This is a genomic window from Streptococcaceae bacterium ESL0687, assembly GCA_029392475.1.
Classification (GTDB): domain Bacteria; phylum Bacillota; class Bacilli; order Lactobacillales; family Streptococcaceae; genus Floricoccus.
Genome location: CP113940.1, coordinates 229,134 through 459,819, shown reverse-complemented (window position 1 = coordinate 459,819; position 230,686 = coordinate 229,134). Strand labels below are relative to the sequence as shown.

Below are 230,686 nucleotides of genomic sequence, written 5' to 3'. Positions count from 1 at the left end.
ACTTGTTAATGCATCAAGATCATAGTTGAAGACTGAATCATCAACAAGACCAGCAAGAACCTCACTTTGAGCTCCCATACTTCCACCCTTAACAGCTGCCGCACGAGCACGGTCTTGTTGCTCCTTCATGGCTGCCTTAAATCCTTCGTGGTCAATCTTGAAGCCTTGATCAAAGGCAAGCTCTTCAGTAAGTTCCACTGGGAAACCATAAGTATCGTAAAGTTTGAAGATGTCCTCACCTGAAAGGGTGTCTTTACCAGCCTCTTTAAGTTTAGCTAGAAGCTCTTCAAGCAGACTTGAACCAGCATCAATTGTGCGGGCAAATGTTTCTTCCTCACGTTTAACAATTTTTTCAATGAAATCTTTCTTGTCAGAAACTTCTGGGTAGTAAGATTCCATGATACGTCCTACAGTTGGGACAAGTTTGTAAAGGAAGGCATCATCGATTCCTAGTTTGCGGCCATGCATAACAGCGCGACGAAGTAGACGACGAAGTACATATCCACGTCCTTCGTTTCCTGGAAGGGCACCGTCACCAATGGCAAATGAAAGTGAGCGGATATGGTCAGCGATAACCTTGAAGCTCATTGGATCCCCGTACGGATCATAAGTCTTACCAGAAAGTTTTTCAACCTCACGGATGATTGGCATGAAGAGGTCAGTTTCAAAGTTGGTTGGAGTCTCTTGAACGATTGAAACCATACGTTCCAGACCCATCCCCGTATCAATATTTTTCTGAGGAAGTTCCTTGTACTCGCTTCTTGGCACAGCAGGATCAGCGTTAAACTGGCTAAGTACGATGTTCCAGATTTCGATATAACGATCGTTTTCAAGGTCTTCTTCAAGTAAACGAATTCCAATATTTTCTGGATCATATTTTTCACCGCGGTCAAAGAAGATTTCTGTATCTGGTCCACTTGGTCCAGCACCGATTTCCCAGAAGTTGTCTTCAAGTGGAATCAGGTGATCTGGTTCAACACCAAGTTCAATCCAGCGGTTGTATGAATCTTTATCTGCTGGGTAATAAGTCATATATAGTTTGTCTTTAGGAAGGGCAAACCATTCAGGGCTTGTTAAGAGCTCAAAGGCCCACTCAATAGCTTCATCACGGAAGTAGTCTCCGATTGAGAAGTTACCAAGCATTTCAAACATGGTGTGGTGGCGGGCAGTTTTTCCGACATTTTCAATGTCATTTGTACGGATGGCCTTTTGAGCATTGGTAATCCTTGGATTTTCAGGGGTTACACTTCCATCAAAGTATTTTTTAAGGGTAGCAACACCTGAGTTAATCCAAAGCAAAGTTGGATCATTTACTGGAACCAAAGATACTGATGGTTCAACAGTGTGGCCTTTACTTTCGAAGAAGTCCAGATACATCTTGCGGACTTCAGTTGATGACATATTTTTCATGATTTCTCCAATATTTTTATTATTACTATGGCATTTTACCATATTATTTACATTTATTTTCCTTTTTTCGACACAAACAAGTGATTTTTTTATCAAACAAAAAAGAAAGACTCCACCGTAGGGAGGGACGAAGTGCCGTGGTACCACCCTCCTTTACAATGAAGTCTCATTATCTTACTTGTTTGTTAGAGATGTTTTCTCACCTATAATAGCCTAAATAGGCCGCACTAAATTAACTGTCTATTCCCACCAACTAAGACTCTCTAAAAATTAATTATTATTTGCTGCTACTGCTGCTAGAACTTGTTGTTCCCATGAAGTCAGAAAGGATATTACTGAATTCTTTTGCTTTTATTGTAACATTGTACTCTTTAAGGATATTACCAATTACAGTTGTTCTAAAGCTTGTATCAGCTTCTTTTTCTTCTTTAATTGCTTTTTCTAGGTCATCCTTATATTTATCCATATCATCGCCCTTGCTGCTATTTTTTTCCATTTTTACAATGTAATAGCTTGAAGTTCCTGTTGAAGGACTTGTATAAGAAATAACATCAGAAATTTGTCCATCTTCCAATTTGAAGGCTGCATTTTTCACATCAGTTGATAGGTCGGTTGAATTTGAATCAAAAGTCATTTCTCCGCCATCATCCTTAGCTGTTCCTTCAGATTTTTCTTTGGCAATGGCAGCAAAATCAGCTCCATCTTTTTTAACTTCTTCAAGGATTGCTTTGGCATCGTCTTCCTTAGAAACTTGAATTACACGCGCTGTAACTTCTGGATGGAAGCTTTCCCAAGCAGTTTTCAAGTTAGCATCTGTGTATTCTTTTTCAATGGCTTGGTCAACAGCATATTTTACTAGTAAATTAGTCTTGATTGAAGCCTTATAAGATTTTTCAGTAAGACCTGCTTGAGCAAGAGCTGCATCAAATTGATCGCCGTACTGCTCCTTAGTCTTATTGTATTCTTCATCAATCTCTTTATCAGTAACCTTGTCTTTATACTTGTCATTTAAAACATCATCTAAGATTAACTGCTGAAGCACTTGGTTACTAGTTGATGAAGTGTTGTCCTTGGCTGCATCATAAAAGTCAGTTACACGAATAGTGTTCCCTTTCATGGTAACAATATCAGTATCTGGGGTAGAGCTCTTTTGACCACAAGCTGCAAGTGATAAAAAGGCAAGTCCTGTTGCGGTTGTTAGGGTAATTTTTTTAAAATTCACTACATTTCTCCTTTGATATTAAGCCAGTATAGTATATCACAATTTTTAAAATACTGCTTAAAGAAACTATAATCAATTAATAGAATAAGTTCTAAAATTGATTGGTTCGAAACTCAATCTAAAAGTATCTTATCCCACCTAACTTACATCAAACTTAATCGATCTTTAAATCAATGTCTTCATCATTTTTTCGAATCATTAAAATCCCATCACTGATTGGTAAAAGGCTTGCTGTAAGCTTATCATGATTAAGGGTTGCATCAAAAAGCTTATTAAGGCCCCTATGAATAGTCCTTTGGCCCCTTCTAATATCTTCAATCGGACGAACGACATCTCCAGCTTGAAAGATATCATCAATAATCACTAAACCACCTACATTTAATCTATCAAGCACATATGGAAGAAACTCTATGTATTTTGATTTAGCCGAATCCATGAAGACTAGGTCAAATTTTTCCTCAATTGTTGGTAGAACCTCCTGGGCATCTCCTTCTAAAAGTCTAATACTTCCCTCTGGGTCATATTTTGAAAAGTTTTCCTTGGCTAAGGCAATCATTTCAGGATTTCTATCAATTGTAACTATTTGAGACTTAGGAGATGAATCCTTCATAAGTAGGGCTGAAAAACCAATGGCTGTTCCTACCTCTAAAATCTTCTCTGGTTGGAGAGTTTGGAGTAAAAGCTGGAAATAAACTACTGTTTCATGGGGAATAATCGGAATATTTTCCTGCCTAGCAAAGTCAGCAAGCTCCCCCAAATGTCCTGTAAGCTGCTTTTGCTTGGTTCTCATAAAATCAACAACTTCTTCTTTGACAATAGGGCGGCGCATATTTCTATTGCTCCGCTCATTATAAGACTCAACCATTACTTGTAAGCACCTCTTTCAACTAAATCTTCAAATTCACTAAGACGGCTTTCAAAAACCTTGAAGGCCTCATCTAGGTAGTTAGACTTTGTCATATCAATACCAGCCCTACCAATGACCTCTAGAGGATAATCGCTATTTCCTGCTTTTAGATAATCAAGGTAGGCTTCCTTATCTTTTTCATCCCCGTGAACAATCCTTTCTGCCAGATAACTTGCGGCAGCAAATCCTGTAGCATACTGGAAGACATAGTAATCGTAATAGAAATGAGGAATACGGGCCCATTCATATTGGATTTCAGGATTTTCTTCCTTGGCTAGTCCATAGTATTTTTCATTTAAATCAGCATATAAATTATTCATAAACTCACTCGTCAGTACCTGACCTTGGGCATCAGCTGTATGAATTTTATCCTCAAATTCGGCAAACTGAGTCTGACGGAAAACAGTCCCCCTAAAACCATCTAGATAATGATTTAAGATAGCAAAACGAGTCTTTTCATCCTCTATTTGATCCAAAAGAAGCTCTGTTAAAATATTTTCATTTGTTGTTGAGGCAATTTCAGCAAGGAAAATTGAATAATCCCCGTAAACATAGGGCTGGTTGCTTCTTGTAAAGGTTGAGTGCATACTGTGGCCCATTTCATGAACTAGCGTATAAAGATTATCCAAGGTGTCATGCCAGTTTAAAAGCATAAAGGCATTGGTATCATAAGAACCACCTGAGTAAGCCCCGCTTCTTTTACCCTGATTTTCTTCAACATCAATCCAGCGCTCATCAAAAGATCTCTTTACATAAGAAAGATATTCAGCCCCGAAGATTTCAAGGGTCTCAAGAGTCTTTTCAACTGCCTCATCGTAAGTAAACTTGTAATCAAGATTTGATAGGGGAGCATACATATCGTACATCTTGAGGTCATCTAGCCCTAAAATTTTCTGGCGCAGTCCAATGTAGCGGTGGAGAAGGGGAAGGTGTTTATTAACACTTTCAATCAAGCTTTCAAAAACACTTTCAGGTATATTATTTTGTGCAAGAGCTGCCTGCCTGGCTGAGTCATATTTCCTAGTCTTAGCTTCAAAATTATGAACCTTGACTGTTGAACCTAGGGTCTTAGCATAGGTATTTTCAAACTGCTTGTAAATACTGTACATAGCCTTGTAAGCTTCTTGCCTAACTGCACGATCCTTAGATTCCATTAGAGTAATATAATTTCCGTGGGTAAGTCTTACTAACTCTCCTTCAGAATTTTTAACCTGAGGGAAAGATATGTCAGCATTATCTAAGATTTCAAAGGTTTCTGCTGACGCACCAAAAAGCTCACTAGCTCCTGCTAAAAGTGCCTCTTCTGCAGCTGATAAAATATGATTTTTTTTAATCAACATCTTTTCAAAGAAATGGCTATAATCATTTAATTCAGGTTCTTCTTCTTTGAATTTATCTAGCTCTTCCTTAGTTAGAGACATGAATTCTGGTTCATAAAAGGAAAAGGTCTGACCAAATTTCGCAAAGATACCTGTTGCCTTAGCTTGGAGTTCTTGGTATTTTGCAACCCTGGTATCCTGATCGTTTTTCATAGATGCATAGACGTAAAGTCTTTCGACAGCTTGAGAGATTCTAAGCTCTTCCTTTGTAATCTCAAGAAGGCTTTTAGCAGAATCAGTTAGGTGGCCTTGATATTTTAGGGCCTGATCAAGTTCTTTAGTTACTCGTTCATAATCGCGCTCCCAGGCCTCATCACTTGGATAAATTGTAGTCAAATCCCAAGTCCTAGCTTCTGCGACTTCATTTCTATTTTTTACCATATCAAATCCTCCTGTTATTATGATATCGAATTTCTACTTAAAGTTCATTCTATCATAAAATTTTGGGGGATACAGTAGAAAGGACCCTGATTTTTTAATCTTCAAAAGATAATTAAAATAATTCTTATAGTATTCTTCAATCTCCTTAGTAAACCTTCTTGTTTGAGCCAGATGGCAGGGTTCCTCCCTTTTTAAGAGTCTTTTGTAATAGTCAAAGGCTGGCGGAAAATAAAAGTTGGCCAGTAGGGAAGGAGCAAGAATATTTTTTCCTTTTAGATAATATAATTCTTGAACCTTCATCCACCGAGAATTTTTCGCTAAAAGCTGCCTTCTTAAATAAAGGTAAACCTCTTCCTTGGAAAGGGGCCTAACCTTAATAGATTCAAGTCTTCTAGCCTGGTAAGGAAAACGCAAAATCTGCATGAGATTTCCCCGACCAAAGGGAAATTTTTGCGACCTATAAATCACCCTCCCCTTGATGTCAACATGAATCAGGTAGTTAATCCTTAAGAAACTTCCCTCATAATCTAATTCCCAATAATAAAAACCTATATTACTGGAAAAATAAAGAAAATTCTCCTTAAGTTCCGTTAATTTATTTCTCAGATGAAGCCTTTGCCCCAGAATCCAGATGACAGTAACCCCTATTTCTTGATAGGAGCTAGTTCGCTCCCTTAAACGCTCCAAAGACAAGGAACTACACTGGATTTCAATAGCAAGCCTTTCTTCAACCATAATGTCAGCAATTTGTTTGATTTCCGGCAGATAAAATTCCACTTGAGCCTGATTATCTTTAGAAAACCAGGCATAAAGACTTTTTTTCAAACCCAGGTGCTCCTGGCTTTCATTTTCCCAGTAAAAATTACATTCTTTCAAGGATTTATGGGCAAAGTGAGCATTTTTAACTGGGCCATTTTTAAAAATTAGGCTTGAATGACAATGGGGGCAAAAAAATGATTTATTTTTCAGGCTTTCATAATCTGTAAAATCAACTAAATTTATTCTTTTCCCCTTTGAATCTTCTCCAACAATCATAAAAACTCCTTTAACCTATATACGAAAATAACTCCCAATTTTCATTGAGAGTTATTTTGCTTATTACTGGGCGGTAAAGCGAGCAAGCAAGATTAAAATAATATTTATGCTAAAGATTAAACTTAGATTAATGATGTGCTTTTTCTTTTCCATATTTAAAACAGCAATAAATTCCCTGATAAAGGCAGGAATTCGGTAGTAAAGGGCTGTTTTCCCGCCAAGTCCCTGGGCCTTAAGACCAAGTTTTTTGGAAATCAGGGCTGCCCTAAACACATGATATTCACTGGTAAAAAACAATAATTTTTCATCCTGATTATTGGCTTTTTCCTTGACAATTTTTGAAGAAAATACCAGGTTTTCATAGGTTGTCCGGCTCTTATCCTCAAGGATCGTCTTAGCAAGTGGGTAGTCAAGTTCCTTTACAGCATATTCGCGCATGGCATAGGCTTCACTTACGGTTTCATTTGGTCCCTGGCCTCCTGAATAAATAATTTCAGGTAATTCAGCCTGGATTTTAGCATGATCACTTGCGGCCTTAATTCTTGCGGCTAGTAATTTTCCAACCTGATTCCCATTTATTAAGCCAGCGCCTAAAACAACAAAATAATTAGCCTGAGCCCTTCTGACCAACCAGCTATAGATAACAGTTGATGAAAAGAAGACCAAGAACTGCCAACCAATATATATTAAAAAGAAGGGATACATATAGGTAACAATCTTAAGTAGTTCATATTTTTCAGGTAGGGAGTTTATTCTTCCTACTACTTGTCCTGCTATCACAAGAAGGATAAAGGTCAAGGGAAGAAGCAGATTAGCTAAGGAGTGGCTCTCCCTCCGCCAAATTTTTATACTTTCAACAATGATTCCTATAAATAAAATAAGGGAGAGGATTAAAAAACCAACCACAAGAATTACTCCCTCATATATAGGAACTGCTAGAGGAATCTTTCCACTACCTCCTAAATATAAGAGAAGGAGATTAATGCAGACAAAGATGAAAAAAATTGACAAGAGGCCCCATCTTCCAAGCCTCAGCGTTCTTGGGTCTGTTTTTACAACCCTTATAAACATTCCAAGACTTAGAAGAGTTGGAAGACCAACTAAAATTGCTACTTCAATTAACGGATTACTCAGGATCTCCATGCAACCTCCCTGTTTTTTGGAAGAATTCATACATTTCATCTATCTCTTTTTTGAACTCTTCAAGCATAACTTCTTCTGGAACCGTTTTGATAATTTTTCCTTTTTTAAAGAGCATTCCCTTACCGCTACCACCTGCTAGGCCGATATCAGCTTCACGCGCTTCACCTGGTCCATTAACCCCACATCCTAGGATGGCAACAGTTATTGGAGCCTTGATTGAAGCAATGTAATTTTCCAGTTCCTGGGCAATTGGGATTAAGTCTATTTCAATTCGCCCGCAGGTTGGACAAGATACAAGAGTTGCCGCATTGTCAATAAGATTAAATGATTTTAGGACCTCGCGGGCAACCTTGATTTCTTCCACTGGATCAGCTGAAAGAGAAATCCTCATTGTGTCCCCGATTCCCATTGAAAGAAGAGCACCCATACCTGCTGCTGATTTTATTGATCCAGAAAAAAGTGGACCTGATTCAGTAATTCCTAGGTGCAGGGGATAATCAAACTCTTCTGCTGCAAGCTCGTAGGCTGCAAGAGCCAACTCAACATTTGAAGCCTTCATAGAAATGATAATGTCATGAAAGTCCAAATCTTCTAGAATCTTAACGTGCTCACGGGCACTTTCAAGCATTCCCATTGGCGTTGGATAACCGTATTTTTGTAAAAATTTCTTTTCTAAAGATCCAGCATTAACTCCAATCCTAATTGGAATATTTTTAGCCTTGCATGCTTCAACAACCTTTTGAACTCGGTCAATTCGTCCAATATTACCAGGATTAATCCTAATCTTATCAACTCCTGATTCAATAGCCTGAAGGGCCAGACGATAGTCAAAGTGAATATCTGCGACTAAAGGAATCGATATTTGTTCCTTAATCTCTTTTAGGGCAAGGGCTGCCTCCATGTCTGGAACAGCCACACGAATAATCTGACAACCAGCCTCTTCAAGTTCATGAATTTGGGCTACTGTTGCTTTTACATCCTGGGTTTTAGTGGTACACATTGATTGGATAATAACCTTCTCCCGTCCACCGACAATTACATCACCAACTAAAACAGGTCGCGTATTTTTTCTATATGTTAAAGACATTTCGTCACTTCTTTCTTTATTAAATCAAAGTTCATTCTATCATATTTTCAGTAAAAAATATGCTCATAGAACCCCATCTATTCTAACTTATCTCGGAAAAGTTTTCAAACCAACAAAAAAAGAGATGGATCATCTCTTTTTTTAAAATTCTTACAGGACCTTTGATAGGAAGTCTTGTGTTCTAGTTTCTTTTGGATTATCAAAGATTTCAAGGGGACTTCCTTCTTCAATAATGTGACCACCATCCATAAAGAGGACCCTATCAGCTACTTCCTTAGCAAATCCCATTTCATGAGTTACAATAACCATAGTCATCCCGTCTTTAGCAAGCTCCTTAATAACTGCTAAAACTTCTCCTACCATTTCAGGATCAAGGGCACTTGTTGGTTCATCAAAAAGCATAACCTCTGGATCCATGGCAAGAGCACGAGCGATAGCAACCCTCTGCTGTTGTCCACCAGATAGACTTTGCGGGAAGGCCTGAGCCTTATCAGCAAGACCTACTCGTTCAAGAAGTTTAAGGGCTTTTTTCTCAGCCTCATCCTTGGTCATCTTCTTATTTTTTATCGGTGCAAGGGTTAGGTTGTCTAGGATATTTAAATTAGAAAAAAGATTAAAGGATTGGAAAACCATTCCCATCTGCTCCCTATGCTTGAAAATATCAACATCCTTATCAGAAATATCATTTCCTTCAAAAATCACCTGTCCTTGGCTTGGAGTTTCAAGCATATTCATCGTTCTAAGGAAGGTTGACTTACCTGAACCAGAAGGACCGATCATTACAACTACTTCACCTTCATTAATTTCAAGATCTAGACCTTTAAGGATTTCATTTTTTCCAAAAGATTTATGAAGATTTTTAATCTCAATTATGCTTTTACTCATTTAACATATCCTTTCGACATTTTTTTCTCAAGTAGATTGATTAACTGACTTGTAAGAAGGGTAATTACCAGGTAGAAAAGGCCAGCAAATAGTAGGGGCTCTAAGGTAATATAAGTTGTACTTGCAGTTGTAAGACCACCATTATAAAGTTCCATAACACCGATAGTTGATAAAAGTGAGCTGTCTTTAATAATTGTAACAAATTCATTTCCTAGTGATGGAAGACAGTTTCTAATGGCTTGAGGTAAAACAACACTTCTCATAGTTTGCCCTGGGCGAATACCTAAAGAATGAGCTGCTTCAATCTGACCCTTAGGAACAGATAAGATACCACCCCTGATAATTTCAGCAACATAAGCTCCGCTATTCATTGAGAGGATAATAATCCCTGGAACCACACGCGCCAAATCAACATTTAAAATTCCAAGAGGAAAAGTTGGCAAGAAGGTCATCTTAACAGTAACGAAGAAAACCATGATTTGAAGAATCATTGGAGTTCCGCGGAAAAGTCCAATGTAGATGTTTGCTAGCCATTTTAAAGGGGCAAAATTTGAAAGTTTTGCTAGGGCTAGTAAAATTCCGATAATTGTCCCAAAAAATACAACTAAAATCGAAACGCTTATTGTAACTACTGTACCATCTGTAAAATATGGTAAAAATTTTGGTAGAAAGGAAAAATTCATATACTACTCCTCATTGATTAATTTCTTTTAATTATACCACAATTAATGTATAAATATACAATAAATTTGAATTTTATTCTATTTTTATAATTTTAATAACCTAAAATCCACCCAGCTCAAAAATAACCTTATCTCTGTCCTTAAGCTTCTGCTCGCTTGCTCCCTTGCTGGCCATTTGATCATTAATCTCATATAGCCAGTACTTCTTAGCAGCTTCGTCCTGTTTGACATTATCAATTTCAGTAATGAATCCCTTGTCATCTTTTACCTCAACACAGGATTTAAGAAGATCAAGAACTGTTGTATTAGCCGTTATGGGTTGATTTTTAAACTCCTTTTCACTCCCATCATCAAATCTAATAATCAAAGTCACATCCCCAATTTGTTCCTCTGATGAACTAGAAATACTTGCTTCCTGACTGGTAGATGTTTTATTCAAGCATCCTGTTAGACTAAAAAGAGATAAGCCTATCAAGACAAGTGTCATTAATTTTTTCATAATTTCAACCTTTCAAATATTTTATAAACAAGAGGGTAAAAAATAATCGTACTAGCTGCATGGTTTACATCAAACCAAAATCCGTTTAAATAATAGGCCCAAAAATTTATGGTAAACATTCTTGTTGTCAAAAAAGAAATGATAAATCCATATAAGAGGGTCAAAAAGCCAACTCCCACTAGCTTTAAGAACAGATTAGGCAAAAATTTATAAATCAGCCTCCATAAACTCAAAATAAGGGCAAAGGATATAATTTGAAATAAAACAATAATACTCATACCCAGGTAAATTCCTGAAATAGTCATGGTTAAAATCATGACCAAAATCCCTTCAGGTAATCCCCAAAATACAACTGTAACAAAAAAGATTGCACTCACCATCTTAAAATTCGGAAACTGGACAAGGGCAAATCTTGAACTGATAGCAATAGCTGAGAGAATAGCTAGTCGGGTTATTTTTTTTGTACTCATTTGGTAATTATACACAAGTTTATCCTAAAGATGCAAGAGAAATTACAGTCAAGTTAGTAGATAAATATGCTATAATCGTTACTATGAAATATTACTTACTGGTTAATCCCACATCAGGAGGTGGCACGGGAGCAAAAACTGCACAAATTTTATGCGATTTTCTTAAAGAAAAGAATCTTGCCCATGAAAAATATCTAACTAATAGTCCTAGAGGAGAGGCCGATCCTACCAGAGAAATCCTTAAAGTTATTAAGCCCCAAGATCTACTAATTATAGTCGGTGGGGACGGAACCCTTTCAAATGTGATTAATTACCTTCCCTTGGACCAAAAATTCTCCTATATCAGGGCGGGGAGTGGCAATGATTTTGCAAACAGTATGAATCTACCCAAGGATCCCATTGAAAGCCTTAAAAAAATCATAGACGGCAAGCCAACCGACTTTTATGTAATTAAATATCAGAGTGAAAGTTTATCAGGATATGCCCTTAACAACCTAGGCATAGGCCTTGATGCAAGCATAGCCCTAGCTACAAATGAAAGTAGCCTCAAAACGATTCTTGCCAAATACAATGCTGGAGGCCTGGCCTATCTCATAAATGCTCTCAAAGTCATTCTTACAAAGAAATCCTTTGAAGCAGAAATCAATGGCCAAAGCTTTAAAAATATCTTCCTACTAACGATTACAAGCCATGCCTTCTTTGGAGGAGGCTATAAAATCGCTCCTCAGGAATCGTCTCTTGAAGAAAAACTAACCTTAGTTGAACTTCCTAAAATCGGCCTACATAAATTGATTAAAATAATCCTACAGCTTCTCCAGGCCAAGCATTTAGACAATAAAAATGTTTATCATACCAGGGCTAAATCATTCTCCATAAGGGTCAAATCAAAGGAAATCGTCCAGGTTGACGGAGAAACATATAAAATAAAAGCAAATGAAACCATTAATCTAAGGGCTGTCAAAAGAACAATTATCATATAAAAAACCTGTAAGTTAAACTTACAGGTTTTTTATTATCTTATTATTCAGCAACTTTTGCTTCTTTAGCTAGTTTGTAATTATCTTCAACACTCTTAGTGATGTAGCCTTCTTTTTTAAGTTCAGCAATAACTGTATTAACTTCGTCTTTTAGACTGTCATTACCTTTTTTAATGGCAATAGCGTTACTTCCTTCAGTATCAGCTGGGAAGGTAATATCTTTTTCAATCACAATATCATCATTTGATTCAACATAACTTTCAGCTACAAGCCCGTCTAAAACAATCGCATCAACTGTATTATTTTTCAATTCATTAACCATGTTAGTTGCAGTTGGAAGTGAGATAAGAGTAGAATCTTTAAAGGTATCTGTTACAATTCCTTCTTGAATACTTCCCTTTTGAGCAGCAATTTTTGCACCCTTCAAATCAGCAATGCTCTTGTACTTATCAGCCTTGTCCTTGTTAACAACAAGAACATTTTTAGTTTGATAGTACTCATCAGAAAAATCAAAAGTTTTCTTACGTTCATCGGTTGCAGTAAGCCCTGAAATAGCTAAATCAGCGCTACCATTAGCAACACTTGCTAGGACATTACTAAAGTCCATAGTAGAAATTTTAACCTTAACTCCAATCTTTTCAGCAATTTTATTGGCAAGATCAATGTCACTACCAACAACAACATTTTTTCCGTCCTTAATCATTTGGAACTCAAAGGGAGCATAGTCAGGACTTAGTGCTACAACCAACTCACCCTTATCTTTTATTTTTTGTAGGGAATCATCTTTGGTTGAGCTACTTTTTCCTCCACAACCAACCAAGCTAACTACTGAAAGGGTCAATAATAGACCTGCAAAAAATTTCTTCATAAACATCCTCTTTCTTGTATATTAATTCATTACTATACTTATAATTATACATATATTTTTTTATAAGTCAACAACATTTGCATAATTATTCATATTTTTTAATCCATGGCCTTTATTTCAAGAATGGTATCTCTAATTTGTGCCGCTAGTTCAAAGTCTAAAAGTTCAACTGCCTGATTCATTTGACCTTCCAATTCTTTAACAGCAAGATTTCTCTCCCTCTTATTCATTTCTGAATAATCAACAACTTCCTCTACCTCGCCCTCATCATTCTTTCTAGTAATTACAATATTATCTCGAATTTCCTTAATGATGGTCTTAGGTGTTATTCCGTGCTCTTCATTGTAAGCAATCTGGGTCTTTCTCCGTCTTGCAGTTTCATCAATGGCAATCTCCATGCTTTTAGTCATCTTATCAGCATACATAATAACAAGACCATTTGAATTACGAGCAGCACGCCCAATGGTCTGGATTAGACTACGTTCTCCCCTCAGGAATCCTTCCTTGTCTGCATCTAAAATAGCTACAAGGGATACTTCAGGAACATCAATTCCTTCTCTTAAGAGGTTAATTCCTATAAGGACGTCAAAAACTCCCAACCTTAAATCACGGATAATCTCGGTTCTTTCTAGAGTCTTAATATCGCTGTGGAGGTATTTTACCTTAATTCCCATCTCCTTAAAGTAATCGGTCAAATCTTCTGCCATTTTTTTAGTCAGAGTAGTAACAAAAACCCGCTCATTTTTTTCAACCCGCTCATTGATTTCACCTAGTAAATCATCAATCTGCCCCATAATTGGACGAACCTCAACTACTGGGTCAAGAAGTCCTGTTGGTCGAATGATTTGTTCTACTATGGTTTCAGTCTGCTCAGCCTCATAGGGACCAGGTGTTGCTGAAACATAAATAATTTGATGAACATGTTCTTCAAATTCTTCAAGCTTAAGCGGCCTATTATCCAAGGCACTAGGTAGACGAAAACCATAATCAACAAGCATTTGCTTTCTTGAACGGTCACCATTATGCATCCCTCTAATTTGTGGCATGGTAACATGTGACTCATCAACCATGATTAAAAAATCATCTGGAAAGAAATCTAACAGCGTATAAGGCGGCTCCCCTTCAGCTCGACCCTCCATATGCCTAGAATAGTTTTCTACCCCATTGGTATAACCCATCTCCCTAAGCATCTCGACATCATATTCAGTCCTTTGTTTTAACCTTTGAGCCTCTAACAGTTTACCCTCACTCTCGAAAACCTTTAGTTGGTCCTCAAGTTCGTGATTTATCCGTGAAATTGCTTCTTCCATGTGATCTTCATTAGTAACAAAGTGAGTGGCTGGGAAAATTGCCAGGTGATCAACCTGTCCTAAAACATGACCAGTTAATGCATCAATCTCCCTTATCCGGTCAATCTCATCTCCGAAAAACTCAACCCTAAAGGCATGCTCATCACGACTGGCTGGAAAAATTTCAACCACATCTCCCCGAACTCTAAAGCGTCCCCTTTGAAAATCAATATCATTTCGTTCAAATTGAATATCGACTAAGCTATTTAAAAGCATATCCCTTGATAATTCTTGACCTGGTCTCAAACTTACAACACTATCTTGGTATTCATCTGGATTACCCAAACCATAGATACAGGAAACAGATGCTACTACAATTACATCATTTCTTTCTAATAAAGAAGACGTAGCACTGTGACGCAATTTATCAATTTCATCATTTATAGAACTATCTTTTTCAATATAGGTATCACTGGAAGGAACATAAGCTTCTGGCTGATAATAATCATAGTAACTTACAAAGTATTCAACAGCATTGTCCGGAAAAAATTCCTTAAACTCTCCGTACAACTGACCTGCCAGTGTCTTATTATGGGCAATAACCAAGGTTGGTTTATTGACCTTTTGAATCACCTGACTCATGGTATAAGTTTTCCCGGTACCTGTTGCACCCAGTAAAACTTGTGCCTTCTCCCCATTTTCAACACCTTCAACTAACTCTTCTATGGCCTTGGGCTGATCTCCAGCTGGCTCATATTTTGAATGGAGAACAAACTTATTAGTATCAACCCTATCAATCATAAATCACCTCACAAACTTACTTTAAAATTAAATAATATCTAAGACAATTTTACTCTTTTTACACAAAAAAAGCTATTGGATACACTATCCAATAGCAATGACGGAGAAGAAGGGATTCGAACCCCCGCACCGATTTCTCGGTCTAACGATTTAGCAAACCGTCCTCTTCAGCCTCTTGAGTACTTCCCCATGAGAATATTATAATAAATTTCTCCAATAACTTCAATAATAAAATGAAGTATGGGCACGAGTGGACTCGAACCACCGACCTCACGCTTATCAGGCGTGCGCTCTAACCAGCTGAGCTACGCGCCCAAGTTTAACATATTTGTTAAATTGTGGTATGAACAAGTTACTTGTTCAAAGCGGGTGACGAGAATCGAACTCGCGACAACAGCTTGGAAGGCTGTAGTTTTACCACTAAACTACACCCGCTTATTAAATTAATGGCGCGAGACGGAATCGAACCGCCGACACATGGAGCTTCAATCCATTGCTCTACCAACTGAGCTACCGAGCCAATTACTTTAATGGACCTTGCAGGACTCGAACCTGCGACCACTCGGTTATGAGCCGAGAGCTCTAACCAGCTGAGCTAAAGGTCCTACAAAGTTTTTAAAAATATAGCGGCAGAGGGGATCGAACCCCCGACCTCCCGGGTATGAACCGGACGCTCTAGCCAGCTGAGCTACGCCGCCATTATGATAATAATATCAATCGGGAAGACAGGATTCGAACCTGCGACACCTTGGTCCCAAACCAAGTACTCTACCAAGCTGAGCTACTTCCCGTATTTATCTTTTAGATATTATTACCAATGCACCCTAGAGGAGTCGAACCTCTAACCGCCTGATTCGTAGTCAGGTACTCTATCCAGTTGAGCTAAGGGTGCTTATTATTAAATTAATGCCGAGGACCGGAATCGAACCGGTACGGTGATCACTCACCGCGGGATTTTAAGTCCCGTGCGTCTGCCAGTTCCGCCACCCCGGCTTGGGTATCTAAAGCGAACGACGAGGTTCGAACTCGCGACCCCCACCTTGGCAAGGTGATGTTCTACCACTGAACTACGTTCGCAATCTTTTAAATGCCGGCTACATGACTTGAACACGCGACCCTCTGATTACAAATCAGATGCTCTACCAACTGAGCTAAGCCGGCTGATATCAGATTCCTATTGGCATGAATCTGAAGTTTATGCGGATGAAGGGACTTGAACCCCCACGCCGTTAAGCGCTAGATCCTAAATCTAGTGCGTCTGCCAATTCCGCCACATCCGCGTATGACCCGTGCTGGGCTCGAACCAGCGACCCATTGATTAAAAGTCAATTGCTCTACCAACTGAGCTAACGAGTCTTCATACTTTAAGCTTTCGCTTAACGGTCCCGACGGGAATCGAACCCGCGATCTTCGCCGTGACAGGGCGACGTGATAACCGCTACACTACGGGACCTACAAATTGTTTATGGGAGTTAACGGGATCGAACCGCTGACCCTCTGCTTGTAAGGCAGATGCTCTCCCAGCTGAGCTAAACTCCCAATTCGCTTGGCGCCTACCTTATCTCACAGGGGGCAACCCCCAACTACTTCCGGCGTAACGAGACTTAACTTCTGTGTTCGACATGGGAACAGGTGTATCTCTCGTGCAATAAGCACCAAACTTGTTTGTAATCTTTCGATCACTCAAAATTGAATAATTTCTTCTATAACTCGAAACAACTTCAAATGTTGCTTGACTCTTATTTTAGGATAAGTCCTCGAGCGATTAGTACTAGTCCGCTACATGTGTCACCACACTTCCACTTCTAGCCTATCTACCTAATCATCTTTCAGGGCTCTTAACCAATAATTGGTGGGAAATCTCATCTTGAGGTGGGCTTCGCACTTAGATGCTTTCAGCGCTTATCCCTTCCCTACATAGCTACCCAGCGATGCTCTTGGCAGAACAACTGGTACACCAGCGGTAAGTCCATCCCGGTCCTCTCGTACTAAGGACAGATCCTCTCAAATTTCCTACGCCCGCGACGGATAGGGACCGAACTGTCTCACGACGTTCTGAACCCAGCTCGCGTGCCGCTTTAATGGGCGAACAGCCCAACCCTTGGGACCGACTACAGCCCCAGGATGCGACGAGCCGACATCGAGGTGCCAAACCTCCCCGTCGATGTGAACTCTTGGGGGAGATAAGCCTGTTATCCCCAGGGTAGCTTTTATCCGTTGAGCGATGGCCCTTCCATGCGGAACCACCGGATCACTAAGCCCGACTTTCGTCCCTGCTCGATTTGTAGATCTCGCAGTCAAGCTCCCTTATACCTTTACACTCTATGAATGATTTCCAACCATTCTGAGGGAACCTTTGGGCGCCTCCGTTACCTTTTAGGAGGCGACCGCCCCAGTCAAACTGCCCGTCAGACACTGTCTCCCACCATGATTAATGGTGCGGGTTAGAGTAGCCATAACACAAGGGTAGTATCCCAACAACGCCTCATCATACACTGGCGTGCATGAATCATAGGCTCCTACCTATCCTGTACATGTGGTACAGATACTCAATATCAAACTGCAGTAAAGCTCCATGGGGTCTTTCCGTCCTGTCGCGGGTAACCTGCATCTTCACAGGTACTAAAATTTCACCGAGTCTCTCGTTGAGACAGTGCCCAAATCGTTACGCCTTTCGTGCGGGTCGGAACTTACCCGACAAGGAATTTCGCTACCTTAGGACCGTTATAGTTACGGCCGCCGTTTACTGGGGCTTCAATTCATACCTTCGCTTACGCTAAGCACTCCTCTTAACCTTCCAGCACCGGGCAGGCGTCACCCCCTATACATCATCTTACGATTTAGCAGAGAGCTGTGTTTTTGATAAACAGTCGCTTGGGCCTATTCACTGCGGCTGACTTAAAGTCAGCGCCCCTTCTCCCTAAGTTACGGGGCCATTTTGCCGAGTTCCTTAACGAGAGTTCTCTCGCTCACCTGAGGCTACTCGCCTCGACTACCTGTGTCGGTTTGCGGTACGGGTAGATATTATTTAAACGCTAGAAGCTTTTCTCGGCAGTGTGACATCACATACTTCGCGACCTTAGTCGCTTCCCCATCACAGCTCAATGTTAGAAGTACAAGCATTTGACTCATACTACACCTCACTGCTTAGACCAGAATCCATTAACTGGCACATGTTAGCCTACTGCGTCCCTCCATCACTATAATATCTAGTACAGGAATATCAACCTGTTGTCCATCGGATACGCCTTTCGGCCTCTCCTTAGGTCCCGACTAACCCAGGGCGGACGAGCCTTCCCCTGGAAACCTTAGTCTTACGGTGGACAGGATTCTCACCTGTCTTTCGCTACTCATACCGGCATTCTCACTTCTATACGCTCCAGCACTCCTCACGGTATACCTTCGGCGCTGTATAGAACGCTCTCCTACCAATTACTTAAAAAGTAATTCCACAGCTTCGGTAATATGTTTAGCCCCGGTACATTTCGGCGCAGGGTCACTCGACTAGTGAGCTATTACGCACTCTTTGAATGGTAGCTGCTTCTGAGCTAACATCCTAGTTGTCTGTGCAACCCCACATCCTTTTCCACTTAACATATATTTTGGGACCTTAGCTGGTGGTCTGGGCTGTTTCCCTTTCGACTACGGATCTTAGCACTCGCAGTCTGACTGCCGTACATATGTCATTGGCATTCGGAGTTTATCTGAGATTGGTAATCCGGGATGGACCCCTCACCCAAACAGTGCTCTACCTCCAAGACATTTAAATTACGACGCTAGCCCTAAAGCTATTTCGGAGAGAACCAGCTATCTCCAAGTTCGTTTGGAATTTCTCCGCTATCCACAAGTCATCCAAGCACTTTTCAACGTACTCTGGTTCGGTCCTCCAGTGAGTTTTACCTCACCTTCAACCTGCTCATGGATAGGTCACATGGTTTCGGGTCTACATCATGTTACTAAAGCGCCCTATTAAGACTCGCTTTCGCTACGGCTCCGACTCTTCATCTTAACCTCGCAACATAACGTAACTCGCCGGTTCATTCTACAAAAGGCACGCTCTCACCCATTAACGGGCTCGAACTTGTTGTAGGCACACGGTTTCAGGTGCTATTTCACTCCCCTTCCGGGGTTCTTTTCACCTTTCCCTCACGGTACTGGTTCACTATCGGTCACTAGGGAGTATTTAGACTTGGGAGATGGTCCTCCCGGATTCCGACAAGATTCCTCGTGTCTTGCCGTACTCAGGATACTGCTAGGTATACATTCTATTTCGATTACGAGGCTATTACTCTCTCTGGCTTACCTTTCCAGGTAATTCTTCTATAAAATGTAAGTCCACGTTGCAGTCCTACAACCCCAAGGGACAAGTCCCTTGGTTTGGTCTTCTTCCGTTTCGCTCGCCGCTACTCAGGAAATCGCATTTGCTTTCTCTTCCTGCAGCTACTTAGATGTTTCAGTTCACTGCGTCTTCCTTCTCATACACTATGTATTCATGTATGGATAACATCCATTAGATGTTGGGTTCCCCATTCGGAAACTCACGGATCATCGCTTACTTACAGCTCCCCGTGAAATATCGTAGTTAGTCACGTCCTTCTTCGGCTCCTAGTGCCAAGGCATCCACCGTGCGCCCTTATTAACTTAACCTTTAATTTTGAATTATTAAATTCAGTTATAAGTTTTGATTTCTTCGTTTTTAAACTCTTTAAATCACAGCATTTTCGGTTTATTTCTTTGTTATATTAGAAATTATTCAATTTTCAATGATCGATTGGTAGTCATTCAACTACCTATGGAGCCTAGCGGGATCGAACCGCTGACCTCCTGCGTGCAAAGCAGGCGCTCTCCCAGCTGAGCTAAGGCCCCAATCTTCTTTGAGAAGATATATATCTTGTTTTAGGTATAAACCTCTCAAAACTAAACAATGCAAAACTAAATGTGCAGGTATCCTCGTATTTTCCTTAGAAAGGAGGTGATCCAGCCGCACCTTCCGATACGGCTACCTTGTTACGACTTCACCCCAATCATCTATCCCACCTTAGGCGGTTGGCTCCTTACGGTTACCTCACCGACTTCGGGTGTTACAAACTCTCGTGGTGTGACGGGCGGTGTGTACAAGGCCCGGGAACGTATTCACCGCGGCGTGCTGATCCGCGATTACTAGCGATTCCGACTTCATGTAGGCGAGTTGCAGCCTACAATCCGAACTGAGAGAAGCTTTAAGAGATTAGCTTGCCGTCACCGGCTTGCGACTCGTTGTACTTCCCATTGTAGCACGTGTGTAGCCCAGGTCATAAGGGGCATGCTGATTTGACGTCATCCCCACCTTCCTCCGGTTTATTACCGGCAGTCTCGCTAGAGTGCCCAACTTAATGATGGCAACTAACAATAGGGGTTGCGCTCGTTGCGGGACTTAACCCAACATCTCACGACACGAGCTGACGACAACCATGCACCACCTGTATCGAGTGTCCCGAAGGAACTCCCTATCTCTAGGGATAGCACTCGTATGTCAAGACCTGGTAAGGTTCTTCGCGTTGCTTCGAATTAAACCACATGCTCCACCGCTTGTGCGGGCCCCCGTCAATTCCTTTGAGTTTCAACCTTGCGGTCGTACTCCCCAGGCGGAGTGCTTAATGCGTTAGCTGCGACACTCAGGGGTGGATACCCCCGAACATCTAGCACTCATCGTTTACGGCGTGGACTACCAGGGTATCTAATCCTGTTTGCTCCCCACGCTTTCGAGCCTCAGCGTCAGTTACAGTCCAGAGAGCCGCTTTCGCCTCCGGTGTTCCTCCATATATCTACGCATTTCACCGCTACACATGGAATTCCACTCTCCTCTACTGCACTCAAGTTCACCAGTTTCCAATGCTTACAATGGTTGAGCCACTGCCTTTTACATCAGACTTAATGAACCGCCTGCGCTCGCTTTACGCCCAATAAATCCGGACAACGCTTGCCACCTACGTATTACCGCGGCTGCTGGCACGTAGTTAGCCGTGGCTTTCTGGTAAGATACCGTCAGCCAGTGATCTTTCCACTATCACTGGTGTTCTTCTCTTACAACAGAGTTTTACGATCCGAAAACCTTCTTCACTCACGCGGCGTTGCTCGGTCAGACTTTCGTCCATTGCCGAAGATTCCCTACTGCTGCCTCCCGTAGGAGTCTGGGCCGTGTCTCAGTCCCAGTGTGGCCGATCACCCTCTCAGGTCGGCTATGTATCATCGCCTTGGTGAGCCTTTACCTCACCAACTAGCTAATACAACGCGGGTCCATCTCATAGTGTACCAATTGGCACTTTCAACTCTGTATCATGTGATACTAAGTGTTATGCGGTATTAGCTACCGTTTCCAGTAGTTATCCCCCTCTATAAGGCAGGTTACCCACGCGTTACTCACCCGTTCGCTGCTCATCCATCTAGTACAAGTACCAGATTTCAGCGCTCAACTTGCATGTATTAGGCACGCCGCCAGCGTTCGTCCTGAGCCAGGATCAAACTCTCATATAAATTATGAGCAGACTCTTAAGAGTCACTAGCTCGCTTTTGTTGCTTTATTTATTGTCAAAATTGACAGTTGAATGTTTAAACATTCACCCTGCACATTTGGTTCGTTTTGCTTTGTTCAGTTTTCAAAGGTCTATCGTCATCTCTTGCGAGACAACTTCATTAGTTTATCAAAACTTGTTTTACTTGTCAACTACTTTTTTAAAGTTTTTTTGACTCAAGTTTTAAGCTGTTGCCCTCAGACAACTTTTATAGTTTACTATGACTAGAAGTCTTTGTCAACTACTTTTTTAACTTTTTTCTTAGTTATTTAACTGGATTAATTAACTAAGTGTTGCCCTCAAGCAACTTTGTTAGTTTACCATCTATAGGACACTCTGTCAACATGTTTTTTTAACTTTTTTCAAAGTCTTAAATCACAATAAGTTGACCTGCCCTTGACAGTGTTATTAGTTTATCAATCTTTTGAATAATTGTCAACGCTTTTTTTGAAAAAAATTAAAAAAAATACCTACAGGAAAAAATCCCGTAGGTATTAGTTAATCTGAGCCCACGCTTAGTATCTTTGACTTAAGAACTCTTTCATTTTTTTCTTCAATCTACTCTTTGCATTAGGACTGCATTTGTCACCTTTGATCACCATGAGCATTATTTGAAACTCTTTTTCCGTGAGTGTTTTTACAAATTCTTTTAAATCAATCAATGAGGAAACCTCATCGCAAACACTCATTGCCTTATTGGTCGCTATCAAATCACCATACTCGTGGACATCTAAATAGGCCTGTTCATTAAATTTTCTTTTTTCAGCTTCTTGCTTGCGGTAAGTATCAGTTAGATGCTGGTTGTATTTTGTTTTGAAATAACTAAATAAAACTGAGACCTCAAGCTCTAGTTCTAAAAGTTTAGCCAAAATAATCCTTCCCTCTTGGTAGTAATCATCCTTATCCCACAAAGTGATACGGATTCTTTTCATTTCATTTACAATAATTGGGATAAATTCTTTGAACAATTCTTCAAAATAGCAGCTATCATCTGATCTTATCATATTAATCCTCCGTTTTCTAATTTGGATAGAAAAATTTCTATCTGGTTATGGCGACTGTTTTACAATATTATCAGAATCTTTTTAAAATTGTCAAAAATTTATACCCATTTTTTATATAAAGATTAAAATTTTATCTTATCTTTAATAAAAAATTTAAACTAACCCAAATAAAGGCTTATTGGAAGGATTACTTCTTTTTCAACCTCTTCACCCTGTATTCTTTTTTCCAAGAGCTCTATTGCTTTTTCGGCCATCTCTTCAATCGGCTGGATAATAGTTGGTAGATTAGGTTGAAGAATCCTTGAGATTTTTGTTCCATCAAAACCGATGACTTTAAGGTCTTCAGGTACTCTTTTCCCTCCTTTACGGGCTATATCAATGATCATGGCTGCTTCGACATCATTTCCCGCAAAAATTCCGTCTACCTGAGGATTTTCATCAAGCATGTCTTTGATTACCTTCTTCTTCTCTTCTATATCAAGTTCGAAATAAACGGAGTAGGCTCTGGGAGGAAGGCCCAAATCAATCATGGTATCCTTATAGGCTAAATGCCTCAAATCACTTGGCATATCGAGAATGCTTTTTCCTGTTGTATGAATGATATAACGCGCACCTTGATCATATAAGTAATTGGTAGCAAGAACACCACCTGCATAGTTATCACATTCTACGACAGGGATGTCGTCACTCAAGGTTCTTTCAATGGCTACGATGGGAAGGTTATTGTATTTATATTCCTTAATTCCAGTATTATGGGTTCCAACAATTAAGCCGTCAACCTGTCTGGTCAGAAGTTGATTTAAATAGTCACTTTCCTTATCAGAATCATTAAGGGAATTTCCGACTAGTACCTTATAGCCTTTTTGATAAAGCTTCTTTTCAAGTTCTTCGATTAATTCTCCGAAAAAGGGATTACTTACAACTGGAAAAAGTAAACCGATAATATCTGTTCTTTGCTTATGAAGCTGTCTTGCGACTATATTGGGTTGGTAATTTAATTCCTGCATGGCCTGGTAAACTTTTTCGATGGTTTCTTCACTCAGGTAGCCTCTCTTGTTTAAGACTCTTGATACTGTCGTTTTAGAAACATTTGCCAGGCGGGCTACATCTTCTAATTTAGGTTTCATATTACTTCCTTTTTATTTTTTCAAAGTATAACAAAAAATATCTGCCCATGTACAGGCAGATATTTAATCTTTTTAAGATATTTTATTTGATCTTGTAGTCAATTGCTTTGTTATCTAGTTGGTAAGTTACGTATTCACCTGAAATCTCTGTAGCAGCTTTTAGGGAAATTGTTGGGTTTCCTTCAATGTAGAAGCGTTCAGTAAAGACAACCTCACCAGAGTTAATGAAAATTTCAACTGAACTTGTATCAACTAGGATATGAAGGTCATATTCATTTTTGTTAACTTCAAGATTTGCAAAACGGTCGTCACCTTCACGGTCAACACGTTTAAGGGTAAATTTACCATTAGCTTGGTCATAGTTTAGGTTCATTAGAACATTTGCTTGCTCATCCTGTAAATTAAGCTCAAATGATCCTTCTGTTTTAAAGTCAGCTCTAATTTCAGCACTATTCGTTTGTCCTTCAAGAAGGTTAACTTCTGTTGAGTTGATTGAAGCCTTAACTAATTCTTCAGTTCTTAGGTCTTTAATTTCTCTAACAGGTTTCATGAATAGTTTGTCCCCGTGAAGGCTTAATTCCCTTGGGAATGTTAGAGCTCCAGCCCATCCGTCAGCTTTTTCTGGCATGTCACTTTCCCACATAGCCATCCAAGCAAAGACTAAACGGCGTCCGTCAGGTGCAAGGGCTGTTTGAGTTGCATAGAAGTCATGACCAAAGTCAAGTTCTGTGAATTCACCGCGGTTAAACTTGTGGTTTTCATCCATTTTACCAACGAAGTATCCTGTTTGGAAAAGGTTACGGTATTTTTCATCTTGAGCCTTAATTCCTTGAGGAGATGTTAGAAGGATGTCTTTACCGTCAATTGTAAAGAAGTCAGGACATTCCCACATAAATCCTTCTTTTTCAACACTTTCAGCATAGCTAATGTCTGTTAGGTAAGTCCAGTCGATTAAATCTTGTGATTTGTAAATGATTACACGTCCAAGACCTTTTTTGTTTTGGTTTCCAAGAACCATGTAGAAGTCTTCGCCCTCTTGCCAAACTTTAGGATCACGGAAGTGGTGAGTACTATCTTCTGGTGCTGATGAGATTACTGGGTTCTGGGCAATTTTTTCAAATTTAATTCCGTCTTCAGATACGGCTACGTTTTGGTTTTCCCAGAAGTGTTCAGGATCTCCGTCTCCGTAGTAGTGGTGACCAGTGTAAACTAGGTAAAGTTTGTCATCTTTAACAATTGCTGAACCTGAGAAGCATCCACCTTCATCGATTCCTTCAGTATCTGGAGCTAGCGCAATTGGAAGAGTTTCCCAGTGGATTAAATCTTTACTCCTTGCATGTCCCCAGTGCATTGGTCCCCAGTTTTCTGAGTATGGGTGGTGTTGGTAGAAAATGTGGTAGTAACCTTTAAAGTAGCAGAATCCATTTGGATCATTAATCCAACCATTTGCTGCAGCTACGTGGTAACCTAGGCGGAAACGTTCGTCAGTAATTTGTACAAATTCTTGAGTTGTTGTAGTTGTTGTCATAATTTTTTCCTCTTTCTTTTCTTATAATTTTTAATCTGCTAAAGGTTGACCATTAACATCTTCATTATCACCTTTTAGGATGAAGAATCCGTAAATAGCGGCTACTAAAACAATTAGTGAGATAATTTTAAAGGTTCCACTGTAACCAATGTGGTCTCTAAGCATACCTAGTGGAGTCGATAGAATTACTTGTCCAATTTGGGCTGCCACTTGGAAACCAATCATATAAAGAGTTGCTGATAGTTTTGTATTAAAGTGGAGGGTGAAATATCTAAAGATAGATAGGGTAAATAATGGTACTTCTAAAGAGTGAAGCATTTTGATTCCTGATACGGCAATCGGGTTAGTTACAAATCCGCAAAGACCGATACGTAGGAACATGATTGTAGTTCCTAAAAGAAGAGTTTTTCTTACTCCAACTTTTTTCATAAGGATTGGCACAAGACCTAGCATGATTGCTTCAACGAAAACCTGGATACTGTTAAGAGTTCCGTAAGTTTTTTGACCGATAGCATCAGTAGAAAATAGGTTGGTGTAGAAATCCGGGAACATTTGTTGGTCAAATACATTGTAGAAAGTCCAAGAGAACATTACAAAGAAAATGACTTGCCAAAGCATTGGGATTTTTAAAAGAGCAAATGTATCTTTAAGTTTTGGTGATGAATTATCATTTTTCAATTCATCAATGGCTTTAACTGCTTCTCTTTCTTCCTTTGGTCTCCAGAAGATTAAGTCAAGAAGAAGTCCTACCCCAATAATTGATCCACCCCAGAAGTTAAGCTGTGGATTTTTTACAAATAAGAAACCGGCAACTAGGGCTGATACGGCATATCCAAATGATCCCCAAGCACGGGCTTGACCATAAGCAAAACCGAAGACCCTAGAGAAACGCTCTGTTGTTGCCTCTAAAATACCCACGGCAGACAGATAGGCTGCTGATAAGAAGATTGCTCCTACCCAAGCTCCAATCATGAAGTGATCTTGAATCAAAGGAGTGTAGACATAGATGAAAAACGGTGCTATAAGAGCTGCTAAAACTGCGTTAAAGATAAGTAAATGTCTTTTAATAAAGAGCTTATCCTGAATTGTTCCGTAGATGAACATAAGTGTTAAACTAGCAACAGAGTTGATTGAGAAAATGGTACCTACCTGACTTCCTGATAGCCCTAAACCATTACTCTTAGATGTTAACCATAGTTGGAAAAAGCTCCACCAGATTCCCCATGATGCGAAAAATAGGAACATGGTAGTCGAACTCTGTAAATAAGATGGATTTTTCAGTTGATTAAAACTTTTCGACGATTTCATAATAAATAAACTTCCTCACGTATGTCAACCGATTAATATATAGGCCAAAAAAATATTTATCCTGGTTGATTATTTTTAAAGAAAACGTTTTCTTAAATATAGAATATACTATTTGGATAAACATGTCAACCGATTAACTTAAATTTTTGTAAAATATTTAACTAAATTTACAAGACTAATTAATTTTCTTTTCTATAAAAAAAGGATCATTCAAGATCCTTTAGGCTTACAAAACATTTTTACTTTTTAATTGTGAAAGTAGGGCGCGTGAGATAGGCCCTACTACTAGCAGTTGGAGGGGCAAGGCCATGATAAAGTTCATTCCCCAAGCCTTAAGGTAGCTGCTAAAATTTAGAGACGAAAATCCTGCTTCAATAACAATCCCAAAAATAGACATGAATGATACCATTCCAAGAACCATGCAGGTTGAGATTGAAAGGATAAGTTGGATTTTTTTATTTTTATCAACGAAAGGTAAACTGAAGGCTATTTTCTTAGCAATAGGTCCCACAACTACAACATCCAAGAAAAAGGCCACGATAAATCCTGGGACAAGACCCTTTAAAAAATTCCCGGTCGACAAGTCCCCGTGAAGAAGTAAATTATAAACACTCATTCCTGTAACCATTAAAAGGCACATGATAACTGTGAAAAAGATTCCTTGTTTTTTATTTTCTGGCATATAAAATAACTCCTTAAAATTTTTATTCTTTAAACAACCTTGCCAGTCTATCATAAAAAAATTTTCCTCGTAAGTTACTTTTTGGTTACAGATTGGAGTAATTTTGAAGGGCTAAACTATTGCAGAAAAAGCTTTCAGGAAGTATTTCAAGAGTTTTTGAAAGGAGATGGAAAAATAATGCTCAAAGGGCAATTTACGCAGACCTTCCCGTTATATTATAGATAGGATTCTAAAAACAATAAATTAGCTCCTCCTATTTATCTTTATCTATTATTTCATAGTACTTAGCCGCTATTTTATTCTTTATTTCATTTTTCAAGTTGCGAATATTAGCTCTGGACCAATTTATTTCATCTATTACAGATAAATCTGAGTACTTTAATTTTGCACCCGGATATTTTTCTATGATCTTAGTAATAGTAATCTTCTCAAAATTCATCCCCCAGTTTTGTTTTTCTTCTAAGGATAGAGGAGTTAGTTCAAATATTAGGTTAAATCTCGAAAGGAGCTCCGGAGAAAAATGTTTTAAGAGTTCATTTTCCGAGGAATTTGAGGTAAAAATAATTATATAGCCGCTTAAATCGAATTCTCTTCCCAGTGAATCCGTGAATTTACCGTCTTCTAGGAGTTCTAAGAAAAAATTTTTTACCGCCCCACTGGATTTTTCAAATTCATCAATAATAATTACAGAGGAACTATTATTTAAAATTTTAGATGATAATTCTCCCTCTTCGCTTCCTTTATAACCACGTGGACTCCCAATTAAACTAGAGAGAGACTCTTGTCCACTATAATTCCCCAAATTTATTTTTATTATCCCAGAATTCGGATTGAGTTCTTTCGATAAAATTCGCCCTGCCTCAGTTTTTCCTATCCCACTTTCACCTAAAATTAGACAAGAAACTAAATCCTGGTCATCTATAAAATTGAATAATCTAAACTTTCGAAGTTCTTCAAATAATCGTTTTTTAAAATATGGGTGCCCTATCAATAACTTACTGAATTTACTTTCCAAATCATCCAACTGCGCCTCGCCGAGATCCAGAATTCTGCCAGATGTTTTTATTCCAAGTTTTTCTTCCAAGATTTCAAACTCTATATCTTCCCCTTTTAAGGAATATTTCAATTTATCAAAAATTAAGCGCTCCACCACAAATACATATTGTTCATCACTCTGGAGCAATTGCAGAAAAGTCTCAATTATTTCACAGCTTTGGCTGGACTCCACTATTAAACTACTTAGGTCATAAACTATGTAATCTAAATCGAGAGTCTCTATGACATTTTGGCTCAAGTTATCAATTTTTAAATATTCAATCGGCCTATCTAAATCTCCCTCTAACTGCGAAATTGCTTTTTTGCGATTTATTTTACTATATCCAAATATCTTTTTCAAAATTGTCCCCTATTTTAAAAATTTGCTCTCTTGAATTACTGAAATTATATCTAGATAATGTACTTCTTCCTCCCCAGAGGAAATTTCATGCTGATTGGTTTTCCAATCGCTCTCTTTTTCTATTTGCACGTTAGCCGCCTTATCCTGTGAAAAATTTTGTTGATTTAGACTATTCAAATACGAAATTCTATTCAATTTCTCTTCAATACGCTTCTTTTGATATTTTCCCTTATATATTCCTACAAGAGTGAATCTTCCCAATTCCAATTCAGACATATGATGATTATTTTCCAGTTCTCCTTCAAGTGTGAGAGGAATATTGAACATTATTTTTTCAGTTGAGGAAGATCCCTCAAAAACATAGGAACTATCTTTTAAAAATACCTCTAAGATTTTGTTTATATCTATACTTTCATTGAGGTTACTAAGCACACCTGCAGTTAGAATATTGATTCCTGTAATATCATTAGCGTTAGTAAGACTTATTTCCACATTTCTAATTTTTACAAGATCTCCTTCATGTGCTTCGGACAAGTTACGTTTTTCAACGGATTTATTCACTACTTCGCGCAGAAGAATTGATTGAGAATAGATTATTTTAGATAACTCCTCCCTTCGTTGTCCCGATGAGCGTGTTATTTCGCCCTCTCCTTTCACTTTTGGGCCCAAATTCCCAAGGAATGGTACTTGGAATTGAATATCAGCATTTCCACTTCCCTTGGCCCCATTGCTCTTATCTTCAGTAGTACGCTCTTCGGTAGTACGCTTATTATTAATTAATAAAGCTAGCTCATAAACCTTCTTTTCATTCATATAGTAGGTAGTAAATGACATAAAATCCTCCAATAATAATTATTACAATAAGAAAAACACCACTACTTTTTAATATAAATAGCGGTGTTCTTCTTATATTTATCTAATTCCAAGAGCAATACGAGCGTAACGGCTCATCTTGTCTACAGTCCAGGCTGGATACCAAACTAGTTTTACTTCTGATTCGGTAACTTCTGGTACTTCTTTTAGGGCGTCATGAATTTGATCAGTTAGGATATCAGCCAGAGGGCAACCCATAGTTGTTAGGGTCATCTTGATTTCTGTGAAGCCGTTGTCTTCAAAAGAAATTTCGTATACAAGGCCTAGGTTGATAATATCAACCCCAAGCTCTGGGTCAATTACTGATTCAAGGGCAGTAAGGATTTTATCCTTGATTGCTTCAACTTCTTCTGTAGTATATTTATCAGCCATTTTATTTTCTCCTTTGGATTATAGCCTTTATCAGGTAAAAATTATAGGAAGTCTTTCAGACGTTTGCTGCGGCTTGGGTGGCGTAGTTTACGAAGGGCTTTAGCCTCGATTTGGCGGATACGCTCACGGGTTACATCAAAGACCTTACCCACTTCTTCAAGGGTACGCATTTTACCGTCATCGATACCAAAACGCAGGCGAAGAACATTTTCTTCACGGTCAGTTAGAGTATCTAGAACTTCGTCAAGTTGCTCGCGCAAGATAACACGAGTTGTATGGTCAACAGGGTTTTCAATAACCTCATCTTCAATGAAGTCACCAAGGCGGCTGTCGTCTTCTTCTCCGATTGGAGTTTCTAGACTAACTGGCTCTTGGGCGATTTTGAGGATTTCACGAACCTTGTCTGGCGCCATATCCATTTGCTCACCAATTTCTTCTGGGGTTGGTTCGCGGCCAAGGTCTTGAAGTAGTTGACGTTGGATACGGATTAATTTGTTGATTGTTTCAACCATGTGAACTGGGATACGGATGGTACGAGCCTGGTCGGCAATGGCACGAGTAATGGCCTGACGAATCCACCAAGTCGCATAAGTTGAAAACTTGAATCCCTTAGTATGGTCAAATTTTTCAACAGCCTTCATAAGACCCATGTTACCTTCTTGGATCAAATCAAGGAACTGCATACCGCGTCCTACATAACGTTTAGCGATACTTACAACCAGACGAAGGTTGGCTTCAGCCAGGCTTTGTTTGGCAAATTCATCACCTGCCACAATAGCTTCAGCTAGAGCTGTTTCTTCTTCCATAGTTAGAAGGGAAACTCGTCCGATTTCCTTAAGGTACATACGAACTGGGTCATCGATTTTAACACCAGCTGCTGCTGTTAAATCCTCATCTGATTCTTGACCAAGATTTGGATCATCCTTAAGAGCCATTGAACTTGGATTTCCGTCCTTATCAACGATTGAAATTCCAGCGTCCTGAACCCTTTGAAGGACATCATCAATTTTATCAGCTTCAAGTTCTAGACTTGCTACTAAATCTTTAGTTAGGACATCATCAACAACTATTCCTTCAGCCTTGTGAGCTCGGATAAAGTTTGCGATAGCAATATCAACACTTGTTACATCTTTTTTTACATTTTTCTTAGTTGTCAAATTTATCTCCTTAGTCTAAAAGTTTCTTTTGTTTTATAAACTCTAGGGTAAGTTCCATTTCTTTTTCTAAATTACCAGTCTTTTTGGCAACATCCAGCTGTTTTTTTAAATCCTCAAGCTTCAAAAGCTTATTTTCCCTAACAAATGCCTTAAGGACATCTTTTATTTCCTCCTTGGCAAGTTGTTTGGGTAAGTTAAGGGATTTCATCTGATACCACAGATTGGATAAATCCTCTGGTAGGCTATGAACCAACTGGGTTTCATCTATCCTTTCAAGGGACATATACTGGAGAAGGACTGCTTCAAAAAGCCTCTGGTAATTTTTATGCCTAAAGGAAAAGTCTTCATCATCCATTATTTCATTTAATAAATAAGGATGGGAGATTAACCTTTGAAGCAAATACTGTTCTGTTTTTTCTAATCGGGAGAGTTTGGGAGAGTATTCCTCCTGCACAATTCTCACTGGAGCATGCACCGGCTGCCTGTTAAAATTAGGCTCCCAGTCTGCTTGCACCTCCTGATTAATTTGATTTGTATTTTCCTGCCTTCTAACCAATTCCTCAAGTTTTTGGTAGGTGAAGGTTGGCAGAAGACCTTCTAGCTTATTAAGGTAGGCACTTTGTCTTGCCGTACTTAATTCACTAGCTATTAGGGGAATAATTTTATCTAAATAATTACTTTCCTCTTCGAGATTTGCATTGGGTAAAGGTTTTAAGTAGTCAATTAAGAACTCAGTCTCACTTACCCTCCCTCTTTCCATCAGTGTTTTGAGGGTACCTGGATATTTTTTTTCATACTCATCAGGGTCAAGATTATCAGGCACCTGAACGATTTGAACTTTTTTACCAGCCAAAAGAGAAAGTGACTTATAGGCTGCATTCTGCCCTGCCTTATCCCCGTCATAAAGGAGGATGAAATTATTAACAATTCTCGCTAACTTCTTAACATGGTGGCTTGTAAGAGCTGTTCCCATGGTTGCTACAACATTAGTCACACCAGCCTTATAGGCAGCTATAACATCCATGAAGCCTTCCATCAAATAAACTTCCTTTGACTTACTGGCTACTGCCTTGGCTCTATTTAAATTATAGAGCTCATAGCTTTTATTAAAAATGGGGGTCGCCGGTGAATTCTTATACTTGGCTTCCTTCTTATAGATTGCCTGCTCAGTCCAAATACGACCGGAAAAGGCAATGATATGATTATGCTCATTAGCTAGGGGGAACATTATCCGGTTCCTAAAGGAATCAAAGATTTTATTCTCCGTAAAAGTAAAAAGACCTGATTCAGATAAGACCTTCTCTTCAAACTTGTTTGCTAGAAACTGGTACAAGATATCAGGTTCATCAGGGGCTAAGCCAATCCCGAATTGTTCAATTATCTGATCATCAATCCCCCGGGCATAAAGATATTCCTTGGCCTTTTTCCCAAGCTCTGTTGAGGTTAAGACCATATGATAAAACTTACTGGCCTGGGCGTGAATATCAAATAAACTCTGATGGGGATTTTCCCGTTTGGGACCTTCATCAATTTCTAAGTTTATTCCTGCATATGCTGCAACTTCTTTTACGCTATCTAAAAAACTTATTTGCTTATAGTCTTCTAAAAATTTTATTACATCTCCAGACTTACCACAACCAAAACAGTGGTAAAACTGCTTGTCTGAATTTACATTAAAACTTGGAGTTTTTTCACCATGAAAGGGACAGAGACCTAGATAGTTCCTTCCTGTCTTGGTCAGAGCTATATATTGGGAGATAACATCTACAATATTAACGCTAGACTTAATGACAGCAATCTCTTCTCGGTCAAGTTTTGCCATATTTATCACCTCCAAACCAAAAAAAGGGCGCAAATAACCAAGTCTTATTGTACCACAAAATTAAAGTTAGTAAAGAAAAATATCCTAAACTTGATTTAAAAAATAAGTTAATCCTCCCTAGTTTGAAAGATTAACTTACTATTAATTATTGATTTTGTTCCCTTAGTTTTTCAAGCCTTCTTTGTCTTTTTTTAGTAAGGTCTCTGACACCACCACGAGGGAGAATATCCTCTGATTCAACCTTACTTTGCTGCTTGTGGCCATCATAGTTATCAAGGAAGTTTATGACCTCTCGGACAACTGCCGTAGGGGTTGATGCTCCGGCCGTTACAGCTACAGTTGTCACATTTTCAAGCCATTCTAATTTAATCTCACCAACATCAGCCACCCTGTAGGCCTTGACTCCTGCCTGCTCCTCAGAAACCTGGGCCAGGCGATTACTATTATTACTTCTTGGATCGCCAACAACTATTGTTAGATCACAGCCCACAGCTTGCTCAGCAACAGCCTGCTGGCGTTCATTGGTGGCCTGGCAGATATCCCTATGAATTTCAGCCTGGGGATATTTTTTTAAAATGGCATTCATGATATCTTCAACATCCCACATGCTCATAGTCGTCTGATTAGTCACAAAAATATCGCCTTCAATCCTTAAGTCATTGATTTGTGCTTCCTTGGATATCAAATGTATTTTTGTATCAGAAATACCTAAAACACCTTCTGGTTCAGGATGACCTTCTTTACCAATATAAATCACGGTCTTGCCGTCCTCAATTTTCTTTCGGACAATTTCATGGGTTATTAAAACATCTGGACAACTAGCATCAATTGTTACCAGGCCTTTTTCGTCAGCTTTTTTTCTAACCTGATCACTAACCCCGTGGGCTGTAAAAATAACGGTCCCTGAATCAATTTTATCTACTATTTCTAAACGATTATGACCATCAATTGTTTTAATCCCGATACTTTCAAAGGCACTTGTAACATGGGCATTATGGACAATCATTCCTAAGATGTAAATCGGACGAGGCAAACTTTCATCCATGGCTACATTTTTAGCAATAACCATAGCATCAATCACTCCGTAGCAGTACCCCATAGGGGTTATATGTTTAATTTTCATTTTATTCCTCTTATGTTCGAAAAACTTATTTTAGCGATTATTGGTTAAAAATTCAAGAAATCTCACTTGCAATAAAAAAGAAAATCTCTACTAAGATTCTCTTTCTTCAAATTCTATTTCAGTCAAGAGCTCTTCCTGCATCTCATATTGTTCAGCAAGAGTGACAAGCTCCCTCCTTTTCTCATCGGCACTAATATTTAAGACAAAACCTACACCGACGGATAGGATTAAAAGACTGTTCCCCCCTTGCGATAGGAAGGGGAAGGTTACTCCTGTTTCTGGAATTAAACCTGATAAACCACCAACATTAACAAATACTTGCATCAAAAAGAGCGCTGCTACTCCAATACACATCATCGAGTTGAAAGGATCCTTTGATTTAATACCAACCTGCATAATTCTTAAGATTAAAAAGAACAATAGGGCTAAGATTACAATGGCTAGAATTACTCCAAACTCTTCAATAACGATTGAATAAACAAAGTCAGTTGAGGCTTCAGGTAGGTAACCTTTTTTCTGGACGCTATTTCCTAGTCCCCGGCCAAACCAACCACCATTGCTTATGGCATAGTAACTGTTGGCCATTTGGTGACCGGCATCACTTAAGTCCTCAAAGGGGTTTAAAAAGGCAACTAGACGTTTATTGATATATGAAAAACGGGCTAGAGGACCCCCAAAGAGATTTCCACCTGTAAGTTTAAGGAGAAGGTAACCAAAGAAGAGGCTACAAACTCCTAGTAAAAATGCTAGGTTGAACCAACCCTTACTAATACCGCTTGAAAAAATCATAACAGCTACAATCCCTAAGATTAGGATTAGGTTACCCATGTCGGGCATCATTCCAATTAGGATGGCACTTAGTAGAAACTGACTGAGCCAGCCCCCCTTCCAAACACCTTTAATGTCTTCCTTGTAGATTTCGTCTTGATTTTTGGCAAAGGTTGCAGCCAGCTGCCAGACGATTAATATTTTCAGATACTCAACTGGCTGGACTGAGAATTTTCCAATGAAAATCCAGCCGTGGGCCCCATTAACCTCAGGGGCCAAGAATCTGGCGGCGGCTAAAAGCATGATTTCAATCCACATGATTCCCCTGATAAACCTAGTATTTCGCAAGAAACTAAGTTTCATATGGTAGAGGACATAGATTACAATCAAACTAAGTATCCAGAAGATGGTTTGGGAGATAACCTGTGCTGCTGGGTTCCCTCCTGCGTCAACCTGCAGGGGTGCTGTGGTTGAATATACAACGACTAATCCAATAATTGATAGAACAAAGTAGGGGATTAGAATCGAATAATTTAAAAAATTACTTTTCTTTAATACGGTTTTCATTAGAACCTCGGTTTATATCTTATTATAAAATAACTGCTTTCAATTGTACCACTTTTTAAGACCAAAAAAAAGAAGCTTTTCCATCCTTCTTTTTTGGTCCTTAGGAATTTAACTAGGCCTCCTCATGCATGGTAACCTTTCTTTCCTTAGGGCAATATTTTAATACCTTAACTTTTTCTGGGTGGTTACGCTTATTTTTGCTGGTAATATAGTTTTTACTACCACATTCACCACACCTTAAATTTATTTTTACACGCATTTAAAATCTCTTTTTCCAATAATTACTAAAATGTATCCTACACCTATAAATTTCGACTATGATCTAAATAATTTACCTAAATAACTTATTTTTTATCAGCCAGAAGGGCCTCCAGCAGATTTTCAACCTGCTCCTTAGTGGCCTCTCTTGTAGTAGAATTATCAATAATTCTATCTGCAAGCTCTCTTTTTTCCTCAAGTGGCATTTGACTATCGATTCTTTTTTGGGCTTCAGCTGCACTTAAGTTATTTCTCTTCATAAGTCTTGCAAGCTGAATCTCTTGAGGGACATAGACCAACCAAACTTGGTCAAAATAATCATATTTTCCTTCAAAAAGTAAGGGAATATCCATAAAAATGATACCCTGACCTTTATTCTTTCTAAAATCTGCCTGTAAGAGTTCCCTTCTTTTTTGGGCTAGGGATTCCCTAATAACCTTATTTTGGATAAGGGATATTTTTTCCAGTAGTTTCTTATCTGCAAATACATAGCTGGCAATTTTTTTACGATCAAGCTCGCCATCTTCTTGAATAAATGATGGACCTAACTCTTTTTCTATTATCTGGTAAAGAGGTTGGCCCTTTTTTTGCAGGTCATGAACCACCTGATCGGCATCAATGACTTGGTATCCTTTATCCCTTAAAAAATTAGTTACTGTCGATTTGCCAGAAGCTATACCTCCGGTCAGACCAATAACATTAGTCATTCAAATCACCTTCCTTCAGGCTAGGCTGGCAGTAAGGACAAAAATGAGTCCCTCGGCCTGAGAGTTTGAATTTTTCAATGGGAGTGCCACAGCGGGGGCAAGGGACACCGACTTTTCCGTAAACTCTTAATTTATCCTGATAACTTCCCTTATCACCCAAAGCGTTCTTATAAGTTCTAATGCTACTTCCACCGCTTGCAATAGAATCTTCTAAGACATCAATAATTGCATCCCGAAGGACTGCAATTTTTTCATAGGGAATAAGATTTGCAGGATCCCCTGGGAAGATTTTAGCCAGCCAAAGAACCTCATCTACATAGATATTTCCAAGACCTGCCACGAGGGTTTGGTCTAGTAAATATGGTTTGATGATTTTTTTTGACTTATGGAGGCTTTGGTAAAAATCAGCCAAATCAAAGTCTGTCTGGGTAGGTTCGGGACCTATCTTTTTTGATATAAAGTAGCCATCAAGGGCCTGCTCTTTCATAAGTTCCATGGTTCCAAACTTCCTGACATCTTGGTAGACCAAGGTTGATCCATCATCAAAACCAATGAAGACATGATAGTGCTTGTTCGAAGGAACCTCGCCTTGATACAAATTGTACTTACCTTCCATTCTCAGATGGCTAATAACAACATCATTACTTAATTTTAGGATAAGGTATTTCCCCCTACGCCCTACTGATTCAACAACCTGACCAAGAAGGGCTTGTTCAAACTCCTCAGCTCCTGTCAAAACCATTCTAGGATAGGCAACCTCTACAGATGTGATTTTTTTACCCTTAACTAGTCTTTCTAGACCCCTGCGTACATTTTCAACTTCTGGTAATTCTGGCATCTTTATTTTCCCCTTAATTACTATCTAATTATCCTAATTATCCAATTAACTAATTACTAATAGAAAAAATTCTAGGAAACCTAGAATTTAATAATCGTCATTTCTATATCCAAAGTCTTGGAGATCAAAACGTTTATCACGCCAGTCCTTTTTAACCTTAACCCAAAGTTCAAGGTAGACTTTTTCACCAAGCATAGCCTCAATATCCTTACGAGCTAAAGTTCCAACTTTTTTAAGCATTGAGCCATTTTTTCCAATGATAATACCCTTTTGGCTCTTTCTTTCAACGACAACTGTTGCCATGATATGAAGTTTTGCTCCCTCTTCCTCGTGGCGCATTGAGTCAGTCACAACAGCCACTGAATGAGGCACTTCCTCACGGGTTAGTTGAAGAACTTTTTCACGAATCATCTCACTAACTAAAAAGCGTTCAGGGTGGTCAGTAATCATGTCTTCTGGGAAGTATTGAGGTCCTTCATCAAGCTTGTCAGCAAGTAAATCTAGTAGGCGACTTGTATTGTTTCCTTGAAGGGCTGAAATTGGAATAACGTCAGCAAAATCCATTTGACTTGAATAATCTTCAATTACCTTGAAGAGTTGGTCTGGATGAATTTTATCAATCTTGTTGATAACAAGAACAACAGGTGTCTTGCTTTGTTTTAGGCGCTCGATAATCATGTCGTCACCCTTACCACGCTCCTCATCAGCTGCAACCATGAAAATAATCACGTCAACTTCGCGTAGGGCACTGTAAGCTGCTTCGACCATGTAGTCTCCAAGGGCAGTTTTGGGTTTATGGATACCTGGGGTATCAATGAAAACAATCTGCTCCTTGTCTGTTGTGTAAATACCTTGGATTTTATTTCTTGTGGTTTGAGCCTTGTCACTCATAATTGCAATCTTTTGGCCCATCACATGGTTCATAAATGTTGATTTACCAACGTTTGGACGGCCGACAATTGCAACAAATCCTGATTTAAATGTCATAAATCTCCTTCTTATATATTGATCTTCTTTTGTTAATTTTTAAAAAGTTTCTTGTAGTCGCCGTAACCTTCTTGATCAAGCTTGTCATAGGGAATAAATTTCAGAGCAGCAGAGTTGATACAATACCTTAGGCCTCCTAGTTCCCTTGGACCATCTGTAAAGACATGTCCTAGATGAGAATCAGCATCACTACTTCTAACCTCAACTCGTTCCATACCATAAGATCTGTCCCTTTTTTCCTTGACACTTGATTTTTCAATTGGTTTTGTAAAGGCTGGCCAACCACAACCTGAGTTGTATTTGTCTTCTGAGGTAAATAGGGGTTCACCACTTACAACATCGACATACAAACCCTTGTCGAAAAAGTCGTCATACTTGCCTGTAAAAGCTCTTTCTGTAGCTGAATTTTGAGTTACTTCATATTCTTCTTTAGTTAATCTGTTACGTAAATCTTGATCGGTAAATTTGTTATAGTCTGACATAAAAATTTCCTCCATTTTCAAAATATCTTAGAATAACTTTGCTACTAGGTCAAAAAGTCTAGGTAGAAAAACAAATAGACCCACAACCATAGCAAATATTGATAAAACCAAAACTGCTCCTGCTGCCATATCTTTCGATTTTTTAGCCAGCATATTAAAGTGGTAATCACTTGCCAAGTCCACAACATTTTCAATGGCAGAATTTATCAACTCAGCTGCAATTACTAGAAAGACACTCAGGAAAATAAACAACCATTCAACCTTTGAAATTCTAAAAAGGATTCCTAAAAGGGTCACAGCTATAGCTGATAACAGGTGACTCCTTAAATTTCTCTCCTCTTTAAAGGCCGTTATAATACCCGACCAAGCAAATTCTAAGGAATTGATGAAGGTTACATTCTTCCAGCGCCTCTTATCTCTTGAGGCCATGGGCTGTTAGAATCTCCTCTTGGAGACCAAACATTTCCTTTTCATCCTCAGGGGTATAGTGATCATAGCCGTTGATGTGTAAAAATCCGTGGACGGCTAAGAATCCCATCTCCCTTTCAAAACTATGCCCATACTCTTCTGCCTGCTCATGGGCCTTGTCAACAGAAATATATAATTCTCCAATGTATGAATCAAATTCATTCATAAGCTCAGAACTGTCAAAATCCTCAAATCCATCTAGATCAAAGTCTTCTCCAAATGAAATTTCTTCAGGCTTATATTCTAAGCTTACAACATCAGTTGGCGCATCCTTATCCCTGTAATAATGATTAATTTCTCTAATCTTTTCATTATCAACAAAGGTTATCATCATTTCCTTTTCTTCGGAAAGATCAAGTTTTTGGGCTGCACTTCCCAGTAATTTTACAACATCTTCTTGCATCTCTTTTGAAACTTGTCCAGTTTCATCAAGCATTTCAACGTACATTTTCATTTCTCGCTATCTCATCTAAATTCCTTTAACAAACCAAAGGATAGGTTATTCTTTGAGGTTTAAGATTCCCCTTTAGGTTCTTCCTCATAGGCTTCGATAATTCTTGCTACCACAGGGTGTCTTACAACATCCTTGGCTGTAAAGTAGACAAAATCAATTGCCTTAATCTTTCTTAACTTATGCTCTGCATCAATCAAACCTGATTTAGCATTTCTTGGGAGGTCAATCTGACTTACATCCCCGTTAACAATCATTTTTGAATTAAATCCTAAACGGGTTAGGAACATTTTCATCTGCATGATAGTTGTGTTTTGCGCTTCATCAAGGATTACAAAGGCGTCATCCAAGGTTCTTCCCCTCATATAGGCCAAGGGAGCAATCTCAATGGTTCCGCGGTCCATCATCCTAGTTGTCGTCTCCTTACCTAAAATTTGGTAAAGGGCATCGTAAACAGGACGCAGGTATGGGTCAACTTTTTCCTGCAAATCACCTGGAAGAAAACCTAAATTTTCTCCGGCTTCAACTGCAGGTCTAGTTAAAACAATTCTTTTAACATGACCACGTTTAAGGGCCTGGACGGCTAAAACAACTGCTAGAAAAGTTTTACCAGTCCCAGCTGGACCAATTCCAAAGGTGATATCATGATTTTTAACAGCCTCAAGATAAATTTTTTGACCCATGTTTTTAACACGGATGGCCTTACCTTGGGCATCTCTAATAATTTCTTCCTCATAAAGGGAAATGAAATTATTTATTTCATCATTTTTAGCCATAGTATAGGCCGTAATAACATCCGGAGTGTGAACTTGCATACCCCTTCTTACTAAAATGAGAAGGGCTTCTATGGCATGGGCTACATTTTCAACGTCTTCAACTCCACCTAAAATCTGGATTTTTTCACTCCTATAGTGAATCTTCACGCCAGATGCATCCTCAAGATATTTTAAATGCTTGTCATGGGCCCCAGAGAGAACCATGCCCTCGTCTGGGTGGTTGAGATTAATTTCATATGAGATTTCTTCCATTTTTCACCTCCATCATGTCTGTTATTTTGTATCTGTTTGCTTTTTTAAACTTTCTTCTCTTTCCAATCTTAACTTGCGGTTAGGATTATAGCGATCAAAAAGTTCCTCAATTTTTTCCTTGGTCCAGGCGTCACTACTTACGACAAAGTTCCCGTCCTTATCTCGGTTGGAAATAATTTTAAAGGCCACATTTCACCTCGTATTATTAATTTACTTGTTTATTCAGCTATTAGTCAACGAATTCGAATTCAAACTTGCCGATTCTTACGATGTCGCCGTCGCGGGCTCCGCGCGCACGAAGGGCTTCATCAATTCCCATACCACGAAGCTGGCGGGCAAACTTCATAACTGATTCGTCGTGATCGAGATTAGTCATGCGGAATAGTTTTTCAAGCTTGTCACCTGAAAGAATCCAAGAGGCATCGTCATCACGAGTGATTTCAAATTCTGGCTCATCTTCATTGAATCCGTAGTAGGCTTCTTCTTCAACCGCAAAGTCCGCTTCGTCATAAACTGGGAACTCTGGAGTTGTTTCAAGAAGTTCTGCAGTTGCTTCAAGCATTGGTTGAAGACCTTGACGGGTAATTCCTGAAACCGGGAAGATCATTGGCTTGTCTTCAAACTCGTCGAACTCAGCATAAAGTTTTTCCTTGAATTCCTTAAGGTTTTCTTCTGAATCAGGCATATCCATCTTGTTAGCCACAATAATTTGTGGACGTTCAAGCAGACGAAGGTTGTAAGTTTCAAGCTCTTCATTGATGGCCTTGTAGTCCTCGTAAGGATCGCGTCCTTCCATTCCAGACATATCGATAACATGAAGAAGAACACGGGTTCTTTCAATGTGACGGAGGAACTGAGTTCCAAGTCCGATACCTTGGCTAGCACCTTCAATAAGTCCTGGCATGTCGGCCACAACGAAGCTTTCTCCGTCACCAACACGAACCATACCGATATTTGGTACTAGGGTTGTAAAGTGGTAGGCACCAATTTTTGGACGGGCATTTGAAATAACTGATAATAAAGTTGATTTACCAACTGACGGGAAACCAACGAGACCTACGTCAGCTAAGACGCGAAGCTCTAATAAAAGGCTACGATCTTCACCAGGTTCACCATTTTCAGCAACTTCTGGCGCTGGGTTTCTTGGGGTTGCAAAACGAATATTCCCACGTCCTCCACGGCCACCTTTTGCTGCTACAAACTCTTGGCCATTTTCAAGAAGATCGGCTAGGATTTTTCCAGTTTCTGGATCCTTAACTGTTGTACCTTGAGGCACTGAAACGATGAGGTCTGCAGAACCGCGTCCGTGCATTCCCTTGTTCATCCCATTTTCTCCGGCTTTGGCACGGAAGTTACGGTTGTACCTAAAGTCCATAAGGGTTCTTAAACCTTCATTTACTTTGAAGATTACATTTCCCCCATGACCTCCATCACCACCAGCAGGTCCCCCATCTGGTACGTATTTTTCGCGGCGGAAGGCAACCATCCCGTTACCACCATTTCCACCTTTTACATCTACTCTTGCTGTATCTAAAAACATTGACATGTACATTTTCCTCTAAATCTTATAATTACCCTATTATACCATAATTTCTATAAGTTCTCAGCCCAGAGAATCATTAAGAAATCATGACTAAAGCCTGCAAAAGTCTTATGAAAACATAAAAAAATCTGTCAGTCAAAATTTTTAACTTGACTAACAGACTTTCTATCAACTTTTACTGCTTGACCAGCTTAAATTCCAATCTCTTTTTTAACTACATCTGCAATGGTATCGACATAGTAATCAACTTCTTCATCAGTTGGGGCCTCAGCCATAACACGAAGAAGGGGTTCAGTTCCACTTGGACGAACTAAAATACGACCATTACCTGCCATTTTTTCTTCCATCTGAGCAATAATTTGAGCAATGGCTGGAACTTCCATGGCCTTATTTTTCATAGAATTTTCAACACGAATATTAACTAGTTTTTGTGGATAAATTGTAAGCTCACCAGCTAATTGGCTAAGAGATTTACCAGTATCACGCATAACTTTCATAAGTTGAATGGCTGAAAGCATGCCGTCTCCAGTTGTATTGTAGTCGAGGAAGATCATATGACCGCTTTGTTCACCACCAAAGTTGTAAGCATTTTTCTTCATCTCCTCAACAACATAACGGTCTCCAACCGAGGTAACAACACTTGTGATTTTATTGTCCTCTAAGGCCTTGTGGAAACCAAGATTACTCATAACTGTAGTAACAATCGTATCTTGAGCAAGTTTTCCTGCCTCAAATAGGTATTTACCAACAATATACATAATCTTGTCCCCGTCAACAATCTGACCGAGCTCATCAACGGCAATCAAACGATCTCCGTCTCCATCAAAGGCAAGTCCTAAATCTGATCCTGTTTCAAGAACTTTCTCAGCTAAGTTTTCCGGATGAGTTGAACCAACACCGTCATTGATATTTAAGCCGTTTGGACTTTCTCCAATAACCACAAAGTCTGTATCGAGGTCTGAAAAGACATTACGAACACTTGTTGATGTGGCACCATTTGCAGCATCAAGGGCAACCTTCATGCCAGTATAGCTACCGTCTCCCGTTTTCACTAAAAATTCGTCATATTTACGGACTGCTTCGCTGTAATCGTGAAGTTTCCCTAGTCCCTTGGCTGAAGGACGAGGTAATTTATCCTCATCTGCATCCAGTAGGGCTTCGATTTCAAGTTCTTGATCATCTTCAAGTTTAAAACCGTCTGCACCAAAGAACTTGATCCCGTTGTCTAGGGCTGGGTTATGGCTGGCTGAAATCATAACACCAGCTGATGCTCCCTCCTTTTTAACTAGATAGGCAACACCAGGAGTTGCAATTACTCCTAAGGTATAAACCTCAATACCTACACTTAAAAGACCAGCAACAAGGGCGCTTTCAAGCATTTGTCCAGAGATTCTAGTATCACGCGCTACATAAACCTTAGGTGTCTCTTCCTCATGTTGACTAAGGACATAACCCCCAAAACGCCCTAATTTAAATGCTAATTCTGGCGTTAGTTCAACATTTGCTTCTCCGCGGACTCCGTCAGTCCCAAAATACTTGCCCATTTAACTATATCTCCTTAATTAATAATTTACTCTTTTATAGGTGTCACCTTAACATTGACTTTTGTCGGTGTAATTGAAACATTATCCATGGTTAATGGGATTTCAATTGTTTTTTCCTTAGTAATACCTGAAACATCAATCGAAACAGGAATTTGATTTATACTATTCAGATATTCATAATCACCAGATATTGTAGCATTTTTTTCATCAATTTCAAAAGTGAACCCTGTAAATGGTTTTTCAATGGTTCCTGTTATCTTACCAGTTATAGGAACCTGCTTGCTTGGCTTTTTAATATTTACACTAAGCGTTGCTGTATCAGGCTTAATGGTCGCAGCTAAGATTTTTCCATCCTTATCTACAGCCTGCAAGGTAACCTTATCCTTGTAGCTTTCACTTAAAATTGTATCACTTGGTACAGCAGCTACAACCTTATCAATTTTAGCAAGGGTGTCTGCGCCACTGGTTACAGTTACCTGGCTTTTATCAAGTTCTGTACTTACAAGCTTATAGCCATCGGGTATTAATTTTTCATCAACCTTAGCAGTCACAGGAAAAGTCTTTGATGCCTTTTTCTCGATGGTTATTGTGACTGAATTTGGATCAACTTGACCATTTACACCACTAGCAAGCTCTTGAATTTTTATGGGAACATCCATTGTTCCTTCAGTAACATTTGTAAGATCAGCAACCAAGGTAAAGGTTCTGGTATCCTTCGATTTTTCAGCATCAAGCCTTACCTGGTTGTAGCTGGTCAAATATACTGTTGCTAAATTATCAAAACCACTTATAAAGTACTTGTCAGAATCATATTTAACCTGGATGGGAACATCTTGTAGGGTTACACTATAGGTCCTCATATTGGTCAAATTTTTTCCACTATTTTTTAACTGAATAGAACTTGCATTAAAAAATAAAATCAGGGCAAAAAGAAGGCTCACAAGGACATAGAAATTTTTATTGTATGACATTTTCTTCAGTCGCTTCATTTTTTCCTCCATTTAAGCTTTAATTTTTCAAGGAAATTTTCTGGAACCTTTTCTTTTTGGTAAAGCTCCTTTTGAAGAATTTCATCAAGCTCTTCCTTTGAAATATCGGCATAAAATTCGCCATTATAGGTTACACTTATCCCTCCTGTTTCCTCAGAAACAACTAGGGTTAGGGCATCGGTCGCTTCACTCATACCAATGGCTGCTCTATGACGGGTCCCAAAGGATTTAGGAATGGTACTCTTTTCAGTCAAAGGTAAGTAGGCACAGGCAGCAGTAATCTTATCGCCCTCAATAATAACAGCTCCGTCATGGAGAGGAGTGTTAGGTATAAAAATATTGATTAAAAGTTCGGCAGAAATATCAGAATCAAGAGGAATTCCCGTAGTTGAGAATTCATCAAGATTTTGATTTTTAGCAATGGATATGAGGGCTCCAATTTTCCTTTTAGCCATGTAGTCCAAGGCTTTTTCATAGGCCTGGATGTGATTTTTAGTAGGTTCCTCAGGTACATAAGGCCTGAGAATATTTGTCGAACGACCTAGTTGCTCAAGGGCCCTTCTGATTTCCGGTTGAAAGATAATGATCCCAGCAATTACCCCGTAAGTAATAACCTGGTTTAGTAGCCAGGTTACTGTTGTAAGCCCCATTATTTCACTTACAATTCTTATTAGGACGAAAAGAAGCACACCTCTTACAAGAGTTATAACCTTGCTTCCTTGAACATAACGCATAATTCGATAGATAAAGTAGGTGACAAGGGTAATATCAATAATCGACATGGCCAGTCTCCACGGGGTCATATTAAGCTGGATTATTTCAGTCCAAAATTCTGGGTTAAATATTTGATTTATTTCATTCATACAGTCCCCCTTCTTTTCTTATTTAGAGGACTTAAGAAGTTGTTCTTCTTGAGCTTGCTTTCTCTTAGCAGCTCTTTCAGCACGCCTTTGAGCCTTTTTAGCTTCTGCTTCTGGATCAACTACGCGTACACGCTTTTCCCTGACCCTAGCTTTTGGTGCTTCTTCTTTAGCATCTGCTGGGACATCTTTAGCCTTAGCTTTTTCTTCTCTGGCAAGGAATTTTTCAGCATCACCTGACATCCTAGCGTAACGCAAGAACTTACGACGGGCATCTTCTTTTGTTTTATCAAAAAGTTCATCTGCCTTGTCTGGATTTACTGCCTTAAGACTTGTAAATCTGACCTGCTTAAGCATAAAGTCAACCATTGAATCAAAATTAGGTTTCTTAAAGTCTAGGGTTAGAGGGTTTTTACCACGCTCTTCCAAATCTGGATTATAGCGGTAAAGTTGCCAGTAACCTGACTCTACAGCTTCTTTGGCTTCCTTAAGACTTTGGCCTAGCCCTCCTTTTAGACCGTGTGAAATACACGGAGTATAGGCAATAATAATTGATGGTCCGTTGTGACGCTCAGCCTCTTCAAAGGCTTTTATGGTCTGCATTTGGTTGGCCCCACTTGCAATTTGCGCTACATAAACATTTCCGTAAGTCATGGCCATAAATCCAAGGTCCTTCTTGGCTGCTTCTTTACCTGCTGCTGAGAATTTTTCAATAGCTGAGGCTGGAGTCGCTTTTGAAACCTGACCACCTGTGTTGGCATAGACCTCATTATCCATAACAAGAAGGTTTACATCGGCTCCACTTGCAATAACATGGTCAATTCCCCCGTAACCAATGTCGTAAGCCCAACCGTCACCACCAATTATCCACTGGCTTGGTTTAACAAATTGATCTTTTGCTTCAAGAATACTTGCAAATTTAGGATCTTGAGCTACATCAGCTAGGGCTGCCTTTAATTTTTCTGCCCGCTGACGAGTGCCATCAGATTCAAACCTATGCTCAATCCAATCTTTCATAAGAAGGGCCAAATCTTCTGGCGCATCTGTTAGGAGCTCTTCCATTTGACTAGCAAGCTTATCACGTCTTGCCACACTAGCAAGCCACATACCGTAACCATATTCAGCATTGTCTTCTAAAAGAGAGTTTGACCAAGCTGGTCCTTGTCCCTGATCATTTGTTGTATAAGGAGTTGCAGGAGCAGCCCCTCCCCAGATAGATGAACATCCTGTTGCATTAGCAATCATCATTCGGTCACCATACATCTGAGTTAGAAGCTTAACATAAGGAGTTTCTCCGCAGCCTGAACAAGCACCTGAGAATTCAAGAAGGGGCTTGTTAAACTGGCTGGCTAAAACTGAACTTCCTTTGACCGGATTTTCCTTGTGGCGCAAGGTCATGGCAAAGGCCCAGTTAACTGCTTCATCACGAACTTTTTCATAAGGCTTCATGACAAGTGCGCCCTTATCCTTAGCAGGACAAGCTTCCACACAAAGTCCACAACCTGTACAGTCTTCAACAGATACTTGAATACGGTATTTTAGGCCGTCTTTTCCTTTAAAGTCCTTGGTAATAAATCCTTCAGGAGCTTGATCCATCTCACTTTCGTCAGCCAAAAACGGTCTAATGGCTGCATGAGGACAGACAAAGCTACATTGGTTACATGAAATGCAGGCCTCATTGTTCCAGATTGGAACTTCAAGGGCTACCCCGCGTTTTTCAAAGGCTGCAGCTCCTAGAGGAATTCGTCCGTCAGTCATATCATTAGCTACTAAATCACCAACTGATAGGTCATCACCCTCCTGGGCATTAACCTGATTTACAATTTGGAAAACATACCTGTTTTCACCCTTGTCAGCTTGCTCTTTTTTAGGTGCTGATGCTTCCTTCCAGCTTTCTGGAACCTCGACCTTATGCACCCTTTCAGCTGCTAAGTCCATGGCCTTGAAATTACTTTCAACAATTTTCATTGATTTTCTAGCATAAGACTTATGGGCATCCTTTTTCAGAATGTCTAAAACTTCTTCAAAGGGCATAATGTTAGTTAGCTTAAAGAAGGCAACCTGCATGGCTGTATTAATCCTTCGACCAAGACCTACCTCACGGGCGATATCAACAGCGTTTAGGGTATAAAATTTAATGTCATTTTCTGCGATATATTTTTTAAATTTACTTGGCAGGTGTTTGTCAAGTTGGTTATCATCCCACAGGGTATTTAGAAGGAAGGTTCCTCCTTTTTTAAGCCCCTTTAAGACGTCGTATTGGTGGAGGTAGTTTGGTGCATGAACAGCAATAAAATCAGCCTTTTGGATTAAATAAGTTGATTTTATCGGTGTATCACCAAAACGCAGGTGACTTACAGTAAGTCCACCTGATTTTTTAGAATCATAGGAGAAGGCTCCCTGAACATACTTGTTTGTGTTATTCCCAATAATTTTAATTGCTGATTTATTAGCCCCAACTGTTCCGTCACTACCAAAGCCCCAGAATTTAGCCTGGTAGGTTGATTCAGGAGTAAGGTCAATAACCTCACCTAAGTCTAAAGATAGATTACTTACATCATCTTTTATCCCAATGGTAAATTGTTTTTTACTGTCGGATTTTTGTAGTTCATTATAAACGGCAACAATCTGCTGAGGAGTTGTATCCTTACTTCCGATACCATAACGGCCACCAATCACCTTAATATCGTAATTGAATAAGGCATTTTGAACATCTAAAAATAAAGGTTCCCCGCCACTACCGGGTTCTTTGGTACGGTCAAGAACGGCAATACTTGTAGCAGTTTTTGGTAGTTTTTCAAGGAAGTTTTCAACTGGGAAAGGTCGATAAAGGTGGATATTTAAGAAACCAACCTTACGTTCTTGACTGTTAAGATGATCAACTGTTTCTTCAATGGTTTGACCAACACTTCCGATTGAAACAATGATCTCAGTAGCTTCAGGATGACCATAATAGTTCACAAGATCGTAATCTGTACCCCTGAGCTCATTGATTTTTCTCATGTACTTTTGAACAATAGCCGGTGTTTTTTCATAGTAACCGTTGATTGTTTCCCTTTGTTGGAAGTGGATATCAGGGTTTTGGTTACTTCCTGAAACAGACGGATGATCAGGATTCATGGCACGGTTTCTAAATTCATCCAGTTTTTCCTGGTTGATTAGACCCTTTAAATCCTTGTAGTCAATAACATCAATTTTTTGAAGCTCATGACTGGTCCTAAAACCATCAAAGAAGTTTAAAAAGGGAACACTTGCTTCAAGAGTTGCGAGGTGGGCTACTGCTGATAGATCCATAACCTCTTGAACACTTGACTCAGCAAGCATAACATAACCTGTAGTTCTGGCTGCCATAACGTCGGTATGATCCCCGAAGATATTTAGGGCATTGGTTGTTACGGCACGGGCTGCCACGTGGATTACACTAGGTAAAAGCTCCCCTGCAATCTTAAACATGCTTGGAATCATCAGAAGAAGTCCCTGGCTGGCTGTATAAGTTGTAGCAAGAGCTCCTGCTTTAAGGGCTCCGTGGACTGCTCCTGCAGCTCCCGCTTCACTTTGCATCTCAGTTATTTTTACAGGCTGACCCCAAAGGTTTTCAAGGCCCTTAGCTGACCATTCGTCGGTATATTCTGCCATTGGAGAACTTGGTGTTATTGGATATATTGCTGATATTTCAGAAAAGGCATAGGCAATATGAGCTGCTGCCATATTCCCATCCATTGTTTTTTTCATTGAATTTCCTCCTTCAGAGGTTGGTTTTTTCTTTTTTTATAGTCTATTGGATTATTATCATTGTTAATAAAGAATTAACAATCTCCTATATTTTATCACTTTTTAATCTTTTTGGGTGTTAAATCTGTAAAAAGATAAAAAAATGACCGACTTTTAATCTTTTTGACACAAAAAAACAGGGTTCCCCCTGTTTTTTACTTACATTAAGGTCTGAGCTGCTGTGATTAAAGCTAATTTATAAACCTCATCCGTTGAACATCCACGTGAAAGATCTGATACCGGCTTGTTTAGACCTTGTAAAATAGGGCCAACAGCTTCATAATTACCCAGACGTTGGGCTACCTTGTAGCCAATATTTCCTGATTCAAGGTCTGGAAAGACAAAGACCGTAGCCTTACCGGCAACCTTGCTTTCTGGAGCCTTCAAGCTTCCAACGCTTGCATCGTAAGCTGCGTCAAACTGAAGTTCTCCGTCAATGGCAAGATCAGGGCGAGCCTCTTGAGCAAGCCTTGTCGCTTCAACAACCTTATCAACCTCAGGAGACTTAGCACTTCCCTTGGTTGAAAATGATAGCATCCCAACAACTGGATCAATATCAAAAAGTTTTGCAGTTTCAGCAGACGCCACTGCAATATCAGCCAGTGTTTGAGCATCAGGATTTATATTGATGGCACAATCACTAAATACGTACCTCTCCTGGTCACGTCCCCTTAAAAGTAGAAAGGCTCCACTTGTCCTTGAAATACCAGGTTTTGTCTTGATAATCTGCAAGGCAGGTCGCACTGTGTCTGCAGTTGAATGAATGGCTCCACTAACAAAACCATCAGCCACTCCCATGTAAACTAACATGATTCCAAAGTAGTTCTCATCAAGTAAAAGCTCCCTAGCTTCTGCCTCTGTAATCTTACCCTTACGGCGCTCCATTAGAGCTTGGACAAATTCCTCAAAGCGACCACAATTTTTAGGGTCATAGGCCTCATAACCCTCATTGATAATCCCGCTGTCCATAAAGTTTGCAGCAATTTCTTCCTTATTCCCAACAAGGACTGGAACAATATGCCCTTCTGCTCTTAACCTGTTGACTGCTCCCAAAACCCTCGGATCTGTAGCTTCTGGGAAGACGATTTTGATATTTTTACCGTAAACTTTTTTCTTAAGTGATTCAAATAAATCCATTTCATTTCCTCCGCTCTTCCATATAATAATGTCAGATTAATTATATAAAATTACTTCACAAATGTAAACGATTACTAAAAGTGAATTTCCTCACATTTATTGGCTTTAAGGATATTATTAATTTGTGAAAATGGATGACTACCAAAAAATCCTCGTCTGGCTGAGAAGGGACTAGGATGGGCTGATTTTATAATTACTCCGTCCATAAAAGTCTCATATTTCTCAGCATGTTTCCCCCATAAAACCCAAATAATATTTTTATTTCTACTATTTAAATACTTGATAGTATTTTCAACAAAAGGAGTCCAGCCAATATTTGCGTGACTGGCAGGTTTATGGGCTAAAACAGTTAAGGAGGTATTAAGGAGGAAGACCCCTTGACGGGCCCAATCAGTTAGGTCTCCGTTTTCCCTTACAATACCCAGGTCATCATAGAGTTCCTTAAAGATATTTCTTAAGCTAGGAGGAAGCTTCTCTCCTTGGTGAACAGAAAAGGCAAGCCCTGTTGCCTGCCCATTATGATAGGGATCTTGGCCCAAAATCACTACCTTAACATCATCTAAAGGTGTTAGGTCGTAAGCCCTAAAAATATCAGCTAAAGCCGGATAGACTAACTCTTTTTCATAGGCATTTTTTACATTTTCCTCAAGTTTTTTATAGTAGTCCTTAGCTCTCTCCTGATTAAAGAAAGGCTCCCAACTTCCGTGAAATTTCATAGGCTTGTCCTCTTATTTGTCAGTTGAATTTTCTAAAATACTTGCAATCTTTGTATTGATGATATCAACACCTACTGTATTGCTTACTCCTTCCGGAATAATAACATCGGCATATCTCTTAGTAGGTTCAATGAACTGGTGGTACATTGGTTTAACAGCTGAAAGATACTGATCAATTACGCTATCAAGAGTACGACCGCGCTCATCAATATCACGTTTGATCCTCCTGATAATTCTTACATCATCATCTGTATCAACGAAGATTTTAATATCCATCATGTCACGCAGGCGAACATCATCAAGAACTAAAATTCCTTCAACAATGATTACATCTTGTGGTTCTTGACGGTAGGTTCTATCACTTCTTGTATGTTTTTCGTAGTCATAGATAGGGATATCAACAGCAAGACCTTCTGATAGTTCTTTTAGTTGTTCAATTAAAAAGTCTGTATCAAAGGCTAGGGGATGGTCATAGTTGGTATTTAAACGCTCTGAAAACTCTAGATGACCTTGATCTTTATAATAAGAATCGTGCTCAATCATGGCAATTTTTTCATTTTTAAAATTGTCAAGGATTGCTCTTGAGACACTTGTTTTACCACTGGCACTTCCACCAGTTACACCGATTATGATTGGTCTTTTACTCATTGTAGATTATTACTCCATAATATTTAATATCACCTTATTCTAACACATGATTCAAAAAAATTATGGCTAGATTAAAAAATTTTTATATTCATGAGTAAAAATTTTTGCTAGAATTATTCATATAACGAATTTTAAGGAGAAAAAATGAGTAAATATTTAGTTTTACAGACCGACTTTGGTCTTGGTGATGGAGCAGTTTCTGCAATGCGTGGGGTTGCCCATTCAGTAAGTGATGATATTACAGTCGCTGATTTAACCCACGAAATCCCACCATATGATATCTGGGTGGCTAGCTACCGTCTTTACCAAACAGTTAAATACTGGAAAGAAGGATCTGTTTTTGTAAGTGTTGTTGACCCTGGTGTTGGAAGCGACCGCCGCAGTATTGCCGTTAAAACTTTAAGTGGTCACTACATCATTACACCTGATAATGGATCAATCTCACACATTGCCCACTATGATGGAATCGCTGAAATCCGTGCTATTGACGAGGTTAAAAGCCGTTTACCACACTCTGAAGAAAGCCACACTTTCCACGGACGTGACATCTATGCTTATAACGGTGCTCGCCTTGCTGGTCAAGAAGTTACTTTTGAAGAATTAGGTGAAGTAATCAGCCTTGATAGCGTTGAAAAACTTGACATTGTTGATGCAACAAGAGAAAACCACATCCTTCGCGGATCAATTGACGTTCTTGACGTTCGTTTTGGTTCATTATGGACAAACATTCCTCTTGCTTTTGCTAAAGAAGAAAACATCGATCAAGATGACCAAGTTCAAATTACAATCTACCACGAAAACAGAAAAGTTTACCAAAATACAATGGTCTTTGCTAGAAGCTTTGCTGATGTAAATGTTGGTGAACCTCTAGCTTATGTAAACTCACTTGTAAATATCGGTATTGCCGTAAACCAAGATTCATTCAGTGACCTTTACCACATCGGTACTGGTAATAACTGGATTATCGAAATCCGTAAAGCTCCAAAAGTAATCTTTGAATATTAGGAGGTAAATTCAATGAAAAAACTTTCAATTAAAAGTGTTGTAGCAACTGGTATCGGTGCAGCTTTATTCGTTATTGTTGCCCTATATATCCGTATTCCCCTTTTCCCAAATACTGATATCCAACTCCAATATGCTGTTTTAACTTTATTCAGTGGTTTATTTGGACCCATCCCTGGTTTTCTCATTGGATTTATCGGTCATACCTTAAAAGATTCTATCGCCTACGGTGCCCCTTGGTGGACTTGGTCTCTTGCTAGTGGACTTCTAGGAATTGTTCTAGGATACGCTGCTAAGGCAAGTGATCTTGAAAACGGAAATTTTGGCAAAGCTCAAATTATTCGTTTTAATGTCATCCAAGTTATTGGAAACATTGTTATCTGGGGTCTTCTAGCACCATTAGGAGATGTACTTATTTACAGTGAACCAAGTAATAAGGTCTTTACCCAAGGTGTTATTGCTGTAATTTCAAATAGCCTTACAATCGGAATTGGTGGAACACTTCTTCTTGTTCTTTACGCCAAAAGCCGTACTAAAGAAGGTAGCTTAACAAAAGATTAGGAAATCTTATGCAAGAAAAAATTATAGATATAGAAAATTTTTCCTTCCGCTATAGTAGCCAAAATGAACCTACTTTAAAGGATATCAACTTGGATATTAAAAAAGGTGAAAAAGTTCTTATTATCGGACCTAGTGGTTCAGGAAAATCGACCTTAGGGCAAACATTAAATGGGATTATCCCAAACCTACATAAAGGGGAAGCAAAAGGCAATTTGTTAATTAACAACTTGCCTTTTGGCTCTTCTATCTTTGATCTTTCAAAATCAATTAGTACAGTCCTACAGGATACTGATGATCAGTTTATTGGACTTACTGTTGGTGAGGATATTGCCTTTGCCCTTGAAAATGATCAGGTCAACCAAGAAGAAATGAAAAAAGCTGTTAGCTACTGGGCTAGCGCTGTTGATCTTGGAAAATTTTTAAATAAAAAACCTCAGGAACTTTCTGGGGGACAAAAACAAAGGGTAACTCTAGCTGGTGTCCTAATTGATGAATCACCAATCCTTCTTTTTGATGAGCCCCTGGCCAACCTTGATCCCAAGGCAGGTGAGGATACCATTGAATTGATTGACCGCATCCATAAAAAGACTGATGCCACAAGCATCATCATTGAGCACCGCCTAGAAGATGTTCTCTTAGCTGATGTGGACCGAATAGTACTTGTCAACAATGGTCAAATACTCTTCGACGAGAGTCCAGAAGAGCTTCTTAATTCTGATTTACTGGAAGAAAATGGCCTTCGTGAGCCCCTTTATGTAAGTGCCTTGAAATATGCAGGCATTGACATTAAGGAAGTTAAAAATCTTGAAAACATTAGCCGCCTTGAGCTTACCGAAAAAGAAAGTGGAAAACTTAGGGACTGGGCTAGTAAGCTTAACCATAAAAAAGAAGTGGCCCATCCTGAGGAACTTCTTAGACTGGAAAACCTATCTGTTGGTTACAGCGATGATTTAATCCTAAAAGATGTTAATGTAACCATCAATCAAGGTGAGCGAATCTCAATTGTTGGTCGTAACGGGGCCGGAAAATCAACCCTAGTTAAGGCCATCTGTAACTTTATTAACTCTGAAGGTAAGGTCTTTTGGAAGAAAGAAGACATCACCCAGGAAAATATTGCTGAAAGAGCTGAAAAGATCGGCTTTGTTATGCAAAATCCAAATCATATGATCAGTCAGTCAATGATTTTTGATGAAGTTGCCCTGGGTCTTAAATTAAGAAAAGTTCCAGAAGATGAGATCAGAAAGCAAGTTGAGGAAACCCTTAAAATTTGTGGCCTCTACCAATTTAGAAATTGGCCGATTTCAGCTCTTAGCTACGGTCAGAAAAAACGTGTAACCATAGCTTCAATCTTAGTCCTAAAACCAAGCCTAATCATCCTAGATGAGCCAACAGCTGGACAGGACTTTGAACACTATTCTGAATTTATGGACTTCTTGGACCGTTTAAATAGGGAGGGTACTACTATCATCTCTATCACCCACGACATGCACCAGATGATGGAATATAGCGATAGAACCTTAGTTATTGGTGACCAAGGGCTTCTGGCAGATAAAAAGCCTGCAGAACTTTTAACCAATGAGGAATTAATTAAGAAGGTTCACTTAAAGAAAACTAGCCTCTTTAAGCTAGCTCAAATGGCAGGTATTGATGATGCTGAGTCCTTCATCCAAAACTTTATAAGCCTTGAGAAATCTAGGAGGGCCAGCCATGAATAACAACCAACAAATCATCGGGTACAAACCTGGGAAAACCTTTATTCATAAGTTAAATGCCACAGCTAAATTACTATTTTTCGTAATTGTAACGGTTGCCTGCATGATTTCTTATGATACAAGACTTTTACTGGCTGTAGGTCTTGGTTCCCTTGTCCTCTTTAAAATGTCTGATATCAAATGGAAGCAAATTTCATTTGTTATGAACTTTATTATTATCTTCTCCCTCCTAAATTTGGTCATTGTCTTTCTCTTTGATCCAAACTACGGGCCAAGACTTTATGGTTCAAAAACAATTATGTTTGCCTTTGTAAGCTACGAGGAGCTTTTCTACCTGCTAAACCTGGCACTTAAGTACTTCTGTACAGTTCCTCTGGCTCTTATCTTTTTGATGACAACAGACCCTAGCCAGTTTGCAAGCTCCCTTAATAAAATTGGTGTGAGCTATAGGATTTCTTATGCGGTAAGTCTTGCCCTAAGATACATTCCTGATGTGCAAAATGACTTCAACAATATTAAAATTAGCCAACAGGCGCGTGGAATTGATCTTTCATCTAAGGCTAAGTTGACCCAAAAAATTAAGGTTAACGTTCAGCTGATCCTACCTCTAATCTTCTCAAGCTTAGATAGGATTGAAAAGGTATCAACAGCCATGGAACTTAGAAGGTTTGGTAGTCAGAAAAAAAGAACTTGGTATTCTTACAAGCCCTTTAAAAACAGTGATTACCTAGTTCTTGCCCTTGCCCTTATTATTTTAGTTCTCACAGTTCTATTATTTAAGGTTAATGGCGGACGCTTCTATAATCCTTTTGCCTAAAAACTGCCTACGGGCAGTTTTTTTCTATCTGACTGAAAGTCTAGCTTGTGTTATAATAAGGTAGCTTTTATTAGACGGGAGAATATATGATAAAACTTGGTGTTATTGGTAGCAGCTGGATTAGTAAGCAGTTCATCGAGGCAGCTCTTGCTACTGGAAAGTATGAATTTACAGCCTTCTACTCACGTAAGCTTGAGAGAGCCCTTGAATTTACTCAAGATTTCAAAGGACCCATTGAACTTTTTGACGATTTAGCTGCCTTCTATCAGGCAGACTTTGATACAGTCTATATTGCAAGCCCTAATTCCCTGCATTTCCCCCAGGCCAAGGGTGCCCTTAGTGCCCAAAAAAATGTAATCCTTGAAAAACCAGCCTGCTCAAATCCCCAGGAATTAGAGGAAATCATTGAACTGGCAAGGGTTAAGGAAGTTTATCTATTTGAGGCAGCAAGAAACATCCATGAAAAGTCTCTTTCTCTTATCAAGGAATTTTTAGATGATAAGGAAATTTGGGGTGCTGATTTTACCTATGCCAAGTATTCTTCCAAGATGCCCAAGCTTCTTGAGGGAGAAGTACCCAATATCTTTTCTAGTAAATTTTCTGGAGGTGCCCTTGCGGACCTTGGAGTCTACCTTCTTTATGCGGCAAGCTATCTTTTCGGTCGGCCCAAACATGCCAGCTATCAGGCTATAAAGACAAAGGATGGAATTGATCTTAACGGAATCGGCATTTTATCATATGAAGGGTTTAACCTGGCCCTTAAAACCGGGAAAAATATTAGCAGCAAACTTACAAGTGAAATCTATACGAGCGAGGGGACTTTGACTCTTGATGGTGTAAATGCCATCAAGGAAGCAAAATTTACCTACCATACCGGTCAAAGCTTTGATTTGGATATAACTTCAACTGAAAATCCCATGCTTGAAGAGGCTTATGATTTCGCGCATATTCTTTCAGCTGACAGGCTGGAAGACAACAACTATAAAAAACTACTGCAACTGGCCCAAATTGTAGCTCAAACAAGCTATGAGATGAGGCTAGATGCTGGAATAAAATTTGAGGCAGATAAACATGATTGACAAAAATAATTTACCAGAAGTCTGGCAGAAACAACTTACGGAGCTTGGCTTTGAAAACTTTACAGAAATCCAGGAAGAAAGCTTTGAGCCCCTAAAAGACGGCCTAAATGTGGTGGCGACAAGTCCTACAGGAACCGGTAAGACTTTAGCCTATCTTCTACCGCTACTTTTAAATGTCCAAAAGGGACGTGGCCAACAACTTCTAATCTTAGCACCTAACAGCGAACTTGCAGGTCAAATCTTTGAAGTTACTAAAACTTGGGCTGAACCACTGGGACTGAAAAGCTCCTTAGTAATTGCTGGGGCAAGTCTTAAAAGACAGATTGAAAGACTTAAGAAGGCTCCTGAAATTGTCGTGGCAACACCAGGGCGTGCTCTAGAGCTTGTTAAGGACAAAAAAATAAAGATGACTGCCATCAATACAATCGTCCTTGACGAGGTTGACCAACTGGTTGAGGCAGGTCAATTCAACTTTGTAAAACCAATTATTAACAGAACTCCTAAAGACTACCAGTTTGCCTTTTATTCAGCTACAGCAAATTCACAACTAGATAAAATCCAAGAGATTGCAAGCTCAAAACTGAAAAACCTGGTTGAAATCAACATCAATTCTACTGAATCTCGTGTTGACCACATCTTTACTGAGGTTGAAAGACGCCGTAAGGTTGATTTTTTACGCCAGCTGGCCCACTTACCAGGAATGCGCGGTTTGGTCTTCTTCAACAAGCTTGATGATCTAGGAAATGCTGAAGAAAAACTTCAATACCAAGGTATTAATGCAGCAAGTCTTGCTAGTGACGTTGGTGGTCGTTTCCGTAAGGTCCTTCTTGAGAAGTTCAAGAATGGGGATATTACTCTACTTCTTGCGACAGATCTTTTGGCCCGCGGGATTGATATCGAAAATCTGGACTATGTAATCAACTTTGACGTACCAGTCACTGAAGAATCTTATGTTCACCGTGCCGGTCGTACTGGACGGATGGGGAAAGAGGGAACTGTGCTTACTATGATTTCTAACCCAATCGAGAAAAAGGACCTGAAACGTCTGACGACAGCCAGTGAAAAGATTCTTAAAAACCAAAAATTTGTTGATAAAAAATAAAAAAGAAGACCTGAGGGTCCTCTTTTTTTGCTATTACTTACCTAAAACTTCCTTCAAGGTCGGAGCATTGAAGTCCTTTTCTGAAACCTGATCAAAATTATCTGTTGAAACTGGAATGGGCCAGTCAATATTTAAGTCCTTGTCCAGGGGAGTTAGGGCAACACCTGCCATTCCTGGCTTCCATTCATTATCAAAAAAGTACAGGTATTCTGTCTCATCATCTAGGGCTTGGAATCCATTACAAACACCCTGGGGCACAAAAACTTGTACACCTGGCTTAAGCTCAACCGTTACAACCTGTCCAAGAGTCTTACTGGCTGGTCTTGTATCAACATATACCCCAAAGGCACTACCGTAAGCTACTGTAACCAATTTAGCCATGGCTTCCCCGTGGAGTCCACGAATAGCACCTTTTTTAGTCCTTGTTAGATTAATCTGCTGCCAGGGTCTTATGGTCTCAGGTAAAACCTCAGAATAGGCACTTGCCCTGTAAAGCTCTCTGACCGTCCCTCTTTCATCTTTTGCAGTTTTGGTTTTTATGATTTTTAAACCATCAATCTTTGATTCCTCAGCGGAAAAATTATCTATCTTTGCAGCCATACTATCTCCCTCATATTTTTATACTCCTACAAATTGTATATTTTTTTAATGGTTTAAACAATTATTAGCTGTAACAAAAATTAATTTAAGCCGCATAATAATAAAAAACCTAGTAGGTTTGGTAAAACTACTAGGTTACTCTAAGAAAAATTATTTATCACTCTCATTTTTCTTTTTGGTGTGCATATAGACGAACAACATGACTAACAAAGCCGCAGGTGCAGAAACTATTACAATTATTCTGCTGTTTTCACTGGCTGTATTAATACCTGTCTCTGGTAAGTCCGCAGATACATACCTTGGATCTGCTTCGGGTGTACCCAATTTGTCATTGTTTAAACTAGGTACTGAATTCCTTGTATAAGTAACAATATAGTTTAAATCACTTGAATCTCCACTTACTACCTGAGAGGCAATCGATGTCTTATCCGCAGTATATCCTTCAAGCTTAGGACTTTCCACATAATCAAAGGCTTGATCCTCACTCCATTGCCCGTAAGTTTTTTCACCACTTGTTTCATCTATCGAAACTGAGCGAGTAAAAGTCAAAACTTTGGTATAAGTCATAGATGCTTGACTTCCATCTGAATATTTATATTGGATGGTTTCTTTTACTGTTTTTGATTCAGTAGTCATAATCGGATCGTCCTTAGTATAAACTACTGTGTAGGCCAAATCATTTGAATAACCGCTAACCGTTTCAGAATTAATTTCTGTTTTATCTGCAGTATAACCTTTCAAAATTGGACTTACAACTGGTATAAAACTTTGATCAGGACTCCACGAGCCATAATTTTTTTCACCTGTAACCGCATCTATTGAGACTGAACGTATGAAAGTTATCCCTCTTGTGTAAGTATTAGCCGCTTGGGATCCATCTAGAAATTGGTAGTGAATCGTTTCATTAACTGTACTTGACTCAGTTGTAATTATCGGTTCATCCTTTTTGTACACATAGTAATATACCTGATCATTCTCAAGAAATGGTATTGACTCAGAATTAGTTAATTGAATTCCTGAAATTTCTGAAATGGGACTGCTAGTAGTAACAAGAGTATAACCAGGGATTGCCTTTTTATCTGCCAAATAATTTAGTGATGCTTCAATACCTCCATATTCCATAGGATACCCGTAAGAATAAGACTGTAGGGCTAACTCTTTACCATCTTCATCAACATAATGAACAGTTATCTTACTCTGATCCTCAGAACGGGCACTAGATGGTGTTGTATTAGAGTTATAATTTGAAACATTAATCTTAATTATACTAGTATCGTTTACATCATATTGTGTTCCAACTCCTGAAATACTATTTGATATACTAGAGTCACTAAAATTAATCGATGTTTGTAACTCCGAACTATGAAAAGCATAGAGACTAGATAACTTTTTATTTAGGTCTTCTGTAACTGACTCACTCCTCTTTACTTCCTGAAGGTTATTAGATATGGTTGCACCGTCATCATTTGGAAATAAATCGTGATATGTATAGGCCCCTGGACCAATCAATCTTCCAAAATTGTAAGCAATTATATAATGTCCGTTCCCCTCATCAATAATAGCTCCACTATTTTTCCCGCTTTGATGCAATGCCTCCAATATAGCCTCATCTGACAACCCGCTAGGTAAGGTAATAAGATTTGTAACACCTGTTCCAATTGGAAAATTCACATCTCCTGAATTATCATTTTTAATCAGATAAGTACCATCTTCACTGAGTTTTAAAGTATGATTTCCTAAATAATCATCAATAGAAATTCCAATTACAGGTGATCCTTTAACAGTTACCCTCTCAATATTTATCACATCTCCATCAGGAATACCTGTATCTGAATTTGTATCAGCTGAAAGCGATAGGGCATTATTTAGATAATCAGGATCTTTAATTGCTGTACCGATATTAATTTGACTTGCACTGGGACTGTATGCAAAATCATTTGTATTATACCATCCACTATCTTTTTCATATATTCTCCTTTTAGGAACAAAAGAAAATGCACTTCTATCTATAGTTAAAATTATAGGTTCTGTGCTATTAAAAGCAGTAATAAAAGAAGAGCTAGACGGGGAAAAATTAACTGATACAGAAGCAGATTCTCCATCCTCCAATTCGAACTCACTGGATAAAACTATCTTGTAGTATCCAGAGTTACCAAATCTATCTTCTGACACATACTGTATAGTACCTACATTCATATTATCGTCCAAAATATTAAGTATTCCCCCAGAACTTAATAATGTCTTAGGTAATGGGTTAGAATTATTGGTTAAAGATACCGGAATCCTTAGAACTGTATTTGGTTTTAAAGTTCCTTTTTGAGTTAACATAAACGATAATTTAATTGAGCTGATCTGAAAATTCTGCCCAGGTAATTGAATAGAGTCTCCGGAACTCATTACACTATTATTTACACCAATTAGGACTTTGATATCAGTAATCTCTCCTGTATCAGGCATAACAATTGTTGGACTACTCACACTTGAGTCCCCCATTACCGTAGTAACATTATAGCTACTACAACATAAAAACGATGTAAAAGAAATCAAAGCTATAGCAGCTCTCTTTTTATTTAATTTGCTCAAAATTTTAAAATCTTCTTTTTGCAAAATATCCATTTTCAACTCCTAACAAACTATAATATAATAGTTGCTTAAAATTTTTTGTGATGCATCATAAGTGAGTCATCTAATATAGTCAACAAATATAAAATTCAAAAATTAAAACAACTATTGATTCATAAGAGCCATTATAATTCATAATAAAAATAAATTCAATGCACTAAACTATATACAAAACTTTATTAACTATTATCATGACAAATAATTGGTCAAAAAAAATATTTTTTCAAATAAATTTATACAAATAAAAAAACTGCCTAAACCCTTTTATTTTAAGGATTTGACAGTTTTTAAATTTTCTTTAAGTCTTCAAAAATGACCCCTGCCGGAATCGAACCAGCAACTAATTCTTAGGAGGAACTTGTTATATCCATTTAACTAAGGGGTCCAACCACTACAAGAAATAATTATAGCAGAATTATCAACTTTTTGCTAGTAAATTTACAAGAATTTCACCAGCAAAAAAGCCATCTAAGATGGCTTTTTTTACCAGGCTAGGCCTGCTGCTGCGATTTCAGCTTTTGAAGCGTATTGTCCATTTGATCTATGCCATCTACCTTTGGCATCCTTTGTATAACCTCCTGCCGAGGCTGGAACCTGGGTCTGAGACTGAGTTTGGGGTTGTACTTGAGCTGCCTGAGCTGCAGCGGCTTCTTGAGCTTGCCTCGCTTCTTCAGCTTGTCTTGCTTCTTCAGCCTTTTTAGCTTCTTCAGCCTTCTTGGCTTCTTCGGCCTTTTTGGCTTCTTCAGCCTTCTTGGCTTCTTCAGCCTTCTTGGCTTCTTCAGCCTTCTTGGCTTCTTCAGCCTTCTTGGCTTCTTCGGCCTTTTTGGCTTCTTCAACTTTTTTAGCTTCTTCAGCCTTTTTGGCGTCCTCAGCTTCTTTCAGCTTGTTTTCAGCTTCAGTAGCTCTTTTCTCTGCCGCCTGGGCACTTTTTACAGCCTCATCTTTTTCTTGCGATACTTTCTTTAACTCAGATTTTAATTCTAAAATCCGTTTACTCGCAGTCGATTCACTTGAACTACAACTTGGAACTATAACAACTGTCGCAAAAAGAAGGGCAACTAAGATACTAATTCTTTTCCACTTACTTAAGCTACTCCATTTTTTCTTCATACTTTACTCTACTCCTAAAATAATTCCTATGAAAAAAGGCCTTTTACAACTTCGTTTACTGGGCGTCCTTTAAGGTGTTTGACGTCCATGGTCCAGTTGACCCAACCAACGATACTATTTAGTAGGTAAACCCAGAACATGATGACAATCTCAAAGGATTGACCCCACCAAAGATAGATTGAAAAGATATTAGTTAGACCCCAGAAAATCCACTGCTCAGCATATCCCCCGCTCATAAGGACCTGACCTGTAACATTGCTTCCTACTGCCACACTATCCCTGAAAGGACGACTTGCTCCGATTGACTTATTGGCGTAACCCATACCAAGCCAAACAAAGAAAATCAGAACCAGACTCTTCAACCAACCAGCAAGGCTCAACTTGTTAGCAAGGGGCGCCTCTTCAAAATCATCATGCGGTTTAAGATCAGCCACAAGCCACATATAAAGCCCAATCGGCTGCATAATAGTAAAGAAGCTTGTTGTTAGAACCTCACCATAAAAGTTTGACTGCAGGCTCATATCAAAGTAAATTAAGGCATTGATAAAACCGAAAAGGTAGTTACTGGCTCTTTTCTCGTTAACAAAGATAACGCAGATAATTCCTGTAAGACCTGCAATCATCCCCATAAGTGAGTCAGGACGCAAGATGTAGGCAATGATTTGAACCGAACAAAGGGCAATCAAATAAAGCCAACCGAGCAGGCTGCGACCTAAAAAGATGTCCGCAAAGACTAACTTGATAAGACCTACAAACCCAAGCTTGCGGGCTTTATCAAAAATCATCTTTAGATTCTTTGGCAAAATACGTGCCTGGGCACCTAGCGCCTTAAACTTTTCCTGAACAAGATTTACAAAATTTGTCCAGCTTTTTCCTACATAACTCAAAATAAAATCTCCTATTTTTATGGTTGAATCCAAATCAACCCTATTTTGAGAACCTAAACTTAGATTCTCGCCTTGGCTAGTATATCATATCTTGTTACTATTTTCACTTCATTTTCAAGAAAGTCATAAAAAAGTAAGAAAGGGCTTAAGCCTAGGTCTCTTAATTGCTGAAAAAATTAATTCGTGGTAAAATTATAAAAAAATAGAATAAAGGAGTAACAAGATGGACACAAGCGAAATCAGGGTAGATAAAACCAACTCAGTTAATGGTATTCATATTGGAGAAGAAGGTAAACTTATGAAGGAATTCATAAACCTGGCTTGTCCTTTCAGCAGACTGTGGTTTGAAGAATCTGAGAACTTCCTAAAAAAAGAGGTTGAAGAGGGACGAGTTAGACGTCTAATCAAGCTCTTTGACAAGCAAAAGGGACATTTGGTCAAAGGAAATATCATGCACGCTTTTATTGATCCTCTTGATCCTGAAAAAGCTCTTCGTGATATCGCAAAAGTTTTTTCAAGCCAAGAAGCCTGGGAACCATTAGATGACGAAGGAATCGCTGAATTCGCAAAAAATGAACTCGGTCTAAGCTACCACGACGACAAAAGAGATGCTGCAAGCATTGTCAAGGAAGCCCAAGAAGCAAATGTCTTCTTTGTTCCAACAGTCATCATGGACGACTACATCTTTGACGAAAACATCGACAAGGAAACCCTTGAAGAATATATCAGATCATAAAAAGAGAAGGCCAGCCCTTCTTTTTTTGTTGGGATGAAAGTTTAATATAAACAGGAAAAAAACGAGTGCCACTTCTGTCCCAAAACTTGTTTTGGATGACAGAATGGACAACGGGTTATCTGGGAATAAAAATTAAACAGAAAATACATAAAATCTAAAAGTATTCATAAACAGGAAAAAAACCGAGTGGAGTCTCGGTTTTTCTTAGGAGTTTTTTTATTTTTAAGGAGTTTTTTATAAGTTCTAAGAACTTATGGAGTTTTATGAAAAAAGTTTTACACCCTAACCAAATATCACCCGACATGAGGCTAGGAATAAGACAGTCAATACAAACTATCGACGGAAGAGAATAATTGAATCACGGTTTTGACTAAGTTAGTAAAACCTTGAAGCCATCACCCGCTTCCATGTGTATATAATACCCCAGAACAAAAATTGGAACATCAGACCTGAGACCGATATTTGGGGAATTAAATAATATCTACAAAATTTTATTCTTCCTTGAAATCTTCAGTTAAGTCAATTGGATTTAAAATTCTATACTTAAATGTAACTATATTTTTAGATCTATTTTCTCGTTCTCTACTAAATTTAATATCTAATATTTTACCAATCGCAACATGATTACTGTCATTTATCCACACAATACCATCTCCGACCACTAAATCAGTAACCCGCTTAATCGACATTAAATCATCTCTATTTTCATTTAAATATCCAGGCGAGTGTACTTCTTCAAAATTTTTAAAATTATTAATATAAAACATTTTTTGAACATTTTTGTAAACATAGATACTGCTTTCATCACGTTCAGTCCATTCAGTTGCAAAATTCATCGGTGGAATTCCAATATCAATTTTCCCTTCATCCAGTGAATATTGAAAATAAACAGTCTTCTCCATCTCATTCTCAAACCTCATTAACTCTGTTACATCTCCGTATAATTGCAAATCTTTTGACGATTCATAATAATTTTCGATTCTTATTTTAGGAACCACATCTTTAATAGATAGATTCTTACCCATCAAGGTATTTATTAATTCATATAGTGGAGACTTATTTTCAGGAGACCTAAAGTCGTTTAGAAATAATTGACTAACAAATTTACCTTTAAAAAATTCTGGTAAATCAATAAAATATCCTATTTCAATAATTGGAATTATAAAAGGGCTATCTGACATTTTACTTAATAATGTAATCTCGTTATAAACTCCTGAATTTTGATTTTTCATTTTTTTAATATAAGTTTCTGTACATACACATATTACAAAATTTGAGGAATCAATACCTTCTGACATGAATTTATCAAGATTAGAACCCGGATGATTTTCATATCTATCAAGCAACACGTCCAAATCAAAAGTTTTTAAAAAAATTGCCAGTCCATCAACAAATGCTTTTACTTTTTTATCAGCCTCAGTTTGTTCTTCCCATGCGTAAGAAATAAATACTCTTTTCTTCAACTATCCCATCTCCTCCACTTTCTCTTCTATGAGGTCAATTTCTTCTTAACTTAAACTATATTTTTAATAAAGTTGCCAGTCAATTCCAAAAATATATTTTGACCAATCAACTCAGAAATTAATATAAGCTCCTTCAAGGATTATTTATCTAAAATAACTTCACATATCTTCTATATTATAGCTATTATATCAATTTTAGATGAATATTTGTATAAAGCTGGATGAAGATGATTCCTTATTTTTAAAATAAACACAAAAAAAGCAGTGAACGAATCCACTGCCTTCAGATGCGCTCCGCAAAGCAACACCGCTATTAGTAAGACTATTATAACACTTTTTATGTAATATGCAATATTAAAACCTAAATTTACGCATTTTAGAAGTACTATCAACATCAAAAATCATCCGATAATTTTTAGAGTTATTAGCTTTTTCTTGGTATTGACTAATTATTCTTTCGTATCCTCTTAAAAATGCCTTAATTTCTGTCCTAGTAAATTGAAAACACCTCATATAGTAAGCCACCAGTAAGACATAATCCGTTATCGTATTAAAGTTTATATTAGAAGCTCCTGTATTCCCTTCTAGATGTTTAATAACTACCTTATCAACTTTCCCCGTTTTAAACCGGCAATCAAAAATTGGATTATTATGAGCTATAGCATTTCTCAAGTCTTTAATTATATAAAGGTGTTTTGAAATAATTTTATTTGCAGTGTCATAACGTCTATCATAAATCCCAATATTTTTGCTTAATATTTCTCTGGTGTCATTGTTCAACCTACCAATAAAATACCCAAGATCTCCTAATGTAGTTAATTCAAAAACTGCCCATACTGGAACTGGCTGATTCTCATGAACATAGTGTTGTATTATGTCACTTTTAGTATAATTACGTGCAATAATACCATCTATATTCTTTTTAAGTTCCAAAAAACTCTTTATCTCTCTTCTATGTTCCGGAGTCCCAGGTTCGAAGTCTCTGTAATGATTAGCTTTTGTTTCATATATCGACTGCAAATCTGTCGGCCCACCACTAACTACACAATCAATTGTGTAATTTTTAGTGGCCGTTTCAATTTTCATAACTGCCGGATACAAAAGCTCCTTAAGGTCATTATCCAAATCATAAATGTCCCTAATCTCACTAAATTCCTGGATGTCGAGAGGATTATTTATTTTTTTAACAAACCTATAAGCCTTGTACGAATGGAAATAGCCCATATTCAGGAGATCTCTTTTATCCCTAGAGTGACCTATCCCTATATTTATACCGTGGTCATTTCTAATATGTTTCATTAAAGAATTGGTTGACTTCCCTTTTTCTTTCATTAAGTTCCTCAAGTTTCTATTGATAAGACTCATTTTATCATATAGATTTTAAGTTCACAATATTGAAAAAAACCTAGTTTCCTAGGTTTTTCTTTGTTTATTATTTATCTTCACTATACCAGTCGTAGTGGAAGGTTCCTTCACGGTCGGTACGTTTGTATGTATGGGCACCGAAGTAGTCACGTTGAGCCTGGATTAGGTTGGCTGGAAGGACTGCACTTCTGTAGCTATCAAAGTAGGCAATAGCACTTGAGAAGGTTGGTACTGGCACTCCTGCTTGAACTGCAAGGGCTACAACGTCACGAACTGACTGTTGGTATTTCTTAGTGATTTCAACGAAGTATTCATCAAGAAGAAGGTTTTCAAGGTCAGCGTTACGGTCGTAAGCATCAGTAATTTTTTGTAGGAAACGAGCACGGATGATACATCCAGCACGCCAGATGCTTGCGATATCACCAAATGGAAGATCCCAGTCATATTCCTTACTTGCTGATCTAAGTTGAGCAAATCCTTGAGCATAGCTCATAATTTTTGAGAAGTATAGGGCTTGACGAATTTTTTCAACAAGCTCTGCCTTGTCGCCAGAAAACTTAGGAGCATCTGCCTTTGGTAAGATCTCACTTGCCTTAACACGTTCATCTTTATAAGCTGAGATGTAACGGGCAAATACTGATTCTGTGATTAGTGGTAGTGGAACACCTAAATCAAGAGCAGATTGGCTAGTCCATTTACCTGTTCCCTTGTTACCAGCAGCATCAAGGATATAGTCAACAACTGGACCTTTCTCTCCTTCATCATCCTTACGAGTAAGAATGTCAGCTGTGATTTCAATTAGGTATGAATCAAGCTCACCCTTGTTCCACTCTGTAAAGATTTCAGCCATTTCGCTAGCATCAAGATCTAGTAAGTGCTTCATTAGATCATATGATTCAGCAATAAGCTGCATGTCACCGTATTCGATTCCGTTATGAACCATCTTAACATAGTGACCAGCTCCATCAGGGCCGATGTAAGTAACACAAGGTTTTCCGTCTTCAGGAGCCTTAGCTGAGATTTCTTCAAAGACCGGAGCGATTAAATCGTAAGCTTCGCGTTGTCCACCTGGCATGATTGAAGGACCTTCAAGGGCTCCTTTTTCCCCACCAGATACACCTGTACCGATGAAGTTGATTCCTGAGTCAGCAAGTTCATTGTTACGGCGGATTGTGTCTTTGTAGTAAGTGTTACCACCGTCAATTAGAATATCTCCCTTGTCTAAGAATGGAAGAAGGCTTTGGATAGTTGCATCAGTTGCAAAACCTGCTTGCACCATAAGCATAATGCGGCGTGGTTTTTCAATTGATTTTACAAATGACTCAATGTCATAGCTTGGTACAAAGTTTTTTTCAGGGTAGCTCTTAACTACATCCTCAGTTTTTTCTGCGCTACGGTTATAGATCGCAACATTATAGCCACGTGATTCAATATTTAAGGCAAGGTTACGACCCATAACGGCCATACCAACTACACCAAAGTTTGCTTGTGTCATCTACATTCTCCTAGTTATTAGATTTTTTTATATTATTCTTTAAATTATAGCACTTTTGGCCCAAAAAGCAATTTACCAAAAGGCTTGGTCAATTAATCAAAGAGGCCATCAAGCCCTGCAAAGGGTGATTTTTTCTCATCTGGAACTTCTGGCTCAAGATTCTCAAAGTCAGTTTCTGACATAATCTGCCAACCTTGACCACTTGGCATACTATCTGCTTCAAGTTCTTCTGGGGTTAAAACACGGGTTGGAATACTTAGGATGATGTTATCAGCCACAGATTCGTCAAGGTTTATAATGTCTTTTTCAAGGACAAAAATATTATCATCACTTACCAAATCACGCGCTTCTTGCAGGTAGGCTTCTGTTGTAAAAGCTTCGGCTACGTCAATTTCTGACTTAAGCTCAACCTCCTTCAAGCTTCTTGTTGATGGGTAACTTAAGGTATAAGTTGCCTTGTAATTTAATAGGTACAGACCATCCTCATAGGATACAAAACCTACCACATGGACTGGTGTTAGACCGATTATTTCTTCAAAACGTCTTTTTAAACCAGCCTCTAAATTAAGGGTTTCATCAAAATTAATGATTTCCCTTTTTTTTATTTCATTTAAAGCCCACTGCATGCTTGTGCCTCCTTTTGTTCTTTCCTTATATTTTACAATAATTTAGGCTGAATTACTAAGGTAATTAGCTCAGCTTGTCTGAAAACTTATAATAAACTAGTAAACAAATTAGTAGGATAAAACAAAAAGAGCACTAAGTGCTCTCTTTAATTAGTCTACTAAAGTTTTTGCTAGGGCAAAGTTTCCAACTGTTGCGCTACCATTGTTTTCAATACTTGGAGCAAGGATGTACTCGTCGATTGATGGGATTGGTAGGTAGTCACTTAGAAGGTTTACGAAGTTTTCTTTAATGCGGTCAAGCATGTGATCTTGAGCCATAACTCCACCACCAACAACAATCTTATCAGGACGAAGGCAAACAGTTGCATTTACAAGTGCTTGAGCAATGTAGTAGGCTTGGATATCCCAAACATCGTGATCTTCAGGAATGTTTTCTCCGCGAATTCCAAGACGAGCTTCAAGACTTGGACCAGCAGCAACACCTTCTAGACAGTCACCGTGGAAAGGACAGTTTCCTTCAAAGTCTAAATCATCTTTATGACGTTTCATAAGTTGGTGACCCATTTCAGGGTGACCGATTCCACCGATGAATTCTCCGTTTTGAAGAGATCCAGCACCGATACCTGTACCTACTGTGAAGTAAGTTAGATTTTTACAATCATTTAAAAGCATTTCACCGTAAGCGCTTGAATTGACATCAGTAGTGAAATAAACTGGCACATTTAAGGCCTTTTCAATTGGTGATACTAAGTCAGCATTAGACCAACCAGCTTTTGGTGTACTTAAAACATATCCATAAGTTTCGCTGTCTCTGTCAATATCAATTGGTCCAAAGCTTCCAAGAGCTAGGGCTTCAATATTTTTGTCTTTAAAGAACTCGATAACTTTTTCAAGGGCATCATCTGGACCTGTTGTTGGGAATTGGTAAGTTTCTAAAATCTCTAGATCTTCATTTCCAACGGCACAGACAAATTTTGTTCCACCAGCTTCTACACTACCAAATAATTTCATTACTTTACTTCACTTCCTTATTTATACTTTTATATTTTTCTACCTCGGATAATTAATGGAATCTAATAGATTAGCCATTCAAGCTATTAAATTCAACTAACAACCCAAAGTCTTAGGCAAGGTCTATGATAAAATATCACCTAATCTAAGAACCTTTACTATTCTACCACGATTAAAGGCCTGGGACAATTGTATTTTTATAAAAATTGTAAGTGTTTTTATTACAATCTTATAAAGTTTTTTCAAATATGTTAAACGTTTATCATAAATTGTAATATTTTTCAAAAAAGTTACCATTTTACAAGGGCGTAAGCGTTTGACAATTTGACATTTTTATCATAACATTAAGGCAAACTAAGGAGGTTAGGTAATACAAATGAAATGGACAACTGAATTAAGATACAAAAACTATGGTGACTGGGATAAAGATTACATCCAAGATCTTATCTTCAAAAAGGAAAATTCCATCTGGAAAAACCACTTCCACTTGGAACCTCAAAGTGGATTATTAAATGACCCTAATGGTTTTTCTTACTTTGACGGAAAATGGCATCTTTTCTTCCAGCACTTCCCATTTGGGGCTGTGCATGGTCTAAAATCATGGTCTCATGCTACATCTCTTGATCTGGTTAACTGGGAAATTGATGATATTAAACTTTTACCTGGTTCTGACTTTGATAGCCACGGAGTTTACTCAGGAAGTGCATATCCTGTTGGTGATGACCTATTCCTTTTCTACACTGGTAACTACCGCGATAAGGACTGGAACCGTAGTGCCTACCAAATGACAGCCCTTATGAATAAAGAAGGTGAAATTGTCAAAAGTGAACGCCCTGTAATCTCTGATGAAGCAGGTTATACAGCCCACTTCCGTGATCCGATGATTTTCAAGGACAAGGGACAATTTTACACAGTAATTGGAGCCCAGGATTTAGACCTTAAGGGGCATGTTGTCCTTTATAAGGCTGTTGACAATAATCTTGAAAACTGGCAAAAAATTGATGACCTACACTTCAGTGACCTTGATCTTGGGTTTATGGTTGAGTGTCCAAACCTTGTCTTTGTAGACGGACGTCCAGTTCTTCTCTTCTGCCCTCAAGGAATGGAAGAAGTTTACTCAGAAAATATTTACCCGCAAAGCTATATTGTGGCTGAGGAATTTGATGCTGAAGGGGCTAAACTTACAAATCCAGGAGCAATTGAAAACCTTGACTATGGTTTTGATGTTTATGCTACTCAAGCCTTTAATGCACCTGATGGACGAGTTTTATCTGTTTCATGGCTAGGACTTCCTGAGATTGATTACCCAACAAATGATTTAGGATACCAAGGTTCACTTAGTCTGGTTAAAGAACTTAGCCTTAAGGACGGGAAATTATATCAATATCCAGTCGAAGAAATCAAAGAACTCCGTAAAAAAGAGATTCAAGCAAGCGAGCATGTATTTGATAAAAATACCTATGAGGCTGAATTTACAGTTGACATGAAAGAGGGTGCTGAGGTTTCCTTCTATGCTAGTGACGATAATAAGGAAGCTCTAAAACTTACTATTGCAAATGGTGAAATTAAACTTGACCGTAGTGAGCTTGGACCAATCTTTGCTGAAGACTTTGGAGTTACTAGATCAATAACTAATATTTCTAGCGACCAAGTTAAGGTCAATGCCTTTGTTGATACAAGTGTTATTGAAATCTTTATCAATGACGGGGAATATGTCCTTTCAAGTCGCGTTTTCCCAGGAGAGGGGCAAACAAAATTCCAGGTGAAAGGAGCTACTCAGGTAGCCTTGTATGAAATGTAATGGCAAAACTTACTGATGTCGCAAAACTTGCTGGCGTAAGTCCCACTACAGTCAGCCGGGTAATTAATAATTACGGGTCCCTTAGTCAAAAAACAATTGATAAGGTCCATAAGGCCATGGAGGAGCTAAATTATCAACCAAATAATTTAGCCCGCAGCCTCCAAGGTAAAAAGACCATGCTTATTGGCTTAATTATCCCGTCAATCAGAAACCCCTTCTATGCCGAACTCATTGAAGAGCTTGAAATAAAGCTCTTTAATCTTGGCTACAAGGTAATTATCTGCAATAGCCAGAGTAATCCAGGTAAGGAAAAAAATTACCTGCAGATGCTTGCTGCCAACCAGGTAGATGGAATTATTTCAAGTAGCCACAATCTAGGTATTGAAGAATATGAGCGAATTGATCTTCCTATCGTAAGTTTTGACCGCTTGCTTAGTCCAAAGATTGCTACCGTATCAAGTAACAACCAGGCAGGTGGACAACTAGCTGCCCAAAATTTAATTGATCGCGGCGCTAAAAGTCTTGGTCTAATATCTGGTGCTAGTAAAAGTGGAAGCCCTACTGACCTAAGGTCTCAAGCCTTTATCCAGGTAGCCAACCAGGAGGGAATCCCTGTCAAGCACCTGGAACTTGATCCAGATGTCATCCTTGATATCAAAAAAAATCGCATCAAAAATTTCATTGAAGCCAATAACTTCGAGGGAATCTTCTGTACAGATGACATAACTGCCGTTCTTTGCATGGAATTTACTGATGTTAATATCATAGGTTATGATGGTACCAAGTTAATTCAAAGCTTGTATCCACAACTTTCAACCATCGTTCAACCCATACCAGAACTTGCTGATGCTTTAATCACAGCCCTCTTAAACAAGATAAACAAGCAGGAATTTGACCTAGAAATCGTACTTCCCATTAAATTCCAGCAAAATAGCTAAAACAAAACCAGTTAGATTTCTAACTGGTTTTTTATATTTATTAAATTTAATCTCTAATAAGTTTTTAGTATGTTTCTTCCAGGTTAAGAAGTTTTTCACCGGCAGCAATATTTCCGCTAGCTAGAGTTTCAACTTCTGCGTATGATCCTGTATTGGTAATAATCATCATTACAGTATCATCATATCCTGCTTTTTCAATCGCTTGGCTGTCGAAGCTTCCAAGGAGTTCTCCTTTAACCACGTGCTCTCCAGTTTTTTTATCGGTAGAGAAACCTTGACCATCCATGTTAACAGTGTCAATTCCAATATGGATAAGAACCTCAGCTCCTTTATCAGATTTTATACCGTAGGCATGTTTTGAATCATAAACGATTGTCAGCTCACCACTAACTGGTGCATAAACCTCGCTACCATTTGGTTTAATGGCAACTCCTTTACCCATCATTTCTGATGAGAAGACTGGGTCATTAACGTCTTTTAGGGGTACAATTTGACCACTTACAGCTGCAGAAATTAGTTCATCTTGTGGTCCTTCAGCTTCTACTTGTGGGTCTTCGTTAATGGCTACAGCAGCTTCTGATTCAGAAACTTTTTCGTCAGTATCAGCTACTGATAAATCCATAGTTTTCTTACCGTAAACGTATGTAAGAACAAAGGCTACAACCATGGTAACTGCTCCTGAAAGGATAAATTCAGGAATTGATTTAGGGGCAATTGAAATGAATCCAATAACACTTGCAGCACCTAGAGCCACAGCTAAAACTTTAAAGAATCCAAGCATAAGGCTACCAATTGCTGCTGCAATCATCGCACAGAAGAATGGGAATTTAAGTTTTAAGTTGACCCCAAAGATGGCAGGTTCTGTAATTCCTAGAAGGGCTGATAGGCTGGCTGATCCAGCAAGGCTCTTTTGTTTTTGGTTTTTACTAATAACAGCGATTGCAAGAGCCGCTGCACCTTGGGCAATGTTTGCCATTGAAGCTACTGGAAAGATAAAGCTTCCACCTGTTTTAGCAATGTCAGCTAGAAGGGTTGTTTCAATAGCTGGGAAGGTTTGGTGGAGTCCTGTAATAACAATTGGTGAATAGAAGAATCCAAAGACTGATAATCCTAGAGCTCCAGTTGTTGTATAAAGCCAGATAAGACCATTAGTTAGGGCATCTGAGACAGACCTCATAACAGGACCTACAAGAATGAAGGTTAAAAATCCTGTAATAATGATGGCAAGCATAGGGGTAAAGGTAAAGTCTAGGGCTGTTGGAATCTTCTTATGGAAGAATTTTTCAAGCTTGGCTAAAATCCAAGCCACAGCAACGATTGGTAGAACTGAACCCTGGTAACCAGCTTGAGCTACCTGTAAACCAAAGACATCCCAATAAGGCATAGTCCCATTGCTAATTGCTTCTGCTACTCCGTAACCATTAACTAGGCTTGGCATTACCATGGCCATACCCATGGCAGCTCCTAGATAGGCATTCCCACCAAATCGTTTGGTAGCTGAGAATCCAACTAAGATTGGCAGAAAGGCAAAAGGTGCTGTAGCTAGTAGATTTACGATACTTGCGAAATCAGCAAGGGCTGGAACTCTTTCAATAATTGATTGAGGACCAAATAAATCCTCAGCCGTTAAAACATTGTTAAGGGCCATTAGAAGACCTCCAGCAACTAGGGCTGGAAGCATTGGTACAAAGATGTCCGAAAGAACTTTAACTAAGTCCATTATTGGATTTTTCTTCCCACCTTCTGAAAGTTCCTTAAGTTCTTCCTTGGTAGCTGCACTAATTTTTGCGACCTTTAATAATTCATCGTAGACATTATTAACATCACCAGGCCCAATAATTATCTGGAACTGACCGTTGGCCTTGAAGGTACCTTTGATATCATCATTATTGTCAAGGGCCTCCTGATCCACTCTTGACGGGTCCTTAAGCACCAAACGCAGCCTAGTCGCACAGTGGGCAACAGCTTGAATATTATTCTCACCCAGGGCAAGATTTATATCTTCAGCAACTTTTTTGTAATCCATATATATCTCCTTATTTATTATGAAAACGCTTTTCCATTCCTCTATTAGTATAATACAATATTTTTGCAAAATGTCAAACGTTTACTAAAATAAAATCCTTTAAAAATAAAGTTCACCTTGTTTGTTGTAACAGTTACTTTAATAATTGTCATACGCTTAACAATATTAGGCAAAAAAAGAAGGCCAGCTGGGCTGTCCCTCTCTTTTACTTACTAGCTAATAATTTTTTAAATACCTGCTTCAACCCAGTAACTTGGCCTATTTTTTTCATACTGGCTAATTAAATCCTCATACTCAAGGGTAAGACCAATGTCATCCAAACCGTTAACAAGTTTTCGTTTCCACTCAGCATCGATATCAAAAGTGAATTCCTTGTCTCCTAGAATAATTTTTTGCTGGGGCAAATCAACTACAAGCTCTGTGGAACTTGTGATTCCAGCCAATTCCTTACGGCTATCTAAATCCAAAACAATCGGTAGAATTCCATTTTTCAGGGCATTATTATAGAAAATATCTGAGTAAGAACCTGCCACAATTACCTGGAAGCCGTAATCCTTAATGGCCCAAGCCGCATGCTCACGACTTGATCCAGAACCAAAGTTATCCCCTGTAATTAAAATACTTGCTTCCTTATAGTCTGGCTGGTTTAGGATAAAGTCAGGATTTTCCCTTTTGCCATCTTCAAGATAACGCCATTCAAAGAACATATTTTTACCAAAACCAACCTTATCAGTAGCCTTCAAAAATTGTTTGGGAATGATCTGGTCAGTATCAATATTATCATTCATAAGAGGAACTGTTTTTCCCGTATAGACTGTAAATTTATCCATTAGATTGCCTCCCTTGCATCAACAAATTTTCCGTTAAGGGCAGCTAGGGCTGCCATGGCTGGACTACAAAGGTGAGTCCTAGCTCCGTGACCCTGACGACCTTCAAAGTTCCTATTACTTGTACTTGCACAGTGTACTCCTTGGGGAACATGGTCGGGATTCATTCCCAGACACATAGAACAACCTGGTTCCCTCCATTCAAAGCCTGCATCCATAAAAATCTTATCAAGTCCCATTTCCTCTGCAGCCTTCTTAACAGGACGACTTCCTGGCACCACAATGGCTGTAAGTTTATCAGCTACCTTCTTACCTTTAACAATATTTGCTGCTAGGATCAAGTCAGATAGTCTGGCATTGGTACAAGAACCTATAAAAACATAACCAAGATCAATATCACTTACCTTTTGCCCAGGATTTAGATCCATGTATGAATAAGCACGCTCATCATTAAAATCGAGAACCTCTGGTAGAGCTTCTGTATACTCAACAGCCATCTCAGGATTTGTACCCCAAGTTACCATAGGAGCAAGTTTATCAACCTCAATTGTAATTACCTTGTCGTAACTTGCATCTGGATCACTAACTAGAGTTTCCCAGTCAGCAATGGCTGCATCCATATTTTGAGGGGCCTTTTCCCTACCAGCTACATAGGCATAAGTTTTAGCATCAGGATTCATTAGGCCGATTTTTGCCCCAAACTCAATGGCCATGTTACAGATGGTCATTCGCTCTTCCATTTCAAGGTCTGAAATTGCCTCACCAGCAAACTCCACGGCATAACCAACACCTGCATCAACACCGTAACGGGCAATAAGAGCTAGAATATAGTCCTTGGCATAAATTCCTTTAGGAGCTTTTCCGGTAAATTCAATTTTCATCTTTTTAGGTTTCACCTGCCAGATGGTTTGAGTGGCAAAGACATGTTCAACCTCACTAGTTCCAATACCAAAGGCAATGGCTCCAAAGGCTCCGTGGGTTGCTGTATGAGAATCCCCGCAAACTACAATCTTTCCTGGTTGACTGCGGCCTGTTTCAGGTCCTACCATGTGGACAATCCCTTGAAGTTTACTACCGTGGACAGCTGCATCAACACCAAAATCTTCAACATTTTTGGCAAAAGTTTCAATCTGATTTTTAGAAATCAAATCTTGAATGTTAAAAATATCAACGGTTGGTACATTGTGGTCGGTTGTTCCAAAGGTCAGCTCTGGCCTTCTCAATTTACGCCCGTTTTCCCTCATTCCTGAAAAGGCCTGAGGACTTGTAACCTCATGGATAAAATGTTGGTCCACATAAAGAAGTTGAGGTTCACCGACTTCCCCTGTAATCACATGTCTGTCCCATAGTTTATCAAATATTGCTTGTCCCATTTTTCTACCTCATAAATTACTAATAATTGCTGTTGTCATCTCTTCTGTCGAAGCATGACCGCCCAAGTCCCTTGTGAAGATTCCTTGTGCGAAAGTTTTTTCGACTGCTTTTTCAATATCAGCTGCCGCATCCTTAAGACCAAAGGATTCATCAAGCATCATAGCAACTGATAAAATCATACTTACTGGATTGGCAAGACCAAGACCTGCTATATCTGGTGCACTTCCGTGTATCGGTTCATAAAGACTTGGTCCCTTTTCTGAATGGCTGGCTGAAGGCATAACTCCTAAGCTTCCTGGCAGAACACTAGCCTCATCAGATAGAATATCTCCAAAAAGATTTTCAGTCACAATGACATCAAATTTGCTGGGATTTGTAATCATCAGCATGGCCAAGCTGTCGACCAATTGATGCTCTAATCTTACCTGGGGATAGTCTAAGGCTACCTCATCAGCAACCTTTCGCCAAAGTTTACTGGTTGCTAGCACATTTTGCTTGTCAACACTGGTTACAAGACCACCGCGTTTTTCAGCCATTTCAAAGGCCACCTTCATGATTCTTCTAATTTCATCAGCCGTATATTCATTAACATCACGCGCTTCATTTTCTTCAAGCTTGTGCTCACCAAAGTAAATTCCTCCAGTAAGCTCTCTTACCACTGTGAAATCAACTCCTTCAATGATTTCAGCCTTTAGTGGTGACAATCTTTTAAGTTCTTCAAAAATTTTAACTGGCCTGATGTTTGCAAATAGACCAAGATCCTGTCTGAGCTTTAAAAGTCCCTGCTCTGGACGAATTTTTGCATCATTATATTTGGGATGACCGATGGCTGCAAGTAAAATCGCATCCACTTCCTTTAAGCTATCAAGAGTTTCTTGGGGTAGTGGGTCTCCTGTCTTATCAATGGCTGCTCCCCCAAAATCAAGATCTTCAAGTTGGTAGTTAAAATCATTTCTTTGGGCAACTGCTTCTAATACCTCAAGCCCTGCTGCCATGATTTCAGGTCCAATTCCGTCCCCTGCTAAAACTGCTATTTTCTTTTTCATCAATCTCTTATGCCCCCTTAACTTTCTCATCCCTTACAAAAGAGCTAGCCCTAATATATGCTTGGGCACTTGCCTTCAAAACATCATAGTCAATTCCCTTAGATGAGAAGTAATCTCCTGTTCTTGGATTTTTAACATTAACTTGAACTTCAGCCTGGGCATCACGACCACTTGTTATGGCTTCAATTTCATAAGACTCTAGGAACATTTTTTGACCAAAGTACTTGTCAATAGCATTAAAGATAGCTTCAATACTTCCTAGACCTTGGGCTTTAACCTCAGCCTTTTGATCATTTTCCTTGTCGAAAAGAGAAATTTTAACATCCTGTCTTCCATTTGATTCATAGTTAAGCTCAATATCTTCAAGAATAATTTCATTATCAGCTAAACTTTGACCAAGGATTAGGGCTCTGATATCCTCATCAGTAATTTCTTTTTTCTTATCAGCAAGTTTTTTAAAGTCTGCAAAATATCCTGTAAGTTCTTCTTCTGTAAAGTCAAATTCAAGTTCCTTAAGTTTTTCCTTAAAGGCATGACGTCCTGACAGTTTTCCAAGAGGTAGTGAGTTAAATTTAATTCCAACAAGTTCTGGTGTAATGATTTCATAAGTCTCAGGATTTTTTAGGACTCCGTCCTGGTGGATACCACTTTCATGGGCAAAGGCATTACCACCAATTACAGCCTTGTTCTTAGGAACTGAAAGTCCTGAATAACTTGCTACCATGTCACTTGTGGCCTTGGTTCTACTTAGGACAATATCACTGGTAGCTTGATAATAGTCTGATCTAATATGTAGGGCAACTGCCACCTCTTCAAGGGCTGCATTCCCTGCCCTCTCACCAATTCCGTTAACTGTTCCTTCAACACGACCAGCCCCGTTCTTAACTGCTGCAAGTGTATTGGCTGTAGCCATCCCAAGGTCATCATGACAATGAGGGCTAAAGATGATTTTTCGGTCAGACTTGATATTTTCAATCAGGTATTTAAAAATTTCACCAAATTCCTCTGGAACAGTATAGCCGACTGTATCTGGAATATTAATGTAGGTTGCTCCATTATCGACTGCCGTCTGGACTGCCCTTAGAAGAAAGTCCCTCTCTGTCCTTGTAGCATCTTCAGGAGAGAATTCTACAACATCAAAAAGTGTCCTTGCGTAACTTACGTGATGGGCAATACTTTTAATAACCTCATCTTCTGTCATCTTTAGTTTGTATTCCATATGAACAGGACTTGTCGCAATAAAGACATGGACTTGAGGGTACTTAGCATCTTTTAGGGCTTCTGCTGCTCGGTCAATGTCCCCTTTAACACAGCGGGCAAGACCTGTAACTGCTGTTTTGGTCATGATTTTTGCTATCTGAGACACAGCCTCAAAACTATCAGGACTTGCTGCTGGAAAACCTGCCTCAATAGCTGAAACACCCCATTTTTCAAGTTGCTTGGCAATATTAATTTTTTCATCAATTGAAAAATTTACCCCAGGTGTCTGCTCACCGTCCCTAAGACTGGTATCAAGAAATTCAATTTTTTTCATAAAACTCTCCTTAATTTTTTTAAAAGAAAAACGTCCCAAACGATGGGACGTTTACTTGCCCCATCTTGACTTACGCCAAACAGGACTCGCACATCTTATACCTTAATAGTATACTGCGAGTCCTCATTTAATAATAATAAATTGAAATTTGGCTTAGTCATTTGAATTTTCCTTTAAATTATTTTTCACAATAATATAACAAATATTTATTATTGTCAACAATTTTTAGAAAATTATCTTTATTCTTACTTAGATAATTTCTAAGATAATTTGCGGAGCCACTTTTTCAATAATCCTTTAATAATTCCCTTATTCATGATAAAATATAACGAATAATACTAAATTTAGGAGAACTATTTTGGCTGAAAATATCAAAGAAGAATTAAATGACCAAATGCTTGTCCGCCGTGAAAAGATGGAAGGCTTACGTGAAGCTGGACTTGATCCTTTTGGGCAACGTTTTGACCGTACACATCTATCAGGTGACCTACATAAAGAATTTGGGGAGCTTACTAAGGAAGAGCTTAACGAAAAAAATCTTACAGCAACTGTTGCTGGGCGTCTGATGACCAAGCGTGGTAAGGGTAAAGTATCATTTGCCCACTTACAAGACCGCAAAGGACAAATTCAAATTTACGTTCGTAAGGATGCTGTTGGAGATGAAGATTACGAAATCTTCAAAAAAGCTGACCTTGGTGACTTCTACGGGGTTACTGGTCAAATCATGAAGACTGACATGGGTGAGCTTTCAATCAAGGCTGAAAAGCTTACTATGCTTTCTAAGTCACTTCGCCCACTTCCTGAGAAATACCACGGGCTTACTGACGTTGAAACAATCTACCGTAAACGTTACCTAGACCTTATTTCTAACCGTGAAAGCTTCAACCGTTTCACTACTCGTAGCCGTATTATTTCAGAAATCCGTCGCTACATGGACAGCCAAAACTTCCTTGAAGTTGAAACTCCAACCCTTCACAACGAGGCTGGTGGAGCAAGTGCTCGTCCTTTTGAAACTCACCACAATGCCCTTGATATGGACATGGTCCTTCGTATTGCCCTTGAGCTTCACCTTAAACGTCTAATCGTTGGTGGTATGGAAAATGTTTACGAAATCGGTCGTGTTTTCCGTAACGAAGGTGTGGATACTACCCACAACCCTGAGTTCACAATGCTTGAAGCATACTCTGCCTATGCTGACTTTGAGGATATCATGGATCTTACTGAAGGAATCTTTAGACACCTTGGAAAAACAGTTATTGACTCAGATGTCGTTAACTACCAGGGTCAAGAGATTAACATTGGTAAAGCCTTCAACCGTATCCACATGGTAGAAGCTATTAAAGAGCAAACTGGAGTTGACTTCTTTGCCCCAATGACTCTTGAAGAAGCTACTGAAGTGGCTAAAAAACACAATGTTACTGTTGAAAAACACTTTACAGTTGGGCACATCATCAATGCCTTCTTTGAAGACTTCGTTGAGGAAACTCTTGTTCAACCGACATTTGTTTTTGGTCACCCAGTAGAAATTTCACCACTTGCTAAGAAAAATGCTCGTGACCCACGCTTCACTGACCGTTTTGAGCTATTCATCACTGGTAAAGAGTTCGCTAATGCCTTCACTGAGCTTAACGATCCAATCGATCAGCTTGAACGTTTCAAAGCCCAAGCCGCTGCCAAAGAACTTGGTGACGACGAAGCAACTGGAATCGACTACGACTATGTTGAGGCCCTTGAATACGGTATGCCACCAACAGGTGGACTAGGAATCGGTATCGACCGTCTTGTAATGTTCTTTACAGACGCTGCATCAATCCGTGACGTTCTTCTATTCCCAACAATGCGTTAATAAAATCAGACAGACCTTGGGGTCTGTTTTTTTGCGCCTAAATCAATCAGCTAACTAGGCTAAATTTATTTCAAGCATATATTTTACTTTATTAATTTAAAAGTTTGTGATAGATTTATCTTGTATGAACCCATATAAGATAAGGAGTAGAGAATGGAAGCTAGAAATGAAAAAGTTTATGATTATATTGCTGGAGCTGTTGCAATCGTATTCCTAGTGGTTATGATTCAAGGCCAACTAATACAGGGGAAAGTTGATAGCATGTGGTTGACCCTATCGGCCCTGTCACTCGGTTATTTAGGCTTTAAGGGAGATAGGAAATACTCTTGGAAAAAAGCTAGCAGACTTGAAAAAGCCTGGATGATTTTACTGATAGCTTTAATGGCTCTATATGTGATTGCTTTTATCCTTGCTTAAGAAAGGACAGGTCAACCTGTCTTTTTTGCAGACAAAAAAGGTGTGATTTTAAATCACACCTTTTTTCTAACTAGTTATTAGAAGAACTAGAACTTGTGTTTGTATTTGCCTTGGCATTGGCTGCTTGGGCATCTTTAACTACTGAATCAATGGTATCAGTAGTTTTCGCATTATCAACTGAAACCTTAAAGCTTGTTTTTTCAGCAGCTGATAGGTTACTTAAGCCATCAATTGTTGATTTAGCTGCCACCTTGGCACTTGCAAGTTTTGCTTCATCATCTTTTTTCTTGTAATCATCATCTTTTTTCTGAGCCTCTTTAAGGGCAGAATCAACATCACCGGTTGATGTCGCCTTATCGACTGAAGAAATAAAGTTATTCTTTTCTGCATCACTTAAATTACTTAGGCCATTTATAGTAGTCTTGGCTGCTTCTTTAGCATCTTCAAGCTCTTTTTTAGCCGCTTCTTCCTTGGCCTTTTTCTCAGCTTCCGCTGCAGCTTGCGCATCATAACTATTATAATGAAGTTCAATCTTAACCTTCTTCGGATTGAAAGGTGTACCTACATCAATACTTTGGTAGGTAACAGGATTTGAAGTATCTTTTGGATTAATAGTTTTAATTTCTACTAATTGGATATTAGCTTCTGGTACTCCCATAGTAATAAGCAATTTTTTAGCCTCCGAGAGCGACTTTTCAACAAGACCTACCATATTTGAAGTTTTACCACCATTACTTACCTCAAGGGTTATTGAATCACTTGAATTTTTATCAAAGTAACCACCCTTGGTAGGATTTTGGCTGATAATTACATCTTCATCCTTGTCACTAGTTACAGATTTTTTAATAATGCGCGACTCAGAAATCCCCAAGCGGGCAAGATCTGCTACTGCATCATCATAGGTAAAACCTTTTGAAACATAGTCAGGCATTTCAATGATTCCCTTACCTAGAGATACATAGATATCTACTGATGAACCTTCTTTTTTAGTTGTTCCAATAGTAGGATTGGTTCTGATAACCTGATTTTTATCATAGCTATCATTAGGCTCTTCTTTGATATTACCCACCTTAAGACCTGACTTACTGATGGCCTCCTTGGCCTGATCAACAGTCATTCCGCTAACCTGAGGAATCTTAATGTCCTTTGGTGTTGTAAAAATTACAAGACCAATAATCAGAGCCAAAATTGCAGCTGCAACAGAACCAATAATCCAGCCAGTTTTCTTCTTACCTTTGGCCCTTGAAGCAGGTGCTGCCTCTTCCTGAGCCTTGACCTTATTAGTATCTGTACTAACCTTTTTAACCAATTCCTCAGTATCGCTCTTATCAATCACCATTTTAGGTAGAACCTTGGTTTCATCCTCTTCCTCTTCCTTGGTAAAGACTAATTTCTTTTCATCCTTACGGTCCAAAGAGGTCGAAGTTGCTACATCTTTGAGCATTTCAGATACATTTTGATAGCGGTCCGACAGGTCCTTGGCTGTAGCCTTGATAACCACATTTTCTAAGGCCTGGGGAACATTTTTATTGATATTTATGATAGATGGTAGAGGTTTTTGGAAGTGCTGCAGGGCAATAGTAACTGCACTGTCTCCGTCAAAGGGAACATCACCTGTAAGCATTTCATATAAAATGATACCCATGGCATAGATGTCACTTTGAACGGTTGCCTTAGCTCCACGGGCCTGCTCAGGTGATAGGTAGTGGATACTTCCAAACATACTGTTAGTCTGAGTAAGGCTTGTTTCAGCAAAGGCCATGGCAATTCCAAAGTCTGTAACTTTAGCATCACCGCTTTTACTTATCAAAATATTTTGAGGCTTAAGGTCCCGGTGGATAATACCACGCTCATGGGCAAGTTTCATTGCCGATAAAATTTGGCTGATATAGTGGATGGCCTCATCATTTGAAAGGGGAGCATGTTCTTTAATGTACTGTTTTAAAGTTACCCCGTCAACATATTCCATAACGATGTACTGCTGGCCATCAACATCACCCACGTCACTAATTCCAACGATATTTGGGTGATTTAATTCTGACATGGCATAGGCTTCCCTTTGGAAGCGGGCGATAGCAATGCTATCATTTTCTAAGTTAGACCTTAGAACTTTAATGGCTACAAGCCGATTATCTAAAAAAGTATCCTCGGCCAGGTAGACATTTGCCATCCCTCCACGGCCGATTTCCTTCATTACTAAATAGCGCTCAGCAAATAATTTGCCTACTTGAATCATCTAACAAGCCCCCTTATCAATCTCAAGCAGGATAACAGTAACATTATCATGCCCACCATAATTATTTGCAAGCTCAATTAAATGCTCTGCCTTGTTTTCAATGGTTTCTGGTCCTTCGACCACCTGAATGATCTCATCTTTTGCTACCATGTTAGTCAAACCGTCACTACTCAAAAGAATGTAGTCGCCAGCTTCTACAGGTACAATGTTAATATCAGGTTCTAAAAATGTTTGCTGGCCAATACTTTTAGTTACAATATTTTTATTGGGATGATTTTCAGCTTCTTCCTCAGTAAGCTCTCCAGCATCTAAAAGCTCCTGAACAAGAGAGTGGTCTCTTGTAACCTTAATCAAATGATTGTCACGAATAATTTGCGTTCTACTGTCTCCTACATGGGCTGAGATTAAATCAGAATCAAGAACAATTACAATTTCAAGCGTTGTTCCCATTCCCTTAAAGTCATCTAGGCGACCAAGGTCTGCAATATTTTGATTTTCAACTGATATTTTTTCAACCAGCCAATCTGAAATTTCATCTCTAGCATGATTACTAGAAAAATTAGTATCCTGCCATAATTTACCTAAATCCTCAACAGCAAGACGGCTGGCCACATTACCTGCAGCGTGGCCTCCCATTCCATCAGCTAATATAAAAATCTTTTGTCCTTGCTTATTAGTATAAACGTCAGCAAAATCTTGATTGGTAACACGCTTAATGCCGACATCCGTAAGTACTGTAAATTTCATTAGTTTTCCTTTCAGATTTAGATGGTTTATTTTTTTCTAAATTTAGCAATAAAGAAACCATCTGTATGATAAAGTTCTGGTGTAAGTAGAATACACCCGTCCTTAACAATATTAGTATTGTCGTTATCTATTAACACCTGTTCAAAGTCCTGATTTTCTTGTAAGAATCTATCCACTACCTGGAAGTTTTCTTCATCGAAAATAGTACATGTACTGTAGACCATTATACCATTCTTTTTAACGGTTTTTCCAACATTTGAAAGGATGGCAACTTGGATCTCTTGAAGGCTTGTAAAGTCCTCTAATTCCTTACGGTACTTGATATCAGGCTTTCTTCTGATAAGACCTATTCCGCTACAAGGAGCATCAACGAGCGCCTTATCAAATACTTCAGGACCAAATTCTTCAAAGGACTTGCTGGCGTCAAGTTTTTGGGTGATAATCTTATCAGATAGGCCCAGACGTTCAGCATTATCATTGATTAATTTAAGCTTGTGGTCATAGAGATCAAGGGCTGTAATATGACCATCTTTCAGGTACTCAGCCATATGAACTGTTTTCCCCCCAGGGGCTGCACAGGCATCAAGAATTTTTTCACTACCTTCAATTTCAAGTGTTGGCGCAACCAACTGGCTTGACTCATCTTGAATAGTAATTTTACCGTCTTTAAAGTCCTTACTAGCTGCAATATTCCCACCCTTTGCTAGAAGGGCAGTTGCTGCAAGTCTACTTTTTTCAATTTCAAAAATTTTAGACAGAGCTTCGTACTCCTCATCAAAGTCGACCTTAGCCAGGTTAACCCGCAAGCTATTTTTACTTGGAGTATTTAGGCTTTCTAAAATGTTTTTTGTACGCTCTTGGCCAAATTGATCTTGGAGCTTTTTAATTAAAAAGACTGGCACACTGTACTCAATTGATAGGCGGTCCAGTGGTTTCTTAATATCTGAAAACTGAGCGCGTGGTGTTCGGAGGAAGTTTCTTAAAACTCCATTTACAAAACCAGATAGGCGCTTGTCTCCCTGACGTTTGGCAATTTTCACGGCCTCATCAACTGCTGCTGAATCAGGAATCTTGTCCATGTAAACAATCTGATAAAGTGAAAGGATGAGCAGATTTTTGACCCATTTTTTAGCCTTTTTAACAAAAGGTTTGAGATACCATTCAAGGGTTAACTTGTGGCTAATAGTCCCGTAAACTAAATTGGTTGCAAGAGCCTTATCAAGAGCTGAAAGCTGAGAGTTTTTAAGGGCCTCATTTAAGGCAATATTAGCATAGGCCTCCTCATTAAAAACTTGGTTTAAGACATGTAGGGCTAATTCCCTTGGATTATTATTCTTGGCCAAAGTAATCTCCTTCTTTGATCTCTCGTCCTACCCCGTTTAAGAAATCATTAACCTTCATCTTAGGTTTTCCAGCCGGTTGAACTGTAATTAATTCAAGGGCTCCCTCACCTGTTCCAACAACAAGAGAGTTCTTGGTGCGACTTAAAACCTCACCAGGCTTTCCTGACCCTTCGATAGGTTTTGCTTCATAAATCTTGAAACGATTACCATTTAAGAAGGTGTGAGCCACAGGCCATGGATACATACCACGGACTTGATTGAAGATGGCACGAGCTGACTTGTTCCAGTCAATTTTTTCTTCCTCAGGACTAATATTTGGACTATAGCTCACAAGCTCCTCATCTTGAGCCTGCGGTAGGATACTTCCGTCCAGGTAACCAGGAAGGGTATCAAGTAAAAGATCACGACCAGCAAGGCTAAGTTTGTCAAACATGGTCCCAACATTATCAGCATCTGTGATTGCTACCTCAACCTGGCTAATAATATCTCCAGCATCCATTTTCTTAACCATCTCCATAATGGTTACACCAGTTTTTGCGTCTCCATTGATAATTGAATAGTGGACCGGTGCACCTCCTCGGTACTTAGGTAGAAGGCTTGCGTGAACATTTACAGCTTTTCCTATACCCTTTAAAAGTTTATCAGGTAAAAACTGACCAAAGGCAGCTGTCACAATAAGATCTGCATCCATGGCTAAAAGTTCATCCATCTCAGGACTACCTGATATTTTTTCAGGTTGAAGAACCTTAAGTCCATGCTTTAAAGCAGCTTCTTTAACTGGAGTCATCTTGATTTCTTTTTTACGACCAACGGCACGGTCAGGCTGGGTTACAACTGCTAACAATTCATAGCGTTCATCAGCAATTAAACCTTCAAGAACTGGAACTGAAAATCCAGGGGTTCCCATAAATATTATTTTTGTCAATTTCATCTCTCCTATATAAAATTCTGTGGTTCACTATCTATAATAATCCTTAAATCCTTATTACTTCTGTCTTGAGTCATTTCAAGAACTTGATTTAGGGCTTGAGTAAGGTGATCCTCAAAACGATATTTAATTAAAATTTGGTAGTGATACAAGTTATGTGTCCGGGCAATCGGCTTGGGAGTCGGACCTAAAATTATTGCTCCTTGGGATAAATTTTTAGATAAATGACTCATAATCTCATAACTCTTTTTAATAGCCTCATCTTCCTTCTTATGGCTAAGAATTATTTGAGTTGTATAGAAATAAGGTGGGTATCCTAGACTCCTTCTATACTCCATTTCCTTTTTATAAAAGCCTTCATAGTCATGCTCTTTGGCAAGCTGTATTACATAGTGATCTGGGTTAAAGGTTTGGATGATAACCTCGCCTTCTTTGTCAGCTCTCCCAGCACGACCTGCCACCTGGGTCAAAAGTTGGAAGGTTTTTTCACTGCTTCTAAAATCAGGTAAATTTAGGGCTGTATCTGCATTGATGACCCCAACTAGGGTAACATTTGGAAAATCTAATCCCTTTGCTATCATCTGGGTACCAAGAAGGATATCGGCTTCTTGATTTTCAAATTGGTCTAAAATCCTTTCATGGGCTCCCTTCTTCTTGGTTGTATCAACGTCCATTCTAAGGATTTTAGCATGGGGGATTAATTCTTTAAGCTCTTCTTCGATTTTTTGAGTTCCAGAACCATAATACCTAAAGTTTTTACTCCTACAACTTGGACAAAAACGAGGTATGGCTTCTTTGAACCCACAATAATGACAGTCTAAGGTTTTTGTATCCATATGTAAAGTTAAACTTATGTCACAATTTTTACATTCTTCGACATATCCGCAATCACGGCACATAATAAAGCTTGAATAGCCCCTACGATTAAGCATTAAAACTACCTGCTCCTTGCGTTCAAGCTTCTCCCTGATTTTAGCCAGAAGAGGAGGGGTAAAGTTGGCTGATTCCTGATTCATATTCTCTCTGAAATCAACTATCTCAACCTTAGGAATTTTAGCCTTAGGATTAGCCCGTCTTGGAAGTTCAATAAATTCATAAACTCCCTTGGAAGCTCTAGCCCTTGATTCAAGGCTTGGGGTTGCACTTCCCAAAATAAGTTTTGCTCCGTGCCAAGCGCTTCTAAAGAGGGCTATATCCCTTGCGTGGTACCTAGGACTTGAATCCTGCTTGTAGCTTGATTCATGTTCCTCATCTATTATTATAACCCCAATATCCTTAAGGGGAGCAAAAATTGCACTGCGAGCACCTACAACGACCCGGGCCTTACCTTCTTCAACCCTGCGCCATTCATCATACTTTTCTCCGTCAGACAGGCGACTGTGCATAATAGCCACTTGATCGCCAAATCGTGCAATAAAACGATTGGTAATTTGCGGGGTAAGAGAAATTTCAGGTACCAGCATGATGGCCGTTTTCCCTTCTTCTAAAACCTTAGAAATTACCTGCAAGTAAAGTTCAGTCTTACCACTTCCTGTTACCCCTTCCAGTAAGAAAGGATTGGAGTTTTTACTTGTTGTGATAAGATCATAGGCCTTCTTTTGGTCACTATTTAAAATTAAGGGTTGGTCCCTTTTAATTTTATCAAATAATTTTCTAGTCCTTCTAAGTTCAATTTTTTCTAATTTGAGAAATTTTTGCTCAATAAAAAAATTAATAATTGCTCTTGAAAACTGTTTATTTAATTCCTTGAGAGGGATTTTAAATGGATGCTCAAGAAGATAATTCTTAAGTTCTTGCTTTTTCTTGGCCCGTGAAGGAAGTTCATAAGCTTCCAATTGATCCATGTTCTCAGGATAAACAAAGCTTTCATAGCTGATATTTTCACGACTTTTGGCTACATATTCAAACTTAATCAGGCCTTCTTTTTTAAACCTTAAAATCTGAGCCTGCTCATCTTCTGACAGACTTGAAAATTTTACCCTCTGTCCCAGCTTAAAAATCAAGGTTTCATTCTGGCTGTCTGAAATTTCTTCCAGGGGAATAACATATTTATCATAGTTGGAATTAAGAAGATTTGGCAGCATGGCCTTAAGGCAGGTAATTTTATAGGAAAAGACCCTCTTTCTCATATCATCAGCTAGGGCTAACTGCTCTTTGTTAAGAACTGGCTCAAAGTCTAAGAGTTCCTTAATTTCCTTGAGTTCATCCTCTGAACTTGAATCATCAACTATCTCCATAACAATGGCCTGTACAAGTCGATCAGCCTTTCCAAATGGAACATGGACCCTCATTCCCACTTCAAGAAGTCCCTCTAAGTTGGTAGGTACCAGGTAAGAAAAGGGATGGTCTGTTTGCATAAGGGGGATGTCGACAATTACTTTAGCTATCTTCATTGAAATCCTTTCTAAAATAAAATTAGAGACTGGGAATCTCCCAATCTCCATTCCGCATATCTAGAACTTATTTACCTTTATTAGCTTCAACTTCATGCTCTTGTGCGATGCGCTCTTTAATCTGTCTTTCTTCTTCTTGCAGGCGTGCTACCTCAGCTTCTGCTGCAAGCCTACGTGCTTCTCTTTTACCTTCTGGATCTGGATGAATTGTTACAGTTCCAGCTTCAATTTCTTCCAAAGCTTCAAGAGTTGGCTTAACTGACTTGAATTCAATTGTAGCCTGAGCTCCCTCATTTAATTCATGAGCACGTTTGCTTTCAAGAATTACTAGTGAATATTTTGAATCGACCTTGTCTAGTAGCTTGTCGATAGATGGTTTTAACATCATATTATTATTTCTCCTTTAGTCCTAATCAATCATGGCGCGGTATTTTCCAATCACGCGGTCCACACGAAAATGTTCTGCTTCAACAATCTGTTTAACCCTTGCTGCTGCCTTGCTTACCTCGTCATTAACAACTGCATAATCATATTCACTCATCAGAAGGATTTCTTCACGAGCCTTTTCCATACGCTTATCAATAACATCAACACTGTCAGTTCCACGTCCAACAATGCGTTCACGAAGTTCATCAAGATCTGGTGGCGTTAAGAAGATGAAAACTCCATCTGGAACCTTTTCCTTAACCTGAAGGGCTCCTTGGACTTCAATTTCCAAAAAGACATCCTTACCACTATCAAGAGTTTCATTAACATAAGTTAACGGAGTACCGTAGTAGTTACCAACATACTCAGCATACTCAAGCATTTGTCCGTTTTTAATCATCTCTTCAAATTCTTCACGAGTTCTAAAGAAATAATCCACACCATCAACTTCACCTGGACGTTTAGGACGAGTAGTCATTGAAACTGAATAGTCAAAATCGTGCCCCTCACCGTCAAAAATTTCCTTGCGTACAGTCCCCTTACCAACTCCAGAAGGGCCTGAAAATACAATTAATAAACCACGCTCTTGCATGCTTTCTCCTTAAAAATATTAATCTTCTTTATTGAATTTCTTTATCAAGTTCAAATAAGATAATTCATTATAGCATGTTCTAAGCCCTAAAAACCAAAAATGTAATTCAAATGTAATATTTTTCTCAAAGAAAAAAGAGTAAACCAAGTTTACTCTTTCCTTTTAAAAATTATTTTTTCTTACGAAGTGCTCCAAATAGTACACCTGCGATAACTGCACCAATTGCAATGTATAGTAGGTAAAGAAGTGGGTTACTTGTAAGGGCAAGAACGAAGATTCCTCCGTGAGGAGCCATAAGTTTGATGTGTGAGAATCCAACTAAAGCACCAGTAATTGCAGATCCAACAACAAATGATGGGATTGCGCGAGCTGGGTCAGCTGCTCCAAATGGAATAGCTCCTTCTGTGATGAATGAAAGACCAGTTACGATGTTTGTAACACCTGCTTGACGTTCATCTTTAGTAAATTTATCTTTGAAGAGCATAGTTGCTACAAATACTGCAAGAGGTGGAACCATACCACCAGCCATTGTAGCGGCCATTACTTCGCTACCACCAGTAGCAACTGTTGCTGCAAGTGTTCCTGTTGCAAAGACGTAAGCTGCCTTGTTAACTGGTCCACCCATATCTACTGACATCATTCCACCAACTAGAGCTCCCATTAGGACTGCTGAAGTTCCGCTCATGTGAGTTAGGAAGTCATTAAGTCCTGTATTGATTGCACTCATTGGAATGTTGATTAGAAGCATTGCAAATCCTGTGATGATTACACCAAGTACTGGGTAAAGAAGGATTGCTTTGATACCATCAAGGGCACGTGGAAGAATCACTAGAGCTTTCTTAAGAAGAAGGATAACTCCACCGGCTACGAAACCACCAACTAAAGCTCCAAGGAATCCTGAAGGAACTCCAGCTTCAACTGATGAATTAAGAGCATAAGGCACGTGTCCCCAAGCAAGACCTGATTGAGCGATGTATCCAGCTACAAAACCTGCAACCATACCTGGTTTTTCAGCAATTGAGTAAGCAATGTATCCAGCTAAAACTGGTAACATGAAGTCAAAGGCTGCTCCACCAATATGTTTGAAGAGACTTGCGATTTCATTGTAAGTACCAAGGTTTGCTAGTTGATCTTTTGGAACACCAATAGCATTATCAAGTAAGAAGGCAATGGCAATGGCAATCCCTCCACCGATTACGAATGGAAGCATTGTTGAAACCCCACTCATAAGGTGTTTGTAGAATTTCTTACCAAGGCTCATTTCTTCAGCTGAATCTTCGCTTGAATTACCACCGTCAGTTGCATGGTAGATTGGAAGATTACCACTTGCTGCTTCTTCGATTAATCCTTCAGAGTTAGTGATTCCGTCTTTAACTGGACGGCTGATTAAAGGTTTTCCGTCAAAACGTCCCATATCAACAGCCTTATCAGCTGCAATGATTACACCGTCAGCACGTTTGATGTCTTCAGCAGTAAGTTTGTTACCAACACCAGATGCTCCGTTTGTTTCAACCTTGATTCCAACACCCATTTCAGCTGCTTTTTTCTTAAGGGCTTCTTCTGCCATGTAAGTGTGGGCGATACCAGTTGTACAAGCTGTAACAGCTACAACAAATTTTCCTGTTGATGGAGCCTTGTCTTCTTTAGACTCTTCAGCTGCTTCAGACTTAACTTCTTCACCTTCTTTTTTGAATAGGTCAATTACTTGATCAGGAGTAGTAGTTTGACGAAGCTTGTCGATAAATCCTGGCTGCATTAGATATTTAGAAAGGCTTGCAAGAGCTGCTAAGTGAGTATCATTTGCACCAGCTGGGGCTGCGATCATGAAGAAGACGTAAGTAGGTTGTCCGTCGAGTGCTTCATAGTCAACACCCTTGTTTGATTTAGCAAAAAGAATAGTAGCTTCTTTTACTGCTTCATTTTTCGCGTGAGGCATTGCCACACCGTCTCCAAGACCTGTTGAAGTTTGAGCTTCACGGTTTAAGATACCTTGCTTGAAAACTTCCTTATCAGTGATACGGCCAGTTTCGTAAAGTTTGTTGACCATTTCATCAATTACTCCAAGCTTATCAGTAGCTTGAAGGTCCATGATCATGGCATTTTTTACAAGTAAGTCTGTAATTTCCATCATTTATCTCCTATAATTTTGTAATTTCTACTTTTTTCAGTGTTTCTTCAATAAAATCAGCTGTTGCTAAGTCGTCTGAAAAGGCTGTTGCAGTTCCACACGCCACTCCGAGGGCGAAGGCTTCAACTGCATTTTTGCTTTCTTCGTACTTACCAGTAAATCCAGCAACCATTGAATCTCCAGCACCAACTGAGTTTTTAACCACTCCCTTGATTGGTTTAGCAAAATAACTTCCTTCATTATTTACAAGAAGGGCACCATCTCCAGCCATTGAAATGATTACATTTTGAGCACCCATTTCAAGAACCTTTTGAGCATAAGGAATAATTTCTTCAGTTGATTCAAATTTAACGCCAAAGATTGCACCAAGTTCATGGTTGTTTGGCTTAACAAGAAGAGGGCTGTGTTCTAATGCATCTAAAAGAGTTTGTCCTTCAAAGTCACAAACAACTTCTGCTCCTGCTTGTTTGGCAGTTGAAATTAACTTTTTGTAAACTTCATTGCCTAGGGATGCTGGGGCACTACCTGCAAAAACAACTGTATCTTGATCAGTTAATTTTGCAAGACCACCAATCAGCTCATCAAGCTGTTCACTTGTAATCTCAGGACCTTGTCCGTTGATCTCAGTTTCTTGGTCTGCCTTAATTTTTACATTGATACGAGTATCTTGGTCGACAGCAACAAAGGCTGTGCTGATTTTTTCTTCTAGAAGAGTTTTTTCAATAAATTCTCCCGTAAATCCTCCTAGAAAACCTAGAGCTGTTGAATTTTTTGAAAGTCTTGCTAAAACTCGACTAACATTAATTCCTTTTCCTCCAGCATATTTGTCGTCGCTGTCCATACGATTAACCTCGCCGACTACAACTTCTGGTAGGCGGACAATGTAATCGATAGAAGGATTTAAAGTTACTGTATAAATCATTTTAATCTCCTAGCTATTAGTTAATATTATTACCTCTGATATTTTTGCAAAGTTTATCAAATTCAACTTGTTAAACTTGCTCCTATCAGCTAGTATGTAGGTTTCTTGTGCTTGTTTGGATGCTGCTTGTTTAATATTTGCCTCTTCCATGTCAGGAGTACTCACATATTCCTCCCCTATGGCATTTGCCCCTAAAAAGGCCTTGGTAAAATTAAATTGTTCAATCTGTTGAACAGCATCAGAACCAATAACTGCCTCGGTTAAATTTTTTATAAAACCACCTAAGATATAGACAGTTATATTGTCTTTGATTAACCTTGAAGCATGACTAACACTACTGGTCACAATTGTTAGACTGCCACTAAATTTTTGAAGTCCTTCAATCATCATTCCAGTCGTTGTACCGGCATCCAAAAAAATAACATCACCATCACTAACATGACTTAGGGCATTCTGAGCAATCAGTTTCTTTTCTTGAACGTTTTTGAACGTTTTTTCACTGATACTTGCCTCTCCTGATAAATTTTTAGCAGGTTCAGCGCCCCCATGAACTCGTGAAAGTTTTCCCTGTTTTTCAAGGTCAGTCAAATCCCGTCTTAGAGTTGAAACAGAAGCATTAGTAAGTCCACATAGATATTCAATGGTGACGCTTCCCCTGTAACTTAGCTCTGATAGGATTATTTTTTTTCGATCATTCGCAAGCATATATTCTCCTTGTGGAAACCGTTTCCATCTTAATTATACACCATAATCGTTCAAAGTCAATCAAAAAAAATCATAACTCGCACTTTTTACTACTTTAAAATTAACTATTTTTACCATCCTCAATATAGCTTTGAGCCAGCTGACTAAGTTTACGTAACCTATGGTTGACCCCACTTTTCCCCAAAGGAGGTGACATAGTCTCTCCTAGTTCCTTAATGGTCAAATCAGGATTTTTGAGCCTAATTCTTGCAATCTCCGATAGATTTTCAGGTAGCTGGTCAAGGCCCAACTTCTCATCAAGAAGTTTAATTTTTTCAATCATATCATAGGAAGCATTGACGGTCTTTCCAAGATTTGCTGTTTCAAAATTAGCCCGCCTATTAGCCTGATTTCTCATTTCCTTGATAATTTTAGCATTTTCATATTTAAGCCTTGCATTCATGGCCCCAATCATAGTTAAAAAATCCATAATCTGTTCTGAATTTGTTAGATATACAATATAGCGATTTTTCCTCTCAAGGACCCGGGCATTAAAACCTAGATTTTCAAGGACTTCCTTTAAATCCTGGGCATGATCCTGATAGACTGAGGCAAGTTCCAAATGGTATTTACCACTTTCAGGGTCACTAATATTCCCGCTTGATAAAAAAACACCCCTCAGATAAAGAACACTTTTTTTGTCATCATATTTAATTGATCCTGGAATCCCGTTATCAAGAAGAAGGCCATCAGCTAGGTCTAAATCATCCAGAAGACGGTTTACATTTTTATCTATATAAACAGTATAAATCCGATTTTTAGAGAGGGTTGTCTTCTGCTGGGTTTTAATCTCTGATTTAATCTGGTAGAGTTTCATCAGAAGATTATAGGTATAACGAGCCGTTGTCGCATTTTCCGTACTAATAGAAAGCGTAAGCTCCCTTGCTAGTCCAAGGGAGCCGTTCATTCTAATTAGGGCCATTAAGACAACTGGGCTCTCATCCAAAGAGGTTAATTCCTTTTTTACTTCAGTTGAAAAACTCATGGCAGTACCCTTTCACTAATCCTCAAAATCTCCTTGGCAATACGGTCCCCGTCATGGAAGGCCCCTCCATTTTCAAGCTTTAAGAAGTTAGCAGAGATAATTCTTCCAACCTCCTGGTTCAAACCCTTAAAGTCATGATCAACCTGAACAAGGTACTCATCAAACTTATGGGTATTCATGTATTCCTTTGGAACCTCTTCAATATTAACCAAAACGGTATCGATAAATCTTTGACCAAGATGCTTATGAAGGACCCGGACGTGCTCTGCATCTGTAAAATGCTCTGTTTCGCCCCTTTGGGTCATTATGTTGCAGACATAAACAATTTGTGCCTTGGTTTCAAGAAGGGCCTGGCCAATTTCATCAATTACCATATTAGGCAAGATACTGGTAAATAGACTTCCAGGTCCAACAACAATAGTATCAGCTTCCATTATGGCCTTGACTACCTTACGACTGGCCTTTGGTTTTTCACCGTTACAGGTATTGGTCACGTAGACATGATCAATTTGCCCCTTATAACCTGCAATGTTACTTTCTCCGACCACCTCATGACCATCTTCAAAAACCGCATGAAGGGTAAGACCCTGCTCACTGGACGGGAAAACATTTCCATCAATATGAAGAAATTTAGCAAGAATCTGAATGGCATTATAGGTTGAACCCTGCATTTCACTAATTCCTGCAATAATTAAATTACCCAAAGGATGCCCGGCAAGAGAGCCATCTGTCTCCTTAAAACGGTATTGAAATACACGCTCATAGAACTTGGGCATGTCACTCATGGCAACCAAAACATTCCTTAAATCTCCAGGTGGTGCCATTCCAATGGCATTAATTATCTGACCACTACTCCCCCCATCGTCAGCAACGGTCACAATGGCAGTAAGGTCAACATTCTCATTTCTTAAACTACGGAGAAGGACAGGAATTCCAGTCCCTCCACCAATTATTACAACCTTTCTTTTCCTCATGATCTATTTACTGTCTCTTTTCTCTTATCCATGTCTCTGTGAACCTCATTTACCTTCCAGCCAGCATTTTTTAAACTGGCCGCAAGCCTTCTAGCAAATGAAACTGATCTATGTTGGCCTCCAGTACAGCCAACAGCAATAGTAAGGACTGATTTTCCTTCCCTTTCGTAGCCTGGAATGATTGGTAAAAGTAAGTTTTCGAGATTTTTAAAGAAATCATCTGATTCCTGAGAGGCCATGACATAATCATAGACCTCCTCATCCATTCCTGTTTTATTACGCAAGTCAGGAACATAATGGGGATTAGGTAGAAAACGAACATCAAAGACCAAATCTGCATCAAGGGGAAGGCCATATTTAAAGCCAAAACTCATAACTTCTATCCTAAATGATTGAACCGTATCATCAGAAAAGTCTGCAAGAATCTGGCTGCGTAAATTCCTTGGTGACATGTTGGTTGTATCAACCACATTTTGAGCAAATGATTTTAGAGGGGCTAACAGTTCACGCTCCTTTAAAATACCGTCCAAAACTCGTCCATCACTAGCTAGGGGATGACTCCTTCTAGTTTCCTTGTAGCGGGCCACAAGTTCTGTATCACTGGCATCTAAAAATAAGATTCGAAAATTAACTAAAGGCAAATCGCTTAAATCATTAACAACCTCTTGAAGCTCATCAAAAAAGCTGCGTGATCTCATATCAACTACCATGGCAAGTTTGTTAATACTTGCCTCTTCATCAGTAGAAAGTAGGCCGATAAACTTCTCAATGAGATTAGGCGGCATATTATCGATTGTAAAGTAACCCATGTCCTCAAAGGACTGGATAGCAACTGTTTTGCCAGCTCCGCTCATTCCTGTAACGATAACTAAATCAAGCATCTTCATTCTCCTTTTTTTCTTGCTAGTAAATCAATAAGGGTCCCATGTTGCCTTTAATTATAACAAAAAAAGACGATAAAAACCGTCTTCTTGCTATACTAAATTGGTTAGTACTCCGTTTATGAATTTAGCTGCCTTTTCATCATTGAAATCTTTTGCAAGTTCAATTGCTTCATTAACTGCAACAACATTTGGTGTTTCAGTGTATAAAATTTCATAAGCTCCAAGACGTAAAATCACACGTTCAATATTTGTAAGCCTCTCAATTGACCAAGGACTTTTGATAAATTCAGCTATCTTTTCATCAAGCGTGTGTTTATTTATCTGTACCCCGCGGACTAAGGTTTCCAAATATTTTGGAGTGCTCTCTGGAAATTCATCGTATGACATGACAAAATCCATCACATCACTAACCGATGCTTCTTCTTGCAGTTCTAGAGAATAAAGAGCTTGTACAGCACTCATACGAATCTCATGCTGACTCATCTTTTTATTCGCCATCTAGAAAATCTCCCCCATCAAATAAATCTGTACGTTTTGGTTTTGGAGTCTTCTCAGGTACAATTCCTGAAACATGGATATTGATATCGTGGATTTCAATACCTGTCATGTTATAAACGACTTCCTTAACCTCTTTTTGCATTTGCATTGCAACATTTGGAACATTCACTCCGTAAATCATGAATGCATAAATATCAACATCAACCAAACCTTGTTCGTCCTGGCTAATATAGACCCCACGTCCTTCAGCCTTTTTCCCTAAAATATCAGAAAAACTCTTGTTTCTTAGAGAGTAAAGTCCTTCGATGTGTGAGGCTGTGATATTTACAATTGTTTCAATGACCCTAGGTGAAATAACTACTGTTCCTAGGTTTTCAACATGTATATCCTTCATATTAATCCCTTCTTAGGCCTAAAAACTTAAGCTAAATTAGTTAGCACGTTTTAGGTAGGCACCAGTTTGAGTATTGATTTCTAGTTTTTCACCAGCTTCAATGAAATCTGGAACGTTAACAACAAGTCCTGTTTCCATAGTTGCAGGTTTACCTGATCCAGTAACTGTTGCTCCCTTGATTGATGGTTGAGTTTCAGCAACTGTAAGAACTACTGTTGTTGGAAGTGTAAGTCCAATAACTTCTGTACCGAAGAATTGAATTTTGATTTCTTCATTTTCAAGAACATATTTAAGTTCCTCAGCAACTTGAGCAACTGGAATTTCATATTGGTCGAAAGTTTCAACATCCATGAAGAAGGCTGTATCATCCATTTGGTAAAGGTATTGAGCTGGGCGAGTTTCAATAATCGCTTGTTCAAATTTTTCCTCTGGACGGAATGATGTTTCAGTTGTTGCACCAGTACGAACATCACGAAGTTTCATACGCATGATTGTGTTCCCTTTACCTGGTTTGTGGTGACTTGCTTCAATAACGCGCAGAAGTTTACCGTCTGATTCAAAGGTCATTCCTGCTTTTAATTCATTTGCTGCTACCATTTTATTAAAAATCTCCTAATCTAAATTTCTTTCATATTTTAACATATTTATAGGCTTTTAGCACCCCTTTTATCAAAGAGGATTTAAAGCATATTAGCTAAAGAATTATTAAATCCTTGCTAGCAAGCGTTAAAAGTTCACAACCTTCTTCTGTAACAAGTAAATCATCCTCAATTCGAACGCCACCATAGTTATCGATATAAATTCCAGGTTCATCAGTAATGGTCATCCCAGCCTTAATGTGACCTTTTGAATTTTTACCAAAGAAGGGGTCCTCATGAATATCTAAACCAATTCCATGACCAATTCCGTGGGTAAAATTGTCTCCGTAACCTGCTTCTTCGATAACTTTTCTAGCAATTAAATCATAGTCAGAATAGGCTAGACCCGCTCTTGTTTCAGAAATCAAGGTGTTATTGCTATCAAGGACTGTATTATAGATTTCAATCATCTTATCACTTGGCTGACCTAGGAAGATGGTTCTAGTCATATCACTAACATAGTGATTGTAATAGCAGCCAAAATCAAAAGTTATGGTATCTCCTGCCTCTATAATCTTATTAGAAGCAACCCCGTGGGGCATGCTTGATCTAGCACCACTTGCCACAATTGTTTCAAAACTTACGGATGAAGCTCCAAATTCTCTCATTTTAAAATCAAGAAAGTTTGCCAGCTCAAGTTCACTAAGTCCGGGTTTAACATAGTTCAAAAGTTCATCGAAGGCCTTGTCTGAAATCGAACAAGCCTTGCGGATGGTCTTAATTTCTTCAGCATCCTTAATAGTTCTGAGCTCTTCAATCAGGTTGTCAGAAGCCTTAAGATTTATATTCCTAAGTTCTTCTTCCATGGCTAAAAATTGACCATAAGATATTTGACTTTCAAATTGTAGGTCCTTTATTCCTTCGGAAGCAAGGATAGCAGAAACTTCTTTTAAGGGTGTGCGGCTCTCAATAATTTCAAAATCCTTAACAAGATTTTTGGCTATTAAGGTATACCTAGCATCAGTGAAAAAATACTGATTTTTTTCTGTCACAAGGATAGTTGCCTCAGTCCCTGAAAAATTAGAAAGGTAGTAAATGTTTTTAAGGTTATTAACCAATAAGGCACTAACTTCCTTCTCCTTCATCAAATTTCTTAATCTATCAATTCTTTTCACCATAACCCCCTTTATTTATCTTGTGCTAAATCTTCTGGAACATTAGTTGTTCGAGCTTTTTCTTCTTCAAGGTCTGCTTCAATTCCTTCTTCTGTTGGAATATTTGTTGTTCCTCGGTCAATATAATTTTTTGGTTCTGAATCATCTCCAATATTTGTTGTTCCGTGGACTAGATCATCCTTAGAATCAAGATCTGTTGGAACATTAGTTGTCCCTTTTTCTTGTAATTTTTCAATTAATTCTTCTTTATTTTGATTTTGGTTCATTTTCTAGTTTTCCTTTCAAATATTTTCCTGTATAGCTTAAGTCACAGGCTGCAATTTCCTCAGGCGTTCCTGCGCATAAGAGATTACCACCTTTTGCACCACCTTCAGGGCCCAAATCAATAACATAGTCTGCTGTCTTTATAACATCTAAGTTATGTTCAATGACAATAATTGTATTGCCTGCATCAGCCAGCCTGTCTAAAACTTTTAAAAGATGATAAATATCTTCTGTATGAAGTCCTGTTGTTGGTTCATCAAGGATATAAATATTCTTACCTGTTGAGCGTTTTTGAAGTTCACTGGCAAGCTTCATCCTTTGCGCCTCTCCCCCTGATAAGGTAGTAGCAGGTTGTCCCAAGGTAACATAGCCAAGACCCACATCCACTATGGTCTGAAGCTTCCTTTCAATCTTTGGAATATGACGGAAGAATTCAAGGGCGTCTGACACGCGCATATCAAGGATTTCTGAAATATTTTTATCCTTATAGTGAACCTCAAGGGTCTCACTATTATACCTTCTGCCCCTACAAACCTCACAGGCTACATAAACATCAGGCAAGAAGTGCATCTCAATTTTTATAATCCCATCACCCTTACAATTCTCACAGCGGCCACCTTTGACATTAAAGGAGAAACGGCCCTTCTTGTAGCCACGAATCTTGGCTTCGTTGGTTTGGGCAAATAAATCCCTTATGTCATCAAAAACACTAGTATAAGTAGCCGGATTTGATCTAGGTGTTCTACCAATTGGGCTTTGGTCAATATCAATTAATTTTTCAATTCCCTCATATCCTGAAACTGACTTGTGTTTTCCTGGCTTGGCCGAATTTTTATTTATCTTTTGGGCTAAAGCCTTCTTAAGAATTTGATTAACCAAGGTTGATTTTCCTGATCCGGATACACCAGTTACAGCTGTCATAACACCCAAAGGAAAATCTACATCGATATCCTTAAGGTTATTCTCAGAGGCTCCTCTGACCTCAATTACACGGTCCTTATCAAAAGGACGACGTTTTTCTGGTAGAGGGATTTTCTTTTTGCCTGACAGATATTGACCGGTTATTGATTTTCGACTTCTGGCCACCTGCTTTGGTGTCCCGCTGGCAATGATTTCCCCACCTAAGCTACCTGCTCCAGGACCCACATCAATCAAATAGTCGGCTGCCATCATGGTATCCTCATCATGCTCAACAACAATTAGGGTGTTACCCAGATCTCGCATCTTCTTTAAGCTATCAATCAAACGGTCATTATCCCTTTGGTGAAGCCCAATGGAAGGTTCATCTAAAACATAAAGAACCCCGCTTAGATTAGATCCAATCTGGGTGGCTAGCCTAATCCTTTGACTTTCTCCACCTGACAAGGTGGCAGAAGCCCGTGAAAGGGTAAGATAGTCAAGGCCCACATTATTTAGGAAACTCAAGCGGTCACTTATTTCTTTTACGATAGGACCTGCTATCTTCTCTCTATTCTCACTTAAAATGAGACTGTTTATAAAGGTCAGATGATCTCCAATAGACAATTTTGACAATTCGCCGATATTTTTTCCATCGATTTCAACAGATAGGGCCTGAGGGTTTAACCTTAATCCGTGACAGCTAGCACAAGGTAGCTCTGTCATATAACCCTTCATTTGCTCCCTGGTAAAATCACTATTTGTCTCACGGTAACGTCGTTCGATGTTATTGATTATACCTTCAAAGGGAATATCGATGTCACGAACCCCATTAAACTCATTTTTATAGTGGAAATGGAAGGTTTCACCCTCTGATCCATAAAGAATAAGCTTCTTTTGGTCCTCACCTAGAGCCTCAAAGGGAAGATCCATATCAATCTCAAAAACATCCATGGCCTGCTCAAGCATTTGCGGATAATAGTTTGAAGAAATTGGATTCCAAGGAAGAAGAGCTCCTTCTCTTAGGGTCTTTGTCTCATCAGGAACTACTAAGTCAATATCCACCTCAAGCTTAATTCCAAGACCGTCACAGTCAGGGCAAGACCCAAAAGGTGCATTGAAAGAGAATAATCTCGGTTCAAGTTCTGGAACGGTAAAGCCACATACCGGGCAGGCATAATGCTCACTAAAGAGAAGCTCAGTTCCGTCCATCTTATCAATAATCACGTAACCTTCAGCTAGATGGAGAGCACTTTCGACTGACTCAAACAAGCGGCCCCTAATACCCTCTTTAAGAACAATTCTGTCAACAATAATTTCAATCTTATGCTTCTTGTTCTTATCTAGTTCAGGTAGCTGATCAATATCATAAACCTCACCATCGATTCTCAGGCGGACATACCCTTCCTTTTGAATTTTTTCAAAGGTCTTTTTATGCTGCCCTTTTTTGTCCCTGACAACTGGAGCTAGAATTTGCAGCCTAGATCTTTCTGGAAGTTCCAAAACATGATCAACAATCTGCTCTGGTGATTGGGCTGTGATTGGACCATGACCATTTGGACACATGGGTATACCAACCCTGGCATAAAGAAGGCGCAGGTAGTCATTAATTTCAGTTACTGTCCCAACCGTTGACCTGGGATTTTTACTGGTCGTCTTCTGATCAATTGAAATGGCTGGACTAAGTCCATCAATGCTGTCAACATCAGGCTTATCCATATTTCCTAAAAATTGTCTGGCATAGGCTGAAAGGCTTTCGACATATCTCCTCTGTCCTTCAGCATAGATGGTATCAAAGGCAAGACTGGACTTTCCTGAACCTGAAAGTCCTGTTACTACTACAAGCTTATTCCTTGGCATGGTGACATCTATATTTTTTAAATTATGCACACGTGCTCCGCGTACAACAATATTTTCCTGGGCCATAAGTGCCTCCTGTTCTCAATTAAGAATTAACTGATTATATCATATTTACTTAATTCGATAAATTAATAGACACTTTGATGATAAATTTAAAGACTGATTATAAAATTTTCAATTTTTGTTTTTTATTTGCCTCGAATCCTTATTGCGCCTCAAGGTAAATTTCTCAGGCACATAATCAATTCCACCTTTTACAAGGGGATTACACCTTAAAATTCTTGCCAGACCCATGATAGTACCTAAAAATGCTCCGTGAATTTTAATGGCATCAATCATGTAGTTTGAACAAGTGGGGTGGTATCTGCAAGTCGGTCCTGTTAAGGGAGAAATCCTCCGCTGATAAAAATAGACCATTTTTAATAATAAATTTTTCATATATTCATTCACCTAAGTTCATTTTACTACAGGCCCTACAAAAATACTTAATATTTAAACTTTTTAATGCTATAATACATCTATGAAAATAAGAAAACTTTTTAAGTATGTACTACTAGGACTAGCAGTCGGTCTAATCATTGGTTTTGGTTACCAAAAATTTAATTCAAGCTCAAAAAGCCATGTTCAGACAAGTGACAGCAGTCAAACAAGCAGCCAGGAAGGGACGACCAGTAAGGAAAGCTCTTCTTCTCAATCAAGTGACGAGACTACAAGCAAGGTAAGTTGGAAAAAATCTGATACCACTATCAAGTTTCCCATCCTTATGTACCATCATATCTCAGAAGTTGTAGACGGAAATACCTTATTTGTCCCACCAGCTGAATTTGAGATGGAGATGAAGACTCTCAAGGATGCAGGCTACTACACCTTAAGTCCTGATGAAGCCTATAGGGTTTTAACTAAAAATGAAAAACCCGCTGACAAGATTGTTTGGGTGACCCTTGATGATGGTTATGTTGATAATATGAAAAATGCCCAACCCGTCCTTGATAAACTTAAGATGAAAGCAACTATTATGTCCATTTGGAATATGAAAGATGGTCTTGATAAAATGACAGATGACCAGTTGCTTCAAATTAACAAGGATCCTCTAATTACTATTGAGAGTCATACGGTTGACCATATTGACCTAGGACAGGCTAGTGATGAGGAAGCAAGCTATCAATTAGTTGAGTCGAAAAAAGGACTTGATAAACTCTTGAATCAAGACACAAGTGTCATTTGCTACCCATCAGGGCGCTACAATGATGATACTGGAATTCTTGCAAAAGATGCTGGCTATAAAATGGGACTTACAACCAACCCAGGACTTGCAAGTATTGATGATGGAATTTTTACCCTAAATAGGGTACGTGTGGCTTATGGTCATGACAGCCAAAGCTTCTTAAATTTAATTAGCGAATAAAAAAGACTTCCCTGCAGGGAAGTCTTTTTCTTAGTTTTTGTTAAGATTTCTTAACAGCTCATCGATCTTGTTTCCGTATTCAACAGACTCATCTTTGACAAAGATAAGTTCTGGAACCTTAAACATGGTCATGCGACGGGCAAGTTCACTTCTGATAAGTCCACTTGCTTTTTTAAGACCTTTTTGGGCCTTTTCATTATCACTGGCAAGATCACTTAGGAGGGTGTAGTAGACAGTTGCCTGGCTAAGATCTCCTGTGACTTTTACGTCAGTGATGTTTACATCTTCGAGTCTTGGGTCACGGATTTTATTGCGCATGATATCATTGATATCACGTTTAATTTCTGTTGAGACTCTGTCCGAACGAAAGTTTGCCATATTTCCTCCTCACCAAACGACTAGCGTTTGATTTCAACCATTTCGTAGATTTCAAATACGTCATCAACTTTAATATCATTAAAGTTTTCGATCATAAGTCCACCTTCATTACCTTTTTTGACTTCTTTAACGTCGTCTTTAAGGTGTTTAAGGCTTGCGATTTGACCATCATGGATTACAACCCCACCGCGGATAACACGAATGCTTGCCCCGCGTTTAACAGTACCTGATACTACCATGAATCCTGCAATTGTACCAATTTTTGATACCACGAATGTTTCACGAACCATAGCTTCACCGATAACTTTTTCTTCGAATTCAGGATCAAGAAGACCTTTCATTGCAGTTTCCACTTCATCGATTACGTTATAGATAATGCTGTGTAGGCGGATGTCCACGTCATCTTGTTCAGCTTGTACACGGGCAAGTGGTGTAGGACGAACGTTAAATCCAATGATGATTGCGTTACTTGCTTCAGCAAGAGATACGTCTGATTCGCTGATGGCACCAACAGCAGAGTGGACGATATCAATTTTAACACCTTCAACATCGATTTTTTGTAGGCTTGCTGCTAGAGCTTCTGCACTACCTTGAACGTCAGCCTTGATGATTAAGTTAACTGACTTAACTTGTCCTTCTTTAAGGGTATCAAATAGATTTTCAAGGCTTACACGTTGTGAATTTTGACGTTGAGCTAGTTGAGCACGTTTAGCACGTTCTTCACCAACTGCACGGGCTGATTTTTCATCTTCGAATACTGCGAAGTGGTCTCCAGCTTGAGGAACATCATTAAGACCTGTGATCTCAACTGGTGAGCTTGGTCCAGCTTCTTTTTGACGGCGGCCAAGGTCGTTAACCATTGTACGAACACGCCCGAAGGTGTTACCAACTACGATTGGATCTTGTTGGTGAAGGGTTCCCTGTTGAACTAGAAGGGTAGCGATTGCCCCTTTTCCTTTGTCCAGACGGGCTTCAACTACAGTACCGATAGCCTTAACTGTTGGATCTGCCTGCAGTTCTTGCATTTCAGCAACTAAAAGGACAGTTTCGAGTAGTTCATCGATATTTTGGTTGAATTTAGCTGAGATTTGAACAAACTCAGATTCTCCACCCCAGGCTGTTGACATAACGTTGTGTTCAGCAAGTTCTTGGATAACACGGTCAGGGTTTGCTCCTGGTTTATCAATCTTGTTGATGGCTACGATGATTGGAACACCTGCGGCTTTAGAGTGGTTGATGGCCTCAATTGTTTGTGGCATAACTCCGTCATCAGCTGCAACGACTAGGATTGTAATATCTGTTACAGATGCCCCACGTGCACGCATGCTAGTGAAGGCTTCGTGTCCTGGTGTATCAAGGAAGGTAATCTTCTTACCTTCAGCTTCGATTTGATAAGCTCCGATATGCTGAGTAATTCCTCCAGCTTCTCCGCTTGTTACACGTGAATTACGAAGGGTATCAAGAAGGGTAGTTTTACCATGGTCAACGTGCCCCATGATTGTTACAACTGGTGGACGCTCTTCAAGCTTAGTTGGATCCAGGTAATCTTCTTCGATGAATAGACGTTCGATGTCAGCTGTATCGACTTCAACTTTTTTCTCCGGAGCAATTCCGTAGTCCATAAGAAGAAGTTCAATCGTATCAGCATCAAGTGACTGATTCTGAGTAGCCATAATACCCATCATGAACAGTTTTTTAACAATTTCAGCTGGTTCGCGTTTGATTTTTTTAGCGATGTCTGCAATAGTCATTCCGTCTGTGTAGACAAGAGTTTCTGGTAGTTCATGGAACTTACGTTGTGGTACTGGAGCAGCCTGAGTTTGGCCGTTACGTTTACCTTTTTTCTTAGAGTTCCAGTTACTGTTGCGGGCATTACGAACCTGGTTACGTCCACCGTTGTTACGGTTACGGTTATTATTGTTGCCGCCAAATCCTTGGCCGCCTCCGTTACCTTGACGGTTTTGGTTGTTGTTATTGTTGTTAGGCTTTTGCCCATTGCGGTTAGTAGTAGGCTTTTGCCCATTGCGGTTAGTAGTAGGCTTTTGCCCATTGCGGTTAGTAGTAGGTTTTTGACCTTGATTGTTTGATTGGTTGTTTTGTGTCTTAGTATTCAAATGATTTTGTTTTTTATTCCCTTGGTGAGCTTGAGTAGACTGGTTACCTTTTTTAGGTCCTTCTCCCCCGTGAGCTTTGCTATTGTTATCAACTTTTTTGGCCTGTGGCTTTGCTTGATTAGAACCTGAACCTTTTGAGTTCGCTTTAAAACTTGCTAGAAGTTTCTTTTCTTGTTCTGAATCTACACTGCTTGAGTGTGTCTTTACATCAAAGCCTAATTTTTTAGCATGTTCGACCAAATCCTTATTAGCTAACCCACTTTCACGGGCTATTTCATTGATACGTTTTTTATTAGACAAATCGTGTCCTCCTAACTAACTGATGGCAAGGTAGTTCAATCTAGCTTGTCATCTAGCTTATCTCTATTTCTCCATAAGTTCTCCCATCTTTTTAGCAAATCCCTTATCAGTCACAGCAATAACCTTGCGTGGTTCACCCACTGCCTGACTAAGTTCAAGGGTACTAAAAATATCTGTCATGCTTACTTCGTAATAGTTAGTTTTATCTGTTATTTTTTTGATTAAATTCTTTGAAGCATCATGGCCTAAAAAGACAAGTTTTGCCTTACCATTTTGGATGCTTTTTACTACTAGGTCCTCACCACTTGTAAGCTTTCCAGCTCTCTTGGCAAGTCCTAATAGGTTTAATACTTTATTATTCATTTTATTCGAGTCCTAGATCACGGCGGGCAACCCTATGATCAACATATTTAATGAGTTCTTCATAAAAGTCATCTGAAAGGCTGGTCTGAAAAACACGGTCAAAAACTCTTTTTTTCTTAGCCATCGCTGCTTCCTCATTTGAAAGGGCAAGATAGGCCCCTCGTCCGTGAGCCTTCCCTGTCGGATCAATTGAAATATTACCCTCTTTGTCAAAGGCAATTCTTAAAAGATCTTTCTTAGGAAACTGCTCATTGGAAACAACTGATTTTCTCATTGGTACCTTACGTGTCTTCATGTGAACTCCTTAGTCTAGAACTTCATTATCTAAATCTTCAATGGCTTCTTCTGCTAGAACTTCCTCAGCAGCTGCTTCAAAGTCACTTACTGATTTAATATCTAGTTTGTGGTTTGTAACGTGGGCTGCAAGACGCACGTTTTGTCCGCGTTTACCAATGGCAAGACTTAATTGATCATCTGGAACAACTACTACTGCCTGTTTTGGATTTTCTGGATCAAGGATAACTTGGTCAACTGTTGCTGGTTTAAGAGCATTTGCAATTAGGACCTCAGGTGATTCATCCCACTCAATAATGTCCATGTTTTCTCCGTGAAGCTCTTTAACAACCTCTTGGATACGGGCTCCACCAACACCTACGATAGTACCGATGGCGTCAACATTTTCCTGGTTGCTGCGAACCACAACTTTAGCACGGTCTCCAGCTTCACGAGCGATGCCCATGATTTCAACAGTTCCATCATATACTTCAGGAATTTCTTGTTCAAACAAGCGTTTAAGAAGTTCTGGGTGGCTACGGCTTACAAATACTTGAGTTCCTTTTGAAGTCATCTCAACCTTGTAGACATAAACTTTAATCCGGTCGTGTGCCTCATATTTTTCCCCTGGGATTTGGTCGCGTTTTGAAAGTTGCGCTTCAATTTTTCCAAGGTTAACAAAGATAAAGCGGTTGTCAAAGCGTTCTACAGTACCAGTCATGATTTCATTTTCATAGCGTGAGTACTCATTGTAGATGATTGTGCGCTCTTCTTCGCGCATCTTTTGCATGATTACCTGTTTAGCAGCTCCTGCAGCAGTTCGGGCAAAATCTGCAGTTTTTTCTTCAAAACGAAGACGGTCACCAATCTCATAGTGAGGGTTTAGAAGTAAAGCATCTTCTAATGAAATTTCAAGACGACTGTCAAAAACCTCATCAACTACTTCACGAACTGTAAAGACTTGGAAGTCTCCTTTTTTCTCATCAAAATCAACTTCAACACTCTGCGATTGTCCAAATTGTTTTTTGTAGGCAGCTGTCAAAGCCTGTTCAATTGCTTCAACGACTACTTCTCTTTTAATTCCCTTTTCTTCTTCAAGAATAGTCAGGGCACTTAGCATTTCCTTGCTCAACTTTTTTTCCTTTCTGGTATCCTAAAACTTTACAGATGTACGAGCTTTAGCGATATTTTTCACATCAATTTCTACAGTTTTGTGTTGACCCTTGTTTAAGTAATCAATTGTTAATTTTTCACCATCAAAGGCTACTAAATCACCAACAAATTCTTTTTCCTTGTCAACTTTGGCATAAAGGCTTACAAAAATGTACTTGCCAACAGCTCCTGCAAAATCAGAAGCTTTTTTAAGTGGACGCTCTGCACCAGGACTTGCCACTTCAAGCATATACTCTGATGGGAAGGGGTCTGGTTTAATTTCATCAAGGGCTGGGCTAATAATTTCCGTCATATCAACCGTATCTTGAAGGGCAATCCCTCCAGGTTTGTCAACCAGGACACGTAGAACAAAATCTTGTCCTAATTTTTCCCACTCGACGTCTACAAGTTCATAAGGTTCAGGAAGAAGGGGTGTGATATGGTTACTCACAATATCAATAATTTCTAACATAATACCTCCTTTTCTTTAAAAAAGTGAAAAAATAAACACAAAGAGCGAAACAAGTTCGCTCCTTTCATGTATTTTATTACATAGTACCACAAAATATTTTTTTTAGCAAATATTCCAGATGAATTATAAGGTCTTTATATATCCCTACTTGCCTCAATTTTTATCTAACTACCCTGTCCCTTGTATTTTTGGGGAAGAGATTGTAAGATCGCCATAATTAAAATTAAAACAATCCCAATAATTTCTGGTAGATTTAGTCTTAAATGTAAGAACATAACAGACAAAAGGGTGGCCGTTAGTGGCTCAAAGGAACCTGAAACGTTAGTAACCTCAGGTTTAAGATAATTTAGGCTGGTAACATAAAATAAGTGAGCAAGCATGGTCCCAATAATGACAATATAGACAAGCTCTGCAAGAAAACTATGGTCAATAGCTTGCGGATGATTTAAAACCAGAGTAGGCATTAAGGGAAGGCTACCAATAAGCATACCCCAACCACAAACTAATTTAGCATCATAGTGCTTGAGAAGTTGAACAGGAAGTAGGGTATAAAAGGCACTAACCAATCCACAAGATAATCCAAAAAGTAGACCTGCTAGTGAAATCGAAAGACTATTAATATTTCCTCCTGTAGCTAGAAGAAAGGTTCCTAGCATGGCAAGCGCCACTGAAAATACTGCAAACCTACTAGGCAATTTATGATTTTTGACAGCTAAATATAAGATAATAAAGACTGGACTTGTAAACTGCAGGACTGTTGCTGTTGAAGCATTAGAAAACTTAATTGCTAAAAAATAAAGCAACTGTATGGGCATCATCCCAAAGAAGCTAAATAACAAAAGCTGCCTTCTAAAAGAAGGATTAGACCATATTGAGAAGATTGATTCCTTATTAGCTAGCCTGTAATTAACTAATAATAAAGCTCCTGCAACCGAGAGACGGATACAAACCACCCATAAAGGAGAAACATTCTGAGTAGAAAACATATACTCAGCAACAGGGCCTGATGTTCCCCAAAGAATTGCTCCACTGATGACTAGTAGTAGACCCAGCCATTTTTTATTTTCCATAATATCAAATCCTTTGTATTTCTATTTTATTCTATTAACTATATAGATAGGTCTTATTTATTGAATCATTAAAAAAACCGATAAATAAAGGCCAAAATCAATAATAGCCAAGCAACTAGTAGTAATAAATTTCTAATAATTCATTACTACTGATTACTTAGCTACTAGGTTTAAATTTTTACTCTGCCTTATTAAACTAAATTAAACTAAGTCTAAAAGGCAGAAAGCTTATTTACGTTTACGGGCAATAATCTTAATCGGAGTTCCCTCAAAGACAAAAGCCTTACGAATTTGGTTTTCTAGGAAACGAGCATATGAGAAGTGCATAAGTTCTTCCTCGTTTACAAAGATTACAAATGTTGGTGGCTTAATAGCCACCTGAGTTCCGTAGAAGATTTTCAGACGACGTCCCTTGTCTGTAGGAGTCGGATTGATTGCTATAGCATCCATGATTACATCATTTAAAACAGATGATGGGATACGTAAGTTTTGTGAAGCTGAAACTTCTTTAATCATTTCAGGCAATTTGTGCAGACGTTGTTTGGTCTTGGCTGATACAAAAACAATTGGAGCATATGATAGATATTGGAACTGATCTCTAATATCTGCCTCAAAATTTTGTAGGGTTTTATTGTCTTTTTCAAGGGTATCCCACTTGTTAACAACAATAATCACACCTTTTCCGGCCTCATGGGCAAATCCTGCAATACGTTTGTCGTACTCACGAATCCCCTCTTCAGCATTTAGGACCATAAGAACGATGTCGCTCCGGTCAATGGCACGCATGGCACGCATTACAGAGTATTTTTCAGTTGATTCATAAACTTTACCACTCTTACGCATCCCTGCAGTATCAATCATTAGGTACTCTTGACCTTCTGGATCAACAAAATGAGTATCGATTGCATCCCTTGTTGTTCCTGCAACAGGGCTTGCGATAACACGCTCTTCACCTAGAATGGCATTAATCAAGCTTGATTTACCAACATTTGGACGTCCAATAAGGGAGAATTTGATTACATCTTCATTTTCTTCCTCTTCTTCAACTGGAAGATTTTCAACGATAGCATCTAAAACGTCCCCTGTACCAATCCCGTGGGATGCTGATACTGGATAAGGATCACCCAAACCAAGTGAATAAAAGTCAAAGATATCGAGACGACGCTCTGGATTATCAACCTTATTTACCACAAGGATTACTGGCTTGTCGGTTCTGTAAAGAATTTGAGCGACATATTCGTCAGCGTCAGTAACACCAGCTTCTCCGTCAACTACGTGGATGATAACGTCCGCTTCATCCATGGCGATTTCAGCTTGGGCTTTAATCTGAGTCATAAAAGGCTCGTTTGAAAGTTCAATCCCCCCTGTATCGATTAGAGAGAATTTTTTGTTCAACCACTCACCGACTGCATAAATACGGTCACGAGTTACTCCTGGTGTGTCCTCAACAATTGAGATACGCTCACCTGCGATACGGTTGAAAATCGTCGATTTCCCAACATTTGGGCGCCCAACGATGGCTACTGTAGGTAAAGACATTCTTACCCTCCTTATATCTACTAAGTATTTCATTTCTGAAATAAAATTTATGCACAGCTGTTAGCCAACTACGCAGCTATTACTAATTTATGATAGGCAAAGTTTTTAGTATCGCCTATTTTCTCCCTCAAGTCTCAGTTCACTAGTTAAATAACGAACTCGCTCCATCACTCTTTTAGCCGGCCAAACCTCATTGGCATTTTTTGTTTCAGCCAAATGTTTTTCAAGACCGGAATAATCAAGATTTGAGGTAAAGAAGGTCGGTAAATCCTCCTGCATCCTATACTGGAGGATGACTTGTAAGACTTCATCCCTCAACCAAGAACTTGCTTGTTCTGCTCCGATGTCATCAATAACTAGGACGTCAGCTTTTTTAGTTTCATCAAGCATGGCCTTAACCCCATCTGTTTTGATGGAATTTCTTATATCAATGGCAAAGGTTGGATAATGGATAATGGTTGTTGCTACACCTTTTTTAGCCAGCTCACAAGCCATAGCTGCCATCATATATGATTTTCCAACCCCAAAGTCACCGTAAATATAGTAACCTTTTGAATGGGAGGTAAAGTTATTAATATAGTCATTAAGAACCATTAGGCAGTCAACACGGTCAAGATCAAGGCTTACATCAGCCCACTCCAGATTCTTAAATGACCTTGGAAGACCAACTAATTTAACCCTTCTCTTGAGACTGGCTTCTTTTTTTCTACTTTCAAGTTCAGCTGTAGGTTTATAAGAGATATCAGCATAACCGTAATTCATGATCAATATGGGCTCATAACCCTTTGAAGCATAGTTTGAATTGCCTGCTCTAAAATCAGCTATCTCCTTGAGGTATTTATAAAAGTTTGAATAAGACCTAGAAACCTCCTGGGGGGTCATCTTATGTTTTAGAATAAAAGATTTAATTTCCTCATTCTTCATAAGATCCTCAACCAGGCGTTCATAGTTGGCCCGCATCTTTGGATTTTCGTCTATAATATTGCCGATTTTTTCCATCAGTTTCCAGCCTCCCCTTTACGTCTTAAAGCTTCCTGCCGCAATTCTTCTAGCTTTTTAAGTTTTTCAACCTGCTCTTCACTATAGACCTTCTCTTTGGGTGCCTCGTGCCAATCAGGCACCTTAGCGCTTGATTTTGTTTTGTCATGACCTTTAGAATTATTAGCCCGCTCAAGATTTTCATTTTTAAAGTCAATGATTCGCCTCATGGCACCTTCAGCACTAGTAACCCGGTGCTTGTTCCAATCAGCTAAAACCTTTTCTAAAAATTTCTCATTAAGACTGGCCAAATTGCTTTGGATTAAGGAATAATGAATGAGGATATTTTGAACCTCATCTGGAGTACCATTACGTGATAAATCAATTAAAAGCTTTCTCTCATCGTTAGTTATAAAGAGATTTTCTTGATTTTTTAAGGCAGTTAAAAATTCAAGGGAGGTCATTGATTTGGCAATTAGGACCAAACTTTTTTCATCACTGGTAAAGGACTCCATGTCAATTTTATCTTGATTTTGGGGACTAAGACTTGCAATTAACCCTTCAAGATTTAAAGTTCGATTGGGGTTAATGGTCTTTTCGGCCAGCTTGAAGAGCTCATACCAATTGTAATTATATTTTTCAGCAATCTCATAAAGTCTTAAAACTTCAGTATTTTCATTGGTAAAGCTTATTTTCTGCTGTTTCATAATATTTTTAAAACTTGTCAAATCAAATTGCTCTGATGAAGCTTGTTCAGCTAAAGATTCAAAGTCACCACTGAAATTAACCCGGAAGACTTCTGAGAATTTTTTAGATAGTTTATTTTCAAACCTATCCTCTAATTTTGCCAGACGCTCAAAGGCTTGCTCCCCAATCCTGCTTAAAAGAAGGCGAGAATAAAATTCATCCGCTAAAAAATCAGACGGATTTTTAGGACTTTTAAATTCAAGTTGATAGGTTTTCTTATCACTATAGATGTCCAAAAGTCCCATGGCTGAAAGTTTATCTAGGGAATCATTAAAGTCAACGACACCTATATTCAAGTGATTTAAAACATCTGAAACACGGTTGGAGTCAGATGTTGTTAAATATTGGTAAAGGACAATCGCTGTATGACCAACTATGGGAAGGTAAAAGCGCACTAAAAGATCTGCTGACCAGGATAAGCGATTCTTATTAATCAAAGTAAACTGTTCAACTGGCCTAAGATGCATACTTCCCTCCCTATAATTTGTCGGACCCAAGTCCCTTATTGGTTATGTTTCTAAGCAATTCTTCAAGTTCACTTACGTCCTTAAAGCTTCTATAAACACTTGCAAAGCGGACATAGGTTATCTCATCAAGGTCTGCAAGCTCATCCATTACATAACCTCCGATGATATCAGTTTTAACCTCATTTTCACCAAGTAGGCGAACCTTTTGTTCCACGCGCTCAACTGCATTTTCCATATCTTCAATTGAGACAGGACGTTTCTGGGCTGAACGGATAATTCCAGTTAAAATCTTATCGCGATTAAAGACCTCCCGGCTGTTATCTTTTTTAACAACCAAAAGAGGCATCTCCTCAATTCTTTCAAAGGTGGTAAAACGATTACCACAGTTTTCACATTCCCTCCGGCGGCGGATGGCTCTTCCATCTTCAGCCTGCCTAGAATCAATAACTTTAGAACTTTCATGTTGGCATCTTGGACAACGCATAATAGTAGACCTTTTACGTGACAAGCACAACCTTCTCTATCTTATTTGCTTATTATTATTTAAATTGAGCTTCTAAACGGTAGATAACCTGACCCTTAGAAGAAAACTTAGCTTCATATTCAGTCATGACATTTCCCTCATAATCTGATGCATGAAGGTCAAGCCAAACCTGATTTAAAACCATACCGTATTGGCTCATACTTGAAAGACTATATTCAAAAAGTCCACGGTTATCAGTCTTAAAGTGAATCTGTCCCTTATCAACAAGAATCTGCTCAAAGGTTTTAATGAATGACTTGTAGGTAAGCCTTCTTTTCTCATGGCGTGTTTTTGGCCAAGGATCTGAGAAATTCAGGTAAAGAAGATCGACCTCACCGTCCTCAAAATAATCAGTCAAATCACTTCCATCAACCCGTAATAATTGGACATTTGGCAAATTAGCCTCAAGCACCTTATCAAGAGCATAGCTTAAAACGCTCAACTGGATATCAATACCTATGTAGTTGATATTTGGATTTTGAGCTGCCATGCCGGTAACAAAGGCACCTTTTCCTGATCCAACTTCAATATGGATTGGGTTATCATTTCCAAAACGTTCATGCCAGCGACCTTTAAAAGACTTAGGATCTGCTACCACAAATTGGGGGTTATTTTCGATATATTCTGCACTACCCTTACGGTTACGTACACGCATGTTTACTTCCTCTTAACTTTAATTATTGAAATTTTTAATAAATTCTCTTAAACCATCAATTTCACGGTCAACCCTCTTATCAAGTCCTTCGGCCTCATAGATCATAATCTGACGAAGAAATGATAGCTTACCATACCATAAAATATCTTTAAATAAATCATCACTAGGCTTATAACCTGAATAAAGGAGCCACTCCTCCCAGTCTGAAACAGGAATATAATGGGATAAAATATGGGCTATATCAACTAGGGGACTAGTAAGCATAGCTGTCTCCCAATCAACCAAATAAATTTTTCCAGTATCTGATCGAACCCAATTTTTATGATTAATGTCCCCGTGGACTACAAAAGCCTGAGCCTTGTCAAAGCTTGGAATCTCTTGTTCCATACCTTCAAGAATGGTCCTTAAAAATTGATTAGAGGCATCGTCTCCTAGCTTAAGCTTCATACACTCATTTAGTAAATCATCTGGTCCATAAGCGACTTTTCCCATCTTAAAAAAGGTCTCAACCAAGCTTTTATTTCGGTGAAGATTACTTAAAACAAGATTTATTTGCCTGTCTTTCATCTCTTTAGCAGCTAAAACCCCACCATTTATCCACTCCTGAGCACTCATTGTGTCTCCTGTAGGGGTTCTTCTGCTCCACAAAAGTCTCGGAGCTATCTCCTCTTTTGCTACGGCCACCAAAAGAGGGGTAGAGTTCCGTTTTATAAAGGCCCTTTGAGATCCAAGAGTGCCGTAAAAAGTATTACCAGTCGATCCTTTTATCGGTATCAACTGCCAATTTTCATCAGTTTGTAACATACAAAAACTTCCTAGATTCTCATGATATGGCTAATTTAAAAATTAACCTAGTTCTTACTATTCTACCTTTTTAAATCCTTTGAGTCAACCTTGCTTCTTACATAAAGAGACAAAATAAGGAGACTTCCTAGAGGTATTAAAAGAACCATTAATTTATTTGAAAAAACAAGAAGGGCAAGGACAGTTTGGCAGCAAGTAACAATCAAAAGAAGGTATTTTAAAAGACCATAGAGATTTTTGCTTTTGATTTCAGGACTTACCGGGTAAATTCTACTTAATAGCTGGTAGTCATAGGAAGTTTTAAGGGTAATCAGCTGAAAAATTAGAATGAAATTTAAAAGGAGAACTAAAGGAAGGACTAGCGTCTGACTCTTTATAAGAATTATTAGAGCAAAGGAAATTAAACTAAGGCGCAGGTAGAGGCCCAAATAATCACCAGTTCTTAAAAAATGTCTTAGGTAAAGGTTAGAATAGGTAAACTTGTGTTCTTTTTTCACCAAATTTAATAGACCATCTAGGTATTTTCGCCTTTTAACGGCAGGTTTTAAGCCTGGAATATCAACAAACTGACTATAGATTTTTAAAATACTAGCCTGCCTCCTCTCCTCCTTAGAAATAGCCTTATCCCAGGAAAAAAGACCATTCTCATAGTAGGAAGCAATCTCTTTTTTCATTAGTAAAATTTTAACTAGAAAAAGAAGACCTACTTGCAAGGGCAGAACCCAAAGACCCACCATAAAAGATTTGGCAGTTAAAGGATAGAGAATTAAAGATAGCAAACTAAAGGTTAGCAGAGGAAAAAGGAGGGATTTTTTCAAGGAAATATTCAATTGACCCTGCAGCTCTTCTTCCTTGGCTAAGAGGAAGAGACGGTCTGCCTCTTCAAAAAATGTAGCCAGCCGTCCAAGGAATAAACTAGCTAATGATACCAGAAGAACAAGAACCTTTCCTAGATTCCAATTATCAGGTACTTCTTTTACCAGCTGGGAATATTGGATCATTAAAAATCCAAGAAGAAGGAAGATAATAATGACAAAATGGTCATTAAAGACATATTTAAGATATTTTCCATTTTTCTGGTGGAAGTTGCGCCTTCGACCTTCAAAAACCTGACTAAGCTTATTCATAACTTGCATCACCTTTCGTTAAGGCTATGTAAATGTCATCAAGGCTTGCCTGGGGCATTTTAAACTTAAGCCTCAAATCATCAATCGTTCCGTCCGCAACAACTCGCCCGTCATGAAGGACGATAAACTTGTCGCAAAATTTTTCTGCTGTCGAAAGAATGTGGGTACTCATCAAAATCGCTGCCCCCTGTTTTTTCATTTCATACATGAGATCTATCAAATCTTGTATGGCCAAAGGATCAAGCCCTAAAAAGGGTTCATCAATGATGTAAAGGCTGGGATTAGTTAAAAAGGCACAGATAATCATAACCTTCTGTTTCATCCCCTTGGAGAAATTTTTAGGAAACCATTCAAGCTTATCCTTTAGGCGGAAGGTTTCCAGTAGTTTTTCTGCCCGGTTCATGGCTAAATCAAGGGGGATATCGTAGGCCATGGCAGTGATTTCAATGTGCTCTCTTAAAGTTAATTCCTCATAAAGGGAAGGAGTTTCAGGAATGAAACCAATTTGCTTGCGGTAGCTGTCGACCCCTTCACGAATACTTTTATCATTTATTTCAATGCTTCCTGCGTAAGGAACCAAAAGACCCATAATCTCCTGGATGGTTGTTGATTTACCCGCACCGTTTAAGCCAATCAGGCCAACCAATTGTCCATTTCCTACTTGGAAACTCACATCTTTTAAAACCTTGGAACCAAAATACCCACCTGATACATTATCAACCTTTAAAGTCATACTTCCATCCTTTCTTCTGCCTAACGACAGAATATCTTACTAGTTTAAAGTTCAAGCATAAGTTTTTACTAACAAACATAGGTAGAAGGTATCTCCTCTCCTACCAAGACTTATCTTGTGGCTTCTGTTATAATATGATTATAACAAATTCGGGGAGAAAGATATGAATGATTGTATTTTCTGTAAAATAATTAGTGGTGATATTCCTTCATTTAAGGTTTATGAGGATGAAGAGGTTTTAGCCTTCCTAGATATCACCCAGACAACCAAGGGACATACTTTAATTGTTCCTAAAAAACACAGCCGTAATTTACTTGCCATGGAAGAAGACGAGGCATCAGAGCTCTTTAAGAGGATTCCAAAAATTGCAAGGCACCTTAAGGATAAACTTGGAGCAAGCGGGATGAATATCCTACAAAATAACGAAGAGGTGGCTGGTCAAACCGTTTTTCATACCCATGTTCACTTGATTCCTCGTTATCAAGATGATGATGGCCTAACAATTTCATTTACTAATAATATGGATAGCTATGACCTACAAGAACTAGCTGGAGAACTCCTTTACGACCAAGAAGATTCAATAATTTAGCTAATGAACCAGGGGGAAGACTATGCATTCGACCTTAAAAAAAATAATTACTAATTTCATTGACGATCTTTCAAGCATGTCAAAAGACAGCAGGGATTTATTCAAGGATCAAAAGGATTTACGCCATAATAAAAGAAAGATCAAAAAGGAAATCTTTGATGCCCAGGTAGCTGGTCTTCAAATCAAAAGAGATTATAAGCTTTACTCTGAGAGTATCCAGGGTGATTTAAAGGATATGAAAGATAGCCAAAAGAGACTTAGAAATACTGTTAATCAGTTAAAAGAGAATATCAAAAAGCTAGACGACTAATCTAGCTTTTTTATTTTTATGAAAATTCTTTAATCATGAGATTAATCAAAATATTACGGTCTTCAATCCACTGGCTTCGTTCATCCTTCAAGTGCACCCGGTTACTTAAAAAGATAATCCCCTTCTCTTCTTTAAGGTTAATCAAAATAAAGGTTCCTGTATAGCCCGTATGAATCAACCAGTCGCCTAGTAAATCCCAAGCAAGACTCCTTCTTCCTTTTTCCGCGGCAAAATTTTTATCTAGGAGTTCGATTTTATTTGAAAAATATTCTTGGTTATAAAGGTAATTTTTAATGAATTCTTCTAAATCAACAAGGCTTGCAAAGATACCTGCACTTCCTGCATGACCTTTCAAAAGCCTAGCCTTGGGATCATGAACAATTCCTCTGGGAGTATCCTTATCAGTTAGTACTACTTGATTTTTAGCAGCTGGAAAAAAACTAGCAGTTGGCATGGAAAATTTTTCAAAAACTTCTTGATTAATTAATTCATCAAGGTCTTTTTTATAAATTTCTTCTAACATAAAGCCCAAAAGGATAAAGTTTACATCAGTATATTTAAATGATTTATCATCTGTAAGCTCAATATTATTCATGGCTTCCTTAAGTTCAGCCGCATCCAGCTGGTCCCTATTTTTAATAAAGGGGTTAACTCCTGTTGTATGGGTTAAAAATTCTCTGACTGTAAGGCTTCCTTCATGAAAGGCCGGATAATAGTCTTTTAGGGGTCTATCAATATCAATTGATCCTGTCAGATAATCCCTAATGAGAATTGTTCCAACACCTAGGACCTTACTGACGCTTGCTAAATCATAAAGAAGATTTTTTCTGGTAAGCTTGGGATAGGGGAAATTTTGTTGGAGGCCCAGATAGTAATTATGAATTTGACCCTTGTTGATAGTTGCAAAAGAAGCGCCTGGAAAAACGCCAGACGCTATATATTCTTTAATTAATTTGATGGTTTCTTTCATCTTAAACCTTCACTTTGTCCTTCATGATCCAGTTTTCAATGCCTGATTTGTCAGTCATGGTTAAAATTCTTTCCTGCTTGTTAACATGACAATCATAACCCATTTCCTCAAAGCGTTCAGCTGCTTCCCTTAAATCAAAGTCAGTTGGAACCTTAAATTCAAATATTTCTAAATCCCATGTTTGATCAAATTCAGCCTGTAAATCTTTGCCTTCTGCTTCAAAGAAATTAAGTTTAATAAAGGGTAATTCTATAGTATTTTCTTGGCCGTTAACTCCAAAGACATGACTGTAAAAATCCATAGCCTCAGATACATTTAAAACATTAATATCTATTTCAGCGATTTCATAATCAGATAGGCCCTTAAAATCATCTTTAAGAGATTCTAGGCTTTCAAGCTGTAAATCAATTTCTTCTAATTTTTTAGAATCATCTTCTCCGTGGATTAAAACTAAATCATTTTCCGGAGAGATTGCTTCAAAAGCATAGCCTTTTTCACCCTTGTAAATCTTTGATAATTTTTTTGAATTTAATTTTATAAGTTCTGTAATTTCACAAGGATCAGCCTTAATCACTAATCTCTTTAATTTTTTAATACCATCTGAAACTGCCCTAGTACGTGTTGCTGGTGACTCTTCAAGAATAAATTTTTCACTCTTGTTTACATGTCCCCCAAATACCGCAATTGAATTTTCTTCATATAAATTCTTTAACCCAAAAACCTGGCGGTAAAATTCAATATTTAAGTCCCGATTGTTCACTCGCACGCTAGGGATAAAATTTTTAATTTCCTCTATTATTTTATTCATCATGTCTCCTCATTGTTCGGTTAAAGCCTATTAAATGTGCAGAAGCACACAAATACCTTATACATTGTATGTATAAATAATCATTTTGTCAAAGAAATTAATGTATTTTTTGTTTTACATTATATTTCTAAATATTTCTATTATCAGTAAATTTAGATAATATAATAATTTACCCCTATTTTTTCATCTAATTCCCTTTTTTATGTACAAAAAAAGGAATCTCTGATAGAATGGAGCAATGAAAATGTTTTTAAAAAAATTAAATTGGATACCTTTATTTATCCTAAGTCAGGTACCTCTGCCGCTTATGATTTTAATTCCTGAAATCCGCAAGCAGGCCAAATATGATAGCCTTGACTACCTAATCTTTTTTGCAGCCTTTGGTCTTTTATTTTTTGTAACCTACTTTTATGCAAGGGGACTTAAAATTATTCCAAAATTCTCCAAATCATATCTGGATTTTAAAAAAATTGGAATTGGTTTTGCCTGTCTCTTCGTTGTTTCAATGATTGCCAATAGTTTAGCCAGCCAACTAGGAACATCTGAAACTGCTAATCAAACAGATTTAAATTCTCTTATGGCTAGCTCACCTGCAATTATTTTTGCCATCTGTACCATTTCAGCTGGTTTCTTTGAAGAATTAGTTTTTAGGGTTGGTATTTTTGAACTTCTATCACCCAAGCACCCTAAAATCGCAGCCCTTTTAGCAATTGCAGTCTTTGCCCTCATGCACGGACCGACTGATCTTGGAAGTTTACTTATTTACCTTTCAATGTCAATTGTGCTAACCATGCTTTATTATGAGTACCGAAATTTCTATGTCAATATGAGTGTCCATGCCTTATGGAATACAATGGTTACACTTCTGACTCTCTTGTATATAAACTAAAAACTCCTAAATTTAGGAGTTTTTTTGATGCAAAAAAGCCAATCCTAAGATTGGCTAAAATTCATTAGATATATAGAATTTTGAATAATGCTACTGCAGCGATACTTGCAAGAATTGGTGCTACAACTGGAGCCCATGCATACCACCATTTGCTATCAGCCTTAGCTTCACCAAGGATTGATTTTGGTAGTAGGAAGTGAACCAAACGAGGTCCAAAGTCACGCGCTGGGTTAAGTCCAGGTCCAGTAGGTCCTCCAAGAGCTGCTACTAGAGCCATAACTAGGAATCCAAGTCCCATGTGGGCTACTGCTACAGAACCGTGTCCGCCACCTAAGATAGTTGCGATACCTGATTGTACTTGTTGGTCGATGCTCATTTCGCTTAGTTTTTGACCTTGAGCTTCGATTAAACCTGTTACTGATTTAGTAACTTCAGCTCCAAAGAAGTTTTTAGTAAGACCCATTGCTCCAAAGAAAAGAACAAATGATCCAACAAACTCATTTAGGAAACCGTTAATAAGTGCTGGACGACGAGATTCAACAGTACCGTTATCTAGGTTATCAATAGTTGAGAATGTTCCTAGAACGTGGTTTGAGTTCTCAGTCTTAAGGAAGTAAGGACGGTATACTGAAACTAGTACAAGTTGTCCGAACATAGCACCAAAAACTTGAGCTACGATGTATGGTAAAACGTGTGCCCATGGGAAGAAGCCAGATACTGCTAAACCAAGTGTGAAAGCTGGGTTAATGTGGTTACCTGAAACGTTACCAAACATAAGTGCTGGGATCATTACACCCATACCGTATCCCCAAGCGATAGTCATCCAACCTGAAGCAAAACCTTTAGTACCTTTAAGGTCCACGTTAGCTACTGCTCCGTTACCTAAAATAATAAGTAAAGCAGTACCAATGAACTCAGTGATGTACTTGACTGTCCATGTTACATCCATAAAAAAAAACCTCCAAAAATTTTTAAATTCAAGTTATTCTAACAAGTTAAAATACATTTGTAAAGCATTATCAGGATTGTAAACGCTTAATTTTACCAATTATTTTTAGCTATGTTATAATCATCTTAATCTTTACAAAAGAAAGGTAAGTAAATGAAATTTAACCAATTTTCCATTGTTGAAAAAAGCATGGAAGAAAAAATTAACGAACTAAAAGAATTAGGATTTGATACTAGTCTTCAAGCAGACAATAAAGAACTTTTTAGCTCTTTTTTAGCCAAAATTCCCTATGACTTATCAACTCTACTAGCTAGCAACAAGGAAAGTTACCTGGACTTTTTAGCCAGCTCAAGTAAACTTTCTTGGGACGTATTTTATACTATTGGCCTACAGCTATTAGGATTTACAGCCTTCTTTGACTTTTCTCCCGAACAATCACTTGAATTTGCAAGTGACCTTGGAATAAATGTTCTAGAAGGAGAACTCTCGGCAGAGACTCTGATTGAAGCCTGGTACCTTCTTCTCCTAACCAGAAGCAAAGAGGGATCAATTTTAATCGAAAAATTTGTAGCAGATGATTTTCTTCCTATGGATAATAAGTATCATTTCTTTAATGATAAAAGTTTAGCCACCTTTGATACGAAAAATTTAATCAAAGAAGTTGTCTATGTTGAAAGTTCAGTTGATAGTAATTTTGACGGTAAAAAGGATCTCATAAAAGTTCAAATTATTAGACCAAAATATGAAGGAAAACTTCCCAGTGTTATGACGGCCAGTCCTTACCACCTGGGTGTTAATACTAAGGCAAATGACGACCGCCTCCACCCTATGGAAGCTGACTTAATTCAAAAGGAAGAAAAATCAATTGAGCTTATTAATCAGGATTTTTCTGACATTTTAAAAATCACTCCTTCTGCAGATGATTTACCCCTTACTGATGAAACTGAAAAATTTACCCACGGATGGACCTATACCTTAAACGACTACCTGCTAGCTCGCGGTTTTGCTTCAATCTATGTAGCTGGAATAGGTACCCGTGGTTCAGATGGATTTATGACCTCAGGAGACTACCAACAGGTAGCAAGTGTTACAGCAGTTATCGACTGGTTAAATGGAAGACGACCTGCCTATTCAAGTCACGCAAGAAAAGAACTTGTTGAAGCTGCCTGGGCTAACGGCCTAGTAGCTATGACCGGTAAATCTTACCTGGGAACCCTGGCCTACGGGGCAGCAACAACAGGGGTCCAAGGCCTTGAGGTAATCCTTGCTGAAGCTGGGATTTCAAGCTGGTATGACTATTATAGAGACAATGGAGCAATTTCAAGTCCTGGTGGTTTCCCTGGAGAAGATTTAGACGTCCTTGCGGCCCTTACCTATTCTAAAAATTTAGACGGAGCTGACTATCTTAAAAATAATAGTTTTTATGAAGGTGAACTTGATAAAATGACAGCTGAAATTGACCGGAAGTCTGGTGATTACAACCAGTACTGGCATGATAGAAATTATCTTCCCCATCTGGATAAGGTTAGGGCAGATGTTCTTGCCGTTCACGGTCTTCAAGACTGGAATGTCAAGCCTAAGCATGCCTATGAATATGTAAATGGTCTCCCTGAACACCTTGTAAGCCACAGTTTCCTTCATCAAGGAGAACATATCTACATCAATAACTTCCAAAGCCTTGATTTTTCTGAAACCATAAATACCTACTTTACTGGAAAATTATTGGGAAGAAAACTTAATTTAAAACTTCCAAAAGTAATCTGGCAGGAAAACAATGTTGAAGGACACTTCAAAGAGCTTGAAAATTTTGGTGAGGCGACTAGAAAAAACTTTAAACTAGGTCATGAAATTAGTAAATTTGAAAATAGCTATCCTCAAGATAAATTTACCAGCTACAGTCAAAATTACAAGAACTTTATTAAGGACCTGTATGAAGGCGAGGCTAATGCCAGCTATATTGACCTAAAAATCGACCAGGACCTTCTTGTAAATGGAAAAATGACCCTCAATGTCAGAATCAAACTTAATGATAGCAAGGGACTACTTTCTGCTCAGATCATTGAACTAGGTCAGAAAAAAAGATTGAATAGCCTGGCTAGTGTCCTTGAGCCTAAAGCCATCGATCTAGGACATAACTTTATCTATGATGATTTGAAGGAATTAAAACTAGCAGACAGTCCCTATAAATTAATCAGTAAATCTCTAATGAACTTACAAAATAGGGAGGATCTTTTGAAAATAACAGAAGTCCCTAAAGATACCTGGATGGACGTAAAACTTGATTTACAACCAACCATCTATCAGTTAAAAGCAGGTGATACAATAAGAATCGCCCTCTATTCTACTGACTTTGAATTAACGATTAGGGATAACAGACAGGTCACCTATGAAATTGATCTAGAAAACTCTTCTCTCTCTATTCCTTATACAAAATAAAAAGGAAGCTTAGGCTTCCTTTTTATTTTACCTTCAAATCAGCATCAGTTTCCCTGACAATATAAATGGGCCGTTTTTTGGTTTCCATAAAAATTTTACTTATGTATTTGCCAATAATTCCAAGCATTAGTAGGTTCACCCCACTGCAAAATAAAATAATTACCACAAGAGAGGGCCAGCCCTGGGTTTTATCCCCAAAGGCTAAGGTTTTTATAATAATAAAGATTGCCCCAATAAGAGAGATGAAAACTGACAAGATTCCCCCGTAAGTAGCAATATTGAGTGGCACTTCTGAAAAATTAATAATTCCCTTTAATGAATAGCTAAGAAGGCTCCAAAAATTCCAACTACTTTTTCCTGCCACTCGCTCCCTGTTCTCATATTCCAAGTAAATGGTATTAAAACCAACCCAGGTAAAAATTCCCTTAGAAAAACGATTGTATTCATGAAGCTCAAGGATGGCATCAACCATCTGCCTGGTCATTAGACGAAAATCTCGTGCCCCGTCAACTATCTCAGTTTCACCTATCATATTAATCAACTTATAAAAGACGTGGGCAAAGATTGACCGAATGACGGGTTCTCCCTTCCTGGTGGTCCTCCTACATCCCACACAGTCCACATCAGGATCTTGAATCTTATCGTACATCTCTAAAAGAAGGACTGGTGGATCTTGAAGGTCAGCATCCATTACGGTTACATAATCTCCTGAAGAAGCTTTGAGCCCCGCATAAAGGGCTGACTCCTTACCAAAATTTCTTGAAAAGGACAGGTATCTAACATTTGGATGTCTAAAAGAGAGGTCCCTTAAAATATTCAAGGTAGAGTCCTTACTTCCATCATTTACAAAAAGATACTCAAATTCAAGCTTACCCTCCCTACTAATTTTTTCCATTTCCTTGAAAAAAATGGGAAGGACCTCTTCTTCATTATAGCAAGGAACAACCACTGATATTTTCATTAAACTCTCCCACTCCCACAAAAGTAAATTTCTTTGTCATATATGTTAAGCATTCTAACATATTTTAAAAAAATTTTCCCCTCTGATCATGATTAGAGAAAGTCCTGATAACTACTAATGAATTCTTCCCTTAACTGATCTTTTTCTTCCTGATTAATAAAGGCTCCTTCAAGGGCATTTAAATTAACCTTTAAAAAGTCCTTTGGTTCAAAGTCATACCAGTCCGCAATCTTTTGATATTCCTTGTTTAAATTGGTATTACTGACAGTCCTATTGTCCGTATTTATTGTTACTAGAACACCAGCCTCATATAATTTTTTAAAGGGGTAATTTTCGAGGCTGTCAATTGCCCTGGTTTGAAAATTACTGGTTGGTGCCATTTCAAAAACAATCCCCTGCTTGGCTAGATTAGAAAATTCCTGCGGCAGCTCCCCAATAGCCACCCCGTGACCAATCCTTGTTGCTCCAAGCTCAATAGATTCAAGAACATTTTGACCACAGCCGCATTCCCCGGCATGGAGGGTCAGATTAATTTCCTGTTTCTTGATTTTAGCTAAGAGATCAGTGAATAGACCTGGTGGAAAGTTTTTTTCATCACCAGCCAAGTCAAAGCCGTTTATATATTTAGAAGAAAGTCCCTTTTGGGTAAAAAGATCTAAAAGATCAAGAAGATCCTCCGGACTCTCATGACGAAGGCCACATATTATTCCACCCATTTTAATATCAAAATCGGCTTCAGCCCTTTCAAACCCAAGACAGACGGCTTCAACCACCTGCTTAAGGCTTAGTCCTTCTCTTGTATGAAGTCTCGGTGCAAAGCGAATTTCCATGTACTTAACCTTATCTAAATTAGCCTGCCTGGCAAGATCATAAGAGGCCAGGCTTAAATTTTCTGCGGTCTGTAATAGGGGCAAAACAAAATCAAAACAAAGCAGGTAGTCTGCCAAAGATTTAACCTGCTCTGAGGCATGAATCTTTGTCCTTAAAACATCATCATTTTGAGGAATTTCAAGCTGTGATTTCTGGGCCAGCTCTCTTATTAAATCCATTGATAATGAGCCATCTAGATGACAGTGAAGTTCTGTTTTAGGTAAGTTTTCAATTATGTCAGATGTTAACACGTTTGCCTCCAAAAAAGATTTTCTTTATAGAATATCTTTTTTTACAGAAAAAAGCAAGGTTGGTCCAGTAAAATTCAAAAAAATTATTTATGGAATTAAAAAAGCCAAGCAAATGCTTGACCTTTTATTTATTTGGTTTCAAAACCTTCAACTAGGACTTCAGGGAATTCCTCAGTTACGATTGTGGCACAACGGTTACATAGATTTTGTAGATTTTCATTTTCGTTGGTTCCTACAGTCTCATCTAAACGACGGCAACGGTCACAAACTTCACCTTTTGCATGTTCAACAAGGATTGATACCCCTTCAAACTCTTGAGCGTTTTCTGGAGCTGCATCACTTGATACAGTAAAGTCAGAAACAATCAGAAGTTTTGCGATATCTTCGTTCATTGAAGCAAGTAGAGTAGCTGTTACTTCATCTGGGTAAACAGTAACTGCAGCCTCTAGAGACTTACCGATAATTTTTTCATCACGGGCTACTTCAAGGGCCTTAAGCACCTTGTCACGGAAGTCCATGAAGGCTGACCAAGTGTCAGTAAGTTCTTCAATGTTTGTGTAAGACTGGACTTCTGGCATTTCAGCAAGATAAGCGTATTCTGCTTCTTCGTCTTCTAGGTAGGTCCAGATCTCTTCAGCAGTGTGAGGAAGGATTGGAACTAGAAGTTTTGTAAGTTTTACAAGGATTTCATAGAAGACTGTTTGCATGCTGCGACGAGCAAGACTATCTGCTGCATCGATGTAAACCACGTCTTTAGCGAAGTCCAGGTAGAATGAAGACAGGTCATTTGTCAGGAAGTTGAAGACTGTCTTGTAAACATTCATGAAGTCGTACTCTTCGTATGATTTAAGTGAAGACTCAACTACCTCGTTCAGGCGGTTAAGGATGTACTTGTCAGACGGTTGAAGGTCTGTGTAGGCAACTTCGTTAACGGATTTCTTGTAGTCGCTTGAGTTTGCGATAAGGAAACGTAGGGTGTTACGGATCTTACGGTAGGTTTCAGAAACCTGACCTAGGATATCCATTGATACACGAACATCACTTTCAGTGTCGACACTTGCTACCCAAAGGCGGAGGATGTCTGCCCCGTATTGTTTAACAACTGTACCTGGAGTGATGACATTTCCTAGAGACTTACTCATCTTACGGCCTTCTCCGTCAAGAACGAATCCTTGAGAAAGGACAGCGCGGTAAGGTGACTCTTCATTGATGGCAACACTTGTTGTGATACTTGAGTTGAACCATCCACGGTATTGGTCAGATCCTTCAAGATATAAATCAGCTGGGAATGATAGCTCAGGGCGCTGTCTTAGGACTGCTTCGTGAGAAGATCCTGAGTCAAACCAAACGTCCATGATATCTTTTTCTTTGGTGAAGATCCCATTAGGTGAACCAGGGTGAGTGAACCCTTCTGGTAATAGGTCTTTGGCATCACGTTCCCACCAAACCTTAGATCCGTGCTCACGGAATAGGTCTGAGATGTGGTTTGTAGTTTCTGGAGTGATGATTGCTTCCCCATTTTCCGCATAGAAGATTGGAAGTGGAACACCCCAGGCACGTTGACGGGAAATTACCCAGTCACCACGGTCGCGAACCATGTTGTAGAGACGTGTTTTACCCCAAGGCATGATCCAGTTAACACCTTCAATGGCATCTAAAATGTCACCACGGAACTTGTCGATTGAGGCAAACCACTGTGGAGTCGCACGGAAGATAACTGGTTTTTTAGTACGCCAGTCGTGTGGGTAGCTGTGGGTGAAGAAGTTAAGTTTTAGAAGGGCTCCTGATTCTTCAAGCATTTGGCTAACTTTTTTGTTACCCTCGTCGTAGAAGAGTCCTTCAAACCCTGGTGCTTCTTCTGTATAGTAACCACGGTCATCGATTGGGCTTAGGACGTCAAGCTTGTACTTGCGGCTGAAGAAGTAGTCGTCTTCCCCGTGTCCTGGTGCTGTGTGTACTAGTCCTGTACCTGAATCAAGGGTTACATATTCAGCATTCATCACTAGTGAGTCACGATCATAAAATGGGTGACGGGCTACCATGTTATCAAGCTCAGATCCCTTGATTGTTTGGATGATTTCAAATTCTTCCCAACCAACTTCCTTAGCTACTGAATCCACAAGCTCAGATGCTACTAGGAACTTGCGACCTCCTGTTGAAACTAGCACGTATTCATAGTCAGGGTGGGCAAAGATTCCAAGGTTAGATGGAATTGTCCAAGGAGTTGTTGTCCAGATAACAAATTCAGTGTCTTCTGGAAGCAGTCCTTTAGTGTCTACTGCCTTGAAGGCTACAAAGATTGATGCAGAACGAACGTCTTGGTATTCAATCTCAGCTTCAGCTAGACTTGATTCACTTGATGGTGACCAGTAGATTGGTTTTTGTCCCTTGTAGATGTAGCCTTTTTCAGCCATTTTTCCAAAGACGTGGATTTGTGCTGCCTCGTATGATGGATCTAAAGTCACATATGGGTGATTCCAGTCAGCCATAACACCTAGACGTTTAAAGTCTGCACGTTGAGTATCAACCTGGCTAAGGGCATACTTACGGCACTCTTCTAAATAATCAAGAAGGTCCATTTCCTTGCGTTTGATTCCTTTTTTAGCAAGAACTTGTTCGATTGGTAGCCCGTGAGTGTCCCATCCAGGAACAAGTGGAGCACGGAAGCCAGTCATGTTCTTATAACGAACGATGATATCTTTAGAAATTTTGTTGAGGGCATGTCCTACGTGGATGTTCCCATTGGCGTACGGAGGTCCATCGTGGAGCATGAATGATGGTTTATCTTCATTCTGTTTTAGACGGGCATTGTAAAGGTCTGCTTCATCCCAACCTTCTTGCCAAACTGGTTCCTTAGTTGGAAGACCAGCACGCATTGGAAAACCAGTCTTACCAAGATTTAATGTATCTTTTACTTTCATTTTGTTAATCCTTCTCTTAAAAATATAAAAAGGCTCCTCGTCAAGGGACGAAAAGCCGTGGTACCACCCTAATTTACGGCCAAGGCCGTATCTTAACTCTTAACGCGAGGAACGTCTTTACTTAATAGATAGCTTAAGCCCTCCTTCAGTAAAGATAAAATAGGTGATAAAAACACATCCAGTGATTACGGGGCTTCCACCATTTCCCCACTCGCTGTAAATTTAGATGTCTTTTCCTGTCCTGAATTTTTTATTTATTTTTCTTCTTGCTCTTCTTCTTGAGAAACCTGTTCAAGTGCCTCAGCAATTTCTGCTAGAGGTACCCTTGAAGTGTACTGCTCACCTTCAAATGTTTCTTCAACAATTTTTCTAAGAACTTCATCTTGATTTGGAATGTATGTTGATACTGGTCTAAAGATTTCATCCCACTCAGCATCGTTAATACTATCAAGTTGTGCCTGAACTGTCATTTGAATTCTTTGGTGGTATGAACGAAGATTTCTCTTAAGTTCATCAGTTTCCCTAACCAAACGAACTGCGTCGTTACGGGCTGTATCAAGAATGATTTGTCCTTCATTTTTAGAAGCTGTTATGATGGCATTAGCCTTTTGACGGGCATCTGTCAAAATATTTTCTGCTTCATTATCAGCCTGAGCGCGAACATTATCAGAAGTATCCTGAGCGATAATTAAAGACTTGTTAAGAGAATCTTTCATCTCTTCAAAGTATTCTACCTTCTCAGCCAGATTCTTATTCTCACGTTCTAAATCCTTAACCTTTTGAGCATAGTAATCGTAATCGCGAACAATAATATCAAAGAAATCTTCCACTTCCTTTTTATTGTAACCACGCATTTGCGATGAAAAATCTTTATTTTGAATATCTAAACTATTTAAAACCATATAACCTCCCCTAGGATATTATTTATTTTTTGTAATTGCAACTTCAACTCTCAACTTATCTTTTTTGCTTAAAGAAAGCTCGTCAATCAGGGTAATTCTTCCATATCCCCTAACGCTTATTAAATCACCAATTTCAAGAAGTTTCTCCTTCTTGTCCTCGACAGAATAATTTAACTTAACCAGCCCTTTTTCAATCAAATCAGAAGCGGTCTTCCTTGAAATATTAAAGGAACTAGCCACAAGCTTATCTAAACGTAAACTAGAAACCGATAAAATCTTATTTTTTGAAGGTTTATCTTCATTGTCAGATTTCATCAATTTCGAGAGAGGTATTCCTTGTAATTTTACACCTAATTTCCCAATTTTACTAATATTTTCCTCAACAAAGCTAAGAAAATTAGAATCAATGAAAAACTGGGCGCGAGTACCAGTTACCAAAATGTCACCAATCTTAGACCTGCTTAAACCTGTTTGACCAAGCAAGGTACCAAGAATCTGCGAATGACTTATTTTAGCAAATTTACTGGGAAAGTTTATCTCAACTAGAGCCAAATCAAAATCACTAGGATCAAAAACATAAAAATCTGGTGCCAGGATTACCCTAACCATTTCAGAATCAATAAGATCTGAACTTGAGTATAGTTTAATACCACTAGCATTAGCTAAACTTTCTAAAATCTTATATTCCCTGGGATTTAAGAAATCACTAGTTACAATTTCATAATTAAAGCTTACCCGGTCAATTTTATCTTGGAGTCTATCAATAAACTCCCTCTCCTCCGGCCTAAAATGTTGATATACATCCTTCATCTTAAAAAAGAATTATCAATAATTTTTGTAGGAGTTGAAGCGATAAAACAGCAACCCATACGGTAAAATCAAAAGTTCCAAAGGTAAGATTTAAATTTCTAAAAAGATTTAAGTAAGGCATAGACAGATCAGCAATGACCTCTCCAAGTTTACTATCACGAAGTCCAGGAATCCAGCTCATGATAGCGTAAACTATTAGGATCATCGAATAGATACTTATCAGCCTATATAATAAATTTATAATCATTAATTTCCTCTACAAATTGAACTCATCATAATTTTGACGGGCCAGTAGACTCATTTCAGCACTTGCTTCTACAGAAACACTAGCAGGTGTCAAAAGGAAGATTTGTCCACCAACATTTTGAATGTCACCCTCTAGGGTGTAAACCACACCTGTGAAGAAGTCGATACTACGTCTGGCCTGAGCGTCATCCATTAACTTAAAGTTAACTATTACACTTTCGTCATCTTTTACAAGAGTTGCAATATCCATAACATCCCCGTAAACACGAGGTTCTCTAATTGCAATCTTTGAAATTTTTTCATCCCTGGTCATATTTAAAAAACGGCCCTTCTCTTCTGATTTGCTATCTTTAAAATCATTCATCCGAGATTCACGGTTCATACTCTTTGAAGAGTTTGAAGCTTGATTTCTAACAGATGTCGATCTTTGTTCCCTCAAATCTTTTTGAGCTTCATAAGAATAAGCTGATTTTTTATGACCTTCTCTTTGGTCAGATTTTTGGTAATTTTTATTAGATTGTTGTGAAGTTTTTTTAGATTGATTCTGTTTAATACTTAGAAGAGATTTATCCTCAGATTGAACAGGTTTCTCACTATTGTTTTCTTCACTATAATCCTCTCCATCTTCTCCAAGAAAGAATGATTTCATTTTTTCAAATATATCTTTTACATTATCCATAATCAATTTAGTCCCTTAAAAAACTCACTCCCAATTCTAATAAAAGTTGCACCATTTTCAACTGCTTCTTGATAATCTCTACTCATTCCCATACTTAATTCAGTACAGGGCACATTTTCCAGATTTAAACTGCTGATAGCCTGCTGAAGAGCTTGCGTCTTGGAAAAAATTAAATCAAGCTCCTCTTTTGTAGCACTAAAGGGTGCCATGGTCATAAGACCAACTATCCTAACATTTGGTAGATCATTTATCTCAAGGATAGCCTTTTCTACCTCATTAACTAGAAAACCATGCTTACTTTCTTCTTCAGATACATTAACCTGTAGGAAGCAGTTTACCGGGTGGTGCGCCCTTTTTGAAATCTCCCTAGCAAGTTTTACTGAGTCCAAGGCATGAAAGTAATCAACATAGTTTATGACATCTTTTACTTTTCGTCTTTGTAAACTTCCAATCAGATGCCAGGTTATATCTAAATCTTTCAAAGATTGATATTTATCAAGAAATAAATCAACTCGATTTTCCGCTAAATTATTAATTCCAGCATCTACAAGTTGTCGTGCAGCGGATTCATCTACATATTTAGTCACTCCGACTACTGTTACTGAACCCTCTGCACGACCTGCTTGATTTTCGATTTTTTTCAGTTTACAGAGAACAGCTTGCACATTCTCCGCTATTGTCATAATTATTTATTACGGAAAAATGGTGGTGTATCCAAATTATCTTCCTCAGTTTGAGTGGTTTGATTTGGTACATTAAATTTGCTGATTGATGTCTGTTCATCACGACCAGTTGCTTGGTTTGGACGTGATTGGTTTGAATCACGACGTAAGTCCCATTCACCAAAAGCTGATTTTTGATTTTGGTTTTGGCTAACAACCTTAGTTTCTTTACGACGAACATCGTTACTTGCTGAGTTGTCTCCTGCAGAAGTTCCTAGAACACGGCGACGTGGTTGTTCTGCTTTTTGGTTAACAACACGTTTAACTTCTTCCTTGTCAACACCAGTTGCTACAACTGTAACACGAATTTCACCTTGGAGACTATCGTCAATGGCAGTTCCAAGTAAGATATTTACATCATGACCTGCTGCTTGGATAACGATTTCTGATGCATCTTGTGCTTCAGATAGAGACATATCAAGACCACCTGTAACGTTTAGAAGAACATTTTCAGCTCCATCAATTGTTGTTTCAAGTAGTGGTGAGTAAATGGCTTGACGAGTAGCCTCGATAACACGGTCGTCACCTTCAGCAATCCCAATACCCATAAGAGCATCACCTTTGTTTGCCATTACTGTTTTAACGTCAGCAAAGTCAAGGTTAATCATACCTGGGCTTGTAATAAGGTCAGTAATCCCTTGAACACCTTGACGAAGAACGTTATCTGCTTCGCGAAGAGCTTCTGTAAGCGGAGTCTTCTTGTCAACGATTTCAAGCAGGTTGTTGTTTGAAATGATAAGTAGAGTATCAACATTCTCTTTAAGTTCAGCAATACCTTCAGCGGCATGGTAACCACGTTTTGATCCTTCAAAACCAAACGGACGAGTTACAACACCAACAGTAAGTGCACCTAAGCGTTTTGCGATTCCAGCGATAACCGGTGCAGCACCTGTACCAGTTCCACCACCCATACCAGCAGTGATAAAGACCATATCACTTCCAGCAAGAGCTTCTTCAATTACTTCTTCACTTTCTTCAGCAGCTTTTCTTCCAACCTCAGGAACAGCTCCAGCACCAAGTCCACGAGTAAGTTTTGGACCGATTTGGATAACAGTGTCAGCCTTTGAAGAACGTAGAGCTTGAACGTCTGTGTTTGCTGCGATGAATTCTACACCACCAACTTGTTCTTCGACCATGCGGTTGATGGCGTTACCACCACCTCCACCAACACCAATAACCTTGATTACTGCACCTTGTTGATCACCATCAAATAAAAATTCCATGTTTATCTCTCCTCTTAATCAAACATGCTAGAAAACATGTCTTTTAACCGGTGAACTAATCCACCATCTTTTTTATTATGTTTTTCTTCCTGAACTGACTCTTCAAAATCAGTAGCCACTGGTTCAGTATATTCTTCTTCCAAGTCAGAACTGTCAAGAAATACCTTATCTTGACCGACCATTGAAAGGTCTTCTGTATAGGTTTCTTGCTTCACAACTGAAGCCTGGACTAAACTGTCAATATCACTTCTACTACCAACATAATCAACGATACTTAATACATTAGCAAAGATTGGATTTCTTAATCCCATTTCAGCTGGTACAAATAAACGAACATTAGTACCTAGTACTTGGCTTGCCAATTCAACAATACCTGGCATAGCAGCACCGCCACCAAGTAGAACAATCCCGCCTGGATATTCATTTACATGATTATCCTTAAGGTTTCTTTTCACTCTATCAAAAATTTGAGTTAAACGAGCTTCAAGAATTTGTGATAGGTAGTATTCATCAATGGCCTCAGGTTCATTTTTTCCAACTACATCAACTAGGAAACGCTCATCTTTACTTGCACGACTTGTACTTGCTTCACCGTAGTTAACTTTTAAGTCTTCAGCAATTTCAACAGTTGTATTTAAAACAGTCGAAATATCTTTGGTAGCGTAGTCGCCCCCTTCAGGACTCACATCAAGATACTGTAGGTTTTGATCTTTGATGCTCATAATTGAAGTTTGTCCCGCTCCAAGGTCAACAATTGTAGTACCAAATTCGCGTTCGCCCTCACTAAGAACATAACTTGTAAGAGATAATGGACTTATTACAATGTTTTCTACAAATAGGCCAGCACGTTCAATCGATTTACGAAGATTATGAATAATGGTTCTTGGTCCTGTATAAAGGAGGCCCTTCATTTCAAGGCGAACCCCAAACATACCACGAGGATCTGTAATCCCTTCAAATCCATCAACTGTAAATTCTTTAGGAAGTACAGCAACAATCTCTCTTTCAGGTAAAACGCTGCGTAAAAGCGCATTGTCAACAACCTGTTCTACATCTTTATCTGTTATTTCCTTTGAACCATTTGAAATTGGAATCATTCCTTGGCAGAAATCAACTTCTAGCATATTAGCAGGAAGTCCAACATTTACCCCTGTAATCTTCACACCTGAGCGTTCTTCAGCTGCTTCGACTGCTTTTTTAATAGATTCTGACACCTTATCAATGTCAACTATAATTCCATTTTTCAAACCTTCACTTTTGGCATTACCCACACCAATTATATTCATATCACCACGGATATATTCGGCAACTAACACCTTAATTGTGTTGGTTCCAATATCAATACCCGTAAAAAGTCCACTTTTGGCCATCAAAGTGACTCCTTTCCTCTTCATTAAAGTTACATTTTTTAGTTAGTAAAGTAGATAATATTCCTAGTCTAAGATATTAACACTCATTCAGTATTTTAACATACTGAGCCAGTAAAGCAATAACTTACCCTGTTTTTCTAAATATTATTTTCACTAACCTCTTACATAAAAATTTGTTTACTTTGAGCTAATTAATTACTCTAAATTATTCATCAAATCCTTTAATTGACTAATCTGTTCATCTGTCCACTGATTAGCCCTAGGCTTTGTTTCAACCAAAGAATTTGTATAATTTTTCAACTCACTTTTCCCAACACTTACGAGTTTTTCAAGTTCGCGAGCAGAAATACGAGCTGCCCCCTGACTAAAAACAACCCATTGTTCAGCTAAATCACTGGTAGCCACATAAACCTGGGTCAAGATATCATTGCATTCGCCCGCCAAACGTTCAATATAAGAATCTGCCGTCTCATCCTCCTCGGTAAAAATAACTAAAACATTATATTTTTTAAAAGAGGTCCGTACACCTGGGACATATTGGGCATCAAAAACACAAACTACTTCAATCCCCTCAAAATTAGCATATTCAGATAACTTTTCCAGCAGGTAATCTCTGGCTTCTTCTAGGCGATTATGTTGAAAGGCTTGCCTAGTCTTTTTCCAGGCTCCAATCATGTTGTAACCATCAACAATTAGTAGTTGTTTTTTCATTAAAATCCTCTTTTTCTTGCCACCTCATACATAAGTATAGCACTAGCTACACCAGCATTTAAACTTTGAACATGACCGGTCATTGGGATGGTCACCATCTCATCCACCTGCTTCTTAATTCCAGCAGAAACTCCCTTACCTTCACTACCGATAATCAGAGCAATTTTCCCTGCTGTATTCCATTTGGTGTAATTTGTCCCCTTCATATCGGTACCAAAAATCCAAAAACCAGCTTCCTTTAATTTATCAAGAGTTTGACTTAGGTTGGTAACACGGGCTACTGGCACATGTTCAACAGCCCCCGTACTAGCCTTAACAGCAGTCGGTGTGATTCCAACTGCCCGGTGCTTTGGAATGACAATTCCAGTAACTCCTGTAGCATCAGCTGTCCTAAGAATTGATCCTAAATTATGGGGATCAGTTAGGCCGTCAAGAATCAGGATGAAGGGATTATCTTCTCCTGCTGCCTTTTCCAAAAGATCAGAAAGTTCAGCATAGGCATAGGCACTAGTCTTTAGGACAAAACCTTGGTGGACACCGCGGTCAGTCATCTTATCTAAATCAGCTTTTTTCTCAAAGGAGATTGAAACCTTCTTGTCCCCAGCCAAGGCCTTCATTTCTTCTAGATTTTTCCCCTTTAGGTCGGCCTGAATATAAAGTTTATTTCCAGTTCCTGCATTTAAGGCTTCACGAACTGCATGAACCCCGTAAACCATGTCATTTGGTGTTTCTTCAACGACTACTTCTTCATAGTCGGCCCTACGGTTATCGACTGGTTTTTTATAGTTGTCATAGTCTCTTTTAGGACCACTTGAATTCTTACGGTCAAAAGACTTTTTAGGGCCTCGGGAATTTGATTTTCCCTGATAATTGCTCTTGCGATCATTTCTATTACTGTTATTTTTTTTCATTGTTTTTCCTGTCTGTAAATAAATAAAATCCTATGCCCTATTATAGCACAAGATTTTATTTGATATAATTTCTAGCTAATTCGCTTGATTTTCCTGACTTTCAACACGATTAATGCACCAATCAATAACTTCAGTCAGACGGATGTCTTGACCAGTCAGGTGCAGATAGCCAAGCACTGCTTCAAAACCTGTCGAAACCCGGTAGGTTAAAATGTCTGCATTCTTGGCCTTGGTCTTACTGTTGGCGTTTCTGCCCCGTTTAAAGTAGGTCCACTCTTCTTCAGTCAGAAGATTCTCCTCTTCCATCTGGCTGATTAACCAAGCCTGGGCCTTGGCTGAAACAAATTTGGTAGCCGATTTATGTAGCCGATTTGGTTTAGTCAATCCCTGATGAATCAAGTAATCACGCACATAGACCTCATAGATTGCATCTCCTGCATAGGCTAGAGCAATCCCGTTTATTAATTTAACGTCAACCTTAGCCACGACGCCACCTCACACCTTCTTTAGTATCTTCGAGAATGATTCCCTCCTCACGGAGCTCGTCACGGATCTTGTCCGCCAAAGCAAAGTCACGGTTCTTGCGCGCAAGCTCGCGCTCCTCAATTTTTGCATCAATATCTGAGTCCAAAAGTCCTGGAGATGTGAATTCAAGGCCAAGGATTGTCAGCACCTCATCGAAAAAGGCAAGGGCAGCAAGACTTGCATTACCAGAGTTGACAAAACGGATAAAGTCATAGAAAACAGTTAGGCCATTTGCGATATTGAAGTCATCATCCATGGCCTCGGTAAAGATCTTTCTGAAGTGATCAATCTCTTTCTCATTTTGGACTGAGTTGCCCTTTGAAAGGTCAAACTCCATGTTCTCATAGGCTGTCTTGATTTTGGCAAAATTGTTCTCTGCATCCTGGATGCTGCTGTCTGAAAAGAGAAGGGGACGTCGATAGTGGGTTGTGGTTAAGAAAAATCTTAGAACCTGCGGATCCACAATATCAAGCATGTCATGGACTGTCTTAAAGTTACCCAGAGACTTACTCATCTTCTCCCCAGTGGCTGTGGTCACAAATCCATTGTGCAGCCAGTAGTTGGCAAAGGTTTTACCAGTCTTGCTTTCAGACTGGGCAATTTCATTGGTGTGATGAGGAAACTCAAGGTCCTGACCACCCCCGTGGATGTCTATTGTGTCACCAAGAAGTTCTGTCGCCATGACCGAACATTCAATGTGCCACCCAGGACGTCCTAGACCCCACGGGCTTTCCCAGGCAGGTTCATCATCACTTGCTGACTTCCAAAGGGCAAAGTCCAATGGATCTTCTTTTAGAGAGTCAGCTGAAACTCGGCCGCTGGCTCCCTCTTCAAGCTCGTCAAGATTTTTTCCAGCTAGGGCCCCGTAATTTGGGAATTTACGGACCCTAAAGTAGACATCTCCATCTGATTCATAGGCAAAACCCTTGGTAATCAGCTCTGAAACGAAGCCTAGGATTTCATCCATAAAGTCCATAACCCTCGGATGCTGGTTGGCCTTTTTGACTCCAAGACTTGCCACATCCTTAAAGAAGGCATCAATAAAATTATCAGTTAAATCCTTGATGTCAATACCAGCTTCACGGGCAGCATTGATAATCTTGTCGTCAACGTCTGTGAAGTTTGAGATGTAGTCAACCTCAAAACCGCGATACTCCAGATACTTCCTGATGGTGTCAAAGGCAACCACGCTTCTGGCATTCCCAATGTGAATGTAATTATAAACTGTTGGCCCACAAACATACATCTTAACCTTGCCATCTTCAAGCGGTTTGAACTCTTCCTTTTCACGGGTCATTGTATTGTAAAGTTTAATCATATCAATCTCTCTTGTTCTCTAAAATCTTTTTTGAGGGGTCAAGCCCAGACCCCAAAAACTCCTCAGATACGAAAAAGTAAAAGAAAACTTTCATTTTCTTTTACTCTCTTAACTAGTCTTCATCTGCGCGTGGGATAAGAACCTTGTGGCTAACGTCAATTCTTCCACGGTCATCAAGCTTAGTAACCTTAACCTTGATTGTTTCACCAATATTCACCACGTCTTCGACCTTGTCTGTTTTAGCCCAGTCAAGTTCTGAAATGTGAAGGAGGGCATTTGTCGATCCAAATAAATTAACGAAGGCTCCGAATTTCTCGATTCTTGTAACCTTGGCATCGTAGATGTCGCCAACTTTTGCCACCTTGACGATTGCCTCGATGATTTCCATGGCACGTTTGATGGCAGCCGCGTCACTTGAGAAAATGGCAACGAGTCCGTCTTCATCGATGTCGATTTTAACACCAGTTTCAGCGATAATCTTGTCGATTGTTTCCCCACCCTTACCGATAACAAGTTTAATCTTGTCAACGTCGATCTGCATGGTTTCAATTTTTGGAGCAGTTGGCGCCAGTTCTGGACGAGGGGCAGCAATTGTATTTTCAATTACATCGAGAATTTCAAAGCGGGCACGTTTAGCCTGTTCAAGGGCCTCTGTCAGGATTTGCGGAGTGATTCCGTCAATCTTGATATCCATTTGAAGGGCTGTAATTCCATCGCGGGTTCCAGCGACCTTGAAGTCCATGTCCCCAAAATGGTCTTCAAGACCCTGGATATCTGTAAGAACTGTGTAGTTTTCACCGTCAGAGATTAGACCCATGGCAATCCCTGCAACTGGTGCCTTGATTGGCACTCCACCTGCCATAAGGGCAAGAGTTCCGGCACAGATTGAAGCCTGTGAGCTTGATCCATTTGATTCAAGGACCTCAGCCACCAGACGGATGGCATATGGGAAGTCTTCAACTGAAGGCATAACCTGCTCAAGAGCACGTTCACCAAGAGCCCCGTGACCGATTTCACGGCGTCCTGGAGCCCCGTAACGTCCTGTTGATCCAACTGAATATTGAGGGAAGTTATAGTGGTGCATGAAACGTTTTTTGTACTCTTCACCAAGTCCGTCAATTACTTGAGCTTCACTCATTGGGGCAAGTGTTAGGACTGAAAGGGCCTGAGTTTGTCCACGGGTGAATAGACCTGATCCGTGAACCTTAGGTAGGAAGTCAATTTCAGCGTCAAGAGGACGGATTTCGTCAATCTTACGACCGTCAGGACGAACCTTGTCTTCAGTGATTAGACGGCGAACCTCAGTGTGCTCCATGATTTCAAGGATTTCATTAACCTCGCGCATGATGCGGGTGAAGTTTTCATCTTCAGCGAATTTTTCCTCGTATTCAGCGATTACACGGTCGCGTACTTCGTTTGTAGCATCTTCACGGGCCAGTTTTTCTTCAACTTGAACAGCTGCTTGGAGGTCTGCATTGTATTTTTCAACGATTTCAGCCTGAAGGTCTGCATCAACTTGAAGAAGTTCAACTTCAGCTTTAACTTTTCCAACTTCAGCGACAATCTTATCCTGGAATTCGATAAGTTCAATTACAGCCTCATGACCACGAAGAAGAGCTTCAAGCATGATTTCTTCAGATAGCTCTTTGGCACCCGACTCAACCATGTTGATGGCATCGCGGTTTCCGGCTACTGAAAGGTCTAGAAGACTTACTTCTTTTTGGGCCTCAGTTGGGTTGATGATAATCTCACCATCAATGTAGCCGACCTCAACTCCAGCGATTGGGCCGTTGAATGGGATGTCTGAAATTGATAAGGCAAGACTTGACCCAAACATGGCAGTCATGGCAGCTGTAGCATTCTCGTCGTATGAAAGGACAGTGTTGATAACCTGAACCTCATTGCGGAAACCTTCAGCAAACATTGGACGGATTGGACGGTCAATCAGACGGGCATTAAGGGTAGCATCTGTTGAAGCACGTCCTTCACGCTTGTTAAATCCTCCTGGGATTTTCCCAGCAGCATACATCTTTTCCTCATAGTTGACCTGAAGCGGGAAGAAACCACCGTCCTTCATCTCCTTGCTCATGGTCGCTGCTGTTAGAACTGTTGTTTCCCCGTAGCGAATCACTGCAGCCCCATTTGCCTGCTTGGCAACTTGACCAACTTCGACGATTAGAGGGCGTCCGTAAAATTCTGTTTCAAAAACTTTTTTTGACATTTTTTCACCTTTTTTCTTTATCTACGCCTTTCTAGACAAAGGTCAACCCATTAAAAATGAGCTCAACTTTGCTTAGAATCAGACGCAAGTTACATTTTACCAAAAAATATCCTGTCTTACTAGTTAGGGAAATTTTTATCCAAATTAAATTAAAAAAGGGAGATAAAATCTATCTCCCTGGCTTATTTATATTAATGGTCTGAAGATTGGGTTTGACTTTCACTCGTTTCTGAATGATTTTCTGTGTTGTTACCTTCATTACTTGTATCTTGATTTGTTTTATCCTCAGTAGTTTTTTCATCACTGCTTTCTTTTGCTGGTGGATTACCCTTAGCGTAAGAAAATATTCCAGCTTCCATATCGATATCACTCACCTCTGTTAAACTTTCCTTAACACTTGGATAATAGGGAAGTTTAAGGCTCATTTCACTTAGAGGAACAAGGATTCTATTTCCATCTCTCAAATCAATCGTTAGTAAATCTGAGGTTGCCTTGGTTGGTGTTTTTTCAACTCGGGCAATTTGACTACTGATTTCCTCTGTTAAACCAGTATAAGCTTTTACAAACTGCTTAACCTCAGTTTCATCTGTTATTTCAACAAGTAAAGGAAATTTTTTATCAATCTTATCTTCTGTGAGTTTATCGGTTGTAAGGTAAGAACCACTTGAAAGAACAGGATAGTAGTCATCTCCGTGCTTAACATAGGCAATAACTGGATATTCCTTGACTGATACCAAAACCTTGTTGGGAAAGGCTACAGTAAGCTTTGTTGATTCAACTCTTGGAAAACTTTTTGAAATAGCTTGTTCAATGCGACTTCTATGGGCATAAATATGAATTATCTTGTCATTCAACCGAATTCCAGAGGCCTCAGCCAAGGCTTCTACGCTCTCACTTGCCTCACCCTTAACTTGAAATTTTCCAACCTTACTATAAGGGCTAGCAAAATAAATACTTGCCCCAAAAATTAGGAAGAAGACTAGAAAAAAGCCCCACATCTTTTTAAAGACCGGAAAGATTTTATCTCTTTTTTCCTTAGGAGTAGGAGATAGCAAATCATCTACAATTTCTTCCTGACCTTCCAAATCTTCAACGGATTGATCTGACTGCTCTTCACTAGCTTCAATAGAATCTTCATCCGAAGTTTGGACTACTGCCTCAGCCTCTTTTGCCATTTTTTCAGCTGCTGCTAAAGCTTCTTCTTCCAACAATTTATTTTTTTCCCTTTGCTCAGCTTCATATTCCAAATGCTTCTGCTGCCAGGGACTTAATTCTTTACTCTCTTCAGTTTCTTTATTTTCTTCTTTTTTATTTCTTTTTTTTGACATATTTTTATTTTATACTAAACAACTTTTAATCACTTGGTGTAAGCGAATATTTGAGTCTGGTACTCCTTCTCTAAGCGATGCCTCAGACATCTTTCTGTAAACTGATTCATTAGAAAATATTTTTTCAACTTCTAATAAAATTCTATCCCCTGTAAGCTCTGAATCCAAAATAACCTCTGCTGCTCCTGTTTTTTCTAAAGTTTCAGCATTTTTCTCCTGGTGGTTACCTGGATCATGTGGGCTTGGGATTAAGATTGACGGAAGACCTAAAGCCGTAGCTTCGGCAATAGTTGTTGCTCCGGCCCGACTTACTAAAAGATCAACATTTGACATAATTTCTGACATATTTGAAATATAAGGAACAACTGCAATATTGTCCTCTTCCTCATACTCCTTAAAGGCCTGTTCAAATTCCCGGTAATAAGTTTCACCAGCCACATAAACAACCTGATAGCTTTTGCCTATGAATTTCGGTAGAACATCAAGCATGGCTTCATTTATTGTGAAAGCACCCCTTGAGCCACCAAAGATTAAAACGGTCTTTCTCTCAGTCGACATGTTAAAAACCCCTAAAGCACCTGGTGCGTAGAGATCAGCAACCTCTTGAGCCCTAGGATTTCCAGTGTAAACTGCCTTATCCTCTGGAAAGTACTGGGCTGTTCCTTGGAAGCCTAAGGCAATCTTTCGAGCTGAACCACTTAAAAATTTATTGGTCAGCCCTGGAATACTATCTTGTTCATGCAGGACAGTAGGAATAGCAAGTTGGGCTGCCGCATAGACAATCGGTGCAGAAGCGTAGCCACCCATACCTAGTACAATGTCAGGATTGAAGTCCTTTAAGATACCCTTGGCCTCACCAATCGATTTAACAAATTTATAGGCAGTTTTTAAGTTAGAGACATCAAAACTTCTTTTAAAGGCCTGAACATCTACAGTTTCAAAATCAATCCCAACCTCAGGAACCAATTTACTTTCAAGACCATGCTTGGTTCCAACATATAAGACCTCAAGCTCAGATTCCACGTTTTTTAAATATCTAATAAAAGCTAAAGCTGGATAGATGTGACCTCCTGTACCTCCACCAGTTACTACTATTTTCATAAATTTTCCTTTATCTTTTCGACCTCTTTAATGAAAATATCTCCACGAATTTCAAAATTAGGATATTGATCCCAACTAGCATTGGCAGGACTAAGAAGAACGGTATCACCGGCTTGAGCATGGTCATAGGCTACCTTAACTGCTTCAGCTACATCCTTAGTTTCCAGTAAGAAAATACCCTGATTCTCGGCAAGTTCTTTTAACTTAGGAGCAGTTTGGCCAAAAACAATCATTCCCTTTAGATCTTTAACGTCAGGAATTAATTCTTCAAAACCATTGCCTCGGTCAAGTCCTCCAGCAAGTAACCATAGTTTATCATTTGCAAAACCACTTAAGGCCTTTTGGGTTGCTAAAATATTAGTTGCCTTACTATCGTTATAAAATTTGATATCGTTGATACTTCCAACAAACTGTAAACGGTGCTTTACACCAGAAAAATGAGATAAAACTTCCTTGATAGCTGCATTTGAAGCACCCTTTAATTTAGTAACAGCTATTGCCGCTAGAGCATTCTCAAGATTATGCTCCCCAGGAAGGGAAAGTTCAGCCGCATCCATGACATACTCATCCCGGTAAAAAATCTTTCCTTCTTGAGCATAAGCTCCGTCAACCTTTTCGGTACTAGAAAAGAAAACAACCTGAGCTTTTGTCTTTTGCGCCAAGTCTCTCAAAAGTTTTTGATTATGATTTAGGACCAAATAATCATCCTGATCCATATTTTTTTGAATCCGCCACTTAGCGGCCTCATAATTTTCCTGGCTACCATGATAGTCCAAATGGGCAGAAAAAATATTAGTAATTAATGCAATATGAGGATGAAACTCATCTATGCCCATTAACTGAAAACTTGATAATTCCATAACCAGAGTATCTGTACTTTCAGCTTTAGAAGCCACATCACTAGCCGGGAAACCAATATTTCCTGATAATTTGGCCGACTGGCCTGCTGCGTTTAAAATATCTGCAATCATGGTGGTGGTTGTAGTCTTACCATTTGATCCAGTAATTCCAATTATATCTGCTTGGCTGATTAAATAGGCAAGTTCAACCTCAGTTATAACGGGAATACCCTTAGAAAGAGCCTTTTCTACCATTGGATTCTCATAAGGAATCCCTGGATTTTTCACGACTAGAGAAAAATCTTCATCAAGAAGTTCAAGGGGATGACTGCCGCTTATCACTCTAATTCCTTTTTCTAGCAGCTCTTGCCCTTCAACATTTTCATCAATTTTCTTACCGTCATTAACTGTGACAAAGGCTCCTAAACTATTAAGAACTTTTGCTGCACTTGCACCACTTTTGGCAAGTCCTAAAACCAAAACTTTTTCATTTTGAAATTTTGAAATTTTTTTCATGGTAACCATCCACCGCTTTCTCTTACTATATACGAGTTTACTTTTTTTGATAGGTTTTTTCAAGTTTTTCATGATAATTTAAAAGGTAAATCACCGTCTTTTAATAAGCCTGCCACACAAATATAAAATTAAGCAAAAAAAGGAGTCTCCCCCTTCTTTTTGCCTTCTTAGTCTTTTTCTTCCTGGCCAGTTCGAATTTTGATAACTTTTTCAACAGGTGAAACAAATATCTTTCCATCACCTGCTTCACCGGTATAAACAGCCTGGCAAATTTCTTCAACTATTTGATCTACTAGATTATCAGCGCAGATAATTTCCACCTTTACTCTAGCAAGGAGCATGGGTTGAATGGCCTTACCACGAATGTATTCCTTAAAGCCCTTTTGTTCCCCAAAGCCAAGCACCTGACTAACAGTCATTCCTGTTATATGACTATTGTCAGCCCACTTAACTTTAAGGTCCTCCAGTTTTTCAGTTCGAATAACCGCTTCTATCTTCTTCATTTATCCCCTCTTCTAACTATCTAATCCCATAAATGTTGGATATGCAGTTTCATCATGCTCACTATCATCTAAACCAATTGCCTCTGCCCTATCTTCAACGCGAAGTTTAACAAAAAAGCTTATAAATTTCGCGATTATCCAGGTCATGGCAACTGATAAAATAATGGTGAAAACAATGGCTTCAAACTGGGCCAGAAATAATTTGATATCACCAAAGACCAGTCCATGATAGCCTTCTTCCGGGCTTAGAGCTTTACTTGTAAATAATCCAGTTGCTAGCCCGCCGAAGATACCACCGATTGCATGGCAACCAAAGGCGTCCAAGGAATCATCATAAGAAAATACCTGTTTTACCTTAGAGATAGCAAAGTAGCAAATTGGACTTACCAGGAGTCCAATAACGACAGCTGCCCAAAGAGGGACAAAGCCAGCTCCTGGAGTTATTCCAACTAAACCTACAACAAGGCCAGTTGATGCCCCAACAAGAGTTGGTTTTTTGATTAAAATCAATTCAATGACAATCCACGAAAACATGGCTGCCGCTGCCGCTAAGTGAGTGGTCATAAAGGCGTGAACAGCAAGGCCACTAGCTTCAAGGGCACTACCTGCATTAAAACCAAACCAACCAAACCATAACAAACCTGCTCCTAAAAGAACAAAGGGAACATTGTGAGGACGGTATTCCAGGTGATTATATTCCCTACGCTTACCAAGAATTAAAGCAAGTACCAGTCCAGATACACCACTTGATATATGAACCACATTTCCTCCTGCAAAATCAATTGAATGAATTTCCTCGAGGAAACCACCGCCCCACACCATGTGTGCCAAAGGATAGTAGACCAGAAGAAGCCAAAGGGGAATAAAGAGCAGTAAGGCCTGCATTCGCATTCTTCCAGTAACTGACCCGGTTAAAATCCCTACAGTGATTATTGAAAACATCATTTGAAAACCAGCAAACAAACCATCAGGAATTTTCAGAGAATGAAGATTGTTGTCAAACATACTCACATTATCCAAGAAGACATGCTTTAAATTTCCAAAGAATAAGCCGTCTCCACTAAAGGATAAGCTATAACCTACTACAAACCACATGAGCGAGGCCAGAGCCAAAGACACCACCGCCATCATCATCGTGTTCAATACATTTTTACGCCGTTCAAGACCTCCGTAAAAGAAAGCCAAAGCCGGTGTCATTAAAAATACCATAGCTGCACAAATAATTATAAAAACCGTGCTTGCTCCGTCCATAAAAACTAAATCCCCCTAAATTTCCATTTCTTATGTTATAAAATATAACATAAGAACTTGAGGATTGCAAAAATAAACCCATAATATAAAAAAAGGTGCTACAAAGAGCACCCTTTAATCAATCTCAATCGTATATTTACATTCAAATTTTTGGTCAGCTAGAAGCTCATTAACGGCGTATTTATTCATAATATCACCATCTGTTTGATCATCGTCAGCAAGACCACACCAAGGTTCCAAGCAAACAAAGGGAGCTTCTTTAGGATACGGACTCCAAATTCCCAGATAAGGCATGCCTTGATAAGAAACCTTCACCCTTCTTTCATCAAATCTGTTAGAAATTATAACATCTGTTGGATCTGGTGTCCTAAAGATAAGGGCATCCTTGGAGAATAACTCCCTAGTTAGAGGATATTCAGACTGATCACTTGTAAATTCTTGATCCAAATGAAGCGTTCCTTCCTTAACATCTAAAGGAATTCTTGCTCTTTTTTCTTCTGGCAAAATAGTAACCATATAGTCTTCAAAATTTCCTTGAACCACCGGGATATTAAAGGCTGGGTGTGCTCCTATTCCAAAGAACATTGGTTTGTCATCTAAATTTTTAACAATATATTTAACTTCAATTTGATTGTCAACAAGACGGTAAATAATCTTTAAAGAAAATTTAAAAGGATAGACTGCTAAGGTCTCATCATCATATTTCAACTCATATTCAAGTTGATTTTTTAAACTATCAAAAAGCTTGTGTTCAAGTTTGAATTCTTTATCCCTTGCAAAACCATGACCTGAAAGTTGATAATTTTTACCCTCATAGTTATAACTTTCATTCTTTAGGCGGCCAACAATAGGAAAGAGGATGGGGGCACGGCGACCCCAAAATTCTTTATCTCCCTGCCACAGGTACTCTACCCCGTCCTTAGATTTAATACTTTGAAGTTCCGCACCCTTGCTTTTAACAACTAGGGTTAGAAATTCATTTTTTAAGGTTTGTTCACTCATGCCCACTCACCCTTTCTAAATATTGGAACAAGGCTTCCATCTTCTTTAATACCATCAATATCCATTTGAGAGCTACCAATCATAAAGTCAACATGGACATCACTTCTATTGAGACCTGCTTGGTCCAACTCCTCTTGACTCATTTCAGTACCACCTTCAACACTAAAGGCATAGGCCTGACCAATGGCAATATGATTTGAAGCATTTTCATCAAAAAGTGTTTCAAAGAAGGTAATTCCACTAGCTGAAATTGGACTTGAATTAGGAACTAGGGCAATTTCACCGAAGTAGTGACTACCTTCATCTGTTGCGACTAATTTTTCTAAAACTTCTTGTCCTTTTTCAGCATAAACTTCTGTGATGCGCCCATTTTCAAGAGTTAATTTAATGCCGTCAATAATTGTTCCAGCATAGCTTAAAGGTCTAGTACTTGATACAACACCGTCAACCCGTCTTTTATCAGGCGCTGAGAAAACCTCTTCTGTTGGCATATTGGCTATGAATTTTTCTCCGCGAGAGTTAGCACTACTTGGTCCTTCAAAAACATAGTTCTTTGGTAGTCCAACAACCAAGTCAGTACCTGGAGCTTTATAATGGAATTTATCAAATTTTTGTTCATTTAGCCACTTAGCCTTTGATGTTAAAAGTTTATCGTGTGCATCCCAAGCTTCTACTGGATTTTCAAGATTTGTTCTAGTTGCCTTAAAAATTTCATCCCATAATTTACTTGTTGCTTCTTCAGGATCTAAATCTGGGAATACCTCATGGGCCCAAGCTGGACTAGCTGCTGCAGCTACAAGCCATGAAAATTTGTTGGCCTGAAGGGCTGCCCCTAATTTTCTACTAGCCTTACCATTTGTAGCCTGGGCAAGGGCAATTCTTTCTGGATCAACACCCTCATAAGCTGCTGGGTCATCTGAAACAATACTAATACGGCTAGCTCCTGATTCAATCCATTCATCAAACATCTTACTTGTCGATTCTTTAATTTCATCTAGATTTTTAGCTGAAATCAAACGTTCCCTATTAACAACTTCATCCGACCATCTTACTATAACCTCACGGGCCCCTTGACGGTAAGCTTCTTTTACAATTAATCTTGCTAGAGGTGCTTGTTCTACCGAAATATTTAGGACAACTGTGTGGTCATCTCCTACGTTTACTCCGATTTTAACAATTAATTCTGCATATTTTTTTAAATTTTCTTCAAATGTAGCCATAATATCCTCCAATTCTGATAATATAATTATAACATATCATCAACTTATAAATCTAATATCCAAATTTAGGGACTTTATTACCCTTTTTATCACTAGAACACTAACTTTTTAAAATAAATAAAAAATCCTGCAATAATCAATCTTGATTGCAGGATTTTTATTTTCAACTACCGATTAACTTCAAACCAGTTAGGGGTTACATCATACCACCCATCATTGATGGATCCATTCCCATAGCAGGATTTGGCATTTCAGGTTCTGGTTTATTGGCAACAACTGCTTCAGTTGTAAGAATTAGACTGGCAACACTTGCTGCATTTTGAAGGGCAGAACGTGTTACCTTAGCAGGGTCAACAATCCCTGCTTCAAGCATATCAACCCATTCACCTGTGGCAGCATTGAAACCTGTAGTACCTTCGCTATTTTTAAGGCGGTCAATGATAACACTACCTTCATAACCAGCATTTATAGCAATTTGACGCACCGGCTCTTCAAGGGCACGAAGAACGATATTACGCCCTGTTGCTTCATCACCAACTAGCTCAAGTTCGGCAACTGCTGGAATAACAGATACAAGAGCTGTTCCCCCACCACTTACAATTCCTTCTTCAACTGCAGCCCTAGTTGCATTAAGGGCATCTTCAATTCGAAGTTTCATTTCCTTAAGTTCAGTTTCAGTGGCAGCTCCAACTTTGATTACAGCAACACCACCTGATAATTTTGCCAGACGCTCTTGAAGTTTTTCACGGTCAAACTCACTAGTAGTTTGCTCCATTTGTGAACGGATTACGGCAACTCGGTTACTGATATTATCTTTATTACCAGCGCCTTCAACAATGACTGTCGAATCCTTATCTACAACTACCTTAGCAGCTGATCCAAGAGAGGCAAGGCTTGCATCTTTTAAATCAAGACCAAGATCTTCAGTGATTACAGTTCCACCAGTAAGAATAGCAATATCTTCAAGCATGGCCTTTCTACGATCACCAAATCCCGGTGCTTTTACAGCTACAACATTAAAGGTACCACGAATTTTATTAAGAACTAGAGTTGGTAGAGCTTCTCCGTCAACATCATCAGCAATAATTAATAGGGGTCTATTTTGTTGAAGAATCTCTTCTAAAAGCGGAAGAACATCTTGAATGTTTGAAATTTTCTTATCAGTAATAAGGATATAAGGATTTTCAAGATCTGCAACCATCTTCTCATTGTCTGTTACCATGTATTGTGAAAGGTAACCACGGTCAAATTGCATTCCTTCAACAACCTCAAGTTCAGTATCCATACCACGTGATTCTTCAATGGTGATTACACCGTCCTCACCCACACGCTCCATGGCTTCTGAAATATATTCACCTACTCGCTCAGAACGGCTTGAAACACTAGCAACCGAAGCAATTTCTTCCTTACCTTTAACGGGTTTTGAAATTTCTTTAATGGCTTCAACCGCTTGTGCTGTTGCCTTTTCAATACCACGACGGATACCAATTGGATTTGCTCCTGCGGTCACATTTTTAAGTCCTTCACGGACAATAGCCTGAGTTAGAACAGTAGCAGTCGTTGTACCATCTCCTGCAATATCATTTGTTTTTGAAGCAACTTCTGAAACAAGTTTAGCTCCCATATTTTCAAAATGATCTTCTAGTTCAATTTCTTTTGCGATGGTTACACCGTCATTGGTGATTAAAGGTGAGCCAAAGCTTTTTTCAAGTACAACATTGCGACCCTTTGGTCCAAGGGTAACTTTAACTGTATCTGCTAAAATATCCACTCCGCGCACCATAGAGCTTCTTGCATCTGATGAAAATTTAATATCTTTTGCCATTTTATCTTCTCCTAGTCCTATTAATTATTATTCAATGATAGCTAAAATATCAGCTTCACGAAGGATCAATAGGGCTTCTTCTTCAATTTTAACCTCTGTGCCTGCAAATTTTTCAAATAATACCAGGTCACCAACCTTAACTGTAGGAGGAACCAAATCACCATTTAAAGTACGGCTTCCGCTTCCAATTGCTACAACTTCTGCTGTTTGAGGTTTATCTTGAGCTGAACTTGCAAGGACAAGACCACCTACATTTTTTTCCTCTTCTTTTTTAACTCGTAAAACAATACGATCACCTATTGGTTTTAGCATGATACCCTCCAATTATTTATTAGCACTCATCTTAATCGAGTGCTAGATTTACCTATATTCTAATTCTTTAGTCAGATTTAGTCAAGCAGGATACTTATTTTTCCGCCCAAAGTCCTATCAATTCGTCTAGGCTAGGAAGGACTGCCTCAGTTAGATCCCTAAGTTCAGCATCAGCCTCTATAATATCTGGAATCATAATGACATCAATCCCGGCTTGATTGGCTGCAAGAATCCCATTCCTAGAATCTTCAAGGATCAATATTTCTTCCTTAGATAAACCTAATCGCTTGCTAGCTAGTTCAAAAATTTCTGGATCCGGCTTGGCTCTTTTGACATCATCTGAGGATACAAAAGCTTGGAATCGGTTCTTGAGGTTACTACGGTCAAGAAGTAGCTCAATTATTTGAGCTGAACTACTGGAAGCTATAAGTTTTGGAATCTCCCGTTCATCAAGAAAATCAAGAAGTTCATAAAGCCCTGGCTTAGTTTCCACTAAACCTGCCCTGAAATATTCTTCTACTAATTTATCGGCCTTTAAAATAAAGGAATTAACCTGGTCTCTGCCGAACTCAGAATCAAACTCCGTATGGTAAAAATTTATTACATCTTCATAATTTGAACCAATAAATCTATAAAATATATCATCGGTATAGGGAATACCAAAAGTTGCTGCTGCTTCCTTATTAGCCTTGTGGTAAATTTTTTCGGTATCAAATATAAGACCATCCATGTCAAAAATAATCGCTTGTTTTTTTATCATTGGGAACCTTTCCTTGTTTTCTTTCGTATTAATGTATTAAAACATTTTTAAGGTCCTATATCAATGAATGTTAATTGCTATAAAAAACTACTAAAAGGAGTTAAAAGGGAAAATCTTCGCCCTCTAAAACTAGGTCTTTTTGATCATAATTATTTTCCCTTAAAGCCTGAGCGGCGCGACTTTCAAGAAGTTCAAAGGAAGTAGTTAAAATCTCCGTTTGGTAGCATTTCTGATTTTCCTTGTTTGTAAAACTACTTGTTCTAACCTCACCATCAATTGAGATAAGAGCACCCTTTCTGCCATAAGAGCTAATAAGTTCAGCTAGTTTACCCCAGGCAACAACTGAAATAAAATCAGCCTCTCTTTCGCCCTGACTATTTTTAAATTTCCTATTTACTGCCAAGATAAAACGGGTAAAACTTTTATCTTTAGCTGTTTTCTTCAACTCAGGATTTCCGGTTAAACGACCAATTAAAATACTTCTATTCATAATAATTTTGGAGAAACCCTCTTATTTTGGCTATGGATTTCTCCTTCCTCCGTACTTACATACGAAAAAAGGACGGTTCCTTACCGTCCTAATTTTTTATCCCTGCCAGTGTTTTTCGGGATTAAATTTTTCACCAACTACAGCCTGACTATCTAGTTCAATGATACCACGCTTTTGCGGCGCATTAGGAAGAGCCAGCTCCCTTGGGCTTGCCATCATACCATAAGATGGTACCCCGCGCAGCTCGCCTGCAAAAATTAAAGAACCATTTGGCATCATGGCACCTGGTAGGGCAACGATTGTTTTCAAACCTAAACGGGCGTTAGGAGCTCCTGCAACAATCTGAACAGTTTCATCATCAGAAATCTTAACCTGGGCAATATTTAAGTGATCACTATCTTCATGTGCCTTTAGGTCAACAATTTCACCAACAACAAATTTTGGTTGGTCATCAAAAGGAATTACCTGATCAAATCCTTCCTTCATAAGAAGGGCATTAATTTTTTCTAAATCTTCACCTTCAACATCAACCTGACCATTACCAATAATGTCAATTACACTTGAAGCTTCAAAAATATTCCAGGCTACAGTTTGACCTGTATCTTCTCTAAAAATACGAGCAACTTGACCTTTACGGACAAAATCAAGGTCTGCCCCTTCATCGTTAGCCACGATAAACATTAAAACATCTTTTAAATTTTGGTTATATACTGCAATCACTTACTTAACTCCTGCTAAAAATTTATTTATTTCTTCCTTGGTCTTTCTTTGTTTGTTAACCAAACGACCAATCTCTTGACCATCATTGGTTACAACAAAACTTGGGATTCCAAGAATTCCCCATTCAATGGCAAGGTCCATATATTTATCCCTGTCAATTTCAATGAAGGTAAACTCTTTATTTTCTTCCTCAATTTCTGGCATACTTGGTTTTATAAAGCGGCAATCCCCGCACCAATCAGCTGTAAAGAAGAAGACATTTTTACCTTTTTCAACAAAAGCTGCTATTTCTTCATAAGAATTTGGTACTATCATAGTAATTTCCTCCTAATTTCAGTAATTTCAAGGGTATCATCATCAACTTCAAATTCAATACTTTCCAGCTGATCATCTTTTTCAATAACAAGACCACCTTCAAAAACATTGTCATAAACAGGCTCTTCCATCAGCCAAGAAGCCTTGATTTCTTCATCAACTAATTCTTCTTTAACATAGGACAATAAGGCCTTTTGCCTTTGCGCTTCTTTATTCTGATAAAGAGCATAAAGACCCAGTCCAGCAGCAAGCGTTGCAGAAAGACCTAAACCTAATTTGCGCGAAGTTTTCATAATCCACCCTCCAATTTATTTTCTAACCAGTAGGGAAATCCTACCAATCTCAGTGGCTTTATTCTATCATACTTTGGCTTTTGATTGTAGATTAAAGGCTAAAAGAAGGTCCTCTTAAAAATTAAACCTTAAACATATAGGTAATTTTTTATTTTTTTGTTATTATGTTACTTATAGACCTAGACCAATTAGACTAATTAGATTAATGGAGATTATATGGAACTTTTTGACAAAATTAAAACATTAACGGAATTACAAGCAGCCCCAGGATTTGAAGGTCCCGTCCGTGACTACCTAAAAAAGGAAATCACACCCTTGGTTGACCGTGTAGAATTTGACGGTCTTGGTGGTGTTTTTGGGATTCGCGAAAACCAAGATGCTCAGGCACCAAAAATTATGGTTGCAGCCCACATGGATGAAGTGGCCTTTATGATTAGCCGCATTGAAGAAGATGGAACCTTTAGGGTCGTTCCTCTTGGAGGCTGGAATCCCTTAGTTGTGAGTGGTCAACGCTTTACCCTTTTTGCTAAAGACGGCCGAGAAATTCCAGTTGTTAGTGGTGGTGTTCCGCCTCACCTTTTAAGAGGTGCTGCTGGACCTAAAATCCCTGAAATTGGAGATATTATCTTTGACGGAGGATTTACCGACAAAAAAGAAGCTGAAGAATACGGTGTTAAACCAGGTCAGCCTATAATCCCTGAAAGCAAGGCCATCCTGACTGCCAACAAGAAAAATGTTATCAGTAAATCTTGGGATAACCGTTACGGTTGCCTAATGGTCACAGAACTATTGACTGCCCTAAAAGACGAGAAGCTTCCAAATACTCTGATTGCAGGAGCAAATGTCCAGGAAGAAGTTGGCTTAAGAGGTGCACAAGTATCAACTACTAAATTTAATCCTGAATTATTCTTTGCAGTAGACTGCTCACCTGCCCAAGACACCTTCGATAAAAATGCTGATGGTCGTTTGGGAGAGGGAACCCTTCTTCGAATCTTTGACCCAGGTCACATTATGCTTCCTAATATGCAAGAATTCCTTCTTGATACAGCAAGTGATGCAGGAATTAAAACCCAGTACTATGTTTCAAAAGGTGGTACCGATGCAGGGGCAGCTCACCTTAAAGGAAACGGAATTCCTTCTACAACAATCGGTGTTTGTGCCCGCTACATCCACAGCCACCAAACAATTTTCAACCTTGATGATTTCGCTCAAGCTCAGGCCTATATCCAAGCAATTGTCAAAAACCTAGACAGATCTACTGTTGATAGCATCAAAAATTACTAGGAGGTAAAAACTTGAAAGTAGGATTTATTGGCGCTGGCAAGATGGCACAAGCTATCATCAGAGGACTTGATGCAGATCGATTTGACCTTTCAATCTCAAGTCGTAATTCTGAAAAAACTAAGGATTTAGCTCAAAAACTCGCTATTAACTTTTGTAAAAATAATATAACCCTGGCTAAATCAGTTGATTTAATAATTTTAAGTATAAAACCTCAAATTATTCCCCAGGTAATTGAAGAAATCAGGGGTGAACTTGCTGGTAAAAAAATAATTTCCATAGCAGCTGGATTAGATTTGAAAAGACTTCAAGATTTAATCCAAGAGCAAGTGGAAATCATTAGGGTTATGCCAAATATTAACGCAGAAATCTCAAAGAGTACTACTGCTATTTGTCCTAATGAACTTGCCAGTACAGAATTTGTCGATATTACTAAGGAAATTTTTACAAGTATCGGACAGGTCTATGAAATTGGTGAAAAAGATTTTCAAACCTTTTCAGCCATTGCTGGGTCAAGTCCTGCCTTCATCTACATCTTTATTGATGCCCTAAGTAGGGCAGCTGTTCGCTACGGAATGCCTAAGGAACTTGCAACAGAAATTGTAGCCCAAACTGTGAGTGCCAGTGCACAAATGGTTAATGACAGTGGGGAAAATCCTTGGGCCTTGGTTGATAAGGTATCAAGCCCTGGTGGAACAACAATCGAAGGGGTTGTTAGCCTGGAGGAAAATAAATTTGTAGCCTCAGTCATTGATGCAGTTTCAAAAACTATTGAAAAGGACAAAAGTTTATAAAAAAGATGAAGAATAATTCTTCATCTTTTTTCTTATGCTCGAACAGTTTTGCTAGTTCCATCTTTTTGATAGAGATTGATAAGACCTTCTCCGTGGCGGCGAATCATGTCTCCTGGTACAACCGCTTGTGGAACAGTCATTGTTAGAAGCTCCATTGGATTTGGCGCACGGTCGATTGACTCTCCGTCTTCATTCTTAAGATTTTCAACAATAGTTGAAAAATGACGGAAGCCTGGACCATAAAATTCAATCTCGTCTCCTGAGGTAATTACATTACGCTGGCGAACAGTGGCTGTCATTGTAGCCTCATCAAAGTCTACAACCTCTCCAACGAACTTGTATTCTGGAATTTTACGACGGGCACCAAATAATTGTTGTTCCTCACTTGGAGTTCCGTAATAGAAACCAGTAGCAAGCTCACGTTGAGCCACCTTCCATAATTCATCAACCAAGGCTGGCTTAATTTCTTCAAAGGCTTCAGGACTTTCAAGGTAAGCATCCACACCTTTTTTATAAACATTGGCAACAGTTGAAACATAGTGAATTGATTTCATTCGTCCTTCAATTTTAAGGCTATCAACTCCATTTTCAATGATATCAGGTATATATTCAATCATACTCATGTCAACGGCAGACATAGAGAATTCTTCTGGAATTTGACCTTCAATACTACGGCGCTCTTCCCCGTAAGGCATATCAAAGAGATCATACTTCCAGCGGCAAGACTGAGAACATCCACCACGATTGGCATCTCGGTGGCTCATGTAGTTAGATAGAACACAGCGGCCTGAATAAGAGATACACATAGCTCCGTGGACAAAGGCTTCAATTTCAACCTCTGTATTTTTTCTGATTTCAGCAAGCTCTTCCATCGAAACTTCACGTGCTAAAACTACACGTTCAAGACCAAGTTCACGCCAAAATTCTAATGTTTCATAGTTGGTAGCGCTAGCCTGGGTTGATAAATGGATCGGAAGCCCTGGAGCTTCGGCTGCACAAATGGCAATAAGGGCTGGGTCACTTACAATAACCGCACGAATTCCGATATCACGCAGGGTACGGAAAAACTCTCCTGCTCCTTCTTCATTCCCTTCATGGGTTACCATGTTTGCGGCCACATAGACCTGAGCTCCGTATTTTTTGGCAAAGGCTACCCCTTCTGCCATCTCTTCAAAGGTAAAGTTTCCAGCTCTTGAACGCAGTCCATAAGCATCACCACCGATATAGACAGCATCTGCTCCGTACTGGATAGCAACTTTTAGTTTTTCTAAGGTCCCTGCAGGTGCTAAAACCTCAGGGCGTTTTAAATTTCTTGTGTTTGACATTATCTACTCCAATTTTCAAGATTGTAAGTTAAAATTACATATGCTATTTGAAAAGGTGAACGTTGAATTTCACCAAAACTTTAGCGGATAAGAATCGACTCTTATCCTTGATTTTTAATAAATCAGTCTATTACTTAATATCGTCTGGGGCAAAATCATAAAAACCACGCCCAAGACTTCGACCCTTAGGATGCAGTTTGCGAACTTCCTCATCCAATTGGTAGGCCTTGTCAGCTGTAAATACTCCAGCTTCAATTAAAGATCTAGCTTCGATAAATAATTTTGCAATTGCAACAAAATCATCTCCAGGACAATAAATCCCTTCAAGCTTCCAATGATTAAAATTCATTGTTGTTAACTCACCTAGAACACTCATCATGTCAACATCATCACTTGCAAAAATGTGAGTTCCGTGTGAGTCTTCAAAAACAGAATAATGAGTTTCTTCATCTTTTGGCTCTGATAGGAACAAACCGCGTTCATAGGTGATTTCTTCATCAGATTTTATAAAGTTATAATAATTCTGTAAGAGGGGGCGCTTAGTCTGGTGAATAATAGTTGCCCCGTAAACTAAGATTTCTCCAGGAACTTTAAGGTGATTTTGCATACTGTTAAGTTCATCCTTTGGAAGTTCTCTTGCAAGAACAGCCCCACAAGCTCCGTGCTCAGACCAGAAATTAACCTGCCTTGCACTTGTTACCATAGTTGATGCATCATAAAAATAAGGAAGTTTGTAACCATCCCTTTTAAGGACATGAATAACTCCTGCATCTCCAACTGTGATTAAATCCACACCAATTTTTTCAAGAAAATCAAGATAGTCCTTAATTTTACGCATCTTATCTGGGTGCATTAGTGCATTAACTGCAACCGTTACAGTTGCCTTGTTTTCATGAGCTAATTTTGTGATTTCTTCAAGTTCAGCCCAAGTAAAATTTTTGGGAAGGCGGAGTCCGTACTCTCCTTCTCCGATGTAAAGAGTATCAACTCCTGCATCAAGTAGTTTTTTTGCCTGTTCAAAATCTTGAACAGTTGCCGTTATTTTTATCATTATACCTCTCCTAGCTTTCAATTATATCATGAAAATACCCAAGGAATTATACATATAACACATTTTTGACCAACTTAGACAAAATTTTGATTACATATATTACAAAAACTTATCATAAATCAAGAAATATTTTTCGAATATAATAGAATCACGTTTTCACAAGGTTTTCATTGTAATATTTTTGTAATAATACTAAAGGTTTTCGTAATATTAATAAGTCAATATTTATGTTATTCTTTTATTGAAGTAGAAAGGTCTCATCATGCATGCATCTAAATTAAAAGAAAATTATCAACCAAATCTAAGCCAAGAAAAACCTTTGACCAGAGATTTTGATCCAAGGGAACATGAAGAAAAAGATATGGAAAGCCGCCTGAAAGAATTAGTTTATTTTACCAGCATGGCTATCTTTTCAATCGTCTTTGTTATTTTAAATTATCTACTACTGATGATGCTTCCTGTTTTCCTAACTGTTCCTCTAGCCTTCGGAGCAAGTTTCTTCCTAGTTCTTCTAGCAAAAAAATTTTTACAAAAAAACAAAAAATTTAAAGGTCTAATTTGAGCTTTTTAAAGCTTGATTGGCCTTTTTTATTATTTTATACCTGGTAGAGTTGTCCTCAAATTTGTGCAGTATGAGGAAATAAAAAAACTGACGGCAACCGTCAGTTTTTTTATATTATTTTACGAAGTCAAGTAATGCTAGGAATGATTCAACTTCTAGAGAAGCTCCACCAACAAGTGCTCCGTCGATGTTTTCTTTGCTCATGTATTCAACAACGTTTGATGGGTTTACTGAACCACCGTATTGGATACGAACTGCTTCAGAAACTTCTTTTCCGTAAAGTTTTTCAACTGTTGCACGAACAACTCCACAAGTGTTATCAGCGATTTCTGAAGTTGCTGATTTACCAGTTCCGATTGCCCAGATTGGTTCATAAGCAATTACAAGGTTTGAAACTTGTTCAGGAGTAAGGTCTTTAAGAGCAGCTGTAATTTGTCCTTCAACCCACTCAGCAGTTTTACCAGCTTCGAAAGTTTCAAGAGACTCACCACAACAAACAATTGGAGTTACACCGTTTGCAATGATAGCTTTAGCTTTTTTGTTGATATCTTCGTCAGTTTCGTGGAAGTACTCACGACGTTCACTGTGTCCGATGATGATATATTCAACACCAAGGTCAGCAATTGCAGCTGGAGAGTTTTCACCAGTGAAAGCACCAGCATTTTCCCAGAAACAGTTTTGAGCAGAAAGCTTAAGATCAGTTCCTTTACGTCCACAAGCCATAGGAGCTAGGAAAAGTGCAGGAGCACCGATTACTGTATCAACAAGATCAGCTGAAGGAATAGCGTTTTTTACTTCTTCAACGAATTGTTTAGCTTCTGATAAAGTTTTGTTCATTTTCCAGTTACCAGCGATAATTGGTTTACGTGACATGTCATACCTCTTTTATATTTTTTTTGGGCTAAAACCCATACACGATTATTCTATCACAAATTTATATAAAATGCGTAAATTATCCTGGAAAATCTTCGGTAAGTCTTTAAATTAGGTTACTACTCTTAATATTTTCTTTACTAGGCTTCTTCCCCACAAGAATTTTAACATGAACTGTTGCTGTCTTCGGAGGATCCTTTCGAACACGTTCCTTGGTTGCCTGATCTACCTGCCATTCAAGTGGACTCATATCTAAAAAGGCAAGTCTTAGATCTTCAGGGATATCAAAGGTATAAGAAAGCTCTTTTTCTTCCACATCCTGGTAATTGTCCTTAAATTTTTCAAGAACCAGGCTATTGTCGTAATCAAGAGGGATTCCGTAAGCTTCCCTGAGTTCTCTCAAATAAAATCTATCTGGTATAACCTTAATTAGCTGACCACAATCACTCATTACCCGGTCAAATTCTTGATAGTTACTAGGGGTAAAAATATTTAATAAATTATCAATCGATTTATCTTTATAGGGCAGGCAAGTTAGGTCTGCAATTGACCAAAAAGCCGGTATAGTTTGGTTTGTGGCAAGAATAATTCCATCGCGAGCAATATCAAAGGCAAAATTTGATCCCTTAAAATCTAAAAGATTAATAAATGAACCCTCACCGCAACCAATATCTAAAAGGCTCTGACCCACAAGTTGATCCTTAATCCAAGCAAGCATAGGTGCATACATCCCAGCCTGAATCATCTTCCCTCTAGGAATAAACATTTCCTTGGTATAATTTTCAACAACCTTATGACTTAAAAAATTAACGTAACCTTTTTTATTAATATCAAAATTGTGGTTATTTTTACATTTCAAACTATACCTTGATAAGGTAAAGTCTTGGTTACATTTTGGGCAGGCAAGACTTGTAAGATCTTTTTCTAAAATATTGTAGGCCCGGTCAATCTTTTTAAGCATGTTTTCTCCTTCTATTTCCATCGACTACTAGTAAATTATTCTTCATTCTCTCAAATATTTTTAGGAATTGCAATTACTCCTAGAAATATCCTACTTTCTACCTATTGCCGCAGATGATCCAATAGATTAAAATAAAAGAAAAACCATTAACAATGAGGAGATTAAGATGAATCTTAAAAAGACCCTACCACTTCTTGCTATAAGTCTCTTGGCCTGTGGAAGCCTACTTGCCTGTACTTCTAAGAGTCTATCAAAGGATAAAACAGATACTTCAACAAGCCTTAATAGCTCATCAATAACTGAAGACAAAAAGGGCGTTTTCACAGGTGTCTTGGCTGAAGATGTAAGCCAGCTTGATGATGCTGACAAGGCCTACCGTTTTTCTTTAAAAGATGTTGAAGCAACAAGTGACCCAAATGACATTGAAGGAATTTTACAGGCAAATGGAATTGTACTAAACCTCAGTAAAGATCAACTTCCAAAAGATTTTAAAGAAGGAGATTACAAGGAAGGGGATAAAATTTCATTTACCATTGAAGGGCATCCTGCAATGACTAATTCTCTACCGCCACAAATCGTTGGTCAAGTAGTTTCTTCAGTCGAAAAAGTTAAATAAAAAAAACATCTGGTTATTAACCAGATGTTTTTTTCTACATAAAGTAGTTAGCATATAGATATGACAAGATGTAGAGGATGTAGATGTGAGCTGGGTAGAAAATATAGAAGAAATATTTTGAACCACCACCCTTTTGTCCATTATAAAGGGCAATTGGGATAATTGAAAAGATTGACATCCACTGGAAGTTTGTTGTGAATAGGTTTGAAAAATCTCCGTTTAATGCTAGGAAGGCATAAAGGGCAATTAATAGATACTGAATGATTTTTTTATCCCTAAAGATGTAAAGGCCTAGAGCTAGAAGGGCTGAAATCCAACCACCTTCAAGAGTCATGTAGTTAGGAACAAACATCATAAAGTAGGCACCAATCATTGGTAGTGATCCCATTAAAAGAATACCAACAAAGGCTGTAACTGCTGGAAGTAGGATTAAAGCAATACCTAAACCATATTTTTTAGCACGAATCTTGTCATAGGCAAGCATTAACAGGGCTGCAACAAACATAGTCATAAAGATGTTGTTGACCACGTTAACATTATAGTCGTCCATTGGAAGAAGTCTTGTAATAAGTAGATTCAAAACATTCATTACAAGAGAACCCACGAAAAGTCGCTCTAAATACTTGCTCTTATTGCGAGTATAGTGGAAACCTTCAGAAAGGGTAAATAGGAAGATTGGTAAAACCAAGCGACCAAGCATTGAAAGAATTGTCGGTGCACCTGCATAATCAAACATTTGATGAATATGATCAAGTACCATCAGGAAAACACCCAGGAGCTTAAGCTCGTTTCCTGTTATTCCTTTTTTTATTATATTCATATAATTTTCTCCATTCATTAATTAATCATCATAACTTATTATACACAATTTATTAAAGTAAGAGGTGACAATTTGATCAAAAAGACTGACAAATTTGTAAGATACAAACTCATCAGTCTCTTTTTTATGATAAATAGCCCTTATTTATTTTTAGCAAGAATTACTGCCTTTTTAAAGACAGGAATATCAAATATTTTACTTAGAGGTTTGGCAACATAATAGGCGATATTATAGTCAATAAAGCTATGAACAAATCCACCTAGGGCCATGATTGTCAGAAGGTAGCCTAAATTTTGTGGTTTAACTCCCATACCTGAGAAGAAGAAAATTGCTACAACAGCCATCTCAACTATAGTGTGAATTAGGGCAATAAGAATATTATAAATCTGGAATTTCTTATTACTCAAAACAGTGTCAGGTCTTTTTTGCAGGTAGATTGAACCGATTAAGGCAAAAACCAGATGTGAAAGAGCCCTCAAGGCAATGATAATCGGGGTAGTGAGGAAGAAACCAAAGGCGGTACCTAGGGCAACTAAGACGGCCACTCCTGGTGAGAAAAACATGGCAATAAAAAGGGGAACGTGACTTGCTAGGGTAAATGAGGCTGGTCCAATAACAATTTTGGGCATGACCATAGGAATGGCAATCCCCATGGCTATTAAAATTGCCACAACAGTAAGTTCTTTAATTGAGTTCTTTTTCATAATTCTCCATTATCCTAATAATTTTGTGATTTTTTTAATTATTTTAACTTTTTATAGATTGTGAGTCAATACACTATTTTGAAAACTGATAGAGTATTCATTAAGTTGTTATATATTATAATTTTATTGAATGATTAACACCAAGCTTTCTTTTACAAGTTAAGTCATTTATTGTATGATAGACCCAACAAATAAAACAACGGAGAATGATATGTTAATTAAGGAATTTTGTGCTGAAAACTTTACTAATATTCCAAAAGCCCTTACAGCTGGTGCTAATAGAATTGAACTTTGCGATAATCTTGCGGTCGGTGGAACTACGCCAAGTTACGGGGTAATCAAGGAGGCTTCTGCCTATACCAAGGATGATAATGTCCCCCTCGCAGTCATGATTCGCCCGCGCGGTGGAGACTTTGTCTACAACAGTGTAGAGGTTAAAATCATGGAAGAGGATATTTTAAGGGCTACAGAAGCAGGAGCCACTGCCTTAGTTCTTGGAGCCCTAACTCCTGAAAACACAATTGATGAGGAAGTCATGGAACGCCTATTAATCGCAAGTTTGGGACTTCCTGTTACCTTTCATATGGCCTTTGATGAAATTTCTGATTGGAAGGCTGCTATGGACTATCTAATTGAGCAAGGAGTTGAAAAGATTCTAACCCACGGAAACAGCCTCGATCAAGTTCTAAATATCGATAAAATCAAAGAAATGGTCGCTTATGCTGCTGGCCGAATTGATATTATGATTGGGGGCGGGGTGACCTATGAAAATGCCCAGGACCTAGCTGAGCTTACTGGTGTCAACTATGTTCACGGGACAAAAATTGTAGCAATTTAAAAAAACCTGGTTTACAGGTTTTTTTCTTTTTAATAAAGGGTATTTAAAAGTTGATAAAAATCAGTAGTTGAAATGATTTCATTAGACTCTGCCATCTTATCAATATAACTATCCTTGTTACTTTCAAGGTCACTGAGCTTTTCTTTTAGTTTATCATAAGTCAAATCCTCATCTTGAATTACCTGAGAATAGCCCTTATCTTCAAAGTAGCGGGCATTTTGAATCTGGTCTCCCCTACTTCCAGCTGCTGATAAAGGAACTAGAATATTTGGTTTTTTACAGTAAAGAATTTCAAAAATTGAATTTGAACCTGCACGGGCTACGACAAAATCAGAACTCTTAATTACCCCAAGCATGCCCCCATTGATAAATTCAAAGGGATAGTAACCTGGAACTTCCTCATAGGTATTACCACTTCCCGTTTGATGGATGACATTATATTTTTGCAAAAGGTCATCCAAATTTTCCCTAACAAGATCATTAATATTCTTGGCCCCAAGACTTCCACCCCAGAAAAGAATAGTTTTCTTATTCTTATCAAAGGAAGCAGGTAGCTCAAAATTAGAAGTAGCTTGATCATCAATAACTGCCCCCACCTGCCTGTGACCTGGAATTTTAAAGGTTGTCAAAACTTCCTTGGCAAATTTAGAAGAGATCTTGTTGGCAAGCCCCATGGTCTTATCTGATTCGTGGATAATAACAGGAACCCCGTTCATCTTAGCTCCAATTACAACCGGAACTGAAACAAAGCCACCCTTTGAAAAAATAAAATCAGGTTTTGTTTTTTTAATAATCTTTCTTGCCTGGAAAACTCCCAGGGTAATTTTAAAGATGTCTGTAAAATTTTCCCAAGAAAAATAGCGTCTTAATTTCCCTGTTGAAATAGCATGGTAGTCAACCTGCGGATAATTTTCAAGCATCTCCCGCTCAATTCCCTTTTTTGAACCAATATAAACTTGTTCCCAACCATCTTTTCCGTAAAGTTCAATCAATTGGAGATTCAGGCTAACATGTCCTGCAGATCCCCCTCCTGTGTATAATACCTTCATTTTAAATCCTCTATTTTTTAGTCTTTAAATTAATTATACAATTTTAGGGCCTAAAAAGCACCCTCTCAAAGCTTAAAGACAAAAAAACTAAACCCTTTATTTCTAAAGAGTTTAGCCTTTTTTTATTCAAAGACAAATTGATTGTGGTAAAGTTCTGAGTAGAATCCGCCAAGTTTGAGAAGTTCCTTATGATTTCCCTCCTCAATTACCTGTCCGTCCCTAAGAACCACGATTTTATCCGCATTTAAAATTGTCTTAAGTCTGTGGGCAATTACAAAGCTTGTTCGACCAGCAATGGCAGCTTCCATGGCCATTTGAATCTTGCTTTCAGTAACTGTATCGACATTACTTGTTGCCTCATCAAGAATTAAAAGTTCTGGATTTGTAAGAATAGTTCTTGCGATTGAAATCAACTGCTTTTGTCCTGTTGAGAAGACATTTTCATCATCATCAACATGAGTATCATAAGCATCAGGAAGGCTCATAATGAAATCATGAATATGAGTCGTTTTAGCAGCTGTTATAATTTCTTCTTCGCTGGCATCAGGTTTTCCAAAGCGGATATTATCACGAATGCTACCACTGAAAAGAACTGATTCTTGTAGAACGATTCCCACATTTGACCTTAAACTATCAAGATCCATCTCACGAATGTCAGTGTTGTCAATCTTGATTGATCCAGAATCAACATCATAGAAACGGTTCATCAGATTCATAATAGTGGTTTTACCAGAGCCAGTCGGTCCAACCAAGGCCACCATTTGACCTTTATCAACTTCAATTGATACGTCTTTTAAGACTGGTTTTCCTGGAACATATGAGAAATCAATATCATTGATAGTAACTGCTGATTCAAGTTTTTCAAATTTAAGACCTTGATCAGGACGAATTTCTTCAGGTTCTTCAAACATTTCATTTAGACGGTGAGCACCTGTTATAGCCATTTGAAGTTCAGTGAAGCTACTTGAAATTTGCATGATTGGTTGGTAGTACTGTTGTGAATATTGAACAAACATAACTACAAGACCAAGAGCTGCTGCCCTTGACATTGAACTATCATTTAAGGCTAGGTATGATCCACCAAAAATTACAAGAGCTGTATTAATCAAACTAATTCCATTCATGGTAGGAAAGAGCATTCCACCGAAAACACGCGCCTTAAAGGTTGCTGCTTTAACTTTTTCATTTTGTTTAACAAAACCTTTAATAGCATCATCCTGTAATCCTTCAACGATGATAGCCTTTTGTCCTGAGATCTTCTCATCCATGTAGGCATTTAATTTACCAACCTCATCCTGTTGGATATCAGTATATTTTTTAGCCTGACGGACAATAACCACTGCAAGAATAAGGGCTACAGGAGTTGATGCGATAGTAAGCCAGGCCATGTTAACATTTTGCCTGAACATCATAATAAGGAGACCTACAAACAAGGCTGAGTTTGTTGCCACCTGAGTTAGTGACTGGTTAAATGAGTTTTGAATATTATCAAGATCACTAGTAAATCGACTTAGAATGTCTCCGTCTTGATGGCGGTCAAAAAATGAAATTGTAAGGCGCTCAAGTTTTCCAAATAATCCCTTACGCATCTCATTAGTAGAGTAACTTACTACCCTAGTAAATAGGATTGAGTAGATAAGAGTTGCAACAGTTGTGAAAACATAGGTTAGAAGAAGTTTCCACATAATATCATAAAAAGGTTGCTTACTTGGGCTAACAAAAGGTGTTCCTGCTGCCTGAGCAATTCCCTTGGCTTTCATATAATCACCAAGCCATTCTCCAAGGCTTGTTAGGGCGTCTCCTAAGAAAACTGGTGCCTTAACCTGCAAGTAGGTCGCAGTAATGATAGCCAGGAAGATGATAAAAAATGAAAGCTTGTATTTTCTAAAGTATTGATAGAAAAATTTAGCTGCCTGCTTGTATTCACCCATTATTCATCACTTCCTTTCTGTGTTTCATAAATTTCACGGTAAACAGCATTTGTTTCAAGAAGTTCCTTATGACTTCCTTCACCAATTAGTTTTCCTTCATCAAGAACTAAAATCTTATCAGCTTTTACCACACTTGATATTTTTTGAGCTACAATAACTGTTGTAGTTCCTTTTAGGTCCTTATTAAGGGCTTCTTGAACCAGTTTTTCACTCTTGGCATCTAAGGCACTTGTTGAATCATCAAGCACTAAAACCTTAGGATTTTTAATAACACCACGGGCAATGCTCATCCTTTGTTTTTGACCACCAGAGAAGTTAGCTGAACGCTCTTCAACCTCTGACTCGTAAGCATCAGGCATTTTTTCAATAAATTCCTTGGCTTGAGCAATTTCACTGGCCTTCTCCATTTCAGCATTACTTGCATCTTCCTTACCTTGTTTAAGGTTATCAGCGATACTTCCGCTAAAAAGAATGGCCTTTTGAAGAACGATTGAGATATTTTTCTTAATGGTTGCACGACTTAAATCTTTTAAGTCCTCACCACCAATTTTAATCTCACCCTTACTTGGATCAAAAAGTCTTGGAATTAATTGAGCTAGGGTCGTTTTACCCGAACCAGTTGCTCCAACGACCCCTACAGTTTGGCCTGGATTAATCTTAAAGCTTACATCTTTAAGGGTTGGTTTTTCATCATTTGGATAGGTAAAGGATACATGATTAAATTCAATTGATCCGTTTAAATCCTCAGCCGGTCCGTCTTTAAAGTACATTTCAGGTTCTGTTTTGAGAATCTCATTGATACGACGGATTGAAATGAAGGCACGACTTGCCATCATAGACATCATTCCACCCATAATAATTGCAAACATAATCTGACTCATGTAGGTCATGAAACTTGCAACTGATCCTAGAGCTTCTGGCTTACTAGTAATGAAGCCTGACACCAAGTAGATGGCAGTAAAGATTGTCAATTGGCTGACAAGGGTGAATGATGGAATCATGGTTGAAAAAAGATTACCAACTGCCAGATTATGACCTAGGAGTTCATCACTTGTTTCATCGAATTCCTTAATTTGGCTTTTTTCTTGCACAAAACTTTTAACAACGCGGGCACCGCGAAGGTTTTCCTTGGCAATTGTATTACTCCTATCAAGTAATTTTTGGAAGGCACCAAAGTGAGGTCCCATCTTACTCATGGCAAAACCAGTAATAAGAACAATTAGGACAACAAGAATCACAATTAACCACCACAATTCAGGTAGGGTGTTAATGGCAAGAATAAATGACCCAATAAATAAAAGGGGCACCCTTAAAAGAACTTGGAAAATCATCATCACCAAGTTTTGAACTTGGTTGACGTCATTTGTCATCCTAACAACGAGATTTCCTGCATTAAATTTTTCAATATTTGAATATGAAAAAGTTTGAATTTTACGGAAGCTAGCCTCCCTAATATCTGCTGATACTCCTTGGGCAATCTTAGCTGCGAGCACTGTATTAATAAGTCCTGCTAGTAAACCAACAACAGCTATTCCGATTAGCCAAACACCAATACTTAAGATCTTATCTTGATCATCATTTAGGACTGCTGCAAGCACCTCTTTCAAATACTGCGGCTGCAGTAAGCTTGATGCTACAACAAATCCAATCATCACAAGGGATGTTAAGGCATACCACTTGTACTTTTTAATAAATTGGAAAAGCATTTTCTCCTCTTTCTACTTTTAATTTTGAATGAATCAACTAAAAACCAGCTAATTCATTGAAACTCCACAAGAACCAATAATGACATTTTACTTATTTAAAGAAGGATTGTCATTTATTAAGGCTCTAAGCTTTTTAAAGGTCACTTATACACTTTTTTGACACCTTACCCTTAGTCTCCAAGGAAGAATCAAGCTTGGTCAGCAAATGAAAAAGCTCCTCTTGCTCCTTTAAGGTCAATGAAGCAAATATCTCCTCAGTAACCTTATCTACGTGTTTCTTGCGCTCCTTAACGTCCTGTCTACCCTTAGAAGTCAAATAGATACGACTAATCCTCTTGTCATCCTCATCAACGAGTCTATAAATTAAATCGTCCTGCTCCAGCTGCTTGACCATGGCTGTAACACTTGATGGCTTTATGCTAGAGGTATCTGCGATTTCTGAATTGGTAAGCCCGTCTCCCTTTTTTTCCAGGTAAAGAAGTAGGCCTCTAGAGCCCCTGTGGCTACCGTCTTCATTTATTCTTCGCTTGTCTGTAACTCCTTGAACTGCCATCATAAGATCTGGTTTATGGACAATTTGCATAAAGAGACCCAGCAGATTTCTACTTATTTCAGACATCGCTTCCTCCTTTCTAAGATAATTAGTTTTTTATTTTTTTGACTAACAAATTATCTTACTTTTAGAAGAAACTGTCAAGACTTATGCCTTACTTATTACAGACTAAGTTTTTTATGTTACAATACTCCTTATGAGTAATTCGAGAGTTAAGGAACTAAAATTAGCAGAGCGTGGTGCTTTAATTAGCATTATCGCCTACGTCGTTTTGTCAATCATCAAGATTGCTGTCGCAAATATTACTAATTCAGAAAGTTTAAGGGCTGATGGTTTTAATAACATCACTGATATCTTGGGAAATATAGCCGTTCTTGCAGGAATCCGTATGGCAAGACGTCCCGCTGATAGTGACCACGCCTATGGTCACTGGAAGGTTGAAAGTGTTGCAAGCCTTATAACAAGTTTTATTATGTTTGCTGTAGGTTTTGTTGTTCTTCGCCAGACAATTGGTGACATGATAGCCAATCAAAAAACAGAAATTGATCCTATTGGGGCCATTGTTGGAATTTTTTCAGCCATTATCATGTATGTAATTTATATTTATAATAAAAGGCTAGCAGATAATGTAAAATCTCCAGGGCTTATGGCCGCTGCAAAGGACAACCTTAGTGATGCCGTAACATCAATTGCAACCTCAATTGCCATTATTGCAGCATCCTTTAACCTAACATTTATTGACCGCTTAATGGCCATTATCATTACCATCTTTATCTTTAAAACAGCCTATGATATCTTCTCAGAAAGTGCCTTTAGCCTGTCTGATGGTTTCGATGAACAAAAGATTGAAGACTACAAAGAGGCTATCATGACCATTAAGGACATTGAAGATGTTAAAAACATCAGGGGAAGGACCTATGGCAGTAATATCTTCCTTGATGTAGTAGTTGATATGAGCCCTGATATGTCTGTTTATGAAAGTCACTTGGCAACTGAAGAAATTGAAAATCTCCTCAGACAAAAATTTGATATTTTTGATGTCGATGTCCATGTTGAACCGTCTTATCTTGCAGATGAGGAAAGAGACAGCTATATCGCCCTTGATCTACTTAATCTGGAAGAAGCAATTTTAAATGGAGCAAAACTTGATAGTCTCCTAGATAGCAACTTTAAGGAAATCACAGCTCAAGGCCTAACCCTTAATAAAAAAGAAAAACTAAGTCAAAAATTCCAAGGAAAACTTGGTCTTGCCCAGTTCCACCCTACCAGAATCAGTAAAAAAACCTTTATTCTAAACTATGAATACTTTACCGGTAAAAATAGTTACTTAGTAACAAGTATCTGGCGCAGAAATAAAGACTGGCACTGCATTCACAGGCAAACAACAAAAAAAGAATCCTAAGGGATTCTTTTTTTGTTGTTTTACTTACTCTACTAATTCTGCTTGTTCAGCTTGGGCCAATTTGTCATTTTTGAGGTCTGCTTTTTTCTTGCGTCCTCGTTTTTTTCTAATAACAATCTTGTCATCTTTGTTCAAATCAGCAACCAGCCTATTATTATCTGGATTTTCCAGGTAGAAATCAGCCACACCGTCCTCAATATTATCTTGGATGGTCCTACGAAGTGGCCTTGCCCCCATGGCTGGATCATAACCTAAATCGACTAATTTTTCCTTGGCTTTATCAGTTACATCCAAGTGAATGTCATTTTTAGCAAGTTGACCATTAACTCCAGCAAGCATCAAATCAACAATCTTAAGAAGATTTTCTTTATCTAAAGGTTTAAATTCAATGATTCCATCAAAACGGTTCATAAACTCAGGGCTAAAGAAATCTCCCAGTTGACCTAAGACAGAGTTTGTCCGTCCCTCACGGGCTGCTCCAAAACCAACACTGGCTTCAACCTTACCACTTCCAGCATTACTGGTCATAATGATGATTGCATCCTTGAAGCTGATTGTTCGACCTTGAGCATCAGTTAGACGTCCGTCATCTAAGACTTGAAGGAACATATGCATAACATCAGGATGGGCTTTTTCAATTTCATCCAGAAGAATAAGAGAATATGGGTTGCGGCGAACCTTCTCTGAAAGTTGACCTGCTTCTTCATATCCTACATATCCAGGAGGAGCTCCAATAAGTTTGGCCACACTATGTTTTTCCATGTATTCGCTCATATCAAAGCGAATCATGCTGTCTTCTGATCCAAATAACTCCTTGGCAAGTTGTTTGGCAAGCTCAGTTTTTCCGACTCCAGTAGGACCTACAAACATAAATGATCCAATTGGACGATTGTCCTTACCAAGACCAATTCGGTTACGACGAATAGCCTTTGAAATCTTATCAACAGCATCATCTTGACCAATCACATGAGCCTTTAAGTCACTGGCTAAATTTATTAATTGACTTTGTTCTTTTTCCTTAATATTTCCAACAGGAATACTGGTTTTTTGCTCAATAATGGCCTCAATATCCTTTTCAGAAATTACAGGCGTGTCCACTTTTTCACCACTTTCCTCCCTTAAAACCTTAAGTTTAGAAATCTGATCTCGGAAGAAAGCTGCCTTTTCAAAGTCTTCAAGTACCATGGCCTCATTCTTTTGATTTTCAGCCTCTTCGATTTTTCTAGTCAAATCATCTGGATCAAGGAAGCGAAGGGTTAGATTTTTCTTAGAACCGGCCTCATCAAGAAGGTCAATTGCCTTATCAGGCAGGAACCTATCTTGAATATAGCGATTAGATAGTTGGACAGCTTGAATTATAGCCTCATCAGTGTAGTTAACATGGTGATAGTCCTCATATCTCTTTTGAATTCCTTTGAGGATGGTAATGGTCTCATCAACACTTGGCTCATCAACTTTTACAGGCTGCATCCTTCTTTCAAGGGCTGCGTCTTTTTCAATTATCCTGTATTCATTTAAGGTTGTTGCCCCGACCATCTGAACTTCACCTCGAGCAAGGGCAGGCTTTAGAATATTTCCTGCATCCATACTTCCGTCACCGGTACTTCCAGCCCCAACGATTTCGTGAATTTCATCAATGAATAAAATTACATCATCACGCTCTTTTATTTCCTCAAGAAGCTTTTGCATCCTCTCTTCAAATTGTCCACGAACTCCTGTACCTTGGACAAGGCTTACTACATCAAGCCTGATAACTTCTTTTCCAAGAAGTTTTTGCGGAACGTCTTCATCAATGATCTTTTGGGCAAGTCCTTCAACAACTGCCGTTTTACCAACTCCAGGCTCCCCAATTAAGACTGGATTATTTTTAGTTCTCCTATTTAGGATTTCAATTACTCTTGTGATTTCTTGATCACGTCCGATTACAGGATCAATTTTCCCCTGCCTAGCAAAATCAGTAATATTGATGCCAAATTCATCTAGAAGGGAAGGTTTAGAGCTCCTTGGTTTCCTTGGCCCCTTGCCTCCGCCGTTAGCACCACCTGTTTGAGTTGGTGGAACCTGACCATAGCCTATTTGAAATTCCCTATTTAAGGTTCCAAATAAATCTTCAAAGGGATTGTATTGGCGGTTATTTTCATCACTAGTATTAGAATTTTGAGGACCATCAAAAAGATTGGTTCGACCTCCAACCTTTAACTCTTGATAGCATTTTTGGCAGAGATCTGTTTGGTGTTTTTTTCCATCTACAGTTGTGTATAGATGGATTGTAGCTTCATTTTTTTTACAGTTTTGACAAAGCATATTAATCTCCTTTTATAAGTAAATTTTAAAGTTATTCAAAGTTTGACCTTTTTTGACCTTTAATCTATTATATCAATTACAATCATTTTAGCAAATATTTTAACTTTTAAACATAATTAACTTGTTTACATAAAAAAAGATAGATCAAATCTATCTTTTATAGCGGCAAACTCCGTCAATCCAAGTGGATACAAGATCCATTTTTTCATCTAAAACAATAAAGTCAGCGTCGCGACCTTCCTTGAGACGGCCGCATTTATCATCAATTTTTGAAGATAGGGCTGGAATAAGAGTGGCCATCCTTATGGCTTCCTCAGGACTTGCTAGCCCCCAAGCTACAACATTTTTAAGGGCATCCTTTAACTGTAGGATACTTCCAGCAAGATTACCACCATCTTTCAGGCGGGCAGTACCATCTTTAACAATAACGTCAAATTCGCCTAACTTATAGTCTCCATCAGCTTGACCACCAGCCCTCATGCAGTCAGTTATAAGGGCTACATGCTCATGACCCTTTTGCTTAATTAAAATATCACAAGCCTTAGGATGAACATGATGGCCATCACAAATTAACTCAGCATAGGTATGAGGAAGCTCAAACATGGAACCAACCATACCAACTTCCCTGTGGCTTAAACCGCGCATTCCATTATAGGCATGAACCCAGACACTTGCCCCAGCCTCAACAGCCCGAGTAGCATCCTCTAGGGTTCCATTAGAATGACCCAAGGCTACAGCCACGCCATCTCGGCTGATTTTATTAACAAAATCTTCTACCCCGTCTCTTTCTGGTGCAAGGGCAATCTTTTTAATAATTCCTCCTGAAGCTTCTTGCCACAGTCTAAACTCTTCGACAGAGGGGTCAGAAAAGTATCTAGGATTTTGTGCACCCTTATATTCTTCTGTAAAATAGGGACCTTCAAAGTAGATACCCTGAATTTTTGCCCCTTGGGCCTTCTTGTAATTTTTTCCAAGATTCTCTGCTACTTCTTTTAAAAGGGCATGATCCCCTGTGAGGGTAGTGGCTAAAAAGCTAGTCACTCCTGTCTCAAGAAGTCCTAGGCTCATGTCACCTAAAACCCCTTCAATATTATTATCCATAATATCAACTCCAGCAAAGCCGTGGATGTGGGTGTCAACCAAACCTGGACTAATCGAGTAACCACTGTAGTCGACTATTTCAGCCTCCAATCCCTCAGGTACATCAGTCACATAGCTACCAAATTTTTTACCTGTAATTTCAAGGTATCCTGGACCCTTAACCTCATAAGGATAAAAGAACCTATCCGCTTTTATGTATTTCATAATTTCCCCTTATTAATTATTTCTACTTTGCTTCCTATTTTACTCCTTTAAAAAACTCTGTCAATTGGTATATACCTATTTAGTGAAATTAGTATTAAAATTAAAACAAGCACCCTACTTAGAGGATGCTTGTTTTTTATTTGCCACTTACTTCTAGTAATTTGACCTTGATATCTTCTTCCATTTTTGCCAGTTCAACTTCTGATTCCCGGCGTTTGCGGCTTCCTTCGGCTTGGATCCTCAAGGTTTCCTGGATAGTATAAATTAGGTCATCTTGAGTTTTCTTGAGGGTTTCAATATCAACCACTCCTCGTTCGTTTTCTCTAGCTGCTTCAAGGGCTGAAGTTTTTAACATCTCACTATTTTTAGCCATCAAATCATTGGTCGTTTCAGAAACAATCCGCTGACTTGTCAAAGCATCCTTTTGTTTTAAAAGGGTTAAAGCTATAGCAACCTGATTCTTCCATAGGGGAATGGCAGTATTGATTGAAGTTTGAATCTTTTCAGCCAGCTCCTGGTTGGTATTTTGAATCAAGCGAATTTGCGGTGCCTGCTGAATGGTTATCTGCCTAACCAAGCGTAAGTCGTAGGTTCTTTTGTCCAAACGATTTCTATAAGCTTCAAGATCACTAATTTTTTGAATGGCCAAAGCATCCTCACTAGCTTCCTGGGCCTTAAGTCTAGCTTGGGGAATCGTCTCCTCATCAAGTTCCATCATTTTAAGCTCAGCTCCAGCTATATAAACATTCAAGGCCTTAAAATAATTTAAATTTTCATCATAAAGATCTTCTAAAACCTTATTATCAGCCAATAAAACTGCCTGTTCATAGTCAAGCTTGCCTGCAATTTTATCAATTCCTGCCCCAATTTTTTGATATTTCTGGGTAATTTCAAAAACAGATTTTTTAACCTTTCCAAACATCTTACTGAAAAATCCCTTATCCTCAGCAACCAAATCATTGGTATCTGCTTCCTTCAAGCGAAACATCAAATCAGTAAGGCTTGAACCGACCTCACCCAAGTCTTGGGCCTGAACCTTGTCTAAAACTGACTGAGAAAAATCCCCAATCTTTTTTTGGGCATTGGTACCATATTGAATAACCGACTGGGAATCATTTTCATCCAGCCCTTCAACTAACTTCTTAGCCTGCTCAATCTCATCTGGACTCAAAGTCGATAAGGTTGTAGACTTCATTTGCTCTTGCTTGAAAGCATCAGGCTCTACCATATTACCTGGCTCAACCCTCTCAAGATCACTTGGAGTCTCAAAATTCTTGAGGGCATCTTCTTTCATTAAATCGTCTAATATTGGATTATTCATAGGTTTCCTCCTCCTCTCTTAGGGAATGTTTAATGTCTTCAAGGTCATCAATTAAACTTGCCTGATAATTTTTAGATATTTTTTCAGAAAGTTTCATTATGTAGTGAAGCCTTTCTGCCAGTTCAAGCTTAACCTCTTGAGTCACTGGTTTAACAGCTGATAATTCACGGTACTTTTTAACCAAGGTGGCCATGTTAGGTAAATCCTTGTACAAGAAAGTATCCTCCTTGGTCATCATTGAAGGCTCCTCAACAATTGCCTGGAAGGTTTTCTTACTGGCAAAAAGTCCCTGGGTCTCATCTTCAATGACCATCAGTTTTTCGTCATTTGAAATCTCTTCCTCCCAGTATTTTATATAATCCCTGGTTTCTTTCATAGTTCCCCGGAAGATACTTATGTCCTTGTCATCCAGTCCCTTTTCCCGGTAGTGTTCTAGCTTACTGGTAGCTTTATTTTTTTTATTGGTCTTAGTTGTATGCTTATCCCAGGTCTTATCAGAAGACAGGTTTTTTATTATTAGATATATAAGTACTAAAATTATTATTGCTTTCCACATAATCTGCACTCTCCTTTTGAATTTTATTCTATCATACTTTTCCTTTTTCCATATACAGCTAGGGGCTGATTTTATAAATATTACTTACAAAAATCACAAGAATATGCTAGAATATTCTTACGTATAGGAGGATTTTTTTTTGAATAAACAAAAAATTGCTGTCCTTGGCGCAGGTAGCTGGGGAACAGCTCTTGCTCAAGTTTTAAACGATAACGGACACGAGGTAAGACTCTGGAGTAATAATCCAGCTCAAATAAAAGAATTCAATGAAGAACATACAAATTCATTCTTCTTTGGAGATCAAAAGTTCTCAGAAGATATTTTAGGTTATACTGATCTTTCTGTGGCCCTTAAAGACATTGATTCTATCTTATTTGTTGTACCTACTAAAGTTATTAGACTTGTTGCCAAGCAAGTAGTTGAAGTACTTGACCACAAGGTAAATGTTATGCACGCTTCTAAGGGGCTCGAACAGGGAAGTCATTTGAGAATCTCACAAGTTCTTGAGGAAGAAATCCCTCAGGATCTACGAGGGGAAATAATTGTCATCTCTGGACCAAGCCATGCCGAAGAAGTGGCTGTACGTGATTTAACTTTGATTACTAGTGCTTCAAAATCAGAAAAAGATGCCCTGTATGCTCAAAATATTTTTAGTAACCGCTACTTCCGCCTCTACACAAATGTTGATGTAATAGGTGTTGAAACTGCCGGTGCCTTAAAAAATATAATTGCTGTTGGGGCTGGTGTGCTTCATGGCCTAGGTTACGGGGATAATGCCAAAGCTGCAATCATTACCCGTGGCCTTGCTGAAATAACTCGCCTGGGTGTAGCTCTCGGAGCTAACCCCCTGACTTATATTGGCCTATCTGGAGTTGGAGATTTAGTAGTGACTGCTACCAGTCAGCACAGTAGAAACTGGCGAGCTGGAGATGCTATTGGTAAGGGACAAAAACTTCCAGATATTGAAAAAAATATGGGTATGGTTATTGAAGGTGTTGCTACTGCAAGAGCTGCTTATGAGTTAGCTCAAAATCTTAAAATCGAGATGCCCATAACTGAGACAATCTACCGGGTACTTTATGAGGATGCTGATCTACCTGAGGAAATTGTTGCTGTTATGGAACGTGAATTTAAGGCTGAAAACGAATATAATATTTAAAAATTAGGAGATTTAATTGTGAAAAGAGTTTATCAAGAAAAGAAGGTTAAAAAAGCTGTCATTCCCGCTGCAGGACTTGGAACTAGGTTCTTACCAGCAACAAAAGCGATTGCAAAAGAAATGCTTCCAATCGTTGACAAGCCAACCATTCAATTTATCGTAGAAGAGGCCCTAGCAAGTGGAATTGAGGATATTCTTATCGTAACAGGTAAGGCTAAACGTCCAATCGAAGACCACTTTGATTCAAACTTTGAATTAGAAGCTGCCCTCCGTGAAAAAGGTAAAGATGATCTTTTAAAGCTTGTTGAAGAAACAACTGATATCAACCTTCACTTTATTCGTCAAAGCCACCCTAAAGGACTTGGACATGCTGTCCTTCAAGCAAGAGCCTTCATTGGTGATGAACCATTTGTTGTCATGCTTGGTGATGATTTGATGGAAGACGATGTTCCTCTAACTAAGCAATTAATCAACGACTACAATAAGGTTCACGCTTCAACAATTGCCGTTATGGAAGTTCCTAAAAAAGATGTCGACAAGTACGGGGTAATCGCTCCTGAAGGTCAGGTTGAAAAAGACCTTTATAATGTCGCAAACTTTGTTGAAAAGCCACCAGTTGATGAGGCGCCAAGTAACCTTGCCATCATCGGACGCTACCTACTAACGCCAGAAATTTTCAATATTTTAGAAAATCAAAAGCCAGGAGCCGGAGGAGAAATCCAACTTACAGATGCCATTGAGTGCCTTAATAAAACTCAAAGAGTATTTGCCCGTAAATTTACTGGTAAACGCTACGATGTAGGAGACAAGCTTGGATTTGTTGAAACAACAATTGAACATGGACTTAGACATCCACAAATCAAAGATGGACTTAGGGAATACATCATTAAACTAGGACTTGAACTTGAAGAAGAAGACCTTAAAAAGGCTGACAAAAATCAAGTTAAAGAAAATAAGGAAAAGTAAGGACAATTTGTCCTCTTTTTTCTATTTTCCATTATTTTTATTGAAAAAATGTTATTATTTATTAAGCATAGAAACAGGATGAGGTAAAATGAACACAGAAGAATTTTATAAAGAACTTGAAAAATTTGAACTTGTACTTAGTGACAAACAAAAAGAACAATTTGAAACTTATTTTTCCCTATTAGTCGAATGGAATGGGAAGATAAATCTAACTGCAATTACTGAAAAAAAAGAAGTTTATCTCAAACATTTTTATGACTCAATTGCCCCTATTTTGTACGGACTTGTTCCAAATGAAGAAATTAAACTTTTAGATATCGGTGCTGGTGCTGGCTTCCCAAGTATCCCGATGAAAATTATCTTCCCTAAAATTAAGGTAACAATTATCGATTCCCTTAATAAAAGGATTAATTTCTTAAAACTCCTAAGTGGTGAACTTGGTATCTCAGACCTTGAATTACTCCACGGGCGAGCTGAAGATTTCGGTCAAAATAAAGAATTTAGGAGGCAATTTGATTTTGTAACAGCACGTGCAGTTGCCCGTTTGAACATCTTAAATGAGATTACCATTCCCTTCCTGAAAAAAAATGGTATCCTCCTGTCCCTTAAGGCTAGCCAGATGAAGGACGAGGTTACTGAAGCAAAGAATTCTTTGGCTATTCTAGGAGCTAAACTTATTAAGGAAGTTGATTACGAGCTGCCAAATGGAGACGAAAGGCATATTCTTGTAATCGAAAAGACCAAGGATACCCCTAATAAGTATCCCCGTAAGGCTGGTACACCTAACAAAAAACCTCTTTAATTCAGTATAAGTAAGCAAAAAAAGAATCCTTGTAGGATTCTTTTTTTGCTTACTTGTCTTCTGGTTGACTAGATTCATCACTAGTCTTTTCGCTAGCAGCATCTGCCTCCTTGGCCTTGTCAGCAACTTGGCTAGCTTTTTCTGCCTCTTTCTTAGCAGTTTTATCATTTTGGAGTTGAGTTTGAATATCGTCCAACTCCTTACGAGTTTCTTGTTCTAAGTTAACCACTAGGTGGTCAAAATCACTCTTTTCAAAAACCCAACCAACAAATACTCCAACTGCCAGCATAGCTAAAATTAGAATAATCAGGGGCATCTTAACTGCGAAGAATAAAAGCGAAACTTCTACAGATGTCCAGTTTTGCAAGGCAAATACCGCAACAAGTACAACAATAATTAATGCAACCACCCTTTTAAAGGTAAAAAATGATTTAGCGTCCTTCATCATATGTCCTCCATCCTTTGTTTCCCTCATTCTACAAGAAAATCAAGAGCAAGTCAAAAAAATGAGTCTTTAAAAAAAGATGTTAACATTATTGATCTATTTCTCATCCTAATTGACTTTAAAATTTACCGGGCTAAAGATAAACTCCTTATCTCAAGCCCCTTTACGTCCCTTAAAAGATTAAGAAGATGGGCAATTGTTCTCCCACTAGTATAAATATCATCAAAGATTAAAATTTTATTAGGGATACTTATTCCTTCAATTAGAGAAAATGGATTTTGAGAAGAAAGACGCTCCTGCCTATTCTTAAATTTTTGAGAACCAGATTCGCTCTTATTAAAAAGGTTAAGGTAGGGAATGTCTGCTGCTTCAAGCATGGAAGTCACCTGACAAAAACCACGCTCTTCCAAGGTTTTTCTACTTACGGGGACTGGAACAATTGTATAGTCCTCATACTTTATCAGTCTTTCTCTAAGCCTAGCAGCAAAAACTGATTTCAAACGGTAATCTCCCTGAAGTTTATAGGCAACAAAAAATTTCCTCATCAGCTGGTCATACTTATAGATAGATTCATGCCTCATCGAAAGATTATCTTTCAACCAATAGCTGCAATCCTCGCAAATTTCTTCCCTTGATTCCTTCATACATCTAGAACAAATATCTTTAGCTGTCCTATCAATTTCTTGAAATTTATCCAGGCACGGCTTACAGACTCTTTTCCTTTGGTAGTTTGAAAAAAGGACATTTAAAAAACTGATAGAATTAATTATAGGGGTTGAACATAAAAGACAAGACATCAAAACCCTCCCAACCTATTCATTAACTTGATTTCCTTTTGAGCCTTAACCATGGCCCTACTTTTGCCATTATGGAAAAAATAGATAAGACCATCAGGCCGTTCCATACTTCGACCAACCCTACCTGCTATTTGAACTAGGGAGCTTGAGGTAAACAAACGGTGATTGGCCTGGAGAATAAAAACGTCAACTCTTGGAAAGGTCACCCCCCTCTCTAAGATGGTAGTTGTAACCAAAATATCGATTTGTCCCTCCCTAAATTTGTCAATCTGCTCCTTTCTATCCTCACTCAAACTTGACACAAAGGCTATTTGCTCCTCAAGCAAGATAGTTTTTAGGAGGTCAGTAAATTTTTGACCAAAAGATATGACAGGCACAAATATTAAAAGAGGATAACCACTTACCCGCTGCCTTTTCAGATACCCAATAAATTTTTTAGGTAACTCTTTTAAATTCCAAGGGATCTGACACCAGATATTTTGCGGTAGGACCAGAGGTTTTCCGTGAAATCTCCTAGCTAAAGTAGCCTTTTTTAAGGTTCCCGCTTTGACCTGTCCATTCAAATTATCTGTGGCAGTAGCTGTTAGATAAATAAGGCAGCTGCCTTGCCTCCTTGATTTTCTTGCAGCCCGGTATAAAAGATTATTATCCCTAAAGGGAAAGGCGTCAACCTCATCAATAATCAATAGGTCAAAGGCCTCCTTAAAGCGTAAGAGTTGATGGGTTGTTAAAATTGTCAGCTGACTTCTAAAATATTTATCCCCATCCGCATGTAGGAGGCAAATATCAATATTAAAATCCTTAACCATCCTCTTGTAAAGCTCCAAGCATACATCAACTCGGGGAGAAGCAAATCCAACTATACCTCCTTGATTAATAACCTCTGCTACTACCTGGTAGGTCATTTCTGTCTTTCCAGCACCTGTAACTGCATGGACCCAAATTTCTTCCTTGTTTTTTAGGGCCTGCAAAAGTTGTTTTGAAACTGCCTCCTGAAGATCTGTCAGCTGTCCTTGCCAGGTCAAGACATTTTGATCTGGTCTTGGAAAGTCAACCTGCTCCAAATGATAGAGAAATTCATCTGATCTAACCCGTCCAAGTTTTAAGCAATCAGGGCAAAAATATGCTCCAATCGGAAGCAGCACATCTGCCTTGTTATTTTTTACAGTGCACCGATTACAAATTATATATTTACCGTCTTCAGTCATTGCCTTGACCTGGCACTTTTCACTAGGCTCGTAATCAAGTTCACTTTTACTTATAATTCGTCCATATAAAAGTTCATCCATATTCTTATATACGAAAATTAAACCTTATTTTCCCACCTAAAATAATTTTTCCAGCAAAAAATCAGACCCTCTAAGAAGATCTGATTTTTATTTTATGGAGCCGGTGGGAGTCGAACCCACGTCCGAATATCTTGCTACACAAAGTTCTACAACCATAGGCTATGCATTAATTTGATTAAATCCACAGACATAGCTCAACTGGGAATTTAACGAGTCTATATTCTTCTCCTCAAAGGGCTAGACAACCTTTAAGTGTATCCCACTAATTTTGAGGACTAAAATTCACCATGGGCGAGTGAAAGCTAGTCCACGTGTGCTGGTTTTTAGGCAGCTACAGCGTATGAATTACTATTGTTAGCAATTAATTTAAGTTTGCAGGTTAAGGTTTGCCACCTAGTTGCCCTTCATGCTCAATAATACCCGTCGAATCCGTAACGACCCCAGGTAAGACAAGTTTAATTATACCATCAAAGCTTGACTTCCACAAATCTTTTATCAAGCTTTTCCGTATTTACTCGTCCACTAAAAGCATTTTCAATTTCTGCCAGTTCCTGATCAACTGCGGCCAAATCAACAAATATTGAACCCTTGACCCCTGTTGTAAACTCAGGATTAATAAATTCAAGCCCCCTGTCTCCTAAAAAGCGGTTAAAACTATCATAAAGCGAGTAATCAAGGCCAATAGCCACTTCCTGCTGCTCAACCTTTTTAACTAAACGGGTACCATCTAAGGCGTGAGCCACTGCTCCCCCATAAGCTCTAATTAGACCTCCTGCACCTAGTTTAATGCCCCCAAAGTACCTAGTTACTACAGCTACAACATTTACTATTCCGCGCTTTTTCAGAATTTCAAGCATCGGGATTCCCCCAGTACCAGAAGGTTCCCCGTCATCACTTGACCTTTGAATCTCCTGCTTGTCTCCTAGAGTAAAGGCTGAAACATTGTGAGTCGCCTTATAGTGTTCCTTTTTTACACTTTGAATAAAATCCCTTGCCTCATCTTCGGTGTAAACCCTTTTCAGTTGGCAAATAAAACGAGACTTTTTTATCTCTTCTTCAAAAATTACATAATCATCTTTAATTGTTATCGTCATGCTTAGATTTTATCAAATTTTACTTACTTTGAGAAGAAATGAGAAAATAAAAATCTCGCCCAATCTAGATGCAAGCAACTAAATCAGACGAGAGTAATTTATAAAAATCATTCAACTTTATTAATAATAGGTATCGAAATCTCAATAAGGTTAGGTTCTTCAAGCATGGTTATACCATCTTTATCAATTAACTTTTGATTAATTCGTTTCTTAATAAAAAAATTCTTAATATCTTTTCTTTCATCTTGACGAATTGCTCGATACTTATTGGAAACAATAATTTCATAATGGTTTGGAGCCTGTGTATAAATAACATCTGTATTCCCTGCAGAATAAACTTCTACAAGTTCGGCATCAGTATTTCTCAACTGCTCTCTGACCAACCCACGATGATTATTAGTCACATTAATTATCTTCATATGGTCTCCTCCAATCCCTTCTTCCTATTATTATATCACTAGATTTTACATATTAAAATAATAAACTATTTTGTGTCAGACAATTTTTCAATCGCCTCTGTTAGTTTATCGTAGCTTGGTTCATCAGTCATTTCTGAAAGGATTTCACAATAAACAATCTGACCCTTGTCAACCAAGTAAACACTTCTTGCTAGAAGGCCATTTTCCTTCATCAAAAGACCATAAGCTCTTCCAAAGTCTCCTTTTTCGTCTGACAGAACTTCCATGTCAATTCCTTCAGCTGCACACCAATTTTTTTGCTCTTCCCTAGTATTATTTGAAATTGATAAAAATTCAATGTTCTCATTTTCAGAAGCTTCTTGGTTGAAATGTCTAGTTTGGAAGGCACAAACACGAGTGTTAATATTTGGAAAAATACTTAAAACAACTGGTTTATCAAAATCAGACAGACTAACTTCTCTTCCCTTTTGGTCTGGCAAAGTAAAATCAGGAGCCTTACCTTCTGTAATTGGATTGATTCTTGCTGCTTCTTCACCGTGACGTGTAATTATTTTCATGATTCTTCTCTCCTCATTTTTATAACTTCATTTCCTATGTCCTTATTATACATAAATAAGCCATAAATAGCTGATTAGAGGATTTTAAAATAAAAATAAAAGACCTAAAGGTCTTTCATCTTTATTATTTAGGGTAAACATCCTTACCAAACCACTTGTCTGAAATCTTTTGGAAATCTCCAGATTCGTGAAGTTCTTTAATGGCCTTGTTTATTTTTTCAACCAAAGTTTTATCTGCTTTACGAGCACCTACTGCGAAATCTTCAGATGTATAATCAGTAGGGATAATATTGTAGTCAGAAATTTCATTGTTTTTGTTGAGATAGTACTCAGCGTAAACATCGTCAATTAGTAGTCCATCAATACGACCACTTTTAAGATCAAGTAGGGCTTCATTAAATCCTTCATAAAGAGTTGCATCATTATCTTTTACAATGTCTTTTAAGACATCTGGATTATTAGTAAAGGCATCATAACCACTTGAACCTTCTTGGGCTCCAAGAATTTTACCGCTCATTTGGCTAACCTTATCAATGTTTGATGATTTTTTAGTTACAAGAACCTGATCATTTTCCATGTAAGGATTAGTGAATAGAACTTGTTTTTCCCTCTGAGGGGTAATTGAATAACCATTCCAAATCAAATCAATATTACCATTGTTAAGTTCAGTTTCCTTCATTGACCACTCAATCGGTTGCATCTTAACCTTAATTCCATATTTATCAAATACGGCATTAGCAAGATCAATATCAAAACCAACATTATTTCCTGACTCATCTTTGAATCCCATAGGAACGAAAGTATTGTCAAAACCAATGACTACTTCCTTTTTGTCCTCAATTTTCTTCCAGCCATCACTGGTTGAAGAATCCTTTTTGCTACAAGCCCCTAAAGTCAAACAAACTAATAAAACCGACAGTAAACCTAAAACTTTCTTCATATTACTCCTCCTTTGAGTTAACAGCTAAAATCGTATCAGCAATCGTTTCAGCAAACTTCATATCATGAGTTACAACTATTTGGGTTATTCCAGCTCCCTTGTTTTCAAGAATTAAGTCCGCAACCTGATCCCTTAAGCCAGGATCAAGGGCACTAGTTGGCTCATCGTATCCAATAATTTTGGGGGCGATCATCATGGCCCTTGCTAGGGCTACCCTCTGTTTTTGTCCCCCAGATAATTTTGATGGATAGGCCTCCCCCTGATCACCTATCCCTAAATTATCTAAGAAAACCTGGGCCTTAAGAGTAGCCTCTCCCTTGTCCATACCCATCGTTTGGACTGGACTTAAAATCAAATTATCCATAACGGTCATGTTAGGAAATAGCTGAAAGTCCTGAAAAACAAAACCTAAGATATTTCCCTTAACATAACCGTCCTCATGGGAGATTACCTCCCCGTTGTAAATAATTTCTCCACTATCAATACTTTCAAGCCCTGCAAGCATCCGAAGAAGGGTCGTTTTCCCACCCCCACTTGGACCTACAATTGTCAAAAGCTCCTTGTCAGCTACCACCAAGTTAAAATTATCAAAGATAATTTTATCGCCAAATTTCTTACAAATATTCTTTAATTCTAACATTTACCAGTCTCCCTTCCACTTGACCTAACCATGACGATTGATTTCTTTTTCAATCTTCTTAGATAGAAGAGTTAAGAGTCCAATTAATGCCAGGTAAATAAGTGAAACTGTCATCATAGGAACTAAAGACACATCCCGACTCATAGCAATTCTTCCGGCCCTTAAAAGATCTCCTAAACCTACAACATAGACCAAAGAAGAGTCCTTAACCAAGTTGATTACCTCATTAAAAACACTAGGTAAAACAACTCGCACAACCTGCGGAATTACGACAAAGCGGGCTGTTTGCCATTTTGATAACTGAAGCACCTTGGCAGCTTCAATCTGACCCTTAGGTATTGATTGAATTCCCCCCCTAAAAATTTCTGCAAAATAAGCTGTATAATTTAGAACAAAGGCTAAAAGTGCTGCTGGCATCCGCCCAAGGGTTATTCCAACCATGGGTAGGGCATAAAAAATAATGATTAATTGAACCAGTAAAGGTGTTCCCCTCATCAGCCAAACGTAGAGATTAACTAGTAGGCGGACTGGGAAAAATTTTACCCTTAATAAAAAAGCAACTATCATACCAAGTGGTATTGATAGGGCTAAAGTAACGGCAAAGACTTCTAAAGTTGTCTTTAAGCCTGACAATAATTGTGGCAGTATTTCTAGTATATACTCCATCCGTCACCCCTTAAAATATAGTTCTATAATTATACAAACATTTAGATATTTTTGCAAGATATTTCCTAGTCTAACAAGGAATTCCTTTATTTATAAATTTTAATTTGTTATAATACTAACATGAAAAATAATAATATTAATAAAAATATAGGCTTAATTATTGGTGGAATTCTTTTACTTATTTTAACTGCGACACTTGTTATCTTTGCTAATAAAGACGACAATAAGTCATCAGCTAAGAGCGAAAGTTTAAATGAACTAAACCTTCCCCAACTATCAACCACTGTTGCAGAAGATGAAGCTGAGGTTAAAATGGTAACTGAAGCTGGTGATATTACCATTAAACTTTTTCCTAAATATGCCCCCCTTGCGTCACAAAACTTCTTAACTCATGCCAAGGACGGCTACTATAATAACCTGGAGTTCTTCAGGGTGGTTAAGGACTTTATGATTCAAAGCGGAGATCCAGAAAATTCAGGACGTGGAGGTCAATCTATCTGGAAGGACAGGGATAAGAGTATTGATTCTGGCCAAGGTTTCAAAAATGAAATTTCAGAAAACCTTTACCACATAAGAGGGGCCCTTTCAATGGCAAATGCTGGTGCCAATACCAATGGAAGTCAGTTCTTTATCGTACAAAATCCTACTGATAGCAGTGCTGGCTTAAACACAAGCAAATATCCAAGTAAGATAATTGATGCTTATAAGACCGGTGGAGTTCCAAGTCTTGACGGAAATTATACAGTTTTTGGTCAGGTTATCTCTGGCATGGACGTTGTTGATAAGATTGCCTCAGCTGAGGTGACTACAAATGATTCTAATGAAAAATCAAAACCTCTTAACCCAGTAAAAATTAAAAGTATTGAAGTAATCAAAGATTACGATTTTAGCAAATAAGAGATAATTAAAAGCAGCTGCCTAGGCAACTGCTTTTTTATATTAGACTTTTCATATCTGAGGGTAAATCACTATCAAGAGTAATTAGCTCCTGGGTCAGAGGATGAACAAATTTGAGTTTGTGACAATGAAGGGCCTGTCTTTTTATTTTATCCAAAGAACCCCCATATAAATCATCTCCTAGGAGAGGGGCAGCTAGGTATGAGAAATGAACTCTTATCTGATGGGTCCTTCCCGTATGGAGTTTGATATCCAATAAAGATATATCAGCTGACGATTTGACAAGCCGGTAACTTGTACGGGCATACTTCCCCTCCTCAGCTACGCATCGTTTTATAATACTTCCATCTTCTCTAGCAATTGGAGCTTCAATCTCTCCTTCAAGGCTAAGTTTTTCTGATTTTTCAACCAGGGCAAAATATCTTTTTTCAATTGTTTTTTCTTGAAGCATCTTATCCATCAAGGAATGGGCAAATCCGTGTTTGGCAAAAAGCATCAGACCAGACGTATTCCTGTCAAGCCTTGTTACCAAATGCACCTTTTTATTCTCATAATTTTGCCTTATTAGATAGTCTTGAATAAAATTTGAAATTGTACCCCTGGGATGAACTGAGCTGGTTACACTTGCATAACCTGCTGGTTTATTAATAACAATAAAATGTTCATCTTCAAAGACAATATCAAGGGGATAATACTCAGGCTCAAGTCTTTCTGATACTCCTTCTGGAGGGAGAGTAACCTCAATGACATCCCCCTTGTCAGCAAACTTTGTTACAATTTCTTCTTTACCGTTTAAGAGGATTTTTCCTCCCCTAAATTTTATTTTTGTAAGTAGTCTCCTTGAAATTCCATTTTTAGCAAGAACCGTTTTTATCTTTATCTGGTCCTGCTCGGCTGTATATTTAAAATTCATCTTCTACCACTTCTACTAGTCAATATCATCACCTATAAAGGATTCCTGAACCCTTCTCCAAAAGGAGCTATGACGATTCCCTAAAAATTTCACTTCCTTACCATCAAGCCTATATTCAATCCCAGCAAGATTGGTAAACTTATATTCTAGTTGATCAACAGTAAGACCATAATCATGAGCCTTGTCCAAGTTTAAAACAATATTTTCCTTGTCACTAACAACAATCGGAGCACCTAGAGTCCTGTAAACCCGGTTATTCAAAGAGGCAATTTCAGCCATCTGCATGACCTTCAAACCAGGATGAATTACAGCACCACCAATCGACTTATTATAGGCAGTTGATCCTGTTGGAGTTGATACTGAAAGACCATCTCCCCTAAAACGTTCAAAAAGAAAGTCTGAAATATAGACATCTGCCACTAAGGTATGACTTAACCGTCTAACTGTTGACTCATTTAAGGCATACTTTTCAAAGGTCTGGCCATCCGCCATAACAGCTTTGACCTTTAAAAGTGGATATGAGATTGCCTTTTCAACTTGTTCGTTGGTTATAGCCTCAACAAGTTCATCTAGCTCACTAGAAAGATAGTCTGTATAAAAACCCAAATGACCTGTATGAACTCCAACAAAGCGAACCTTATCTAAATGCCTTTCATAAATATGAACAGCCTGTAAGAAGGTACCATCTCCTCCAATTGAAATAACTATATCCGGATGCTTGGAATCAACTTGGACATGACGACATCTTAGTTTTTGAGTAATCTGTCTTTCTAACTCCTTTGATTCCTCAGAGCCACTTGAGACAATCGCTACCCTTTTACCATCTGTAATATTCATCATTGTCATCACTATTACCTACTCCGTCATTTAATTTACTTGCTGGGGGATTAAAAAGCAACTGGGCCTCTTGAATTTCTTCCCGAATCTCACTCATCTCCTGGTCAAGATCATAGGCAATTTTTGCTGTTTTGGCAATTCTTTCCTTAAGTTCCTTAGGAAACTCACCCTGGTACTTGTAATTCAAAGAGTGCTCAATGGTAGCCCAAAAATTCATGGCAAGCGTTCTAATTTGAATCTCTGCAAGAATTACCTTATGCCCATTTATGGTTTCGGCTGGGTATTCAATAACGACATGATAGCTTCTATAGCCACTTGCCTTCTGATTTTTTATGTAGTCCCTTTCCTGAATAATAGTAAAATCTTTTCTCTTTCGTAAAAGTTCAAGAACTTCTTCCACATCTTCAACAAATTGAACCATAATCCGAATACCAGCTATATCTTGCATTTCATGGTCTAAATTTTCTTTTTTAACCCCTCTTAACTTGGCCTTTTTGATGATACTCTCAACAGGTTTAACCCGGCCCGTTACAAATTCTATCGGAGAGTGCATGTTTTTCTTCTGAAATTGTTTTCTCATCCCCCTTAATTTTATCTTAAGTTCGCCAACAGTTTGGACATAAGGATCCAAAAATTCTTCCCAATTCATATCGCTCATAATCATAAATTAACAATTTTGAAAAAATCAGTAGGTCTGATTCTTAAAAAACTTGCCTCTTCTCCTTTTTCACGTTATAATTTATAATAATTTTACCATAATTTAGAACGGATTACATTATGACCACAAATTTAGAAATTGAATATAAAAGTCTCCTTAGTATGGATGAATATGACCGGTTGAAAAAATATTTTAGTCATGTTCCTCCCATTAGACAGGTCAACCATTACCTGGATAGCACCGACTTTATCATGCGTGAAAATCGTCTGGCCCTGCGAATTAGGACTTTTGATGACGCAGCTGAAATGACACTTAAAGTCCCTCAAGCTATTGGAAATATGGAGCATAACGCTAAACTTACCCTAAAAGAAGCACAAGATATGCTGGATCAGAAAAAAATCAATGAGAACCTGCCTCAACTAGCTGATATCCTAAGCATTTTAAGGGATAATAAAATTGATATCAATCAAATTACGGTTCTTGGTAAGCTGATGACAATCAGACAGGAAACTAAAACCGATATTGGACTTATGGCTCTAGACAAGAATACCTATGCCTCAATCTGTGATTATGAGCTCGAACTCGAAGTAACAGATGCGCGCAAGGGAAAAAAAGATTTTTATAATTTTTTAGCTGAAAAAAATATTGAGTTTCGCTATGCCAAAAGTAAGGTTGTCCGTTTCCTTAAAACTTTAGACAATAAAAAAAGTTGAACCCAAGGTTCAACTTTTTTTATTATGCTTCTGGAGCGTACTCATTAACAAGTGCGACAACTTCTTCCATAGTTGAAGTTTCTGTAAGAGCCTTGTGAGCAAGTTCTTGCATTTTCGCAGTGTCAAGTTTCTTCATCAGGCTACGAGTTTTAAGGATTGATGTAGCGCTCATTGAGAATTCATCAAGTCCCATACCAACTAGAAGTGGTACTGCCAGTTGATCTCCTGCCATCTCTCCACACATTCCAGCCCATTTACCTTCAGCGTGAGCTGCCTTGATAACATTGTTGATCAAGCGTAGGATTGATGGGTTATATGGTTGGTAAAGGTATGAAACTTGTTCGTTCATACGGTCAGCAGCCATAGTGTATTGGATAAGGTCGTTTGTACCAATTGAGAAGAAGTCAACTTCTTTAGCAAATTGGTCAGCAAGCATTGCTGCTGCTGGGATTTCAATCATGATACCAACTTGGATATTGTCAGCAACTTCAACGCCTTCGGCCTTAAGATTTGCTTTTTCTTCATCAAATACCTTCTTAGCTGCACGGAATTCAGTAACAAGTGCAACCATTGGGAACATGATACGAAGAGTTCCGTGAACTGAAGCGCGTAGTAGAGCACGGATTTGTGTACGGAACATAGCATCTCCACCTTCAGATAGAGAGATACGTAGGGCACGGTATCCAAGGAATGGATTCATTTCATGTGGAAGATCAAAATAAGGAAGTTCCTTGTCTCCACCGATATCCATTGTACGGACCACAACAGGTTTTCCGTTCATGCCTTCAAGTACAGCCTTGTATGCTTCGTACTGCTCATCTTCTGTTGGGAAGTCTTTTGAATCCATGTATAGGAATTCAGTACGGTAAAGTCCAATAGCTTCAGCACCATTGTCGTTAGCACCTGTAACATCTTTAGGAGTACCGATGTTTGCAGCTAGCTCAAAGTGTTTACCATCTGCAGTTACAGTTTCAGCATCCTTAAGTTCTTCCCAAGTAGCCTTAAGTTCAGCGTAAGCTTGACCAGCTTTTTTAAATTCAGCTTGCTCAGCTTCACTTGGATCAATGATTACTTCACCAGTGATTCCGTTTACCGCAAGCATTTCACCGTCTTTTACAAGCTCAGTGATGTTGTTTGTTCCAAGAACAGCAGGGATTTCAAGAGTTCTTGCCATAATAGCAGAGTGACTTGTACGTCCACCGATGTTTGTAATAAATGCTTTAACAAATTTACGGTCAAGTTGGGCTGTATCTGATGGTGTAAGGTCGTGGGCAATTACAACAACCTCTTCATTAATCATAGCTGGGCTAGGAAGTTTAACACCTAAAAGGTTTGCAAGAACACGTTTTGCAACGTCACGAATATCAGCAGCTCTTTCTTGCATGTATGGGTTATCATCCATGTTTTCAAAAAGAGTTACAAACATATCAGTAACTTCTTTAAGGGCATCTTCAGCGTTTGTTTTTTTAGCGCGAATTGTTTCCTTAATTTGACCAATCATTTCAGGGTCTGAAAGAACCATTAAGTGGGCATCAAATACTGATGCAGCTTCTTCACCAAGGCTTGATACTGCTTTATCACGGATAGCTTGAAGCTCGCTTTGACTTGCAGCAAGTGCTGCGTCTAAGCGAGCTTCTTCGTTGTCAGTATTTTCGACAGTTACTGCCTCAAATGACAAATCCGGTTGAATAAGTAGATAAGCCTTTGCTACTGCTACACCATCACTGGCAGCAATACCTTTAAGCATTTTCGACATTATTCAGCAAGACCTTCTTTCTCCATTGTTTCAGCGATTGCTGCGATTGCATCGTCAGCATCAGCACCTTCAGCAGTGATAGTAACGTCAGCACCTTGACCAACACCTAGGCTCATTACACCCATAATTGATTTTAAGTTTACTGCTTTACCTTTATAGTCAAGGTTGATATCGCTTGCGAATTTGCTAGCTGTTTGAACTAATAAAGTTGCAGGACGTGCGTGGATTCCTGTTTCTGCTACAATGTGAAATTCTTTTGATGCCATTTTGTATTCTCCTTCGAATTATCTAAATTAATTTATGAAAAAATTAACATTTTTCCACCCGGGGTAACCCCTTACAATAAAAATTCTAACATAAACCAGTTTAATATGCAATTAATTCTCCATATATAATTCTTTATCTGTGAATATCCTGCAAATATTACTTTTTTCTACAAAAAAAGTAGAAGCTTAAGCTTCTACTCCTCCTTCAGTCTTGAATATTTCTTTAATCAAGGCTTCTGTTTTATCCCAGCCTAAGCATGGGTCAGTGATTGATTTTCCGAATACTTCTGGACTGTCCTGACGTCCATCTTCCAAGTAACTTTCAATCATAAATCCGCGAACACTTTTCTTAATTTTTTCATTCCACTCACGGTTAATTAAAGTTTGACGGACAATCCTAATTTGCTCCATGAATTGTTTTCCACTATTGTCATGGTTAGTATCCACAACAATAAATGGATTCTTAAGATTCATTTTTTCATACATTTCAATTGTACGAAGAAGGTTGTCATAGTAGTAGTTTGGTAGGTATTTACCTTCTTCGGTAACTGCACCACGTAAGATAACGTGGGCCATGTCATTTCCTGATGTTTCAACTTCTGAACCAGTGAAGAGGAAGTTTTGAGGTTGTTGGGCCGCATAAACCCCATTGAAAAGAACTGAAAGATTACCACTAGTTGGATTTTTCATCCCAACTGGCACATCAATACCACTAGCTACAAAGCGGTGTTGTTGGTCCTCAACACTTCTTGCTCCGACTGCGATATAGCTTACAAGATCATCAACTAACTCTAGATTTTCTGGATAAAGCATCTCATCTGCTGTTGTAAGGCCAGTTTCTTTAATAACCTTATAGTGAAGATCACGAACAGCTTTAATACCATTTAATAGGTCAGGAAGTCCCATGCTATTAGGTTGGTGAATTAGACCCTTATAACCGTCTCCATTAGTTCTTGGTTTTGCAGTATAAACGCGCATAACCATAAAAATCTTATCCTTAACTTCTTCCTGAAGTTTAGCAAGGCGACGAGCGTACTCTAGCACGGCTTTTTCATTATCACTTGAACATGGTCCAATGATTAAAAGCAAACGGTCATCTTCTCCCCTAATAATAGCTTCAAGTTCCTTGTCCCTTTGTTTTTTATTTTCAAGGGCCTGGCCTTCAAGTTGACCCAACTGCCTGACTTCTTCAACATTAATCGCTTGACTTAATTTTTTAAATGACATAAATTACCCTACCTTTTAAATCTTTCTTATCTTTTTCTATTTGTAACTACCAGTAATGCTAAGATTACATGTTACGTCCGTGGCAGTTTTTAAATTTCTTACCACTACCACATGGACATGGATCATTTCTTTTAACATGAGAAAAGTCAATTTCTTCTTCTGACTTAGGTCCATCATTATCAACAAGTAGATTTTCTTGAGATGCAGTTGTTCTTGCTACCTGCTCTTGCTCCCTTGGTGCTTCTTGATGGATTTGTGCCTTCATCATCAGGCGAGTTACTTCAAACTCAATTGAGCCAATCATGTCGTTAAACATGGTATAACTTTCAGTTTGATATTCAACTAGTGGGTTATTTTGGGCATAACCCCTTAGTCCAACTGATTGTCGCATTTGGTCGAGAGCGTCAATATGGTCAGCCCATTTACCATCAACAACTCTCAGGATAACAGCCTTTTGGAAACGTAATCTTTGCTCAGGATCCACAAGTTTTTCCATCTGGCTGGCATAGTGTTCTTTTACCTTTTTGAAGAGCAGATCATTAATTTCGGCTGCTGTTTTTCCTTCTAACTCTTCCCTTGTAATCATATCTTCTGGAAGAAGGGAATTTTTTGCAAAGTCATAAATTCCTTCAACAGCTTCTGAACTTACTTCCTTGGTTCCTAAGGTTTGACCTTCAACCTCCCTATCAATGGTACGTTTGAACATACCAAGTAGAGCTGAGCTTAAGTCGTCACTAGCAGTCATAACTTCTTTTCTTTGACGGTAAATAATTTCCCTCTGCTCACGCATGACGTCATCATATTGAAGGACTTGTTTACGTGAATCGTAGTTGTTTCCTTCAACCCGTTTTTGACTTGACTCAACCTGGCGAGTAATCAGACGTGATTCAATGACAGCATCTTCTTCTGCAAGATTCATACTTTCAAGAAAGGCTGAAACACGCTCACTACCAAAACGGCGCATAAGTTCATCTTCAAGGGATAGGTAGAATTTAGATTCACCTGGATCTCCCTGACGACCACTACGACCACGAAGCTGGTTATCGATACGGCGTGATTCATGGCGTTCAGTACCGATTACGGCAAGGCCACCTAGTTCACGAACACCTGCACCAAGTTTAATATCAGTACCACGGCCGGCCATATTGGTTGCAATAGTAACTGCTCCCTTTTGACCCGCATTCATGATAATTTCAGCTTCCTTGAAGTGATTTTTCGCATTTAAAACTTCATGAGGAATACCAGCTTTGGTCAAACTGTTTGAAATAATTTCACTGGTTTCAACCCCAACTGTCCCGATAAGAATCGGTTGACCATTGTGGTGACGTTCCTTAACCTCTTCTACGACAGCTCTGAATTTTGAATCAACTGTTGGATATAGAACATCGTGGTGGTCAATACGTTGAATTGGCTTATTAGTAGGGATTGGAACAATCTGCATATTGTAAATTTCCCTGAACTCCTCAGCCTCAGTTTTGGCAGTACCTGTCATCCCTGCAAGTTTTTTATACATCCTAAAGAAGTTCTGATAGGTAATTGAAGCCATTGTTTTTGACTCATCCTGGATAGGAACTTGTTCTTTGGCTTCAATAGCCTGGTGTAGACCGTCAGAATATCTGCGTCCTTCCATGGCACGACCTGTAAATTGGTCCACGATAAGAACCTCTTGATTGGCGTCTACCATATAGTCAAGGTCACGAATCATGATGTAATTAGCACGAAGGGCATTGTCAATATAGTGAGTTAAGGCTGCATTTTCAAGATCATAAAGATTTTCTAAATCAAAATAGCTTTCGGCCTTGTCAATTCCGCTTTCAGCAAGGGAAATTGTTTTTGACTGTAAATCAATTGTATAATCTTCATCCGCAAGAGATTTAACAAACATATCTGCTCTTGTATAAAGGGCACTTGATCCTTCAGCTTGACCAGAAATAATTAGAGGTGTTCTCGCCTCGTCAATTAAAATTGAGTCAACCTCATCAACTAGGGCAAAGTTTAAATCCCTTTGAACTAGCTCTTCAGTCTGAGTTACCATGTTATCACGAAGGTAGTCAAAACCTAGTTCAGAGTTAGTTGAATAAGTTATATCACAGGCATAGGCTTCCCTTTTTTCTTCCGCAGACTTAGAATTAAGGTTAATCCCAACTGATAGCCCTAGCCAGTTATAAAGCTCACCCATTTCTAAGGCGTCACGAGTTGATAGGTATTCATTAACTGTTACAACATGCACACCTTCGCCACTTAAGGCATTCAAATAAACTGGCATGGTCGCAGTTAGGGTTTTTCCTTCACCAGTACGCATCTCTGGTACGTCCCCGTTATGAAGAACAATTCCCCCCATGATTTGAACATGATAAGGATAGAGTCCAAGTACACGCTTAGCCCCTTCACGAACAACGGCAAACGCCTCAGGAAGCAAATCATCAAGACTTTCACCGTTTTGATAACGCTTGCGTAGAATTGATGTTTTAGCCTTTAAATTTTCATCTGACAGGGCAGCCATCTCATCGGCGAATTTTTCGACCTCATCAGCCTTTTTATCTAATTTTTTTATTTCACGCTTATCATTCTCAATAAGCTTTTTTACAATATTAGCCATTTCTTCTCCTAGTGTGTGTTACTCGTTCTATTATATCATTTTGATAATTTTTTTCAATGTAAGAAAAAAGTACATTGCAGCTGTAAATTGGAATCAAGCCTTGCCTAAAGCTATATTTATCTGACGTTCCAATTCTTCCTTTATCCTATCTTCAGGAGCATAGTCGTCTTCCCAATTGTCAGGTTTTAAGATTTTGTGGGTTTGGGGATCAAAATGGGCCTTACCATCTGGGAAGATTTTCCCCATGTTCGCCTGATGAACCAGATTAAAGACCTCTGCTGGGTCAATTCCCATTAAAACAAAACTACCATAAGTCAGATAAAGGCTATCAACTAGGGCATCTACTTCATTTGTCATAGTATCACTTACATCTTTTTCCTTTGATGTAATCTTGTCATAGGCCTTATCAATATCTTTTTTCATCTTTTGAACTAGCATGGTAAATTCTTCTTGATTCCCCTTAGAAGCTGCGTATAAAAGTTCAACTAGCTCTTCCAGTTGAAAATCAGCCCTATTACTGGCTTCTTCTGCTGAAAGAACTTTGGGAACTTCTTGCAGGCTACCGTCCATAAATTCATGGAATTTTTTTACCTTTTCAAAATTTTCATCTTTACTTTTCAAACTATCTCCCCTATCTGCTTTTAGTAAACCAAAATGATCCAAAGCTTTAACTATCCCGTCCTGGTTATTGCTAGACGTCACATAGACCGCTTCTTCTTTGACCCTACTACTAGAGTTACCCATGGCAACCCCCCAACCAACTTCTCTTAACATCTTAATATCGTTATCATTGTCTCCAAAGGCCATTACATTTTCAAGGCCAAAAGAATATTTCTCACCAAGTAATTTGATACCTGAGACCTTGGAACCATCTTTAGCAATAATATCAACTGAGTAAGGGTTACTTCTGGTAAAGGAAACATTGGGGAATCTCTCCTTTAACTTTTCTGTCTCATTTCTTGTAGCTACCATTACAACCTGATAGATAGGTTCTTCAATAAGCCTGTTCAAATCTTTCTTCTGAGGAATTACCCGCCTTACAAAATTTTGAAAGGTTCCCTTAACTCCTCTTGAAAATCCTTTGGGAAGCATGTGGTTAACGAACTGGGCAACCCTTGTTTCTCCAAATTTAATCAGGCTACTCCCAGACATACCATTTGCCCCACCAAAGGAAACCTCCCTATGGTTACTAAGAGAATAAGACAAAATTTCCCTAAGACTTGTCTTGTCAATCGGCTCTTTTCTAATAACTTCTTCTGGTGTAAAAATATACTGACCGTTATAGGTCACTGCAAAGTCTAATTTGAGGTCATCCATTAAATTTTTAACAAACGATGGCCCCCGCCCAGTTGCTACTCCTATTAGAATTCCCTGCTGGCGTAGATTTAAAATGGCCTTTTTAGTACTTGGTAAAATATTTCTTGTAGTTGTGAATAAGGTACCATCTAGGTCAAAAAATACAGCTCTTACATCCATTTTCTTTCAAATTCCCCACTAACTTGATTAAGTCTTTTATTTATTATACAATTTCTTTGAATTATTTCACCTATTAATACACATAATACACACAAAGGATTTCCCATGAAAAAAATATTAGTGCTCCACACTGGTGGTACCATTTCCATGCATGAAGATGAGAATGGAAATGTAAGGCCCGATCAAACTAATCCCATGAATAATATCAAGGTTGACTTCCCTGATATTGAACTGGTTGTTGAAGATTTTTTAAACCTTCCAAGCCCTCATGTCAGCCTCGAAAACATGCTTCAGCTCAAAAAGCGAATTAAAGAGGCTTTTATAAGTGAGGATATTGATTCAGTCGTCATCACCCACGGAACTGATACCCTGGAAGAAACAGCCTACTTCCTTGATTCAACCATCGAAAGAGGAAAGACCATTGTTGTAACTGGTGCCATGCGCTCAAGTAATGAGCTGGCAAGTGATGGAACCTATAACTTCCTTTCTGCCATTAGGGTAGCAGCTTCAAGTAACTCTAAAAACCGCGGGGTACTTGTTGTCATGAATGATGAAATCCATTCAGCTAGGTATGTGACAAAAACACACACAACAAACGTCTCAACCTTTCAAACACCAACCCACGGCCCTCTTGGTCTGATAACAAAAAATAGCATCCTCTACTTCCAAAACGACCATGAGGACAAGCATCTGGATATCGATTCCGTTGATGGTCAGGTGCCAATTATCAAGGCCTATGCAGGTATGGATGGAAGTATTATTGACTTACTTGATCCTAGTAAGCTTGATGGATTAGTCATTGAAGCTTTGGGAGCAGGAAACCTTCCACCCAAAGCCTTTAAAAGCCTTGAGCGAATTCTTGCCTCTAAGGTACCAGTCGTTCTTGTTTCCCGCTGCTTCAACGGAATTGCTGAACCTGTTTACAGCTATGAGGGTGGGGGAGTTGTTCTCCACCAAGAAGGAGTTTTATTCAGTAGGGAAATCAATTCCCAAAAGGCTCGAATCAAGCTGATAATCGCCTTAAATGCCAAACTTGAGGGAAAAAACTTTACTGAATACATGGAACATTAAAAACCCAGGGTTATAAAACCCTAGGTTTTTTCTTATTTGGTTACAACGAAAGCATTAGGTATCTCCCTTTCACTTCCATTACTTAATTGGTTAACTAGTTTTCCATCATAGTACATTTCACTTGATCCACCGCCGTCTAGATTAGTTGCATTAACTGCACCCAAGTCCTTCATAACCTCTTGGAGGTCATAAAGAGTAGCACCGGCACTTGATGATGATCTTCCTTCAATGACTACAAAGAAGATAGTCCCGTCACTTGCCTGACCAATAGCTGTTCTAGGTTGGAGTCCTCCTGTTGATTTTTCAGTAACCTGATCTTCTCCGTTGACCAAAAGATATGGTCCAAAGGAGATAGCATCAGTGATTCCAGCCTTGATGGCTTCACTATAGGTATAATTACCAAGGACAAGCTTACCTTCTGAAGTCATTCCAATCATCTGGTAACTTTCATCCTCGTCCCCGTAAAGGAGTTTTCCGTCCATAATAGTTAGGGAATCAAGGGCATTCTCCCCAGTTGATTCAGTCTTCCTGTCAAAGTTAAAACCTGCTGCATTAAGGGCAATTTGATAACCTTCATCCTTAACTGTTTCAGATAGTTTGGTCCCTCCACCAGTTGAGGTTAGGGTATTTACAAGCTTAACAGTTGAAGGATCTTTAATGGTTACAACATATCCTTTATAAGTAGAACCACTTATTTCCTTGATTGAAGTATTTGAGCTATCACTGGTTGATGAAGTTGAACTTGTTGATAGATTTATAGTTGAGCTGTCTGATTTAGTATCATTAGTAACCTGATATTTGGCCAGTATCTTATTTATCTCGTCATCACTTAAAAATGATGTTGCAAGCCACTTGTGACTACTTGTACTCATGGCAGTTTGAACCCATAAGTCTCTTGTGTCTGCAAAAACGTCTGTTTTAAAGAAGGTATATACCCCAAGGACTGCTAGTGTTAGAAGTCCAGCTAGGGTGACTGATATTTTCTTTAAAAGACTTGATTTTTTTCTTGTTGTTTTCATTTATATCCTTTCTATTCCTAGTGGACTTATAGCTTACTTGGCAGTTTTATTAGAAGGGTCTTCCGCCTTGCATTTGATTACTTGCCTCACCACTTGTAGTTATTGTATCTGTAAGGTCATAGCTTTCTCCGTTAACCTTAATTGTTCCACCCTTAGACATATTAGGTGTTGAAACAAAGAGGAAGGCATATGAGTTACTTGGAGTATAAGTTAAAGTTTCCTTACCATCTTCAATGGTAATTTGACCAGATGCTTCCTTATAAAGGGCAAATCCTGCTTGGTCTCCTTGAGTTGTTTGGGCCATACTTGCTGAACCCATGGCTACTAAAGTTCCACCAGTTTGAACAAATTTTCCGTCGAAATCAAGAGGGGCATCTCCGTCACCATGTTGTTCTACGTAGACAACACCGTCTGACATGTTAACATTACCATTACTGTCAATTCCATCACCACTTGCCTTGATTACTGTTTCTCCACCTGTAATATTTACAATTAGATTTTCATCGGCTTCCTCTTGACCACCAGGCATACCACCCATTTGGCCACCGCCTTGACCAGGTCCACCTTGACCCATATCACCACTTGGGCCGCCTTGATTCATTTGGGTATCACTAGATTTACTTGAAGAACTTGAATTAGTATTTTTATTTTTTGATGAAGAGGTAGTTGAACTTGATGCATTGATTCCGTCATCAGAAGCTACAATTGAGTTCTTACCACCTTTAATGTTAATTACCTCAGCTTCAAATCCTTCATAAGATTTGGTTACATTAATTGTTCCACCTTCAATATTTAGAACCTTACCAGCCTTAAGACCTTTTTTCTCTGCTGAGATATTAAGTTCTCCGCCTTTAACTGTGATGATTCCCTTACCGTCTTTAGTACTTGTTGCTTGAAGTCCGTCACTTCCTGACTTAATGTCAATCTTACCACCTAGAACAAGGATTTGGTCTGTTGCTTTTAGGGCGTCTGTTGTACTTTCAATTGAGTAGGTACCACTTTCAATGGTCAAGATATCCTTACTACGAACAGCTGCCTTGTAGTTAGACTTAACACTTAGGCTTCCGTCTCCTGTAAGTACCAAATCATTTTTTGCATAAAGGGTGGCATTAGGGGCACTGTCACCAGTTGGATAATTACTTGAGTCAGTCAGACTATTTTCCCCTTGAAGGCTTACTACTGTGTTTTTAGCTGCTTCAGAATAGATGGCTGGGCCTGAATCAGAGGTAATTTTTGCATTCTTAAGGATAATTACCACTTCTTCATCCTTGGCATTTATATGAATCTGTCCCTTGTATTCCCCAGTTAAAATATAGGTACCGGCCTTTGTAATTTCAACGGTTGAACCACTTTCCTTTGATAGGTCAATGGTTGTTGCATTAGTCTCGTCAACTGTAGTTGATGTTGCAACAGTTTGGACAGTTGATGTGCTGCTTGTTGTCGTTGTCTGTGAACTTGTAGCAGCCTTACTTGAACATGCTGCAAGAAGAAGGGATGTACTTGCTAATAGAATAAAGTTTCTGATCTTACCTGCATTTGTTTTTGTCTTCATTTATAATACCTCGCTATTTTGTGCTAATCTACCAAGACTTACTGGTAGGTTTCCATTACGTACTCTAATATCGTCAATTAATTTCTTTTCGTCTTGAGAATCTTTTAGCTTAACATTATATCTAAGCTCATACAGACTTCCCATATTTGTTGTTTTTACTGAGTCCATTTCAACTTGATAGGCATATTTATCTAAAATGTCATCAAAGAGACCTGGAAAATCTAAATCTTCAGCTATAGTGATTTTAAGGGTCCGTTCAACTGTTTTGTTATTTTCCCCAAATTTAATTGTATTTAGGGTAATAATTATAAGTGCTGTTACTAGTGAAAATACTGCTGCTTCAAGGTAGGCTCCTGTACCTACTGCTAGACCGATAGCCATTGACCAAAAGATACTTGTAATTTCACGCGCCCCACCAGCAATTGATCTAAAGCGGACGAGTGAGAAGGCTCCCATAACAGCAACCCCTGTTCCTAAGTTCCCGTTAACAAGCATGATAACCAGTTGAACCAGAACCGGAAGAGTTACCAGTGTAATAACAAAATTTTTACTGTATACATTCCTATAAGTATGTACCAGGGCAATAAGTAGTCCTAGGACTAGGGCAACCCCTACTCCAGTTAGTGTGCTAAGCATAAGCTTTTTCTCCTATCTCTTCTAATTTTTCATCAAATTTTCTATTTTTTTCTAAGGGATAAATAATTTTTTTATATACATTTGCATATTTCGAATAGCTGGCCTTAAAGATTCCAAGTTCACTTAGGGCCCTGCTAAACCACATCGGATAGCTACCCAGGCTTTTAACCTCCATCAGTACATCAACCTCTGGACTTAGAGGAGTCATATCCTCATCCTCAAAGTCTAATGAGTCTAAATCATATCTGATATTAAAATCAAAGGTTACCCTGAAATCTTCATCCTCTGGTGAAAACAAAGCCCTCCTGTCATAGGCTATTAGGACCTTTGGCTTTAAGGTAAGGTTACTGAAAAGGTAGGTTATTTCATTAGCTATTTGATTGTTTGAATTACTTGAATCGCTACAATTTCTTTCAAGGTTTGAGGCAATATGCTCTAGAGATAGGCCGCCGTAATTACTGGCCACCCTTCTTTTATAAACCACCCCCAAAACCTTCTTTTTTATTTCAAGGTAGACATCTCCATCTATTTTAGGTTTGCCGTAGCTTCTAACCCTAAATTTTTCCTTATATTCTGGTCTTTCAATTGATTTTTTTATCATTGCATAGTCATCAGTATCATAGTAAAGGGAGTAAATTGTATGAAGCCCGTATTGGTCCTCTGTTAGTAAACCCTCGACTGCCTCCCTTAACTTTTTATATTGTTCAAAGGTCATGGTATATTTCACTTCTCTCCTTTGAAAAACATTTTTTAATTTCATAATATTTTCCTCCTTGACTTGCTTTTATTTTATAGGACAAAGCTTGCTCAAAGCTTACATCAAACTTTAAGGTTCCTTAACCAAAACTTTAAGTTTTCTTAAAGTGGATAAAATGAAAATAGCAAAAATTTTTGGCATCAAAAAAAGACAGGTTTCCCTGTCTTTTCATCTATTATTATTTAAGACGGCTGTTTAATTCAGCTCCAAGTTCTTCAAATCCTGGTTTCCCAAGAAGAGCGAACATGTTTTTCTTGTAGGCTTCAACTCCTGGTTGGTCAAATGGGTTAACCCCGTTTAAGTAACCTGATAGACCAATTGCAATCTCAAAGAAGTAAATGGCATAACCTAGTGAGAACTCATCTTGTTCTGGAATGGTTACAATCATGTTAGGTACTCCACCATCAGTGTGGGCAAGAAGTACTCCGTCAGCTGCTTTTTTATTAACAAAATCAACATCACGTCCTTCAAGGTAACCAAGTCCATCAAGATCCTCATCAAGTGCAGGGATGTCGATGTTAAGACGAGCCTTGTCGATACGAACCACTGTCTCAAACATGATGCGCATACCTTCTTGGATGTATTGTCCAAGTGAGTGAAGGTCTGTTGAGAAGTTTGCTGAAGTTGGGTAGATACCTTTTTGGTCTTTACCTTCAGACTCACCAGCCAGCTGTTTCCACCATTCAGAGAAGTACTGAAGGCTTGGCTCGTAGTTGGCTAAGATTTCAGTAACTTTACCCTTACGGTAGAGGATATTACGTAATGCTGCATATTGGTAAGCTTCATTTTTAGTAAGATCGTCTGATGAATATTCAGTACGAGCTGCTGCTGCACCTTCCATAAGTTTATCAATATCAGCACCACTTGCTGCAATTGGAAGAAGTCCTACAGCTGTAAGAACTGTGAAACGTCCGCCGACATCATCAGGAACCACGAAAGTTTCCCAGTTGTTGGCATCAGCATTTACTTTTACAGCTCCGCGCTCACGGTCAGTTGTAGCGTAGATGCGTTTATTTGCTTCTTCGCGGCCATATTTTTTAACCAGAAGTTCTTCAAAGACGCGGAAGGCAATGGCAGGTTCAGTAGTAGTTCCTGATTTAGAAATTACATTGACTGAGAAGTCCTTGTCTGAAACGTAGTCAACTAGCTCAGCTAGATAGCTTGAAGAAATTGAGTTTCCAGCATAAAGGATTTGCGGTGCTTTACGGTCTTCTTTAGACTGAAGGTTAACAAATGAATTATTTAGGAAATCAATGGCAGCACGTGCTCCAAGGTAAGATCCCCCAATCCCAATAACAATTAGGACATCTGAATCTGATTGGATTTTTTTAGCTGTTTCTTTAATACGAGCAAACTCTTCTTTATCATAGTCTACAGGTAAATCAAGCCAACCGATGAAGTCTGATCCTGGACCGGTCCCTTCACGCAGTATCTTATCAGCTGCTGTAACCTGATCTTGCATGTAAGAAAGCTCATGTTCAGCAACAAAAGGAGCTAGATTGCTGTAGTCAAATTTAATATGTCCCATAAATTCCTCCGATTATTTAATTATTTCATCTATCAATAATGAAATGATTTCCATAACATTTTATCCTTTTTCTAATTATATTTCAACAAATTACCTAAAGTTTTTTAAACGCTTTCATAATTAATGAATCATCTTATCCTCTATAAAAAATAAACTTATGCTACAATTAACTTATGAAAAAATATGACACAATTGTAATTGGTGGTGGCCCGTCTGGTATGATGGCAGCCATTGCCTCGGCCTACTATGGCCATAAAACTCTCCTCCTTGAAAAAAATAGGAGGGTAGGAAAAAAACTCTCTATGACTGGCGGTGGACGGTGTAATGTTACTAATAATGGAACACTGGATGAAATCATCGAAAATATTCCAGGAAATGGACGCTTCCTTCATTCAGCCTTCTCGCAGTTTGACAACCAAGATATTATCACCTTCTTCAAAGATGCTGGTGTAAAACTTAAAGTTGAAGACCACGGACGTGTTTTCCCCGCAAGTGATAAATCCGCAACCATTATTGAGGCCCTGCTTAAAAAAATGAGCAACTACGGGGTAACCAGTCTGACCAAGGCTGAGGTGACCTCCCTTAAAAAAATTGATGATCTTTTCGTCGTAAAAACAAAGGATGAAGTTTTCCAAGCATCTCGTGTAATTGTAGCCACTGGGGGTAAAACTTATCCTTCAACAGGGTCGACTGGCTTTGGCCATGAAATTGCTAGACGCTTTGACATACCTTTAACTGATTTTCACCCTTCAGAAAGTCCTCTGATTATGGAAAAACCAATCAAGGACCTACAAGGAATCAGCCTGACTGATATTGAACTTACAGTTGGCAAGAAGAAAATTAAACATGATTTACTTTTTACCCACTTTGGACTGTCAGGACCTGCAGCCCTCCGCGCTTCTACCTTCATCCAAAAACCAACTATGGTAAATCTTGACCTCTTCCCTCAAATGACCAAAATGGAGCTTTTAACCCACTTTGAATCTCTAGACCGGAACAAGGCTTTAAAAAATGTCCTAAAGGCTGATTTACAAGAAAGACTTTTAATCTACCTTTTAGATAGGATTGGCCTCAATCCTCAAACGCCTCTCAAACAGGTTAATAAAAAAGACCTGGAAAGACTGGTTGAGGCAAGCAAGGAATGGAAAATTCCAATTGAAAAAACTTTCTCCTTGGAAAAATCATTTGTGACCCAAGGCGGAGTCGACCTTAAAAATATCAATCCCAAAACCATGGAATCACGTGATATTCCAGGACTCTACTTTGTTGGTGAGGTCCTAGATATCAATGCCCATACAGGTGGCTTTAATATTACCAGCGCCCTTGTAACAGGCTGGGTAGCTGGAACCAACTAAATTTAAGAATAAAAAAACAGGAAATTTATCTTCCTGTTTTTTTGTTTTTATATATCAACATCAAAGATATGACCATCCTTTTTAGTTGCATATGCAACTAAAAAGAGATATTATATAAACATACTACTTCAAATTTATCTGCTCGAGAAGCTTAAATAGTTCAAATACTTGCCCTTCCGTAAGTCTTTCGAGGGTGCCATTTACATAATTATTTTCTAACTGTACTAGTTTCGGATACACTTCCAATCCTTTTTTACTAGAATAGAGTCTCTTATATTTTTTCCCCTCCTCCTGAGAGGTCCTAATAAAACCAAGTTTCTCGAGCTTTGAAATAGCTCTACTAATAGTTGTCTTATCAACCTGCACAAGAGATACCAATTCTGACTGAGCAATACCCTCATTTTCAACTATTCTCAGTAAATAAAGGAAAAGGTTATTGTTCAAACCATACTTACTGGCCTCATGGTTCATTTGGGTCATAGCCCTACGTGAAATAGATCCCATCATTCTGAATACATCAATCTTATTCAATAAAACACTCCTAACTTTAAACAAAAAAATTAAAACAAGACTAACTCACATTATACATAATAACAATTAATAGAAAAAGGAGAAGAAATATGTGGAAAATTAAAAAAATTAGTGAACTCGGTGGATTAGATTTTTATCATGCCCTAAAATTAAGAATTGACACCTTCATCATGGATCAAGAGAGAATTTACCACGAACTGGATGAAAAAGACCTTATAGCCTACCATATCTTTTACCAAGATTCTATCAATAAAGAAGTTTTAGCCTATGCTAGAATTTTTGAAGATGGAGAAGACATCATTCTTGGCCGCGTAGTCACCAGTAAATCTGTCCAAGCTAAGGGTTGGGGGAAAAAACTATTAGTAAATACCTTGGCATTTGCACAAGATAAATGGCCAAACCGCCAAATAAGCATTGAGTCTCAGGAACAGGTAGTTGGATTTTATAAAAAATTTGGCTTCGAAATAGAAGGTGAAAGTTTTATTCACGAGGGAACACCCCATATCAAGATGAGGTACATACATGAAAAAAATTAAAGAATTAATTAAGGTAATAATCTCAGGACTAGACTTTGACAGCATGGTTACTTTTTATTTTTTTAATAAAAAATAAAATCCAATTAACCTCTTTTTAATGAAGCAAAAAAACAGGAAAATAAATTTCCTGTTTTTTATTCTTCAGTCACTGTTTCAAAGCTTAAGCTTGGTAGGGCATTAAGATCTAAGTCTGCAAAGTTTTCACCCTTAAGCTCACAGACAGAAGCTGCTGCAATCATTCCAGCATTATCTCCGCATAGGCGTAGGGGAGGGATAATGACCTCAACATCATGAATCTCCTCAGCCAAGCGTTCACGCAATCCTTGATTGGCCGCAACTCCACCTGCTACAACCAGCTGTTTAACTGGATATTTTTTAAGGGCCTTTTGAGTCTTGTTCATAAGAATATCAAGAACAGCTGCTTGGAAGCTAGCCGATAGATCCTTAACATCCAAACTTTCACCCTTTTGTTCTGCATTATGATGAAGGTTAATAAAGGCCGATTTTAGTCCACTAAAACTAAATTCTAGATTATCCTCCTTAATCATAGCACGGGGGAAATTGTAAACATCAGATCCCTGATGGGCAAGCTCGTCAATCTCACGCCCACTTGGATAGGTTAACCCCATAACACGGCCGACCTTATCATAGGCCTCACCAACTGCATCATCCCGGGTTTCACCAATAATCTTATAGTCTCCTGGCTCCTTGACATAAACAATCTCTGTATGACCTCCTGAGACCAGAAGGGCCATTAAAGGAAATTCAAGTTTTGCTTCAAGTCTTGCAGCCCACAAGTGACCCGCCATATGATTTGTTGGGATTACAGGAAGGTTATGAACCCAAGCAAAGGCCTTGGCTGCTGCTACCCCAACTAAAAGGGCACCTACAAGACCAGGACCATAAGTCACGGCTACAGCGTCCAATTGATCTGGCGTAACTTCAGCTTCAGCTAAGGCTTCATCAATAACAAGCGTAATTTGTTCCACATGGTGGCGGCTTGCGACCTCAGGAACCACCCCGCCAAAACGCTTGTGACTCTTAATTTGACTGGCGATGATGTTACTTAAAAGTTCATCATCATTTTTTAAAACAGCCACACTAGTTTCGTCACAACTAGTTTCAATGGCTAAAATATATGTATCTTTCATTTATAACCTTTCTAGACGCATTAAAATTGCATCTTCTGTAGGATTTTTATAGTATTTTTTTCTCTCATGGAAGGATTCAAACTTAAACTTTTTATAAAGGTTTTGGGCGATAACATTAGACTTTCTAACCTCCAAAAAGAAAGTAGCCTCAAAATCTAAGAGTCTTTCCAGCAGTTTTGAAGAAAGACCCTGTCCTTGAAAATCCGGATGGACAGCTAGATTTGTAATCTCAATCTCCCCCATGAGTTCAGTAGCCGCAAGAAAACCTACGGCCCTATCATCTTTACAGGCAAAAAAATAAATCGACTGCTCCTGCCTGAGATCAGACTCTACCTGTTCAAGGGTCCAAGGAGAAATCTCATAAATCTGGCATAAAATATCATGGATACTTGCCGATACATTTTTACAATTTTCTTCCTTGTGGCTTATTATCCTTACCTGCCTCTTATCCATTATAAATCTCTTCCTAATTCTTTTTCCATTAAGAGGGCATCCGCCGAATCCTCATAATAAGCTAGTATTTTATCCTCGATTACAAAACCTTGGGCCTTATAAAAAGCTAAAGCTTCCCTATTATCAACTCTGACTTCCAGCCTAAACTTTGATATATCCATAGGTTTAACCTGATTTAAAAGTTCATCCAAGAGCTTTGAAGCAAGGCCCTGCCTCTGAAATTCCTTTTTTACAACCAGATTAGTAATATAGACGCTTGAATCTTTAATCTCTAGCCTAAATCCTAAAAAGGCTACAGGCTCATGATTAATCTCAGCTAGTAGGAAGAAGGCTTGGGGATTTACGGCTATCTCAAACTCAAAATGGGAGTAAATCCAGGGTAAATTTTCCCCATAAACACTTCTTTCAAGGGCTAAAAGTTGATAGATATCACTTTCATTTGCAGGTCTAAAGCTTACACCGTCCCTGGACTCCTTTAGCAGAAAATAATCTAACTTTTTTTCCTTAAGCTTAAAGTTTACTAATATATCCCTTATCTTTTTCATCATGGTTTTCAAGCCATTTCTCCTCTGCCTCAACGAGTTTCAGATAATTGGGTAGAAAATTATGAACTTCAGCTGCCTCTTTTTCAGCTCCTAAAAGGGCTACTTCATACGCTGATGGGAGATTTAGTTCTGAATCTCTTATAATTTCAGCCTGGGGCAATTTCTCCTTAATGTCTTCTACAAAATTATCGACCTCACCCATGAAGGTTATTTTCTCTGCCTGAGAATCTTTAAGTAGATCAAGCAGGTTCTCAAGGGAAATATGTTGATCTTTTATAAAACTTTCTCCCTTTAAATACGCACCAGCATAGACATTTTTTCTTCTGGCATCAATTAAAGGAACAATTAGTCCTTTTTCAAAAGATAATCTAGCTGCAATGGCTTGAAGGCTTGAAATACCGACAAGTTCGCATTTAAGGGTGTAGGCTAAAGTTTTTGCAGTCGTTACTGCTATCCTAAGACCAGTATAAGAACCTGGACCTTCTGCCACAGCTATCCGGTCAAGATTACTTGCCTTCATATCTAACTGACTTAGTAAAAAATCAATGGCTGGCATAAGGGTTATGCTATGATTTTTTTTAATATTTAGGCTCAGCTGACCTAGTAATTTATCGTCTTCAATAAGGGCCACAGATAGGGCCTTAGAAGATGTGTCAAAAGCTAAGATTTTCATTCCTACCTCTTACTAATTTTTATTTTTATTCTGCTCAGGTTATCCTTTTGCAACCCTATCTATTTTATGATATTATAAAGATAATTGCAATCAGGCGACCTTTAGGTGCACAGGCAAAATAATATATCCACGGATATAAATATGATTTTCAGGAGAAACATAACATGTTATTTAAAGTATTTTACCAAGAAACTAAAACTCGTTCACCAAAACGTGAAACTACAAAAACACTATTCGTAGAACTTGACGACGTAACTGCCCAAACTGGTATCGTTAAGACTCGTGAACTACTTGCAAAAAATACAGCCTACAATGTTGAATTCATCGATGCCTTAAGTAAGGACGCTGAAGAATACGAAAGAGAAGCTGAAAACTTCAAAATTACACAATTTTAAGAAAGTCAAAAAGATCCTTGTTTAGGATGCTTTTTGCGTATAAAAAACAGGAGAAATAATGTCTACAAAATTAAATATAAAAAATAATGAAGTCGGGGTTTTTGCCATCGGCGGACTTGATGAAATAGGTAAGAATACCTATGGAATCCAGTACCAAGACGAAATTATTTTAATTGATGCAGGTATTAAATTCCCAGAAGATGATCTTCTAGGAGTCGATTACGTTATACCTGACTACAGCTTTATCGTTGATAATGTTGACCGCATCAAGGGACTTTTCATAACTCACGGTCACGAAGACCATATTGGTGGAATTCCCTTCCTTTTAAAACAAGCTAATATTCCAATTTATGCAGGTCCTTTAGCACTTGCCCTTATTCGTGGAAAACTCGAAGAACACGGTCTTCTTCGTGATGCTACCCTTTATGAAATCAATGAAGATAGTGTCATCAAATTCAGGAAAACAAGCGTTAGCTTCTTTAACACAACTCACTCAATTCCAGAACCTCTTGGGGTCGTTGTTCAAACACCTCCAGGTAAAATTGTTGCAACTGGTGACTTCAAGTTTGACTTTACACCAGTTGGAAAACCTGCGGATTTACACCGAATGGCTCAACTTGGTGACGAAGGAGTTCTTCTTCTCCTTTCAGATTCAACCAATGCAGAAATTCCAACCTTCTCCCATAGTGAAAAGGTTGTCGGACAGTCAATTTTAAAGATTTTTGAAAAAATTGAAGGACGAATCATCTTTGCAAGTTTTGCCTCAAATATCTTCCGTCTCCAACAAGCTGTTGAAGCTGCTGTGAAAACTGGACGTAAGGTAGTCGTTTTTGGACGTAGTATGGAAAAAGCCATCGTTAATGGTCTTGAACTTGGCTACATTAAGGCACCAAAAGGAACCTTCATTGAACCACATGAATTAAACCAATATCCAGGCCACGAAATCCTTGTTATGTGTACAGGTTCTCAGGGTGAGCCTATGGCTGCTCTTAGCCGAATCGCTAATGGTATGCACCGCCAAGTTACCCTACAACCAGGGGATACTGTGGTCTTCTCAAGTAATGCCATTCCAGGTAACACTCACGGGGTCAATCAGCTGATCAACTCAATTTCTGAAGCTGGGGCTAAGGTTATCTACGGTAAGATGAACAATATCCATACTTCAGGACACGGGGGCCAACAGGAGCAAAAATTAATGCTTCGCCTGCTAAAACCAAAATTCTTCATGCCAGTCCACGGTGAATACCGCATGCTTAAGATTCACGCTAGCCTGGCTCATGACACTGGTGTTCCAAAGGAAAATTCCTTTATTATGGAAAATGGTGACGTTCTGGCCCTTACTAAAGATTCAGCAAGAATCGCAGGACATTTCAATGCCCAAGACGTTTATGTTGATGGTTCTGGTATCGGAGATATCGGTAATGCTGTCTTACGTGACCGTCACGAACTTTCTGATAATGGAGTGGTTCTAGCTGTTGCAACTGTTGATTTTAAATCAAAATTAATCCTTGCAGGACCTGATCTTTTAAGCCGTGGTTTCATCTATATGAGAGGTTCAGGAGATTTAATCCGCAGCAGTCAACGCGTCCTCTTTAATGCCATCAGAAAGGCTCTTAATGCTGAAAATGCTAATGAGTCAACTGTTTCAAAGGCTATGACTGATGCCCTTCGTCCCTTCCTTTATAGGGAAACTGAAAGAAATCCAATTATAATTCCAATGGTCTTAACACCAGATGGAAAATAAAAAAACTAGGATAATCCTAGTTTTTTTATTTTTACTAATTTTAATCATTAATTTCAACAACTTTTTCACCCAGCAGATTTTTCAAATCCTTTAAGCCATTCTCTATAAGTTGATTATTAGAAGCTTCCTCTGCCACCTCTTCAAGTGGAACTTGATCTGGTAGCTGCTGTACCTGGATATCTTGCGTCTGCTTTTTCTTAAGTTGTGCCACATACTCACTTCTCAGATTGAGCCAATCTTCTTCTGACAGGGCAATTATTTCAGGAGCAACTCCTATAATATTACTCAAATGATTACCAAATTGGGCCTGTAAAAGCTGATTTTCCATAATCTTTTTGGCTAAATTTTCATGAGGGAAGGTAATTAAGACATAATTTCTGCTGGCAGCAACAGGTTTGGTATTATTTAAAAGGGCCTGCTCACTTGGTTTATTAAAGTGAGCTATTAACTCGTCCCAGGCATTAATTGTAGTCTGCCTATCTTCCATGGTTGCCTCTTTTAGGACGCTAAAGACCTTCTCCCGGTCATAATACTCAGCAAACGTACTGTCTGCTTCCTTCTCCTGTGAAAGAAGGGCTGGTTTTGAAGGAGCTACCGGCTGAGAAATTCTTCCCTCAAGATCCTTTAATCTAAGTTTTAAGGCAAGAATTTCATCTTCTAGATTTTTAACATGAATTTCCTGACCACTAGCACTCCTACTTCCAAGATCCTTGCTGCTGGTTAATTTTATAGTCATGACATCAGCTATTATTTTGGTCTGCAGGGAATTTTTCAGGGTTTTCATGCTATCATTTGCTATATCAATCCACGAAAAAATAAGATTTTTATCAAAATCAAGATCAGGCTTCAAAAGAAGATCTCTCAAGGCAAAAAGTAAGTCCTCGGTAAATCTAAGCATATTTTTACCCTGATTAAATAAGGTATCAAGTTCTGATAGGGCCTGATTAGTATTGAAGGAAAGAAGGGCCTCAAGATAGGCATCCATTGCTTGATTACTGATACTTCCAGTTACTAAAAGTGAATCCTCAAGCTTTACAAGTCCATCAGATAAACTCAAAACTTGATCAAGAATTGAGAGGGCATCCCTCATCCCACCATTTGCTGCCCTTGAAATTACCTCAATGGCCGAATCTTCAAAGGATACCCCTTCTAGATCAAGAATATGCTCCAAGTGATTTTTAATGGCCTGACTACCTATGGTTTTAAATTCAAAACGTTGAACCCTTGATAAAATAGTTGCTGGTATTTTTTGAAGCTCTGTTGTAGCTAAAATAAAAACTACATTTTCAGATGGTTCCTCAAGGGTCTTCAAAAGGGCATTAAATGCCCCTGTTGACAACATGTGAACCTCATCGATGATATAGATTTTATAGTTGGCAAGGCTCGGAGCGTAAGTCGACTTATCTCTGATTTCCCGAATTTCATCAACTCCATTATTACTGGCCGCATCAAGTTCAATTACATCATCCAAGTTTCCCTTTGATATGGACTGGCAAATAAAGCACTCATTACAGGGCTCCCCGTCAACTTGATTGGGGCAATTAATGGCCTTGGCAAATATTTTTGCAGCACTGGTCTTTCCCGTACCCCTAGGTCCTGAAAAAAGATAAGCGTGGCTTATTTGATTGTTCACAACAGCATTCTTTAAGGTTGTTGCTACAACCTCTTGCCCGACCATTTGATCAAATCTTTGGGAGCGATATTTTCGGTATAAAGCTTGGTAACTCATTATTTTTCCACCTCAAGTTGGGCAAATTTCCATTCAGTTTTTTCAGCCAACATCCTACTAAATTCTTCAAGGTACTCCTGGTCTATTTGATCATAATCATGGGTACTAGGTGAATCTAAATCTAAGACTCCAAGTAAGCTACCATTTTTGACGATTGGAACAACTATCTCTGATCTAGCCTTTGAGTCGCAGGCAATGTAATTTTTATGCTCTCTGACGTCATCCACAATAATTGTCTCTAATTTTTCAGCACTTTCACCGCAGACACCACGTCCTAATTCAATATTGGTACAAGAAACACTCCCTTGGAAGGGACCCAAAATTAATTCCCTACCATCATAAAGATAAAAGCCTGCAAAAACACTGGTTGGTAGAGTTTCTTTTAGAAGGGCGGATGCATTTGAGAGAACAGAAAGGACATTCAAATTATCCATAGAAAGTAGGCCTTCAAACTGGGCCAACATCAACTTATAATCACTTATTTTTTTCTCCACTTTCTTTAATCCCCCTTTTAAATTTGCTATAATGTGTAAGATATATTATAACAAAAAAGGAATGGTTTTGACATGAACTTAGATGAAATTCGCATACAGATAGATGGGATTGATTTTGAAATCACCAAACTACTAGAAGAGAGAATGAAGCTCGTTGAACAAGTTATCAACTACAAGATGGAAAATAACATGCAGATTTTAGATTCTAGTCGAGAAGACCTAGTGTTAGAAAAGGTAGCATCAAGAGTTGATGATGAAAAATACTCAGCTACTATTGTTGAATCTTTCAAGGATATCATGAAAAATTCAAGAGATTTTCAGAGCCAGTACCTAAACAAATGAGAAAGTATTATCTAGAAATCCTTAAATTATCACTTTTTGCAGTCCTTGTTGGCCTTTTAATTGGAATAATTGATACCTTCTTCGGCCAAATTTTAACAAAAATAAGTGATTTTAGGCAGGAACATTTTATATATTTGATACCATTTTTAGCTCCCGCAGGCATCTTACTTGCCTACTGCTTTAAAAAATACTCGCCTAAGACCCTGGCTGGGATGAGCCTTATCTTTGACGTTTCATCTGAAGAAGAAGAGGTTATTCCTAAGAGGCTGATTCCCTTTGCCATCGTATCAACCTGGGTTACCCACCTATTTGGCGGAAGTGCCGGACGAGAGGGAGTTGCCGTCCAGCTAGGAGCCACCGGTTCTTACAACCTAGGTAAGGCACTAGGAATCAAGGCATCTAATAAATCCCTTATAATGATTGGGATGGCAGCAGGTTTTGCAGGACTCTTTCAAACTCCTCTTGCGGCTTCAATTTTTTCCCTTGAAGTCCTAGTTGTAGGGAAAATTTACTACAAACTTCTACTTCCCTGCTTTGTAGCCTCTTATACAGCAAGCTATACTAGTGATTTTCTGGGACTTGAAAAATTCACCTTCAACCTTAAAAACTTACCTGATTTGGATTTTTACCTAATTGTAAAAATCCTCCTCCTTGGGATAATCTTTGGACTAGCTGGTTTTGCCTTCTCGTATTTACTTAAAACTGCTAAAAGCAAACTAAGCAAAACTTTTCCAAATCCCCTGATAAAAATTGGGGTCTGTGGTTTAATCCTTTCAATTTTAATGATTGTGCTCTGGGACGGACGTTATGCTGGTCTTGGAACCAACCTCATTGATGCTGCCATTAAAGGTGGAGACATTTACTCTTTTGATTTTATTTTTAAATTTATCTTAACTATCTTTACCCTAGCCATTGGTTTCCAAGGAGGTGAATTAACCCCACTTTTTGCCATTGGTGCAAGCCTTGGTGTTAGCCTGTCAGCAATTTTTGGACTAGATGCAACCTTTCTTGCAGCCCTAGGATATTCAGCTGTCTTTTCTAGCGCAACTAATACCCTTCTATCCCCAATCTTAATTGGTGGTGAGGTCTTTGGTTTTCAAAACCTTCCCTACTTTATTATCGTAGTCATTGCAAGTTATACCTTCAACTTCAATAACTCAATTTACGGTAAACAAAAAATCTAGGACAGATGTCCTAGATTTTTTTCTTGCTTAGAATAACTCTAAGTAGTTATCAAGTTCCCACTGTGAAACATATTGTGCATAGCTTGCCCATTCAATACGTTTTGCTTCAACGAAGTTTGTATAGATGTGGTTACCCATAGCTGATTTAACAACTTCATCTTCCTTAAGTGCCTTAACTGCATTATGAAGAGTTGAAGGAAGGTCAGTAATTCCAGCTTCTTTGCGCTCTTCTTCAGTCATCACATAAATGTTAGATTCAACTGGAGCTGGTGGTGTAAGCTTATTGGCAATTCCATCAAGTCCTGATTCAAGTAATACAGCAAGTGCTAAGTATGGGTTAGCTGTTGGGTCAACTGAACGAAGCTCAAGACGGGTTGATTTACCACGTGAAGCAGGTACGCGGATTAGTGGTGAACGGTTACGTCCAGCCCAAGCCACGTATACAGGTGCCTCATATCCTGGAACCAAACGTTTGTAGCTGTTTACTGTTGGATTAGTTACAGCTGTAAAGTTGTAAGCATGTTTTAAAAGTCCAGCTAGGAATTCATAAGCTGTTGTAGAAAGTTCAAGTTCCCCTTTTGGATCATAGAAAACATTGTTTCCTTCTTTATCAAATAAAGACATGTTACAGTGCATCCCTGAACCATTGATTCCAAACTTAGGTTTAGCCATAAATGTTGCATGTAAACCATGTTCACGGGCGATAGTCTTAACAACTAGCTTGAAGATTTGAATGTTATCACAAGCTTCAAGTACATTTGCATATTTAAAGTCGATTTCATGTTGTCCAACTGCAACCTCGTGGTGGCTCGCTTCAACTTCAAAACCAAGTTGAGTTAAAACATTAACGATTTCACGACGAGTATTGTCTGCAAGGTCTGTTGGCGCAAGGTCAAAGTAGCCACCCTTGTCATTTACCTCAAGGGTAGGATTACCAAATTCATCAAGTTTGAAAAGGAAGAATTCAGGCTCTGGTCCAAGGTTAAATGAAGAGAATCCAAGCTCATCCATTTTTCCTAAAGAACGTTTAAGATTTCCACGCGGGTCCCCAGCAAAAGGTGTTCCATCAGGATTGTAAACATCACAGATAAGACCTGCAACTTTACCATTTTCAGCACCCCATGGGAAGACAATCCATGTGTCTAAATCTGGGTATAGGTACATATCAGATTCATTGATTCTTACAAAACCTTCAATTGAAGATCCGTCAAACATCATCTTGTTATCTAGAATTTTATCTAGCTGCTCTTCTGTAGCTGGAACTTCCACATTTTTTAAAGTTCCCATGATGTCAGTAAACATTAAACGTAAAAATGTAACATTTTTTTCCTTAATATCGCGACGGATATCCTCAGCAGTAACCTTCATTCTTTCTCCTTTTCATTACATGGACTTGTGTCCAAAACTTGTTCCTTCTTTACCCATAAATCTACTTTGACGGACTAATTCAGCCTCCAGTAAACGACGAACTTCCTTGTCACTTACAGATTTTGATAGCTTGCTGGCCTTTTCCATCTTATCATGCTCATAAGTTTTCTTAATTTGCGCGATATTTAAACCATCTGCTATGTAATCTTTAATTTCAAGTAAGACATCGATGTCATTGAGTGAATACATCCGCCTATTCCCATCATTTCGGTCGGGGAAAATTAATTCATTATCCTCATAATACCGAATTTGACGAGCAGACAAATCAGTTAGTTTCATAACGGTTCCTATCGGAAAAACCGCCATTGATCGACGTAATTCTCTTTCTTTCACTTCGATCTCCTTTACAAGACATATTCTAACTATAATTTCTTTAAAAGTCAACTAATTATGTTAGATTTTATAACATGAAAAAAGGAAGTGAATTTTCACCTCCTTTTTTTCTTAAAATCCTTGATCTTTTAAGTAGCTAATAAAATCCTCTCCCTTGTCATGGGCTTCATTTATATACTTACTTATATCCAAATTACTAAAGTCGCTATCATTGATTCCAGCCTTTCTCATTTCAGAACGAGCATCTGAAATTGATATAATCTTACTGGCAGACTCCTTAATTTTATTAGCTTCCGCTTCTTCCTCAGAAAAATGCGCTTCTACATCTTCTGAAGTCTGAGTCGAATCTGTGCTACTCTCTGTACTACTTACTTGACCAGCACCACCTTGACCACCTATAGCTGATGAAGAGCTGGCAGCTGTTTCCTTAGCAGATGTTTCACTAGTAGAAAGAGAATCTGACGATGCCTCTACCTGCTTGGAAGATGATTCCTTACTGGTTGTTGTAGTCTTAGGCTTATCATTTTTCATGTAGAAAAAGACAGCCATAAGAGATACTAAAACTAAAGTTAAAATTAATGGTGCTTTCTTTTTCACGAAGCTTTCCCCCTAATCTAAAGCATTTAATTTATAATTATTGATTCTATTTATAAGACTAGTTGCATAGTTTGGATCAGTTGCATAACCACCTTCTTGAAGGGCATGTGCAGCATCAGCATAAGTTGGAGCATTAGACCTTAAGACATTTTTATAACGGTCTGGTGACCCAATAATCTTCTTAGTATAGTCTTCTAAACTTTCTGCCATACTAGAATATTTTCTAAACTTAGCCTTAACAGTAACCTGTTTACCATCAACATATTCAAGAGTATCTTTTTCGTAGTACTCACCTGTCCAAGAACTATCTGCTTTGACACCAAATAAGTTATTGGCATTTTTAGCAAGTTCACTTTGTCCCCAAGCTGATTCAGCAATAGCCTGGCTCATCATAATAGAAGCATATAGGTTCTTTTCCTTAGCTAATTTCATGGCTGCCGGATAAGTTTTATCAAACCAAACCTTCTGGTCTGCGCTTAAGTTAGGCAAGGTAAATTCCGGAGTTTTAGCTGAGCCTCCTTCGGTTGATGTACCAAAGGCTACAGCCAATTTATTGCTAACTGCAATAGCTGATGTCTTATTATTTGCATATGCATATGCATGAATTGAATAATCACCAACATAATAATCATGATGGCTACCATCAAAGTCAGCTACATACTCACCATCTGCTACTTTACGAGCTGGATACCAATATAAATCCCTTTGACCATTAGCGTTTGACCAAATTGGAACCTTAACAGTCAAACCATCAATATTGTTAGTTTTAACTCGAACAGAGAATTTACCAGTTAAAGGATCTCCCTCAACTGATGCACTGGTAATCTGCGGCGATGCACCAAAGGCTACAGCCAATTTATTGCTAACTGCAATAGCTGATGTCTTATTATTTGCATATGCATATGCATGAATTGAATAATCACCAACATAATAATCATGATGGCTACCATCAAAGTCAGCTACATACTCACCATCTGCTACTTTACGAGCTGGATACCAATATAAATCCCTTTGACCATTAGCGTTTGACCAAATTGGAACCTTAACAGTCAAACCATCAATATTGTTAGTTTTAACTCGAACAGAGAATTTACCAGTTAAAGGATCTCCCTCAACTGATGCACTGGTAATCTGCGGCGATGCACCAAAGGCTATAGCCAATTTATTGCTAACTGCAATAGCTGATGTCTTATTATTTGCATATGCATATGCATGAATTGAATAATCACCGACATAATAATCATGATGGCTACCATCAAAGTCAGCTACATACTCACCATCTGCTACTTTACGAGCTGGATACCAATATAAATCCCTTTGACCATTAGCGTTTGACCAAATTGGAACCTTAACAGTCAAACCATCAATATTGTTAGTTTTAACTCGAACAGAGAATTTACCAGTTAAAGGATCTCCCTCAACTGATGCACTGGTAATCTGCGGCGATGCACCAAAGGCTACAGCCAATTTATTGCTAACTGCAATAGCTGATGTCTTATTATTTGCATATGCATATGCATGAATTGAATAATCACCAACATAATAATCATGGTGGCTACCATCAAAGTCAGCTACATACTCACCATCTGCTACTTTACGAGCTGGATACCAATATAAATCCCTTTGACCATTAGCGTTTGACCAAATTGGAACCTTAACAGTCAAACCATCAATATTGTTAGTTTTAACTCGAACAGAGAATTTACCAGTTAAAGGATCTCCCTCAACTGATGCACTGGTAATCTGCGGCGATGCACCAAAGGCTACAGCCAATTTATTGCTAACTGCAATAGCTGATGTCTTATTATTTGCATATGCATATGCATGAATTGAATAATCACCGACATAATAATCATGGTGGCTACCATCAAAGTCAGCTACATACTCACCATCTGCTACTTTACGAGCTGGATACCAATATAAATCCCTTTGACCATTAGCGTTTGACCAAATTGGAACCTTAACTTCCATATTTGGAACATTATTAGTTTTAACACGAACAGAAAACTTACCTATTGAAGGATTTCCTTCAACTGAAGTACTAATAACCTTTGGTGGATTGGCTCTCTGTTGATAATAATAGTCAACAAGCTCCCTAAATTGGCCCATATCATAGGTTTCACCAAAATAGGTACGACCTCTGTTATCCCAATACCAATCGGGGTCAACATGGTCTGTTCCACCCCATTTGTAAGAAATATTCTTATGACTGGCTAGATTACCATCGAGATCCTTACTCGATTCACTTACAAGTTTCGGAGCACCAAGATTATATTTAATCAATTGATCAGCTGTCCAGCTAGCAAGATTTGCGATTTGTTTGGCAAAACCTAATTTTGAACGCTCACGAGTTTGTTCTATTTGGATTCCATAATGATTACCAAAAGGACCCGCTCCCCAAGCTTTTTTGCTTGTATCAGCAATAGTTTTAATTGAATTTGCATCAACAAAGGAATGGACGAAGGCATTTTCTTGATTCCTTACCATAAACGCTATCTCATTATCTATGGTTGATCCTTCAGTTGCCACTTCATGAATAATCACAAGATAAGGTTTTCCACCAGGATAATCCATCCCAATACCACCATTGGCATTAGAGTCCTGCATGCTTATCTGTAAATTTACAGATTCACCTACTGGACTAAGATTATTACTTTTTATATAATCGTTCACAGCACTTGCATAAGCACTCTTAACTCCTAAAAAAATTAAAAATATTTGCAAGAAAGCTATGAAGATTACTTTTTGTGAAACTTTTTTCATCTATTCGACCTACCTCCTTGGGTTTAGTATACCACGGAGCTTTTTTTTTTACCATATAAATTTAAACATGTAAATGATTGGTACAAATATAGTATAATTAAAAGGTAATTAAGGAGAAAAAATGACTAACAAATATTTACAAATACTTGCAAAAGAAACAAGTCTTAAAAAAAATACCCTCTGGTTTGGTTTAGGAAATACAACTTATGCATTTTCATCAATATTTCTTATGCTCTTTGTAACCAGAAGTCTTAATAATGATATGGCTGGAATTTTTTCAATTGGCTGGGCCATGTGCCAACAGATGCTCTCTATTGGTTTTTTTGCATCTAGGAATTATCAAAGTGTCGATGTCATAGGAGAATTTAAGGCCAGAACCTACTTCGATTCCAAATTTATAACAATTTCATTCATGTTTATTGGTGTCTTAATTTATGGTTTTCTACTATCCTTAAGTTCATTAAAACTAATAATTGCAGTCCTACTAACAATCTTTATTTCAGCTGAGGTATGGGCGGATGTCTTTGCAGGATTCTTTCAACAACATGAAAGATTAGATATTTCAGGCAAATCCTACTTCTTCAGAGTAATAGCTTATATATGTAGTTTTGCATTAGTACTAATAGCTACTAAAAATCTAGAACTTGCAATCCTTTCAGCAACCCTTGTATCATACTCTTGGATTTTTCTGGTAGACTATCAATTCGTTAAATTAATAGGCTATGATCGAAAGTTTAAGCCAAAAACCAAAGACTTTCTACTGTTATTTAAGCAAACCTTTCCTGTTTTCCTAAGTTCCTTTTTAACTCTTTACATCACAATCGCACCCAAAAACTCCATTGAGTTATACCTACCAGACGACTTCCAAGCTGCCTACAATATTATTTCTATGCCAGCAGCAATCATAGCAGTCTTAACTTCTGTTATCTTGACCCCAATCTATACAACTATCTCAAGAAATTGGATCGAAAGAGAAATTAATGAATTCATTAAAATAATTTTTAAAATTTCTTTAATTATAATAGCTTTATCCTTTTTTGTATTTATCTGCGGATACTTCCTTGGAATACCTGTTTTATCAATTGTCTATGGTATAAACCTTGCACCCTACAAAACAACCTTCATGATTTTACTCCTAGCAGGCGGTCTTAATACCTTTGTCTACTTTACCACCTTCCTCTTAACGGTATTTAAAAGGCAATATACATTAATCTATGTCTATCTGATCATTGTGGTACTTGCAACTATTTATACAAACTATTTGGTTAAAAACTATCAACTTTTAGGGGCAGGGATCAGCTACTTTACTTCCATTTCCCTTTTAGTTCTTATGATAAGTAGCCTATGCTTTATTTTCTATAAAAAACAAACAAAAAAACTAGGATAAGTCCTAGTTTTTTAATTATTGGTCTTTTGATTTTTAACGTAAGCTTTCATGAGAAGCTTGCTAATAAATTCAGGCCAGTAGCGTCTATAGATCAGATACTCTTCCTGCTCCCTCGATTTGTCAGCTGTAGCAGCAGAAGTTTCAGAATCCTCATGAATTCTATGGTACATAGCTCTAGCTGGTAAATACTTAATATCACCTGGTAGCTTCATAATTCTTTCCCAGGCATCCCAGTCAAGAGTCATTTTAAGGTCTTCATCAAACTTAAAATCATTTAAGACTTCCAAATTATATGATACAGCAGGGCAGCTAATAAAATTACCAAAGGCATAAATCCTTCTTTGATAAGTTTTATTGTTAAAAAGAGACATGGTTCTAAGACCCATGGTCTTAATTTTAAGATTTATATTACGCTCGCGTACCTGACCTTTTGCATCAATCTCTGCATAGTCAGTAAAAACAATCTTTAAATTTTGATTTTTATTAAAGGCTTCAAGAACACGAGTTCCATAATCAGGCAGATAAATATCATCCTGATGGGCAATAGTAGCATATTTAGTATCCACAAAACTTAAAGCTTCATTCCAGTTGGCACCAATCCCTTTTTTAACTCCAGCATAGCGCTCAATTTCATATTTATCGCATAACTTGTCGGTATAAGAATTTGGAGTTGAAGTATAAAGGATGACCTTTGAATTATTAGCCTTAACAGATTCTTGGTTTACTAGGCTTATGATGCACTGTTCCAGATAAGGTGATTCCTTGTAGGCACAAATTACAAAAGTATGTTTAGTCATAGGTTCACTTTCTAAATATTTTCTAAAATATAATTTCTTTTCTTATTGGTTACCTTATTTCGGGATACTAGTAAAATCTAGAAATCCTAGAAATAAAATACCTCCTCCAATATTAGATATGAAGAGATATTTTTTAACTGATTACAAGAGGTGAGTTAGAAAATCAATTCCTCTATTTGGCATCCACTCATACTGAATAATTAGAAGAATGAAAGTAAATAAATTTATAGCTGCACTGTAAAGGACAACCTGATTTAAAAATCCATCCTTAACTTTAACTTTAATATGTTTTGAAAGATACATAGCAAACGGAACAAAAAAGATGATGAAAGGTGTGAAGTAACGTCCCTGAGCTCCTTGAGAATATAGGGATCCTGGAGCAACGACACTAGTCCATTCAAAGTACATTCCCGCAACAATGGCTACCATTTGTAGTGGATATACAAAACCTGATGCAATCCCAAATCTTTTTTCTACAAGAGTATCTTCTGAACGTTCAGTGAAAAGAAGAAGGGCTAGAAGCATGAAGTCAAAAACAATCATCCAACTAGGTAGCTGGTAAGCAAAGTCAGAAAAATACCCGATAATTCCATTGTCCAAAATTCCATTTAAAGTAGGGTTTATATCAGCCCTGAAAAGTGAATTATACATTACTTGAACAAATAAGGCTAGGCCACCTTTTGTACGAAGGTAGAAATAAAAGACAGCAAGCCCCCCAATAAAGGCTCCTAAGCAGCAACTAAGCTTCCTTCTATTCACAAAATCGAAAATCTTATTAATAAATTCCCCAAGTTTCTTACTCCTTAAAAGCTGCGTAGGTAGGAAGGGCAGGAGCGCTAATAGGAGAATATTGTTTTTCTTTGTTACATAGAGCAAGAGGGCCGAACAAATTAACCAACCAATTTCTTTTTTTGTTATAGATTTTCTTTGTATTGATAATCTTGTCAAAAGTGTAAAGAAATTGAAAATAGCAAGGATGGTGAAAACATCATAACTAAGTGAGCCTGCCTGTTGAATCATTACGGGGAAGAGAGCTACATAAAACATAACTCTCTTTCCGTAGGTAGCATATTTCAGACAGAAATAAATACCGATAGCATAAGCCAAAAGATTAAATAATCTTCCGAGAATGAACATCATTCCGTAGGTAGGACAAATGACGCGCGCTAGACAGATTCCAATAATTTGCGGGAGATATACAATATCCTTCAAGTGAAAGTTGAAATTATACTTCACCTCACTGGCTGGTACCCTTTCCTTGAAATACATCTGGTAGTAGGTATGATCGCCTACCTGTCTACGTACCTCATCTGTTGATGGCCAAGCCCCTTCCTTCCTAGGTGAGCCATTCTCTATCCAAACCCAATTTTTGTTAAGGATTTTATTAATTACGTAAAAATGGTGACCCTCATCAGGAGGCAAACCTGCTGGCATTAGAAAAACAGCAAGTGTTCCCATGGTTAATACCAGTATTAAAAAATTTTTTCTTATCTTTTCCAAGTGTATATTTCCTTTTAAACTTTTTAAATTAACCTAATTTAATCATTACCTCAAGAAGAATAACCTCTATTATCCTTCAATTTTTTCAATGATATTTCGATAACAAGTATCTAAATTATAGTTACTCTTAGCTAAATCTATTTTTGTAAGAGCTTCTTCCTTCACATCATCAAAATCATTATACATTTCAACCATCAAGTCAGAAAGTCTATCAATATCGCCTAAGCGGTACATTTGTCCCCCTTGAAAAATTGGATAGGCTGATTGAAAGCCTCTATTATCGGTAAAAATTGTTGGAACCCCGTTAAGAATTGCCTCTCCGTAAGCCAATCCAAAGGTTTCATCAGCTGACGGAAAAACAGCAATATCTTTATCAGTAACCAAAGCCCAAGGATTGGGCTGATTACCAATGAATTCAACATTTTTCTCAAGATCAAAGAGCTCAATAAAGTTAAGCATTTTTTCCTTGTAGATCTCGTCATAGCCTCCGATAAATTTAACCTTAACAGAAGAAATTATCTTAGTGACTTGCACTAAGGCCCTTAAAATTTCAAGTTGATTTTTTCGATCAGTCAGACGTGAAATATAGATGAAATTTGTACCTTCTGCCTTATCTTTAGAAAGTGTTTTTTCCTTATAATCAACAAAAGGAACAAAGGTACCAATTGTATGTGGAAGACCTTCCTCATCAAAACGCTTTTGCAGGGTTTCAGCAAGTTTTCCCTGGACAGCGAAAATTTCACTACTTTCATCAGAGAAAAATTTCAAACGATCATCATAATAGGCAAATTCTCCATCAGGAAATTCATGAATCAGTTGCATATGAGGAATTCCCATGCGCTTTGCTGCTACTGCACCCACAAAAACATTAGCTGTGTTTGTAATAACTAAATCAACTTCTTTTTTCTTAATAATTTGAGAAATTTCTTCAATATTTCTCTCATGAGCCTGAGCCATTACTTCTTCAGATGCAGGCATCCCACCTGGGGCATCAGCCCACCAAAATTTAGATACTTTGAGTCTTTCAACGGTTATGCCCTTGCTATTAAAAGCTTGATCATAACCTTCATAAGGACTTTGAGGGGCTACATTTATAAGCTCATGTCCCCTGTTCTTCAAAAGAAACATTAGGTTTGCTATGGAAAGTTCAGCTCCATTATCAAGCATTCCCGTCGGTGAAACAAACAAAATTTTCTTCTTAGTCATGATTTATTTGCCCTCTAATATATGTAGATAAGTCATCTTCTTGATTAGTTGTTGTAAAATCTTCTCTAACTCGCTTGTAAGCCTCTTCTGCCAAATCTGTTCTCATTTTTGGTGAATTAACTAATTGTTCAAGTGCTTCATACCAAGCTTCTTCTGTATTTTCCACCAAGATACCGTCAACTCTGTTATGGATAGAGTCAGCAAAAGCTCCAATATTACTAGCAATTGTTGGTACTTTCACCAAAGAAGCTTCAATCCACTTGATTTCAGACTTAGCCCGGTTGAAGATACTATCAACTAAAGGAGCTAGATTAATATCAACCTGTGCAATTAATTGTGGAAGTTCCTTCCAATCTACGTAATCATGGGTTATAATTTGATCTTTCAAATGACTCATATCTTCGGGTAAATCTAAATGACCAACAAGGTGGAGCTCAGTAAGTGGTCTTTCTTCCATAATTTTTTCAAGGGAAGCTTTTATCAATTCAAAATTTTCATTATGTGTAATTGATCCAGAGAAATAGCCTATTTTAACCTTGTCAGATATTTTTTCAAATTCTTTTTGAATCAAAGCCTTTTTAGATATTTTTACAAGTTCCTCGTTGGCCAGATTGCGGTTTAAAAGGACCTGTTTCTTATAATTTTTAAGTTCACGTGCCAGATCATTTGTGCTTGCGATAACCCCATCCGTTGAAAGCATCATCCGACGATAACTCATAACACCACTATCATAATTAGCTTTTTCTGACACTGAAAGTCCTTGTGTATAAGATAGCTGGTCAGTATAGCTTGTATCAATTACAAGATCGTCTACATCAAAGAATACTGGTATCTTAAGCTTTCTACACCAATCAACAATCTCTTGTAGGTTTTCATTGTACCAAGCCCTATAGATGATGACAAAGTTGGTTTTGTAAAGATCTGCTGTTGTTACTACTTCAGAGCTTCTTATCCTAACATTAAATCCAAGATTGACCAGCTGTTCTTTTTTATTCTCCACTCGGTATCTTGTAAGCTGAGGGATTAAATCATGAACACCATCGATAATTAAGATACTTTCTTCCTTATTCTTAACAACTTGAATAGCCTCTTCAAGAATATCAAGAGGATAGTCAGTCTCTTCTTCAACCCACTTAAGAAGTTCAGGTACTTCTGTTTTAGTATGAAGTTTATTAAGTTGGTAAATCAAATCATTATCATATTCAAGAGCCGTAAATTTAATAATTGGATTATTAAATTTCGAAACAAGAAGATATGGATGGTGGTAAACGGCTGAATCTCTATTTTCCTTTACATAAACGTCATAGGAATAACCTAAATCTGTAAAGTTCTTGGTAAAGACAGTTTCGTGATGCATTATTGCCTCATCACGATTTGTAATTTTAGGCATGTCGGTAAAATATTGGTAAAACTCTTCAGATTCAAGTAAAGGTTTTTCAATAACTACAAAATAGGTCTGAATATGATGAGGAATGTAGCCATATTTGTTTAAACCCTGAGGATCTATCTGGGTTTCCCCCTCAGTTATCCCCCACATATCAACCTTTTTGTCAGAGAAATACTTGAACATATCTTCAAAATCATTTACAGGTCCAAGACTTGTATCGTTGACTAAAAGTAACTGATCATAGTTTGAAAGAACTTCCTTGCCTAAATGGTCAACAGCGTATTTAAAGGCTGTCGCGTCATAACCTGCATTTTCTCTTTCCATAATTTGACCATAGTTTGAAAGAATACCTAAATCTTCAGGATCTAGGTGGCCATTTACCACTATATAAATGTCTTCTACAAATTTAGCAAGGTGATCTAGGAAGTAAAGTTTATAAGATTGCAAACGCTCTTGGCCTTCATAAACAACAAAAATTAAAGAACGTTTGGCATTATTAGTATCATAAGAATATGATTCTCTTTGCTCTTTTCTAGATTTTTGAAGGGCTAAAAGCTCCTTGGATGGTTTATTTGCAATAGCTTGACGTTTTTGTTCCTTACGCAGGGCACGCGCCATATTTTTTTGCTTAACATATCCGTATAATTTTGGATTGGCTTTGAGGGCTTTTTTTATTCCTCTTTTAACAAAATTTTTCATTTTCGGAAGTGCACTCCTAGACTTCTTAATTGGTCGGTAGGCTAACTTCATCCCCCGGTACCACCATGAATTTATTAAATACTGATAACGCTCATCTAGATATGAATATTCTTGATCTTTAAGTGCTATTTGCTTGTTAGAATCCTCCAGTTGAACCTTTAAATCATCAATTTTCTTATCTTGGCTTTTTAAAACAATTGTATCTTCCTGTAACTTGGTTTCAATAATATTGTATTTTCCGTGTAGGTTTATAACCTCACTTTCAAGATCTCTAATGTAACTTAATCTTCCTTCCAAAAGGTTCTTCAAACCACCGAGATTATATACCAAATTCTCACCCCAGGGGGCCATTATTTCAGTTGCTGGATTATTCAAACCCTTCAAAGATTTAATGGCCTCGGCAAGGGGCTCTGTTATCTTCTCAAGACTTTGTTCCTCTAAAACCTTTACTTGAATGGATTCAGCTTTCTTTTTAATATCACCGTGATTTTCCACCATGTAGATTACTTTAGATACAAGCTCTTCTATATCACCTGTTGTATAAATATTCTCCTGACTTAAATAACCAGCTTCTTCAAGAGTTTCTGCTCCCCCATTTAGGGCAGTAATTACTGGAATACCAACTTTCATGGCTTCAACATAAGTAAGCCCGAAGGTTTCAGACTTACTTGGCGAAACAAAAATATCATTTTTTGATATTGGCTGCCAGTTACCATTTTCTGCGTAAGTAAAGGTAACATAATCTTCCAGGCCATTATCTTTTATATAGGAAAGTATTTCCTGATAATAGCGCCCATCCTCAATTCGACCAGAAAAAAGAACCGGCATTCCATACCCTTTTGAAACTAATTGTTTAAGGGCGTAAAGAAGCTCCATTTGATTTTTTCCATGACTTAGATAATTAACAGAAACAAGCCGGATTTCCTCATTATGTCCCGCAATCAACGGAGCATTTGTATAGGGATTGAAAAAATCTACTTTTTGTTTAACTTCTTTTTGTACCGCCCGAGCCAGTGAATCACTCGAACAAAGGATTTTATTTGAAAAAGCATCAATAAAAGGATACTTATCTTTGACCCAATCAAAATCTCCTTCAGCAAATTCATGGAGGAGCCAAATATGAGGAATATTAGTAATACTTGCAGCAATAGCTCCCCAAGGCATATTCGACGTGTTAGTTATTAATAAATCAACTTCCTCACTCCTAATAAGTGAAACTAACTCCTGATAAATCAAAACATTGTTAGCTTTTAACTCATCAGCAAGCTCTGTCTCATCCCACCAAGTATAATTGAGATTGATCCCTTTGATACCTTCTTTTTCCAAAAACTCCCTATAGCTATCACTCCCTTGATTATAAACATTAACAATTTCATAACCAAGACTTCTCAGATAGGTCATCTGATGATTCATAGAAATATCCGCCCCATTACCGAACCCTCCAAAAGGAGATAAAACTAGGATTTTACTCATGAGTCCAGCTTCCATTTCTTTTTAGAAGGCCGAAGGCTGAGTCTTTTTCACTCTCATCTTTAAACTTATCTGTTCTAACAACAAAAACAAGCTCATCGTTATTTTCTGGGAAGGCCAAGTAATCATCCTTGTCACTTTTAATTGAAATGGCAACACGGACTTTGGCATTGTTGATGGCATTAAGTTTACATTTATAATTAAACTTAAATTTACCTTTTCCACTAGTCATATCAAGCATCATATTATCATTATACAAATCAAAATTTCGGTCAATATCAACAAATGAAAAGGCTGGATAAGTTTTGATATCTTCTGTTACAGTATATTCAAGTTCAAATTCAACATATTCATCAGGCCCAATGATGCTATTATTAAGAAGTTTTACCTGAAGATCTTCCACATACTTATTCTCTGGGGCTTGATCATCTTGCATTACATCATAAAAATTATCAAGGACATATTGATTGGCAGTATCATTAGGATCCCCATCAGTTTTTACTAGACCGTCATCTATTAGAAGGGCCTTGTTACAATACTTACGAACAGCCTCCATCGAGTGGGTTACAAGAATAGTTGTAAGTCCTGATTTTTTACGCTCTTCAAAGTAGTCATTACATTTCCTCTGGAAGGCTTCATCTCCTACGGCAAGAACCTCATCAAGAACTAGAATATCCCCTTGGGCCTTAATAGCAACTGAGAAAGCTAGACGAACCTGCATCCCACTTGAATAGTTCTTTAATTTTTGTTCCATAAATTCTGAAAGCTCAGCAAATTCAACGATATCATCATACATGTCGTCAATTTCATCATTTGAAAAACCAAGCATAGCCCCATTCATGTAGACATTTTCGCGACCAGTAAGCTCAGGGTTAAAACCAACACCAAGTTCGATAAAAGGTACAAGCTTTCCAAAAACTTCAACATTCCCTTTTTCTGGTTTATAAATTTGAGAAATAATTTTTAAAAGGGTTGATTTACCTGATCCATTACGCCCAACAATACCAAAGAAATCTCCCTTTTCAACTTCAAAAGAAATTCCCTTTAAAACATCATATTGAACGTATCCTTTAACACCCTTAAGCATGTTTAAAACAGTAACCTTAAGGCTATTTGACATATCAACAGGAAGTCTAAAAGATTTATGAACATCCGTAACTCTTAATGCTACTTCTTTTTCTTTTGCCATTATACAACCTCCGCAAAGTAATCTGATTGCTTGTTAAAGTACCAACGACCTAAAATAAAAATTATAAAAGGTATTAGATAAGGAATAAGCGCAATAAATCTATTATCCACCAGCTGCCACACAGTTAAATTTTCTGGTGAAATAGTAAGGTAGCGAGCATCTTGAATGATTTGCGCCATCGGATTCATCATCATTAATTTAGCAATTGTAGCATAACCACGGTCTGTAATCATAGTAATTGGATAGATAATCGGGGTTGCATACATGGCACCCTGAAGAACCACTTCCCAAATTTGTCCAAGATCACGAAAGCGTACATATATGGCTGACATCAAAAGCGCTAGACCATAAGCTAAAACGAAAAGTTCTATTAGAAGGAAGGGCAGAAAAGCAATCCTCCAAGTTAAAGATACCCCGTTTATTAAGGCAAAAATTAAAACAACAATCAAATTGATTAAAAGATTTATAACTGAGTTCATGGTAGAACTAGTTACAATAATTGTTTTAGGGATATTTACCTTCCTCAAAAGACCACCATAGGAAACGATGGATGTCATACCTAGCATGGTTGATTCAGCAAAAAAGTTCCACAAAACCATACCTAAAAGTAAGGCAACTGAGAAGTGGGGCATATCGCCACCAAATCTTAAAAATCGTACAAAGACAAAGTACATGATTGTAAAGAGCATCAATGGTTTAACAACTGACCAAAGGTACCCTAAAACAGATCCCTGATATCTTAATTTAAAATCTGTTGAAACTAATTCCTTTAAAAGAATTAGATTTTTATTTTTCTTCATTATTAGTTATTCCTCCGATTTATTACCGAAATTGGTAATAATTAAAGTACGAAAGACCAGGGTATGAAAGGCCCTGTTCTTTCTAAATTTATATTTTTTTAGGGCAGAAACCCGAGTTCTCAGATTTCCGGTATCAAGCTTTACAAAATTTTCGACCAGTTCTCGATTCTCGGAATCAAGATTTGGCAATTCCAAAAGCTTTTTGGCCTGGGCTTGGCTGGATTTAATCAACCACCAGTACTTAGCGACAAGTTTCCAAGGGCGAATCCAATTTTTCATCCTCTTTCTAAGAGTCCTAGCACCAAGTACATTGCTATCATGCTGGCGGTAAAGCTGGGTTGGAACATCAATATAGACAAGTTCTCCCGTACTGGCAGCTAGAAGGGCTAGATACCAGTCATGCATGATAATATCATCAGCTGAGGTCCAAAGTTCTGCTAAGGCATGATTAATCATACTAACCCCACCAGTTACTGTGTTTTCAGTAAGTTCTG

General features: G+C 38.4%; 213 protein-coding genes, 17 tRNA genes, 3 rRNA genes and 1 other RNA gene (2 of these 234 only partly in view). 36 read left to right on the top strand and 198 right to left on the bottom strand.

Features of this window, described 5'->3' with window-relative positions; all coding sequences use genetic code 11:
- From alaS to OZX60_02385, 11 genes are all read right to left on the bottom strand, one after another.
- Nucleotides 1-1,410, bottom strand: partial view of an alanine--tRNA ligase gene (gene alaS / locus OZX60_02435; protein WEV45606.1) — the 5' portion only. 1,209 nt of this gene lie to the left of the window's left edge; 1,410 of the gene's 2,619 nt are visible here — the first part of the coding sequence; the start codon lies at nucleotides 1,408-1,410; its stop codon lies off the left edge, out of view.
- Nucleotides 1,411-1,687: 277 nt separating this feature from the next.
- Nucleotides 1,688-2,632, bottom strand: a complete 945-nt coding sequence (locus OZX60_02430) for a peptidyl-prolyl cis-trans isomerase (GenBank protein ID WEV45605.1) — start codon at nucleotides 2,630-2,632, stop codon at nucleotides 1,688-1,690.
- Nucleotides 2,633-2,786: 154 nt separating this feature from the next.
- Entirely contained in the window at nucleotides 2,787-3,497 is a 711-nt protein-coding gene (locus OZX60_02425) for an O-methyltransferase (protein WEV45604.1), read from the bottom strand.
- Nucleotides 3,497-5,299, bottom strand: coding sequence for an oligoendopeptidase F (gene pepF / locus OZX60_02420; GenBank protein ID WEV45603.1), 1,803 nt, complete (start codon nucleotides 5,297-5,299; stop codon nucleotides 3,497-3,499). Before pepF ends, OZX60_02425 begins: the two co-directional genes overlap by 1 nt.
- 33 nt (nucleotides 5,300-5,332) lie before the next feature.
- The gene (locus OZX60_02415) at nucleotides 5,333-6,334 is read right to left on the bottom strand and encodes a competence protein CoiA family protein (GenBank protein ID WEV45602.1); all 1,002 of its coding nucleotides are present in this window, start codon (nucleotides 6,332-6,334) and stop codon (nucleotides 5,333-5,335) included.
- 63 nt (nucleotides 6,335-6,397) lie between these two features.
- Nucleotides 6,398-7,477 carry a YdcF family protein gene (locus OZX60_02410; protein ID WEV45601.1) on the bottom strand — a complete coding sequence of 360 codons (1,080 nt, stop codon included), beginning with the start codon at nucleotides 7,475-7,477 and terminating at the stop codon, nucleotides 6,398-6,400.
- Nucleotides 7,461-8,564: a flavodoxin-dependent (E)-4-hydroxy-3-methylbut-2-enyl-diphosphate synthase gene (gene ispG / locus OZX60_02405; protein ID WEV45600.1), complete on the bottom strand. Its 1,104-nt coding sequence runs from the start codon at nucleotides 8,562-8,564 to the stop codon at nucleotides 7,461-7,463. The genes OZX60_02410 and ispG overlap by 17 nt, the downstream gene beginning before the upstream one ends.
- A gap of 150 nt (nucleotides 8,565-8,714) precedes the next feature.
- Nucleotides 8,715-9,449, bottom strand: a complete 735-nt coding sequence (locus OZX60_02400) for an amino acid ABC transporter ATP-binding protein (protein WEV45599.1) — start codon at nucleotides 9,447-9,449, stop codon at nucleotides 8,715-8,717.
- Nucleotides 9,446-10,132: an amino acid ABC transporter permease gene (locus OZX60_02395; GenBank protein WEV45598.1), complete on the bottom strand. Its 687-nt coding sequence runs from the start codon at nucleotides 10,130-10,132 to the stop codon at nucleotides 9,446-9,448. The genes OZX60_02400 and OZX60_02395 overlap by 4 nt, the downstream gene beginning before the upstream one ends.
- A 100-nt stretch (nucleotides 10,133-10,232) precedes the next feature.
- Entirely contained in the window at nucleotides 10,233-10,631 is a 399-nt protein-coding gene (locus tag OZX60_02390) for a DUF4430 domain-containing protein (protein WEV45597.1), read from the bottom strand.
- A complete protein-coding gene (locus tag OZX60_02385; protein ID WEV45596.1) occupies nucleotides 10,628-11,101 on the bottom strand; it encodes an ECF transporter S component in 474 nt (157 codons plus the stop codon). Before OZX60_02385 ends, OZX60_02390 begins: the two co-directional genes overlap by 4 nt.
- Here OZX60_02385 and OZX60_02380 point away from each other — a divergent pair.
- Nucleotides 11,092-12,081, top strand: coding sequence for a YegS/Rv2252/BmrU family lipid kinase (locus OZX60_02380; GenBank protein ID WEV45595.1), 990 nt, complete (start codon nucleotides 11,092-11,094; stop codon nucleotides 12,079-12,081). The two genes, OZX60_02385 and OZX60_02380, sit on opposite strands and share 10 nt — an antisense overlap.
- A 40-nt stretch (nucleotides 12,082-12,121) precedes the next feature.
- Here OZX60_02380 and OZX60_02375 read toward each other — a convergent pair whose 3' ends face one another.
- From OZX60_02375 to udk, 50 genes are all read right to left on the bottom strand, one after another.
- A complete protein-coding gene (locus OZX60_02375; GenBank protein WEV45594.1) occupies nucleotides 12,122-12,946 on the bottom strand; it encodes a transporter substrate-binding domain-containing protein in 825 nt (274 codons plus the stop codon).
- A gap of 98 nt (nucleotides 12,947-13,044) precedes the next feature.
- Nucleotides 13,045-15,036, bottom strand: coding sequence for an excinuclease ABC subunit UvrB (gene uvrB / locus OZX60_02370; protein ID WEV45593.1), 1,992 nt, complete (start codon nucleotides 15,034-15,036; stop codon nucleotides 13,045-13,047).
- Between the two features lie 101 nt (nucleotides 15,037-15,137).
- Nucleotides 15,138-15,225 (bottom strand) — tRNA-Ser (locus OZX60_02365).
- Between the two features lie 52 nt (nucleotides 15,226-15,277).
- A tRNA-Ile gene (locus OZX60_02360) sits at nucleotides 15,278-15,351 on the bottom strand.
- A 49-nt stretch (nucleotides 15,352-15,400) separates the two neighbouring features.
- A tRNA-Gly gene (locus OZX60_02355) sits at nucleotides 15,401-15,471 on the bottom strand.
- 12 nt (nucleotides 15,472-15,483) lie between these two features.
- Nucleotides 15,484-15,556: transfer RNA gene (locus OZX60_02350), tRNA-Phe, on the bottom strand.
- An 11-nt stretch (nucleotides 15,557-15,567) separates the two neighbouring features.
- A tRNA-Ile gene (locus tag OZX60_02345) sits at nucleotides 15,568-15,641 on the bottom strand.
- 19 nt (nucleotides 15,642-15,660) lie between these two features.
- A tRNA-Met gene (locus tag OZX60_02340) sits at nucleotides 15,661-15,734 on the bottom strand.
- Between the two features lie 19 nt (nucleotides 15,735-15,753).
- A tRNA-Pro gene (locus OZX60_02335) sits at nucleotides 15,754-15,827 on the bottom strand.
- A gap of 27 nt (nucleotides 15,828-15,854) precedes the next feature.
- Nucleotides 15,855-15,928, bottom strand: a tRNA-Arg gene (locus OZX60_02330).
- 15 nt (nucleotides 15,929-15,943) lie between these two features.
- Nucleotides 15,944-16,029, bottom strand: a tRNA-Leu gene (locus OZX60_02325).
- Nucleotides 16,030-16,041: 12 nt separating this feature from the next.
- A tRNA-Gly gene (locus OZX60_02320) sits at nucleotides 16,042-16,113 on the bottom strand.
- An 11-nt stretch (nucleotides 16,114-16,124) separates the two neighbouring features.
- Nucleotides 16,125-16,197, bottom strand: a tRNA-Thr gene (locus OZX60_02315).
- Nucleotides 16,198-16,234: 37 nt separating this feature from the next.
- Nucleotides 16,235-16,316: transfer RNA gene (locus OZX60_02310), tRNA-Leu, on the bottom strand.
- A 3-nt stretch (nucleotides 16,317-16,319) separates the two neighbouring features.
- Nucleotides 16,320-16,392, bottom strand: a tRNA-Lys gene (locus tag OZX60_02305).
- Between the two features lie 24 nt (nucleotides 16,393-16,416).
- Nucleotides 16,417-16,489: transfer RNA gene (locus OZX60_02300), tRNA-Asp, on the bottom strand.
- A gap of 13 nt (nucleotides 16,490-16,502) precedes the next feature.
- Nucleotides 16,503-16,575 (bottom strand) — tRNA-Val (locus OZX60_02295).
- Between the two features lie 5 nt (nucleotides 16,576-16,580).
- Nucleotides 16,581-16,696 (bottom strand): 5S ribosomal RNA (gene rrf / locus OZX60_02290).
- A gap of 85 nt (nucleotides 16,697-16,781) precedes the next feature.
- Nucleotides 16,782-19,683 (bottom strand): 23S ribosomal RNA (locus OZX60_02285).
- Nucleotides 19,684-19,829: 146 nt separating this feature from the next.
- Nucleotides 19,830-19,902 (bottom strand) — tRNA-Ala (locus tag OZX60_02280).
- A 99-nt stretch (nucleotides 19,903-20,001) separates the two neighbouring features.
- Nucleotides 20,002-21,549, bottom strand: a 16S ribosomal RNA gene (locus OZX60_02275).
- The 16S, 23S and 5S rRNA genes sit together here with 16 tRNA genes alongside, the layout of an rRNA operon.
- A gap of 553 nt (nucleotides 21,550-22,102) precedes the next feature.
- Complete coding sequence (locus OZX60_02270; protein WEV45592.1) at nucleotides 22,103-22,591, bottom strand: hypothetical protein; 489 nt, start codon at nucleotides 22,589-22,591, stop codon at nucleotides 22,103-22,105.
- 158 nt (nucleotides 22,592-22,749) lie between these two features.
- Entirely contained in the window at nucleotides 22,750-23,718 is a 969-nt protein-coding gene (locus tag OZX60_02265) for a LacI family DNA-binding transcriptional regulator (GenBank protein ID WEV45591.1), read from the bottom strand.
- 82 nt (nucleotides 23,719-23,800) lie between these two features.
- The gene (locus OZX60_02260; protein ID WEV45590.1) at nucleotides 23,801-25,246 is read right to left on the bottom strand and encodes a sucrose-6-phosphate hydrolase; all 1,446 of its coding nucleotides are present in this window, start codon (nucleotides 25,244-25,246) and stop codon (nucleotides 23,801-23,803) included.
- A gap of 30 nt (nucleotides 25,247-25,276) precedes the next feature.
- Complete coding sequence (locus OZX60_02255; GenBank protein WEV45589.1) at nucleotides 25,277-26,554, bottom strand: MFS transporter; 1,278 nt, start codon at nucleotides 26,552-26,554, stop codon at nucleotides 25,277-25,279.
- A gap of 226 nt (nucleotides 26,555-26,780) precedes the next feature.
- Nucleotides 26,781-27,236, bottom strand: a complete 456-nt coding sequence (locus OZX60_02250) for a DUF2798 domain-containing protein (GenBank protein ID WEV45588.1) — start codon at nucleotides 27,234-27,236, stop codon at nucleotides 26,781-26,783.
- 253 nt (nucleotides 27,237-27,489) lie between these two features.
- The gene (locus OZX60_02245) at nucleotides 27,490-28,632 is read right to left on the bottom strand and encodes an AAA family ATPase (GenBank protein WEV45587.1); all 1,143 of its coding nucleotides are present in this window, start codon (nucleotides 28,630-28,632) and stop codon (nucleotides 27,490-27,492) included.
- A gap of 9 nt (nucleotides 28,633-28,641) precedes the next feature.
- Nucleotides 28,642-29,466 (bottom strand): hypothetical protein, encoded by an 825-nt coding sequence (locus OZX60_02240; GenBank protein ID WEV45586.1) that lies wholly within the window; start codon nucleotides 29,464-29,466, stop codon nucleotides 28,642-28,644.
- Between the two features lie 78 nt (nucleotides 29,467-29,544).
- The gene (locus OZX60_02235) at nucleotides 29,545-29,877 is read right to left on the bottom strand and encodes a metal-sulfur cluster assembly factor (GenBank protein ID WEV45585.1); all 333 of its coding nucleotides are present in this window, start codon (nucleotides 29,875-29,877) and stop codon (nucleotides 29,545-29,547) included.
- Nucleotides 29,878-29,918: 41 nt separating this feature from the next.
- Nucleotides 29,919-31,034 (bottom strand): RNA polymerase sigma factor RpoD, encoded by a 1,116-nt coding sequence (gene rpoD, locus OZX60_02230; GenBank protein ID WEV45584.1) that lies wholly within the window; start codon nucleotides 31,032-31,034, stop codon nucleotides 29,919-29,921.
- A 10-nt stretch (nucleotides 31,035-31,044) separates the two neighbouring features.
- On the bottom strand, nucleotides 31,045-32,856 hold the full coding sequence (gene dnaG, locus OZX60_02225) for a DNA primase (GenBank protein ID WEV45583.1): 1,812 nt from the start codon (nucleotides 32,854-32,856) through the stop codon (nucleotides 31,045-31,047).
- A gap of 145 nt (nucleotides 32,857-33,001) precedes the next feature.
- Nucleotides 33,002-33,979 (bottom strand): 4-hydroxy-3-methylbut-2-enyl diphosphate reductase, encoded by a 978-nt coding sequence (locus OZX60_02220; protein WEV45582.1) that lies wholly within the window; start codon nucleotides 33,977-33,979, stop codon nucleotides 33,002-33,004.
- Nucleotides 33,980-34,069: 90 nt separating this feature from the next.
- A complete protein-coding gene (locus tag OZX60_02215) occupies nucleotides 34,070-35,314 on the bottom strand; it encodes an FtsW/RodA/SpoVE family cell cycle protein (protein ID WEV45581.1) in 1,245 nt (414 codons plus the stop codon).
- Between the two features lie 112 nt (nucleotides 35,315-35,426).
- A complete protein-coding gene (gene rpmG, locus OZX60_02210; protein WEV45580.1) occupies nucleotides 35,427-35,573 on the bottom strand; it encodes a 50S ribosomal protein L33 in 147 nt (48 codons plus the stop codon).
- 85 nt (nucleotides 35,574-35,658) lie between these two features.
- Nucleotides 35,659-36,279, bottom strand: coding sequence for a dephospho-CoA kinase (gene coaE / locus OZX60_02205; protein WEV45579.1), 621 nt, complete (start codon nucleotides 36,277-36,279; stop codon nucleotides 35,659-35,661).
- A complete protein-coding gene (mutM, locus tag OZX60_02200) occupies nucleotides 36,272-37,117 on the bottom strand; it encodes a DNA-formamidopyrimidine glycosylase (protein WEV45578.1) in 846 nt (281 codons plus the stop codon). Before mutM ends, coaE begins: the two co-directional genes overlap by 8 nt.
- A gap of 87 nt (nucleotides 37,118-37,204) precedes the next feature.
- A complete protein-coding gene (era, locus tag OZX60_02195) occupies nucleotides 37,205-38,104 on the bottom strand; it encodes a GTPase Era (protein WEV45577.1) in 900 nt (299 codons plus the stop codon).
- Nucleotides 38,105-38,136: 32 nt separating this feature from the next.
- Nucleotides 38,137-38,586, bottom strand: a complete 450-nt coding sequence (gene msrB / locus OZX60_02190) for a peptide-methionine (R)-S-oxide reductase MsrB (GenBank protein WEV45576.1) — start codon at nucleotides 38,584-38,586, stop codon at nucleotides 38,137-38,139.
- A gap of 27 nt (nucleotides 38,587-38,613) precedes the next feature.
- Entirely contained in the window at nucleotides 38,614-39,015 is a 402-nt protein-coding gene (locus OZX60_02185; protein WEV45575.1) for a diacylglycerol kinase family protein, read from the bottom strand.
- On the bottom strand, nucleotides 38,999-39,502 hold the full coding sequence (gene ybeY, locus OZX60_02180; GenBank protein ID WEV45866.1) for an rRNA maturation RNase YbeY: 504 nt from the start codon (nucleotides 39,500-39,502) through the stop codon (nucleotides 38,999-39,001). The genes OZX60_02185 and ybeY overlap by 17 nt, the downstream gene beginning before the upstream one ends.
- A gap of 65 nt (nucleotides 39,503-39,567) precedes the next feature.
- On the bottom strand, nucleotides 39,568-40,533 hold the full coding sequence (locus OZX60_02175) for a PhoH family protein (GenBank protein ID WEV45574.1): 966 nt from the start codon (nucleotides 40,531-40,533) through the stop codon (nucleotides 39,568-39,570).
- A 21-nt stretch (nucleotides 40,534-40,554) separates the two neighbouring features.
- Nucleotides 40,555-40,722 carry a hypothetical protein gene (locus OZX60_02170; protein WEV45573.1) on the bottom strand — a complete coding sequence of 56 codons (168 nt, stop codon included), beginning with the start codon at nucleotides 40,720-40,722 and terminating at the stop codon, nucleotides 40,555-40,557.
- A gap of 40 nt (nucleotides 40,723-40,762) precedes the next feature.
- Nucleotides 40,763-42,079 (bottom strand): GTPase ObgE, encoded by a 1,317-nt coding sequence (gene obgE, locus OZX60_02165; protein WEV45572.1) that lies wholly within the window; start codon nucleotides 42,077-42,079, stop codon nucleotides 40,763-40,765.
- A 188-nt stretch (nucleotides 42,080-42,267) separates the two neighbouring features.
- Entirely contained in the window at nucleotides 42,268-43,620 is a 1,353-nt protein-coding gene (glmM, locus tag OZX60_02160) for a phosphoglucosamine mutase (GenBank protein WEV45571.1), read from the bottom strand.
- 26 nt (nucleotides 43,621-43,646) lie between these two features.
- Complete coding sequence (locus OZX60_02155; GenBank protein WEV45570.1) at nucleotides 43,647-44,609, bottom strand: CdaR family protein; 963 nt, start codon at nucleotides 44,607-44,609, stop codon at nucleotides 43,647-43,649.
- Nucleotides 44,606-45,472: a diadenylate cyclase CdaA gene (cdaA, locus tag OZX60_02150; GenBank protein ID WEV45569.1), complete on the bottom strand. Its 867-nt coding sequence runs from the start codon at nucleotides 45,470-45,472 to the stop codon at nucleotides 44,606-44,608. The genes OZX60_02155 and cdaA overlap by 4 nt, the downstream gene beginning before the upstream one ends.
- An 18-nt stretch (nucleotides 45,473-45,490) precedes the next feature.
- A complete protein-coding gene (gene nifJ / locus OZX60_02145) occupies nucleotides 45,491-49,201 on the bottom strand; it encodes a pyruvate:ferredoxin (flavodoxin) oxidoreductase (protein WEV45568.1) in 3,711 nt (1,236 codons plus the stop codon).
- Between the two features lie 198 nt (nucleotides 49,202-49,399).
- A complete protein-coding gene (gene pta, locus OZX60_02140; protein WEV45567.1) occupies nucleotides 49,400-50,377 on the bottom strand; it encodes a phosphate acetyltransferase in 978 nt (325 codons plus the stop codon).
- Nucleotides 50,378-50,451: 74 nt separating this feature from the next.
- A complete protein-coding gene (locus tag OZX60_02135; GenBank protein ID WEV45566.1) occupies nucleotides 50,452-51,093 on the bottom strand; it encodes a uracil-DNA glycosylase in 642 nt (213 codons plus the stop codon).
- 12 nt (nucleotides 51,094-51,105) lie between these two features.
- Nucleotides 51,106-51,741, bottom strand: a complete 636-nt coding sequence (gene udk, locus OZX60_02130) for a uridine kinase (GenBank protein WEV45565.1) — start codon at nucleotides 51,739-51,741, stop codon at nucleotides 51,106-51,108.
- A 144-nt stretch (nucleotides 51,742-51,885) separates the two neighbouring features.
- Between udk and OZX60_02125 the strand changes: the two genes are divergently transcribed.
- The 6 genes from OZX60_02125 (at nucleotide 51,886) to OZX60_02100 (ending at nucleotide 58,014) form a co-directional block, all read left to right on the top strand.
- Nucleotides 51,886-52,746, top strand: a complete 861-nt coding sequence (locus OZX60_02125; protein ID WEV45564.1) for an S-adenosyl-l-methionine hydroxide adenosyltransferase family protein — start codon at nucleotides 51,886-51,888, stop codon at nucleotides 52,744-52,746.
- A 12-nt stretch (nucleotides 52,747-52,758) separates the two neighbouring features.
- Nucleotides 52,759-53,304, top strand: coding sequence for an ECF-type riboflavin transporter substrate-binding protein (locus OZX60_02120; GenBank protein ID WEV45563.1), 546 nt, complete (start codon nucleotides 52,759-52,761; stop codon nucleotides 53,302-53,304).
- A gap of 8 nt (nucleotides 53,305-53,312) precedes the next feature.
- Entirely contained in the window at nucleotides 53,313-55,019 is a 1,707-nt protein-coding gene (locus OZX60_02115; GenBank protein WEV45562.1) for an ABC transporter ATP-binding protein, read from the top strand.
- Complete coding sequence (locus tag OZX60_02110) at nucleotides 55,012-55,833, top strand: energy-coupling factor transporter transmembrane component T (protein ID WEV45561.1); 822 nt, start codon at nucleotides 55,012-55,014, stop codon at nucleotides 55,831-55,833. Before OZX60_02115 ends, OZX60_02110 begins: the two co-directional genes overlap by 8 nt.
- Before the next feature lie 86 nt (nucleotides 55,834-55,919).
- Entirely contained in the window at nucleotides 55,920-56,912 is a 993-nt protein-coding gene (locus OZX60_02105; GenBank protein ID WEV45560.1) for a Gfo/Idh/MocA family oxidoreductase, read from the top strand.
- A complete protein-coding gene (locus tag OZX60_02100) occupies nucleotides 56,905-58,014 on the top strand; it encodes a DEAD/DEAH box helicase (GenBank protein ID WEV45559.1) in 1,110 nt (369 codons plus the stop codon). Before OZX60_02105 ends, OZX60_02100 begins: the two co-directional genes overlap by 8 nt.
- Before the next feature lie 33 nt (nucleotides 58,015-58,047).
- On the opposite strand, the gene OZX60_02095 is transcribed toward OZX60_02100, so the two are convergent.
- From OZX60_02095 to pnuC, 5 genes are all read right to left on the bottom strand, one after another.
- Nucleotides 58,048-58,614, bottom strand: a complete 567-nt coding sequence (locus OZX60_02095) for a dTDP-4-dehydrorhamnose 3,5-epimerase (GenBank protein ID WEV45558.1) — start codon at nucleotides 58,612-58,614, stop codon at nucleotides 58,048-58,050.
- Nucleotides 58,615-58,764: 150 nt separating this feature from the next.
- Nucleotides 58,765-61,230, bottom strand: coding sequence for a MucBP domain-containing protein (locus OZX60_02090; protein ID WEV45557.1), 2,466 nt, complete (start codon nucleotides 61,228-61,230; stop codon nucleotides 58,765-58,767).
- A 319-nt stretch (nucleotides 61,231-61,549) separates the two neighbouring features.
- Nucleotides 61,550-61,621: transfer RNA gene (locus tag OZX60_02085), tRNA-Arg, on the bottom strand.
- A 98-nt stretch (nucleotides 61,622-61,719) separates the two neighbouring features.
- Nucleotides 61,720-62,346 carry a hypothetical protein gene (locus OZX60_02080; protein ID WEV45556.1) on the bottom strand — a complete coding sequence of 209 codons (627 nt, stop codon included), beginning with the start codon at nucleotides 62,344-62,346 and terminating at the stop codon, nucleotides 61,720-61,722.
- A gap of 26 nt (nucleotides 62,347-62,372) precedes the next feature.
- On the bottom strand, nucleotides 62,373-63,233 hold the full coding sequence (pnuC, locus tag OZX60_02075; protein WEV45555.1) for a nicotinamide riboside transporter PnuC: 861 nt from the start codon (nucleotides 63,231-63,233) through the stop codon (nucleotides 62,373-62,375).
- A 223-nt stretch (nucleotides 63,234-63,456) separates the two neighbouring features.
- Here pnuC and OZX60_02070 point away from each other — a divergent pair, with 223 nt between their 5' ends.
- Nucleotides 63,457-63,969, top strand: a complete 513-nt coding sequence (locus OZX60_02070) for a thioredoxin domain-containing protein (GenBank protein ID WEV45554.1) — start codon at nucleotides 63,457-63,459, stop codon at nucleotides 63,967-63,969.
- Nucleotides 63,970-64,460: 491 nt separating this feature from the next.
- Here the strand turns inward: OZX60_02070 and OZX60_02065 are convergent, their stop codons facing one another.
- The 5 genes from OZX60_02065 to OZX60_02045 all read right to left on the bottom strand — a co-directional run bounded on the left by OZX60_02065 (nucleotide 64,461) and on the right by OZX60_02045 (nucleotide 69,929).
- Complete coding sequence (locus OZX60_02065; GenBank protein WEV45553.1) at nucleotides 64,461-65,432, bottom strand: toll/interleukin-1 receptor domain-containing protein; 972 nt, start codon at nucleotides 65,430-65,432, stop codon at nucleotides 64,461-64,463.
- A 354-nt stretch (nucleotides 65,433-65,786) separates the two neighbouring features.
- The gene (locus OZX60_02060) at nucleotides 65,787-66,764 is read right to left on the bottom strand and encodes an Abi family protein (protein ID WEV45552.1); all 978 of its coding nucleotides are present in this window, start codon (nucleotides 66,762-66,764) and stop codon (nucleotides 65,787-65,789) included.
- A gap of 100 nt (nucleotides 66,765-66,864) precedes the next feature.
- Complete coding sequence (gndA, locus tag OZX60_02055; protein ID WEV45551.1) at nucleotides 66,865-68,292, bottom strand: NADP-dependent phosphogluconate dehydrogenase; 1,428 nt, start codon at nucleotides 68,290-68,292, stop codon at nucleotides 66,865-66,867.
- Nucleotides 68,293-68,384: 92 nt separating this feature from the next.
- The gene (locus tag OZX60_02050) at nucleotides 68,385-68,918 is read right to left on the bottom strand and encodes a YceD family protein (protein ID WEV45550.1); all 534 of its coding nucleotides are present in this window, start codon (nucleotides 68,916-68,918) and stop codon (nucleotides 68,385-68,387) included.
- Between the two features lie 150 nt (nucleotides 68,919-69,068).
- The gene (locus tag OZX60_02045; protein WEV45549.1) at nucleotides 69,069-69,929 is read right to left on the bottom strand and encodes an ROK family protein; all 861 of its coding nucleotides are present in this window, start codon (nucleotides 69,927-69,929) and stop codon (nucleotides 69,069-69,071) included.
- A gap of 376 nt (nucleotides 69,930-70,305) precedes the next feature.
- On the opposite strand from OZX60_02045, the gene OZX60_02040 reads away from it, so the two are divergent.
- Together OZX60_02040 and OZX60_02035 are read left to right on the top strand one after the other, a co-directional pair.
- Nucleotides 70,306-71,730: a sucrose-6-phosphate hydrolase gene (locus OZX60_02040; GenBank protein ID WEV45548.1), complete on the top strand. Its 1,425-nt coding sequence runs from the start codon at nucleotides 70,306-70,308 to the stop codon at nucleotides 71,728-71,730.
- Nucleotides 71,730-72,668: a LacI family DNA-binding transcriptional regulator gene (locus OZX60_02035; GenBank protein ID WEV45547.1), complete on the top strand. Its 939-nt coding sequence runs from the start codon at nucleotides 71,730-71,732 to the stop codon at nucleotides 72,666-72,668. Before OZX60_02040 ends, OZX60_02035 begins: the two co-directional genes overlap by 1 nt.
- A 64-nt stretch (nucleotides 72,669-72,732) precedes the next feature.
- Here the strand turns inward: OZX60_02035 and OZX60_02030 are convergent, their stop codons facing one another.
- From OZX60_02030 to OZX60_02010, 5 genes are all read right to left on the bottom strand, one after another.
- Nucleotides 72,733-74,694, bottom strand: a complete 1,962-nt coding sequence (locus tag OZX60_02030) for a sucrose-specific PTS transporter subunit IIBC (GenBank protein WEV45546.1) — start codon at nucleotides 74,692-74,694, stop codon at nucleotides 72,733-72,735.
- A 227-nt stretch (nucleotides 74,695-74,921) separates the two neighbouring features.
- Entirely contained in the window at nucleotides 74,922-75,524 is a 603-nt protein-coding gene (gene leuD / locus OZX60_02025) for a 3-isopropylmalate dehydratase small subunit (protein ID WEV45545.1), read from the bottom strand.
- Nucleotides 75,524-76,894: a 3-isopropylmalate dehydratase large subunit gene (gene leuC / locus OZX60_02020; protein ID WEV45544.1), complete on the bottom strand. Its 1,371-nt coding sequence runs from the start codon at nucleotides 76,892-76,894 to the stop codon at nucleotides 75,524-75,526. The genes leuD and leuC overlap by 1 nt, the downstream gene beginning before the upstream one ends.
- A 9-nt stretch (nucleotides 76,895-76,903) precedes the next feature.
- A complete protein-coding gene (leuB, locus tag OZX60_02015) occupies nucleotides 76,904-77,941 on the bottom strand; it encodes a 3-isopropylmalate dehydrogenase (GenBank protein WEV45543.1) in 1,038 nt (345 codons plus the stop codon).
- Nucleotides 77,942-77,948: 7 nt separating this feature from the next.
- Nucleotides 77,949-79,475 carry a 2-isopropylmalate synthase gene (locus OZX60_02010; protein ID WEV45542.1) on the bottom strand — a complete coding sequence of 509 codons (1,527 nt, stop codon included), beginning with the start codon at nucleotides 79,473-79,475 and terminating at the stop codon, nucleotides 77,949-77,951.
- A 394-nt stretch (nucleotides 79,476-79,869) separates the two neighbouring features.
- Between OZX60_02010 and lysS the strand changes: the two genes are divergently transcribed.
- Nucleotides 79,870-81,321, top strand: a complete 1,452-nt coding sequence (lysS, locus tag OZX60_02005) for a lysine--tRNA ligase (protein ID WEV45865.1) — start codon at nucleotides 79,870-79,872, stop codon at nucleotides 81,319-81,321.
- Nucleotides 81,322-81,474: 153 nt separating this feature from the next.
- A complete protein-coding gene (locus tag OZX60_02000; GenBank protein WEV45541.1) occupies nucleotides 81,475-81,738 on the top strand; it encodes a hypothetical protein in 264 nt (87 codons plus the stop codon).
- A 70-nt stretch (nucleotides 81,739-81,808) separates the two neighbouring features.
- Here the strand turns inward: OZX60_02000 and pknB are convergent, their stop codons facing one another.
- The 20 genes from pknB to yidD form a co-directional block, all read right to left on the bottom strand.
- The gene (gene pknB / locus OZX60_01995) at nucleotides 81,809-83,974 is read right to left on the bottom strand and encodes a Stk1 family PASTA domain-containing Ser/Thr kinase (GenBank protein ID WEV45540.1); all 2,166 of its coding nucleotides are present in this window, start codon (nucleotides 83,972-83,974) and stop codon (nucleotides 81,809-81,811) included.
- The gene (locus tag OZX60_01990) at nucleotides 83,975-84,721 is read right to left on the bottom strand and encodes a Stp1/IreP family PP2C-type Ser/Thr phosphatase (protein WEV45539.1); all 747 of its coding nucleotides are present in this window, start codon (nucleotides 84,719-84,721) and stop codon (nucleotides 83,975-83,977) included. It abuts the gene before it with no gap.
- A gap of 26 nt (nucleotides 84,722-84,747) precedes the next feature.
- The gene (rsmB, locus tag OZX60_01985; protein WEV45538.1) at nucleotides 84,748-86,064 is read right to left on the bottom strand and encodes a 16S rRNA (cytosine(967)-C(5))-methyltransferase RsmB; all 1,317 of its coding nucleotides are present in this window, start codon (nucleotides 86,062-86,064) and stop codon (nucleotides 84,748-84,750) included.
- Entirely contained in the window at nucleotides 86,051-86,989 is a 939-nt protein-coding gene (fmt, locus tag OZX60_01980) for a methionyl-tRNA formyltransferase (protein ID WEV45537.1), read from the bottom strand. The genes rsmB and fmt overlap by 14 nt, the downstream gene beginning before the upstream one ends.
- An 11-nt stretch (nucleotides 86,990-87,000) precedes the next feature.
- Nucleotides 87,001-89,385: a primosomal protein N' gene (locus OZX60_01975; protein ID WEV45536.1), complete on the bottom strand. Its 2,385-nt coding sequence runs from the start codon at nucleotides 89,383-89,385 to the stop codon at nucleotides 87,001-87,003.
- A 67-nt stretch (nucleotides 89,386-89,452) separates the two neighbouring features.
- The gene (gene rpoZ, locus OZX60_01970; GenBank protein WEV45864.1) at nucleotides 89,453-89,770 is read right to left on the bottom strand and encodes a DNA-directed RNA polymerase subunit omega; all 318 of its coding nucleotides are present in this window, start codon (nucleotides 89,768-89,770) and stop codon (nucleotides 89,453-89,455) included.
- A gap of 24 nt (nucleotides 89,771-89,794) precedes the next feature.
- On the bottom strand, nucleotides 89,795-90,403 hold the full coding sequence (gene gmk, locus OZX60_01965) for a guanylate kinase (protein ID WEV45535.1): 609 nt from the start codon (nucleotides 90,401-90,403) through the stop codon (nucleotides 89,795-89,797).
- Nucleotides 90,404-90,572: 169 nt separating this feature from the next.
- Entirely contained in the window at nucleotides 90,573-92,531 is a 1,959-nt protein-coding gene (locus OZX60_01960) for a fructose-specific PTS transporter subunit EIIC (GenBank protein WEV45863.1), read from the bottom strand.
- A 10-nt stretch (nucleotides 92,532-92,541) separates the two neighbouring features.
- Nucleotides 92,542-93,453: a 1-phosphofructokinase gene (pfkB, locus tag OZX60_01955; GenBank protein WEV45534.1), complete on the bottom strand. Its 912-nt coding sequence runs from the start codon at nucleotides 93,451-93,453 to the stop codon at nucleotides 92,542-92,544.
- Nucleotides 93,454-93,462: 9 nt separating this feature from the next.
- Nucleotides 93,463-94,158: a DeoR/GlpR family DNA-binding transcription regulator gene (locus OZX60_01950; GenBank protein ID WEV45533.1), complete on the bottom strand. Its 696-nt coding sequence runs from the start codon at nucleotides 94,156-94,158 to the stop codon at nucleotides 93,463-93,465.
- A 100-nt stretch (nucleotides 94,159-94,258) separates the two neighbouring features.
- On the bottom strand, nucleotides 94,259-95,182 hold the full coding sequence (gene whiA / locus OZX60_01945) for a DNA-binding protein WhiA (GenBank protein ID WEV45532.1): 924 nt from the start codon (nucleotides 95,180-95,182) through the stop codon (nucleotides 94,259-94,261).
- Nucleotides 95,179-96,156 carry a YvcK family protein gene (locus OZX60_01940; GenBank protein ID WEV45531.1) on the bottom strand — a complete coding sequence of 326 codons (978 nt, stop codon included), beginning with the start codon at nucleotides 96,154-96,156 and terminating at the stop codon, nucleotides 95,179-95,181. The genes whiA and OZX60_01940 overlap by 4 nt, the downstream gene beginning before the upstream one ends.
- Nucleotides 96,153-97,043 (bottom strand): RNase adapter RapZ, encoded by an 891-nt coding sequence (gene rapZ, locus OZX60_01935; protein ID WEV45530.1) that lies wholly within the window; start codon nucleotides 97,041-97,043, stop codon nucleotides 96,153-96,155. Before rapZ ends, OZX60_01940 begins: the two co-directional genes overlap by 4 nt.
- Nucleotides 97,044-97,130: 87 nt before the next feature.
- Entirely contained in the window at nucleotides 97,131-97,538 is a 408-nt protein-coding gene (gene nusB, locus OZX60_01930) for a transcription antitermination factor NusB (protein WEV45529.1), read from the bottom strand.
- The gene (locus OZX60_01925; GenBank protein ID WEV45862.1) at nucleotides 97,528-97,923 is read right to left on the bottom strand and encodes an Asp23/Gls24 family envelope stress response protein; all 396 of its coding nucleotides are present in this window, start codon (nucleotides 97,921-97,923) and stop codon (nucleotides 97,528-97,530) included. Before OZX60_01925 ends, nusB begins: the two co-directional genes overlap by 11 nt.
- A 45-nt stretch (nucleotides 97,924-97,968) precedes the next feature.
- Nucleotides 97,969-98,529, bottom strand: coding sequence for an elongation factor P (gene efp / locus OZX60_01920; GenBank protein WEV45528.1), 561 nt, complete (start codon nucleotides 98,527-98,529; stop codon nucleotides 97,969-97,971).
- 97 nt (nucleotides 98,530-98,626) lie between these two features.
- The gene (locus OZX60_01915; GenBank protein ID WEV45527.1) at nucleotides 98,627-99,688 is read right to left on the bottom strand and encodes a Xaa-Pro peptidase family protein; all 1,062 of its coding nucleotides are present in this window, start codon (nucleotides 99,686-99,688) and stop codon (nucleotides 98,627-98,629) included.
- 8 nt (nucleotides 99,689-99,696) lie between these two features.
- Nucleotides 99,697-99,951, bottom strand: coding sequence for a hypothetical protein (locus tag OZX60_01910; GenBank protein ID WEV45526.1), 255 nt, complete (start codon nucleotides 99,949-99,951; stop codon nucleotides 99,697-99,699).
- Nucleotides 99,932-102,772, bottom strand: a complete 2,841-nt coding sequence (gene uvrA, locus OZX60_01905; protein ID WEV45525.1) for an excinuclease ABC subunit UvrA — start codon at nucleotides 102,770-102,772, stop codon at nucleotides 99,932-99,934. The genes OZX60_01910 and uvrA overlap by 20 nt, the downstream gene beginning before the upstream one ends.
- 108 nt (nucleotides 102,773-102,880) lie before the next feature.
- Entirely contained in the window at nucleotides 102,881-103,144 is a 264-nt protein-coding gene (gene yidD / locus OZX60_01900) for a membrane protein insertion efficiency factor YidD (GenBank protein WEV45524.1), read from the bottom strand.
- An 82-nt stretch (nucleotides 103,145-103,226) separates the two neighbouring features.
- Between yidD and OZX60_01895 the strand changes: the two genes are divergently transcribed.
- Nucleotides 103,227-104,111 carry a polysaccharide deacetylase family protein gene (locus tag OZX60_01895; GenBank protein ID WEV45523.1) on the top strand — a complete coding sequence of 295 codons (885 nt, stop codon included), beginning with the start codon at nucleotides 103,227-103,229 and terminating at the stop codon, nucleotides 104,109-104,111.
- A gap of 30 nt (nucleotides 104,112-104,141) precedes the next feature.
- On the opposite strand, the gene rbfA is transcribed toward OZX60_01895, so the two are convergent.
- From rbfA to OZX60_01820, 15 genes are all read right to left on the bottom strand, one after another.
- Nucleotides 104,142-104,489 carry a 30S ribosome-binding factor RbfA gene (gene rbfA / locus OZX60_01890; protein WEV45522.1) on the bottom strand — a complete coding sequence of 116 codons (348 nt, stop codon included), beginning with the start codon at nucleotides 104,487-104,489 and terminating at the stop codon, nucleotides 104,142-104,144.
- A gap of 20 nt (nucleotides 104,490-104,509) precedes the next feature.
- Nucleotides 104,510-106,903, bottom strand: a complete 2,394-nt coding sequence (gene infB / locus OZX60_01885) for a translation initiation factor IF-2 (GenBank protein WEV45521.1) — start codon at nucleotides 106,901-106,903, stop codon at nucleotides 104,510-104,512.
- 63 nt (nucleotides 106,904-106,966) lie between these two features.
- A complete protein-coding gene (locus OZX60_01880) occupies nucleotides 106,967-107,266 on the bottom strand; it encodes a YlxQ-related RNA-binding protein (GenBank protein ID WEV45520.1) in 300 nt (99 codons plus the stop codon).
- Between the two features lies 1 nt (nucleotide 107,267).
- Nucleotides 107,268-107,561: a YlxR family protein gene (locus OZX60_01875; protein ID WEV45519.1), complete on the bottom strand. Its 294-nt coding sequence runs from the start codon at nucleotides 107,559-107,561 to the stop codon at nucleotides 107,268-107,270.
- A 9-nt stretch (nucleotides 107,562-107,570) separates the two neighbouring features.
- The gene (gene nusA, locus OZX60_01870) at nucleotides 107,571-108,671 is read right to left on the bottom strand and encodes a transcription termination factor NusA (GenBank protein ID WEV45518.1); all 1,101 of its coding nucleotides are present in this window, start codon (nucleotides 108,669-108,671) and stop codon (nucleotides 107,571-107,573) included.
- Nucleotides 108,672-108,692: 21 nt separating this feature from the next.
- Nucleotides 108,693-109,163, bottom strand: a complete 471-nt coding sequence (gene rimP / locus OZX60_01865) for a ribosome maturation factor RimP (protein ID WEV45517.1) — start codon at nucleotides 109,161-109,163, stop codon at nucleotides 108,693-108,695.
- A 164-nt stretch (nucleotides 109,164-109,327) separates the two neighbouring features.
- Nucleotides 109,328-110,233 carry a DMT family transporter gene (locus OZX60_01860; protein WEV45516.1) on the bottom strand — a complete coding sequence of 302 codons (906 nt, stop codon included), beginning with the start codon at nucleotides 110,231-110,233 and terminating at the stop codon, nucleotides 109,328-109,330.
- Nucleotides 110,234-110,461: 228 nt separating this feature from the next.
- Entirely contained in the window at nucleotides 110,462-111,772 is a 1,311-nt protein-coding gene (gene der, locus OZX60_01855; GenBank protein WEV45515.1) for a ribosome biogenesis GTPase Der, read from the bottom strand.
- A gap of 105 nt (nucleotides 111,773-111,877) precedes the next feature.
- On the bottom strand, nucleotides 111,878-112,771 hold the full coding sequence (gene dnaI / locus OZX60_01850; protein ID WEV45514.1) for a primosomal protein DnaI: 894 nt from the start codon (nucleotides 112,769-112,771) through the stop codon (nucleotides 111,878-111,880).
- Complete coding sequence (locus OZX60_01845; GenBank protein WEV45513.1) at nucleotides 112,771-113,964, bottom strand: DnaD domain protein; 1,194 nt, start codon at nucleotides 113,962-113,964, stop codon at nucleotides 112,771-112,773. The genes dnaI and OZX60_01845 overlap by 1 nt, the downstream gene beginning before the upstream one ends.
- A 10-nt stretch (nucleotides 113,965-113,974) precedes the next feature.
- Complete coding sequence (nrdR, locus tag OZX60_01840; GenBank protein ID WEV45861.1) at nucleotides 113,975-114,448, bottom strand: transcriptional regulator NrdR; 474 nt, start codon at nucleotides 114,446-114,448, stop codon at nucleotides 113,975-113,977.
- A gap of 55 nt (nucleotides 114,449-114,503) precedes the next feature.
- Nucleotides 114,504-115,142 carry a tRNA (guanosine(46)-N7)-methyltransferase TrmB gene (gene trmB / locus OZX60_01835; protein WEV45512.1) on the bottom strand — a complete coding sequence of 213 codons (639 nt, stop codon included), beginning with the start codon at nucleotides 115,140-115,142 and terminating at the stop codon, nucleotides 114,504-114,506.
- 18 nt (nucleotides 115,143-115,160) lie between these two features.
- On the bottom strand, nucleotides 115,161-115,946 hold the full coding sequence (locus OZX60_01830; GenBank protein WEV45511.1) for a phosphotransferase family protein: 786 nt from the start codon (nucleotides 115,944-115,946) through the stop codon (nucleotides 115,161-115,163).
- Between the two features lie 62 nt (nucleotides 115,947-116,008).
- The gene (locus tag OZX60_01825) at nucleotides 116,009-117,073 is read right to left on the bottom strand and encodes an ABC transporter permease (GenBank protein WEV45510.1); all 1,065 of its coding nucleotides are present in this window, start codon (nucleotides 117,071-117,073) and stop codon (nucleotides 116,009-116,011) included.
- Nucleotides 117,066-117,806 carry an ABC transporter ATP-binding protein gene (locus tag OZX60_01820; protein ID WEV45509.1) on the bottom strand — a complete coding sequence of 247 codons (741 nt, stop codon included), beginning with the start codon at nucleotides 117,804-117,806 and terminating at the stop codon, nucleotides 117,066-117,068. The genes OZX60_01825 and OZX60_01820 overlap by 8 nt, the downstream gene beginning before the upstream one ends.
- Nucleotides 117,807-117,969: 163 nt before the next feature.
- On the opposite strand from OZX60_01820, the gene OZX60_01815 reads away from it, so the two are divergent.
- Nucleotides 117,970-118,395: an HIT family protein gene (locus tag OZX60_01815; protein WEV45508.1), complete on the top strand. Its 426-nt coding sequence runs from the start codon at nucleotides 117,970-117,972 to the stop codon at nucleotides 118,393-118,395.
- A gap of 22 nt (nucleotides 118,396-118,417) precedes the next feature.
- Nucleotides 118,418-118,705, top strand: a complete 288-nt coding sequence (locus OZX60_01810) for a hypothetical protein (protein ID WEV45507.1) — start codon at nucleotides 118,418-118,420, stop codon at nucleotides 118,703-118,705.
- Between the two features lie 16 nt (nucleotides 118,706-118,721).
- Here OZX60_01810 and OZX60_01805 read toward each other — a convergent pair whose 3' ends face one another.
- Nucleotides 118,722-119,675 (bottom strand): serine hydrolase, encoded by a 954-nt coding sequence (locus OZX60_01805; protein ID WEV45506.1) that lies wholly within the window; start codon nucleotides 119,673-119,675, stop codon nucleotides 118,722-118,724.
- A gap of 1 nt (nucleotide 119,676) precedes the next feature.
- Nucleotides 119,677-120,483: a peptidase gene (locus tag OZX60_01800; protein ID WEV45505.1), complete on the bottom strand. Its 807-nt coding sequence runs from the start codon at nucleotides 120,481-120,483 to the stop codon at nucleotides 119,677-119,679.
- Between the two features lie 244 nt (nucleotides 120,484-120,727).
- On the opposite strand from OZX60_01800, the gene OZX60_01795 reads away from it, so the two are divergent.
- On the top strand, nucleotides 120,728-121,372 hold the full coding sequence (locus OZX60_01795) for a type II CAAX endopeptidase family protein (protein ID WEV45504.1): 645 nt from the start codon (nucleotides 120,728-120,730) through the stop codon (nucleotides 121,370-121,372).
- Between the two features lie 64 nt (nucleotides 121,373-121,436).
- Here OZX60_01795 and OZX60_01790 read toward each other — a convergent pair whose 3' ends face one another.
- Nucleotides 121,437-122,321, bottom strand: coding sequence for an aquaporin family protein (locus tag OZX60_01790; protein ID WEV45503.1), 885 nt, complete (start codon nucleotides 122,319-122,321; stop codon nucleotides 121,437-121,439).
- Nucleotides 122,322-122,474: 153 nt separating this feature from the next.
- On the opposite strand from OZX60_01790, the gene OZX60_01785 reads away from it, so the two are divergent.
- Nucleotides 122,475-124,757, top strand: a complete 2,283-nt coding sequence (locus tag OZX60_01785; protein ID WEV45502.1) for a Xaa-Pro dipeptidyl-peptidase — start codon at nucleotides 122,475-122,477, stop codon at nucleotides 124,755-124,757.
- Nucleotides 124,758-124,779: 22 nt separating this feature from the next.
- Here OZX60_01785 and OZX60_01780 read toward each other — a convergent pair whose 3' ends face one another.
- The 29 genes from OZX60_01780 to OZX60_01640 form a co-directional block, all read right to left on the bottom strand.
- On the bottom strand, nucleotides 124,780-125,718 hold the full coding sequence (locus OZX60_01780) for a glycosyltransferase family 2 protein (GenBank protein ID WEV45501.1): 939 nt from the start codon (nucleotides 125,716-125,718) through the stop codon (nucleotides 124,780-124,782).
- Nucleotides 125,719-125,810: 92 nt separating this feature from the next.
- Nucleotides 125,811-126,839, bottom strand: a complete 1,029-nt coding sequence (add, locus tag OZX60_01775; protein ID WEV45500.1) for an adenosine deaminase — start codon at nucleotides 126,837-126,839, stop codon at nucleotides 125,811-125,813.
- 128 nt (nucleotides 126,840-126,967) lie between these two features.
- On the bottom strand, nucleotides 126,968-129,760 hold the full coding sequence (ileS, locus tag OZX60_01770; GenBank protein WEV45499.1) for an isoleucine--tRNA ligase: 2,793 nt from the start codon (nucleotides 129,758-129,760) through the stop codon (nucleotides 126,968-126,970).
- 254 nt (nucleotides 129,761-130,014) lie between these two features.
- Nucleotides 130,015-130,662, bottom strand: coding sequence for a DivIVA domain-containing protein (locus tag OZX60_01765; GenBank protein WEV45498.1), 648 nt, complete (start codon nucleotides 130,660-130,662; stop codon nucleotides 130,015-130,017).
- A gap of 18 nt (nucleotides 130,663-130,680) precedes the next feature.
- Nucleotides 130,681-131,472, bottom strand: coding sequence for a YlmH/Sll1252 family protein (locus OZX60_01760; protein ID WEV45497.1), 792 nt, complete (start codon nucleotides 131,470-131,472; stop codon nucleotides 130,681-130,683).
- A gap of 1 nt (nucleotide 131,473) precedes the next feature.
- The gene (locus tag OZX60_01755; protein ID WEV45496.1) at nucleotides 131,474-131,719 is read right to left on the bottom strand and encodes a YggT family protein; all 246 of its coding nucleotides are present in this window, start codon (nucleotides 131,717-131,719) and stop codon (nucleotides 131,474-131,476) included.
- Nucleotides 131,720-131,728: 9 nt separating this feature from the next.
- Entirely contained in the window at nucleotides 131,729-132,397 is a 669-nt protein-coding gene (sepF, locus tag OZX60_01750) for a cell division protein SepF (protein ID WEV45495.1), read from the bottom strand.
- Nucleotides 132,398-132,399: 2 nt separating this feature from the next.
- Nucleotides 132,400-133,080 carry a YggS family pyridoxal phosphate-dependent enzyme gene (locus OZX60_01745; protein ID WEV45494.1) on the bottom strand — a complete coding sequence of 227 codons (681 nt, stop codon included), beginning with the start codon at nucleotides 133,078-133,080 and terminating at the stop codon, nucleotides 132,400-132,402.
- Between the two features lie 2 nt (nucleotides 133,081-133,082).
- Nucleotides 133,083-134,342, bottom strand: coding sequence for a cell division protein FtsZ (gene ftsZ, locus OZX60_01740; protein ID WEV45493.1), 1,260 nt, complete (start codon nucleotides 134,340-134,342; stop codon nucleotides 133,083-133,085).
- A gap of 14 nt (nucleotides 134,343-134,356) precedes the next feature.
- Entirely contained in the window at nucleotides 134,357-135,712 is a 1,356-nt protein-coding gene (gene ftsA / locus OZX60_01735; GenBank protein WEV45492.1) for a cell division protein FtsA, read from the bottom strand.
- A 195-nt stretch (nucleotides 135,713-135,907) separates the two neighbouring features.
- Nucleotides 135,908-136,423, bottom strand: a complete 516-nt coding sequence (locus OZX60_01730) for an NYN domain-containing protein (protein ID WEV45491.1) — start codon at nucleotides 136,421-136,423, stop codon at nucleotides 135,908-135,910.
- Nucleotides 136,423-137,139 carry a 23S rRNA (guanosine(2251)-2'-O)-methyltransferase RlmB gene (rlmB, locus tag OZX60_01725; GenBank protein ID WEV45860.1) on the bottom strand — a complete coding sequence of 239 codons (717 nt, stop codon included), beginning with the start codon at nucleotides 137,137-137,139 and terminating at the stop codon, nucleotides 136,423-136,425. Before rlmB ends, OZX60_01730 begins: the two co-directional genes overlap by 1 nt.
- Before the next feature lie 270 nt (nucleotides 137,140-137,409).
- Nucleotides 137,410-137,820, bottom strand: coding sequence for a Mini-ribonuclease 3 (locus OZX60_01720; GenBank protein WEV45490.1), 411 nt, complete (start codon nucleotides 137,818-137,820; stop codon nucleotides 137,410-137,412).
- The gene (cysS, locus tag OZX60_01715; protein WEV45489.1) at nucleotides 137,813-139,177 is read right to left on the bottom strand and encodes a cysteine--tRNA ligase; all 1,365 of its coding nucleotides are present in this window, start codon (nucleotides 139,175-139,177) and stop codon (nucleotides 137,813-137,815) included. Before cysS ends, OZX60_01720 begins: the two co-directional genes overlap by 8 nt.
- Before the next feature lie 112 nt (nucleotides 139,178-139,289).
- The gene (pnp, locus tag OZX60_01710; protein ID WEV45488.1) at nucleotides 139,290-141,398 is read right to left on the bottom strand and encodes a polyribonucleotide nucleotidyltransferase; all 2,109 of its coding nucleotides are present in this window, start codon (nucleotides 141,396-141,398) and stop codon (nucleotides 139,290-139,292) included.
- 191 nt (nucleotides 141,399-141,589) lie between these two features.
- On the bottom strand, nucleotides 141,590-142,726 hold the full coding sequence (locus OZX60_01705; protein ID WEV45487.1) for an FtsQ-type POTRA domain-containing protein: 1,137 nt from the start codon (nucleotides 142,724-142,726) through the stop codon (nucleotides 141,590-141,592).
- Between the two features lie 9 nt (nucleotides 142,727-142,735).
- Nucleotides 142,736-143,827, bottom strand: a complete 1,092-nt coding sequence (gene murG, locus OZX60_01700; GenBank protein ID WEV45486.1) for an undecaprenyldiphospho-muramoylpentapeptide beta-N-acetylglucosaminyltransferase — start codon at nucleotides 143,825-143,827, stop codon at nucleotides 142,736-142,738.
- Nucleotides 143,824-145,182 carry a UDP-N-acetylmuramoyl-L-alanine--D-glutamate ligase gene (gene murD / locus OZX60_01695; GenBank protein ID WEV45485.1) on the bottom strand — a complete coding sequence of 453 codons (1,359 nt, stop codon included), beginning with the start codon at nucleotides 145,180-145,182 and terminating at the stop codon, nucleotides 143,824-143,826. The genes murG and murD overlap by 4 nt, the downstream gene beginning before the upstream one ends.
- A 167-nt stretch (nucleotides 145,183-145,349) precedes the next feature.
- Nucleotides 145,350-145,685: a P-II family nitrogen regulator gene (locus OZX60_01690; protein WEV45484.1), complete on the bottom strand. Its 336-nt coding sequence runs from the start codon at nucleotides 145,683-145,685 to the stop codon at nucleotides 145,350-145,352.
- A gap of 12 nt (nucleotides 145,686-145,697) precedes the next feature.
- Nucleotides 145,698-146,936, bottom strand: coding sequence for an ammonium transporter (locus OZX60_01685; GenBank protein ID WEV45483.1), 1,239 nt, complete (start codon nucleotides 146,934-146,936; stop codon nucleotides 145,698-145,700).
- 114 nt (nucleotides 146,937-147,050) lie between these two features.
- Nucleotides 147,051-147,938 (bottom strand): aldose 1-epimerase family protein, encoded by an 888-nt coding sequence (locus tag OZX60_01680; protein WEV45482.1) that lies wholly within the window; start codon nucleotides 147,936-147,938, stop codon nucleotides 147,051-147,053.
- Complete coding sequence (locus OZX60_01675; protein ID WEV45859.1) at nucleotides 147,935-149,161, bottom strand: aminopeptidase; 1,227 nt, start codon at nucleotides 149,159-149,161, stop codon at nucleotides 147,935-147,937. The genes OZX60_01680 and OZX60_01675 overlap by 4 nt, the downstream gene beginning before the upstream one ends.
- A 193-nt stretch (nucleotides 149,162-149,354) precedes the next feature.
- Entirely contained in the window at nucleotides 149,355-150,983 is a 1,629-nt protein-coding gene (gene groL / locus OZX60_01670; GenBank protein WEV45481.1) for a chaperonin GroEL, read from the bottom strand.
- A 27-nt stretch (nucleotides 150,984-151,010) separates the two neighbouring features.
- Complete coding sequence (gene groES / locus OZX60_01665) at nucleotides 151,011-151,295, bottom strand: co-chaperone GroES (protein ID WEV45480.1); 285 nt, start codon at nucleotides 151,293-151,295, stop codon at nucleotides 151,011-151,013.
- Nucleotides 151,296-151,389: 94 nt separating this feature from the next.
- Nucleotides 151,390-152,055: an HAD family phosphatase gene (locus OZX60_01660; GenBank protein WEV45479.1), complete on the bottom strand. Its 666-nt coding sequence runs from the start codon at nucleotides 152,053-152,055 to the stop codon at nucleotides 151,390-151,392.
- 100 nt (nucleotides 152,056-152,155) lie between these two features.
- Nucleotides 152,156-152,548, bottom strand: coding sequence for a single-stranded DNA-binding protein (locus OZX60_01655; protein WEV45858.1), 393 nt, complete (start codon nucleotides 152,546-152,548; stop codon nucleotides 152,156-152,158).
- Between the two features lie 93 nt (nucleotides 152,549-152,641).
- Nucleotides 152,642-153,265 (bottom strand): DUF4479 and tRNA-binding domain-containing protein, encoded by a 624-nt coding sequence (locus tag OZX60_01650; GenBank protein WEV45478.1) that lies wholly within the window; start codon nucleotides 153,263-153,265, stop codon nucleotides 152,642-152,644.
- Complete coding sequence (locus OZX60_01645) at nucleotides 153,266-153,580, bottom strand: thioredoxin family protein (protein ID WEV45477.1); 315 nt, start codon at nucleotides 153,578-153,580, stop codon at nucleotides 153,266-153,268.
- A complete protein-coding gene (locus OZX60_01640) occupies nucleotides 153,577-153,873 on the bottom strand; it encodes a hypothetical protein (GenBank protein ID WEV45476.1) in 297 nt (98 codons plus the stop codon). Before OZX60_01640 ends, OZX60_01645 begins: the two co-directional genes overlap by 4 nt.
- Nucleotides 153,874-154,089: 216 nt before the next feature.
- On the opposite strand from OZX60_01640, the gene pepA reads away from it, so the two are divergent.
- Together pepA and proC are read left to right on the top strand one after the other, a co-directional pair.
- A complete protein-coding gene (pepA, locus tag OZX60_01635; GenBank protein ID WEV45475.1) occupies nucleotides 154,090-155,157 on the top strand; it encodes a glutamyl aminopeptidase in 1,068 nt (355 codons plus the stop codon).
- A gap of 11 nt (nucleotides 155,158-155,168) precedes the next feature.
- Complete coding sequence (gene proC, locus OZX60_01630; protein WEV45474.1) at nucleotides 155,169-155,948, top strand: pyrroline-5-carboxylate reductase; 780 nt, start codon at nucleotides 155,169-155,171, stop codon at nucleotides 155,946-155,948.
- Between the two features lie 32 nt (nucleotides 155,949-155,980).
- Here the strand turns inward: proC and OZX60_01625 are convergent, their stop codons facing one another.
- Both OZX60_01625 and OZX60_01620 read right to left on the bottom strand, forming a co-directional pair.
- Nucleotides 155,981-157,273 carry a U32 family peptidase gene (locus OZX60_01625; GenBank protein ID WEV45473.1) on the bottom strand — a complete coding sequence of 431 codons (1,293 nt, stop codon included), beginning with the start codon at nucleotides 157,271-157,273 and terminating at the stop codon, nucleotides 155,981-155,983.
- Between the two features lie 130 nt (nucleotides 157,274-157,403).
- Nucleotides 157,404-158,324, bottom strand: coding sequence for a U32 family peptidase (locus tag OZX60_01620; protein WEV45472.1), 921 nt, complete (start codon nucleotides 158,322-158,324; stop codon nucleotides 157,404-157,406).
- A 262-nt stretch (nucleotides 158,325-158,586) separates the two neighbouring features.
- Between OZX60_01620 and OZX60_01615 the strand changes: the two genes are divergently transcribed.
- Entirely contained in the window at nucleotides 158,587-158,886 is a 300-nt protein-coding gene (locus OZX60_01615; GenBank protein WEV45471.1) for a DUF3270 family protein, read from the top strand.
- A 114-nt stretch (nucleotides 158,887-159,000) separates the two neighbouring features.
- Here the strand turns inward: OZX60_01615 and tpiA are convergent, their stop codons facing one another.
- Nucleotides 159,001-159,759 (bottom strand): triose-phosphate isomerase, encoded by a 759-nt coding sequence (gene tpiA / locus OZX60_01610; GenBank protein ID WEV45470.1) that lies wholly within the window; start codon nucleotides 159,757-159,759, stop codon nucleotides 159,001-159,003.
- A gap of 106 nt (nucleotides 159,760-159,865) precedes the next feature.
- Nucleotides 159,866-160,720, bottom strand: coding sequence for a methyltransferase domain-containing protein (locus OZX60_01605; protein ID WEV45469.1), 855 nt, complete (start codon nucleotides 160,718-160,720; stop codon nucleotides 159,866-159,868).
- A 166-nt stretch (nucleotides 160,721-160,886) separates the two neighbouring features.
- Between OZX60_01605 and OZX60_01600 the strand changes: the two genes are divergently transcribed.
- Nucleotides 160,887-161,336, top strand: a complete 450-nt coding sequence (locus OZX60_01600; GenBank protein ID WEV45468.1) for a hypothetical protein — start codon at nucleotides 160,887-160,889, stop codon at nucleotides 161,334-161,336.
- A gap of 34 nt (nucleotides 161,337-161,370) precedes the next feature.
- Here OZX60_01600 and OZX60_01595 read toward each other — a convergent pair whose 3' ends face one another.
- Both OZX60_01595 and OZX60_01590 read right to left on the bottom strand, forming a co-directional pair.
- Nucleotides 161,371-162,156: a TraX family protein gene (locus OZX60_01595; GenBank protein ID WEV45467.1), complete on the bottom strand. Its 786-nt coding sequence runs from the start codon at nucleotides 162,154-162,156 to the stop codon at nucleotides 161,371-161,373.
- Between the two features lie 140 nt (nucleotides 162,157-162,296).
- Entirely contained in the window at nucleotides 162,297-162,860 is a 564-nt protein-coding gene (locus OZX60_01590) for a hypothetical protein (GenBank protein WEV45466.1), read from the bottom strand.
- A 211-nt stretch (nucleotides 162,861-163,071) separates the two neighbouring features.
- On the opposite strand from OZX60_01590, the gene OZX60_01585 reads away from it, so the two are divergent.
- Entirely contained in the window at nucleotides 163,072-163,698 is a 627-nt protein-coding gene (locus tag OZX60_01585; GenBank protein ID WEV45465.1) for a copper homeostasis protein CutC, read from the top strand.
- Nucleotides 163,699-163,727: 29 nt separating this feature from the next.
- Here OZX60_01585 and OZX60_01580 read toward each other — a convergent pair whose 3' ends face one another.
- The 4 genes from OZX60_01580 to OZX60_01565 form a co-directional block, all read right to left on the bottom strand.
- Nucleotides 163,728-164,747: an undecaprenyldiphospho-muramoylpentapeptide beta-N-acetylglucosaminyltransferase gene (locus tag OZX60_01580; protein ID WEV45464.1), complete on the bottom strand. Its 1,020-nt coding sequence runs from the start codon at nucleotides 164,745-164,747 to the stop codon at nucleotides 163,728-163,730.
- Between the two features lie 122 nt (nucleotides 164,748-164,869).
- Complete coding sequence (locus OZX60_01575) at nucleotides 164,870-166,678, bottom strand: ABC transporter ATP-binding protein (GenBank protein WEV45463.1); 1,809 nt, start codon at nucleotides 166,676-166,678, stop codon at nucleotides 164,870-164,872.
- A complete protein-coding gene (locus OZX60_01570; GenBank protein WEV45462.1) occupies nucleotides 166,678-168,384 on the bottom strand; it encodes an ABC transporter ATP-binding protein in 1,707 nt (568 codons plus the stop codon). The genes OZX60_01575 and OZX60_01570 overlap by 1 nt, the downstream gene beginning before the upstream one ends.
- A gap of 133 nt (nucleotides 168,385-168,517) precedes the next feature.
- On the bottom strand, nucleotides 168,518-169,003 hold the full coding sequence (locus tag OZX60_01565; protein WEV45461.1) for a MarR family transcriptional regulator: 486 nt from the start codon (nucleotides 169,001-169,003) through the stop codon (nucleotides 168,518-168,520).
- Nucleotides 169,004-169,133: 130 nt separating this feature from the next.
- On the opposite strand from OZX60_01565, the gene OZX60_01560 reads away from it, so the two are divergent.
- Nucleotides 169,134-170,339, top strand: coding sequence for a cation diffusion facilitator family transporter (locus OZX60_01560; protein ID WEV45460.1), 1,206 nt, complete (start codon nucleotides 169,134-169,136; stop codon nucleotides 170,337-170,339).
- Nucleotides 170,340-170,363: 24 nt separating this feature from the next.
- On the opposite strand, the gene OZX60_01555 is transcribed toward OZX60_01560, so the two are convergent.
- The 4 genes from OZX60_01555 to OZX60_01540 form a co-directional block, all read right to left on the bottom strand.
- Nucleotides 170,364-172,643: an AAA family ATPase gene (locus OZX60_01555; protein ID WEV45459.1), complete on the bottom strand. Its 2,280-nt coding sequence runs from the start codon at nucleotides 172,641-172,643 to the stop codon at nucleotides 170,364-170,366.
- A gap of 150 nt (nucleotides 172,644-172,793) precedes the next feature.
- Nucleotides 172,794-173,951, bottom strand: a complete 1,158-nt coding sequence (gene nagA, locus OZX60_01550) for an N-acetylglucosamine-6-phosphate deacetylase (GenBank protein ID WEV45857.1) — start codon at nucleotides 173,949-173,951, stop codon at nucleotides 172,794-172,796.
- Nucleotides 173,952-174,084: 133 nt separating this feature from the next.
- Nucleotides 174,085-175,176 carry a toxic anion resistance protein gene (locus OZX60_01545; GenBank protein WEV45856.1) on the bottom strand — a complete coding sequence of 364 codons (1,092 nt, stop codon included), beginning with the start codon at nucleotides 175,174-175,176 and terminating at the stop codon, nucleotides 174,085-174,087.
- An 85-nt stretch (nucleotides 175,177-175,261) separates the two neighbouring features.
- The gene (locus tag OZX60_01540) at nucleotides 175,262-175,825 is read right to left on the bottom strand and encodes a 5-bromo-4-chloroindolyl phosphate hydrolysis family protein (GenBank protein ID WEV45458.1); all 564 of its coding nucleotides are present in this window, start codon (nucleotides 175,823-175,825) and stop codon (nucleotides 175,262-175,264) included.
- Nucleotides 175,826-175,964: 139 nt separating this feature from the next.
- On the opposite strand from OZX60_01540, the gene OZX60_01535 reads away from it, so the two are divergent.
- From OZX60_01535 to rsmG, 3 genes are all read left to right on the top strand, one after another.
- The gene (locus tag OZX60_01535; GenBank protein ID WEV45457.1) at nucleotides 175,965-176,984 is read left to right on the top strand and encodes an NAD(P)H-dependent glycerol-3-phosphate dehydrogenase; all 1,020 of its coding nucleotides are present in this window, start codon (nucleotides 175,965-175,967) and stop codon (nucleotides 176,982-176,984) included.
- A gap of 18 nt (nucleotides 176,985-177,002) precedes the next feature.
- Complete coding sequence (galU, locus tag OZX60_01530; GenBank protein ID WEV45456.1) at nucleotides 177,003-177,950, top strand: UTP--glucose-1-phosphate uridylyltransferase GalU; 948 nt, start codon at nucleotides 177,003-177,005, stop codon at nucleotides 177,948-177,950.
- An 88-nt stretch (nucleotides 177,951-178,038) separates the two neighbouring features.
- Nucleotides 178,039-178,752 (top strand): 16S rRNA (guanine(527)-N(7))-methyltransferase RsmG, encoded by a 714-nt coding sequence (gene rsmG / locus OZX60_01525; protein ID WEV45455.1) that lies wholly within the window; start codon nucleotides 178,039-178,041, stop codon nucleotides 178,750-178,752.
- A gap of 49 nt (nucleotides 178,753-178,801) precedes the next feature.
- Here the strand turns inward: rsmG and OZX60_01520 are convergent, their stop codons facing one another.
- The 10 genes from OZX60_01520 to OZX60_01475 all read right to left on the bottom strand — a co-directional run bounded on the left by OZX60_01520 (nucleotide 178,802) and on the right by OZX60_01475 (nucleotide 185,599).
- The gene (locus OZX60_01520; protein ID WEV45454.1) at nucleotides 178,802-179,200 is read right to left on the bottom strand and encodes a lipopolysaccharide assembly protein LapA domain-containing protein; all 399 of its coding nucleotides are present in this window, start codon (nucleotides 179,198-179,200) and stop codon (nucleotides 178,802-178,804) included.
- Between the two features lie 122 nt (nucleotides 179,201-179,322).
- Nucleotides 179,323-179,841, bottom strand: coding sequence for a ComF family protein (locus tag OZX60_01515; protein ID WEV45453.1), 519 nt, complete (start codon nucleotides 179,839-179,841; stop codon nucleotides 179,323-179,325).
- 152 nt (nucleotides 179,842-179,993) lie between these two features.
- Nucleotides 179,994-181,283, bottom strand: a complete 1,290-nt coding sequence (locus OZX60_01510) for a DEAD/DEAH box helicase (GenBank protein ID WEV45452.1) — start codon at nucleotides 181,281-181,283, stop codon at nucleotides 179,994-179,996.
- Nucleotides 181,284-181,375: 92 nt separating this feature from the next.
- Nucleotides 181,376-181,725: a transfer-messenger RNA gene (ssrA, locus tag OZX60_01505) on the bottom strand.
- A gap of 25 nt (nucleotides 181,726-181,750) precedes the next feature.
- A complete protein-coding gene (locus OZX60_01500) occupies nucleotides 181,751-182,377 on the bottom strand; it encodes a YigZ family protein (protein ID WEV45451.1) in 627 nt (208 codons plus the stop codon).
- 107 nt (nucleotides 182,378-182,484) lie between these two features.
- Nucleotides 182,485-182,796: a DUF1827 family protein gene (locus OZX60_01495; protein WEV45450.1), complete on the bottom strand. Its 312-nt coding sequence runs from the start codon at nucleotides 182,794-182,796 to the stop codon at nucleotides 182,485-182,487.
- Nucleotides 182,797-182,861: 65 nt separating this feature from the next.
- Nucleotides 182,862-183,356, bottom strand: coding sequence for a peroxiredoxin (locus tag OZX60_01490; GenBank protein WEV45855.1), 495 nt, complete (start codon nucleotides 183,354-183,356; stop codon nucleotides 182,862-182,864).
- Nucleotides 183,357-183,477: 121 nt separating this feature from the next.
- Nucleotides 183,478-184,293, bottom strand: a complete 816-nt coding sequence (locus OZX60_01485) for an amino acid ABC transporter substrate-binding protein (GenBank protein WEV45449.1) — start codon at nucleotides 184,291-184,293, stop codon at nucleotides 183,478-183,480.
- Between the two features lies 1 nt (nucleotide 184,294).
- The gene (locus OZX60_01480) at nucleotides 184,295-184,933 is read right to left on the bottom strand and encodes an ATP-binding cassette domain-containing protein (protein ID WEV45448.1); all 639 of its coding nucleotides are present in this window, start codon (nucleotides 184,931-184,933) and stop codon (nucleotides 184,295-184,297) included.
- 24 nt (nucleotides 184,934-184,957) lie between these two features.
- Nucleotides 184,958-185,599, bottom strand: coding sequence for an amino acid ABC transporter permease (locus OZX60_01475; GenBank protein ID WEV45447.1), 642 nt, complete (start codon nucleotides 185,597-185,599; stop codon nucleotides 184,958-184,960).
- A gap of 120 nt (nucleotides 185,600-185,719) precedes the next feature.
- Between OZX60_01475 and OZX60_01470 the strand changes: the two genes are divergently transcribed.
- A complete protein-coding gene (locus tag OZX60_01470) occupies nucleotides 185,720-186,496 on the top strand; it encodes a peptidylprolyl isomerase (GenBank protein WEV45446.1) in 777 nt (258 codons plus the stop codon).
- A gap of 37 nt (nucleotides 186,497-186,533) precedes the next feature.
- Here OZX60_01470 and OZX60_01465 read toward each other — a convergent pair whose 3' ends face one another.
- Genes OZX60_01465 through OZX60_01455 form a run of 3 tightly spaced genes read right to left on the bottom strand, consistent with a single transcriptional unit; the run spans nucleotide 186,534 to nucleotide 188,904 of the window.
- A complete protein-coding gene (locus OZX60_01465; protein WEV45445.1) occupies nucleotides 186,534-187,409 on the bottom strand; it encodes an RluA family pseudouridine synthase in 876 nt (291 codons plus the stop codon).
- Nucleotides 187,410-187,424: 15 nt separating this feature from the next.
- Nucleotides 187,425-188,255, bottom strand: coding sequence for an NAD kinase (locus OZX60_01460; protein ID WEV45444.1), 831 nt, complete (start codon nucleotides 188,253-188,255; stop codon nucleotides 187,425-187,427).
- Nucleotides 188,227-188,904, bottom strand: coding sequence for a GTP pyrophosphokinase family protein (locus tag OZX60_01455; protein WEV45443.1), 678 nt, complete (start codon nucleotides 188,902-188,904; stop codon nucleotides 188,227-188,229). Before OZX60_01455 ends, OZX60_01460 begins: the two co-directional genes overlap by 29 nt.
- 119 nt (nucleotides 188,905-189,023) lie before the next feature.
- Between OZX60_01455 and OZX60_01450 the strand changes: the two genes are divergently transcribed.
- Nucleotides 189,024-189,617, top strand: coding sequence for a CYTH domain-containing protein (locus OZX60_01450; protein WEV45442.1), 594 nt, complete (start codon nucleotides 189,024-189,026; stop codon nucleotides 189,615-189,617).
- A gap of 22 nt (nucleotides 189,618-189,639) precedes the next feature.
- On the opposite strand, the gene ptsP is transcribed toward OZX60_01450, so the two are convergent.
- The 5 genes from ptsP to OZX60_01425 all read right to left on the bottom strand — a co-directional run bounded on the left by ptsP (nucleotide 189,640) and on the right by OZX60_01425 (nucleotide 196,941).
- On the bottom strand, nucleotides 189,640-191,373 hold the full coding sequence (ptsP, locus tag OZX60_01445; protein ID WEV45441.1) for a phosphoenolpyruvate--protein phosphotransferase: 1,734 nt from the start codon (nucleotides 191,371-191,373) through the stop codon (nucleotides 189,640-189,642).
- A complete protein-coding gene (locus OZX60_01440; protein ID WEV45440.1) occupies nucleotides 191,373-191,639 on the bottom strand; it encodes a phosphocarrier protein HPr in 267 nt (88 codons plus the stop codon). The genes ptsP and OZX60_01440 overlap by 1 nt, the downstream gene beginning before the upstream one ends.
- Nucleotides 191,640-191,825: 186 nt before the next feature.
- Complete coding sequence (locus tag OZX60_01435) at nucleotides 191,826-192,866, bottom strand: 3-deoxy-7-phosphoheptulonate synthase (protein WEV45439.1); 1,041 nt, start codon at nucleotides 192,864-192,866, stop codon at nucleotides 191,826-191,828.
- Nucleotides 192,867-192,930: 64 nt separating this feature from the next.
- Nucleotides 192,931-195,465: a preprotein translocase subunit SecA gene (gene secA / locus OZX60_01430; GenBank protein ID WEV45438.1), complete on the bottom strand. Its 2,535-nt coding sequence runs from the start codon at nucleotides 195,463-195,465 to the stop codon at nucleotides 192,931-192,933.
- 93 nt (nucleotides 195,466-195,558) lie between these two features.
- A complete protein-coding gene (locus tag OZX60_01425; GenBank protein ID WEV45437.1) occupies nucleotides 195,559-196,941 on the bottom strand; it encodes a Cof-type HAD-IIB family hydrolase in 1,383 nt (460 codons plus the stop codon).
- A gap of 105 nt (nucleotides 196,942-197,046) precedes the next feature.
- Here OZX60_01425 and OZX60_01420 point away from each other — a divergent pair, with 105 nt between their 5' ends.
- Complete coding sequence (locus OZX60_01420; protein WEV45436.1) at nucleotides 197,047-198,012, top strand: asparaginase; 966 nt, start codon at nucleotides 197,047-197,049, stop codon at nucleotides 198,010-198,012.
- A 32-nt stretch (nucleotides 198,013-198,044) separates the two neighbouring features.
- On the opposite strand, the gene OZX60_01415 is transcribed toward OZX60_01420, so the two are convergent.
- The 5 genes from OZX60_01415 to OZX60_01395 form a co-directional block, all read right to left on the bottom strand.
- On the bottom strand, nucleotides 198,045-199,031 hold the full coding sequence (locus OZX60_01415) for a phosphodiester glycosidase family protein (GenBank protein ID WEV45435.1): 987 nt from the start codon (nucleotides 199,029-199,031) through the stop codon (nucleotides 198,045-198,047).
- 49 nt (nucleotides 199,032-199,080) lie between these two features.
- Nucleotides 199,081-200,583 (bottom strand): carbohydrate-binding domain-containing protein, encoded by a 1,503-nt coding sequence (locus OZX60_01410; protein WEV45434.1) that lies wholly within the window; start codon nucleotides 200,581-200,583, stop codon nucleotides 199,081-199,083.
- On the bottom strand, nucleotides 200,584-201,219 hold the full coding sequence (locus tag OZX60_01405; GenBank protein ID WEV45433.1) for a DUF4956 domain-containing protein: 636 nt from the start codon (nucleotides 201,217-201,219) through the stop codon (nucleotides 200,584-200,586).
- A complete protein-coding gene (locus OZX60_01400; GenBank protein WEV45432.1) occupies nucleotides 201,212-201,979 on the bottom strand; it encodes a polyphosphate polymerase domain-containing protein in 768 nt (255 codons plus the stop codon). Before OZX60_01400 ends, OZX60_01405 begins: the two co-directional genes overlap by 8 nt.
- 175 nt (nucleotides 201,980-202,154) lie before the next feature.
- Nucleotides 202,155-203,504, bottom strand: coding sequence for a glucose-6-phosphate isomerase (locus tag OZX60_01395; GenBank protein ID WEV45431.1), 1,350 nt, complete (start codon nucleotides 203,502-203,504; stop codon nucleotides 202,155-202,157).
- Between the two features lie 173 nt (nucleotides 203,505-203,677).
- Here OZX60_01395 and OZX60_01390 point away from each other — a divergent pair, with 173 nt between their 5' ends.
- On the top strand, nucleotides 203,678-204,859 hold the full coding sequence (locus tag OZX60_01390; GenBank protein ID WEV45430.1) for an NAD(P)/FAD-dependent oxidoreductase: 1,182 nt from the start codon (nucleotides 203,678-203,680) through the stop codon (nucleotides 204,857-204,859).
- A gap of 123 nt (nucleotides 204,860-204,982) precedes the next feature.
- On the opposite strand, the gene OZX60_01385 is transcribed toward OZX60_01390, so the two are convergent.
- Complete coding sequence (locus tag OZX60_01385) at nucleotides 204,983-205,390, bottom strand: MarR family transcriptional regulator (GenBank protein WEV45429.1); 408 nt, start codon at nucleotides 205,388-205,390, stop codon at nucleotides 204,983-204,985.
- A gap of 89 nt (nucleotides 205,391-205,479) precedes the next feature.
- On the opposite strand from OZX60_01385, the gene OZX60_01380 reads away from it, so the two are divergent.
- On the top strand, nucleotides 205,480-205,926 hold the full coding sequence (locus OZX60_01380) for a GNAT family N-acetyltransferase (protein ID WEV45428.1): 447 nt from the start codon (nucleotides 205,480-205,482) through the stop codon (nucleotides 205,924-205,926).
- Between the two features lie 134 nt (nucleotides 205,927-206,060).
- Here the strand turns inward: OZX60_01380 and tsaD are convergent, their stop codons facing one another.
- Genes tsaD through tsaB form a run of 4 tightly spaced genes read right to left on the bottom strand, consistent with a single transcriptional unit; the run spans nucleotide 206,061 to nucleotide 208,748 of the window.
- Complete coding sequence (gene tsaD, locus OZX60_01375) at nucleotides 206,061-207,077, bottom strand: tRNA (adenosine(37)-N6)-threonylcarbamoyltransferase complex transferase subunit TsaD (protein ID WEV45427.1); 1,017 nt, start codon at nucleotides 207,075-207,077, stop codon at nucleotides 206,061-206,063.
- A complete protein-coding gene (gene rimI, locus OZX60_01370; GenBank protein WEV45426.1) occupies nucleotides 207,078-207,530 on the bottom strand; it encodes a ribosomal protein S18-alanine N-acetyltransferase in 453 nt (150 codons plus the stop codon). It abuts the gene before it with no gap.
- A complete protein-coding gene (gene rimI / locus OZX60_01365) occupies nucleotides 207,530-208,078 on the bottom strand; it encodes a ribosomal protein S18-alanine N-acetyltransferase (protein WEV45854.1) in 549 nt (182 codons plus the stop codon). The genes rimI (OZX60_01370) and rimI (OZX60_01365) overlap by 1 nt, the downstream gene beginning before the upstream one ends.
- Nucleotides 208,041-208,748, bottom strand: a complete 708-nt coding sequence (tsaB, locus tag OZX60_01360) for a tRNA (adenosine(37)-N6)-threonylcarbamoyltransferase complex dimerization subunit type 1 TsaB (protein ID WEV45425.1) — start codon at nucleotides 208,746-208,748, stop codon at nucleotides 208,041-208,043. The genes rimI (OZX60_01365) and tsaB overlap by 38 nt, the downstream gene beginning before the upstream one ends.
- 164 nt (nucleotides 208,749-208,912) lie before the next feature.
- Between tsaB and OZX60_01355 the strand changes: the two genes are divergently transcribed.
- Both OZX60_01355 and OZX60_01350 read left to right on the top strand, forming a co-directional pair.
- Nucleotides 208,913-209,143 carry an RNA polymerase epsilon subunit gene (locus OZX60_01355; GenBank protein WEV45424.1) on the top strand — a complete coding sequence of 77 codons (231 nt, stop codon included), beginning with the start codon at nucleotides 208,913-208,915 and terminating at the stop codon, nucleotides 209,141-209,143.
- Between the two features lie 58 nt (nucleotides 209,144-209,201).
- The gene (locus tag OZX60_01350) at nucleotides 209,202-210,887 is read left to right on the top strand and encodes a ribonuclease J (GenBank protein WEV45423.1); all 1,686 of its coding nucleotides are present in this window, start codon (nucleotides 209,202-209,204) and stop codon (nucleotides 210,885-210,887) included.
- 40 nt (nucleotides 210,888-210,927) lie between these two features.
- On the opposite strand, the gene dnaX is transcribed toward OZX60_01350, so the two are convergent.
- Complete coding sequence (dnaX, locus tag OZX60_01345) at nucleotides 210,928-212,616, bottom strand: DNA polymerase III subunit gamma/tau (protein ID WEV45422.1); 1,689 nt, start codon at nucleotides 212,614-212,616, stop codon at nucleotides 210,928-210,930.
- On the bottom strand, nucleotides 212,616-213,080 hold the full coding sequence (locus tag OZX60_01340) for a GAF domain-containing protein (protein WEV45853.1): 465 nt from the start codon (nucleotides 213,078-213,080) through the stop codon (nucleotides 212,616-212,618). The genes dnaX and OZX60_01340 overlap by 1 nt, the downstream gene beginning before the upstream one ends.
- 102 nt (nucleotides 213,081-213,182) lie before the next feature.
- On the opposite strand from OZX60_01340, the gene OZX60_01335 reads away from it, so the two are divergent.
- On the top strand, nucleotides 213,183-213,452 hold the full coding sequence (locus tag OZX60_01335) for a chorismate mutase (GenBank protein WEV45421.1): 270 nt from the start codon (nucleotides 213,183-213,185) through the stop codon (nucleotides 213,450-213,452).
- On the top strand, nucleotides 213,449-214,636 hold the full coding sequence (locus OZX60_01330) for a chloride channel protein (GenBank protein ID WEV45420.1): 1,188 nt from the start codon (nucleotides 213,449-213,451) through the stop codon (nucleotides 214,634-214,636). Before OZX60_01335 ends, OZX60_01330 begins: the two co-directional genes overlap by 4 nt.
- A 27-nt stretch (nucleotides 214,637-214,663) precedes the next feature.
- Here the strand turns inward: OZX60_01330 and glnA are convergent, their stop codons facing one another.
- From glnA to OZX60_01310, 4 genes are all read right to left on the bottom strand, one after another.
- Complete coding sequence (gene glnA, locus OZX60_01325) at nucleotides 214,664-216,004, bottom strand: type I glutamate--ammonia ligase (protein WEV45419.1); 1,341 nt, start codon at nucleotides 216,002-216,004, stop codon at nucleotides 214,664-214,666.
- A gap of 15 nt (nucleotides 216,005-216,019) precedes the next feature.
- The gene (locus OZX60_01320; GenBank protein WEV45418.1) at nucleotides 216,020-216,397 is read right to left on the bottom strand and encodes a MerR family transcriptional regulator; all 378 of its coding nucleotides are present in this window, start codon (nucleotides 216,395-216,397) and stop codon (nucleotides 216,020-216,022) included.
- Nucleotides 216,398-216,508: 111 nt separating this feature from the next.
- On the bottom strand, nucleotides 216,509-216,994 hold the full coding sequence (locus OZX60_01315) for a hypothetical protein (GenBank protein ID WEV45417.1): 486 nt from the start codon (nucleotides 216,992-216,994) through the stop codon (nucleotides 216,509-216,511).
- A 12-nt stretch (nucleotides 216,995-217,006) separates the two neighbouring features.
- On the bottom strand, nucleotides 217,007-219,757 hold the full coding sequence (locus OZX60_01310; GenBank protein WEV45416.1) for a GBS Bsp-like repeat-containing protein: 2,751 nt from the start codon (nucleotides 219,755-219,757) through the stop codon (nucleotides 217,007-217,009).
- 121 nt (nucleotides 219,758-219,878) lie between these two features.
- On the opposite strand from OZX60_01310, the gene OZX60_01305 reads away from it, so the two are divergent.
- Nucleotides 219,879-221,144, top strand: coding sequence for a hypothetical protein (locus OZX60_01305; protein WEV45415.1), 1,266 nt, complete (start codon nucleotides 219,879-219,881; stop codon nucleotides 221,142-221,144).
- 11 nt (nucleotides 221,145-221,155) lie between these two features.
- Here OZX60_01305 and OZX60_01300 read toward each other — a convergent pair whose 3' ends face one another.
- The 7 genes from OZX60_01300 to OZX60_01270 all read right to left on the bottom strand — a co-directional run.
- On the bottom strand, nucleotides 221,156-221,941 hold the full coding sequence (locus OZX60_01300; GenBank protein WEV45414.1) for a glycosyltransferase: 786 nt from the start codon (nucleotides 221,939-221,941) through the stop codon (nucleotides 221,156-221,158).
- A 141-nt stretch (nucleotides 221,942-222,082) separates the two neighbouring features.
- Nucleotides 222,083-223,441 (bottom strand): DUF2142 domain-containing protein, encoded by a 1,359-nt coding sequence (locus OZX60_01295; protein ID WEV45413.1) that lies wholly within the window; start codon nucleotides 223,439-223,441, stop codon nucleotides 222,083-222,085.
- 69 nt (nucleotides 223,442-223,510) lie between these two features.
- A complete protein-coding gene (locus OZX60_01290) occupies nucleotides 223,511-224,647 on the bottom strand; it encodes a glycosyltransferase family 4 protein (protein WEV45412.1) in 1,137 nt (378 codons plus the stop codon).
- Nucleotides 224,640-228,206 carry a glycosyltransferase gene (locus tag OZX60_01285; protein WEV45411.1) on the bottom strand — a complete coding sequence of 1,189 codons (3,567 nt, stop codon included), beginning with the start codon at nucleotides 228,204-228,206 and terminating at the stop codon, nucleotides 224,640-224,642. The genes OZX60_01290 and OZX60_01285 overlap by 8 nt, the downstream gene beginning before the upstream one ends.
- Entirely contained in the window at nucleotides 228,199-229,392 is a 1,194-nt protein-coding gene (locus OZX60_01280; GenBank protein WEV45410.1) for an ABC transporter ATP-binding protein, read from the bottom strand. Before OZX60_01280 ends, OZX60_01285 begins: the two co-directional genes overlap by 8 nt.
- Nucleotides 229,392-230,192 carry an ABC transporter permease gene (locus OZX60_01275; GenBank protein WEV45409.1) on the bottom strand — a complete coding sequence of 267 codons (801 nt, stop codon included), beginning with the start codon at nucleotides 230,190-230,192 and terminating at the stop codon, nucleotides 229,392-229,394. The genes OZX60_01280 and OZX60_01275 overlap by 1 nt, the downstream gene beginning before the upstream one ends.
- Before the next feature lie 6 nt (nucleotides 230,193-230,198).
- Nucleotides 230,199-230,686, bottom strand: the 3' portion of a protein-coding gene (locus OZX60_01270) for a glycosyltransferase family 2 protein (GenBank protein ID WEV45408.1). Its footprint extends 454 nt past the window's final position; the window shows 488 of its 942 coding nt (coding positions 455-942); the start codon falls outside the window, past its right edge; the stop codon is at nucleotides 230,199-230,201.

Excerpts from the sequence above, each read along its gene's own strand:
- OZX60_02425 (WEV45604.1), bottom strand. The coding sequence starts at position 3,497 with ATGGTTGAGTCTTATAATGAGCGGAGCAATAGAAATATGCGCCGCCCT.
- pepF (WEV45603.1), bottom strand. The coding sequence starts at position 5,299 with ATGGTAAAAAATAGAAATGAAGTCGCAGAAGCTAGGACTTGGGATTTG.
- OZX60_02415 (WEV45602.1), bottom strand. The coding sequence starts at position 6,334 with ATGATTGTTGGAGAAGATTCAAAGGGGAAAAGAATAAATTTAGTTGAT.
- OZX60_02410 (WEV45601.1), bottom strand. The coding sequence starts at position 7,477 with ATGGAGATCCTGAGTAATCCGTTAATTGAAGTAGCAATTTTAGTTGGT.
- ispG (WEV45600.1), bottom strand. The coding sequence starts at position 8,564 with ATGTCTTTAACATATAGAAAAAATACGCGACCTGTTTTAGTTGGTGAT.
- OZX60_02400 (WEV45599.1), bottom strand. The coding sequence starts at position 9,449 with ATGAGTAAAAGCATAATTGAGATTAAAAATCTTCATAAATCTTTTGGA.
- OZX60_02395 (WEV45598.1), bottom strand. The coding sequence starts at position 10,132 with ATGAATTTTTCCTTTCTACCAAAATTTTTACCATATTTTACAGATGGT.
- OZX60_02390 (WEV45597.1), bottom strand. The coding sequence starts at position 10,631 with ATGAAAAAATTAATGACACTTGTCTTGATAGGCTTATCTCTTTTTAGT.
- OZX60_02385 (WEV45596.1), bottom strand. The coding sequence starts at position 11,101 with ATGAGTACAAAAAAAATAACCCGACTAGCTATTCTCTCAGCTATTGCT.
- OZX60_02375 (WEV45594.1), bottom strand. The coding sequence starts at position 12,946 with ATGAAGAAATTTTTTGCAGGTCTATTATTGACCCTTTCAGTAGTTAGC.
- uvrB (WEV45593.1), bottom strand. The coding sequence starts at position 15,036 with ATGATTGATAGGGTTGATACTAATAAGTTTGTTCTCCATTCAAAATAT.
- OZX60_02270 (WEV45592.1), bottom strand. The coding sequence starts at position 22,591 with ATGATAAGATCAGATGATAGCTGCTATTTTGAAGAATTGTTCAAAGAA.
- OZX60_02265 (WEV45591.1), bottom strand. The coding sequence starts at position 23,718 with ATGAAACCTAAATTAGAAGATGTAGCCCGCCTGGCAAATGTTTCTAAA.
- OZX60_02260 (WEV45590.1), bottom strand. The coding sequence starts at position 25,246 with ATGACAACAACTACAACAACTCAAGAATTTGTACAAATTACTGACGAA.
- OZX60_02255 (WEV45589.1), bottom strand. The coding sequence starts at position 26,554 with ATGAAATCGTCGAAAAGTTTTAATCAACTGAAAAATCCATCTTATTTA.
- OZX60_02250 (WEV45588.1), bottom strand. The coding sequence starts at position 27,236 with ATGCCAGAAAATAAAAAACAAGGAATCTTTTTCACAGTTATCATGTGC.
- OZX60_02240 (WEV45586.1), bottom strand. The coding sequence starts at position 29,466 with ATGTCATTTACTACCTACTATATGAATGAAAAGAAGGTTTATGAGCTA.
- OZX60_02235 (WEV45585.1), bottom strand. The coding sequence starts at position 29,877 with ATGGCTGATAAATATACTACAGAAGAAGTTGAAGCAATCAAGGATAAA.
- dnaG (WEV45583.1), bottom strand. The coding sequence starts at position 32,856 with ATGGCAAAACTTGACCGAGAAGAGATTGCTGTCATTAAGTCTAGCGTT.
- OZX60_02220 (WEV45582.1), bottom strand. The coding sequence starts at position 33,979 with ATGAAAATTAAACATATAACCCCTATGGGGTACTGCTACGGAGTGATT.
- OZX60_02215 (WEV45581.1), bottom strand. The coding sequence starts at position 35,314 with ATGAAAACCGTATTAAAGAAAAGTAATTTTTTAAATTATTCGATTCTA.
- rpmG (WEV45580.1), bottom strand. The coding sequence starts at position 35,573 with ATGCGTGTAAAAATAAATTTAAGGTGTGGTGAATGTGGTAGTAAAAAC.
- coaE (WEV45579.1), bottom strand. The coding sequence starts at position 36,279 with ATGACTAATGTTATTGGTCTGACCGGAGGTATAGCTTCTGGCAAATCG.
- mutM (WEV45578.1), bottom strand. The coding sequence starts at position 37,117 with ATGCCAGAATTACCAGAAGTTGAAAATGTACGCAGGGGTCTAGAAAGA.
- era (WEV45577.1), bottom strand. The coding sequence starts at position 38,104 with ATGACATTTAAATCAGGATTTGTTGCAATTGTCGGCCGTCCAAACGTT.
- msrB (WEV45576.1), bottom strand. The coding sequence starts at position 38,586 with ATGTCAGACTATAACAAATTTACCGATCAAGATTTACGTAACAGATTA.
- OZX60_02185 (WEV45575.1), bottom strand. The coding sequence starts at position 39,015 with ATGGCCTCAAGAGATAAGAGGCGCTGGAAGAATGTAACCTTCATCAAT.
- ybeY (WEV45866.1), bottom strand. The coding sequence starts at position 39,502 with ATGTACGTTGAAATGCTTGATGAAACTGGACAAGTTTCAAAAGAGATG.
- OZX60_02175 (WEV45574.1), bottom strand. The coding sequence starts at position 40,533 with ATGGAAGAAATCTCATATGAAATTAATCTCAACCACCCAGACGAGGGC.
- obgE (WEV45572.1), bottom strand. The coding sequence starts at position 42,079 with ATGTCAATGTTTTTAGATACAGCAAGAGTAGATGTAAAAGGTGGAAAT.
- glmM (WEV45571.1), bottom strand. The coding sequence starts at position 43,620 with ATGGGCAAGTATTTTGGGACTGACGGAGTCCGCGGAGAAGCAAATGTT.
- OZX60_02155 (WEV45570.1), bottom strand. The coding sequence starts at position 44,609 with ATGAAGCGACTGAAGAAAATGTCATACAATAAAAATTTCTATGTCCTT.
- cdaA (WEV45569.1), bottom strand. The coding sequence starts at position 45,472 with ATGAATGAAATAAATCAAATATTTAACCCAGAATTTTGGACTGAAATA.
- nifJ (WEV45568.1), bottom strand. The coding sequence starts at position 49,201 with ATGAAAAAAACAATGGATGGGAATATGGCAGCAGCTCATATTGCCTAT.
- pta (WEV45567.1), bottom strand. The coding sequence starts at position 50,377 with ATGGATTTATTTGAATCACTTAAGAAAAAAGTTTACGGTAAAAATATC.
- OZX60_02135 (WEV45566.1), bottom strand. The coding sequence starts at position 51,093 with ATGAAATTTCACGGAAGTTGGGAGCCTTTCTTTAATCAGGAGAGAGCT.
- udk (WEV45565.1), bottom strand. The coding sequence starts at position 51,741 with ATGAGTAAAAGACCAATCATAATCGGTGTAACTGGTGGAAGTGCCAGT.
- OZX60_02125 (WEV45564.1), top strand. The coding sequence starts at position 51,886 with ATGAGTAAATATTTAGTTTTACAGACCGACTTTGGTCTTGGTGATGGA.
- OZX60_02120 (WEV45563.1), top strand. The coding sequence starts at position 52,759 with ATGAAAAAACTTTCAATTAAAAGTGTTGTAGCAACTGGTATCGGTGCA.
- OZX60_02115 (WEV45562.1), top strand. The coding sequence starts at position 53,313 with ATGCAAGAAAAAATTATAGATATAGAAAATTTTTCCTTCCGCTATAGT.
- OZX60_02110 (WEV45561.1), top strand. The coding sequence starts at position 55,012 with ATGAATAACAACCAACAAATCATCGGGTACAAACCTGGGAAAACCTTT.
- OZX60_02105 (WEV45560.1), top strand. The coding sequence starts at position 55,920 with ATGATAAAACTTGGTGTTATTGGTAGCAGCTGGATTAGTAAGCAGTTC.
- OZX60_02100 (WEV45559.1), top strand. The coding sequence starts at position 56,905 with ATGATTGACAAAAATAATTTACCAGAAGTCTGGCAGAAACAACTTACG.
- OZX60_02095 (WEV45558.1), bottom strand. The coding sequence starts at position 58,614 with ATGGCTGCAAAGATAGATAATTTTTCCGCTGAGGAATCAAAGATTGAT.
- OZX60_02090 (WEV45557.1), bottom strand. The coding sequence starts at position 61,230 with ATGGATATTTTGCAAAAAGAAGATTTTAAAATTTTGAGCAAATTAAAT.
- OZX60_02080 (WEV45556.1), bottom strand. The coding sequence starts at position 62,346 with ATGAAGAAAAAATGGAGTAGCTTAAGTAAGTGGAAAAGAATTAGTATC.
- OZX60_02070 (WEV45554.1), top strand. The coding sequence starts at position 63,457 with ATGGACACAAGCGAAATCAGGGTAGATAAAACCAACTCAGTTAATGGT.
- OZX60_02060 (WEV45552.1), bottom strand. The coding sequence starts at position 66,764 with ATGAAAGAAAAAGGGAAGTCAACCAATTCTTTAATGAAACATATTAGA.
- gndA (WEV45551.1), bottom strand. The coding sequence starts at position 68,292 with ATGACACAAGCAAACTTTGGTGTAGTTGGTATGGCCGTTATGGGTCGT.
- OZX60_02050 (WEV45550.1), bottom strand. The coding sequence starts at position 68,918 with ATGCAGTGGGCTTTAAATGAAATAAAAAAAAGGGAAATCATTAATTTT.
- OZX60_02045 (WEV45549.1), bottom strand. The coding sequence starts at position 69,929 with ATGAAATTATTTGGTAGTGTAGAAGCTGGTGGAACAAAATTTGTCTGT.
- OZX60_02040 (WEV45548.1), top strand. The coding sequence starts at position 70,306 with ATGAAATGGACAACTGAATTAAGATACAAAAACTATGGTGACTGGGAT.
- OZX60_02035 (WEV45547.1), top strand. The coding sequence starts at position 71,730 with ATGGCAAAACTTACTGATGTCGCAAAACTTGCTGGCGTAAGTCCCACT.
- OZX60_02030 (WEV45546.1), bottom strand. The coding sequence starts at position 74,694 with ATGGATTACAAAAAAGTTGCTGAAGATATAAATCTTGCCCTGGGTGAG.
- leuD (WEV45545.1), bottom strand. The coding sequence starts at position 75,524 with ATGGATAAATTTACAGTCTATACGGGAAAAACAGTTCCTCTTATGAAT.
- leuC (WEV45544.1), bottom strand. The coding sequence starts at position 76,894 with ATGGGACAAGCAATATTTGATAAACTATGGGACAGACATGTGATTACA.
- leuB (WEV45543.1), bottom strand. The coding sequence starts at position 77,941 with ATGAAAAAGAAAATAGCAGTTTTAGCAGGGGACGGAATTGGACCTGAA.
- OZX60_02010 (WEV45542.1), bottom strand. The coding sequence starts at position 79,475 with ATGAAAAAAATTGAATTTCTTGATACCAGTCTTAGGGACGGTGAGCAG.
- lysS (WEV45865.1), top strand. The coding sequence starts at position 79,870 with ATGCTTGTCCGCCGTGAAAAGATGGAAGGCTTACGTGAAGCTGGACTT.
- OZX60_02000 (WEV45541.1), top strand. The coding sequence starts at position 81,475 with ATGGAAGCTAGAAATGAAAAAGTTTATGATTATATTGCTGGAGCTGTT.
- pknB (WEV45540.1), bottom strand. The coding sequence starts at position 83,974 with ATGATTCAAGTAGGCAAATTATTTGCTGAGCGCTATTTAGTAATGAAG.
- OZX60_01990 (WEV45539.1), bottom strand. The coding sequence starts at position 84,721 with ATGAAATTTACAGTACTTACGGATGTCGGCATTAAGCGTGTTACCAAT.
- OZX60_01975 (WEV45536.1), bottom strand. The coding sequence starts at position 89,385 with ATGAAGATAGCTAAAGTAATTGTCGACATCCCCCTTATGCAAACAGAC.
- rpoZ (WEV45864.1), bottom strand. The coding sequence starts at position 89,770 with ATGTTAAAACCATCTATCGACAAGCTACTAGACAAGGTCGATTCAAAA.
- gmk (WEV45535.1), bottom strand. The coding sequence starts at position 90,403 with ATGCAAGAGCGTGGTTTATTAATTGTATTTTCAGGCCCTTCTGGAGTT.
- OZX60_01960 (WEV45863.1), bottom strand. The coding sequence starts at position 92,531 with ATGGAAATTACAGACTTACTTGTAAAAAATGCCATGATCATGGACCTT.
- pfkB (WEV45534.1), bottom strand. The coding sequence starts at position 93,453 with ATGATTTATACAGTAACTTTAAATCCTTCTATCGATTACATTGTCCGC.
- OZX60_01950 (WEV45533.1), bottom strand. The coding sequence starts at position 94,158 with ATGCTTGCGAATGATCGAAAAAAAATAATCCTATCAGAGCTAAGTTAC.
- whiA (WEV45532.1), bottom strand. The coding sequence starts at position 95,182 with ATGAGTTTTTCAACTGAAGTAAAAAAGGAATTAACCTCTTTGGATGAG.
- OZX60_01940 (WEV45531.1), bottom strand. The coding sequence starts at position 96,156 with ATGAGGAAAAGAAAGGTTGTAATAATTGGTGGAGGGACTGGAATTCCT.
- rapZ (WEV45530.1), bottom strand. The coding sequence starts at position 97,043 with ATGAAGATGCTTGATTTAGTTATCGTTACAGGAATGAGCGGAGCTGGC.
- nusB (WEV45529.1), bottom strand. The coding sequence starts at position 97,538 with ATGGCGAATAAAAAGATGAGTCAGCATGAGATTCGTATGAGTGCTGTA.
- efp (WEV45528.1), bottom strand. The coding sequence starts at position 98,529 with ATGGTAGCAGCAAATGAATTAAAAGCAGGAATGACCTTTGAATCAGAC.
- OZX60_01915 (WEV45527.1), bottom strand. The coding sequence starts at position 99,688 with ATGGTGAAAAGAATTGATAGATTAAGAAATTTGATGAAGGAGAAGGAA.
- OZX60_01910 (WEV45526.1), bottom strand. The coding sequence starts at position 99,951 with ATGAACCAAAATCAAAATAAAGAAGAATTAATTGAAAAATTACAAGAA.
- uvrA (WEV45525.1), bottom strand. The coding sequence starts at position 102,772 with ATGGCCCAGGAAAATATTGTTGTACGCGGAGCACGTGTGCATAATTTA.
- yidD (WEV45524.1), bottom strand. The coding sequence starts at position 103,144 with ATGAAAAATTTATTATTAAAAATGGTCTATTTTTATCAGCGGAGGATT.
- OZX60_01895 (WEV45523.1), top strand. The coding sequence starts at position 103,227 with ATGAAAATAAGAAAACTTTTTAAGTATGTACTACTAGGACTAGCAGTC.
- rbfA (WEV45522.1), bottom strand. The coding sequence starts at position 104,489 with ATGGCAAACTTTCGTTCGGACAGAGTCTCAACAGAAATTAAACGTGAT.
- OZX60_01880 (WEV45520.1), bottom strand. The coding sequence starts at position 107,266 with ATGAATAATAAAGTATTAAACCTATTAGGACTTGCCAAGAGAGCTGGA.
- OZX60_01875 (WEV45519.1), bottom strand. The coding sequence starts at position 107,561 with ATGAAGACACGTAAGGTACCAATGAGAAAATCAGTTGTTTCCAATGAG.
- rimP (WEV45517.1), bottom strand. The coding sequence starts at position 109,163 with ATGTTAGAAATTATTGATATTGTGAGTAACCATATCACACCCCTTCTT.
- OZX60_01860 (WEV45516.1), bottom strand. The coding sequence starts at position 110,233 with ATGGAAAATAAAAAATGGCTGGGTCTACTACTAGTCATCAGTGGAGCA.
- der (WEV45515.1), bottom strand. The coding sequence starts at position 111,772 with ATGTCTTTACCTACAGTAGCCATCGTTGGGCGCCCAAATGTTGGGAAA.
- dnaI (WEV45514.1), bottom strand. The coding sequence starts at position 112,771 with ATGGAAAAAATCGGCAATATTATAGACGAAAATCCAAAGATGCGGGCC.
- OZX60_01845 (WEV45513.1), bottom strand. The coding sequence starts at position 113,964 with ATGCATCTTAGGCCAGTTGAACAGTTTACTTTGATTAATAAGAATCGC.
- nrdR (WEV45861.1), bottom strand. The coding sequence starts at position 114,448 with ATGCGTTGTCCAAGATGCCAACATGAAAGTTCTAAAGTTATTGATTCT.
- trmB (WEV45512.1), bottom strand. The coding sequence starts at position 115,142 with ATGCGTGTACGTAACCGTAAGGGTAGTGCAGAATATATCGAAAATAAC.
- OZX60_01830 (WEV45511.1), bottom strand. The coding sequence starts at position 115,946 with ATGTTACAAACTGATGAAAATTGGCAGTTGATACCGATAAAAGGATCG.
- OZX60_01825 (WEV45510.1), bottom strand. The coding sequence starts at position 117,073 with ATGAATAAGCTTAGTCAGGTTTTTGAAGGTCGAAGGCGCAACTTCCAC.
- OZX60_01820 (WEV45509.1), bottom strand. The coding sequence starts at position 117,806 with ATGACTTTAAAGGTTGATAATGTATCAGGTGGGTATTTTGGTTCCAAG.
- OZX60_01815 (WEV45508.1), top strand. The coding sequence starts at position 117,970 with ATGAATGATTGTATTTTCTGTAAAATAATTAGTGGTGATATTCCTTCA.
- OZX60_01810 (WEV45507.1), top strand. The coding sequence starts at position 118,418 with ATGCATTCGACCTTAAAAAAAATAATTACTAATTTCATTGACGATCTT.
- OZX60_01805 (WEV45506.1), bottom strand. The coding sequence starts at position 119,675 with ATGAAAGAAACCATCAAATTAATTAAAGAATATATAGCGTCTGGCGTT.
- OZX60_01800 (WEV45505.1), bottom strand. The coding sequence starts at position 120,483 with ATGAATAAAATAATAGAGGAAATTAAAAATTTTATCCCTAGCGTGCGA.
- OZX60_01795 (WEV45504.1), top strand. The coding sequence starts at position 120,728 with ATGTTTTTAAAAAAATTAAATTGGATACCTTTATTTATCCTAAGTCAG.
- OZX60_01790 (WEV45503.1), bottom strand. The coding sequence starts at position 122,321 with ATGGATGTAACATGGACAGTCAAGTACATCACTGAGTTCATTGGTACT.
- OZX60_01785 (WEV45502.1), top strand. The coding sequence starts at position 122,475 with ATGAAATTTAACCAATTTTCCATTGTTGAAAAAAGCATGGAAGAAAAA.
- OZX60_01780 (WEV45501.1), bottom strand. The coding sequence starts at position 125,718 with ATGAAAATATCAGTGGTTGTTCCTTGCTATAATGAAGAAGAGGTCCTT.
- ileS (WEV45499.1), bottom strand. The coding sequence starts at position 129,760 with ATGAAAGTAAAAGATACATTAAATCTTGGTAAGACTGGTTTTCCAATG.
- OZX60_01765 (WEV45498.1), bottom strand. The coding sequence starts at position 130,662 with ATGGTTTTAAATAGTTTAGATATTCAAAATAAAGATTTTTCATCGCAA.
- OZX60_01760 (WEV45497.1), bottom strand. The coding sequence starts at position 131,472 with ATGAAGGATGTATATCAACATTTTAGGCCGGAGGAGAGGGAGTTTATT.
- OZX60_01755 (WEV45496.1), bottom strand. The coding sequence starts at position 131,719 with ATGATTATAAATTTATTATATAGGCTGATAAGTATCTATTCGATGATC.
- sepF (WEV45495.1), bottom strand. The coding sequence starts at position 132,397 with ATGGATAATGTAAAAGATATATTTGAAAAAATGAAATCATTCTTTCTT.
- OZX60_01745 (WEV45494.1), bottom strand. The coding sequence starts at position 133,080 with ATGACAATAGCGGAGAATGTGCAAGCTGTTCTCTGTAAACTGAAAAAA.
- ftsZ (WEV45493.1), bottom strand. The coding sequence starts at position 134,342 with ATGGAATTTTTATTTGATGGTGATCAACAAGGTGCAGTAATCAAGGTT.
- ftsA (WEV45492.1), bottom strand. The coding sequence starts at position 135,712 with ATGGCCAAAAGTGGACTTTTTACGGGTATTGATATTGGAACCAACACA.
- OZX60_01730 (WEV45491.1), bottom strand. The coding sequence starts at position 136,423 with ATGAAAAAACAACTACTAATTGTTGATGGTTACAACATGATTGGAGCC.
- rlmB (WEV45860.1), bottom strand. The coding sequence starts at position 137,139 with ATGGTTTACGGGGTTCATGCAGTTCGTGAAGCCTTAAATGCAGGAACT.
- cysS (WEV45489.1), bottom strand. The coding sequence starts at position 139,177 with ATGATTAAACTTTACAATACAATGACCCGTGAAAAGGAAGAGTTCAAA.
- pnp (WEV45488.1), bottom strand. The coding sequence starts at position 141,398 with ATGTCAAAAAAAGTTTTTGAAACAGAATTTTACGGACGCCCTCTAATC.
- OZX60_01705 (WEV45487.1), bottom strand. The coding sequence starts at position 142,726 with ATGTCAAAAAAAAGAAATAAAAAAGAAGAAAATAAAGAAACTGAAGAG.
- murG (WEV45486.1), bottom strand. The coding sequence starts at position 143,827 with ATGAAAATAGTAGTAACTGGTGGAGGTACAGGAGGTCACATCTATCCA.
- murD (WEV45485.1), bottom strand. The coding sequence starts at position 145,182 with ATGAAAAAAATTTCAAAATTTCAAAATGAAAAAGTTTTGGTTTTAGGA.
- OZX60_01690 (WEV45484.1), bottom strand. The coding sequence starts at position 145,685 with ATGAAGAAGATAGAAGCGGTTATTCGAACTGAAAAACTGGAGGACCTT.
- OZX60_01685 (WEV45483.1), bottom strand. The coding sequence starts at position 146,936 with ATGGACGGAGCAAGCACGGTTTTTATAATTATTTGTGCAGCTATGGTA.
- OZX60_01680 (WEV45482.1), bottom strand. The coding sequence starts at position 147,938 with ATGAGTGAACAAACCTTAAAAAATGAATTTCTAACCCTAGTTGTTAAA.
- groL (WEV45481.1), bottom strand. The coding sequence starts at position 150,983 with ATGGCAAAAGATATTAAATTTTCATCAGATGCAAGAAGCTCTATGGTG.
- groES (WEV45480.1), bottom strand. The coding sequence starts at position 151,295 with ATGCTAAAACCAATAGGTGATCGTATTGTTTTACGAGTTAAAAAAGAA.
- OZX60_01660 (WEV45479.1), bottom strand. The coding sequence starts at position 152,055 with ATGATAAAAAAACAAGCGATTATTTTTGACATGGATGGTCTTATATTT.
- OZX60_01645 (WEV45477.1), bottom strand. The coding sequence starts at position 153,580 with ATGATAGTACCAAATTCTTATGAAGAAATAGCAGCTTTTGTTGAAAAA.
- OZX60_01640 (WEV45476.1), bottom strand. The coding sequence starts at position 153,873 with ATGAAAACTTCGCGCAAATTAGGTTTAGGTCTTTCTGCAACGCTTGCT.
- pepA (WEV45475.1), top strand. The coding sequence starts at position 154,090 with ATGGAACTTTTTGACAAAATTAAAACATTAACGGAATTACAAGCAGCC.
- OZX60_01625 (WEV45473.1), bottom strand. The coding sequence starts at position 157,273 with ATGTCAAACACAAGAAATTTAAAACGCCCTGAGGTTTTAGCACCTGCA.
- OZX60_01620 (WEV45472.1), bottom strand. The coding sequence starts at position 158,324 with ATGATAAAAATAACGGCAACTGTTCAAGATTTTGAACAGGCAAAAAAA.
- OZX60_01615 (WEV45471.1), top strand. The coding sequence starts at position 158,587 with ATGCATGCATCTAAATTAAAAGAAAATTATCAACCAAATCTAAGCCAA.
- tpiA (WEV45470.1), bottom strand. The coding sequence starts at position 159,759 with ATGTCACGTAAACCAATTATCGCTGGTAACTGGAAAATGAACAAAACT.
- OZX60_01605 (WEV45469.1), bottom strand. The coding sequence starts at position 160,720 with ATGCTTAAAAAGATTGACCGGGCCTACAATATTTTAGAAAAAGATCTT.
- OZX60_01600 (WEV45468.1), top strand. The coding sequence starts at position 160,887 with ATGAATCTTAAAAAGACCCTACCACTTCTTGCTATAAGTCTCTTGGCC.
- OZX60_01595 (WEV45467.1), bottom strand. The coding sequence starts at position 162,156 with ATGAATATAATAAAAAAAGGAATAACAGGAAACGAGCTTAAGCTCCTG.
- OZX60_01590 (WEV45466.1), bottom strand. The coding sequence starts at position 162,860 with ATGAAAAAGAACTCAATTAAAGAACTTACTGTTGTGGCAATTTTAATA.
- OZX60_01585 (WEV45465.1), top strand. The coding sequence starts at position 163,072 with ATGTTAATTAAGGAATTTTGTGCTGAAAACTTTACTAATATTCCAAAA.
- OZX60_01580 (WEV45464.1), bottom strand. The coding sequence starts at position 164,747 with ATGAAGGTATTATACACAGGAGGGGGATCTGCAGGACATGTTAGCCTG.
- OZX60_01575 (WEV45463.1), bottom strand. The coding sequence starts at position 166,678 with ATGGGTGAATACAAGCAGGCAGCTAAATTTTTCTATCAATACTTTAGA.
- OZX60_01570 (WEV45462.1), bottom strand. The coding sequence starts at position 168,384 with ATGCTTTTCCAATTTATTAAAAAGTACAAGTGGTATGCCTTAACATCC.
- OZX60_01565 (WEV45461.1), bottom strand. The coding sequence starts at position 169,003 with ATGTCTGAAATAAGTAGAAATCTGCTGGGTCTCTTTATGCAAATTGTC.
- OZX60_01560 (WEV45460.1), top strand. The coding sequence starts at position 169,134 with ATGAGTAATTCGAGAGTTAAGGAACTAAAATTAGCAGAGCGTGGTGCT.
- OZX60_01555 (WEV45459.1), bottom strand. The coding sequence starts at position 172,643 with ATGCTTTGTCAAAACTGTAAAAAAAATGAAGCTACAATCCATCTATAC.
- OZX60_01545 (WEV45856.1), bottom strand. The coding sequence starts at position 175,176 with ATGGTAGAGCCTGATGCTTTCAAGCAAGAGCAAATGAAGTCTACAACC.
- OZX60_01540 (WEV45458.1), bottom strand. The coding sequence starts at position 175,825 with ATGTGGAAAGCAATAATAATTTTAGTACTTATATATCTAATAATAAAA.
- rsmG (WEV45455.1), top strand. The coding sequence starts at position 178,039 with ATGAACACAGAAGAATTTTATAAAGAACTTGAAAAATTTGAACTTGTA.
- OZX60_01520 (WEV45454.1), bottom strand. The coding sequence starts at position 179,200 with ATGATGAAGGACGCTAAATCATTTTTTACCTTTAAAAGGGTGGTTGCA.
- OZX60_01515 (WEV45453.1), bottom strand. The coding sequence starts at position 179,841 with ATGAAGGAATCAAGGGAAGAAATTTGCGAGGATTGCAGCTATTGGTTG.
- OZX60_01510 (WEV45452.1), bottom strand. The coding sequence starts at position 181,283 with ATGGATGAACTTTTATATGGACGAATTATAAGTAAAAGTGAACTTGAT.
- OZX60_01500 (WEV45451.1), bottom strand. The coding sequence starts at position 182,377 with ATGACGATAACAATTAAAGATGATTATGTAATTTTTGAAGAAGAGATA.
- OZX60_01495 (WEV45450.1), bottom strand. The coding sequence starts at position 182,796 with ATGAAGATAATTAATGTGACTAATAATCATCGTGGGTTGGTCAGAGAG.
- OZX60_01485 (WEV45449.1), bottom strand. The coding sequence starts at position 184,293 with ATGAAGAAAGTTTTAGGTTTACTGTCGGTTTTATTAGTTTGTTTGACT.
- OZX60_01480 (WEV45448.1), bottom strand. The coding sequence starts at position 184,933 with ATGTTAGAATTAAAGAATATTTGTAAGAAATTTGGCGATAAAATTATC.
- OZX60_01475 (WEV45447.1), bottom strand. The coding sequence starts at position 185,599 with ATGGAGTATATACTAGAAATACTGCCACAATTATTGTCAGGCTTAAAG.
- OZX60_01470 (WEV45446.1), top strand. The coding sequence starts at position 185,720 with ATGAAAAATAATAATATTAATAAAAATATAGGCTTAATTATTGGTGGA.
- OZX60_01465 (WEV45445.1), bottom strand. The coding sequence starts at position 187,409 with ATGAATTTTAAATATACAGCCGAGCAGGACCAGATAAAGATAAAAACG.
- OZX60_01460 (WEV45444.1), bottom strand. The coding sequence starts at position 188,255 with ATGACAATGATGAATATTACAGATGGTAAAAGGGTAGCGATTGTCTCA.
- OZX60_01455 (WEV45443.1), bottom strand. The coding sequence starts at position 188,904 with ATGAGCGATATGAATTGGGAAGAATTTTTGGATCCTTATGTCCAAACT.
- OZX60_01450 (WEV45442.1), top strand. The coding sequence starts at position 189,024 with ATGACCACAAATTTAGAAATTGAATATAAAAGTCTCCTTAGTATGGAT.
- ptsP (WEV45441.1), bottom strand. The coding sequence starts at position 191,373 with ATGTCGAAAATGCTTAAAGGTATTGCTGCCAGTGATGGTGTAGCAGTA.
- OZX60_01440 (WEV45440.1), bottom strand. The coding sequence starts at position 191,639 with ATGGCATCAAAAGAATTTCACATTGTAGCAGAAACAGGAATCCACGCA.
- OZX60_01435 (WEV45439.1), bottom strand. The coding sequence starts at position 192,866 with ATGTCATTTAAAAAATTAAGTCAAGCGATTAATGTTGAAGAAGTCAGG.
- secA (WEV45438.1), bottom strand. The coding sequence starts at position 195,465 with ATGGCTAATATTGTAAAAAAGCTTATTGAGAATGATAAGCGTGAAATA.
- OZX60_01425 (WEV45437.1), bottom strand. The coding sequence starts at position 196,941 with ATGGATGTAAGAGCTGTATTTTTTGACCTAGATGGTACCTTATTCACA.
- OZX60_01420 (WEV45436.1), top strand. The coding sequence starts at position 197,047 with ATGAAAAAAATATTAGTGCTCCACACTGGTGGTACCATTTCCATGCAT.
- OZX60_01415 (WEV45435.1), bottom strand. The coding sequence starts at position 199,031 with ATGAAAACAACAAGAAAAAAATCAAGTCTTTTAAAGAAAATATCAGTC.
- OZX60_01410 (WEV45434.1), bottom strand. The coding sequence starts at position 200,583 with ATGAAGACAAAAACAAATGCAGGTAAGATCAGAAACTTTATTCTATTA.
- OZX60_01405 (WEV45433.1), bottom strand. The coding sequence starts at position 201,219 with ATGCTTAGCACACTAACTGGAGTAGGGGTTGCCCTAGTCCTAGGACTA.
- OZX60_01400 (WEV45432.1), bottom strand. The coding sequence starts at position 201,979 with ATGAAATTAAAAAATGTTTTTCAAAGGAGAGAAGTGAAATATACCATG.
- OZX60_01395 (WEV45431.1), bottom strand. The coding sequence starts at position 203,504 with ATGGGACATATTAAATTTGACTACAGCAATCTAGCTCCTTTTGTTGCT.
- OZX60_01390 (WEV45430.1), top strand. The coding sequence starts at position 203,678 with ATGAAAAAATATGACACAATTGTAATTGGTGGTGGCCCGTCTGGTATG.
- OZX60_01380 (WEV45428.1), top strand. The coding sequence starts at position 205,480 with ATGTGGAAAATTAAAAAAATTAGTGAACTCGGTGGATTAGATTTTTAT.
- tsaD (WEV45427.1), bottom strand. The coding sequence starts at position 207,077 with ATGAAAGATACATATATTTTAGCCATTGAAACTAGTTGTGACGAAACT.
- rimI (WEV45426.1), bottom strand. The coding sequence starts at position 207,530 with ATGGATAAGAGGCAGGTAAGGATAATAAGCCACAAGGAAGAAAATTGT.
- rimI (WEV45854.1), bottom strand. The coding sequence starts at position 208,078 with ATGATGAAAAAGATAAGGGATATATTAGTAAACTTTAAGCTTAAGGAA.
- tsaB (WEV45425.1), bottom strand. The coding sequence starts at position 208,748 with ATGAAAATCTTAGCTTTTGACACATCTTCTAAGGCCCTATCTGTGGCC.
- OZX60_01355 (WEV45424.1), top strand. The coding sequence starts at position 208,913 with ATGTTATTTAAAGTATTTTACCAAGAAACTAAAACTCGTTCACCAAAA.
- OZX60_01350 (WEV45423.1), top strand. The coding sequence starts at position 209,202 with ATGTCTACAAAATTAAATATAAAAAATAATGAAGTCGGGGTTTTTGCC.
- dnaX (WEV45422.1), bottom strand. The coding sequence starts at position 212,616 with ATGAGTTACCAAGCTTTATACCGAAAATATCGCTCCCAAAGATTTGAT.
- OZX60_01340 (WEV45853.1), bottom strand. The coding sequence starts at position 213,080 with ATGTTGGCCCAGTTTGAAGGCCTACTTTCTATGGATAATTTGAATGTC.
- OZX60_01335 (WEV45421.1), top strand. The coding sequence starts at position 213,183 with ATGAACTTAGATGAAATTCGCATACAGATAGATGGGATTGATTTTGAA.
- OZX60_01330 (WEV45420.1), top strand. The coding sequence starts at position 213,449 with ATGAGAAAGTATTATCTAGAAATCCTTAAATTATCACTTTTTGCAGTC.
- glnA (WEV45419.1), bottom strand. The coding sequence starts at position 216,004 with ATGAAGGTTACTGCTGAGGATATCCGTCGCGATATTAAGGAAAAAAAT.
- OZX60_01310 (WEV45416.1), bottom strand. The coding sequence starts at position 219,757 with ATGAAAAAAGTTTCACAAAAAGTAATCTTCATAGCTTTCTTGCAAATA.
- OZX60_01305 (WEV45415.1), top strand. The coding sequence starts at position 219,879 with ATGACTAACAAATATTTACAAATACTTGCAAAAGAAACAAGTCTTAAA.
- OZX60_01300 (WEV45414.1), bottom strand. The coding sequence starts at position 221,941 with ATGACTAAACATACTTTTGTAATTTGTGCCTACAAGGAATCACCTTAT.
- OZX60_01290 (WEV45412.1), bottom strand. The coding sequence starts at position 224,647 with ATGACTAAGAAGAAAATTTTGTTTGTTTCACCGACGGGAATGCTTGAT.
- OZX60_01285 (WEV45411.1), bottom strand. The coding sequence starts at position 228,206 with ATGAGTAAAATCCTAGTTTTATCTCCTTTTGGAGGGTTCGGTAATGGG.
- OZX60_01280 (WEV45410.1), bottom strand. The coding sequence starts at position 229,392 with ATGGCAAAAGAAAAAGAAGTAGCATTAAGAGTTACGGATGTTCATAAA.
- OZX60_01275 (WEV45409.1), bottom strand. The coding sequence starts at position 230,192 with ATGAAGAAAAATAAAAATCTAATTCTTTTAAAGGAATTAGTTTCAACA.